Source organism: Cerasibacillus quisquiliarum, from assembly GCF_014202495.1.
GTDB lineage: Bacteria > Bacillota > Bacilli > Bacillales > Amphibacillaceae > Cerasibacillus > Cerasibacillus quisquiliarum.
In genome coordinates this window covers 54184-231907 of the sequence record NZ_JACHHA010000001.1, presented here as the reverse complement: position 1 = coordinate 231907, position 177724 = coordinate 54184, and the positions used below count along the sequence as shown (strand labels likewise).

Annotated in this window: 149 protein-coding genes, 5 pseudogenes, 4 riboswitches and 1 other annotated feature (1 of these 159 cut by a window edge); of the genes and pseudogenes, 37 read left to right on the top strand and 117 right to left on the bottom strand. The window is 35.6% G+C overall.

What is annotated here, in order from left to right; genetic code table 11:
* Positions 1-268: 268 nt before the first annotated feature.
* The 4 genes from HNQ35_RS01145 (at position 269) to HNQ35_RS01130 (ending at position 5217) form a co-directional block, all read left to right on the top strand.
* A complete protein-coding gene (locus HNQ35_RS01145) occupies positions 269-1762 on the top strand; it encodes a peptide MFS transporter (RefSeq protein ID WP_146934903.1) in 1494 nt (497 codons plus the stop codon).
* A 406-nt stretch (positions 1763-2168) separates the two neighbouring features.
* Positions 2169-2627: a DUF1269 domain-containing protein gene (locus HNQ35_RS01140; RefSeq protein WP_146934907.1), complete on the top strand. Its 459-nt coding sequence runs from the start codon at positions 2169-2171 to the stop codon at positions 2625-2627.
* A gap of 54 nt (positions 2628-2681) precedes the next feature.
* Positions 2682-2775: riboswitch (SAM riboswitch) on the top strand.
* Positions 2776-2867: 92 nt separating this feature from the next.
* Positions 2868-2983, top strand: a riboswitch (SAM riboswitch).
* Between the two features lie 79 nt (positions 2984-3062).
* On the top strand, positions 3063-4361 hold the full coding sequence (locus tag HNQ35_RS01135) for an O-acetylhomoserine aminocarboxypropyltransferase/cysteine synthase family protein (protein ID WP_146934910.1): 1299 nt from the start codon (positions 3063-3065) through the stop codon (positions 4359-4361).
* Positions 4354-5217: a homoserine O-acetyltransferase/O-succinyltransferase family protein gene (locus HNQ35_RS01130; protein WP_146934913.1), complete on the top strand. Its 864-nt coding sequence runs from the start codon at positions 4354-4356 to the stop codon at positions 5215-5217. Before HNQ35_RS01135 ends, HNQ35_RS01130 begins: the two co-directional genes overlap by 8 nt.
* Before the next feature lie 53 nt (positions 5218-5270).
* Here HNQ35_RS01130 and HNQ35_RS01125 read toward each other — a convergent pair whose 3' ends face one another.
* From HNQ35_RS01125 to HNQ35_RS01045, 17 genes are all read right to left on the bottom strand, one after another.
* The gene (locus HNQ35_RS01125) at positions 5271-6095 is read right to left on the bottom strand and encodes a cytochrome c oxidase assembly protein (RefSeq protein WP_170226553.1); all 825 of its coding nucleotides are present in this window, start codon (positions 6093-6095) and stop codon (positions 5271-5273) included.
* Positions 6096-6245: 150 nt separating this feature from the next.
* Positions 6246-7538, bottom strand: coding sequence for a Zn-dependent hydrolase (locus HNQ35_RS01120; RefSeq protein WP_146934920.1), 1293 nt, complete (start codon positions 7536-7538; stop codon positions 6246-6248).
* Between the two features lie 55 nt (positions 7539-7593).
* Positions 7594-7908, bottom strand: coding sequence for a cupin domain-containing protein (locus HNQ35_RS01115; protein WP_146934923.1), 315 nt, complete (start codon positions 7906-7908; stop codon positions 7594-7596).
* Between the two features lie 9 nt (positions 7909-7917).
* Positions 7918-9657, bottom strand: a complete 1740-nt coding sequence (locus tag HNQ35_RS01110; RefSeq protein ID WP_146934927.1) for a hydantoinase B/oxoprolinase family protein — start codon at positions 9655-9657, stop codon at positions 7918-7920.
* Entirely contained in the window at positions 9658-11703 is a 2046-nt protein-coding gene (locus tag HNQ35_RS01105) for a hydantoinase/oxoprolinase family protein (RefSeq protein ID WP_146934930.1), read from the bottom strand.
* A 40-nt stretch (positions 11704-11743) separates the two neighbouring features.
* Positions 11744-12286, bottom strand: a complete 543-nt coding sequence (locus HNQ35_RS01100; protein WP_146934933.1) for a helix-turn-helix domain-containing protein — start codon at positions 12284-12286, stop codon at positions 11744-11746.
* A gap of 242 nt (positions 12287-12528) precedes the next feature.
* Positions 12529-18684 (bottom strand): Ig-like domain-containing protein, encoded by a 6156-nt coding sequence (locus HNQ35_RS01095; protein ID WP_146934936.1) that lies wholly within the window; start codon positions 18682-18684, stop codon positions 12529-12531.
* On the bottom strand, positions 18677-19411 hold the full coding sequence (locus tag HNQ35_RS01090) for a hypothetical protein (RefSeq protein ID WP_146934939.1): 735 nt from the start codon (positions 19409-19411) through the stop codon (positions 18677-18679). Before HNQ35_RS01090 ends, HNQ35_RS01095 begins: the two co-directional genes overlap by 8 nt.
* 10 nt (positions 19412-19421) lie before the next feature.
* Positions 19422-21383, bottom strand: a complete 1962-nt coding sequence (locus tag HNQ35_RS01085; RefSeq protein WP_146934942.1) for a serine/threonine-protein kinase — start codon at positions 21381-21383, stop codon at positions 19422-19424.
* Positions 21384-21620: 237 nt separating this feature from the next.
* A complete protein-coding gene (locus HNQ35_RS01080) occupies positions 21621-22388 on the bottom strand; it encodes a PP2C family protein-serine/threonine phosphatase (RefSeq protein WP_146934946.1) in 768 nt (255 codons plus the stop codon).
* A gap of 563 nt (positions 22389-22951) precedes the next feature.
* Positions 22952-23386 (bottom strand): hypothetical protein, encoded by a 435-nt coding sequence (locus tag HNQ35_RS01075; RefSeq protein ID WP_146934950.1) that lies wholly within the window; start codon positions 23384-23386, stop codon positions 22952-22954.
* 244 nt (positions 23387-23630) lie between these two features.
* Positions 23631-24305 (bottom strand): ABC transporter ATP-binding protein, encoded by a 675-nt coding sequence (locus HNQ35_RS01070; protein ID WP_146934953.1) that lies wholly within the window; start codon positions 24303-24305, stop codon positions 23631-23633.
* The gene (locus HNQ35_RS01065) at positions 24292-25431 is read right to left on the bottom strand and encodes an ABC transporter permease (protein ID WP_170226555.1); all 1140 of its coding nucleotides are present in this window, start codon (positions 25429-25431) and stop codon (positions 24292-24294) included. Before HNQ35_RS01065 ends, HNQ35_RS01070 begins: the two co-directional genes overlap by 14 nt.
* Positions 25428-26654, bottom strand: a complete 1227-nt coding sequence (locus HNQ35_RS01060) for an ABC transporter permease (RefSeq protein ID WP_146934958.1) — start codon at positions 26652-26654, stop codon at positions 25428-25430. The genes HNQ35_RS01065 and HNQ35_RS01060 overlap by 4 nt, the downstream gene beginning before the upstream one ends.
* Positions 26655-26696: 42 nt before the next feature.
* Positions 26697-28199: a DUF6583 family protein gene (locus tag HNQ35_RS01055; RefSeq protein ID WP_146934962.1), complete on the bottom strand. Its 1503-nt coding sequence runs from the start codon at positions 28197-28199 to the stop codon at positions 26697-26699.
* Between the two features lie 242 nt (positions 28200-28441).
* Positions 28442-28984 (bottom strand): hypothetical protein, encoded by a 543-nt coding sequence (locus HNQ35_RS01050; RefSeq protein ID WP_146934967.1) that lies wholly within the window; start codon positions 28982-28984, stop codon positions 28442-28444.
* Between the two features lie 110 nt (positions 28985-29094).
* Positions 29095-30144 carry a hypothetical protein gene (locus tag HNQ35_RS01045; protein ID WP_146934970.1) on the bottom strand — a complete coding sequence of 350 codons (1050 nt, stop codon included), beginning with the start codon at positions 30142-30144 and terminating at the stop codon, positions 29095-29097.
* Between the two features lie 293 nt (positions 30145-30437).
* On the opposite strand from HNQ35_RS01045, the gene HNQ35_RS01040 reads away from it, so the two are divergent.
* On the top strand, positions 30438-30893 hold the full coding sequence (locus HNQ35_RS01040) for a DUF3592 domain-containing protein (protein WP_146934973.1): 456 nt from the start codon (positions 30438-30440) through the stop codon (positions 30891-30893).
* Positions 30894-30971: 78 nt separating this feature from the next.
* Here HNQ35_RS01040 and HNQ35_RS01035 read toward each other — a convergent pair whose 3' ends face one another.
* The 3 genes from HNQ35_RS01035 to HNQ35_RS01025 form a co-directional block, all read right to left on the bottom strand.
* The gene (locus tag HNQ35_RS01035) at positions 30972-31958 is read right to left on the bottom strand and encodes an acyltransferase family protein (protein ID WP_146934976.1); all 987 of its coding nucleotides are present in this window, start codon (positions 31956-31958) and stop codon (positions 30972-30974) included.
* Positions 31959-32224: 266 nt separating this feature from the next.
* Positions 32225-32476, bottom strand: coding sequence for a hypothetical protein (locus HNQ35_RS01030; protein ID WP_146934979.1), 252 nt, complete (start codon positions 32474-32476; stop codon positions 32225-32227).
* A 15-nt stretch (positions 32477-32491) separates the two neighbouring features.
* Positions 32492-33853, bottom strand: coding sequence for a TRAP transporter large permease subunit (locus HNQ35_RS01025; RefSeq protein ID WP_218026181.1), 1362 nt, complete (start codon positions 33851-33853; stop codon positions 32492-32494).
* 223 nt (positions 33854-34076) lie between these two features.
* Here HNQ35_RS01025 and HNQ35_RS01020 point away from each other — a divergent pair, with 223 nt between their 5' ends.
* Positions 34077-34724 carry a phosphatase PAP2 family protein gene (locus HNQ35_RS01020; RefSeq protein WP_170226557.1) on the top strand — a complete coding sequence of 216 codons (648 nt, stop codon included), beginning with the start codon at positions 34077-34079 and terminating at the stop codon, positions 34722-34724.
* Between the two features lie 335 nt (positions 34725-35059).
* On the opposite strand, the gene HNQ35_RS01015 is transcribed toward HNQ35_RS01020, so the two are convergent.
* Both HNQ35_RS01015 and HNQ35_RS01010 read right to left on the bottom strand, forming a co-directional pair.
* Positions 35060-35971, bottom strand: a complete 912-nt coding sequence (locus HNQ35_RS01015; RefSeq protein WP_146934986.1) for a hypothetical protein — start codon at positions 35969-35971, stop codon at positions 35060-35062.
* A gap of 20 nt (positions 35972-35991) precedes the next feature.
* A complete protein-coding gene (locus HNQ35_RS01010) occupies positions 35992-36159 on the bottom strand; it encodes a hypothetical protein (RefSeq protein ID WP_170226559.1) in 168 nt (55 codons plus the stop codon).
* A 261-nt stretch (positions 36160-36420) separates the two neighbouring features.
* On the opposite strand from HNQ35_RS01010, the gene HNQ35_RS01005 reads away from it, so the two are divergent.
* Positions 36421-37626: an MFS transporter gene (locus HNQ35_RS01005; protein ID WP_146934989.1), complete on the top strand. Its 1206-nt coding sequence runs from the start codon at positions 36421-36423 to the stop codon at positions 37624-37626.
* Between the two features lie 124 nt (positions 37627-37750).
* On the opposite strand, the gene HNQ35_RS01000 is transcribed toward HNQ35_RS01005, so the two are convergent.
* On the bottom strand, positions 37751-38236 hold the full coding sequence (locus HNQ35_RS01000; protein WP_146934993.1) for a hypothetical protein: 486 nt from the start codon (positions 38234-38236) through the stop codon (positions 37751-37753).
* A gap of 328 nt (positions 38237-38564) precedes the next feature.
* Between HNQ35_RS01000 and HNQ35_RS00995 the strand changes: the two genes are divergently transcribed.
* Genes HNQ35_RS00995 through HNQ35_RS00980 form a run of 4 tightly spaced genes read left to right on the top strand, consistent with a single transcriptional unit; the run spans position 38565 to position 42582 of the window.
* Positions 38565-39269, top strand: coding sequence for a GntR family transcriptional regulator (locus HNQ35_RS00995; RefSeq protein WP_170226560.1), 705 nt, complete (start codon positions 38565-38567; stop codon positions 39267-39269).
* A gap of 38 nt (positions 39270-39307) precedes the next feature.
* Positions 39308-40306: an ADP-ribosylglycohydrolase family protein gene (locus HNQ35_RS00990; protein WP_146935000.1), complete on the top strand. Its 999-nt coding sequence runs from the start codon at positions 39308-39310 to the stop codon at positions 40304-40306.
* A 4-nt stretch (positions 40307-40310) separates the two neighbouring features.
* Positions 40311-41699, top strand: coding sequence for a purine-cytosine permease family protein (locus tag HNQ35_RS00985; protein WP_146935003.1), 1389 nt, complete (start codon positions 40311-40313; stop codon positions 41697-41699).
* Positions 41674-42582, top strand: coding sequence for a PfkB family carbohydrate kinase (locus HNQ35_RS00980; RefSeq protein WP_146935006.1), 909 nt, complete (start codon positions 41674-41676; stop codon positions 42580-42582). Before HNQ35_RS00985 ends, HNQ35_RS00980 begins: the two co-directional genes overlap by 26 nt.
* A 268-nt stretch (positions 42583-42850) precedes the next feature.
* Here the strand turns inward: HNQ35_RS00980 and pcp are convergent, their stop codons facing one another.
* Positions 42851-43495: a pyroglutamyl-peptidase I gene (gene pcp / locus HNQ35_RS00975; protein WP_146935009.1), complete on the bottom strand. Its 645-nt coding sequence runs from the start codon at positions 43493-43495 to the stop codon at positions 42851-42853.
* Positions 43496-43705: 210 nt separating this feature from the next.
* Positions 43706-43828: a hypothetical protein gene (locus HNQ35_RS14150; RefSeq protein ID WP_260173494.1), complete on the bottom strand. Its 123-nt coding sequence runs from the start codon at positions 43826-43828 to the stop codon at positions 43706-43708.
* Positions 43829-44508: 680 nt separating this feature from the next.
* On the opposite strand from HNQ35_RS14150, the gene HNQ35_RS00970 reads away from it, so the two are divergent.
* Positions 44509-45279, top strand: coding sequence for an enoyl-CoA hydratase (locus HNQ35_RS00970; RefSeq protein ID WP_146935013.1), 771 nt, complete (start codon positions 44509-44511; stop codon positions 45277-45279).
* A 206-nt stretch (positions 45280-45485) separates the two neighbouring features.
* Positions 45486-45608, top strand: coding sequence for a hypothetical protein (locus HNQ35_RS14145; protein WP_260173482.1), 123 nt, complete (start codon positions 45486-45488; stop codon positions 45606-45608).
* Positions 45609-45659: 51 nt separating this feature from the next.
* Here HNQ35_RS14145 and fadH read toward each other — a convergent pair whose 3' ends face one another.
* Both fadH and HNQ35_RS00960 read right to left on the bottom strand, forming a co-directional pair.
* Positions 45660-46427, bottom strand: coding sequence for a 2,4-dienoyl-CoA reductase (gene fadH, locus HNQ35_RS00965; RefSeq protein ID WP_146935016.1), 768 nt, complete (start codon positions 46425-46427; stop codon positions 45660-45662).
* A 181-nt stretch (positions 46428-46608) separates the two neighbouring features.
* Positions 46609-48012: a class I adenylate-forming enzyme family protein gene (locus HNQ35_RS00960; protein WP_246118015.1), complete on the bottom strand. Its 1404-nt coding sequence runs from the start codon at positions 48010-48012 to the stop codon at positions 46609-46611.
* 721 nt (positions 48013-48733) lie between these two features.
* On the opposite strand from HNQ35_RS00960, the gene HNQ35_RS00955 reads away from it, so the two are divergent.
* A complete protein-coding gene (locus HNQ35_RS00955; protein ID WP_146935025.1) occupies positions 48734-49366 on the top strand; it encodes a hypothetical protein in 633 nt (210 codons plus the stop codon).
* Positions 49367-49956: 590 nt separating this feature from the next.
* On the opposite strand, the gene HNQ35_RS00950 is transcribed toward HNQ35_RS00955, so the two are convergent.
* From HNQ35_RS00950 to HNQ35_RS00910, 9 genes are all read right to left on the bottom strand, one after another.
* Complete coding sequence (locus HNQ35_RS00950; RefSeq protein WP_146935028.1) at positions 49957-50652, bottom strand: hypothetical protein; 696 nt, start codon at positions 50650-50652, stop codon at positions 49957-49959.
* 176 nt (positions 50653-50828) lie between these two features.
* Positions 50829-51230, bottom strand: coding sequence for an acyl-CoA thioesterase (locus HNQ35_RS00945; protein ID WP_146935032.1), 402 nt, complete (start codon positions 51228-51230; stop codon positions 50829-50831).
* A gap of 578 nt (positions 51231-51808) precedes the next feature.
* On the bottom strand, positions 51809-52738 hold the full coding sequence (locus HNQ35_RS00940; RefSeq protein ID WP_146935035.1) for a fumarylacetoacetate hydrolase family protein: 930 nt from the start codon (positions 52736-52738) through the stop codon (positions 51809-51811).
* A 200-nt stretch (positions 52739-52938) separates the two neighbouring features.
* Positions 52939-53646: a gamma-glutamyl-gamma-aminobutyrate hydrolase family protein gene (locus HNQ35_RS00935; RefSeq protein ID WP_146935038.1), complete on the bottom strand. Its 708-nt coding sequence runs from the start codon at positions 53644-53646 to the stop codon at positions 52939-52941.
* Between the two features lie 121 nt (positions 53647-53767).
* On the bottom strand, positions 53768-55750 hold the full coding sequence (locus HNQ35_RS14375) for an ABC transporter ATP-binding protein (protein WP_146935041.1): 1983 nt from the start codon (positions 55748-55750) through the stop codon (positions 53768-53770).
* Between the two features lie 22 nt (positions 55751-55772).
* Positions 55773-56702 (bottom strand): ABC transporter permease, encoded by a 930-nt coding sequence (locus HNQ35_RS00925; RefSeq protein ID WP_146935106.1) that lies wholly within the window; start codon positions 56700-56702, stop codon positions 55773-55775.
* Positions 56703-56719: 17 nt separating this feature from the next.
* On the bottom strand, positions 56720-57652 hold the full coding sequence (locus tag HNQ35_RS00920) for an ABC transporter permease (RefSeq protein ID WP_146935044.1): 933 nt from the start codon (positions 57650-57652) through the stop codon (positions 56720-56722).
* Positions 57653-57702: 50 nt separating this feature from the next.
* On the bottom strand, positions 57703-59316 hold the full coding sequence (locus HNQ35_RS00915; RefSeq protein ID WP_146935048.1) for a peptide ABC transporter substrate-binding protein: 1614 nt from the start codon (positions 59314-59316) through the stop codon (positions 57703-57705).
* A gap of 477 nt (positions 59317-59793) precedes the next feature.
* On the bottom strand, positions 59794-61410 hold the full coding sequence (locus HNQ35_RS00910) for a gamma-glutamyltransferase family protein (protein WP_146935051.1): 1617 nt from the start codon (positions 61408-61410) through the stop codon (positions 59794-59796).
* Positions 61411-61610: 200 nt separating this feature from the next.
* Between HNQ35_RS00910 and HNQ35_RS14555 the strand changes: the two genes are divergently transcribed.
* Entirely contained in the window at positions 61611-62066 is a 456-nt protein-coding gene (locus tag HNQ35_RS14555) for a hypothetical protein (protein WP_170226562.1), read from the top strand.
* 452 nt (positions 62067-62518) lie between these two features.
* On the opposite strand, the gene HNQ35_RS00900 is transcribed toward HNQ35_RS14555, so the two are convergent.
* From HNQ35_RS00900 to HNQ35_RS00875, 6 genes are all read right to left on the bottom strand, one after another.
* Positions 62519-63313, bottom strand: a complete 795-nt coding sequence (locus HNQ35_RS00900) for an HAD-IIA family hydrolase (protein WP_146935057.1) — start codon at positions 63311-63313, stop codon at positions 62519-62521.
* A gap of 27 nt (positions 63314-63340) precedes the next feature.
* Positions 63341-64168 carry a sugar phosphate isomerase/epimerase family protein gene (locus tag HNQ35_RS00895; RefSeq protein ID WP_146935060.1) on the bottom strand — a complete coding sequence of 276 codons (828 nt, stop codon included), beginning with the start codon at positions 64166-64168 and terminating at the stop codon, positions 63341-63343.
* Positions 64169-64189: 21 nt separating this feature from the next.
* Entirely contained in the window at positions 64190-64981 is a 792-nt protein-coding gene (locus tag HNQ35_RS00890; protein WP_146935063.1) for a carbohydrate ABC transporter permease, read from the bottom strand.
* A gap of 5 nt (positions 64982-64986) precedes the next feature.
* Positions 64987-65853 (bottom strand): carbohydrate ABC transporter permease, encoded by an 867-nt coding sequence (locus HNQ35_RS00885; protein WP_246118017.1) that lies wholly within the window; start codon positions 65851-65853, stop codon positions 64987-64989.
* Positions 65854-65915: 62 nt separating this feature from the next.
* Positions 65916-67229: an ABC transporter substrate-binding protein gene (locus tag HNQ35_RS00880; protein WP_146935071.1), complete on the bottom strand. Its 1314-nt coding sequence runs from the start codon at positions 67227-67229 to the stop codon at positions 65916-65918.
* A gap of 235 nt (positions 67230-67464) precedes the next feature.
* Positions 67465-68064, bottom strand: coding sequence for a glycerol-3-phosphate responsive antiterminator (locus HNQ35_RS00875; protein WP_246118018.1), 600 nt, complete (start codon positions 68062-68064; stop codon positions 67465-67467).
* A 374-nt stretch (positions 68065-68438) separates the two neighbouring features.
* On the opposite strand from HNQ35_RS00875, the gene HNQ35_RS00870 reads away from it, so the two are divergent.
* Positions 68439-68786 (top strand): hypothetical protein, encoded by a 348-nt coding sequence (locus tag HNQ35_RS00870; RefSeq protein ID WP_146935074.1) that lies wholly within the window; start codon positions 68439-68441, stop codon positions 68784-68786.
* A gap of 270 nt (positions 68787-69056) precedes the next feature.
* On the opposite strand, the gene HNQ35_RS00865 is transcribed toward HNQ35_RS00870, so the two are convergent.
* On the bottom strand, positions 69057-69497 hold the full coding sequence (locus tag HNQ35_RS00865; RefSeq protein ID WP_146935077.1) for a hypothetical protein: 441 nt from the start codon (positions 69495-69497) through the stop codon (positions 69057-69059).
* A gap of 388 nt (positions 69498-69885) precedes the next feature.
* Positions 69886-70137, top strand: a binding site (T-box leader).
* Between the two features lie 231 nt (positions 70138-70368).
* Here HNQ35_RS00865 and brnQ point away from each other — a divergent pair.
* Positions 70369-71694, top strand: a complete 1326-nt coding sequence (gene brnQ / locus HNQ35_RS00860) for a branched-chain amino acid transport system II carrier protein (RefSeq protein WP_146935080.1) — start codon at positions 70369-70371, stop codon at positions 71692-71694.
* A gap of 464 nt (positions 71695-72158) precedes the next feature.
* Here brnQ and HNQ35_RS00855 read toward each other — a convergent pair whose 3' ends face one another.
* The 6 genes and pseudogenes from HNQ35_RS00855 to HNQ35_RS00830 form a co-directional block, all read right to left on the bottom strand.
* Positions 72159-72350 carry a transposase gene (locus HNQ35_RS00855; RefSeq protein WP_146935083.1) on the bottom strand — a complete coding sequence of 64 codons (192 nt, stop codon included), beginning with the start codon at positions 72348-72350 and terminating at the stop codon, positions 72159-72161.
* A 106-nt stretch (positions 72351-72456) separates the two neighbouring features.
* Positions 72457-73339, bottom strand: a pseudogene (locus HNQ35_RS00850) (Rpn family recombination-promoting nuclease/putative transposase).
* Between the two features lie 811 nt (positions 73340-74150).
* The gene (locus HNQ35_RS00845) at positions 74151-75416 is read right to left on the bottom strand and encodes a tetratricopeptide repeat protein (RefSeq protein ID WP_146935111.1); all 1266 of its coding nucleotides are present in this window, start codon (positions 75414-75416) and stop codon (positions 74151-74153) included.
* 1168 nt (positions 75417-76584) lie between these two features.
* Entirely contained in the window at positions 76585-76803 is a 219-nt protein-coding gene (locus HNQ35_RS00840; protein WP_146935113.1) for a hypothetical protein, read from the bottom strand.
* Positions 76804-77651: 848 nt separating this feature from the next.
* A complete protein-coding gene (locus tag HNQ35_RS00835) occupies positions 77652-77957 on the bottom strand; it encodes a transposase (RefSeq protein WP_146935115.1) in 306 nt (101 codons plus the stop codon).
* A gap of 151 nt (positions 77958-78108) precedes the next feature.
* Complete coding sequence (locus tag HNQ35_RS00830; RefSeq protein ID WP_146935117.1) at positions 78109-78591, bottom strand: hypothetical protein; 483 nt, start codon at positions 78589-78591, stop codon at positions 78109-78111.
* A 175-nt stretch (positions 78592-78766) separates the two neighbouring features.
* On the opposite strand from HNQ35_RS00830, the gene HNQ35_RS00825 reads away from it, so the two are divergent.
* From HNQ35_RS00825 to HNQ35_RS00815, 3 genes are all read left to right on the top strand, one after another.
* Entirely contained in the window at positions 78767-79048 is a 282-nt protein-coding gene (locus tag HNQ35_RS00825; protein WP_146935119.1) for a hypothetical protein, read from the top strand.
* A 55-nt stretch (positions 79049-79103) separates the two neighbouring features.
* Complete coding sequence (locus HNQ35_RS00820; protein WP_146935121.1) at positions 79104-79622, top strand: amidase domain-containing protein; 519 nt, start codon at positions 79104-79106, stop codon at positions 79620-79622.
* Positions 79623-79708: 86 nt separating this feature from the next.
* Positions 79709-80131 carry a hypothetical protein gene (locus HNQ35_RS00815; RefSeq protein WP_146935123.1) on the top strand — a complete coding sequence of 141 codons (423 nt, stop codon included), beginning with the start codon at positions 79709-79711 and terminating at the stop codon, positions 80129-80131.
* A 200-nt stretch (positions 80132-80331) separates the two neighbouring features.
* Here the strand turns inward: HNQ35_RS00815 and HNQ35_RS00810 are convergent, their stop codons facing one another.
* The 22 genes and pseudogenes from HNQ35_RS00810 to HNQ35_RS00705 all read right to left on the bottom strand — a co-directional run bounded on the left by HNQ35_RS00810 (position 80332) and on the right by HNQ35_RS00705 (position 103721).
* Positions 80332-81744 (bottom strand): YfcC family protein, encoded by a 1413-nt coding sequence (locus tag HNQ35_RS00810; protein ID WP_146935126.1) that lies wholly within the window; start codon positions 81742-81744, stop codon positions 80332-80334.
* A 39-nt stretch (positions 81745-81783) separates the two neighbouring features.
* Positions 81784-82176, bottom strand: coding sequence for a M20/M25/M40 family metallo-hydrolase (locus tag HNQ35_RS14370; protein ID WP_146935128.1), 393 nt, complete (start codon positions 82174-82176; stop codon positions 81784-81786).
* Positions 82177-82274: 98 nt separating this feature from the next.
* Positions 82275-83369, bottom strand: a complete 1095-nt coding sequence (locus HNQ35_RS00800; RefSeq protein ID WP_146935130.1) for a C45 family autoproteolytic acyltransferase/hydrolase — start codon at positions 83367-83369, stop codon at positions 82275-82277.
* Positions 83370-83657: 288 nt separating this feature from the next.
* Entirely contained in the window at positions 83658-85388 is a 1731-nt protein-coding gene (locus HNQ35_RS00795; protein WP_146935132.1) for a phospho-sugar mutase, read from the bottom strand.
* A 77-nt stretch (positions 85389-85465) separates the two neighbouring features.
* Positions 85466-86632, bottom strand: a complete 1167-nt coding sequence (locus HNQ35_RS00790) for a nucleotide sugar dehydrogenase (RefSeq protein WP_146935134.1) — start codon at positions 86630-86632, stop codon at positions 85466-85468.
* A gap of 72 nt (positions 86633-86704) precedes the next feature.
* The gene (locus HNQ35_RS00785; RefSeq protein WP_146935136.1) at positions 86705-87778 is read right to left on the bottom strand and encodes an NAD/NADP octopine/nopaline dehydrogenase family protein; all 1074 of its coding nucleotides are present in this window, start codon (positions 87776-87778) and stop codon (positions 86705-86707) included.
* Between the two features lie 28 nt (positions 87779-87806).
* Positions 87807-88730 (bottom strand): ATP-grasp fold amidoligase family protein, encoded by a 924-nt coding sequence (locus HNQ35_RS00780; RefSeq protein ID WP_218026184.1) that lies wholly within the window; start codon positions 88728-88730, stop codon positions 87807-87809.
* A gap of 35 nt (positions 88731-88765) precedes the next feature.
* A complete protein-coding gene (locus HNQ35_RS00775) occupies positions 88766-90055 on the bottom strand; it encodes a lipopolysaccharide biosynthesis protein (RefSeq protein WP_146935138.1) in 1290 nt (429 codons plus the stop codon).
* A 21-nt stretch (positions 90056-90076) separates the two neighbouring features.
* A complete protein-coding gene (locus HNQ35_RS00770; RefSeq protein WP_146935140.1) occupies positions 90077-91264 on the bottom strand; it encodes an O-antigen ligase family protein in 1188 nt (395 codons plus the stop codon).
* 62 nt (positions 91265-91326) lie between these two features.
* Complete coding sequence (locus HNQ35_RS00765) at positions 91327-92394, bottom strand: glycosyltransferase (RefSeq protein ID WP_146935142.1); 1068 nt, start codon at positions 92392-92394, stop codon at positions 91327-91329.
* A 123-nt stretch (positions 92395-92517) separates the two neighbouring features.
* A pseudogene (locus tag HNQ35_RS00760) lies at positions 92518-93153 on the bottom strand (sugar-transfer associated ATP-grasp domain-containing protein); the annotation flags it as partial.
* A gap of 24 nt (positions 93154-93177) precedes the next feature.
* Positions 93178-93513, bottom strand: coding sequence for a hypothetical protein (locus tag HNQ35_RS00755; RefSeq protein ID WP_183330108.1), 336 nt, complete (start codon positions 93511-93513; stop codon positions 93178-93180).
* Positions 93514-93529: 16 nt separating this feature from the next.
* On the bottom strand, positions 93530-94840 hold the full coding sequence (locus HNQ35_RS00750) for a phenylacetate--CoA ligase family protein (protein ID WP_146935146.1): 1311 nt from the start codon (positions 94838-94840) through the stop codon (positions 93530-93532).
* 34 nt (positions 94841-94874) lie between these two features.
* On the bottom strand, positions 94875-95546 hold the full coding sequence (locus HNQ35_RS00745; protein WP_146935148.1) for an acetyltransferase: 672 nt from the start codon (positions 95544-95546) through the stop codon (positions 94875-94877).
* 17 nt (positions 95547-95563) lie between these two features.
* On the bottom strand, positions 95564-96196 hold the full coding sequence (locus HNQ35_RS00740; protein WP_146935150.1) for a sugar transferase: 633 nt from the start codon (positions 96194-96196) through the stop codon (positions 95564-95566).
* Between the two features lie 7 nt (positions 96197-96203).
* The gene (locus HNQ35_RS00735; RefSeq protein ID WP_146935152.1) at positions 96204-97313 is read right to left on the bottom strand and encodes a DegT/DnrJ/EryC1/StrS family aminotransferase; all 1110 of its coding nucleotides are present in this window, start codon (positions 97311-97313) and stop codon (positions 96204-96206) included.
* 40 nt (positions 97314-97353) lie between these two features.
* Positions 97354-98241 (bottom strand): UTP--glucose-1-phosphate uridylyltransferase GalU, encoded by an 888-nt coding sequence (gene galU, locus HNQ35_RS00730; protein WP_246118022.1) that lies wholly within the window; start codon positions 98239-98241, stop codon positions 97354-97356.
* A gap of 75 nt (positions 98242-98316) precedes the next feature.
* Entirely contained in the window at positions 98317-100149 is a 1833-nt protein-coding gene (locus HNQ35_RS00725; protein ID WP_146935156.1) for a polysaccharide biosynthesis protein, read from the bottom strand.
* A gap of 213 nt (positions 100150-100362) precedes the next feature.
* Positions 100363-101016 (bottom strand): LuxR C-terminal-related transcriptional regulator, encoded by a 654-nt coding sequence (locus HNQ35_RS00720; RefSeq protein ID WP_170226564.1) that lies wholly within the window; start codon positions 101014-101016, stop codon positions 100363-100365.
* A gap of 126 nt (positions 101017-101142) precedes the next feature.
* Positions 101143-101910: a tyrosine-protein phosphatase gene (locus HNQ35_RS00715; RefSeq protein ID WP_146935161.1), complete on the bottom strand. Its 768-nt coding sequence runs from the start codon at positions 101908-101910 to the stop codon at positions 101143-101145.
* Between the two features lie 373 nt (positions 101911-102283).
* Positions 102284-102979 carry a CpsD/CapB family tyrosine-protein kinase gene (locus HNQ35_RS00710; RefSeq protein WP_146935163.1) on the bottom strand — a complete coding sequence of 232 codons (696 nt, stop codon included), beginning with the start codon at positions 102977-102979 and terminating at the stop codon, positions 102284-102286.
* A complete protein-coding gene (locus HNQ35_RS00705) occupies positions 102954-103721 on the bottom strand; it encodes a YveK family protein (RefSeq protein WP_146935165.1) in 768 nt (255 codons plus the stop codon). The genes HNQ35_RS00710 and HNQ35_RS00705 overlap by 26 nt, the downstream gene beginning before the upstream one ends.
* 759 nt (positions 103722-104480) lie before the next feature.
* On the opposite strand from HNQ35_RS00705, the gene HNQ35_RS00700 reads away from it, so the two are divergent.
* Complete coding sequence (locus tag HNQ35_RS00700) at positions 104481-105773, top strand: C40 family peptidase (protein ID WP_246118023.1); 1293 nt, start codon at positions 104481-104483, stop codon at positions 105771-105773.
* 200 nt (positions 105774-105973) lie between these two features.
* On the opposite strand, the gene HNQ35_RS00695 is transcribed toward HNQ35_RS00700, so the two are convergent.
* From HNQ35_RS00695 to HNQ35_RS00670, 7 genes are all read right to left on the bottom strand, one after another.
* Positions 105974-107089 (bottom strand): response regulator, encoded by a 1116-nt coding sequence (locus HNQ35_RS00695; protein ID WP_146935167.1) that lies wholly within the window; start codon positions 107087-107089, stop codon positions 105974-105976.
* 136 nt (positions 107090-107225) lie between these two features.
* Entirely contained in the window at positions 107226-107435 is a 210-nt protein-coding gene (locus HNQ35_RS00690) for a hypothetical protein (RefSeq protein ID WP_146935170.1), read from the bottom strand.
* Positions 107436-107444: 9 nt separating this feature from the next.
* On the bottom strand, positions 107445-109631 hold the full coding sequence (locus HNQ35_RS00685; protein ID WP_146935172.1) for a Mur ligase family protein: 2187 nt from the start codon (positions 109629-109631) through the stop codon (positions 107445-107447).
* 39 nt (positions 109632-109670) lie between these two features.
* Positions 109671-111389, bottom strand: a complete 1719-nt coding sequence (locus HNQ35_RS00680) for a glycoside hydrolase family protein (RefSeq protein ID WP_146935175.1) — start codon at positions 111387-111389, stop codon at positions 109671-109673.
* A gap of 87 nt (positions 111390-111476) precedes the next feature.
* Positions 111477-113738, bottom strand: a complete 2262-nt coding sequence (locus HNQ35_RS00675; protein ID WP_183330106.1) for an adhesive domain-containing protein — start codon at positions 113736-113738, stop codon at positions 111477-111479.
* 377 nt (positions 113739-114115) lie between these two features.
* The gene (locus HNQ35_RS14480; RefSeq protein ID WP_371862292.1) at positions 114116-114283 is read right to left on the bottom strand and encodes a hypothetical protein; all 168 of its coding nucleotides are present in this window, start codon (positions 114281-114283) and stop codon (positions 114116-114118) included.
* A gap of 32 nt (positions 114284-114315) precedes the next feature.
* On the bottom strand, positions 114316-114471 hold the full coding sequence (locus tag HNQ35_RS00670; protein ID WP_170226566.1) for a hypothetical protein: 156 nt from the start codon (positions 114469-114471) through the stop codon (positions 114316-114318).
* Positions 114472-114827: 356 nt separating this feature from the next.
* On the opposite strand from HNQ35_RS00670, the gene HNQ35_RS00665 reads away from it, so the two are divergent.
* A complete protein-coding gene (locus tag HNQ35_RS00665) occupies positions 114828-121298 on the top strand; it encodes a lamin tail domain-containing protein (protein WP_146935183.1) in 6471 nt (2156 codons plus the stop codon).
* Positions 121299-121583: 285 nt separating this feature from the next.
* Here HNQ35_RS00665 and HNQ35_RS00660 read toward each other — a convergent pair whose 3' ends face one another.
* Positions 121584-122564: an NERD domain-containing protein gene (locus HNQ35_RS00660; RefSeq protein ID WP_146935187.1), complete on the bottom strand. Its 981-nt coding sequence runs from the start codon at positions 122562-122564 to the stop codon at positions 121584-121586.
* Between the two features lie 179 nt (positions 122565-122743).
* On the opposite strand from HNQ35_RS00660, the gene HNQ35_RS00655 reads away from it, so the two are divergent.
* From HNQ35_RS00655 to HNQ35_RS00640, 4 genes and pseudogenes are all read left to right on the top strand, one after another.
* Complete coding sequence (locus HNQ35_RS00655) at positions 122744-123529, top strand: enoyl-CoA hydratase (protein ID WP_146935189.1); 786 nt, start codon at positions 122744-122746, stop codon at positions 123527-123529.
* Between the two features lie 193 nt (positions 123530-123722).
* On the top strand, positions 123723-124766 hold the full coding sequence (locus HNQ35_RS00650) for an enoyl-CoA hydratase/isomerase family protein (protein WP_146935191.1): 1044 nt from the start codon (positions 123723-123725) through the stop codon (positions 124764-124766).
* Between the two features lie 308 nt (positions 124767-125074).
* A pseudogene (locus HNQ35_RS00645) lies at positions 125075-125656 on the top strand (IS256 family transposase); the annotation flags it as partial.
* A 213-nt stretch (positions 125657-125869) separates the two neighbouring features.
* Positions 125870-126219 (top strand): annotated as a pseudogene (locus tag HNQ35_RS00640) (transposase); the annotation flags it as partial.
* Here HNQ35_RS00640 and purD read toward each other — a convergent pair.
* From purD to HNQ35_RS00585, 11 genes are all read right to left on the bottom strand, one after another.
* The gene (purD, locus tag HNQ35_RS00635) at positions 126192-127436 is read right to left on the bottom strand and encodes a phosphoribosylamine--glycine ligase (RefSeq protein WP_146935195.1); all 1245 of its coding nucleotides are present in this window, start codon (positions 127434-127436) and stop codon (positions 126192-126194) included. The pseudogene HNQ35_RS00640 and the gene purD overlap by 28 nt on opposite strands.
* Positions 127437-127454: 18 nt before the next feature.
* A complete protein-coding gene (purH, locus tag HNQ35_RS00630) occupies positions 127455-128987 on the bottom strand; it encodes a bifunctional phosphoribosylaminoimidazolecarboxamide formyltransferase/IMP cyclohydrolase (RefSeq protein ID WP_146935197.1) in 1533 nt (510 codons plus the stop codon).
* Between the two features lie 11 nt (positions 128988-128998).
* Complete coding sequence (gene purN / locus HNQ35_RS00625) at positions 128999-129568, bottom strand: phosphoribosylglycinamide formyltransferase (RefSeq protein WP_146935199.1); 570 nt, start codon at positions 129566-129568, stop codon at positions 128999-129001.
* Complete coding sequence (purM, locus tag HNQ35_RS00620; protein WP_146935201.1) at positions 129565-130584, bottom strand: phosphoribosylformylglycinamidine cyclo-ligase; 1020 nt, start codon at positions 130582-130584, stop codon at positions 129565-129567. The genes purN and purM overlap by 4 nt, the downstream gene beginning before the upstream one ends.
* Positions 130585-130624: 40 nt before the next feature.
* Positions 130625-131971, bottom strand: coding sequence for an amidophosphoribosyltransferase (gene purF / locus HNQ35_RS00615; RefSeq protein ID WP_146935204.1), 1347 nt, complete (start codon positions 131969-131971; stop codon positions 130625-130627).
* Positions 131972-131993: 22 nt separating this feature from the next.
* Positions 131994-134213 carry a phosphoribosylformylglycinamidine synthase subunit PurL gene (purL, locus tag HNQ35_RS00610; RefSeq protein WP_146935206.1) on the bottom strand — a complete coding sequence of 740 codons (2220 nt, stop codon included), beginning with the start codon at positions 134211-134213 and terminating at the stop codon, positions 131994-131996.
* A gap of 46 nt (positions 134214-134259) precedes the next feature.
* Entirely contained in the window at positions 134260-135555 is a 1296-nt protein-coding gene (purB, locus tag HNQ35_RS00605) for an adenylosuccinate lyase (protein ID WP_146935207.1), read from the bottom strand.
* Positions 135548-136684: a 5-(carboxyamino)imidazole ribonucleotide synthase gene (purK, locus tag HNQ35_RS00600; protein WP_146935210.1), complete on the bottom strand. Its 1137-nt coding sequence runs from the start codon at positions 136682-136684 to the stop codon at positions 135548-135550. The genes purB and purK overlap by 8 nt, the downstream gene beginning before the upstream one ends.
* Complete coding sequence (gene purE / locus HNQ35_RS00595; RefSeq protein WP_146935212.1) at positions 136671-137162, bottom strand: 5-(carboxyamino)imidazole ribonucleotide mutase; 492 nt, start codon at positions 137160-137162, stop codon at positions 136671-136673. Before purE ends, purK begins: the two co-directional genes overlap by 14 nt.
* 164 nt (positions 137163-137326) lie before the next feature.
* Positions 137327-137426: riboswitch (purine riboswitch) on the bottom strand.
* A 108-nt stretch (positions 137427-137534) separates the two neighbouring features.
* The gene (locus HNQ35_RS00590) at positions 137535-138074 is read right to left on the bottom strand and encodes a DUF2179 domain-containing protein (RefSeq protein ID WP_371862294.1); all 540 of its coding nucleotides are present in this window, start codon (positions 138072-138074) and stop codon (positions 137535-137537) included.
* 560 nt (positions 138075-138634) lie between these two features.
* Positions 138635-139345, bottom strand: coding sequence for an MOSC domain-containing protein (locus HNQ35_RS00585; RefSeq protein WP_146935216.1), 711 nt, complete (start codon positions 139343-139345; stop codon positions 138635-138637).
* Positions 139346-139696: 351 nt separating this feature from the next.
* Here HNQ35_RS00585 and msrA point away from each other — a divergent pair, with 351 nt between their 5' ends.
* On the top strand, positions 139697-140224 hold the full coding sequence (msrA, locus tag HNQ35_RS00580) for a peptide-methionine (S)-S-oxide reductase MsrA (RefSeq protein ID WP_146935218.1): 528 nt from the start codon (positions 139697-139699) through the stop codon (positions 140222-140224).
* A 26-nt stretch (positions 140225-140250) separates the two neighbouring features.
* Positions 140251-141414: an MFS transporter gene (locus HNQ35_RS00575; protein ID WP_146935221.1), complete on the top strand. Its 1164-nt coding sequence runs from the start codon at positions 140251-140253 to the stop codon at positions 141412-141414.
* Between the two features lie 43 nt (positions 141415-141457).
* On the opposite strand, the gene HNQ35_RS00570 is transcribed toward HNQ35_RS00575, so the two are convergent.
* On the bottom strand, positions 141458-142789 hold the full coding sequence (locus HNQ35_RS00570; protein WP_146935223.1) for an NCS2 family permease: 1332 nt from the start codon (positions 142787-142789) through the stop codon (positions 141458-141460).
* Positions 142790-142928: 139 nt separating this feature from the next.
* Positions 142929-143030, bottom strand: a riboswitch (purine riboswitch).
* Between the two features lie 664 nt (positions 143031-143694).
* Between HNQ35_RS00570 and HNQ35_RS00565 the strand changes: the two genes are divergently transcribed.
* Positions 143695-144114, top strand: coding sequence for a YhfM domain-containing protein (locus HNQ35_RS00565; RefSeq protein ID WP_146935225.1), 420 nt, complete (start codon positions 143695-143697; stop codon positions 144112-144114).
* A gap of 279 nt (positions 144115-144393) precedes the next feature.
* Here the strand turns inward: HNQ35_RS00565 and HNQ35_RS00560 are convergent, their stop codons facing one another.
* The 13 genes and pseudogenes from HNQ35_RS00560 to HNQ35_RS00500 all read right to left on the bottom strand — a co-directional run bounded on the left by HNQ35_RS00560 (position 144394) and on the right by HNQ35_RS00500 (position 159963).
* A complete protein-coding gene (locus tag HNQ35_RS00560; RefSeq protein WP_146935227.1) occupies positions 144394-144738 on the bottom strand; it encodes a toprim domain-containing protein in 345 nt (114 codons plus the stop codon).
* A 460-nt stretch (positions 144739-145198) separates the two neighbouring features.
* Positions 145199-145939 (bottom strand): Fic family protein, encoded by a 741-nt coding sequence (locus HNQ35_RS00555; protein ID WP_146935229.1) that lies wholly within the window; start codon positions 145937-145939, stop codon positions 145199-145201.
* Positions 145940-146177: 238 nt separating this feature from the next.
* Positions 146178-146621 (bottom strand): relaxase MobL, encoded by a 444-nt coding sequence (gene mobL / locus HNQ35_RS00550; protein WP_146935231.1) that lies wholly within the window; start codon positions 146619-146621, stop codon positions 146178-146180.
* Between the two features lie 359 nt (positions 146622-146980).
* Positions 146981-148219: an ABC transporter permease gene (locus HNQ35_RS00545; RefSeq protein ID WP_146935233.1), complete on the bottom strand. Its 1239-nt coding sequence runs from the start codon at positions 148217-148219 to the stop codon at positions 146981-146983.
* 17 nt (positions 148220-148236) lie between these two features.
* Positions 148237-149229 (bottom strand): ABC transporter ATP-binding protein, encoded by a 993-nt coding sequence (locus HNQ35_RS00540; RefSeq protein ID WP_221261392.1) that lies wholly within the window; start codon positions 149227-149229, stop codon positions 148237-148239.
* Positions 149226-150251, bottom strand: a complete 1026-nt coding sequence (rfbB, locus tag HNQ35_RS00535; RefSeq protein WP_146935235.1) for a dTDP-glucose 4,6-dehydratase — start codon at positions 150249-150251, stop codon at positions 149226-149228. Before rfbB ends, HNQ35_RS00540 begins: the two co-directional genes overlap by 4 nt.
* 89 nt (positions 150252-150340) lie before the next feature.
* A complete protein-coding gene (locus HNQ35_RS14120) occupies positions 150341-150463 on the bottom strand; it encodes a sugar phosphate nucleotidyltransferase (RefSeq protein ID WP_246118024.1) in 123 nt (40 codons plus the stop codon).
* A gap of 570 nt (positions 150464-151033) precedes the next feature.
* Positions 151034-151719: pseudogene (locus HNQ35_RS00525) on the bottom strand (IS3 family transposase); the annotation flags it as partial.
* A gap of 309 nt (positions 151720-152028) precedes the next feature.
* Positions 152029-153561 (bottom strand): glutamine-hydrolyzing GMP synthase, encoded by a 1533-nt coding sequence (gene guaA / locus HNQ35_RS00520; protein WP_146935237.1) that lies wholly within the window; start codon positions 153559-153561, stop codon positions 152029-152031.
* Between the two features lie 205 nt (positions 153562-153766).
* Positions 153767-155959, bottom strand: coding sequence for a transglutaminase TgpA family protein (locus HNQ35_RS00515; protein ID WP_146935238.1), 2193 nt, complete (start codon positions 155957-155959; stop codon positions 153767-153769).
* Positions 155956-157125, bottom strand: a complete 1170-nt coding sequence (locus HNQ35_RS00510) for a DUF58 domain-containing protein (protein WP_170226571.1) — start codon at positions 157123-157125, stop codon at positions 155956-155958. Before HNQ35_RS00510 ends, HNQ35_RS00515 begins: the two co-directional genes overlap by 4 nt.
* 83 nt (positions 157126-157208) lie before the next feature.
* Positions 157209-158171 carry an AAA family ATPase gene (locus HNQ35_RS00505; RefSeq protein ID WP_146935242.1) on the bottom strand — a complete coding sequence of 321 codons (963 nt, stop codon included), beginning with the start codon at positions 158169-158171 and terminating at the stop codon, positions 157209-157211.
* 295 nt (positions 158172-158466) lie between these two features.
* Positions 158467-159963 carry an amidase gene (locus HNQ35_RS00500; RefSeq protein WP_146935245.1) on the bottom strand — a complete coding sequence of 499 codons (1497 nt, stop codon included), beginning with the start codon at positions 159961-159963 and terminating at the stop codon, positions 158467-158469.
* Between the two features lie 237 nt (positions 159964-160200).
* Here HNQ35_RS00500 and HNQ35_RS00495 point away from each other — a divergent pair, with 237 nt between their 5' ends.
* A complete protein-coding gene (locus HNQ35_RS00495; protein WP_146935247.1) occupies positions 160201-160431 on the top strand; it encodes a glutaredoxin family protein in 231 nt (76 codons plus the stop codon).
* Positions 160432-160507: 76 nt separating this feature from the next.
* On the opposite strand, the gene HNQ35_RS00490 is transcribed toward HNQ35_RS00495, so the two are convergent.
* From HNQ35_RS00490 to HNQ35_RS00465, 6 genes are all read right to left on the bottom strand, one after another.
* A complete protein-coding gene (locus HNQ35_RS00490; protein WP_146935249.1) occupies positions 160508-161482 on the bottom strand; it encodes an SPFH domain-containing protein in 975 nt (324 codons plus the stop codon).
* Between the two features lie 26 nt (positions 161483-161508).
* A complete protein-coding gene (locus HNQ35_RS00485; protein ID WP_146935251.1) occupies positions 161509-162300 on the bottom strand; it encodes a TPM domain-containing protein in 792 nt (263 codons plus the stop codon).
* Complete coding sequence (locus tag HNQ35_RS00480) at positions 162297-163322, bottom strand: TFIIB-type zinc ribbon-containing protein (protein WP_146935253.1); 1026 nt, start codon at positions 163320-163322, stop codon at positions 162297-162299. The genes HNQ35_RS00485 and HNQ35_RS00480 overlap by 4 nt, the downstream gene beginning before the upstream one ends.
* Positions 163323-163398: 76 nt before the next feature.
* Positions 163399-164079, bottom strand: a complete 681-nt coding sequence (locus HNQ35_RS00475; RefSeq protein WP_146935255.1) for a PspA/IM30 family protein — start codon at positions 164077-164079, stop codon at positions 163399-163401.
* A 600-nt stretch (positions 164080-164679) separates the two neighbouring features.
* The gene (locus HNQ35_RS00470; RefSeq protein ID WP_146935256.1) at positions 164680-165477 is read right to left on the bottom strand and encodes an N-acetylmuramoyl-L-alanine amidase; all 798 of its coding nucleotides are present in this window, start codon (positions 165475-165477) and stop codon (positions 164680-164682) included.
* 18 nt (positions 165478-165495) lie between these two features.
* Complete coding sequence (locus HNQ35_RS00465; RefSeq protein WP_146935258.1) at positions 165496-165735, bottom strand: hypothetical protein; 240 nt, start codon at positions 165733-165735, stop codon at positions 165496-165498.
* Positions 165736-166022: 287 nt separating this feature from the next.
* Between HNQ35_RS00465 and HNQ35_RS00460 the strand changes: the two genes are divergently transcribed.
* Positions 166023-166244: a hypothetical protein gene (locus HNQ35_RS00460; protein WP_221261391.1), complete on the top strand. Its 222-nt coding sequence runs from the start codon at positions 166023-166025 to the stop codon at positions 166242-166244.
* A gap of 337 nt (positions 166245-166581) precedes the next feature.
* Positions 166582-167043, top strand: coding sequence for a DinB family protein (locus HNQ35_RS00455; protein ID WP_146935262.1), 462 nt, complete (start codon positions 166582-166584; stop codon positions 167041-167043).
* Positions 167044-167604: 561 nt separating this feature from the next.
* Here HNQ35_RS00455 and HNQ35_RS00450 read toward each other — a convergent pair.
* Positions 167605-169158 (bottom strand): fatty acid--CoA ligase family protein, encoded by a 1554-nt coding sequence (locus HNQ35_RS00450; protein WP_146935264.1) that lies wholly within the window; start codon positions 169156-169158, stop codon positions 167605-167607.
* Positions 169159-169754: 596 nt separating this feature from the next.
* Between HNQ35_RS00450 and HNQ35_RS00445 the strand changes: the two genes are divergently transcribed.
* Both HNQ35_RS00445 and HNQ35_RS00440 read left to right on the top strand, forming a co-directional pair.
* Positions 169755-170072 carry a rhomboid family intramembrane serine protease gene (locus HNQ35_RS00445; RefSeq protein ID WP_146935266.1) on the top strand — a complete coding sequence of 106 codons (318 nt, stop codon included), beginning with the start codon at positions 169755-169757 and terminating at the stop codon, positions 170070-170072.
* Between the two features lie 547 nt (positions 170073-170619).
* Positions 170620-170949 carry a Rossmann-fold NAD(P)-binding domain-containing protein gene (locus HNQ35_RS00440; protein WP_146935268.1) on the top strand — a complete coding sequence of 110 codons (330 nt, stop codon included), beginning with the start codon at positions 170620-170622 and terminating at the stop codon, positions 170947-170949.
* A 1037-nt stretch (positions 170950-171986) separates the two neighbouring features.
* Here HNQ35_RS00440 and HNQ35_RS00435 read toward each other — a convergent pair.
* The 6 genes from HNQ35_RS00435 to HNQ35_RS00410 all read right to left on the bottom strand — a co-directional run bounded on the left by HNQ35_RS00435 (position 171987) and on the right by HNQ35_RS00410 (position 174519).
* Positions 171987-172151, bottom strand: a complete 165-nt coding sequence (locus HNQ35_RS00435; protein WP_170226573.1) for a hypothetical protein — start codon at positions 172149-172151, stop codon at positions 171987-171989.
* Positions 172152-172188: 37 nt separating this feature from the next.
* Positions 172189-172968 carry a phospholipase A2 family protein gene (locus tag HNQ35_RS00430; RefSeq protein ID WP_146935270.1) on the bottom strand — a complete coding sequence of 260 codons (780 nt, stop codon included), beginning with the start codon at positions 172966-172968 and terminating at the stop codon, positions 172189-172191.
* Between the two features lie 359 nt (positions 172969-173327).
* The gene (locus HNQ35_RS00425; protein ID WP_146935272.1) at positions 173328-173513 is read right to left on the bottom strand and encodes a hypothetical protein; all 186 of its coding nucleotides are present in this window, start codon (positions 173511-173513) and stop codon (positions 173328-173330) included.
* Positions 173514-173518: 5 nt separating this feature from the next.
* Complete coding sequence (locus HNQ35_RS00420) at positions 173519-173692, bottom strand: YvrJ family protein (protein WP_146935274.1); 174 nt, start codon at positions 173690-173692, stop codon at positions 173519-173521.
* A 14-nt stretch (positions 173693-173706) separates the two neighbouring features.
* Positions 173707-173916, bottom strand: a complete 210-nt coding sequence (locus tag HNQ35_RS00415) for a helix-turn-helix domain-containing protein (protein WP_146935419.1) — start codon at positions 173914-173916, stop codon at positions 173707-173709.
* A 15-nt stretch (positions 173917-173931) separates the two neighbouring features.
* Positions 173932-174519 (bottom strand): sigma-70 family RNA polymerase sigma factor, encoded by a 588-nt coding sequence (locus tag HNQ35_RS00410; protein WP_246118032.1) that lies wholly within the window; start codon positions 174517-174519, stop codon positions 173932-173934.
* A gap of 1467 nt (positions 174520-175986) precedes the next feature.
* Here HNQ35_RS00410 and HNQ35_RS00405 point away from each other — a divergent pair.
* The 3 genes in view from HNQ35_RS00405 to HNQ35_RS00395 are tightly spaced (each overlapping or abutting the next) and all read left to right on the top strand, a layout consistent with a single transcriptional unit that may run on beyond the window.
* A complete protein-coding gene (locus HNQ35_RS00405) occupies positions 175987-176694 on the top strand; it encodes a 2-phosphosulfolactate phosphatase (protein WP_146935278.1) in 708 nt (235 codons plus the stop codon).
* Complete coding sequence (locus HNQ35_RS00400; protein WP_146935280.1) at positions 176676-177467, top strand: phosphosulfolactate synthase; 792 nt, start codon at positions 176676-176678, stop codon at positions 177465-177467. The genes HNQ35_RS00405 and HNQ35_RS00400 overlap by 19 nt, the downstream gene beginning before the upstream one ends.
* A protein-coding gene (locus HNQ35_RS00395; protein WP_146935282.1) for a VOC family protein crosses the window boundary here: on the top strand, positions 177454-177724 show its 5' portion. 128 nt of this gene lie beyond the right edge of the window; the window shows 271 of its 399 coding nt (coding positions 1-271); it begins with the start codon at positions 177454-177456; its stop codon lies beyond the right edge, outside the window. The genes HNQ35_RS00400 and HNQ35_RS00395 overlap by 14 nt, the downstream gene beginning before the upstream one ends.

The window sequence follows — 177724 nt, the reverse complement described above, 5'->3', positions numbered from 1 at the left end:
ACCGATTGATATCTTTAACTGAGGCCGTGCGGAGTAGAAAAAGAAAACATTTTCATCACGACCAGCCCCTCACAAATAAAAACTCGCTAAGGTCTATCGATAATTACTCATTCCAAGCCAAGGTTCTCATAAAATGAACACACTTTCCTAACAAAAATTTCATTTGAAATATAATTTTTTTTGTATTATATTTAATAAGTAATAAAAACGTCATTCGTCTGACTATTCAAAACAAAAGAGGCGGATTTTCGAAAGGGGTTTACAGTTAATGAGTAAAATCGATCGAGAAGCCATCGTGAATAGCGTTCCACAAAAAGGATTTTTCGGCCATCCAAAAGGATTGTTTACGCTATTTTTTACGGAATTCTGGGAGCGTTTCTCATATTATGGTATGCGTGCTTTACTGCTTTACTATATGTACAGTGAAGTTGTAAACGGTGGTCTCGGCATGGATGAAGGAACAGCTAAATCAATTATGGCTGTTTATGGATCATTAGTCTATATGTCTGGGATTATCGGTGGATGGATCGCCGACCGCTTACTAGGGACACAGCGCTCGATATTCTATGGTGGGATTTTAATCATGGCGGGACATATTGTACTAGCTTTACCAGCTGGTGTAACCGCTTTATTCATATCCATGTTTCTCATTATTATAGGAACAGGACTCTTAAAACCAAATGTTTCTAGTATCGTTGGTGATATGTACCATCGAGAAGATAATCGTCGTGACGCAGGCTTTAGTATATTTTATATGGGAATCAATATGGGGGCTTTCATCGCACCATTTATCGTCGGAACCTTAGGACAAAAATATAATTACCATCTCGGTTTCGGAATGGCGGCAATTGGGATGTTAATAGGTTTAATCGTTTTCGTTGTGACAAAAAAGAAAAACTTAGCCCTTGCTGGGACTCAAGTTCCAAACCCATTAAAGCCTGAAGAAAAGTCTCGCGTCATAAAAAGAATCGTCGTCGGACTTCTCATTATTATCGGCCTAGGCTTTATAACGATTCCTACAAATATTTTAACAATCAATCGTTTTACAATTTTAATCAGCTTGTTAGGAATTATTATTCCAACTGCATACTTCATTGTTATGTATCGTAGTGAAAAAACGACAAATGTAGAAAAATCACGTTTACTTGCATATATTCCACTTTTCGTAACATCTGTTTTATTCTGGGCTATTTATGAGCAAGGGGCGATTATTTTAGCGGAATATGCTGATAAACGTACACAACTAGAAATCTTTGGAATACAATTACACTCATCATGGTTCCAATCACTTAGTCCACTATTTGTCATTACGTTAGCACCAGTATTTGCTGCGTTATGGATTAAGTTAGGCGAACGGCAACCATCAACAACGCGTAAGTTTTCATTTGGGTTATTCTTTGCAGGGCTATCATTTATTATTATGATTGTACCAGCTTTTATGTATGGAACAGAAGCACTCGTTCATCCGATCTGGTTAACATTAAGTTTTCTATTAGCAGTTATTGGAGAACTATGCTTATCACCAGTCGGTTTATCAGCGACTACAAAATTAGCACCACAAGCGTTTTCAGCTCAAACAATGAGTCTATGGTTTTTATCCAACGCCGCTGCCCAAGCACTTAACGCACAGCTTGTAAAACTATATACACCTGAAACGGAAATCTTTTACTTCGGATTAATTGGTGGAACAGCAGTGGCTCTCAGTTTCTTATTGTTTGCCATCGCCCCTAAAATCCAAAAGTATATGATTGGTGTTAAATAAAATCTGTTAGTATTTCTCAAAATAAAATAAGTAACGCATTATATAGATAAACATCTTTGGTTAAGCGGTTTTAACTCTTGATTTAATAGAGTTAAAAACCGCTTTTTCTTCTTTCAGCAAAGTTTTATCGTATGTCCATGCGCAAAAAAACATATCAAAATTTACACGCTCTTTTAAACAAACCGAGCATGATGTACAATCACCAATAAATTAAATGATGCAGTAACTCCCCTTTATTAACAATTATTTCCTTAAGTCGATTTCTATGCTATGATAATTGTTAATAAAACAATTGAGGTGACCGTGTGGGTAAGCGCGTTTTCATTATGATGAAGATAGTAAATCATACCAAGCGTTTTCTGAATTAAAGCAGTTACATGTCGCTAAAAAAGTCCAAATCGAACAAATGGCTGTTATTACGAATACTTTTGATAAAAAGCTAGAAATAAAAGACTTCATGGATATGACGGGACCAGATAAAACATCTCGGGGTAGTTTAATCGGTTTACTCATAGGCATTTTAGGTGGACCAATTGGGATGTTATTAGGATGGGTGTCAGGTACAATGATTGGTGCCTCAGGTGATGCTAGAGAAGTACGTGATGCGATGTCGGCTTTTGAGCAAACGTTATCAATGATTTCTCCAGGAAAAACTGGATTAATGGTAATCGCTACTGCTGAGAGCCGTGATACATTACAAGACTTAGCCTACGATGACATACAAGGTGGTAGACTATTACAACTTGATTTAGAACTCGTTAAAGAAGAAATTGAAAGAGCACGTCAAACTGAACGCGAATTACAACAAGAAGCGAAAAAACGCTGGCTTGATAAAAGCAAGCATATAAATGAAGATAAAAAATAATACATCTTTGACACTTAACAAATTGATGATATAATGAAAATAATCTAATAAATAAACTTATCAAGAGTGGTGGAGGGACAGGCCCAGTGAAGCCCAGCAACCTCGAATGAAGGTGCTAATTCCTGCAGCAAGAGCTGAAAGATAAGATATGGAAAAAACCTCTTTCATGCTTTGCTGAAAGAGGTTTTAGTTTTGTCATAGAACTATGTTTTTCTCATATAATGAATTATTAATATTTAACTCTTATCAAGAGAGGTGGAGGGAATAGGCCCGGTGAAACCTCGGCAACCTTCAGTTTTTATCTGAAACGGTGCTAAATCCTACTCGTTGGGATATCCCAACGAGAAAGATGAGAGGGTAACAATCATTCTGTTAAATTCCCCTTTCATCTATACGATGAAAGGGGTTTTTATATTATTTATAAGGGGGATAAAAATGAGTCAACAAACATTGAAATTCGACACATTACAAGTTCATGCAGGTCAGGAAGTTGATCCAACAACAGGAGCAAGAGCAGTGCCAATCTATCAAACGACATCGTATGTCTTTGATAATGTGGAGCATGGAGCCGATTTATTTTCATTAAAAGAAGAAGGCAACATTTATACGCGCATCATGAACCCGACAACTGATGTGTTTGAAAAGAGAATGGCCGCATTAGAAAATGGAATTGGCGCACTCGCTCTTTCATCAGGAGCAGCTGCGATTACGTATGCGATAATCAACATCGCAGGATCTGGTGATCATATCGTTTCAGCAGGGACGTTATATGGAGGCACATATAACTTATTTTCAACGACGCTTTCGAAACTTGGGATTCATACGACATTTGTTAATCCAGATCATCCAGAGAACTTCAAACATGCCATCACCAATAAGACAAAAGCATTATTTATCGAAACGATTGGTAATCCAGGTATTAATTTAGTTGATATTAAAAAAATTGCCGATATCGCACACGAACACCATATTCCACTTATCGTCGATAACACATTTGGTACACCTTATTTAATTCGCCCCATTGAATATGGTGCTGATATCGTCATTCATTCAGCGACAAAATTTATCGGCGGTCATGGAACATCCATTGGTGGGGTCATTATCGATGGTGGAAAGTTCAACTGGCTTAATAATGAAAAGTTTCCAGACTTTAATAAACCAGACCATAGTTATAATGGCCTAACATATGCAAAAGATGTTGGTGCGGCTGCCTTTATTACGAAGGCACGGGTACAATTATTACGTGATACGGGTGCAGCTTTAAGTCCTTTTCATTCTTTCTTATTTTTACAAGGATTAGAGACATTATCTCTTCGCGTAGAAAAACATGTCGCAAACACGAAAAAAATCGTGCGCTTTTTAAATGATCATCCATTCGTATCATGGGTGAATTATCCGAACTTAAAAGGAAATAAATATTACGATTTAGCTCAAACATACTTTCCAAAAGGAGCTGGTTCAATCTTTACATTTGGCATTAAAGGTGGGGTAAAAGAAGGTAGCCGCTTTATTGAAGCATTGAAACTCTTCTCACATCTCGCTAATGTTGCAGATGCTAAATCACTTGTCATACATCCAGCAAGTACAACCCATGCACAATTAAGTGAAGAAGAGCAGTATCAAGCTGGTGTCACACCTGATATGATACGTCTTTCCATAGGTATTGAAGATGCTGATGATTTAATCGCAGACATCGATCAAGCATTAAAAAAAGCAGTCAAAACAGATGAATGAAAAAGAGGGTGACGGCGTGACGTTATATCTTAATCCACATCTACAATCCATTAAGCGGTTAAAACAACAGAGAATCTGTATCAAATATCACGGGCAGCAAACAAAAGAAACCATTCGCATATTAATAGTCAATCTAATGCCGAACAAAATAGATACAGAGTTTCAATTTCTTTCGCTTATTGGGAGCTTGTCGATTGACATAACAGTAGATTTTATAAATATGGCAAGCTATAGACCGAAAAATACAGACTACGCTTACTTAAATAAAGCGTATAAAACATATAGAGATATCAAGAAATTAACATATGACCGTGTCATTATTACTGGTGCACCGCTTGAATTTATCCCTTTTTCTCAAATACTTTATTGGGAAGAACTGAAAAAAATATTTGCATTTGTCCAAAACGGTGCGACTTCTACCTTATATATATGTTGGGCAGCTATTGCAGGATTATATTACCATTACAATGTCAAAAAACGAATGACATCGGACAAAGTATTCGGTGTTTTCTCGCATACAATAAAGCGACCACACGATTTATTAACTGGATTAAGTAACGGATTGTTGATGCCTCATTCAAGATATGTCTATTTAGACGAAAGAGCTATACAAGAAATAGAGCAACTTGACATACTCATTCATTCAACTGAAGCTGGTGTCACACTTGTTAGCTCTAAAAATAATCGCCATCTTTATTTAACAGCACATCCAGAATATGAAAGAGATACGTTACAAAAAGAATATATGCGCGATAAAAAACGCGGCATAAATATCAAACCACCTAAAAATCATCATCTAGCAGGTAATTGGGAAAATCACGCGAAACAATTTTTTTATAATTGGATCGCCTTATAAATAAGAAAAAACACAGAGCGGTAACAGAAGCTCTGTGTTTTGCTTTTTAAAATCTAACTCAATGACTTTATACCGAGTCGATATGTTACAGCTAATGCGACTTTATGTAATCCTAACATGAATACACCAGCCATTATTTGGTCATACTTTGTATTAAATGGTGGCGGTAATAACGGTGGAATATAACCATTTGACGGGATACAAAGATGTGTCGTCAATTGTGAAAAAAACGGATTCGGTACACGACCGAACCAGCCACTTGCGATAAAGAATAGACAGGCTGGCATAATAAATAGACCACTGATCAGCGCGTACTGCTTCATCTGCTGATGATCCAATCGCTTATGACGGTTGGGTGAAGCGATTGGCCACCACATACGAAATGATAATACAAATAATACAATTATAAATAAACGTTGACCATAAGCATACTCAGACAAAATCATTAAAAACATCGGGATGTGATAAAGTAAAAATAAAATTGAAAAAGCAATCAAAGCCCGGAGTGGTGTAATCATTTTGGCTATTACTTGTATAACAGGGACACGTTGGATCGTAATATACAACTCGTATGGTATACCGAGTAACATCATCGGTGGAATAATAAAGAATAAAATGCTCATATGAATCATATGAAAACTAAACGACAAATAACTAAAAGGAACAAAAGGACTTCCAATCATCATATAAAGCAAGACAGTACCACCAACGAAAAGTAATAACTGTAGTCGATATAATCGCTTTTTCTTATTTGTTCCGCGATACAACGGAAGCGTCTTGCGACTGTTGAATCGATAAAATAAAATTAACATGAATAAAAGAATCCCTAACAAAGGCAAATTCCATGTTCCCTGCCCATGAAGTAATGCCGTGACCACACTTATCACACCCTTTATCATATACTCACATAGTACCACACCTTTTATCACTATGATAAAGAAAGAAGAATTATTCACAAACATGTTAAAATCACTTAGGGAATTTATAACATATAATACAGCATAGCAGTTGTATCTAACGATTAGCACTTACTTATCTTGATTCATCTCAATGAATCGTTTCAATATATGAACAGCTTGAACAGCATCATTTAAATCCGTCCATTCTTTCGGATTATGACTTATACCTGATCGGCTTCTCACAAATAACATGGCAATGGGGACTTTTTCTCCCATAACCATCGCATCATGACCAGCACCACTTGGAAGATAAAATGGCTTAAGTCCTTGTTCTTGAACCACCTCAGCTAGTAAGCTTTGAGTCTCTTGTTCAATTGCGATAGGTTTCACTCTCGATGTTTCATGACAGTTAACAGTCATTTGATGTTTGTTCGCAATTTGATAAGCTGCTTTAATGATATCATCTACAAGTTGATCCCTCGTTTCTTGATAAATATCACGAATATCAACAAATAATGTTACTTTGCCTGGAATCACATTCACACCATTTGGCTTAATCATTTGTCTACCTACCGTTGCAACGGCTGAAGAACTAACCTGACTTGGCAATTGATTGACATTTAATATAAATTCACTGGCGGCTAGGAGAGCATCTTTTCGATGATTCATCGGTGTATTTCCTGCATGACCTGCTTCTCCTACAAACGTTACTTCCAACCAACATGGTCCGGCGATACCTGTAACAATTCCACATGGCAAATCTACTTGTTCTAAACGCTTTCCTTGTTCAATATGTAATTCAACAAATAAATCCACGTTAGATAAATCACGTTTCGCTTTCGAAAAAGTGTCAACAGATAGACCCACATTTTCAAGTACTTGTCTAAAACTGTGCCCCATTTTATCTTTCTGTTTTATTTTTTCTTGCAAATCGTAGTTTCCTACGATGGCCTCACTACCATTCAAACCACTATCAAAACGTGCGCCTTCTTCATCAGAAAACACGATAATTTCAAATGATTTTCTTGGTTGATAGCCTGTTTTACGCCATGCTTCAACAACTTCTAAAGCAGAGACAACACCTAATACGCCATCAAAATGACCCCCATTTGGGACGGAATCAACATGTGAGCCTGACATAATCGTTCGTTCATTTTGGCTCGTACCTTCCAAGCGACCGATTATATTTCCTGCGCCATCTTGATAAACATGAAGACCTGCTTCACGCAACCATTTTAAAACAAGTAATTTAGCTGTTTGTTCTTCTTTAGAATATCCAGGACGATTGGAACCGTAATCAGTTGTTAAGCCAATTTCTGAAATAGCATGTAAACGTTCAGCAAGACGACGCCCTGACACCCCAGCTCGATCTAATATGGAATCATAGTTAGCCAATAATTTTTCTTGCAAATTAAATGTCATGAGATCACACTCCTTATTAGAAAAATTAAAAGCAGGAGGGAAAAACTTCCCTCCCTTACTTTTCCTTAACAAGAGCCCAGATAATATGACAAGGTTCATCTCCTGTATTAATAGCCCAATGTTTCTCTTCAGCAGGAATTAAAGTTGCATCAGAAGTTGTGACTCTATAAGGCTTTCCACCACTCTCACCTTCAAGTGTCCCTTGAATAATAAATGAATATTCATTCTCACTATGGCAAGAAACACCTTTTTCTGGAACACGTTCGCCTGGATTAATCGTAACAAACCCGAATTGAATACTTAATTTATCGGACTCCTGTGCAAATAAATGCTGGATGCCGTCTTGAACAAACACTTTTTTTATATCCATATATATCCCTCATTTAGCTGTTTTACGTGCAGGTAATTCTTTATATTCAAATGTATCTGGATCAATCTCTACCCCAAAAATCATGCGAGCTTCTTCAATGGTAAAGTATTCATTTTTCACATCTTTGACCACTTTTTCAGCTGGGCGATTTAACGGATTACCATACCCACCGCCAGTTGCAGTCATCAATTTTAATACATCATTCTTATGCAAAGGATAACGTGGATAGACTCCAAACGGTCCTTCTACCTGACCGTCACGTCTGTGAACGAAAAATTCATTCAGTGACCCTTTATGCCCACCATTAATTCCCCATGGATGAAACTTATTTCGACCGTATGTGATCGTAGCGGATTGATTGTCAGTCAATGCACGATATGAGCGAACAACACCTCTTCCACCAATAAATTCACCTGCGCCTGCACCATCTGTTCGTAAACGATATTCATCAATCAAAACGCCATACCTTGTTTCAGCTACTTCAACGGGTACGTTATATGTTTCACCATCAAGAACACAGAATTGACCACTAGCACCATCTTGGTTTAATCCACCGCCCCAACCACCAGCAGAAGGCTCAACAATTAAAAATGGTTCATCTGTATCATGATGGTTGCCCGATAACGTTACTGAACAGACAGATAATAAATGTGCTGCAGCTAATCGATTTGGTAAATGGGGAGCTAAAGCTTTCCAGACCAGATCAGTACATCCTAACATTGTTTCAAAATAGTTAGAAGTTGGTGCTGGACGTTTAGCTGACATAATTGAACCTTCATCAGCTAACACTTTTAACGGTCTAAAAGCACCATCGTTGACATCTTGATCAGGATTTGTAATTGCGAGAAAAATCGTTCGAATAGCCGAAAGTAAGCCAGTATATGACGTATTAACAGGGCCTGGCACTTGTGGACTACTCCCTCTAAAATCACAAATAAATTCATCATCAGTAATGGTTACTTTTACTTGAATCGGAAATGGACCGTTACCAATTCCATCTGTTTCAATATAGCCCTTAGCTGTAAACGTTCCTTTTGGTAATTTTTTCAATTCTTGTCTAGAAATTGTTTCCCCGTGATTTAATAAATATTCAATTGCTGCTAAAATAGATTCTTTGCCATGCTTATGGCATAATTCCTGTAATCTTCTTTCACCTGTTTTTAATGCGGCGACTTGTGCCCACATATCACCAAGCGATAAATCAGGAAATCGAACATTGGCACGTATCATTTCCACAATTGCATCATTTACCTTACCAGCTTCGAATAATTTAATACAAGGAAATTGTAAACCTTCCTGATAAATTTCTGTTGAATCATTTGTAAATGAACCAGGATCTTTTCCACCCACTTCTGTCCAATGTGCCTTATTGGCAGAAAAAGCAATCAACTCTCCTTCATAAAAAATTGGCATCACGAGTCCAACATCAGATAAATGTGATCCACCACCACCATAAGGGTCATTAATTACGATGATATCTCCAGGATTTAAATCACCTTCCTGTCCATACTTTTCAACTGTTTGCTTAACCATTGTTGATAGCATTCCAATAAAACCTGTCACACCATTCCCTTGTGTCAATAACTGGCCTTTTGCATCAGTTAATCCACTGGCGTAATCGAGAACTTCATAAATGATCGGGCTCATCGATGTTTTTGCAAGTGCTATAAACATCTCGTCACCAACAGCAAGTAAAGAATCTTTAATTATTTCTAGTGTAAACGGATCTACTTTTGTTTGGGCTGACATTTAATTCTCCTCCAATTCAATGATTAAGTTCCCATATTCATCAACTATTAACTCTTGTCCTTCATATACAACTGTAACGGCTGATTTTTCTTCAACAATTGCCGGACCATCGACCGAGACATTAATTGGCAACAATTCACGCTGATAGACTGGTGTATCAACCCAACGATTCGGATTTTCAAAATAGACTTGACGAGTTTCAATATGAGCATCTTCTATTGTCGATTGACGGCTAATTTTGCTAATCTCTGGCTTATCTATCTTTCCAAATGCCGTTACATGTAAGTTTACTATTTCTACTTCTGTATCATCTAATCTAAACGTAAAATTCTTTTCATGCAGTTCATGAAATGCTTCAATCACCTTTTGAATATGTCCTGTTGACCAATCACCTTCAGGAAGCGGAACTTTTACAGTATGTTCTTGTCCTAGATAACGCATATCTGCAAAATAGTGAAATTCGACATCTTCTTTCGCTATGTTTTCATTAGCAAACTGAGCAAAAGCAACTTTCTCAATCTCTTCCCACTCCGCCAATATCTCTTTTGCTTGCAGGTTTCTTAATCGTTTAATATATGTTTTGATATAATCATGTCGAAGATCTGTCATTAACATGCCCCATGCTGAAAACACAGGAGAAGCAATTGGAATAACCACCTTCTTCATTCCTAATTCTTTTGCTAAAGCTGTCGCATGCATAGACCCACCGCCTCCAAAAGCGACCATCGTAAAATCTTGTGGATCATGACCTCTTCGAATTGAAATAAGTTTTAGAGCGTTTAACATATTAGAGTTTGCCACGCGAATGATGCCAAGTGCGGCTTCCTCTACAGAGATACCGAACGGTTTAGCTATCTTCTCTGCCACAGCTGCTTTTACCTTTTCCAAATCTACATTATAATCGAAATTTTTGGCGGAAAGTCTTCCTGTCAATAGATTCGCATCTGTTGTTGTCGGTTCCTTCCCTCCTTGCCCATAAGCAACTGGACCTGGCACTGCACCAGCAGATTCTGGTCCTACCTTTAAAGAACCAGCACTATCTAACCATGCAATAGAACCACCACCATTTCCAATTTCAACAATGTCCACAACAGGGACTTTAATTGGATATCCAGCATTACGGTCATCTTTTTCTATATAATAATCAGTCGAAATCTTAACTTCTCCATCTTCTACTAACGAACACTTTGCTGTCGTCCCACCTATATCAAAGGCAATAATATTTTTCTCACCAATCAAATTCCCTAAGTATGCTGCACCGTAAATTCCAGCTACTGGACCTGATTCGACCATATTTATAGGTACTTTCTTTACTTCTTCAAATGTTGTTGTACCACCATTAGACTGCATAATATAGTTTTTACTTTTATCATTGTATTCAGTTAGTTCCCGTTGTAGCTGGTTAATATATGTTGTTGCAGTTGGCATCACGTAGGCATTTAATGCCACTGTGTTTGTCCTTTCATATTCTCGCCATTCTTTTGTCACCTCATGCGAGGCAGTCACAACTACTTCTGGCCATAACTCTTTAATTTTCTTTACTGTTTCTTGCTCATGCTTTGGATTGACATAAGCATGTAAATATGAAACAGCAATTGCTTCGACATTTTCTTTTTTAAAATATTTTACAATTTCTTCGACACCCTGCTTATTTAACGGTGTTAAAACTTCTCCCTTATAATTCAAGCGCTCTTCTACTTCTTGACGTAAATAACGCTCAATAAAAGGCTCTGGTTTTTGATAGCGAACGTTAAATAAATCTGGTCGGTTACCACGAGCTATTTCTAATACATCTCGAAAACCTTTAGTCGTAATAAGTCCTGTTTTCGCACCTTTTTTCTCAGTTAATGCGTTGATAATCACAGTTGTACCATGAATAAAGCGAGAAATAGCTCCAATATCTACTCCACTTTCTTTCAGAACATTGATAACGCCTTTTTCAAAATTAGGTGGTGTTGTATGACTTTTACCAATACCAATTTTTCCCTCATCATCTACATAGACTAAGTCTGTAAATGTTCCTCCAATATCTGTTGCTACTCTCATTTCCTATTCATCCTTCCTAAATTGTTCATGCTATTTCTATTTAAAAAATAACTGGAGTTAACACACTTAATAAAATACATGGTTCTTTTCCTGGATTTTTCCATACATGTGGCTGATTAGAAGGGAAATGAATTGAATCACCTTCATTTAATTGATATTTCACCTCATTAATCTTAAAAACAATAGTACCTTTAATCACATAATAAAATTCCTCCCCTGGATGTGTGTATGGTTGTGAATATGTTTGACTTGGTGGAATCGTCACTTTCATCGGTTCTAGCTTCCGATTTGGAAAATCTCCAGCAAGTCGTACATGTGTAATATCTGAACTTTCTATTTTAAAAGGCTTTTGCTCTTTTTTAAGAACAGTATAATTGTGATTTTCAATCTCATTGAAAAAATCAGAAATTTTTATTCCAAAAGCATCTGCTATTTTCTTCAATGATGTAATCGCTAAAGATGATGTGCCACGTTCGATTTGTGATAAAAAACTAACTGACAAACCTGTTTGATCACTAAGATCTTGCAATGTCATGCCATGTTTTAATCTTAATTTCTTAATTTTGTCATGAATAATAACCATATTTACTTATTTAATTACAGTATAATTAAATATTTTTCACTCCTACTTTATTTTTTATTATAATAACATAAACTTTTCAGAAATAAAAGTATCATACATATATTTTTTATATTTGATAACTTATCTATTTTTATTAGTGTTTTAAAAATAGGTATTACAGAAAAGAAAAAACTCCCTCATCAATTGAGGGAGCTATCATATAACAAATAAATTTAGCCCGATTTTTTATTTAATTCATTCATTTAACTCGCTTCTTCTACGCCCGCCCCTGAGTCATCATCTTTTCGACGCTTTAATGCTAATAATATACCAGCAATGAAAATAGTGATGAAAATACCAACGAGTGAACCGTAGAAAGTAGGTTTATGCTCAAACCATTTCGTAAGCGCACTTTGCTCAGCGATTTTGAATTCGAGATTTTTTACGGTTGTGTTACCCGCTATATCTTCGGCTTCAGCTGTAATATGATAGTTTGCGATATCACTCATGTTGATACGGATCTTTGTCGGTTTACCGTCTGCTGTTTTCTCAATAATCTCACCTTCAAGCACATCGCCATTATTTGTAATTGATGTAAGCCAATCTTCTGGGTTCGTGACACTTACTTCTACTTTTACTGGATGATGGTATGTTTTATCGTCTTGAACACCGGTAATTTCAATTTTTGGTGGTGTCATATCAATGATAAATTCAAATGATTGACGTTCTATATTACCCGCTTGGTCCTTGACCTCGATATAGAGAACGTATTTTCCATCTTTCTCAATTGGATCACCAAGCTCATATGGCTCACCATTTAATGTAAGAGCAATCATTTCATAATCACTTAATTCATTGAAAATCTCAAACTCTGGGATCATCACTTCATTAAAATACTTTCCATTAATTGGTTCTTTAAAAATGATTTTCGGATTTGTTTGATCAAGTGTCATGTGTACTGTTTGCTCTGAAATATTATCTGCTAAATCGGTGATGACCGCTTTTAAAGAATAATGCCCTTCAGCTTTAATGTCTTCACTTAATTCATAGTCACCAGCATTATTTAACCGTGGTGTCCCACCAAACGGGCGCATGTTTAATGTAATTGATGTTCGTTTCTTATCTAAATGTTTATCAGAATATGTCACAATCGGTGAGATTTTCTTGTTAAAAAACCCTCCCTTAAGTGGCTCGCGTAATAAATGATGAATGTGTAACTTTGGCTTCGTTGTATCAATCGTGAAACTAACTTTCAATTTCGTCTCATTACCTGCCTTATCACGTGCAACGACATGATAGTTATACGTCATTTCTTTTGATGCGACAGGGATTTTCCCTGCAATATTCTTTCCACCATTTAACGTCACAGAAACGATTTTATCATCAGATTCATCTAAGACAAACTCGGGTGTTATCACTCGATTAATATATTCACCATCTTTGATGACACGATTTTCCCCTTTCACTTTAGGGGTAATTTTAGGTGCTGTCTTATCAATCGTGAAGGAGATCCGTTTATTATCACGATTACCTGCGCGGTCAATAGCTTCAACGAAAATTTCATAATCGCCTTCTTGACTAAACGTGTGAGCTAATGACGCAATTGAATCTGAATAACGGTTATTCGTTATGGAAAAGCCACCGACAGAATAATGTTGACCATTACGTGTAACACGGATTGTGTTTTTATCGAAATTAACATCTTTAATCGTCACTTGGACTTTCTTATTCGTATTATAATGTTCGCCATTTTGAACACCGGTTATATCAATGACAGGTTTTTTCGTATCTATTGTGAAAGATTTTTTAACCTTTTTAGCAACATTACCTGCTCTGTCTCTAGCACTGATTTGGATCGTGTAATACCCATCCTCATTAAAGTCATATCTTAAAACAGATGACGTACGGGCTATACGCCAGCTCGGACCACCACTGTTTTTCTCTACAAGACTTGTAATGTCTACACCATTCTTAGTTACTGTAAAATCGACTTTATTTGTTTTATAGTTTGCTTCATTTACACGAACCGTTACATGACGTTTCCCTGAATAATAAGCTCCATCTTTCACACCATCGATTGATAAAGCTGGTGCTGTTTTATCAATGATAAATGTTATTTTTTTCGACTCTGCCGCGTTTCCTGCCTTATCTGTTGCTCTTAGTTCTACCGTATACTCACCTTCAGAAGCAAATGTATATGTTAATGTCGCTTTTGTTTTTGATATGGACATGTTTCCGACATGAACATGTTCCAACTTACCTGTAGAACGATTTCGTTTCTTCACCGATAAACTTGTCTTGTTTGGATCTAAATGTTTATCTGTTACTTCAAAAGTCACGCGCTTGCTTTCGCGATAATGTTTGATTTCATCCGTATTTTCGATACCACGAATAGATAACTTCGGCTTGACTTGGTCAATTGTAAATGTAACAGTGTCTTGTGATTTATTACCAGCGTCATCTATCGCTTCTACTTCTAATGTATACGTACCATCATGGTTAAAAGCAATCGGTAGTTTGGATACTTTCCCTTCATTTATCCACTTATATTCTGGTTTCACACCATCAGGCGTTGTCACACGGACTTTAACATTATTTTTCTTATAGTTATGTTCCTTCACCGTAACGGTAACTGTTTTTCCTGTATTGTTATAGCGCTGAACTTTCGAAAGGGAGATATTCGGTTTTATATTATCAACTGTAAAGTCAACATGCTTCGTTGCTGTTCGTCCTGCTTTATCTTCTACTTTAACCGTTAATTTATAATCACCGTCTTTATTGAATAATCCCTTCTTCAATTTAAATTGATAACGGTTATCTTTATCTGGACCAGACCACTCACCGACATCACTTCCGCGCCATGTTTCACTGTTACCATTTAAATCAGTATATGTTACAGTGACCGATTTTGACTTCACATGTTTTTCAATGACATCAATTTTTATGAATTGATTTATGCCTTGTTTATTAATATGCTCTTTTGTGACATGATTTTTAATTTTATGCTCGAGGTTAATTTTTGGATCAACTTTATCAATCGTAAAAGTAACCGTTTCACGTGCTGTATTTCCTGATTTATCTTTTGCAGTCACTTTAAGCGTATATTCACCATTTTTACTAAATACGTGGGTCAATACTGCTTTTTGACCTTTGTAATCAATGACTTCCGGTATATCATAGGCTTTACCGTCTCGAGTCGCATCAATAAGAACTTCATCTAAATTGTTATCTTCTATTTCAATTGTTACTTCTTGTGCAGTTGGATAATGCTTCAAGTGTTTTATTTGTTGACTTTGAGCGTCTTTAATCGTAATCTCTGGCATATCTGCATCAATCGTAAATACCGCTTTTTGCTTTTTCCCTTTATTTCCTGCTTTGTCTGTTGCCTTAATCGTTATTTCGTAATCGCCATCATCTGTGAATGTATACGTTAGTTCAGACTTCTCGGTCGATTTCCACCAATTATTTCCATTCGGATGGTTTTTCACGACTTTATCGGTTATATCTTTACCGTCTCTTTTAACTTGAAAATCGACTTGGTTTGTTTCGTAATATTGTTCTTCAACCACAACCGATACTTTTTGCTTATCGCGACTATAACGAACAACATCACTAATATAGAGTTTTGGTGCAGTTTTATCAATTACAAATTCAAGCCTTTTAGTAGATGGTTGATTATGAGCTAAATCTTGAGCAACAATCGTTAATTCATATGTTCCTTCTTCAGAAAATGTGTGTTTCAAGATTGCTTTATTATCACCAAATTTAAGCTCTCCAACATCATATGATTGACCATCTTTTTGCGCACTAACATATGTGTTCTCTTCATTCGTATCTAAATAGTCACCAATAATTTCAATCGTTGTTTCACGATCATGATCATAATGTTCACTATGATGGACCCCATTTACTTTAATCATAGGGCCTTTTGTTTGGATAACAAATGGAACCGACGTGACTGATTGATTGTTTCCTGCTTTATCCGTGACTTCGAGCTTTATTTTGTAAACACCATCTTCAACAAATTGGCGTGTCGCTGTATGAAGCTTTCCTTTTGAACTCCATCTCGAGAATTCATGTTGTTCCACAGCGGAAAATTCACCATCCAATTGATCAGCTCGTAAGACCGTTATCTTAGCTAAATCTGAATCAAAATGAAGCTCTTCTACATTCAATTGAACAACTCTCGAATGACTTATAATAAGCTTATCTTTGTTGTCTGATGGGTTTAGCGACACATCCCCACCATCGATATCTATCTTAGGAGCTACACGGTCAATCGTAAAGATTTCCGAGTGTCTTTCTACCATACTGCCCGCTTCGTCAACAGCATGTACTGTAATGTAATATTCACCATCTTTTTTAAATGTTAATGTTGATGTAAATTGTCCCGTTTCATTTTCCTTTAATGATGGAAAAACAAACGTATCAGATTCAACAAATCGGTTATACGCATTTTTTTCATAGACGATAATAGATGTTTGATCTTTCTTCAAATTTTCTTCATTAATTTGAACGGTAACCGTTTTTTCCCGTGAATAGTCAGCTTTTACTTCTTCACCATCCGCTTCAATTATCGCAATCTCGGGTGGCGTGCGATCGATTGTAAATACGACGGAAGTTAAAGATGTTGTATTCCCTGCTTTATCTTTAGCAGTTGCTTTTATACGATATGTTCCTTCCGTTTCAAACTGAACCGTTGCCTCATATTCACCATATTGTCCTCTAAATTGTGGGAATGTATGATCAGGATCTGTTTCCCATGTTCCGTCATTGCTTTTCTTTTCAACGATAACAGTTGTATTTTCTGTATCAAGATTGTTTTCATTAACTTTTACGGTTACTGACTTTTCTTCACTAATATCACCAATTAATTCCGTTTCACTTCCTTGAAGATAACTAATAACAGGTTTGGTTTGGTCAATTGTAAATGTTGCTGATAGTCGACGGTTATTATTTCCATGTTCTTCTTCTACTTCTATTTCAAGCTCATAACGACCATCTTCATCTAATGTTTTAGGCCATTCATATAGAAATTCAAAATCATTTATATCAATTTTTTTGGAATCTAATATTTGTCCATCTTTTTTCAACGTCATGTTCGCTGATTTCATATTCAAACTATTTTTTAACTGAAGGACTAAATCGACTGGATCGCTTAAAAACTTCTCTTCATCTAATTCAGCACCATTTGCTAACAGTGTCAACTTAGGTCCATGATTATTAATGAAAAAATGTATTTCCTTTTCACTCATATTTCCGGCCCGATCAGTGACTTGAATAAATAACTTATAACGACCGTCTTCTACCACATCAAGTGTGTATGTCTTTTTCTCATGATCTTCTGTTATATCGATGTTTTGTTTATTACCATCCTTTTCCAATTGGATAACAACTTGATTTGGATCAAAATGTGTCTCGGAAATACTAATCACGATATGTGGTGTTTGTGGTTCACCTTTACGATTCGGGATAAAAACATCACGATCACGTACACCAGTAACATTTATTTTTGGCTCTGTCACATCGCGATTAATTTTAAATTTGATCGTATTTTCTCCTGTACGTCTCGGTAACCCCCACGCATTATCTTCTGGAATGGTCATTTCAAATTCAAATGCCCCTTCAGATTTTAGCTTGCTTGTTGGGCTAGCAGTTACTCGGAATTTACCTTCAAATTGATTTGTTTTTTCATTTATTATTGGTTTTACGTCTGTATTTAGATTGCCACGATGATGTGGATAAATGCCTTTAATCGTGAAAGGCGCTCTTATTTCAGTTGGATTTTCATTTGTCTGTGATGTTCCTGTCTTATCGTTTTGCTTTGTTTCTGTTGCTACTTTCGCTTTACTTTCTGTTTGTTCTGAATTTTGTTTTCCTGTTGTTTTCTTCTCTTCTGTTGATTCTTTTGTCTTTTCAGCCTGTGTTTCTTCATGAGTTTCGGGATTATTAGTTTCGGCTAACGTTTGACGATCTTCTTGTTCTTCTTTAATCGCCTGTTTTTCTTCATCCAATGTTTCCTTATTTTTATTAGATATAGACTTCTTTAATGAATCACGATTTTCAGGTTCGGTGTTTGAATTGTTCTCATCACCTGAGTCTTCGGATGTGACATCATCAACTGGTTCACCTGGTGCTTCACTATTTTCATCAACATCTGCCTCTGTTTCACCTGGATATTCTCCACTTAAATCAACTACAAAAGACACCGAATCTTGATTCGTATACCAACTTGGTGCTTCGTTGTTAACATTCCACTCTGAATCGTTGAAAACTATTTTCATGTTCATTTTATCTGCTGATAAAACGGTCGTTGCAAATATAATTGCTGATAAAAAGACAATCATAAAAACAGAAATCCAAATCGCTTTTTTATTCTTTCTATACGTTTTTTTATACTTTAAAATCATCTCAGCCATGTCTTCTCTCCTTCCCTATTATATGATTTGAATGGACAATGATAATGTTTTTCTGGAGTATAAAATCATCCTCCGTTTCATCTAGTAGAACGGTTTCATCATCTGTTAAAAGAGTTGTTTCATCAGCATCCTCTAGTAACATCGTTTCATCGGTTTCCCCGTTTAACCATGTTGTTTCATCTATTTCTTCATCCAGGATTGCGGTTTCGTCTATTTCATCTTCTAATAAAGCTGTTTCGTCATGGTCTTCATTTGACAATAATGCTGTTTCGTCATTTGTCTCTAGTTGAGATGAATTAGTTTCCCCTGTTTCTTCTAGTAGCTCTGTTTCATCAAACTCATTTAAATAGGCCGTTTCATCTGGTTCCTTTGGACTTTTTACGCGATGTCCTTCACCTGATATTAGCGAAGATTTGGCCTGAGCTGATGCAGCCGTTTGAGCTTGAGCGTATTCAACGGCAATTGGCTTTAATGAAGCAGACTGACTCGTATTTGTTCCTGTCGTATATTGTTTACGAACCCGAATACTTTCAGATGTTTGTCTTAAGCTTCCACTCGTTTGTAAATGATATAAGTCCATTTGTTCTCGTGTTTTTTTTCGAACTCGAAGGCCTGTTATATCTTCAAACACTTCTATGATTCGAAGGCGGATAAATAAAAAGATTACTAAGGGAAGGGTAAGGGACACGCCGATCAATCCACCATAAAACATCATTTGATAAGTCACATAAGCCCCCCTATCGTTCTGATAATTGATTAAATCTTGTTTGTAATTTCTTAAATCCCTCATCTTTTTCTATATTTTCAATTTTTTCAGCTTCTTTCATTACTTGTTTAACTTTCGTGAGATTTGGCTTGTTCTTTTCTACCTCTAAATCTAATAACATATTGCCTAATTTCACATACGCTTGGATATTCTCAGGATATGTATGTATCGTTTTCTTAAATTGTGCTTCAGCTTCGGCGGTCTTACCCATTTCTTGCAAAATAACACCTATCGTAACCATAATGTCTTCTTTTTCCTCTTCGTTAACTTGATGTAATAATGCTTGATAATGTTCAATCGCTAATGAAAAATCTGAGTTTGATGCCTCTCTATCGATAACCGCTCCATCTGTTTGATAAAGTTGATCGAAACCACGACTGTAATACGACTGAGCTAATTTTCTTTCAAAGCTTAGCTCATACCAAGCACGTAATGAATCATCATCGATTAAGGATAAAGTTTTTGTAGCCTTTTCAATAATTTCAATTGCCTTTGTATTTGCCTCCTCGAGGTGTGCTTTATAAGAAATATAAATATTAACGAGTGCATGATAGTTTTCAATTTTTTTCACATCGTTGGGTAATGAATCGTTAAATATTTCAAAGGACGCTAATTCTTTTAGAAAATCATCAAAATTAATCTCTAATTGACTCATCGCTGTTGCTAGTGTTTTATAATACTTTACAGCGGGCACATCTTCTTCATCGATTTGTTTAAAATAATGTAGTGCTTGTTGATAGTCATTTTGATAATCAAAATATGTCATACCGACTTTATAGAGCACATCTTGATTTTTATGGGTGTTCCCGTATTTGTCTTTAATATACGTCTCAATCATATCGAGCCCTTCTTCAACTCTTTCAGTGTTAATAAAAATGTTGAGAAGGTTTATGTATGCTTCAGATCGTTTATGATCTAAATCTATCGCTTCTTGTAATAACTCGATAGCTTTTGCTTCTTTGTCAGCAACAACTTCTTGATTAGCTTGGTTTATGAGTCTTGTGTAATCTTGAAATAATTCCTTTTTCATCCCGTTATAACCTAGAACGGTCGATGTCGTAAATAATATTAAGAAGACTGATGGTATGATAAATTGCAACATCCGCTTGTAAAGTAACTTTTTATATCCTTCTGTCAATTTATCAATGTTTTCCAAGTCTATTAATAAATCTCTACATGATTGATAGCGATTCTCTGGTTCTGCCTGTGTACAAACACTAATAATATATTCCAATCCTTCTGGCAATGTTGGATTCCAATAACGAATCGGTTTTACTTCAAATGGTGGGTCATTAAGAGTCTTTCCAGTTACTAAATGGTATAGAGTCATTCCTAAACTATATATATCCGTTCGTACATCAGTTTGCTTTCCAGAGATTTGCTCTGGTGCTGCATATGCTTTCGTTCCTAAATTTGTCGTGTCGGTTGATTGCTCCTCTTTATACTCGCGAGCAATCCCAAAATCTATCAGTTTGATATGACCATCCGGCGTGAGCATAATATTATCCGGCTTCATATCACGGTATATAATCGGATTCGGCTGACGTGTATGTAAATAGTGAAGCACATCAGCTAACTGCTTCGCCCAATCAATCACATCATCTGCGTCTTGAATACCTTCACGTGCCATTTTTTCTTTTAATGATTCACCTTCAATATAGTCCATTACAACATATATATCACCAGAAGATTCAATGATATCGTAAATTCGCGGAAGAGCATGGTGATCAAGCTTTTTTAATAAATTTGCCTCAACGACTAAACTGTTTACCAAGATTTCATTACGAAATTTATCTCTCTTTCGAATATCTTTAATGACTAGAGATTTATTTAGTCGATTATCCATCGCTAAATAAACGACACTCATTCCACCACGACCGATTTCCTTTAATACTTCATATCGCTTATCAACAATATCACCAATCTTTAACACATCAATTCCCCTCCTTTTCTAAATCTATCTGTTGCTGCGCGATTTTGGCCCAGAGTCGCGCGATTTTCGCCTTGTGCTGCGCGATTTTGGCCCAGGGTCGCGCGATTTTCGCCTTGTGCTGCGCGATTTTGGCCCAGGGTCGCGCGATTTTCGCTCGGAGTTGCGCGATTTTGGCCCAGGGTCGCGCGATTGCCCCATCATTACCAGGATTCTATGTCCACACCAACATCAAGTTTTCTATACAACTTTCAACAAAACAGCCGATATATTATCTGTTTCTTGTCTCATTTTAACGAGTTCACTTAATTTTTGAATCGCTTGCTTCATAGCCGTTTCTGTTGACTCTGTTTGTAAATGATCGATTAATTCATTAGGCGATAATTTATGGTAAAATCCATCTGTACATAGAAGGTAACTCATCCCATGTTCAATTTTACCTTTCGTGATGACAACTTCTATCTCTTTACGTGCGCCGATACATTGCAGTAAAATATTACGTTTCGGATGATTCCGTGCTTCTTCAGGTGTTAAATGGCCACGCTCTACTTCACGAGCAACAAACGTTTGATCCTTAGTTAACTGTATGACTTCATGATTGTTAACAGCATACGCTCGACTATCACCTAGCTGCACAAGGTAAAATATTTCATCAATAATAAGTAAGGCTGTCAAAGTCGTTCCTAAGACAACCCCTTCCTTTTGACCATAGGAAACAATATCATCATTCAGTTTTTCTACCGTTTCTTCTAACTGTTGAAAAATAACATCTTCATGAATATCTTGGGCTATAAGAAGCTTCCGTAAATCATTGTCAAACCAATGAGATAGTCCATAAATAACCGTTGCACTTGCTAACTCCCCGTGCGACAAACCACCCATCCCATCACAAACAACAAACAACCCTACTTCGCCTGCTTGAGTTAGTGCTGTTTTAATTAATAAGGCATCCTGATTAATATTTTTTCTAATTCCTATATCTGTGTGATAAGCCGTTAAATATGCCATCTATGAAACTCCTTTAAAAAATAATTAGAAGTGTCTCTATAATTATTCTTACTCCATATTAGTAGTAACTTTTCTATTTGGAATGTTTCTCAGCATGTCTCGGTGATATTGTCGTGATGTATTTTGAGAAGTTATCATATCTTGATGAGGAAATCCTGATGTAATAGATTATTTAATCGTCAGCAGATTTTAAAAATATAAGCTGTCGTATTCAGATTTATATAGGATGTAATTTTTTATAAATTGCTACCAATATAATACTTAAATCTATTTCTATCTTACAACAATTATAGCCATACTATTCAAAATTGTCATTGCAACAAATGGACTATTTTTATAGTGGTAGTTTAGCAAGTTTAATAGATAAATAGACCTATAAACAGAAGAATATTAATGGTTTAAATTTATTTGTAAATTTTCGGATGAAAAATATGAATAATTCCCAAAACAAAATATAAATAGTTACTTAATTATTTTAAGAAAAGTAAGGAAGTTAAAGAGACGAGAAAATGATGTGGTTAAATAAATAAAGATGCATTAAGCATCTTTTAAAAAGGAGTATATTAAGGTGCTGAAAAACGTTGCTTTATCTGATATATTTCTCTTTCATGATAACCAAGTTTTTTATCAAAATACTCTAAGTCTTCTTTTCTAGCCGTTTGTTTTAGTTGTGACATAATATTCGTGTAATACTCTGTCAACTTTCCAGTCTGTTCAAATACAAGTTGTTGCTTGGACTCTACATTAATTAAGCGCTCATTCATAACGATCTGTTTTTCTTTCATATCTTGAATATCTATAACCATTGCTGACTGCTCTTGTTTTATATCTGTTAGCTCTTCACGAAGTAAATCCTGGCTTTCCTTCACTCTGGTTAGCTCTTCGCGAAGATGATCTTGGCTTGCCTTAACTTCGGTTAGCTCTTCGCGCATTGAATCTTGACCTTTTTTTATCTCTGTAATATCATCTGAAATTTTCATCAGCAGTTGTTCGACCATATTTTCACCCCTTTCATTACCTTTATATTTAAAACATAAGTACCCTCACATTCTATTACCCAATTCATTTCACTTTTAAACGTCTTTTTAAATATTTATTTCTCATATTATAACACAATATTTTTTATCAAAATAAGTTATTCTTCTAGTGATCATATGCCATGTAGAGAAGGAAATACTAACAGAAACTGAACAGCGGTTTTCACACCATAAACTCAGCCCAGTCTCGTACTGGCTGAGTTCATTATAGCCGTATAACCTCTTGTCCTGCTTGTGTAAGTAAACGATCATAAAACGAATCATCACCAATGCAAAACACCTGGTCACATAAATTCATAATTTCATTCATATCATGTGAGATGTAAATCATTGCTACCCCTCGTTTCGTAGCTAAGTCTTTTAAATAAGAAGCAATTTCTTGCTTAGATTTTAAATCAATCCCAACAGTTGGCTCATCAAGTAATAAAAGTTTCGGTTCATGAATAAGTGATATGGCCAAATTTAATTTACGCTTCATGCCACCAGATAATGTGTGGACAGGTTCTTTCCAACGATTAAGCTTCATGTCCAAACATAGATTTTGTAGTTCTTCTTTACTTTTATTTTTCCATGATAATTTTTCAAAAAAAACCATGTTCTCTTCAACAGTCAAGTGATCCCATATCGCTATTTCTTGTGGGACAAAGCCGATTTGTCTACGAATATGAGAGAGTGATTTCCAATGATATGTCATGCCATTTAAGGTCAATTTCCCCTTTGATGGTTTTTGTAAAGTGGCTAATATATGCAATAAAGTTGATTTTCCCGCACCGTTTTCGCCTACCAAACCGACAATATCCCCTTTTTCGAGTGTAAAAGTAATATCTTCTAAAATAACATGGTTTCCATATGATTTATGTAATGCTTCAACTTGCAGCATGATACTCCTCCTTACGACCATACCATAAAAGCAAAATAACAATGAAAACACCGAGACCAATATGAAAAAAGTCTCCATCTAAAAAAGCAGCTAATGGATTAAGAAAATGAAGCCACGGATATCTCCCTAATAATCCATCAAGGGGGATAATAGCACCACTTACAATAACGCTAATGAACGTTAAAATAAAAGCTATTGCATAATAAACAAACGTTTTTCGAATCATTAACGCTAATAAAAAAGCGCCAAGACTAATCATTAAGTGATACCCCAATATGCTGACTATTAATGTTAGGCTTAATGGCTCATCAAAAATATACTTAAATGCAAACGCCGTTAACAGATCAATCGTAAAAAATAAAGCAATATATACATACATATTACGAACAAAATACGACTTCGGGGACACATTAGTAAATACAAATCGTTTTAAAATAGCTGGATTATTTTCTTTAATGACCCAATCAAATAAAAGTAACGTTGATAGAAAAGCAGCTAATGCCCATATATGCCAAGGCTGAAAGAGATTCTTCCCCTCATCTCTATGAACGATACCGTTACCTGGAAAAGTTAGTCTTGTTTGCAATAAATCTTGCTTTTTCTCTATTTCTTTACTTCTAACGATTAAATCATCCCAATTCCAGTCAAAATGAACATGGAGCTGTTCAGCTAATTCCTTAACAGCGTAGGCGGCTTTAGAACGTCCGGCATCTTGTTGTACATAAGACATGATCATCTCACTAACAGGGGTATATGCTAAGGAAACATCCGATTCATAGGCGGTAATTAACGCATTTCGACTTCCTTGGCGTATATGTTCTTCATACCCTTCCTGAATAACAAACACACTGTCTAATTCATGTTTTTCCAATTTATGAAGCGCCTCGCGTTCATCAAGTGTATACGTCCTAATAAACGGTGTCGCATGAATCGATTCATATAAATCTTTTGCCAAAATCGTATCGTCTTGTAAAACAATGCCAATTGGAATTTTCATATCGTCTTGAAATGTATTTCCAACTGTCACAACGATCCAAGTCACAACGATTGGGAACAATAACCAAAATAGTAACTGTAAACTATGCTTTTTCCACTGGATGAGCCGTGTTTGAATGATATTTATCATGCACGTACACGCTCCTTCCATAAAGATAAAACAATAAAAACTATGAGACAAATCCCATTCATAATGAGTAACATATTATATTCCGCGTAAAAACGGTCATTTAATATGATTTCTTGTATCCAATAGAACGCTTCAGTTGTAAAAACATACGATAAAACATCCTGAAAGGCAAGTGGAAAATAAATCACAGGTAACAGTGCGCCACTTAAGACTATTAATAATCCAGTCACAATGACTTGACATAACAGTCGTAATTTTTGTGAGGTAACAATGACTTCAATCACAGACAATATCATTAAATAACTTAGACTAGATAGGAAGATGATTATCCCTATACGAAAATAATCTTCTACATATAATTCAAATGCTAAAACCCGTTGAATACCGATGAAAAATAGAGCAGAAACAATCATAACGATGAATAAACTGACAATGACACGCGCTAAAATCTGTTGCCACTCTTTTACTCCATATAACATCATACGCTTTTTAATCCGGACGACGTCTTCTTTATATAAAAAATTAAAAAATAATAGGAGCCATACGATGATGGATACAAACCACGCTGCAATGGTATAATAATGAAACGGTGAAGCCGTTGCTTCATTAACAAGTTTTTCTTCATCCATTAATTTATCCTTACTTAATGAAAAGAGGAAAAAGGATTTAAACTGTTCAAAAAGATATTCACGTCTTTCTCCATAATCCATCCCAAAACGATCAGCATAATCATTAAGCAACAAAATATTTGCTTGCGATGTATTAATATGACGTGTCACACTATCCATCAATTCTTTAACTATGTAGGCTTCATTCGCCCTCTGATTATTTCCAACAATTGATAGCTTGACAGATTTTCCTTGATATAAATGATTTGTAAAGTCTTTCGGAAAGACAACATAAGCACTTAACTGGTTATCATCTAATTGTTCAGATGCTATATGCTCCTTTAGAACACTCAGCTTTACCATAGAACCGAGATGATTCGTTTCAGTTAATGCTGTCGTTATCATCTGTATTTCTTTAGACTGGTCTAAATCAACTAAACCAATATGAATAGGATCTGCTTTTTCTGGTTGAAACAATGCGGAAAAAATGATAGCGATAAGGCCTATTAAAATAATTGGAAAAAGCAAAAGAAGAGGGAGCAGATACCACTTCCTCTTAATTTGCTTCACATTATTTTTAATAAATAAACTTATATGACTAAATATGTGTATCATGACACCAAGTCCTTACTAAGTCCCTATTAATGAACATTGTAATTAAAAGTCAAACATCCACTCATTAAATTGCCACTCAATTTCGTTAAAGTATGCTTCAAGTTCAGCTTCACTCATCCCACCGATGTCTTTGACTTTACCATCATGAATATTGTCGACTTTTTTGATCTTTTTACCATCTGTGACCAAGTTTAATGTAAAGAGATCGATGCCACTCGTATTAAATGCAAAGCTATAATCAGATTGAATCTGATCTCCTTCAAATTTCGAATCTCCATGCCAGTCTATTTTAAATGTTTCTAAGCCATCGCCTGCAATAATCTCGCGTTCAAATTGATGACCATCTTTCATCAATGTTTCATCAGCTTTATATTCAATCGTGGCTATTTCATCAACACCAAAGGTTACATGATCTTTAATTTTATCTTTCTCTAAAGATAAATCACCTTTCAGATTAAGAGAACCTTCACTAAATTCATCAGATCCTTTTACAACATAGTCAAAAGATTGCTTTTCCTTTGTTAAAGACTGTGTTCCTTCAATTGAAACGGTCGCTTTTTCACCAAATTCATTAAGGGCTGATACTTTAAAATCACGTTTTACAATGACATCTTTATTAACCCAAATTATTGATTTAATCCCATCTGGAAGTTTAATAGAATCAATACCATTTATCATTTCAGTGAACATATCGTTTAAATCAGCATCAAGGTCAAGCTTTTCAGATGAAGAACCTATAAATTCGTTTTTAATAATACGTTTTAATGTCTCATCTTTTTGTAACTTTTCTAATGTTTCTTTAAGTAAACGTTTAAATTCCTTTTCATCTAAATGAAAGGTAATCTTATTTACCTTTACATTTTTACCGTCTACAGAAACAGTATCTTTTTCTTCTGTAAATGCTTCATCAGAAATTTCATTGTAAAGAAAATCAATATATTCTTTTTGGAAGTGCTGGCGATCCTCTTCCGTTAAAAATCCCTGTTCAAATAATCTTCCAAATTCTAATTCTTCATCCTCACCAAGTTCGCCTTCTTTACGCAATATTTTTTCTAAATCTTTCGCTTTTAATTGTAGGACATCATCAATAAAGGGCAAACCGACTTGTAGTTTTTCATCATCCAGCATAAATGTAAAATCTTTAAATGTCATACCCGCTACATTTGCTGATAAATCAGCAGTCATTATTTTCTTATCCATATCTGTTTGGAGCGTAGCGTTTAATTTAGCGTTATTAATGATTTGTGATATGGCCATCTCATCAAAACTGCCTTCTCCAAATGGAATATTCATTTCTCCAGATAATTCAATTGCAGTTTCCATCGGATGTTTTCTCGACATTTCATCCCACTTTACTTCAGATGTAAAGCGTGTTTTTAAGGCATCTTTCATCACATGATAAGACGCCCTTTCCGCTTTAAAATACTTCTGCTTCGGCGATGCATTTAACATAAAATAAGCTAATACCCCGCCAACTGCAATAAGTGCGACTAATGTAATTGCAAATATTGATTTCTTTTCCACTGCCTTTTTGGGTTGATCCATATTGTGTAAAAACTCCTTTGCTTAAAAATTTACTCTTAACTATTAAACTTCTAATTATTTTTATCATTAAATATGAATGATGTCAAATATTGTTAAAATTTGTTATGATTAGCAAATTTTTGCCTAGCAATAATTAACCATGACTTATGTTTCAACGATTTTCTATGTAACTATCCTATGCATGAAATGATTAAAAAGGTTCTCACGTAGTTAAAGTAATTATATTCAGTAAATTCCATCGCCTAATCAAAGATATATTTCACTTCTGCCACTTCTTCACCATCTATATCAGCTAGATGAAACATCACCCATTCTAATTCCAATGCTTTTTCATCAATCAGCCAAGACATCATAAACTCTCTCGTTTCATCTGCTTTAAGCTCAAGTTCTTCCAATACAAATTCACCATCTTCCATATTCAATACGCCGTAATCTTTTACTTCAACTTTATCTAATGTATCCGTCGACAACTTAATATCTTGAACACGATACTTTATATCCTCTCTCGATTGATTTGTTATATTAAAGCTCATTGCAACGGAACCTTGGTCGTTTTCTTCACCATGCGATAATGAAACGTACGTGATTTCAATGTTAATATCATCAAAATATTCATTAAATACTTCTTCTTCCGATATCGATGAGTATGCGATCATACCAAACTCTTCATCGGTTACCTTCTCCTCTACTTTTATTTCCTTTTTCATAACCCCTGATCCACATGCTGTCAGAAACAATATCAATGCTAAAACCATCCACAACCTTTTCGGTAACATGTTTTTCAAAAGAACTTCACTCCTTTTTATTTTAACAAAGCCAATCATTAGCACCCACATCCAATCTTTTAAACCACCAATCCTTATCTTATGTTCGATGAAATACATTCATGTCAACATTACGTTTCTTCTACAAATATAATTGAAAAATGAGGTTCCTCCTTTGTTAAGTCAACACTAAATTTAACAACTCCAGCCGTTCCAACGATAAAACTAGGCATATTTGAATAGAAAACAATCCGTTCACTTGTAAAGGATAAAACATCAATACGCCCTAGACCAGCTGCTGGTAATGTGGACTTTTTAATAACTGCTTTCTCGGGGATTTTTATAACTTTTTTTTCATTGGCTTTCTCAATATATTGCTCGATTGTTTGTAGATAATAAACCCCATTCATGTTATTCTCATAATTTAATAAAACGCTCTGGCCATCCAAACTCAATAGATCATGGTCTTCAATTTTATAGAACGCGACTGTTTCCCGGTCCCAAACTGTCTCATTATCAAATAATAAAAAGCGGGAATCATCTTGTTGCATCATCGGATTAGCCATCAATAACTTTTCAAAAGGAGCAACTCTGCCTTTATCCTCCAGATTCTTCGCTGATAATGGAATAGCTGCCATTTCATCAGCAAACAATACAAAATAATCGTTCCCTACTCCCTCATATGATCGTAATATAAGCGATTCATTATTAAAATGAGTGATGTACCATTGATCAGATGGCAGGCTAATCGGATAAACATCGTCCTCTTTCGCGATTATAATTTCGTCCGATTGTAATAAAATTTCAGGTAGACCATACGTCTCTAAGTCAATTTCTTTATAATAAACCTCGTCAAACATTATTCTTGTCCAGATGTCGCCCCTTTTTTTCATCGACATGTTCTTTAACCATAAATCTTTTCTAAACGTACTAAATGATTTCGGTTCATTCGTTAATTCAGTTTCCTTCATAACGATCACTTCACCATCAATGATGGAACGATTTTCATGTTGCAAATATACTTCTTCAAATATATTTTTCAAATAGGCCTCATCATCGACCTTCCAATCTATTTTCGCTGCTTCACTATAGACCCGATATTTTTCCACCCCGATACCTATACAAATAATTCCAACAATTGCCAAAAGCAGTACCCCAACATTTTTGAAAAACTGCTTCACACCATTCGCTCCCTCTTTTATAATAATGAAGGCTTATTTTAACATAATCTGCATAAAGTTTGTCATATCTTTCAGAAAACATTATATTAATCATACGATTAAATCGTTCAGAAGTTTCAAAGATAAGCTATTTAAGTTCAGAGCAGGCTTCGGGGCAATATTTTATAGAAATATTTTCCCGAATATCAGTTGCCAATATATCTATGACTCTAAGTGGGGACAATGAATAATCTGGCATCACTTAGAGTCAAAATGGATGTTTGTGATGATTATAACATTTGAGGTGATATAAAATGGAAGCCATTATACCTTCTGCATTCCTATCAGGCCTTTTTCTTCTTTTCGGTATCATATTTTTCCTAATCGGTTGGGTTAGAAAAAGAAAAGCCAGGTTTTGGCATCAAACAACTGGCATCATTGTGAAAAAGGAAAGATCATACGTCATCAACTTAGGAAAAATCGTCCGCGGAGAATCATTTAAGGAAACCGATACCCCTGACGAAAAGCCGACGGTTCAATACAATGTGAATGGAAAAGCGTATCAATACACATCAAATATTACTTCTAATAGTCATCCACTTTATCCAGGTGAAGAGGTAAACCTCTTATATAATCCGGAGAACCCGAACCAAGCGATGATCGATACATTTATTTATCGTGGAACACTTTTTTCAGTCTTTGGCATCGCCTTTATGAGCATTTCTCTCGTTATTTTCGCGATAGGGTTGTATATGTATGTGTTTAGTTAATCATTTGAAGTAAAAAAAAGCAAAGAATGGAATGCACCATTCTTTGCTTAAGCAACCACGTGACAAGCGATTATTAGACTAATAAACATATTTCCTTAAAATCGACATTCGCCCTTCGATAAGAGGTTGTGAAATACCTTGCACAGGTCTGCTTGATAAAATAAACACAATCGCAATAGATAAAGCTGCTAAACCGAAGAGATCAACAATATGGTCGACTTTAAATAAATCAGCTTGGCGGGCATACTGAATGATAAACCCGTGCAATAAATAGACGTAAAGTGTCCGCCCCCCAAGCAGTGTAAATTTAAATTGACGACGTGGAATCCAGGCTAATACACTAACCACCATTAAAGTTGATGTCAGGTAAATAAAGAAACGAGCAAATCCACCATATTCAGGTAATCCTAAATCACTATAAGATTTAGAAGCTAGCAACCAACCCGCATTAATATCAGGTGCATAGTGAATCGCAATCGCTACTCCAATTACAAAAACAAGCGAGAAAATTTTTACCGCTTTATGTTTTACCCAACTCAACTGCTTAACCGTTATCCAATAGCCGAGTAGAAAATAAGGGAAAAATACAAATGTCCGAGAAAGACTGAATGAATGTCCAATATGCCCGAAATAACCGACTAACAAGCCGATTTGAACTGCTAACAGAATACCAACAATTGGTGGTAGCTTTTTAAAGAAAATTAATAACATATGCCAACAAAACAAACTAAACAAAAACCATAATGACCAATGTGGATAAAAGATGCTGTCCACTAACCAATCATCTTTTCCAATTAAAAAATAATATCCCGTATAAATGACTTGAAAAATAATATAAGGAATTAATAATTTTTTGGCTAACTTTAATATATACGCCTTATTCCCTGATCCTTTCGCAAAAAAACCAGCTAAAAAGATAAACGCTGGCATATGGAACGTATAAATCCATGTATAAATGGTATTAACACCTGATACATCGTTAGTAAATGGTTGAATCATATGGCCAAATACGACAAGGAAAATTAATAGCAGTTTCGCATTATCAAAATATGCATAACGCTTCATTTGTTTTCATCCTTTAAACAATGTTTAATGATACCACTACTATCATATCCATATTTTTAATAGAAATCAGGGTTTTAACAAGGTTGTACGTATTTTGTTAGAGATTTGTAAAAATAACTAACGATTTGTAAAGGTTTTGTGAAAATTGTTAAGGTCATTTTCTCTTTATGAATAAAGATTTTCTCATCAATGTCATTACAAAACCCTCATCGATTTCATTCAATGAGGGTTTTTCAGTTCTAATAAAAAACTCCAGAATCCTAGTCTTATTCATCTTTAAGTGTTAACGTATGTCGCTTTGCCGTATAAATGTGGATCAATCCAAAAAACATTGCCATAGCCGCTAAATAAATTGCTTGATTCATTAGCTTACCAGCACGGACAGCGAGTCCTTCTCCTATATTACCTCCGATGATTAAAGAAACAATAAATAATAAAGCAACAATAGCACCAACGCTAAGCGCAATAAAAGCAATCAATGAGTACAAATGATGAGTCCAATTAGCTATTTTCTTCATCTTAATCTCTCCTATTTACGATATGCCTAAAATTGGCAAAATACCGAGTAATAAAAGCATTACCAATAACAGATGAGTGATAACCCATATCGATGCTAACTTAACCGTTTCTTTAAAACCAGATTGGGCAATTCCCATTGCAACAAATAACCCTAATGCTAAAGGTGGTGTCATGCCCTCTAATGCACCGGTCATAGCTGGAAGTAGCGTCGCAAATAATAGTGGATTCCCACCAAGCGCATCAAAGACAACTAATAGAGATGTACCTAAAATGGCAATTTGTGCTGAACCTGGTAACACCATGCCGAGAACTGCGAAGAAAATAGGTACAATCAGAATAAAAGTCATTAATGATAAATCAAATGACATGAACCAATCTTTTACAGCATCTTCCATATCTAAATGAATAAATACTTGACTAATTGCATAAGCCATATATATGGTTACGCCGATTGGTACGACTTGTTTAATAGATTTTTTTATTAATGGGTAGATACTTTTTAATGAAAGCTTCCCACCTTCAAGATGATGGCGATGAATCCACAAAGCGTAAGACGCTGCCAGCGCTGGTGTAAACATTAAAACAGCATTAGAAAAAGCCTCCTGACCTGCTTCTCCTATACGAGCTAGAATGACGTCTTTAAATTGTGCATCGATTAATAAAGGTAAGAAAATAAGTAATGGCAATAACAATGCACGCCAACCTTTTTTAAAGCTTTCTTTAAATGATGGTAACTCTTCTTGAACTGGTTCAACTTTATAAACACGACATAATACGTATAATGTCAACCAACGTTGTAGAAAGAACCACATCCCAATTCCATAAGCAATAACCATCCATTGACTAATTGATACTGTATTTGCAAACAACTCATCGTACACACCATAAGCGAGTAAAATAACTCCTGCCGGCGGAATAATATTACCGAGCATACTTGCAGACATTTCAGTTGTCGCTGCTAACGCTCTTGGAAAATTTGACTTCTTCATCATTGGAATTGTAAACACACCTGTCACAGCAACATTACCTGGTCCCGTTCCTGATAAAGAAGCCATAAATGTACTCGATAGCAATGCAACATATCCTGCCCCACCTCTAAAGCGTCCGACAACAGCAAGTAGTATATCAATAATCGAATGTACGACTTTAGTTTCTTCAAAAATAATCGCGACAATCATAAAGGCAAAAATAGCATAAAATAAATGACTCGTTGCTGGATATAATAGGGCATCAAAAAAGATATCATATGAGTCTGAAATGATAATGATAAATATAAATGCTAAGGCCATCACTTCATAAATAGGTCGCTTAAATAACACAAAAAAAACAGCTATGAAACCTATAATAGCAACGAGAAATAGAATTTGAATAGGCATTTATATCAAATCCTCCCGCTAAGTATTTTGAAGAATTGACCAACTTTAAATATATATCAATTGCTATCTTATTTGCAACTTGTAACTAGAATAACAAGATTAACAGACATATAAAGAGGGGGAGACTTTAAAATAGAAATGGCATTGTTTGATAATGTCTAGGGTATCATTATATAATAAACCATTAGTATTTTATTTTATAGTCGAAGTAGGTGGACGAATAATGGAACGTAAACAAAAGCAAAGTCTCACTACAATAAGTTATCTCTCTTTACTAGGATTCCTTGTTATAGGCATTTTTGTGTATATAGACAGGTTAAATACATTTGACTTTTTCATCATTGGGGTTATACAAGGATGGGAATCTCCCGTTTTGACGAGCATTATGACTATTTTTTCTTTCATTGGATCGTATCAAACAATTGTTATCGTTTCGTTAATAGTAGCAGTTCTTTTATATGTGAAAGGGAAGCATACGAGTCAAATTATCCTATTATTCGTAACTATAATAAGCACAGCCATTGTCAATCAAATATTAAAATTCGCCATACAACGTGAACGCCCTAGCTTCTATCGGCTAGCCGAAGCGACGGGTTACAGTTTCCCAAGCGGACATTCAATGGGGGCATTTGCTGCTTACGGCATGATGACTCTTATTTTATTAAAGTACATACACTCACGCCGTGGTCAAGTTTTAACGCTTATTGCAAGCAGTCTTCTTATTTTATTTGTTGGCATGAGTAGAATTTACTTAGGCGTGCATTTTCCAAGTGATGTTATCGGTGGATATTTATTGAGCTTATTTTTAATTACAATCATTTTATTAGAGATACAACCCATCTTGAAGCGCTCACGAATGATTGAACATTGAGATGAATAGATTAACTCCCTTCAACTAGGATTGGAAACTTAGATATAGAAGATAGTCCGAGATTGCGCGATTTTGGCCCGAGGTCGCGCGATTTTAGCCCAGGGTCGCGCGATTTTGACGCGGGGTTGCGCGATTTTAGCCCAGGGTCGCGCGATTCTGACCCAGGACCGCGCGATTCTAGCCCGGGACCGCGCGATTTTGGCTCGAGGTCGCGCGATTTTAGCCCGAGGTCGCGCGATTTCAGCCTGGGATCGAGCGATTTCAGCCTCGGGTCGCGCGTTTTAGCCTGACTCGCAATCCGCGATTTTGCTTAAATCGAATCACACGATATGCAATCATTTATTTTTCTCAAAATAAATATCATCTGTCTTTTTGATATTTTGAATATCATTTATCCAAACTGAATATCTTGCGCCCCCTACCACCTCCTTCATCTCTTTTAATTCTTTTCTAGAATATATTTGGTTTTCTGGGTCCTCTGGCATTTCAACATACGATAATTTAATGCTTCCAATTGGTATATCTAATTTTTGAACTTCTTTAATAACACTAAACAACGCTTCACGATCTTCGTTAGAATCGTAGAGAAACCCTTCATTCGTTTCTGGTTTATATTCTAATGAAAAAGAGTAAGCATGGCACTCTGTATAAGTCTGCATCTCGTAACATTTAAAATTCGGTCTATCCTCTATAAATTCAAATTTATATTTTTTAAAAATAGGCTCGAGACTTAGCCATTTTTCTAAATCATCTTCATAAAATTGATGAGTAAACGCATCGATATTATTGGCCGCTAATTTATTTCCTAAATCCTCAGCAGATTTATAATCGCTATCAATATCTAAAGTCACATAACCGACAACAACTTTTTCCAATTCATACTCCTGTTTAGAAATCTCTGCATTTAACTCTTTTAACAATGGTACTGCCTCATAAAGCAACTCAAACGTTTCAATGTCAGCTAATTCCCTTATCGGGGGAAATTCCATATAAAAATCTGACTCATATGAAGTCTTTTTAAAGGTCATACCATGAAAACCAATTTGACTTAATTTACGAAATATCTCCGAGTTAGCAAATTGGCGATCTAATTTGTAACGTTTTTTTACATCGTTATATGTATCACCAGAAATCTTCCCCAAAAAATTTACATGAACTTGAAATTCTAATTTTTCATTATCTAACGTTCTCACTACCGCGCTTTGAAATCCTTTTCCACTTTTTTCAGCACTATGAATAACTTCCACTTTGAGATCATGTGTATCCTTTACATATGCGATAATTTCACTGTCTTCATGACCATGACTAATTTTTTTCCTATGTCTTCAATTGAATCTGAAACATCATTTAGCATCCAACCTAACATAAAAAATGGCGAAATCAGTAATATAAAAATAAAACTAATCCATATAAATGGCCAAAATCCTTTTTGCATCACGTATCCCCCTAGTTTGCCAACTAAAATCAAGTGACAATTTTTATGGATAACTTTAAACTACATGTCAATTCCAATATCTTTTTTCTAAATTATATGATAATGTATGATTAAAATAAATATATTTTTATTATATATAAAATAGATACGTCCACTCCCCCAGATTTATCCTCTAATATAGAAAGGAGTCATCAAATGATTCGTCCAATCTGATTTTCCCCCATTTTTAAAAACAATTGACATAAAATTGGGGGAAAATAAATGAAACTGAATAGAAATTTTTCTTTATTGTTGTTTGGACTATCATTTGCTGATATTGGTGATGTCCTTTATATGGTGAGCATCATAAGCACGATCTTCATCCTAACTGATTCAGCAACTGTTGCATCGTTTGTTCCATTTACAATTACGACAGCGATGTTCATATCGAGCCTTTTGACACCAATTTTAATTGGAAAAGTCAACTTGAAGTGGCTATTAGCTAGTTCACAGGTAGGAAAAACAATCCTACTGATCATACTTGGTGGCGTCTTTACTCATATTACAGCTGAGAATTACTATCTCGTGTTTATCGTCATCGGACTGATCGCCTTTCTCGATGGTTGCGCCAATCCAGTAGGAAATACTCTCATACCACATTATGTGAAACGAGAGCAATTACTAAAAGCCAATGGACTCGCCGACACAATTGCTCAAATCATCCAAACGATTATGTGGTTTGTCGGAAGTTTATTTTTAATCATCATAAACCAACAGCAACTCATTTGGATTGTAGGTGGATTATTTTTCATCTCAAGTATCATTCTATGCTTACTCGAAAATGTGACACACGAATCAACAGAAACAACAAAGGCAGCCGAGCAAATAAAAGCCGGTTGGAAAACATTATCAGAAGTACCTGTATTGAAAAAAATTGTCTGGATTGAACTATTAGAAACGATTGCGGGAACAGTGTGGATTGCAGCGATTTTATACGTCTTTGTAAGCGATGCACTTCATGTTGATGAAACATGGTGGGGCTTTATCAATGGGGCATTCTTTGTTGGCTTAATTATTGGAAGTATATATTGCATCCGATACGCCTATTTAATTGAAAACAAATTAAGCTTATATATTTTCATCGGATCTCTAGCAAGTGCTGGCGTTACCATTATATTTAGTGTGAATAGCTTTCCAATTATGGCGCTCTTCCTATCACTTTGCGTTGGGTTTTTCGGGCAAATAAAAAGCATCCCCCAACAAACGGTAATTCAAACGAGTGTAGCAAAAGAAAAATTGGCAACAGTATACACATCACTGAGCGCGATAGCAACGGGCATTTTTGGTGTTAGCTCACTCGCGATGGGAGTCATAGCAGATGTCATAGGAATACGAGTTGTGTTCTTGATTTCGGGATTCTTACTTATCCTAGTTAGCTTGATCGTCCGTAAAAACAAAGAGCTATTTATTAGCAATACGCTAAATTAATCCTACTGTAAACATATCAACAAAAGCGGAGAAAGATGATTTTCTCCGCTTATTTTATGGCTTGGATTACTTTTAGGTGATTGTTTGCGCTTCAACTTCACTCAACATATTAAATTTTTTCTATTCAATGATCAAATTGCCGCACAAACCGATCTTGACGCTCCCTTCTCCTCAATAACAAAGTATAAATGAATAGAAATATAAGAAACTGTGTAGGTACAATGATTGGTTGGTACACATTGCCAACAGTTATGGCTAAAACGCGAGAAAGGCCAAAGCTAAGTAAATAAATACTTCCAAATAAAAATCCATTTACAACTAAAAAGAAGGTCACATGTCGACGATTTTTCCGGTACTTTATCATTAAATAGACAGCTGTCACAATAAATATGAAGAAAAATGCCCCTTCCACATACATCGGCCATTTTCCTAATTGATCCATTAAAATCATATCTTGCTCTTTTAAATTCCCTTGCAATAGACGTTCCTTAGCTTGTTCTAAACGATATTTTTCTAAGAACAGATATAAACTATATAATAAAACCATGACGATTAAATAGATGGGTAAAAATACCCGTAAAAACTTATTGTTCTCGAAACGCTGCGGCATCATTAAGCACCCCTTCCGATCACTTTCCACATAAATATATCAATAAGTTGTTAATAATAAAATCTATTAAGATTTTATTATTAACATATATAAGTTAAAAGTAATCTATGTATCATTTCAAATTTTTTGAATCATATTTGACACAACTTGACAAAAAGTCTAATATAATGAAAACGCTCACATTTTTACTTGTCTACTCGAGTAGTTAAGTGTCGTTTGGGTTCTCTAAAATTGTGTTGTTCTACGGCGAATATTTCGCTTCAAAACCGGATCCATAAGTTCTTTTAGTGACAACATGATTTTACATCTTATAGGAGGTCGAACATCATTGGCTATTGACAAAGAAAGCTTTATCCCTATCTACATTCAAATAAGTGAGGACTTGAGAACGAGAATTTTGTCAGGTGAATATAAAAACGGTGATCAGCTACCATCTGAAAATGATCTCGCTGAGCAATTTGGCGTCACACGCACAACGATTCAGCGATCGCTCGCTATTTTGGTTCATGATGGAATAATAGAAAAAATTCACGGAAAAGGGAGCTTTGTCCGTTTGCGTCCAGTCAGGAAAAACATCTGGAACTTTAGTAGTTTTTCAACATATGCAAAAAAGGCAAATCAAATCCCTATTACAAAAGTCATCAGTCACGAGGTTTTTCAAGTCAAGGAAACAAATTTTTTAAAACTCGTTCGCTTACGCGGTTTTAAAAAAATGAATAAAAATAAGTGGATTACTTTAGATACATCCATTTTAAACCTCGATATGTTTCCTGGTCTAGATGAATTTGATTTCGCGCGATTATCACTTTATGATACACTGCAAAATCATTTCAAGACGACACCAGATCATGCCAGACTTAATGTAAAAGCAATCGCAGCAGATGAAAAACTAATGAAATATTTTAATTTAGATCAATCTATTCCATTATTAACTGTTCAAGGCTATGTATTCGATACACGAAGAAGAGCAATAGAAGAGGTTCATGTTGTTTACAATCAGGATGCTGATTTTAACATTGTGATTAACATTTAATAAAAGGCTGAAGTAGTAAGACATCAAGGAGGAATCACATGAAAAATCATATTTTAGGAGCACTATACGGACTAGCAATTGGTGATGCAATGGGGATGCCATCCGAATTATGGAGCCGGAACAAGGTGAAATCTTACTTTGGAAAAATCGAGACATTTCTAGATGGACCACAATCAAATGAAGTAGCAAAACATTTTACAAAAGGACAATTTACTGATGATACGGCTCAAGCACTCATCATCTTAGACTCTCTCATAGAAACAAACTTTCACCCAAGTAAGCATGTCATTGCAGAAAAATTACTTAAATGGGCAAATCACATCCAAGCATTTGATAAAGAAATACTCGGACCTACTTCAAAAGCAGCCTTGCAAGCCATTAAACAAGGACAAGACCCTAAGAAAATAACAGAAAAAGCCGAAACAAATGGCGCAGCGATGCGTATTGCACCAATCGGATGTCTCTTTCGTTCAAATCAATCCGATAAACTTATTAATTATGTGTGGCAAGTAAGTCAAGTGACTCATGCTTCAGACATTGCCATTGCTGGAGCAGCTATGATTGCGGGAGCAGTTAGTTCAGCCATGGAGAAAAAATCATGGAATGAAATCATGCATGATACAATCATGATCTATAATAAAGCCATTGGCTATGGTACTGAAACATTTACCCCTTCATTAAAAGCACGTTTAAAACTTGGCCTCACATATGCCAAACAATTTTCTAACGATGAAGACGTATTCGCCGATCATATTTATGATGTCATTGGAGCAGGTGTTCAGACGAGTGAATCTGTACCTGCTGCATTAAGTATCGCCTATTACACGAAAACAGTAGAGCGTTGTGCCGTTTTTTGCGCTAATCTAGGTGGTGATACAGACACAATTGGAGCTATGGCAACAGCAATCTGTGGAGCAAAACAAGGAGTAGACAAAATAAATAAAGATTACATTCGCATCATTGATGAAAACAATCAAGTCGACTTCAATCATTATACGCAGTACCTTTTAAAATTTAGGGAAGATGTTGGAGGGTAAAAAAATGAATAAAGAACAGGAAATGATTACAGTACCAGAAAATGAACGGGTCGGTAAACCAAAAGATTTATTTTTCATCTGGTTTGCTGCTAATATTGGAATTTTAGGTGTCGTCTATGGAGCGATGATTGTCGGCTTTCAGTTAAGCTTTGTTCAAGCAACATTAGCCGCTTTCATTGCATCACTATCATTTATCCTTGTCGGGTACATTAGTGTCATTGGTAAGAAAAACGGGATTACGACATTTATGTTATCCAGAGCCGCTTTCGGTATAAGAGGAAATTGGATTCCTAACTTCCTAGGATGGCTAAATTTAGTCGGTTGGCTTGCAGTCAATGTCATAACTGGAACACTCATTTTACTTTCTTTGATGAATGTCTTCAATATCAGTCAAAATAACACCACGACGATGATCTGCTTACTTATTTTTGCTTCGTTAGTATTACTCTCAGGACTCTTAAATCAACAACAACTTGCTAAACTACAAACTTTTTTTACTTATGTTTTTGGTGGTCTCACACTCGTTATATTAGCAATTCTTATTCCGGATACCGACTGGCAACAGTTATTTAACATGCCAAATGGTAGCTGGTTAACAGGATTCTTACCCGCTGTATCCATTATTATGGCTGGTACAGGAATTAGTTGGTCAATTGCCGGGGCAGACTATAGTGCCTATCAATCACCCGATAATAAAAATTCAGCCATCATGAAAAGTGTCGTATTCGGTGCTGTTATTCCTTTGTTTATTATTATGTTTGTTGGAACTTTGCTCAGTACATCTTTACCAGATATTGCGACATCAGCTAACCCGATTGACGTCATTGCACATGCTTTACCGTCATGGATTTCAGTTATTTATTTTATAACAGCGGTTGGTGGATTAATACCACAATGTATTATAAGTTTAAAGTCAGCACGCGTTAATTTAGAAACGATGAATATTCGTGTCTCTGACCACGTGTCACTAACGATTCATGGTGCGATTATGATTTTTATTCCGATATACGTCCTATTTATTTCGCAAGACTTTTTGTATAACTTCGAATTGTTTTTAGGCTTACTTGGAATCGGAATTGCTGCTTGGGGAGCTGTCTTTATCGCAGACTACTATTTTAACCGAAAAGCAGGCTATAAGTTAGCTCTTCTCGACCCAAATGGCAATCATACGTTTAACAAAGTCGGTGTCATGAGTTGGTTTGTTGGGACTATTATTGGTTTTCTATTTACGAATACAGACTTTTTTGATGGACCATTTGCAATCGGAATATTCCGAGACAATAGCTTAGGATTATTACTCGCATTTATGAGTAGCTATCTATCATATGTTATCTTACATCCGTTTATGAATAAGGGAGGACATACGAGTGAACGAAAGCAACAAGCTCAGTAAAAACATCTGTGTTATTGGAGCAGCTGTGATCGACATCATTGTGCGTGTTAAACAACTTCCGAAATCCGGTGAAGATCTATACGGTGAACACGTAAAATCTATGGTCGGTGGCTGTGCTTATAACGTTCAGCAAGTCATGAATCATTTTTCTTTGGAAAATATATTGTTCGCCCCAGTTGGAAAGGGACCGTATGCAGACATGATTCGCTCACATTTAAAAAAACACAACATTCCAATCATATTGGAAGACCCTTCCCTAGATAATGGTTGGAATATGTCCTTTGTCGAACCAGGTGGCGAACGGACTTTTCTTTCTGTTCCTGGTATAGAGACAGTTTGGAAGGATGCATGGTTTGACCGAATACGACTCCACGAGTATGACTATATTTATGTCTCGGGCTATGAATTAGAAGGTCCATCAGGTGAGGTCATCGTGAACCAATTGCGGACGAAAAAAGCGCCTCATGCGACCGTTGTTTTTGATCCCGGACCACGTGTGTCTTATATTGATCAAGCTGTTTTAAAGAACGTTTTACAGTTGCGAACGATTGTACATGGTAACTTGAATGAATTGTTAGCGCTTGTTTCAGGGGCATCTCTCGAAGAAAGCGCGAGAAAATTGCATCTATTAACAAATGAAGCCGTTATTGTAACTTTAGGAAATAAAGGTTGTTTTTATTTCGATGGACATCATTCAAATGTCATCCCGACTACATCAGCCGTGCCAGTCGTTGACACAATCGGCGCTGGCGATGCACATACCGGGGCTTTCATCAGTGGAATCGCTCAAGGCTTATCGGTTAAAGAAGCTTGCCAATTAGGTAACGATATTTCCGCAAAAGTTGTACAACAAACAGGCGGAGACTTTGCGAGAATTCTTTAAAAAGCAAAATTGTGGATCCTGGTCGGATACAATTCATCTCCATTTAGTCTTCACTAATTATTTATCCCTACTCTCGGTTGATTCATTAATTGAAATCATATAGAGTAGGGATTTTCTAGTGGTCTCTTTCCGTCATAGTTCACTCTTTTTCTTCAACTCACTTCTAGTAGACTGCTCCTCGGTGCATTTCTACCAATACGTCTTATTGTCATCTAGTAGACCGAACTGACCTATTTTATACTTTCGGATATACATTTCATATCTCCCTTTAATGTAACGCTCCACCCACTTCACAAATATCTTCTTTCACCTTCACTGCTGTAATAGCGGCTATCTTTATGCCTTTCACTATCAAATCGAGACTCATACTTGGTGCACTCTTATCCAATATTTGCTCTGGAATAAAAGGAATATGAATGAATCCACCACGAACATGAGGAGCTTGTTCGTGAAGATAATGCATCATGCCATAAAATAGATGGTTACATACAAAAGTCCCAGCTGTATTAGAGACAGTGGCTGGAACGCCAACACGACGCATCTGTTGAACCATCTTTTTAATCGGAAGCGTTGTCCAATATGCGGCGGGCCCTCCTTCTACAATCGGTTCATCAATTGGTTGATTACCTTCATTATCTGGAATGCGTGCATCATCAACATTTATGGCAACTCTCTCAGGTGTGATTTGTTTCCTACCACCAGCTTGTCCGACACAAATCACAACATCAGGGGTATGCTTTTCTATCCCCTCCTGAACAACCTTAATCGATTTTTGAAACACTGTTGGCACTTCTAAAGCGATGAGCTCAATATCATCAACTACCAAGCCATCAAGCTGTTTCACTACTTCCAAAGCGGGATTAATCGTATCTTTACCAAACGGGTCAAAACCTGTCAATAATACTTTTTTCATATGCAATACCTCCTAAAGTTAACTATTAAAATAACACTTTATTTGCAAAAGATCATGACTTTTTATCAGGTGTGCTACTTCACATCGGGTAAAAGACTCTACCAGGTACGGACTTCGATTCTCGCACGACTTCACATTTGTTAGAGCTGCTTTTCTTGCAAAGCTAAAAAATATATTATTACCAATATAATATTTTTCTATTGTACCAAATTAATAGCATCTGTCGTGGAAACTCCGCTTCTCTAATTCCAAAACAAGCGGCGCCATTTTGATCGCTTCTGGCCTTGTACCAAAAATAGTCATCACTTTAATTCGCTTCCACTTCCTTTTCATCATAGATATCCCTCATTCCAGTTTAATCAATTGATATTTCCTAGATTTTTCTGTTAAAAAAAATGCATTACCTTTTCATTAATATGCTGGTTCAATAGAAAAAATGTGCACCGATTAAGTTTCTCTACTCAAATAATGATTTATTTAACGTTGAGCTACCATCTCGTTTAGGACGCATTTTAATCTGAGTATGGGAAACGAATAGCAGATTGGCAGTTGCATTACCGTTTAGAATAACACTTCCAATTTTATGAATAATCTATTATAATGAATGGTATATGCAGTGAATGAATAATCATTCATGTTTGCGTTGAGAAAAATAATTTATAAATTAAAGCGTAGCAATCCGTTTATTGAGGATGAGAAGGAATGACAGAAATTGTAAATAAAATGACAGATTTCCGATGAGAATAATTAGTTTTTATGTGATTTTTGTTTCGAGCGTTGAGCGTGACGCTGCCCTTTGTTTAATCTTGATTTTTGTGGAGTCTGTGTGGGGATGCGGTGCTCTACTTAACTCTGAATCAGAATTTGGAGGTAGTTTGTGGGGAGCGAAGGGCTCTACTCTGCACTTATACCGAGTTTGAAAGAAGTTAGTGAGGAGGGGGAAGCATATTTACTCCCTATTTAATTCGTGGACATTACATGTGACAAAGAAAAAATAATAAGGAGTGATATGGATGGAAAAAGTCAGCTTAACTAGAAATAATGGCGTGTCAATCATTACATTAAACCGGCCCTCAAGTTACAATGCAATCGATGTCGAAACGATGGAACAATTATTAGAAAAAATTGAACAAGTTGAAAAAAATGATGACTCCATTGTTATCTTAACTGGCGCTGGGAAAGCGTTTAGTGCCGGTGGCGATATTACTATGATGAAGCAACTCCATGATACCACTCAGTTTGATAATGTGATGCAAACACTAGAAGCAATCGCTTTGAAATTATATATGCTTCCTAAAATAACGATTGCCGCTGTTAACGGTCCAGCTGTTGGTTTAGGATTAAGCTTAGCGCTAAACTCCGATTATATTGTCGCTCATCAAGAAGCGAAGTTCGGCATGCTTTTTGCTGGCATCGCTTTAATTCCAGATGGTGGTGGACATTTCTTCCTAAAGGAACGTCTCGGCACACACCAAGCAAAACAATTTATATGGAATCTAGAACAAGTTAGCGGTGAAACAGCGAAAAACATCGGATTTGTCGATATCTTAACGGATCAAGATGCTTTATCAGGTGCCAAACTTCTAGCAACCAAATTACAAGCTACTCCACTTCAAGCCATCATTGAGTCAAAAATAATCTATCATGAAGAGAAAAAAGATGAGCTCCGCCATTTCTTAGAGCGAGAAAAGAAAGGTCAACTCAAAATGAGAAGTACTGAAGATCATCAAGAAGGAGTGCAAGCATTTTTAGAAAAACGAAAACCGGTATTTAAAGGGAAGTAATGCGTCCAAGAACGACAGTGCTTTATGGAGTTCTATACGAAGACCTTGCCATTCACATAAGACTTGTGTAAAAACCAAACATGACCACACAAATTAGCGGTTTGCTCTTTTTTTAAAGGAAGATTGTTATGGGTCGCGCGATTTCGGCGCGGGGTTGCGCGATTTCGGCGCGGGGTTGCGCGATTTCGGCGCGGGGTTGCGCGATTTTGACCTGGGATTGCGCGATTTTAGCCTGGGACCGCGCGATTTTATCGAAAACAGTAACTTACACAAGAAAACCACATGACATCTATGCCTTTGCATTAGATGTCATGTGGTTTAATTTTTAAAATCTTGTATCTCTATCCTACTATTCTACCGACAACCTATGTTCATTACGATTAAAACGGAAACTGATTCAACCACATGCCGCCATCCATCGTCACGACTTCACCATTAATATAGGCTGCATCTTCCGATAATAGAAAATAAGCAAGCCCTGCGATTTCTTCTGGTGTACCGAAGCGCTTCAATGGAACAGATTGACGGGTGCGCTCAGCCATTTTTTCAGACAGCATGAGCTTGTCAGCACCTCCTGTACGCTCAATTGGACCTGGAGCGATGGCATTGACACGAATGCCGTAACGTCCTCCCCACTCAACTGCTAATGTGCGCGTTAAACTTAACACACCTGCTTTAGCCGCTGCGCTATGTATGACACCAGCCCCAGCGTCCCATGCATAAGTGGCAACCATGTTTAAAATAGATCCCTTCTTTTTCTCATCAATCCAATATTTTCCGACTCGTTGACTACAATAAAACGTTCCATTCAATACGATATCAATAACAGCATTCCATCCGTTGACTGACAGGTCTTCCGCTTTCACAATGAAGTTTCCAGCTGCGTTATTAACTAAATGATCTATCGTGCCGAATTTTGCGACTGTCTCTTCCACCATGCGATCAACATCATCAATCTGGCGCACATCCATTACGATTGGGAGGACTTTACCTGTCGCTGTTTTCTCAAGCATTTCTTTCGCAGCCAACAATCTTTCTTCATTTCTCCCTGTAATAACAACATTCGCTCCCTCATCTGCAAACCGTTTCGCCATCGCCTTCCCCATACCACTTGATCCACCTGTAACGATTACCACTTTACCTTTCATTATAGACACCCTTTCTGAATGAATAATCATTCATGTTATTTGTAACTCATTCTAAGGCATATTCAACTTTTCTATAATAAATATTTAAGAAAGAGATTCCTGTACCACTCTAAACGACTTAAACATCTTATAATTTAATTATATTATAAAACAGATCCACTTCTATTTACACTTCATCATTCTATTCTTCAACTTCAGTGGCTCCTACATACTGTTGGCGTAATTGATATTTTAAAACTTTGCCTTGAAGGCTACGAGGCAGTTCTTGAACAAACTTTACATCATGCGGAATTTTATATCGGGCCAATTTACCTTGACAAAATGCTTTGATTTCCTCTACGTCAGCGACTTCACCATCATGTAACACAGCAATCGCAATAGGAACCTCTCCCCATTTTTCATGTGGTATACCGATAACAGAAACATCAGCAATTTTTGGATGACAATGTAAAACCTCTTCAATTTCTACTGGATATACATTGATGGCTCCCGAGAGAATCATGTCCTGCTTACGATCTACTATATAATAAAAACCTTCATAATCTTGTTTACCCAAATCACCTAAAGAAAGCCATTCGCCTTTAAAAGCTGCTTTCGTTGCTTCAGGATTATTATAATAGCCATCACACAATGTTAGCCCTTTAACAGAGAACTCCCCGACTTCCCCTGGTTCGACTTCTTCTCCTGCTGCATCTAGTAATTTCACTTCCATACCCAACATCGGAAGACCGACAGAACGGTCTTTGAACCGCTGATACTCTGGAAACAAATTGGTTGAACCACCATGTTCAGATGCACCATAAAACTCATTTAAATCAGCATCTTTAAAAAAGGTTAATATTTTTTCTTTTGTTTGTGTATGCAATGGTGCACCAACAGATATAAGTGTTTTCATCGAAGAGACATCATAACTTTTCTGAATCTCTTCTGGTAAAGCAAAAATGTCCTCAAACATCGGTGGTGCTAAGAAAGTTGTCGTCGTTTGCTCCTGATCGATTGCCTTTAAAACTTCTACTGGATGGAATTTCTCTAATATATGAACTGTATTCCCTACAAAAAAATTAGGCATCGCAATTGCTAAAGCTGCCGCGCCATACAGTGGACCAGCTATCAGGCCCTTACCATTACGGCCAATGTTAAACTCGATACTAAATAACAAACCAACTAAATATAAACTCCGATGTGAACGTACAGCACCTTTTGGTAAACCAGTCGTCCCACCAGTGTATAAGTAGCAAATCGTATCCAGTTCATTGATTGGTTCAACTGGCTTAGGCTCGGATTTGGGAAATTTCTCTATCCACCGCTCATACTCCAATGGTGTCACATCATTTGCTTCGCCAACACTGATAAAATGTTTCGTTGTATAAACTTCATCAATGATTTTTACAATTTCTTCAGAAAAACGTGCGTCAAAAAGAAGTGCTATCGAATCCGAATCATTCAACACATGCTTAATTTCTGGAGCAACAAAGCGAGAATTAATAGGGACAAAAACAGCAACAATCTTACTACACGCATAAATAACTTCAATCAACTGATTACAATTAAACAACATAAATGCAACTTTGTCGCCCTTCTTCACACCTAAATTTTTTAATGCATGAGCTAACTGATTTACACGCTCATTTATTCTTTGTAAGTGAGGCTCTTTCCTTGAAAACTTACCGCTGTTTGGTCACCATAACGAACCGCATTCAATTTTAATGGATCACTAAAAATCATCTGTTGGATACCCTGCATATATTTCCCTCCTACATTATGAATGAATGGTCACTCATCATATACAAAAAATAGGAACTACCACAATTGTTTAAGATATAAACATCATAACTTGTTTAGACATTCTCCGTTTGTATGCGTTTACATTATTATAATTGGAATAGTTAATAAAATCAATTATATAATGTGATTTATCTGTTTAAATGATGCATTCCATTAATCTCTTCTACAAAATGTTAATGCTTTATCGATAGTGTAACAGAATAGGTTAGCCTCTTTTCCTAATTGGGAATAAATAACTGCAAACATAGATATTTCTGTAAATTTATATTATAATTTTTTGTAAGTCAACATTTATGTGTACATTAGAATGAGAGTTTCAATTTCAGTCTAGTTAACCAGATTTCTTCAATTGGTTTTTGTTGTCCGGAGTTATTGATGTTCTTTTCATAGTGAAAAATATAAAGATGTTCACTTTAACCTAGGATGTTACAGTTAACGGCATAAATTTTTACATTTTTCCGATAATACATGTACTTAAACTTAAAGAAAATATTACAATAACAATAGGAGGTGTGCTATTTTTGCGTAAAAAAAACATTATGACACTATTCATTGCCCTAACACTTCTATTAGCTACTTCGATATTTTTCATTAATCAAAAAGGCAATCTATTTCATAAAAAGACCGTTACAATAACAGATAAAAATAAAGAGGATTCCAAAAAGACAAGTTCTACATCAGTACAAAACAACGAAAACGAAGAGGAAGTAAACAGTGATGAACAGGACACCGATATACATCAAGATGATAAGGATGATCCCAACAAAAATGAAAACAAAGAGTTAGCCGAGTTTATTGCACATTATCACGGAGTTCTAAATGATATCACGTCATATAATCGATATGAGAATATCGATTGGATGTATATGCAATCTGTCGTAGAGGAGCTGACAGATGGAATCAACCAAATTTTAAGTAATGAGGATACTTACCCTGCATCTATGAAAATAGATTTAGAGCGAGTCGTTTTGCTAGGTGAAATAAGTGTAAATGATCAAGATTCCATTGCTGTCGTCTATATTCATCGCATTCTCCATGATTTGGATGTCGAATACAATGGATATATTTATTCCAAATACGGCTTCTCAAATTATGATTCCGGAGGGGAAAACCAACAAACAGTTGTCAAACACATTGAAAAATACGGGAAATAGCCGACAAACTTTGGTCTATTTCCTTTTTGCTCGATCCCGACCGTTCTGGATGATGTTTTATTGGGGGGCGGGTTGGTGGATTATCTTGCAGTCGTTTTTTACATTGCATAATAGCCTTCTTTGAAAAATGTAATAATCATTTAGCGCTATACTATCTATTATTCAATTTTAATAGTTTGGTAGCTGTACTCATTACTAGATTAGTGAATTCCCTCTATTGATGCCCGGTAGAGCGGACTACCAGATGTAATCGCAGCATTTTTGCATAAACCACAACGGGTAGAGCACTCCACCAGACACGAACAAAACGTATTTTACACTTTCGTAACGAGTAAACAAACCCTATATTCCTTGCTACACACTACCTATCCACTTTCTCCACCTTATTTTCCAACACTCAGAAATTTTATACATGGGTTGTTTTTGCCCCATCCTGGATTAGGTGGTCCGATTTTTACAGCAGGAACAGCTTCTGTGACAGAGAGGTATACGTTTGGTAGGAAAACAATGGACTCCATATTTTTAGGAACCAATTCCTTAGTACTTTCACTATGTTTTGCGATGTTTATTTTACCCTTAATCTCTTTGTTTCAGCCATTTCTACCAATTGCTCTATCAATTACGCTTATTTTAACAGGGTACCTCATAATTGCAGGCATAATCCCATAATTAGCTATAAACTTTAAAAAGGGGATTTTTGCATATATTTTCTTGAAAGAGTTAGAGAACATAATGTATATGCAAAGAATACCGCCAATAATGAGAGAAATTGGTGTTTCAGCTAATCGACCACCAGATTGTATTTCTGTCATAATCGCTCCAATTCCTGCACCAATTAATATTCCACCTTTTAACGAGTTGGGTAAAGAGAGTATGAATCTTTTTCCTAGGCCCGTTATTCCTAAAAGCAGAAATATAACAGCAACTGTTATTTGCACAGCAATTAAAGCTTTTATCGCTTCTGTTCCTGGTTCAAAGTTACTTAAAAAAACGATTAAAATAAGTATCAGTGGCGTAATAAATCCAGAAACAAACGGAACACCTAATGTTGATGGAAGCAACATGAGAAAATGAGTAAAGATTGTAATCGTTAAAGCCGCACCATATGACATTCCTACAACAGATGTCATAATTTCTATTAAACTTAATCCTATGGTGAAAATAACCAACCCTTGAATGAACTCTGGCGTCTCTAAACGATAGTGAATAAGCGGTAATCGCATCTTATAATTTCCAATTGGCCAATACGGTTGTTCTTTACCGGGCTTTCTTTTATACAATGCCATATCATCCCTCCTAATGGCACTTAATTAAGATAACTATCGCTTCATATCATTTCCTTCCATTCTTTTACGCTAAATGACAGCCTATCTCATATTTTCGGATACCAAAATAATTAAATTGTTGCAAAAGCAGAACCGCTAACAAAAGATTTAATCACTATCTTTTATTAGCGGTTCTACTATTTAAGTAAAAGTTTTTTAATTTCATCTGGCATGATCGTTGACTTTAATCCATCGTCTGTACGTGTAGTCCACATCCGAACCTCATATCCATTAGCAATCTTTTCATCACCACGTAAAAACTGATGAGTTAACTTTAATACCTTATTTCTTTCTACAGTTAATTCGGTATGAACTTTAACAACATCTTCGTAAAATAAAGGTCTCAAAAATCTACAGTTTGCTTCAATCAATGGAATAATAATACTTTTTTCATTTTGTAACTTGGAGATTGAGAGACTTTTTGCTTTAAAAAATGCATGTGTCGCCTGATCCATCCATTTATAATAATTTGGATAATAAACGATTCCGGCAGCATCTGTATCACCAAAATGAACATGAAATGTATACTTGTTTTTCACCTACATCTCACCCTTCTATTTATGTTTAATCGTTATCATTCAGATTTTATCATAACAATATGATTAACTAAAAATAAAGAAAAATGTTACTATCACGATCTTCCTTACAGGTAAATGATTGTTCATCTATGTTAGAGAAGTGTGAGATTACTTTAAGTTAAATAAAAGACAGCTTTTCTGTCTTCTTTAGTCATATACTACTTTTTCATTTATCCATAACAATTTTTATGGAGTTGTAAACGAGATAACAGCTTTTGATAATAGATTATATGCTGTCTGTCGTCGAAGATCTGACAAATCATACCACTTAAGTATTAAGTAATGAGAATACTTACCCTATATCAATAAAGATAGATTTATAGTAAGTTGTTTTGCTAAATGACATAAGTGTCAACGACAAAGTTTTCATAGCCGTCGTCTTTATTCATTGCATTTCCCATAATCTGAATATCGGATACAATAGATATATTTAATCAGAACATTGTTCTCAAATTATGACTCCGAAAAAAAAAGCACCAAACACGAACAAGACGTCTTCTTCAATTTAACGAGTAAAGCAAACCCTACATTCCTTACTACTACCTTCTTACTTTCTCTATCTTATTCTCTAATACTCCGATTTTTTCAATTTCAATACGCACGATATCACCGTCTTTTAAAAATCTTTGAGGCTCCATAGCAAATCCTACACCTGCTGGAGTTCCTGTCATAATGATGTCTCCCGGCTCAAGTGTCATCATCTCAGAAATAAACGCCACTAATTTCGGTATCGTAAATACGAGGTTTTCTGTATTTGATTTTTGTCGTCGTTCACCATTAACAAATAGTGAAATATCTAACCCTGATGGGTCCGCTATTTCATCAGAAGTCACTAACCACGGGCCTAACGGTGCGCTTCCATCAACGGATTTGCCTTGCAACCATTGAGGCGTGCGGCGCTGAATATCGCGATATGTCACATCATTTCCTATCGTATACCCAGCGACATAATCGAGTGCATCCTTTTCACTCACATTTTTTGCCCTTTTTCCAATAACAAAGGCAAACTCAGCTTCATAATCCAGTTGTTCTGAAATGGGATGAAACGGAATATTATCTTCTGGTCCAATAATGGCATTCGCAAACTTTGCGAAAAGAACAGGATACTCCGGTAATTCTCGCCCCATTTCTAAAATATGTTCACGATAATTTTGCCCGACACAAATTATTTTTTGTGGTCGCTGTATAGGTGCTTCTAACCGAACATCTTCCCTGTCAAGAATGAGTGATGAATCATCCGTTTGTAGGGCAAAATCAACCGCCTTTTGTGCATAAGCGAAACTCTTCTCGCCCCCTTCTAAAAATCCAATCATATCCCGTGGTATATGGGCATTGGCAATTTCTTGAGCTCTCGCCTCTCCTGCAGTCATTAATTGTTTTAAAAAAGAGGCATGTAGGTCAATAATTTTCCCTTCCTGATAGACCCCAATTGACGTATCCTCATCTATAGTGAATGTAACTAATTTCATAGAATCCTCTCCCATTCCACTTTAAAAATCTAAGTCTTTATATGAATCATAGGTTATATCCCATATGACTTCAATATATACGAGATTGAAGATATAGTATATCGACCGTTCCTAAATTATTCATTAATTAGAACGCACAAACGGAACTTACCAAAACAATTAATATTAAAGTCGAAATGTTCTCATCCTATTAATTATTTTTAGTTTAGACAAGCATTAATAAATCCTTCATATATTTTATAAGCTATTTTATCATCATTGGTTAACATATTTTCTGGATGCCACTGAAGCCCTAACACAAATTGGCTATCTACTCCTTCAATAGATTCAGTTACATCATCACTTGCTCTAGCACACACTTTTAAATGTTTTCCTATGTTGTGAATGGCTTGGTGATGGCGGCTATTTACCCTAATTTTTGTTGTACCAATTAACTTATATAATAAACTACCTTCTTTGATTCTTACAAAATGCGTACCATGCCAAACCGGTGCCTTTTGCTCATGTTGTAATAATTGTCCTTCAAACTGGGAATAAATATCTTGATACATACTTCCACCACATGCCACATTTAAAATTTGGCACCCTCGACAAACGCCGAGAATTGGCTTGTTTAACTGTAACACTTTCTTCGTCATTAAGATTTCAAACACGTCACGAAACGGACTCACATCCCCTAATTTAGGGTGTGGTTCTTGATTATATAAGGTGGGGGCAATATCACCACCACCTGTAAGATATAGACCATCTATTTTATTTGCTAGTATTTCTATTTTTTCTGATGATGTGTACGATAGTATAATCGATATACCTCCAGTCCTTTTAATAGCACTTATATTGTCGACAGATAGAAAATAATTTTTCTTATCCAAATCAAATGATGGCGTGATGCCAATAATAGGTTTCAAATCTATAGCCACCCTCTACATAAATTTTCCTGTCTGATATAGGCAGTTACCAGCATTAGAACGTTGGTTGTCTTCATCCTTCTTTAACACGAGTTTAAAAATAATCATTAATGACATTAAATTACGCATAATGACAAGCAACCCAATGATCCGTTTCAACCTCTCTCCATTCAGGTGTCTTTTCACATGCATCTGTAGCTAATAGACATCTTGTTCTGAAGCGACAACCTGATGGTGGATAAACTGGGCTAGGTAAAGTACCTTTAAGTATGATACGTTCTCTGGATTTTTCAACAATTGGATTTGCATTTGGAATCGCAGATAATAATGCCTGTGTATAAGGATGTAAAGGATTCTTATACAATTCATCTGAGTTAGCGAGCTCTACTATCGTACCGAGATACATAACACCTATACGATCACTAATATATTTCACCATTGATAAATCATGGGCAATAAAAAGAAGTGTTAAATTGTTCTCTTTTTGAAGCTTTAATAATAAATTTATGACTTGTGCTTGAATGGATACGTCTAGTGCTGAAATCGGTTCATCCGCCACAATAAACTCAGGTTCGATAGCAAGTGCCCGAGCGATACCTATTCGTTGTCTCTGACCACCCGAAAACTCATGGGGATATCTGGAGGCAGAATGTGGCTGTAAACCAACTGTTTTAAGTAGCTCTTCTACTCTTTGTTTTCTTTCTTTTTTGTCCTTTACGACATGATGAATATCAAGACCTTCTGCTATAATATCTTCCACCTTCATTTTTGGATCAAGTGATGAGTATGGATCTTGAAAAATCATTTGCATTTTCTTTGTTAACTGTCTTTGATTATGTCTTGTTAATTTTGTATTATCATATATTATTTCACCACTTGTAGGTTCATGTAATCCTATGATTGTCCTTCCAACCGTTGATTTACCACATCCCGATTCACCAACTAAACCTAAAGTTTCACCTCTCCTTATTTCTAAATGAATATTATCAACTGCTTTTAAAGTTTGTTTTGATTTTAAATAAAAATATTTGCTTAACCCTTTGACCTCTAAAAGCACGTTATTGTCTATTGATGAAATTTTATCGTCTTGTTTCATTAATACGTCTTGAGTCTCTCTAATAAAATCTACTTTAGGTGCTTGTGGATGCAATAACCAGGTAGCGGCATAATGCGTTTCACTTACTTTAAACATCGGTGGTTGCATGTCATAATCAATCGCTAAAGCAAATTCATTTCGTGGCGCAAAGGCATCTCCTTTTAGTGGTTGAATCATATCTGGTGGGCTGCCTGGAATGGAATAAAGTTTTCCTTTAGTATCCAAATTAGGCATTGATTTAAGAAGGCCCCAAGAATAAGGATGATTTGGCTTTAATAAGACTTCTTCAACGGTCCCTTTTTCAATAATTTTCCCAGCATACATAACAGCAACAGAGTCAGCTATATTTGATACAACCCCCAAATCATGGGTAATAAATATAATTGCCGTACCTGTCTCTTTCTGTATATGCTTTAATAAATCAAGTATTTGCGCTTGAATAGTGACATCGAGTGCTGTTGTCGGTTCATCTGCAATGAGTAGTTTTGGATTACAAGAAAGTGCCATCGCAATAACAATGCGTTGTCTCATGCCACCCGAGAATTCATGAGGATATTGGTTTAAGCGCGTTTCAGGATTTGAAATTCCTACCAAATTCAAAAGTTCAACCGCCTTATTTCTAGCTTCCTTTTTACTAAGATTCAAATGTTTTATAGCACTTTCCATGACTTGCTTACCTACTTTCATTGTCGGGTTTAACGCAGTCATTGGATCTTGAAAAATCATAGCAATCTTGGCACCACGAATTTTTTTCATTTGTTTGTTGTTTAGAGTTAATAAATTTTTGTTTTCAAACCAAATTTCACCTTTATCAATCATGGCATTTCTCTTTGGTAACAATCCGATAATGGACTTTGCGGTAACAGATTTTCCAGACCCTGATTCACCAACAATAGCTAATGTTTCCCCCTTCTTAACAGATAAATCAACCCCTCTAACCGCTTGCACTTTACCAACATGTGTTTCAAAATGTATGTGCAGGTTTTTAATCGTTAATAATGTGTTCATGTGCCTCACCCTCTCTTTCCAACTAGTTCCGCATTTTTGGGTCAAAAGCATCTCTTAAGCCATCCGCTAATAAATTAAAACAAACCATTAATGAAACAATGACGATAGATGGAAATGCAAGTAAATAAAAATGGTTGCGCATAGCCTGAAACCCATCATTGATTAACACACCTAATGATGCCAGTGGTTCTTGGAGCCCCAATCCTATGAAACTTAAAAAAGCTTCTGTAAAGATAGCACTCGGAATGGTAAACATCATATTGATAATGATGATTCCTAGTGTATTTGGCAACATATGACCGATAATGATGCGTCTACCATCCGCTCCTAATGCCCGTGCAGCTAAAATGTATTCCGCATTTTTAAGTTTAAAAATTTGCCCACGCACTAATCTAGCCATATTGACCCATCCTGTAATCACCATGGCTATAATAATCGTTGTTATACCAGGCTTCATCATCATAATGAGTAAAATAATTATGATTAGATTGGGTATACCTACTAATATTTCAATGATTCTTTGCATCATATGATCTACTTTTCCGCCTTTAAATGCGGATATAGCACCATATGTAATGCCTATTAAAATATCTAAAAGCGCAGCTAAAACGGCGATATAAAGTGATATACGCGTACCTTCCCATAGTCTTGTCCATTGATCACGCCCAAACTTGTCCGTTCCTAACCAATGGTCACTATTAGGTTCTAAGTACACAGCATCATAATTTGTTTGTTGGTAAGTGTAGGTATTAACATGAGGACCGATAATAGATAAGATGACAATCATGAGCAAAACGAAAAGGCTAATCATAGCTGCCTTATTTTGTTTCAATCTTAGCCAACCGTCCTGCCACCCCGTCAGATGAGAACGCTTAATTTCTTCAAGGGTCTCCTCTTTTCTCCCTACTATTTTAAACATTTTCGCGGGAATCTCGACTTCTTTTTTCTTCATGTTTTGCACGATGCCATTCACTCCCTACCATGTATTCGAATACGCGGATCAATGATGCCATATAGTAAGTCAACTATTAAAATGGTTAAAATAAAGAATGCGCTATAAAAGAGAGTTAATCCCATAATAGTTGTATAATCATTCATTTTAATCGAATCAACAAATAAACTACCGATACCTGGTATACTAAAGATATTTTCAATAACCAACGACCCCGTTAAAAGACTGACAAACACAGGGCCTAAAATGGTGATAACCGGAATGAGTGCATTTCGGATGGCATGTTTAATTAATACTGCACATTCACTTATCCCCTTTGATTGTGCAGTAAGAATATAATCCTGCTGTAAAACCTCCAGCATTTCATTTCTTGTAAACCGAGCAATTATAGCAATGACAGTTACACCTAATGAAATCGTAGGGAGAAACGTATGCTGATAGCCTTCCCAATAAGCGACAGGAAATAATCCCCATTGTAAACCTACATAAAATTGTAAAATAGCCGCTAAGACAAAGTTTGGTATCGAAACCCCTAAAACAGCGACAAGCATTGTAAAATAATCCCAAATCGTATTATGTCTATACGCTGCGATAATCCCCAATATGATTCCTACAGATAGCCCCAAAATAACTGCCTGAATACCTAATAACATGGAAGGACCTATTCGATCCTTAATTAAGGCATTTACTGTTTGTCCTTTGTAATAATATGATATGCCCAGATCACCTTTTATCAGGCTCCCTATATACTTTGCATATTGTACATAAACAGGTTGGTCAAGACCATATTTGGCTAAAAATTCTAGTCGTGCTTCATCAGAGAGTTTTGATAATCTTTCTTCATCAAATGGTGATCCAGGTAATAACTTCATTAAGAAAAAAGTTACAGTGGCAATAATAAATAATGTTATGATAATATTTACTAATCGAAGAAATATAAATCTCTTCATTATTTCACCTCACGGAATAACTAGAAAGAGAGAAGCTATCTCTTTTCTAGTTATTCAATTTTTACAAACTTAAGCTCTAGTGAAGCACCGTATGGATGGATGATAAGATTTTTAACATGTGGTTTCTGCAAGTATGCTTTACCTTCAAAATAAAGTGGGCCTAACGTACCGTCATCTTCTAACATAATATGTTCTGCTTCAATTAGCATTTTTAGACGCCTCTCCTCATCTGATTCATTACTAGCATCATCAATCAATCGTTTATATTTTTCATTAAAGTAATTTCCCCGTAATCCACTTAAAGGATCACCATCCCATAAACTTAAAATATCCATCGGGTCATTATAATCTGCTCCCCACCTAGATATTCCCATTACATAATCACTTTCTCTCATTGTTTCAATCCGGCCACTATAAGGTTTTGTCGTAATGTCTATGTCGACATCAAGATTCCTTTTAAACTCACTTTGTAAAAATGTCGCTGTATCTTTGGCAACCGTGTCATCTGCTGTTAAGAGTTCAATTTTTGGAAGCTCGCCTATTTCCTCTAAACCCTTTTCTAAAAATTCCTTTGCCTTATCATAATCTGGTTGAACGATATCCCCCGACAATTCACGAAATGTCTTCTCATCATTTCCGTGAACACCTGCTGCAACTAACCCATAAGCAGGCTCAGAACCGTTGTTTAAAACCGTCTTCGTTAATTGCTCAGGATCATACGCAAGTTGAAATGCTTTTCGGATATTCACGTTATCAAACGGTTTTTCTAAAAAATTAAATTGTAAAAACCACGAAATAAACTCTGTTTCCGTACCAAATTCATCACTATCTCGATACGTATCGACATCTGCCGATGATAGATAAACGCGGTCTAGTTCACCAGATTCATATAGATTCAGTGCCGTACTCTTTTCTTTTATTACTTTTAAAGTAACCTTATCTACATCAACATTATCTTTATCCCAATATTCTGAATTTTTCTCTAATGTTACACCTTCTGCTTGATCATACTCAGTCAGAACAAATGGACCATTATATAAAATAGCGTCAGCTTTTAAGGCAAATTTATCTTCTCCAACTTCATTAATAAACGTTTCGTTGAGCGGAAAATAAGTGGCAAAAGCGGTTAAACCTAAGAAAAATGGAGATGGTGCTTTTAATGTTACTTCTAATGTTTTTTCATCCTTAACTTCAATTGCCACTTTTGATTCGTCAACTTTTCCTTCAAAGTATTCTTCTCCTCCTTCAATATAGTTATAAAGAATATCTGCATAAGCACCAGAAGTATCTGGATGCATCGCACGTAACCAAGAGTATTTAAAATCATTTGCCGTAACAGGTTCTCCATTACTCCACTTAATATCATCACGTAAATGAAAAGTATAGGTTAATTTATCATCTGAAATATCTACTTTTTCAGCCATCGCTGGTTGTGGTTCATTATTCTCATCTAAACGAAACAGACCCTCCATCACATTATTTAATATCGAAAAAGATATTCCATCTGTCGTCAAGACTTGATTTAAATCTGGTATATCATTATCAAGACTGAGATTAAGAACTTTTTCTCTTTTATTAACCTTAGAATCCGTAAAACCACAACCACTTATAACGAGTAAAAACAGACATAAAATGACAAACAATCGACTTAAGGACTTATTCATTCATATCCCCCTTTTTAATCATACTTGTATATATATTATTAATAGCCTGTGTCATTTATGAGCGCCAGAATTTCTTTACATAGATTTTTAATTTAAAAGTGTTTGGTTTGTCTTGTCCAACTAAAAAAGGGGAGTTCGCTGTAACAGCTCTCCCTACTTCAATACAAAAACATTGTTGATAAAAATGGTATGATTACACTTCATAAACTACCAATAAATATTCAATTAAATTCTTGATTTTATTCTGTATCTATTTCTCACGAGAACTATATAAGCCATCATTTGAAATCTATCATTAAACTAAACGAACATATAATACCACTCTCATTGACAACAATAACAAATAGCCAATTTAATTATTTAACCCTGCATTTTATTCAATACGTTATATCAATGGTGACTTTTATTATATAGCAACTCGTTTTGAGAGTATAACCACCGCAACATCTCTAGGGTTAAGTGAAGTTCCTTTAGCATTCACCATGCAGCAATCGTCCCATCAGTCCTTGACTCCGTTCCACCAACTAAGACACCTGTTTCAGGATGTCGCCAAATGATCTGTCCTCTCCCGAAACTATTCGGTTCTACTTCCATTTTTATCTCATGACCTTTTTCAATAAGTGCATCAACAAGATGGTGTGGAAAACGCGGTTCCACTGCAACTACCTTATCTTTTATCCAACGCCAACGTGGGGCATCTAGAGCAGCTTGTGGATTTAAGCCAAAATCAATCGTATTCATCAGTATTTGTACATGTCCTTGTGGCATCATATACGCTCCCATGACGCCGAATGGACCTACTGCTTTTTTCCCTTTCGTTAAAAACCCTGGAATGATTGTATGGTATGTCTGCTTGCCACCTTTTAATACATTCGCATGATTTTCATCTAAAGAGAACGTATGCCCTCTATTTTGTAAAGCAATGCCTGTGCCAGGGACAACTAATCCTGAGCCAAATCCCATATAATTACTTTGGATAAATGAAACCATATTTCCGTCTCGATCTGCCGTTGCTAGATAGACGGTGCCACTTGATTGTGGCTCACCCGCTTTAGGTGTAAGCGCCGTATGAGAAATGAGTTGTCTGCGCTGTTCAGCATAGGCCTCACTTAGCAACGCTTCAACTGTAACTTCCATATGCGCTTCATCTGTTATATATGTCATTCCATCAGCAAAAGCTAATTTGATTGCTTCAATTTGTTTATGATATGTATCCACTTTATCCTTCGCTGAAAACTCAAATCCTCTTAAAATATTTAATGCTTGTAATGCTACTAGACCTTGTCCATTTGGCGGAAGCTCCCAGACATCATAGTCTCGATATTTTACTTTGAGTGGCTCTACCCATTTTGGCTTAAACGATGCAAAATCGTCTAATTCAAAAAAGCCCCCTGTTTGCTTGGAAAAGCGAATAATTTTCTCTGCTAATTCTCCCTGATAAAACGCCTTTCCCTCTGTCTCAGCGATCATTTTTAATGTATTTGCATGTGCCTTAGATATCCACATTTCCCCTACTTCTGGCGCTCGGCCATTCGGTGCGAATGTTTCAAACCATGCCTCGAACATGTCATCAGATAACACTTTTTTATACGTGTTGAAAGCCTTTTTCCAAAACTTCGCTAATGTCGGAGATAGTGGAAAGCCTTCCTGCGCATATTGAATAGCTGGCTTTAATAACTCTGAAAAAGGCAAGCGACCAAACTTTCGGGATAACTCTACCCACGCTGCAGGTGCGCCAGGAACTGTCACTGGAAACCAGCCATGAGCTGGCATTTCGCTATATCCCGCTTCTCGCACCATCTCAGCTGAAAGATTTTTTGGCGCTGGTCCACTCGCATTCAAACCATACAGCTTATCTTTAAACCACACGATGGCAAAAGCATCACCACCAATCCCATTTGAAGTGGGCTCTACAACAGTCAAACAAGCAGCCGTCGCAATCGCCGCATCAACCGCATTGCCCCCTTGCTTTAAAATCGTTAACCCCGCATCTGCTGCTAATGGCTGTGACGTCGCCACCATGCCATTTTTCGCAAATATAGAATTTCTCCCAATCGGATACGGATTACGATAAAAATCGAGAAACTGCAACATCATCACTCCTTATATAAATTGTTTAGATTAACAATTGTCACATTTTAACATCAACGTGATGCTCCGAAAAATAACTGATGAATAACTCTGAACAAATATTGATGAACGACTCTATTGATTTAATCGTATCACATTTCTGATATTACTTGGGTGTAGTACAGCAACTAAACGATTAACAACCGGAATAGCTTGATTTTGGCGTGGGTCGCGCGATTTTAGCCCAGGACCGCGCGATTTTAGCCCAGGACCGCGCGATTTTGACCCGGGGTCGCGCGATTTTAGCCCGGGACCGCGCGATTTTAGCCCGGGACCGCGCGATTTTAGCCCAGGACCGCGCGATTTTAGCCCGGGACCGCGCGATTTTGACCCCGCACCGCTCGATTTCGGCCCACCACCGCTCGATTTTGGCCCTGCACCGCTCGATTTTGACCCCGCACCGCTCGATTTTGACCCCGCACCGCTCGATTTCGACCCCGCACCGCTCGATTTCGACCCCGCACCGCTCGATTCTGCCTTTACAACTACTATACACAATAAAAAAGCAGCCACGCCTGACTCAAGCCGAATCAGAACTCACTGCTTTTTTTATTCGCATGAAAGACCCTATTTTTATATTATTAGCGTTTATTTCTAATCACAATTTCAGATACTTTTAGTCCCTGACGTGGTTTTAAATTGTCCATGATGATATCTGCAACATCATCTGGATCCATTAAATGAGTCATTTCTTCTTCTGCAAAAACGTAGTCCCAAAAAATTCGTTTTCATGCCACCCATGTATGAAAAACTTGGTCTAATATCGACATCCTAATCTTCTAAATAGTTGTAGCGTCTCTAGATGGGCGAACTCTAATTGTAAACAAGATGCCATAATAATTATTAACAGGATCTAACCAAATACTTTCGTGTTAAAAAACTCAAAGCGACCTCATCCAACGGTGTACCGAGCCAGGCAGGATTCAACCTTTTCTTTAATAACAAAAAACGGGATGCTATTAATCATGATACCCATCCTATTAGGTCGAATGAACACCCGGCCATACTAAAAACATCTTTTGACTTTTGTCTAACCGCGTTCTTATCAAAAAATTTTTCTCTCTATTATTATTTATCTTCTAAAATGCGCCAACAATGATTCAAGATTATCTACAATCAAATCAGGATAAATATCTTTCACTCTTACATCTTCCCTTTTTGCTACACCTGTTAAGACGAGGCATGTTGGAAAATTATTTGTTTTTCCTAATAAAATATCTGTTTCCAGTCGATCACCAACGATTAAACAGCGATGACTTGCGATTTTTAATTGTTTTAGTATTTGTTCTCCGTAAAATGTAGATGGCTTACCGATGATTTCAAAAATAGGTTGATCTGAGGCGACTTCAATCGCCCGAGCAATCGCCAACGTGTCTAGAATAAAGCCATCCGGAACAGGACAAAACGGGTCTGGATTTGTCACGATGAGGTCTGCACCACGACGCACTGCCGCCATCGCATCATTTAATGTCTCATACGTAATAGTTCGATCTAAACCGACAAGTACATGTGACGCTTCTGATGGATTTTTAGTTGTATGTAATGATAATTGGTTGAATTCGTCCCTAATTGCTTTTTCCCCGACTATGTATACAGTAGATTGTGGGTACCGCTCAGAAAAATATAGGGCCGAAACATAAGCTGATGTAAAGATATTCTCTATATCTGCTACTATACCTAATGACTGTAGCTTTTGTTGGCATTCTTCTCTTGTTTGTGTTGGTGAATTCGTAATAAATAGTACTTTTTTATGATGTTCTTTAATCTGTTCAATGATTTCTTTTGCTCCTGGTAGTATGTCATTACCTAAAAAAATGGTCCCATCTAAATCAAAACAAAACGCATCAATATGTTTTATATTTACCAATCTTCACGCCTCCTTACTTTAGGAAACTTATCGTTCGTATTTATAATCGCTTTCAATACTGACCCTCAAGTTGCACCGTGTACTTTTTGTTAAAAACTTTTCAATGTGAAGCTTGGAATGTTCTGCTCGTTTAATTGTATTTGTTTCTAAGACATATTCAATGTCCCTTTTTCCCAAGCGCAAAAAGAATTGTTTAAAAGGAATCACTCCTTCACCAATTTGCAAATGCTCATCATGTTGACCGTGATTATCATTAATATGCAAACCATATAAATATGGAAAAGCCTTCTCACATTCTTTTAAAAAATGTTCTTGTGCATTCATATAACAGTGCCCTGTATCCAACATAATACCTACCCGATCATCATTGACATGATCAATGATTGATATAAGCTCTTCGATTGAAGTACCAATACTCCCCTCTTTATAAGGAACATTTTCAATCACTATTTTAATCATTTCAGGTAAATCCCGAAGCATTTTTTTAATAAACAGAGCTGTCGATTCAATACCCGCTTGAATCGAAGTGTTCGTACCAGGATGTAATAAAACATAGTTCACATCGATGACTTCCATAATAGACAAACACTTCGCCCAAATGGTTTCAGTACTTTCATCTACCGAAGCAGGATTAAACCCTGTAACTGGTAAATGGAACCCAAGAGATACATTATTCTTTTTTACTAAAGAGGCGATTTCTTTTAATTTCATTTGCTCCATATATAATAAAGGTCGCCCATGATATTTCCCTTCTCCCATCACCTCAATCGATTTCCATCCATCATGGATCAACCTTTCAATCGCTTGATCAATTGAAAGGTGAAATAATGTATAGGTTGAAATGGAATAATGCATACTACTTTCCCCCTCTTCATCTTACTTAATTCCCGAATGCATAAAGCTAGAAATAAACTGTCTCTGAAATAAAAAGAATGCTAACAATAATGGTAGAATGACGAACAATGTTGCAGCAGCTACAACTCCCCATTGTGCTCCCGAATCCGAAGCTTTAGCAAACATCGCAAGTCCTACTGTTAAGGGGCGATTACTATCTGAATCAGTAATAATTAAAGGCCATAAAAAGTTACTCCACTGACCACTAACTGAAATAAGTCCGAATGCAATATATGTTGGTTTAGCTAAAGGAACATACACGTGCCAAATCGTTTGTATTCGATTACACCCTTCCATCTTTGCCGCCTCTTCTAATTCATATGGAATACCTTTAAACGTTTGACGTAATAAAAAAATACCAAAGGCTGAGATGAAATAAGGTATCATTATCGCTAATTTCGTATCATAAATGCCTAGCTGAGCTATCGTACTCGAATTAGGAAAAATTAATAATTCGATTGGAATCATGATTTGCACAAGGTACAACAAAAAAACAATACCTTGACCAACAAAATTCATCCGTGCAAAAACATAGGCCGCTAACGTTATTGTGACTAATTGTACGGCCAAGATGCCAATCACAATGATAAATGTATTCAAATAATATTGAGCAAAAGGTGCTGAGTTCCAAGCTTCTATGAAATTATGAATGGTTACTGAAAAACCTTCTACTTTTGTATCTTTAAAAGCCATATAAATAATACCGAATAAAGGAAGTGCCCAGAGAATGGCTAAAACATGTGTAGAGAGATTAATCACTCGATTCAATGGCATTCACCTCAACTGTAATGAATTTTACGATCTGTCCCGAAAAATTGAATTGCGGCAATAACGACCATGATGACTAACACAACAATTGTTGCTGCTGCGGCCTTGCCGTAATCCATAAAACGAAATGTACTTTCATAAATATAATAGAGTAAGAGATTACTTGCGTTATTTGGTCCTCCTTGAGTCATCACAACAAGTTGGTCAATCGTTTTAAAAGCATTTGTCGTTGCAATAACGAAAGAAAAGATCGTCGTTGGCATAAGCAATGGGAACACTATCTTTCGAAATTGAATCCATTTCGAAGCCCCATCGATATGAGATGCCTCTATTAAATCTTTAGGGATATTTTGTAAAGCAGCTAAATAAAATATCATAAAGAATCCAGCTTCTTTCCAAATAACCATCACAATAATGGCAATTAAAACAGTGCTTGAATTTCCTAATAAATTTAACTCACCCGCGCCAAACAGGGTTAATAATTTATTAATCATGCCATATTCTGGTGTATAAAAAAACAACCAAATGAACGCAGCACTAACCATTGGAATAACTACAGGATAGAAGAAAAATGTTCTTGCCAGGGCACTACCTTTGATTTTTCGGTTGACCAAAATAGCTAAAACCATCCCTAATGCAACACTTGTCGGTATCGTTCCAATGGCGAACCATATATTATTAATAAACGCCTTCCTGAAAACCTCATCTTCCATCATCATTTTGAAATTTTTCAAGCCAATAAAGATTGGCTTGTCTGTTGATAAATCCGATTGAAAGAAACTTAAATAAGCAGTTTTTATCATCGGATACAACGTAAACATGATGAGAAAGATGAGGGATGGAAGGAGGAATAACCATGATGTAACATTCTCTTTCATTCGCTCACTGATCCTCAAGTCCCTCACCTCATCCATCCATTTCTATTAAAATTTAAAGTTGATTACTGATATGGCTTTAATAGTTCTTCTGCTTGTTCCTGTGCTTTATCTAACGCTTCACTCACATCATCGCCATTAATTGCCGCTTGAATCGCATCCTGTAGTATTTTAATGATTTTTCCTTGCTCATAAACTGAAATTTCCTTATGTGCATGCTCTAATTGTTCCATTGCTGTTAATGCCTGTGGGAATGATTCCGTGTACTCTTTTAACTCTGGCGTTTCATAGCTTGATTGACGCGTTGCAATATATCCAGTATCAATACTCCACTCTGCTGCGCGTTCTGGTTGAGCAATCCATTTTATAAATTCCATCGCAGCAAGTTGTCTTTCTTCAGGTATATCTTTGAAAATGTAGAAGTTACCTCCACCTGTAGGCGTAGCTAAGCGCTCCTTCCCAGGTAAGAAAGCAACACCAAATTCGAAATTGGCATTATTCTTTACATTCGTTAAATTACCTGTTGTTGAAAGCATCATAGCCGTTTTTCCTTCAATAAAGTCTGTAGGGACTGTATTCCAATCTAAGACTCCATCTGGCATGATTTTATGTTTCTTTGATAGGTCAATCCAATATTGAAGGGCACCTTTTGCCTCTTCTGTATTAAAATAAACATCTTTACCATCATCACTCATTAAGTTACCGTCACCGTTTTGCAATGCTAAAGCTTGATAAATCCAATATCCACTAATTGTCGCTGGGAGTTCAATTCCCCATTTTCCATCTTTCGTGAGTTGTTTACCATATTCAATCACTTCATCCCAATTAGTTGGCGCCTTTTCAGGATCTAAACCTGCTTCTTCAAACATATCTTTATTGTAATAAAGTAAAACTGTACTACGCTGGAATGGAATAGACCATGTTTTTCCTTCAGCTTGTGAATTCAACATAAATCCCGGAAAGAAATCTTCCATCATTTCCTGTGCTTCAGAATCATTGTTAATCATGTCATCTAAAGCGATGATAGAATCTTTAATTTGAAACAAGTCAACTGATAGCAAGACAGCCATATCAGGTGCTTTTCCATTTTTTACTGCTGTTTGGACTTTTGTCATCGATTCATCATAATTCCCACTATAAACGGGTTCAACCGTCACTTTCTTACCATTCACTTCGATACCTTCTTTATTAAAAGCCTCGGCATAACCATCTATCACTTTCGTCACTTCTCCACCAACATTAACAGGGTAATACCAAGTTAAATTAATGGTATCTCCAGAAGAGTTTGAGCTGTCTCCCTTATTATCAGTACCGCCACATGCGCTTAATAACATACTAAATAACAATAATAATGCCAACACGATTGGTGTCTTTTTCATTTGCTTTCCCTCTCTTTCATAATTTGTTTCAGATCATGCGACTATTTTTTTCTCTGTATATGATGATTTACTTTTTTAATAACCTCCTTCACAAATAATAAAGGCCACAAATATATTGTTATTTATATAACAAATACTTGTGGCCTCTCTAATTGGCGCTTCAATACTATCTACTTTTCACTTACCATTATACGAGATGAATATTAATTTGTTGTAAATAGAATGTAAAATATTATTAATGATGGATCAAACCCGATTTCCATAAATCTGAATTGGAAGTTGTTACTGCTATTGCACCATGTTTTAAGGCTGTTTCTCCGTGTTCAACTGTTGAAAGTAAACCACCTGTAATGATAGGTATTGGAGAAACACGTGATAGTTTTTTTATAAAGTCAGGCACGCGGCAAGGCATAATTTCAATGATGTCAGGCATAAAATGATCAACACTTTCTATTAAATTGTCATAAACCTCTGTATCAATAAGAAAAATTCTTTGTATGACAAAGATTCCTTTTGCTTTCGCTCGATTGATGACATTCGATTTTGTCGTAACGATGGCAAATGGTTTCACATACTCAGCTACAAAATCGATGCCATAATGATCTACATGTAGACCGCCGATTTTCTCGATATGTAAAATAACAGGTAAACCCTCTCTGTGAAGCACTTTAACATAGTCTTTGACTGTCAAAATATTCCCCGTCATTAAAATAACAGCCGCTAAGTTATGTTTATACTTAATTGCTCTTTCGATTGATTTAGGATGTTTAATCGCTGCAATAATCTTAGACTTTTCCAATCGCTGTTTAAAAAGAAGTTCCATATCCCGCTTCATAATGCCTATATCCTCCTTGAACATAGTAAAGAAAAGAACTCATTCTTATCATACCAGACGCTAATTTTTTATTGATAGTAGTACAGGAATTCGAGAAAGTTCAAAACCCTTACCCTAATCAAAAACCTACAATTAAGCGACTGTACAATCTAAAAGAATTAAGGGACGTCTCCTAAATCAGGTGGCAAAACCACCATTCATTGCTATGCTTTGTCAACTTTAGTTTTATCGCTTTTAAAACGAGACATCCGTATGGTAAAATGAATATTAACTAAATTAAAAAAACTAAGAAATATACGGTCTAACAATGTTATTTTCTTCATAATAACCGTTAGAATTAACACAATCCATAATAATAAACGAGGAGCATACAAATGAAAAAAGCAAATATTATTTTTTCGATTGTCTTTGTACTCGTATTGCTTATCGGTTGTCAAAGTGAAAACATAAATGGTAAAGAAAAGTTTAAAGCAATCGTACTTGAAAATGAAACGACCACACTAATCGTTGAGCCAATCAAAGGGGCAAATGAATTAAATAATGCTAAAAAAATAATTGTCTTAACTGAAGGTGCGACATTGATTGATCAAAATGGAAAAGAAAGAATGATTCAAGATATTATACCAAACATGGAAGTAGAGATTTACTATGACGGTGCTATAGCAGAAAGTGATCCACCCCAAATTCAACAATGCCAAAAGATTGTCCTGTTTGATAAATGATGCTGTAGTGATGATTGGTTTCCCCTATGGTAATAACAGAACTTAAAATTAAAGATTGCAGCATCGAACAGTGACGGGTCAAAAGCGAACAGAAACACTTTGGAATCGAACACCGATGGACAAAATAGAACAATACAGCCTAACATAGAGTGCTACTAAGACTTAATCACATTGATGAACGACATGAAATGAGGGTGGCATCGACTTGAGCAAACCACTATTTGCAAGCCATGCGCCCTCACACTTACAATGCGCTAAATTATATTTTTCTTATGCCATAACATGTTTAATCGTAACGAAATAGTCATGATTACTTTCTTTACTTTCATCAGTAATAACCCAATTCATAGACAGAAGTTGTTTCAACTGATCTAATTCTTGCTCCTTCATTCGTAAGTTTTTTATTCCCTTGTCAATAAGTTGATAATCGTGATCTTTTATTTTATTAAATTTAAGTTTTAATATTTGTTGCAGTCCTGGAAATGTAATAAAGCTAATTTGATAGCCTTTTAAAATGATTTTTTCTAATCTATCCTTCCCTCTATCTCCTAGCTTAATCAATTCATTAAAATCAAATTTATCATGTAGATTTTTCCAGCTACTAACATCACCTGATTGAATTTTTGAAATCATTTCTGCATCTGAAACACCTTGACGACGTAATGTTTCAATCATGTAAGCATCCATAAGCGATATTTTTTCTGTTTTCATAACTCAGTCCCCCATCATTAATATTTTAAAGTTTTTTACCAGTGGTTTCACTTAAAGCTAAATCCTTTATACCCCATAATATATCAATCCAAATTTTCTTTCAGGAAAAACATCCCGATGGAGGGAAATGATGGTTAGATTGAGAACGGTAAACAAAGAGAAAGAAATCTTTATCTGAAGGAAAGTACTTTGTGTTCAATTATTATTTAGCAATATATACAGTATTTACATACGCTCTCCTGAACACAATTTTGGATAAAGAGTATCGCACTACTATTCCCCTAGCGATGAATGTTCTATAAAAAAACCTCCCCGCAAAGAAATGACAGTTATATCCAAAAAATATTTGTTGACAGAAAATAATGTTTATGTTAAATTTATTTCAAAGTTAAAATCGATGACGAGAACGAGTAAGAAAATGATTTCTGTCCCACAGAGAGTCAGCATTATGGTGAAAGCTGATGTACAGAGCTTTTCCGAAAATCATCTCTGAGATGCAAAGCTGAAGTTATGTAAGCTTTGACGGGTGTCCTCCGTTATTAAGGAACGCGTATGATGGTACGTGATCAAGAGCCGAATTGTTTCTTTTTTGAAACATTAGGAATATGGGTGGTAACGCGAGTTCAAACTCGTCCCTTTTTAGGGGCGAGTTTTTTTATTTTTTTATGGGGCCCCGACATTTGAATCGCAATCACACATCTTCTCTACTAAAGAAACGTCATTAAAACACGAGTAGGCTGAAATTCAACCATCATCTAAGAATAGACTTTATCATCTTGAATGAATGTCAATCGTTAATCATGAGTGTGCACACAACCGAATTTAGTAGAAGTAGAAAAAAGATTTGCGACAATGAACTGGGGGATTCACAATGAACAAGAAAAACATACTACTATTAGGCTTTATGTTATTTTCACTATTTTTTGGAGCTGGAAATTTAATCTTTCCACCCTTTTTAGGAATGGAATCAGGGGAAAATTTTATACCTGCGATTGCTGGTTTTATATCGACTGCTGTCTTTATTCCATTGCTAGCTGTTATTTCTGTATCATTATCCAATAATGGTCTGTTAGCCATCGGGCAACGTGTTAATCCATTATTTGGACTTATATTTACAATCGTCGTTTATTTATCAATTGGTGCATTTTATGGTATTCCTCGTGCATCAAGCGTTGCTTACGAATTAGGGTTTGTCCAAGTGTTTGAAGTTGAAAGCTCATTAACATTGTTTTTATTTACGGTCGTCTTCTTTGGGGTCACTTACCTACTAAGTGTAGACCCTAAAAAAATGATCGATCGCCTAGCACAAATTCTGACTCCAGCATTACTACTCGTGCTGACTGTTCTATTTGTTAAGGCTTTTACAACATTGAATTATACTGAAAAACATGTATCTGAAAAATTTGCATCCGCACCATTTTTAAGTGGATTTTTAGAAGGATACTATACGATGGACGCCATTGCTGCACTAGCATTTGGAATTGTCATTATCAATGGACTTAAAACGAGTGGAGTTACAAAGAAAAAAGATATTATCCGCGGCACAACTTATGCAGGTATGATAGCAGGTGTTGGTTTGACCATCGTCTATTTATCGCTTAGTTGGATTGGCCGAGTTCTAACATATAACAAGCCTGTAGAAAACGGTGCCGAAATACTCGTCTTAGCAACCGACCGCTTATTTAGCGTTGGTGGAAATTTACTATTCGGTACAATCGTCTTACTTGCATGTCTTACTACATGTGTCGGACTAATTAACGCGTGTGCTAGCTTTTTCAACGAAATTTTTCCAACATTTTCTTATAAACAATATGTCGTCGTGTTCGTTTTAATCGGACTTCTCATTACAAATCTAGGATTAAATACTATTTTATCTATTGCAACACCGTTATTAGTTTTCGTCTATCCATTTGCAATTGTGTTAATTCTTTTATCATTAGTGCAATATTTTATCGGTGAAAGCAAAAAAATGTACGTCTATTCTATGGCAGTGACAACTATTTTTGCAGTCATTAGCGTTCTAGATTTTTTCAATGTGAGATTCGAAGCCGTTGATTCTGTCTTAGGCATCTTTCCATTATATGAAAATGGCCTCGGCTGGGTGGTTCCAACATTAATTGTAGCAACAGTCGGATATGTCATTGATCTGACTAAAGGAAAAGTATTAAAAAACGCCGCATCATCAACGATTTCTTAAATGAATAGAGATTAAAAAGGCATGTAGGATTTATTCTACATGCTTTTTATTGTTTATAAGAGAATTTATACTTCGTCTACAATCAATGTCGTATAGCAAAATGATCGCTTCCTAATCGGTTTTAACCTCGTACCGTTCGACGATATCCTTCTCATTAAATGAAATGACTAACCATTCACTATCAATTCGAATGGGACCTCGCTCAGGACAATGATGATGTGATCCGCTGCTGATAAAAGGTAACTCTTATTTGAATTTGCTTCACGATTACAACCGATTACTATACAGAATGATATAACCGTTAACAATAAATATATTTTCTTGCGCATTTGCTCTCCTCTGTATTAATCGAGTTCATATAAATTAACATCTTTATATAAACTCTTTTATAATTTTTCTTTTATGGACTGGAACTCTTCCCATCCCTCCCTTACATTTTTCGCCGCAATTCTTCAATTTCCTTCTCATCCAAGTGCGTGACCAATAAATTCTATGGATGCTCCTTCTTTCAACATTTCAAATGCAACTTCCTTTTTTCCTCTCTCTACTCCTGTCTCTATCCCTTTTTCTAGGCCTTTCTTAATCCCTCTCTCCTCATACGAAATCGGTAACTCCAATATTTTCTCCGCATCATCCATTTTCCTCACTTCTTCCATTAGCTTTTCCTCCTCTTCATCGTTTAATTTTAAATAGGTTTCAAAAAAAACCGCCGTTTCAGTCGGAGTTTAACTGAAGGGACAGGTTTTCTCCTGTCCCCTTTTCTCATTTTCGACGCAAAGCTTCTATTTCTTCTCTATCCAAGTGTGTGACCTTGGCAATTATTTCAATAGATAAGCCCTCTTTCAACATCTCGAGTGCGACTTCCTTTTTTCCTCTCTCTACCCCTGTCTCTATTCCTTTTTCTAGGCCTTTCTTAATCCCTCTCTCCTCATACGAAATCGGTAACTCCAATATTTTCTCGGCGTCATCCATTTTCTTCACTTCTTCCATCAACTTTTCCTCCTCTTCATCGTTTAATTTTAAATAGGTTTCAAAAAAGCCGTAGATTAAGCGTTGTTTGGCTGGGTTTAGCTCCATCACAGCCATCATCCGTAAAAATTCTTTCTTAACTTGAATGCGTTCCTTCTCTGAATATCCCATCTTGCTTAAAAGAGCAGCTGCAGCAGGATTATTTGACGTGATATAGTCTCGCCAATTCTTTTTTCGTAAGTGTAACGATAAAAAGTTAAATGTCAAAATTTGGAAGTCGGATAATCCCAACGTAAATTGATCTTTCTCCCAGTTTTCATCATAACTAAATACAGCGATTGGGATAATTGTTTTTTTATACTTATTGTATAGAAGACTGAAGTATTGAAACATCCGTTCATGAAAATCTGTTTGTGTTGTACTTTGTGGTTCGATGTGGACGATGATTAAAGCATTTTCTTGTTTTAATTTAACCTGAACAACGATGTCTAATCTTCGGGTATCGCCTTCGATTAAATCTGTGTGTATCTTCCGATAGCGGGGTGATGGTGTGAAAGTCGATTGCTTCATATATATCTGGGAAAAACACTTCTAAAAACTCTTGAAAAAATGTGTGGATGAGTTCTTTAAAAAGTTGATCATGCCTTGTGTACGTTTGCCCCCCCTTCTTTTTCACGAATTAGCGTTAGCGGTGGGTTTGTGGCTTGCGAGTAAATTGACACATTTCTTTCGCAAAGCTGTGTTGCTTGCATTTTAACACATCCTTTTGACGTTTTGTAGAGGAAATATCTGAGGTGTTTATTCTATTTTTAGAATATAACAAATCGATGCAAGAAACAAGTGTTCCCTTCTGTGGAGAGGTTTATATCTAGAGTTAGTAGTGAGGTTGTTTATATTCAGATGGCGCGTTTCTGGCGCGGGATCGCGCGATTTTGACCCAGGGTTGCGCGATTCTGGCCCGAGGTTGCGCGATTTTAGCCCGAGGTCGCGCGATTTTGACCCAGGGTTGCGCGATTTTAGCCCGAGGTCGCGCGATTCTGGCCCAGGGTTGCGCGATTCTGGCCCGAGGTTGCGCAATTTTAGCCCGAGGTCGCGCGATTTTGACCCAGGGTTGCGCGATTTTAGCCCGAGGTCGCGCGATTCTGGCCCAGGGTTGCGCGATTTTAGCCCGAGGTCGCGCGATTTTGACCCGGGGTTGCGCGATTCTGGCGCGGGGTCGCGCGATTTTAGCCCAGGACCGCGCGATTTTGGCGCGGGGTCGCGCGATTTTGGCCCGAGGTTGCGCGATTTTGGCCCAAGGTTGCGCGATTCTGGCGCGGGGTCGCGCGATTTTGCCTGCCACCGCGCGATTTTGCCTTGAACAATAATTAACGCTCCACATCTCACTCGGAAAATTCATACATTCTATAATATTCAATGCCACAACTTAATAACTTTAGGGAGATGAAGGTAATCTTAAACAATGAAAAGCATTCCTATAATCCATATCAGTTTGTCATATGTTCAACTAACATAGTGGATGACTTTTTATAATCGCCTAAAATATGAAAAATATTTGCCTGCTTATTTATTAATCTGCTCATTGCGCCTGAATTCGTATCAGTTAATTTTTTCGCTGCTTGATAATACTCAATAGCCTTAGCATAATTTTTTCTCGCTTTTTCCATGTCACCTAATAACTCATTCGCTTTTCCTACATATTGTTTTTCCGCCGAGCCTTCAATGATTTGACAGCATATTTGCTCCAACTTTTCGTATTCTTTTAAATGTAGAAGCGTTTCTGCTAATTCCAGTTCCACATTCACTATTTTATTTTCTTTTCCTAGTTCTTTAAATAATGCAATTGATTTATTAAATTTTTCAACTGACTCCTGTAAATGACCCGTTTGTCTTAAGAGAATGCCTAAATTATTTAATGTTCCTGCCTGGTTTTCCACATCATTTATCAACATAAAAAAATCAATGGCTTTTGAGTAGCATTGATGAGCTTCATCTGTCTTATTCAGCTGCATATAGCAAATGCCTAAAGCCATATTTATCTCTGCTGACTTATAGTACAATTCCATTGAATGATTTAAATCTAATGCTTCCTCCAAGAAATTAATAGCCGAATATAACTCATTCAATTTACCGTGAACAATTCCTAAATTTAATAATAAGGAAATGCGGGTTTGACCACTTATTTGTTCATAAATAGCTAATTTATTTGCTTTATTCAGTATATTTAATGCCTCATAATTTTGATTATTTAATGTATAAACAGAACCTAAATCAACTAACGATCTTACTGCCTTTTCTTGATTAACTTCATTTAAAACTTGAGCACTTTTACGATAGTTAGCCATAGCATCAGTTAAATGATTAGCATGTTCATAAATCTTCCCTTTAATCCAGTATAGAATCCCTTTTTCCTCGTCGCTCGTATCTTCTTCTAATAAGTCGAACGTTGGATTTTCAATAATTTTCTTAGCCTTATTTATTTTCGATTCCAAAATACTTTTTTCCGCTAATTTAATATCTCTTTGTATTTGAAGTAAAAGTAAACTTTTATTTTTCGGTTTTTGATTTAATAAATCTTCTATATTGCACTCGAGTTTTTTCGCGAGCTTTTCAATGACATCATAAGAAGGTTCGAAGGCGCCACGTTCTATTTGACTTAAATAACTCCGTGTAATAACCCCTTCGGCAAGCTCGGCCTGTGTGAGCCCTTTTTCTATTCTCATTTCTCTAATTCTCTGTGCAATATGATTCATTCAAATTCCTCCCATAATTTCATAACAACATCATATCACTTCTTAACATTACTGAACAAATAATTTTTATAAATAAATATAACTAAAATTGATGTTGACAAATATAAAAAGTCTGTATATGATATTATTAAAATATTTAACATAACAGAACATACTCACCTATATTCGTCTAAATGTTAAGTTTGTATAAAAGGAGGGTATTTATGAACAAAAAACTAGCTACATTGCTTGTCGTATCAGCCGCTGTATTGACCGTTTTTGTTGCAGACCCTATTTGGCCAGTAAATGATCCTATCTGGCCTGTGATTAGATAATACTCTTGGGTTTCCTTAAATGCTGATAGAAAATTTTAAAGGAGGTGAAAATGAAAGCGAGCTTCGTATTACGAGCTCAAGCTACTTTATATTCTTTAGGGTGAATTTATGAAGTAGCATCAGTGTCACTTAAGCGGTGGTTTTATGTTTTTATTCATTTTTAAGTACTAAATTTTTGAGTCATAGGGTTAAAGAAATAATTTTGTTGTTAATAGCCATAAGTATGAAAGTTTAACTCCATCCTTTAAATATTTTTACTTTTTTGAGACTAGTGTCACTTAACTGAGACTAGTCTTTTTTTGAGAATAGATTGAACAAAAAATCATATAAACTAATAATTAGGAAGAAATTTATAAGGTGAATTACCAATAAGGCGGAATTTCTTTTTACATTTCTGACTGGATACGAGTGAAAATGTTAGGAAATTGGATGATGATTGGAAACGAACAAAATGTGTGGGGATTAGACGATCTGGAGCTAAATCGGGTGGAGATGCGCTGAATTGGACTCGAATTGAGTGAGGGGCGCTAAAATCGGGCAATGCATGACAATATATAACCATGTTCGGCGACAACCGGGGGATACCTGCTCCAATAACGCGTCGTGCTTAAAATGATCAAAAAATAATACCTGCTATTCAATATTTGGGCCAAGAACTCGTTTGCCATTTTCATATAGTAGAATTTTTAATCATGATGCTTCATAGACTCTTCTAGCAATTCATCCTCTTTATCAATGGCGAAAATATGTTCACTAATCATTTCTTTAAATTTATGTTTTGTTATATCTTCTGAAAATTGCTGTGTCTCCGCTGAGAGCAATTGCTTATAAATAGGTAATAAACTGTCTTTAAGTCATTTCAAATAAGAAATTTCTCGTCTATCAAGTTTATCATCTTCAATAAATGGTAGTACAATTTTTCCATTATAATAGGTTCCATGATTGATAACAAATATCGCATCTCCAATATAATTGGTTAATCCATCCATACCATCAAAATAGTAAGGTACCCTTCTAACCATAAAATCAAGTTGACTCATTATTTCTGTTAATGTGGAAAAATCTTGCTGCAAGTCGCCTTTGCTTTTTCCCTCAATGATCTCATCAAGTTATGTAATCGTGTCCCTAATGACATAAAAGAAATCTTCCATATAAATAACATATTACCGGCTATGATGATGATGAAATCTAAAAAACTTATAATTAAAGATAAGACTAACCACCAGTAACATAACTATAATTCATATCCATTCATTCCTAGCTATGTTCATGCTACCACTACTAAGTTTACTTAGACATGTTACATAGCGATACCCCTTTTACATCGACAAGCCACTTCTTTATAAATAAAAAAATCCATACAACTTCATTCATGATACACGGATAAATCTTCTGTTCCGACTATTATTTCGCCAATTAAAGGAGAACTCATTAAATATCCCATGTCATACGTACAGCTAAATATAAAATTATATAACCCATGTAAACAGGCCTTTTCTTTATGCGAAGCCATCTCGGCATTACTTTTCTTATAACAAAAGCAATACTCGGTTTCAATATTAAATGAAGTAAATAAATAAAACTAAGCACCAAGATGCATGTTGTCACAAAATTAAAAGATAATTCAATCATTGTAGGGAATATAATTATGATCGAGTAAGCAACAAAATATAGGAAAGACTCCAATGATTTCTTATTAAAATAAGAATCATCTCTAGAATAATTATTCATTTTATCACCGACTTTCTTTACAAAAATAACTTCTCCCTCTAGTATAATTAACGGAATAGGTAGAATAAATACTATTCAATTAATTTATGCTAACCAACCAAAAACTGACCTATTTTTCGCCTATATAGGGGCTTTTTTTGTTAAAATTGTTGAATTTAAACAGAGGAATCGAGCGTCTCCTGTCCATTTGTCACATTTTTCTCCGCAAAACTTCTATTTCTCCTCGGTTTAAGTGCGTGACCTTGGCAATAAATTCAATAGATGAGCCTTCTTTTAACATCTCGAGGGCGACTTCTTTTTTCCCACTTTCTACACCTGCCTCTAGGCCTTTCTTAATCCCTCTCTCCTCATACGAAATCGGTAACTCTAATATTTTATCAGCGTTATCCATTTTCTTCACTTCTTCCATTAGCTTTTCCTCCTCTTCATCGTTTAATTTTAAATAGGTTTCAAAAAAGCCGTAGATTAAGCGTTGTTTGGCTGGGTTTAGCTCCATCGTACCCATCATCCGTAAAAATTCTTTCTTAACTTGAATGCGTTCTTTTCTGAATATCCCATCTTGCTTAAAAGAGCAGCTGCAGCAGGATTATTTGACGTGATATATTATAGTATTAAATCCAATATTACAAACACTAACAGTTCTATCCTTACTCAAGCTCTCTAAATTTTTTTTCAAGTTCCTCCCTAAGTTTTTCCTCTACGTTATCAAATTTATCTATTATGAAATCTGGAAACATCTTTTTAATATCCTTGGGGTAATCATTGCCATCTCTAGGAGAAGCATGTTCAATGATTTCTAAATCTCCGCTTTTATCGCTCACTTTTAATAAAACAGGTTGTGAAAGTCCAGATGTTTTTACTATACGATTAGCTTTTGTCATATAGCCTTCTGCCATAACCCATAAATAAATTTTTCCAGCTCCTTGATCACTTCCCAAAACCTCATGAACACTTAAAACTTGTTCATCTTCACCTTCATCTGTTACATGTTCATCGATATACGCTTCAATCATGGCGTGATCCACTGTGGATAAAATATAACGCTCATTTAAATTTGAATCACGATCACAGCTCATTACTAGTACACATAGTAATATTAATAATATAAAAAAATATATTTTGTTTTGCATATAAAACCTCCAATATAACTAATTTTTTTATATTGTATCAGCGACAAGTAATAAATTTAATTTTTATTATTATCTATTATTTATTGAATAATACCACTAATGAGAATTGACATATATATTATGTGATAATAAAATTAAACAAGAACTCTATTATTTTAAAGGGGAGGACAAGGCAATGCTAAACTTATTTAGGAAAATTCGCTTTCTATTGTTTATATTATTTTTAATAGTTGCAATCACACATATTTACTCCCATAATGTTAAAGCTAACGGAAAAGTACAGAGTGGAAATAACCCTTATATCAACGCATATCTTAATGAAAAAAGCACCAATACAGTAGATGAAGGCCATTTAGTAGATCCTGAAGTAGAAAACAATATTATACAATCTACTCTTAAATCCTATTATGAAGAAGACTTAAAAGTTGCAAATGTTTTAAAGGACATATTCTCTTGATAAAAATATAATGGAACAAACACTGTCTATAAATCGTCAAGATTAAGTTAATATAATGCACAAAATAATAGATAGTTTTTCTATAATAGAAGGCGAAAACGATAAAGACATTCTAGTTGATTATTTGGAGAGATATGTTCTTGGACCAAATGGGTACGACTCAAAAACCAAGGTATTTTTACATGAAATTAATGAGGGAAGTTCGCTAGGTGAAGATAATATTAGTATAAACAAATCATATAATCGCACAGCCGCTGGTAATTGGGCATATAAAAATTATAATAGATATAGTAAAAATTATCCTAAATTTACTGGAAAGTTCGGGACTGATTGCACCAATTTTGTATCACAGGCAATTCATGTTGGTGGTGGTAAACCAAAATCAGGAAAATGGACTATTCGTAAGAAAAATTCTAAATATTGGGTGATCAATAACGCTAAACAGTTAAATTATAGTTGGAAGTTATCAGATCCTAGTCTTTGGATTAGTGTTAAGCAGTTCAGAAAATACTGGAAACCAAAATCAACTGTTCGCTCATTTAGTAATGCATACTATAAAAAAAATAGCAAGTGATACAATCACATAAAAGGAAATTCGATTGTATCTATTTCTTAAGCGAAATTCAAAGGTATTAAATTCTTTTAGTAGGAAGTGCATATATGAAAAAAACTTTAATCGTTTTATCATTCATCTTTATAATTCTTATCAGCTGGGTACTATATTCATACACAAGGCCCGCAATACTTGTAGGGAAAAGTGATGATGGTAACTGGTATGCTGAATATGTGCCAGAATCCGTTCCGGCCAAAAAAGACATTTGGAGCGGTAAATTAAGATGGCAAGATGAAGGTACTATTGCTGTGACACTTTTAGAATTTAACGAGAATGGTCATGTGCTAACATCAGATGATGAGGAAAAAGTAGATGTTAATCCCGGTGATCATTTAGATTTTGTAGCTATAGGAGAAAGACCAAATAACAGTGACTATACATTATTGATAAAGTGGAATATAGATGGAAAATCTATGGAAGAAACAATCAACTTCCAACAAAAGAAAAGGTTTTTTATCTTACCGTTTTAATTAACTATTTAACATTAGTACAGAACATGATTCGTTAATAAGCATGTTTCTTATCAATGCTCAATAAAGGAGTTCTTACAATTTAATAGAGTCTTAAAATATTTACCCTGGGTAATAACATTCCGCCCAGGGCTGATCACTAGACATAAACCAACTAACAGATGATAAGGGGCATGTTTGTTACTATTAATAATAAAATACTAAAATGGGCCGTATCCGATAAAGATGGCGATCGTAATGGCAATAGATCCGACAATCATCCACATTAATAATAATGGGAAGACAAATCGCACCCACTTCACCCAATTAATACCGCCAACTGCAAGAACAGCCATTAGCACACCTGAAGTTGGTGTAATTATATTCGTGAAACCATCGCCTAGCATGAGAATAAGCGCACCGGTTTGTCTCGTTATCCCTAATAAATCTACGATAGGAACCATAAGTGGCATAATGATTGCCGCTTGCCCGGTTCCAGATGTAACTAAAATATTAAACAATAAATTAAACACATATAATAATTGAGCACCTACATAAATCGAAGTCGACTCTAATGGACCAAGAGCATAATAAACAATCGTATCCAGTATCGCACCTTCATTTAAAATAACGATGACGGCTCTCGCAAGACCAACAACTAAAGCACCATATACAATTGACTTCGCTCCTGCAATAAATTGACTAATAAATTCATTCGGGCTTATTCGCGCGATGAACGCTATAACGACACCCATCATTAAAAAAATACCAGACAGTTCGCTTATACCCCAGTCATGATTAAAAGCACCGTAAATAAAAGTGACGATAAATAATAAAAATGTAAGTAAAATCAGCTTCTGTCTGCCAGTTATAATAAGGTTACGGTCTTCTACTTTTGTATCATTTGGTAAATTTCCAAATAGCTTGCTTCCCATAAATGACTTTTCCGGGTTGTTTTTTACCTTTTTTGCATAAAGATTTGTATAAATAATCGTAATCGTGATGAGAGCTAAAAATAAAAATACACGCAATAACATGCCAGAGAACAATGGTAATTCTGCAATTGTTTGCGCTAAGCCTAATATGGTCGGGTCGAAAATACCAGCAATCATTCCAGAGTAATAACCTAAGTAAACCGTAGCTACTCCGACAATAGCATCTAATTTGAGTGATCTTGCTAAAGCAATCCCTATCGGTATAAAAGCGATGACAGCATTTGCTGCAATACCCATTGACGCTAAGATCCCGAATATACCACTAACTGTTGCTATTAAGAGCATATATCTTCCACTAGTTTTTTGAATGAGTGTATGAATACCAGATGTAATCGCACCTGTCGATTCAATGATATAAACAATCCCACCAATAATAAAAATGAGAAATATAATATTCGCAGATTCCACCATGCCTTTTGGAATGGCACTAAATAAGTCAAGCAAGTTAGCCGGATTAGATGCTATTTTTTCATAACTTCCAGGAACGACTTTCGTTATTTCATCAACGGTCTCACGTTCATATGAACCTGCCGGAATAAAATGTGTTGCAATCGCAGCTAAAGTTACAATACTGAAAATAATGATGAATGCGTCTGGCATAACAAATCTTCTTGACTTTTTAACTGCTCCTTTTTCCATAGATTGCCTCCTTATATTTTATTCTTCACCTAAACGTCATCATATTCTGATGAAAAATTTCTCTCTAACAATTAGACTAGCAATTTCTAAATACTCATCTTCACTATGTTGGTTCCCACCGACAGGACCTAATCCATCTACTGTGGGCACACCGAGTGATGCAGGAAACGATGCATCAGACCCCCCACCTGTTGAAGTGTGGAAAATGGTTAAACTGATTTTGCGAGCTTCCTCTTGAATAATTCGAGCGCCGATGGATAGAAATCGAGCGGTGGATGACTGAAATCGAGCGCCGACGGACTGAAATCGAGCGGTGGATGACTGAAATCGAGCACTGGGTGACTGAAATCGAGCGCCGACGGGCTGAAATCGAGCGGTGGATGACTGAAATCGAGCGATGGCAGGTCGAAATCGAGCGACCTCATGGTACAATCGCGCAACCCGGGGTTAAAAGCGCGCGACACAGGGGCAAAATCGCGCGACTATAGGTCGCTATCGCTCGCCCCTTCACCGCTCCTAGACTCAGTGTGTTACTTTTCCTCCCGCTCAAAAGTGAAGTGATACTCTTTTATAGGGTTACAAGGTTGACCTTCTAATAGTTTCATCGTTTTATCTGTTAAATTCATAATAACTACAAAAGCTGTAATCGTATCTACATACTCTGATGTATGGTGATCTTTATGTCTACAAATCGAAAATGGTTCATTATCGTGATCAGATAACCATTTTCGAATAACTTGCTTATCTATCGTTTTTTTAGATTGAATACTTGTCATAATGAGTTCCTTCATTCTTTCCTTTCTAATGACTGAATTCTTTGCCACTCGAACATTATTTTCTTTTATTTTTTGCCTCATAATATGGGAACAGAAATGGTTTGTATGATATAAATAATTTGATTTTGTTTCTCGTTCATCGGAATGAATCGGGGATAATTCGATGTTAAGTGCTTGGGGGGCATTAAATTGATGTTGAGCCATTAACATGTTGACAGATGAAGCAATCTTTCCATCTTTAACTTTATGCTTAGCTTCTTCAATATCCGTACTATTTAAAACTTCTCTTAATCCTAAATGGACTGGCAATGTATGAGATTTGATATCCGTCCTTAAAGCATTTAAACAAACACCGAGACCATGATGATTACATCCTATTTTACCGATAATCCCTCCTTCTGTTATCATGTTAATTTTTGTATCTTTATGATTTATTTTTAATGCAATTAAACTTCTCGTCTGTGAAGGTCGCCAATCCCATGTTTGTGCCAAATAAGCCTTATCACTTAGCGGCGGCATTACAGAAACACTCGTACAACCATCAAATTTATTACCAGTTAGCGCAATTTCACTTCTAGCATTTAATGTTAAAATATCTTCAAACCGAACTGACGCGCCATCAGCAACACCTGCCATTTCTTCAAGCAATTCAGTATTAACCTCTTCTATCGTATTGATATGCTGTTTCGCTAATTCAACAGCTTGTTCCCAGGAAAGATTCCTCTCATACCAAAATAACTTTTCATAAGAATCTAAACTATATGCAACCTCCTCCTTAGCCCATTTTCCGTGTTGCTTACCAATTTCATAAGCAGATCCTGATAGACTTAATACTTTAATACATGACACCTCACCTGTGAAATTGTATTATTTTTTTATATGCTTATGTATCACTGTAAAATATTATGACAATTGGAGCTCCCATTTAACAGATACGTCTTTTGCATTACATGCAATTGGAATGTGATTTACTTTAACATTTAAAAGATAAAATGAATAAACGACATTTAAACATATAAAAGCCCACTGGTCTGTTTGAGCAGTGGACGGGTTAAAGTTATATCCAAAACAAAACCATAACAAAATCCCACAGACGATATAAGCGCAACCGTCTATGGGATTCTATTTTTTTAATATTTATTCCCCAACTCTCCCCATCACGTCATCAATTAACTTCTCCAACATCTCCCGACTTTCTTCCAGCGTCTCCCCTCTTACACCAAAATAAAATTTAATTTTCGGTTCGGTGCCGGATGGGCGAATGCAGATCCACGAGTCATCTTCAAGTTTGTATTTGAGTACATTAGATACTGGCAGTGTAATTGTTTCTTCCACACCCTTATCGACAAACGTTCGTTTACTAGATTGATAATCTTCACGGACAACGACTTGTTTTCCGGCTACTTTAGCTGGAGGATTTTCTCGGAAGTCGTTCATAATAGCAGCAATTTTCTCAACGCCTGTTTTTCCTTCTAATGTTAATGACTTTAATCCTTCACGATAATAGCCATATTTTGCGAAAATATCCATTAAGGCATCATACAAGGTCATATCTTGTGTATGATAGAAAGCAGCAATTTCGGCGATAAGGATACACGCTTGGATGGCATCTTTATCTCGTACAAATTCACCGATTAAATATCCGTAGCTTTCTTCATAACCAATGAGGAAAGAACGGTCCCCACGGTCTTCAAATTCTTTGATTTTCTCACTAATATATTTAAATCCTGTTAACGTATCGATTGTGTCTAGCCCATAAGCTTTGGCAATATCACGACCTAATTCAGATGTGACGATTGTTTTTAAAACAGTCGCATTTTCCGGGAGTTCATTTTTCTTCGCTTTTTCAGTTATCAGATAGTGAAGTAATAACGCACCAATTTGGTTACCTGTTAACAGTTGGTATTCACCTTCGCGATTTTTAACAGCAACACCGACGCGATCTGTATCAGGGTCAGTCGCTAATAAAATATGAGCGTCATGTTTCTTACCATATTCAATCGCCAACTTAAAGGCAGCTGGTTCTTCAGGATTTGGATAATCAACCGTTGGGAAAGCATCATCTGGCAGTTCTTGCTCTTTAACGACGTAAACATGTTTAAAACCGACTTGTGCTAAACCTTTTCTTACTGGATGGTTCCCTGTTCCGTGAAGTGGTGTATAGACGATTTTAAAGTCATCAGCTACTTGTTCGATGGCATCACGGTTAACGGTAATCGTTTCTAACTGTTTTAAATATGCTTGATCGACTGTGTCACCGATTATCGATAAAAGCCCAGATTCTTTTAATGACTCTTCTTCTGCCACAGGTATCTCTAACTCATTTTCAACTTCATTCACTTTGCCCACTAATACGTTCGCAGCTTCTGAAGCAAATTGCGCACCGTCTTCCCCATACACTTTAAACCCATTGTACTCTGGTGGGTTATGGCTTGCGGTAATAACGATACCACTAAACGCATGTAAAAAACGTACCGCAAATGATAGCTCTGGGGTCGTGCGAAGTGATTCAAAGACATAAACTTGAATGCCATGATGACCTAGTACTTTCGCAGCCTCCATCGCAAAGTCCTTCGATTTATGGCGTGAATCATAGGCAATGACAACACCGCGGCTTTTCGCGATATGACCTTGTTCTTCAATATAGCGCGCTAACCCTTCTGCAGCCTTTCGTACTGTATATATATTCATTCGATTTGTGCCAGGCCCAATAATGCCACGCATGCCACCTGTTCCGAACTCTAAATGTTTATAAAATGCATCTTCTAAAGCTGTTCGATCATCTTTTAAATCCGTTAATTGCTCCTTTAATTCCCCATCTAATTCAGCAAAATGAATCCAGCGATTATAGTTCTCTTGCCATGTCATTTCTATCAAGCCTCCTCGTATCTGAAACCCTTTCTTTGAAAAAAGCCTGCAACTAAAACGTGCAGGCTAATCCTTATTTAGTCTCGTGAAAACACATCACGTGTATACACTTTATCTTTCACATCTTTTAGCTCATCAGATAAGCGATTAGCAACGATAACATCACTAACTTCCTTAAACTCGGCAAAGTCTTTTATAACTTTCGAACCGTCAAACTCAGCTTTTTCTAATACGGGTTCATAAATAACGACTTCAACACCGTCTCGTTTGATATGATTAATGACATCTTGAATAGCTGATTGACGGAAATTATCCGACCCTGTCTTCATCGTTAGCCGATATATTCCGACGATTTTAGGTTGTCTCGCTAATATCTGATTAGCAATATGGCGCTTACGCGTATCATTCGCCTCAACTATGGCTGTAATCATATTATTAGGAATACCTTTGAAATTAGCAAGTAATTGTTTCGTATCTTTCGGCAAACAATAACCACCGTAACCGAATGACGGGTTATTGTAGTGATCACCAATACGTGGATCTAGTCCGACCCCTTCAATAATCTGCTGTGTATCGAGCCCTTTTATTTCCGCATATGTGTCCAATTCATTAAAAAATGACACGCGCATCGCTAAATATGTATTCGCAAATAATTTAATCGCTTCCGCTTCAGTTGAATCCGTAAAAAGAACCGGAATATCTTCTTTAATCGCACCCTCTTTAAGCAACTCGGCAAACTTCTTAGCCCGCTCTGATCTCTCTCCGACAATAATACGTGACGGATATAAATTATCATATAATGCTCTTCCCTCACGTAAAAATTCCGGCGAAAAAATAATATTTTCAGTTGAAAACTTCTTACGTACTGCTTTCGTATAGCCGACCGGAATGGTTGACTTAATAACCATCGTCGCAGTCGGATTTACAGATAGAACTTGTTCAATCACTGTTTCAACAGAACTTGTATCAAAATAATCTTTCTCCGGATCATAATTCGTCGGTGTAGAAATAATGATATAGTCCGCATCTTTAAACGCTTCTTTATAATCCGTTGTTGCTTTAAGATTCAGCGATTTATTCGCTAAAAAATCTTCTATCTCCGGATCAACAATTGGAGATTTTTTATGATTAATTAAATCAACCTTCTCTTCTACGATATCAAATGCTGTGACTTCATTATGTTGGGATAGTAAGACAGCATTTGATAGGCCGACATAGCCTGTCCCGGCGACTGTGAGTTTCATGGGGATGCCTCCTAAATTGATTTGTACATGCACTAAATTTATGTAATGTATAATAATGTTATGGATTCTTTATCACTTTAATGTATCATTAAGTATTTTCTTAATGTTTTCTTCCCCTAATCGTTCAGGTGTTCTACCTTCTTTACGCATATCTCTCCCTAAAGCTGCCGATGCCATTTCAATTAAAGCAGTACAAATTGGCGTTTCTATATTGAGTTGTTTTGCTATCGCTTCAAGCATCACAAGACCTTGTGGAACATCTTCTGTTATATATCTAGAATCAACCGAAACGGGGCCTTTAGCTCTTGTAGGCATTGCTGCATACCAAAAGAATACTTCCTTAGCATCACGAGTGTCATCTAATGTGTTGCGATATTTACAGGCCTCAACATAGGAAAGTCTTTCAAATCCTAACTTTTCGAGTACATCCATTTTTTCACTATCTAATTTTTCCAATATATTCCACACACTAGGTGTAAATACTTCGTGATACATAACGTAATCACCTTTTGTTTTTTCAATACGTGGGATACTCATAACAGCACCAACTGTATGAACGATTAAGTTCGGATTATGTAAAGCAGCTTCCACAACTGAAGATAAATATTCAAAAGGAAATCCTAATCTATCAAGTTTTTCTTTCGCTTTTGAAGTATCTTTTATTGGATATATTCCTATAGGATTTCTTACATTTCTGAATCCAACTTTAATAACACCAGGTTCAATTATTCGACAATCAATAAATGAACTCTGAGCCTCTACAATTGTAATATTATCACTTTTACAATGCTTTAACATATAAGCAGTTGAAAAATATCCCGGATTAAAAACTATAATTTGATTATCTTTAATATACTCTACCATTCTCTTTATCAATTCTTCATGATAATTAGTTTGAATATAAACAATTACTATATCTGCCTTTGATAGTTCGGATAAGTCTCTCGTCACCACATTAATTCTCGTAGTTTTAGCTTCATTATTTTCTACTAATTTTATTTCACCATTATTTTCTAACAAATATTGAAAATTGTCATTGTGCATTGAATCAGTAGTTTTAATTAGTGTTACATCATAACCTCTAATAGATAAATCAGCAGCTACAGCACATCCGGCATTTCCCGCACCTAAAATTGCTACTTTCATAATTACTCCTCCACTCTTTTATGTATTCTTAACGTTTATTGTCTATTGGAAGCTTTAAAAAATCCCCAAGAATTTTATCCGTTTCAGGCAAACGCTTAGTATCTAAACCAGCCGATGGTGTAAATGTTAACTCACCAAAAATAGTTTTGCCTTTATCTAAATAAAAGTCTGCTCTAACAAACGGGAAAGGTTTGCATAGCTTTTCGGCGTATTTAAACATTTCATCTATACCGTCTGGTTTCTCAATTTTAATATCTGGATTTTCTATTGCATCTCTTGTGTAAAGCATTAAATTCCATTCACGATCAAAGTAATAAAACTTAGGTCTTCCCTTTTCTCTTCCAACACAAAGCATAACGAACTTTGGTTCACCGTTAAAACAATAAAATTTATAATCATCTGGCAGTAATCCGCTTTCTGTTTCAATATACTTTTCACAAATTATTCTTTTGGGTATATACTTATAATTAATCTCTGCACGAAACTTCCAAAAATCTTCCTTCATCCACTTCTCTAACTGCGCTTCAGCTCTTTTTATATTGAGTTTGCTTTTATCATTACAGATAATATTATATCCACATCCATGATTAACTTTAAGAGCGAACTTATTCGGAAGAATATCCCATTCAATCTTATCAACTGAATCCCATACATTAATTAAATCATTTAATATTTCGCTGCATCCTGATTCTTCAACATATTTCCTTACCTGATATTTATCAGCACATTGAGTAACTAAATGGTTGTTATTATATGTATTAAGCTTTAGCCATTGAATTTTCTCATTTAACGTTTCCGGATTCTTTAAATCTAAGGATTTACCAAAGTATTCCTTATATAATAATTTAGTTGAAAAAGTTGGAGAAAGCATCGAAAGTAAACTTCTCTTTTTTCTAAGATATTTACGATAGAGTGACATTACTAAATCACTCTTTTTTAAATAACGCTTCAATATTTCTGTCACCCTTTCAATTTATAGTCATGATTCTACACTAGGCGTGTTTTCTTCTTACTTATTCTTAAGGTAATAGTAATTAATCCGAAGTTAAGTATTGCACCTGATATTCCAAACAATGCAACAGCTACAATATCACTTTCAAAAACAAAGTAACCCATTGCTAAGGCTGATAATCTAGTAACTAACATGATTACTGTATATATTAAATGAAACCTTTGAGCATTTAGGACGGGTAAAGACATTACACTAGGTCTATTCATAAACGCAAAAAAGCTCCATAATGCTATCCATCTAGCATATTCTCCAGCTACTACCCAATCAGATCCAAAGACAAAACTAAATAACTTTGGACCAAATAAAACTATTAAACCAAATGGAACTATCCCTACTCCACTCAATGCTAATGTTGCTTTTTTAATAAGATTTGTTACATTTTCTCCTTCTTTTGCTGCTTCTGCAATACGAGGATAAAATACATCTCCTACAGCTTTTCCAATTAACCGAGAAGGTATGGACAAAACTGTTCTTCCAATTGTATAAAAGCCTGCTGCAGCTGTACCAAAAAAACTAGTAAGCATTAAAACAGGCAAACCATTTGAAACAGCATTTAAAAACACTTCTGGTGCACGATATAATGGAAAATCATAATATTCTCTAGCTAATTTCCTTAGACTTTTTCTCCTATCTTCAGTTACCATATTTTTCTTATGAGATGATTTTTTGGCAAAGAAAATCATCATTACAGCTCTTAAACCATTTGCAAAAACGGTTAAAATAACTAAAACAGATGCAAAAGGATAAAAAAATCCAATTCCAACTTTACTACTATTAATTATGACAGACTGCCAAAATGTTACCTTAGCATTTATAGAAAATTGTTTTGTTCTGATCAACCATTGTTCTGAAACTTGCATTAATCCACCAAAAATAATTACTAATGGAATTAAAAATAAAAAAGAAGAAACTTCATTTAGGTTAAAAACATTTGCAATTTGTTTATTAAAAAGTGTGATTAATAAAAGAGAGACAAATGATATTGTACCAGTAATTATTAAAGAAAGACGTATAAGGCCTTTTGCATCTAAATCACTCTTTGGTAGAACTATTGCTATTGGATAGGTCAAAGCAGCAACAGGAGCTATAATACTTATTATCGATGTGAAGGTTCCCATAATTCCATATGCTTCAGGGCCATATATTCTTGTAATAAAAGGAGATAATAGCATTGCTATTGCTTGTGCCCCAGCAGCTCCAGTCGCCATAATAGTAACATTTTTTATAAACTTTGAGTTCAATAATTCCTTGGTTTTTTCCTTCATTTGTTACTCCTTAAACTCCAATTAGGATATTCTAGTATTTCCCTCGAATTTAGCCTTTTCTTTAATTATGTTTGGCGTGAAAATCCCCAGTAATAAAATCAAATACATGAAATTTAATGGATACACTTCACTCAACATCATTGTAAGAGAAGTAAATAGAGAAAATAAAATAAACCTTGTAATTCTTTTGGTTTTGAATTTTTTAACTCGTTTAAAGAAGACTAAAATTAGTAACACAAATGTTAATAGACCAAAAAAACCACTCTGTAATAAAATCTGTAAAATTGTGTTGTGGGCACTTCTTTGGATAGACTGTGTAATGTAGACGTATTTACCACCTTCGAGATATCCATATCCAAAATAAGGAGATTCACTAATCATTAATTTCGCTATATCCCAAATCCGTGTTCTGGTTGATAATGTTAAATCCTTTTTAAGTAAATCTTCAATAATAAATGAAAAAGCATTTAGGTTATTAAAATAAATAACCACAATGAATAAGATCAATGTAGAAACTGCTATTGTTTTATTATTTACCATATATCGTAGCCAGCCTTTATGCACAAATAACAGATAAATTATTATTAGAAATATACCAATAATTGATGTAGCAGACCAGAAATATATAAATGTAAAACTTACTGTGGCAATAAGCAGTTTTGATTGTATTGTTATTTTATTATAGTTTACCATCGAGTGTACTACACTAATTACAACTGCTGGTATTAAATATGTTGCAAACTGATTATAAACACCTAAAAAGTAGCGAACAACTATACCAGCACTTGTATAGTAACTAGTGTATCCATTTGGAAACACTAAAAAAAATAACACATTTATATATACCAAGGTCGAATAAACAAAGTTTAAAATGGATAGTCCTTTAAGTGGAGAATATCTTAATATGATTTCAACCCATACTACAAATCCCCAAATTGGTATTGCATCACTAATTAATCCAGTTAAATCTCCACCATTTAGTATGGTAGAGAATCCATATACAAAATAATATAATGTAACTAATAAGCTAACATATAGGATTCTTTGTTTCTTTATCACAACTATTATAGATAAGAGTATTCCTATGATTCTAATAATGTAAAATATTATATGAAGTACGGAATTAGCTTTAACATAATCAGGCTCTAAAAAGGAAAAAAGTATTATTGTAACAATAATCATTTTGATATTAACTTCTATATTCTTCAAATGTTTACCTCATTTCTTACAGGGTAGATAAACACATATTAAAATCTACTCTTTAAAGAGTTTTATTTATATCTTCTATTACTTCGCTTTTCAACTTTACTGTGTAAATTATTAATGAAATAAAATGTTAATATAAGCTTATATTTAAAAAGCATTACCATAAGTTTTTCTTTTTTTGGTAATAAATCTGTATCAACGTTTGATATTGCTGTTTTATATGGTTCCTTATTCAACAGATTTATAATTTTTGCTCTTCGAGTCAAAATACTCTTAGAATTTTGTTTATGAAAAAAATTATGTTTTAAATGCCACATTAAAACTTGAATTGTTCGGCCGTTCAATGCTGTGTAGTATTCTGACCCCAAATTATATTTTTTGATGAATGAATCAAATTCTGATAATAACTGATTGAATGGTTTTTCACTATCTGGTATAAATCGAGTACCTGAACAAGTAGATGAATTGTTAATTCTATAATGATATAAATTCTTATCAAAATAAGCTATTTTTTCTGCGATCATGAAGGCATGTATAGAAAAAACACTATCTTGAGCACGCGTTAATCCAACCTTAAAACGAAGATTATTATCTTCAATTATATTTCTTTTGTATAATTTACACCATACTGTACCAGCCGAAACACTTTCTTTAACTCTACTTTCTCCCATCATTTGATATATAGATTTTAAACAGAGTAAATCCTTCTCATCTATAAAAATTTGATCTCCTCCCGGAACAAGAGAAAGTGGGATTTGTTTATTAAAATAGTTTTTAAAATATGACCAAATTATTATATCAGATTTAGTATCAATAGCTTTTTTCATAGAGAAAGACAACATATCTGGCTCTACCCAATCATCACTATCAACAAAAGTAATCCACTCACCTGTAACCATTTCTAACCCTACATTTCTTGCTCTTGAAACACCGCCATTTTCTAAATGTTTAACTTTAATTCTACTATCTTTCCTTTCATATTCATCCAAAATATATTTAGAACCGTCTGTTGAACCATCATTAATTAGTATTATTTCAATATTTTTATAGGTTTGGTTGATTAAACTATCTAGACATTCTGCTAAATAACGTTCCGAATTATAAACCGGTACAATTATGCTTATCTTATCCATGTACACACCCCTGTATAATTTACAACTACTTATACTTTATTAATTTAACACACACTATTAATAAAACTTAATAAAGATATTATTTAAATGTTTCAAATATAAGGCAAAAAGTTTACTATTTTATTATATCTTTTTAATATATTTTTCATACAAAGGCCATTTGCCTATCTGATCAGGCATTTGTGAGATATCTGGATCGGCTGCAGCATTACCTTCTATAATCATAATTTGTCCATCTTTTCCAATAGCAACATCCCATCCAACATACCCAACTGAGGGTGTAACATGTGCTGCTTCTTTACATGTCTGTATTACCTTTTCCCAATAAGGTATCTTGAATCCAATGATTTGCTTTCCAGTTACAGGATGGACATAATATCTATTAAAATTCATATCAATTCCAGAAGTTACCACAATTCCGCTGTTTACATCCAATAATGCAGCTATTCCATTATGATGGAAATTATCCGCATATTTCTCACCATTACCTACTCTTAAATTAGCTGTCATTACTCTAGCTTTTCCGTCATTACACAATAAAGTAACTACCCTTAGAGTGTTTACTGAGGTGGGATTAAATTCGGACAATTCGTTATGTTGTACAATTAACTCTTCAATAATTGGATTATCGCGTTGTAGGTCTTTATACAAATTAGTGATGTTCTCTTTCGTGCCATCAACATCAATTATTCGTATACCCTTTCCATGACTTCCGGCCACAGGTTTAACAATGAACTTATTGTGTTTAGATACAAAATTTTCAAATTCCTCAAAAGTAGAGTTTTATATATCTAACCAATCACGTTGAATATATGATGAATATTTTTTATTAAATTCCGGTTTTGAATCAAATATTTTTCGATCATTAACATCGTTAAACGTTTTTACTATTCGCATTCTTTTACGGTGAACTATGAATGTCTTTCGATCAATATGCTTCCGTTTATAAAATTGATATTGAAAATAATCATTTATACCTGAACCATAAATTAAGATAGATAAGCCAAGATCACATAAAATCCTTACTTTTTGAAATATATTTAAGTCTTGTTCAATAAAACCGTTCATCATTCTGTTGATTTTATGAATTCTCTCAACTATATATTTCTTTGTAGACATAATTAAATCCTCAATTCTATAAAGTTTTATTTATTATATATTTCCTTTTTCCGGAATTAAGGGTAGGAATTTCTTGTACTTTATTAAAATTAATAATAGCTTCTTTACCAAGAATTCGATGTAATTTATTTTTTAAATCTGTATCACCAAAGTAATTATCGACAATTAATAGTACTCTGTATTTTCCCGCATTTTCTTGAATAAACTGAAACTGTTTCAATCCTGGTATATCCCAAAATGCTACTGATATTTTATGTGGAGATATATGGTTTCCATTAACATCAAATATCATATCTATTTTTCTCCCATTAAAATTAGAGATCACTTTTTTATTATTACCATTAATATTCATTAATTTAAACGTACCTACATCTCCTGTATCATAACGAATCATTGGCATGGCATAATTGTACAAATCAGTAACAACGATTCTACCTAATTCTCCGTCCTTTACAGGTTCATTAGAGTCAAATTCTAATATTTCAATGTAATAATTCGCCTCATTGAGAATAAATGAGTTTGGAAACAACACTGTATCCTGACCTAAAATACCATTCTCCATATTCGCATATCTAGATAAACAATCGCAGCCAAAAACTTTCATCATTTGCTTTCTTGTTGAATTGTATAGTATTTCTGATGTACTTATTATGCCATGAATCTTACAATCTTTAATTGACTCAATTCCTTTTCTCTGAAAATAATCTGCTAATGCATCGTATGTTGAAGCATAAGATAACATTGTTGCGCTTTCTTTTTTTGAGTAATCCTTTATTTGGGATAATAAGCTTTGTATTTCCTGATCATCTAAATTATTAACATCTATCAATTTTTCATTTTGAATCCACTGCTTTAACTTTGACTTTTTATTTTTTATGTTCAATGACCTTAAATAAATAAAGTTGTTTCCAACTTTGTAACCCGCTTTACCGTTAAAGAAAATAGTTTCAGCATTAACGCGTTTTTTCTTTTCTTTATTTTGAAAAGATGTAAATGGTGTTCCAGTTGAGCCACTTGTAGACATTTGAATTAAGTTTTTTTTTGAAAACATACTTGATAAAAAACTATCCTGTTTCGATCGGATAACATTTTTATCTACAACTGGAAGATCATATAATTCATGGGCATTTTTATAACCACTATAAAACTTTGTGGTTTTGACTGCATGAGAAATTAATTTATTTAAGGTCTTTTCATGATAATTATGCATTTCAGATGAATTACTATCCATATTATAATACTTATCTATCTCGTAAAAAGCTTTTCTTACAAATTCATTTTTTATTGAATCTAAAGTCCAAAATGCTTTATTCCTTATTGTGTTCAACATAATAATCACCTTTATATTTACCTTTTAAAAATTAATTCGATTCTAAGTCCTTAATCTTTTGACCAGGTACACCTACATATAAACCATTTCTTTCAGTATCTTTAATAATTACAGTTCCTGCTCCAAGCATTGTATTTTCGTTGATAGTAATATTTTGAATGATGGTTGAACCCGTCCCAACTAAAGTGTTTCTTTTTAAATGTACATTGCCCGAAATCCTGCTACCTGGCATAACGGTAACATAATCAGATAGCTTTACATCATGCCCTAAAGTGGTTCCAATGTTCAGATGGCAGTGATTACCTAATTTACAATCAGGATTAATTACTACACCACCAGATATAACATTACCTTTACCTAACTTCATATATTTAGTCAGTATGGCATCAGGATGAATTAAGTTTATCCACTCAACGTTATTTAATTTAGATGCAAGTTGTTTACGAATCTTTGTGTTAGAAATGGCAATTACACCATAAACTTTATTTACTTTGGAGTATTCATGCAAAAAATCAGTTGTTCCTAGTATCTTATAGCCTAGGACCTCACTTTTTTGTTTTTCTTTATCATCATCAACCAATCCTACTAGATTATATATCTGTTTTTGTTCATTATTTTTTTCAACGATTTCAATGACTTGTTTACTAAAGCCCCCACTACCTACAATAAACAACTGTTTCATCCCGCATTCCTCATTTTTCAATCAAGTATTATCCTATTTTATATAATTTTTTCTTTATCCCCTTTAAATTTATTATCTTTTTTTTCATTAGAAAAACTAATACCTTCTCGCATAATTACTTTTCTTAAAGTTAAGAAAAATATTTTTAAATCCAAATATAAACTTACATTATCTACATAATATATATCATGATAAAACTTCTCTTCCCAACTCAGTTCATTTCTACCATTCACCTGAGCTAAACCAGATAAGCCTGGGCGAACTTCATGACGTCTCATCTGTTCATTATTATATAGAGGTAGGTATTCAACAAGTAGTGGTCGTGGTCCAATAAAGGACATATCCCCTTTTAAAATATTTAGTAATTCCGGCAATTCATCCATAGATGTAGAACGTAAAAATCTACCAAACTTTGTCAGTCTGAGATGATCATCTAGTAGTTCACCGGTTTCATCTTTTTCATCAGTCATTGTCCGGAATTTATAAATAGTAAATACTTTACCATATAAACCAGGTCTCTGCTGTTTGAAAAGAATTGGGCTACCTAAATTTAATTTAATCAATACTGCTAAAATAAGTAGTACAGGGCTTAATAAAATAAGAGCGAATAAAGAAAAAACAATATCAAAAACTCGTTTTATGTATTTTTTATAAAAGTTATTTTTTCTCATGTCAATATCACCATAGTTTTCTTATAGCTTTAACTACTCTTTTTAGCTCTTTATCGGTCATCTTCGTATCTGAAGGCAAGCAAACACCAGTTTCAAATAAAGTTTCAGCTGTATTACCACCAACATAATCATATTTTTCGAAATATGGTTGTAAATGCATTGGCTTCCATAACGGGCGAGATTCGATATTTTCTTTTTCTAAAGCTTCTATTATATGGATTGGTTTTACTTTTCCATTAACTGTTATGCATGAAAGCCAGTAGTTCGGGTCTACCCAATGATTTACTGGCATAAATTTAATAGAATCAATATCTCCGAGGTGTTCCTTATAAAATTCAAAGATATATTTTTTCTTCTCTACTCTATCTTCTAATACTTTTAATTGGCCTCTACCAATACCAGCCAGAACATTACTCAAACGGTAATTGTAACCCAATTCACTATGTTGATAATGTCTTGCGTAATCACGTGATTGTGTAGCCCAAAATTTTACTTTTTCAATTCTTTCTTTATTATCTGAGACAAGCATACCACCACCAGATGTCGTGATAATTTTATTTCCATTAAAAGAAAAAACACCGTAATCGCCAATCGTTCCAGTGTGTTTTCCCTTATAGTAAGCACCCAACGATTCAGCTGCATCTTCAATTAATACGACATTGTGTTTTTTGCATAATTCTACTATTTTGTCCATGTCAGCAGTAAGACCATAAAGATGAACAACTATGACGGCTTTTACATTAGGGTATTTCTCAAATGCTTCTTCTAAAGCTTTTGGACACATATTCCATGTATTAATATCACTATCAATAAAGACAGGTGTAGCATTTTGATAAATAATGGGATTAGCTGAAGCAGAGAATGTTAAGCTCTGACAGAATACAATATCTCCCTTTTCAACACCTGCAGCTTTTAGAGCTAGATGAATTGCAGCGGTCCCTGATGAAAGTGCTGCAGCTGCCTTAGAACCAACTTTATTCGCTAACTCGTTTTCAAATTCATTAACGTTTTTACCTAATGGTGCAATCCAGTTTGTATCAAATGCTTCTTTTACATATTGCATTTCATACCCTTCATCACTCATATGAGGTGAAGATAAATATATTCTGTCAGTCATAAATATAACTTCCTTCCGCTAATTTGTTCTGAACAACAATTTATTTTACGGTAGTTTTAGCTTCATTTACAATCTGTACGAGATACTCAAAAATCTCATCTTTAATCTCATCATTTTGTAATGCAAAGTCAATAGTTGTTTTGATAAAACCCATCTTTTCACCAACATCGTAACGTTTTCCTTCAAAGTCATATGCATAGACTATTTGTGTTTCATTGATATGCTGAATTGCGTCTGTTAACTGAATCTCACCACCAGCTCCGATCTCTTGACGATCTAGAAACTCAAATATTTCCGGTGTTAATACATAACGTCCCATAATCGCTAGGTTAGACGGTGCTGTACCTGGTGCTGGTTTTTCTACAAATTTATTAACTTGATAACGTCTACCTTCTATCGATGACGGATCAATAATGCCATAGCGATGTGTTTCATTTTCTGCTACTTTTTGCACACCGACAACAGAACACTGTGTTTCTTCAAATTGTTCGATTAATTGTTTTAATCCTGGTGTTTCTGCTTGAACGATATCATCACCTAGTAGTACAGCGAATGGTTCGTTACCGATAAATTTACGTGCACACCAAACGGCATGTCCTAATCCTTTTGGTTCTTTTTGACGAATATAATGGATATCAACATTTGTTGTTTCTTTTACTTTTTCTAGTAAATCCCACTTTTCTTTTTTTGCAAGATTATCTTCAAGCTCAAAGTTATGGTCAAAGTGGTCCTCAATCGCACGTTTACCTTTTCCTGTTACGATGATAATATCTTCAATTCCTGATTCAATCGCTTCTTCAATAATATATTGAATCGTTGGTTTATCGACAATCGGTAACATCTCTTTTGGCATTGCTTTCGTAGCCGGTAAGAATCGAGTTCCTAACCCTGCTGCTGGAATAATCGCTTTCTTAATTGTTTTATTCAATGAGATAGCCCCCATGTTTGATGATGAAATTTATATCGATATTGATATTTGAGATATTAATATTGGAATATAACATTATGACCCTTTCGCCGTAACCAATTCTTTCTCCATAAACACAACCCGCATCAACTCATCCTTCAATTCCCCAACTTCACACCGTTCAAATCCTTCTATCAATCTATGAATCGCATCGGCATCGACTTCTTTCGTCCGTCCTACATAGATTTTTTCATAGACTTCTCCTGGATGGATTTCATCTTCGCCGAGAAGTTCTTCGTACATCTTCTCACCTGGGCGGATGCCAGAGAATTCGATTGGGATTTCGTCTTCGGTGTAGCCTGAGAGACGGATTAAGTTTTTCGCGAGATCGACGATTTTTACTGGTTCGCCCATATCAAGGACGAAGATTTCGCCACCTTTTGCGAGTGTTCCGGCTTGGATGACGAGTCGTGATGCTTCGGGAATCGTCATGAAATAGCGTGTCATATCAGGATGGGTGACCGTAACAGGTCCGCCATCAGCGATTTGCTTCTTAAATAAAGGGATCACACTGCCACGGCTACCGAGGACATTTCCGAAACGGACGGCAACGAATGTTGTTTTACTCCGTGTTGCCATATCTTGAATGACCATTTCAGCGATCCGCTTTGTCGCACCCATCACGTTTGTCGGGTTCACTGCTTTATCAGTGGAAACGAGAACAAACCGTTTGACCCCGTAATAATCGGCTGCTTCGGCGACGTTTTTCGTGCCGATCACATTGTTCTTGACCGCTTCATGTGGATTGTATTCCATTAATGGCACATGTTTATGGGCTGCCGCATGGTAAATGATCGCTGGTTCATATGCTTGTACAATTTGAAACATACGCTCTCGGTCTTGGACGTCACCGATGATTGGGATAATTTCAGTCTCTGATTGGCCGTATGTACGACGTAATTCCATATCGATGTTATAAATGCTGTATTCTCCGTGGCCAACGAGAATGATTCGTCCCGGCTTGAATGTCATCAGTTGACGGCATAGTTCTGAACCGATAGAGCCGCCTGCTCCGGTTACCATGACCGTGCTATCTGTCACATATTCTTTAATCGCATGAATATCAAGAACGACAGGGTCACGCCCGAGTAAGTCCTCAACTTCGACGTTTTTCAAGTTACTGACGGACACTTTCCCCGTCATTAAGTCTTCTATTTTCGGTATCATTTTGACGATTGCTTTTGTTTCATTACATAAATCGACGATATGCTTTAATTCGCTTCGTTTTAATGATGGAATAGCAATGATCACATGCTCGATGTTATGATTGTTGACGATGTCGGGGATGTCTTTAATCCGACCGATGACAGGAACACCGTATATTTCCATCTTATGCTTCGCTAAATCATCATCGACAAATGCGATCGGTTTAAGTTCGCTATCGTTATTCCCATTATGGAGCTGTCTTGCAATCATGGAGCCAGCTGCACCGGCACCGACGATAAGTGTACGTTTTTTATTCGTATCTTTTACGAGATATTGGTCGCGAAAGACACGCCAGACAAAACGCGAACCACCAATTAAAATAATATGTAGGAGCCAAGTAACGAGAAGTGTCCGGCGGTAGATGCTAAAACCATTGACGAGGTATTGCACAACACCGGTAGCTAAAATGGCGAATGTCACTGACTTTACGATCGCTAGCAATTCTCCTACACTCGCATATGCCCATACTTTGTTATATAACTTATAAACAAAAGCAAATAGATGGTGGAATACGAGTAAGGCGAGTGAACTAATAGCGAGCACTTTCGTATCAAGTGTTCCCTCAGCATTCGGATAGACGATCCATACGGCTGCGAATATCGCACATGTGACGATAATCGAGTCGAGTAAGATGAGTAATGTCAGCCGTTTTTGATAGGACAATCGTTATTTCTCCCTTCCCTTTGTTTGTGACGTTTTTCACTTTTATTAGATAAATCAAACTTACATGATGCCTGTTTAACACATTTAACATCTCTTAACATTTTTAGCATTTTGTCTATTTTTGTTACAAAGTGTATTGTAACAAAACATTAGTCAATATTCCTAGTGACTTTTAAGATAAAAGTCATAGTCTTACTTTTAGTCATATGAGTGTTATAAAATAGATTTTCGAAAGAAGTCTATCGCTTCTTTTCGTCGATGAATCCCTATTGTATGGTATATCTCACTCATATAATTCTTAACGGTTCCTTCACTAATTTGTAACATTTGTGCGATACGGTGATTCGTTTTGCCTTGCATTGCTAAATAAGCGACTTCTAATTCTCGAGCTGTTAGTTCAATTCCTTTATTTTGTAAACGAATCCCAAGAAGTGTCTTTTTGTCTTTCGTTATATGGCGAAGTCGTTCGATAATCATTTTCGCAATGGGTCCGGAGAGCACATTCTCGCCACGATTGACTTCATGAATAATCCTATGACACGTCTCAGGATAAAGATTACTTAATATAAAGCCGTCAACACCGACATTTACCGCCCTAAAGATGAGTTCTTCTTCTGGTTCATCGATTAGAAAGATTATTTTCACTTTAGGCCTACGTTCTTTTAGTCTCGCTGTCGCTGTGATGATATCTTTATAGCATGCATCTATGACGAAAAGAATGATATCGGGGCGTAATGATTGGATTTGTTCAACATCTGAAGCATTTTCAGCAATTCCGACAACTTCGATATCGGGATCTTTTGAAAGGACTGCTTTAATCCCTTCACTAAATAATCGATCATCTTGAATTAATAACAAGCGTATCAATCGTACATCAGCTCCTATTGTTTCCAAGTATTTCCTGATATTATGATAGCGAATAGCGTTATCATATTTTTGCATACCTTCTATTATGGAAAATAGTCATTGTATCAGGAGCGTTGTTCTCGAATATTAAAATAAGCCTAAAAAACGCTTTTTCTTCGTGATTCTTTTCGGTTCGTATTTATTGATATTTTCCCCTAAAATTAAATATTCACCGTTTTCAAGGAACATGTAAGTCATATCTAACCCATAGAGCTTTTCAATTTCTTGATACGCTTCTTTCATACAGAAGCCTCTTGATGTCGTGTTATGGGCATCTGAAGCGATAAAATGCGCTAAGTTTGCTTCAATAATTTGTTCTGTGAATTTTTGGATGGTTTTCCCGAATTTCCCGATGACGCTGGCGGCTGTTACTTGTGTGAGTGCCCCTTTACGAACGAATTCGTACAGCTTGTTTGGCTGTTCACTTAATTCGCGGTTACGTTCAGGGTGCACGATGATTGGGATATAACCCGCTACTTGAATGTCGAATAGCATCTGTTCGGCATAGCGTGGAACATGACCTGATGGAAATTCTATGAAAATATATTTTGTGTTATTTAATGATTGGATGGTTCCTTGCTGAAGATCTTCTAGTAATTCCCCATAGATACGAATCTCTTGTCCCGGTAATACGGTTAATGGGATATTTTCACTTTCTAGAAGTTCGTTGAGTAGTTCGACATGTTTAATGATTGATTGTTTCTCGTTTTCATATTGCCCGTTCATATGATGTGGTGTCGCAATGATCGTATGAATCCCTTGTTGAACAGCCGCATGAGCCATTTCGATACTATCGATTTCCGTCTGTGCGCCATCATCTACCCCAGGTAAAATATGACTATGAATATCAATCATTTATCTAACCCCCCTTTGCGACCTGCGTAACAATGTAATCAAGTCACCCTTTTTATGTATACAAGTTGAATACTATATTACAAAATTATTAGTTATTTGGCAATTCTTTGTATAAAATGACAATGCCAAAAAGCCTGTATAACCGGTATTTCTACTGTTTTTAAAAGTATATTTCAAAATGGTTTTAGTTATAAATCTACTTATATTCACAGAATAGATCTAAAGGACTACTATATTTTAACATTTTTTGGGTTTTTTTAATAGTTTATTACCAATATTAAACATGACGTTATATTTTTCGTAATCATCTGTTATTTTTTTGTAAAAAAACATGCCTATGTTATTTTTCGCAAATAACATAGGCATGTTTAATTTAGTTATTTCCGTAATAGTAATAATAGGAATTGGCAGCTTTTTCACGATCATTTAGGACCGTACCGAGCAATTTCGCTCTTGCTGGCTCTAATGCTTCTTTTGCCTTTAATGCTGCTTCTTTTTCTGTTTTTCCGCACCGAATGACGAGCAGTGTGCCGTCTACTGAGTCGGCGAGAATTTGTGCATCAGTCACTGCAAGGACGGGTGGCGTATCGAAAATAATAATGTCGTATCTTTCTTTCGCTTCAATGATAAGTTCTTTCAATCGTTTAGATGCTAGTAATTCAGATGGGTTCGGTGGAATCGGCCCTGATGATAGAATATCAAGGTTTTCCTCCGCTTCTTTGTTTAATGCTTGTTCTAGTGTATGTTCACCTACGAGCACATTACTTAAACCTCTTAAATTATCAAGGCGAAACGTATAATGGACTGTCGGTTTTCTCATATCAGCGTCAATTAAGAGAACTTTTTTTCCTTGTTGAGCATTTACAATAGCGAGGTTCGCTGTAATGGTAGATTTCCCCTCACTTGGGCCTGATGACGTAACAAGCATCGAATGAAGCTCATCATCAACTGATGCAAATTGTAGATTCGTCCGAATCGTTCGATACTGCTCTGAAATAGGTGAGCGTGGATTCAGCTTTGTAATTAAATGACGGATTGATGAATCAAACTGTTTTCTTTTGCGCGCCACTGAAACCACCTCGTTTCATACGTGATTGTTGTCCAATTAACATTCTCCCTTGGCGAAGATCTTCTGTTGTCATTGTTGAAATCACTCCAAGAACAGGCAGGCCAAGTTCTTTTTCAATATCATCTTCTGTTCGAATCGTATTATCAAGATATTCAAGTAGAAAGGCAAGTCCAACACCAATCATGCCACCTAATACAATTGCAATGGCGATATTTAATAATGGCTTTGGTGAGACGGGGGTTGGTTTTTCTACCATTTCTGCTGGTGAAAGAATTTTAACGTTATCAACATTCATAATGTCTGGAATCATGTCTTGAAAGACTTTCACAGTTGTATTCGCAATCTGTGTCGCTGTGGCTGGATTTGGGTCTGTTACAGTCACTGTAACGACTTGTGAATTTTGCTCACTAGACACTTTGATTTTCTGACTTAATGTTCCAGCTGAATAATCCAATCCTAACTCTTCAACGACTTCATCTAGTACTCTAGGACTTTTAATGATGACATTATATGTATTGATCAACTCAACATTTGTTCGGATATCATTTACATTATATGGGATATTTTGATCTTGTTGCGATTGATTCACAATAAACTGTGAACTTGATTCATACTTAGGGGTAATAATAAAATAGCTAAATACTACAGCGATAAGTGCTGCCCCAAAAACGAATGCAACAATGAGCATAAAGCGTTTCTTTATAACCCCAAATATTTCTTTTAAGGAAATTGTTTCTTCCATGGATTTACCTCCGTTAGTCATCTTCTACTTTATTTTAATTTTTCGAAATAAACGTAACAAAAACAGACAAATAGGCAATGTTAAACATTATATTCGAAATTATACCATAACATATGGCTATTTAATAATGTTTTTATGAGATTTTTTAAGTTTTGCGGCATTTTTAATAGGGTATCTATATCTATAAGCACATAAAACATAATGTTTATTTACCACTTGATTAATGTCGTAACAATACAATAAATGTCGTTTATTATTAATATTTTAGTCATAGTTTATGAGTTGAAATATATAACTTTGATAGATTTAAGGACTTTAGGATTATTCATTTAATTATTTATATATTTTAAGTTTAAAACAAGCCTCATTTGCTGTCCAATATTATATTTTTTATATTTTTGCGAATAATATAATAGTTAAATTGGCCTATACCAGATAGTACGTTCGGATTATGTCGTTTATTATTACAGTTCTATTACAATTTGGTGTAATAGCTTGATTCTACTAGTATTAAAGATATAATGATATCCATAATAAGATATATTTGTCTAATTTTTCCTATTTTATGGTATTTGTAGTTTTTTTATAATAGGACTTTAATACTTCATTTATTGCGTGACATTCTATAGTTTTTTCATACTATAGTATGAATTGTTAGGTCTTTTAGCATAGTTTTTATGACTATTTAACTTATTTATTCGTGCTCGGACATTTTATATGTAACGAGCCTAACTATATTTTGTGAAAGGGGTAAGTTCAATGGCAAAAAAGAAGATTTATATGGGAGTGACGGCAAGTGCTGTCATCGCTTCATCGCTACTTGCAGTTCAAAGTGCTGATGCCGCGACTCATACAGTAAAATCTGGAGACACACTGTGGGATATCGCTCAGAAATACCAGACATCTATTTCACATTTGAAGGAATTAAACAACTTAACTAGTGACATTATTTTTCCTAATCAAAAGTTGAAAGTATCTGGTAATAATGGAGCGAAGTCAAATTCATCTTCTAAAAGCACATCTACTAATAGCAGTAAATCAACATCAGGATCTTACACCGTTAAAGCTGGGGATACACTAAGTGAAATCGCATATAAGCATAATATGTCTCTTAATAAGTTAATGGAATTAAATAATCTAGATACGACACTCATTTTCCCAGGAGATAAATTAGTAGTTAATAAGAATGCTCGTACTAGCACGTCATCAAAAGGAAGTTCTAGTAGTTCTGGAAGTGGATCACGTGCACCATCTAACGCAAGTACATATACCGTTGTAGCTGGTGACACGTTAAGTGGTATTGCAAGTCAATTCGGTACATCGGTTAGTAACTTAAAAAAATGGAACAACTTAAATTCTGATTTAATTTTAGTCGGTCAGAAATTAAATGTAAAAGGTGCAAAGAGTGGCGGCTCATCTAATAGCTCCACTTCATCATCATCTAACAGTAAAAAGAATACAACCGTTTACACCGTTAAAGCTGGTGACTCACTATCACGCATCTCAGCACAATTCGGTGTATCGGTGAGCAACCTGAAACAGTGGAATAATTTATCGTCTGATTTAATTTATGTTGGTCAGAAGCTAAATGTTAAAGGTGGTAAGAGCAGTAGCAGTGGCTCAACATCATCAGGTAGTTCTAGTAGCTCAGGATCATCAAACAAAGGATCTTCTACAAATAACGGCTACAATGTTGATAAACTACTAAACACAGCATTCTCAATGCAAGGTGTGAAATATGTCTGGGGTGGTCAGACACCAAATGGATTTGACTGTAGTGGCTTTATCCATTTTGCTTACAATGAAGCAGGTAAAAAAATGAGTCGTACATCAAGTCAAGGATACTATGACCGCTCATATTATGTCTCAAATCCACAAGTTGGTGACCTTGTCTTTTTCTCCGGTACATACCGTAGCGGCATTTCTCATCTCGGTATTTATATAGGTAATAATAAATTTATTCATGCCGGAACAAGTACAGGTGTTACCGTCACAGATTTAAGTAACCCATATTGGAGTAAACATTTTGATTCATTTAAGAGATTTTATTAAGCATTTGATTAAATACTATTGAAAGACTATACGTTTACTAGAAAAACCTCGGGAAACCGAGGTTTTTATGTTTGTTGATGTGTAGGAATCGATAATTGTGGCATAAATTTACGAGAATAGGCTATATAGAACGTATGATTTAATATGATTATCCTAATTTATAATATGCAATTAAACTTGAAAAGAACAACTTTACTCCCTTAACATAGGCGTTTTCTTATCTTCTTTTTATACCATTGTTTTACTTTCGTACTTGGTACATCATCAAACTGTTCTTTTAACATATTTTTTAGTTTATGATATTGGAATTCAACGGACTTACGATCTCCGAATTTATCAAATAATTGCATGAGTTTAAAATATACATCTTCATTATAAGGAACTATCGATTGATAATGGAGATATAACATTATAGCCTCTGCATAATTTCTCTGTTCAACATAGTATTCTGCTAAACTTGTTAAGTAAGAAGTCCACAAAACTCTTAAGCGGTTTTGTTCACTTAATGCCCAGTGATAACTATCCTCTTCTAAATAATCTCCTTTATAAAGTCTTAATAATCTTTTATAAAGATGCAAATCTCCATTTTCAATATCAAAGTCTTTTAAGCCTAGTTCTAGTAAATCAACATCTGTTTTAATACCGTTCATATTGATCCTATATTGATTATTATTACTAATTATTTCTATCGGAAATTTAATCTGATTTAATGTTTTTCTTATTTGATAAATAGTTGAATAAAGTTGTGTTAGAGCATTTTTAACATCTGTTTCTGGCCATAATAAATCAATTATGACATCTTTACGTACAGTTTCATTACGATTATGTAATAAGAAAGCAAATAGCTCTCTCGCCTTTGCCGTACGCCAATTAACATTAATTTGTATACTCTTTAATGATTGCTTAAATTTTAATGCTTTAAAGCAACATATAATTGGACCGCTCATTTTGATTTTTTTTCTCTTTTTCATAAGACGATTAATAGTTATTTTAAATCGTCCTGTATATGTATTTTTTTCAAGAAAATCAACCGCATTAATTTCAAATGCCTCGACTGCATATTCGATACGAGAAGTAACAAATACGATATTCGTATCTGGATATATATCAAGTACCTTTCTAGCTAGAGTCATACCGTCTAAATATGGTAATTCAATTTCCGTAAAAATAATTTCGGGTTTAGATTGAATAATTTTTTCATAGGCTTTTATAGGATTTATAAATTTACCAATAATTTTTATATCAGATAATTCTCTAATTCTTTTTTCTAGTAAATTCAAGGCTACTATTTCATGATCAACTAGAATTGCCTTCAAGATGAGCCCCCCTAATCATAAATGAAAACTTTAACCTCCAGTTCAAATATTATTATTACCTAGTACTAGTATTTTGTAATAACTATATTTTTACCATATATATATTTTACAATCATTTATTTGAGAAAATGAGTAACTATAATAGTTTGTAAATAATGATTATCACATTAGTGATGACAATCAATATGAGTATCACTGTCATTACATATTGAAATACAACATTAAACGTCAATTGATGGTTTTCTTCTTTTTTAAATGATTTGTCTCCATCTAAGTATTGTAATAGTTCCTCTTCTATTTCATGATTTAATTTTTCTAAGTCTGTTTTTTGCTCATCATGGGTCATGTCTATCACCTATAAATTATAGATATACCTTCTCTCTAGATATGAAAGGTATCTCTTATTTTTCAACAAATGTTTCAACTCATGTAATATTCCTTGTTTACTAGCAATTCCACTTATACAAATGACAATATTATGAACGAATAAAATACCATATGATTGTAATCTACCAAACATAATTCCTCTTATATTAACATGACTGTCAGGTAAACAAACAGGTAATTTTATTTGATATCGACTAAGTATGATTCCAGTTTTTAATAAGTCATTTAATGTGAAAGATTGTTGTTCCTTTACACGATATCGTCCGGTTAAATTTAATGTAGCAGATGATTTTAAGTTTATTTTTTCATTAAGCTTACTTATTTCTTGCATCGCTTTTTTCCTACTTCCAAAATACAGATAAGCTAATTCAAAAATGGCGCTCGGATGTTGTGTTTGAATTAATTCATCTATCAGCTCGCGATGTGTGAAAATCTGTCCTGTTTTAAACGGTTTTCCACTCATACTTTTTCCTCTGTTAGTAGGCCATTTGTTTAATTCACATTTTTCTTCATACCTTATCCCCTTATTTAACAGCAAGTATAAAAGCAAGATAGGACCAATTCCTTCTATTGATTGTGTATGAGTATTACCATGTTGAAATATTGTTTTGCGTTTTTTCATATCATAGGCAATCATTCCCCATTGTGGTTGAAGTAATTCGGCTATTAATAAAGGAGTGGGACGATCGAATCCTTTTACAGATCGAGATATATTGGCTGGTAATAGATGACTTGTCTTTGAAAAGTCACTTCCTGTTACCGATCCTTTTAATACGATTAATGAATCATCTGAACAATAATAAGGAACACGTGTTGAAAGGTCTTGAGCATTATCAAACCACCCTCCGACCATTTTTGTTGGCAAATTCTGTATGACACGTCTCATATATTGCCCATGACCAAAAACATAATCAGCATGAGATTCTAAAATATATGGTATTAGCTTATGATGTAATGTCTCACTTTTTTCACCTAAATCTGCCACCTGACCTAGCACTAATATCTTTTTGCCGTTGTAAAATTGTTGTTTTTCTTTGAAAGTTTGAATGGCATTAATCATTGAAGGGATGGCTGCATTATGAGAATCATCGATAATATCAACACATCTTCCATCTTTTGTTTTTAGTTGCTTTAATTCCATAACGCGTTTGAGTGACTTAAATTTATCAATCTTTGGCAATAGTGACTCTAAATCATAGCCTAATTCCGCTAAACATAGAATTGCACCTAATGCATTCTCCACTATTCCATCACTTGGTAATTCCATCTCAAATTTGTAATCTTTATTGTTGTAATGGAAAATAATTGATGTATTATATTTATTCTGTTTTTTACTTTTTAAAAATAAATCTGCTGTACAGTCATTCATACTGTAAGTCTTTATATGAGTTGTACGTTTTTTTGCTTGTTCATATAAAAGATTAAATTCTTCTTTGTTAATACTTTTATTAATAATGGCTAAACCATTTTCCTCCAAACCTGCAAATATTCTTGCTTTAAAACGCGCGACATTCATTGTGGAATGTAAAGTTGATAGATGTGCTTCCCCAATTGATGTGACGATACAAACATTTGGTCTTACTGTTAATGATTGATTACCACGATTATTTAAAGCATTTAAGGAAATCTCGATGATACCTATATCTGGATTTTTACATAACTTAGCCCCATATAAAGGAACACCAGATTGTGTATTATGATTGCCACGTGTTGCCACAATCGTATGACTATCTTTTAGTAAATGTTCAAGTATCAACCGGGTTGAGCTCTTTCCAACTGAACCAGTTATCCCTATAACCGGATTAGACATTTTATGTCGTGCGGCTTTTGCTAAAATTCTCATCGATGCGAAACTGTTCTTCACGATAATTTGTGGAACATCATTTATTAATTGTGGAATCGGCTCCTCTGTAATAATTAAATCGCATTTATTATAATGATTTAAAATACTTATATTGCCATCTTTCCACGGGAGTTCTTTTCGATGAGCTTCATTCCATCTATCTTTTGAAATAGAAATAAAACAATTACCAGGTTTATTTTTAAGTCGATTAGGATCAAATTCGAAATCAATAATTGGTGAGATTTGTTTTAATTTATTGTAAAGTTTACCCTCTAATATGTCTTCTATCTCTTCAAATGTAAAACCAGACATCCTACACGCCCTCTATTCTATAATCTATTTTGTATTAGCTTAGATAGTTAAATCAGCGTCTTTTAAATGTGGTATCCGTTCGTGTAAATATTGGCAGTAACCCGATAAATAATGTTCAACATCATCTATTCTTACTCTAAATGAATGATGGCGAATGAAAAATCCATCCACGATTAAATCTGGCTTCTTCATATACATCGCTAATTCAGGATAGAAAAAGCCAACACGTTGATATTCAGCTCTGTGGTCGATGGTTTCAATTAAAAACGCTTCATCTATGTATTTTAGTAATTCACTTTTTTGTAATTCTTTGATTTTATTTATCATCTTATAAGCTGCCATTGTTAATTCTAAAAAAGTTGGGAATGTTGTTTCACGATGATAAATGAAATTTAATTTATGATGACAATTTTTAAGCCCAAAAATAAAGTACTTATCTTCAGGTTCATATGTTGTTAATTCATTAGCTGCATAACTTAACCAGTGATCATGGTATTTCCAATAGTCGTTTTTTATAAAATAATCAAATGTCTTTTTAACTTCTTCTAACCAGAGTTCTTTTTTATCAATAGCATATAAACGCAGTAAAGCAAAAATAGCTTCTCCTTCATAATAAATAATTCGATTTAATGCTTTAATACTAAACGTTGGATATGTTAGTACATGAATAAATCCTTCATCAGGTAATTTCATATGGAGAATACCTTGTGCTAATGCTTGAGCAATATCGAGATAGCGATCAGTATTTGTTACTTCCATATACTTAGTCATCGCTAATATTGCTGTTGCATTAGAACCCAATTTTATTTCGTTTTCATTTGCATGATCGACAACAAACGCTGTCCTTACTGGCAAACCCTCTTTATAAACGATAGCTTCCTTAATTAAGTAATTTAATCCACGCTCTATAGCTTCTAATATTCTATTATCCTTTAATACTTCATATCCCTCAGCCATAGCATAGAGTGAACTTGAGTGTCTTAGTATATTATAAGTACCTATTTTTTTTGCAAATGCTGAAAAATATCCATATTCAAATTGTCCTGATTCCTTCACTTGATTAGCTAGATAATACGTTGCTCGTTCTATTAATTGTTTCGTTTCTTGTTTTATATTATTTACTTTACGAATGCCATTTGTTAATTCACCATGATAAAGTTCATGGATTTTATCACTCATGCGTTCTTTAAATATAGACCGTGTTTTAAAGATAAAAACATCGCGCTCTCTATACATTTCTTTCATAAATGGAATACGTAATCCTTTATTATATTTCAAATAATGGTTGATGTTCGTTTCATCAAGTGCTAACGGCTTTTTTTTCACACTCCTTATCATCGCATTCCCATTGATTTCTTGCTCTAAGAAAGCTAAACGAAACTCTGGATCAAAGGCAATACCATATCGGAAGTAATTTTTTCGTGTTTTAGCTATTATATTTTCTAATTGTATGAATGATATTCGTTTTATTTCTGAAACGACATCTATTTTCAACCATTCTGGATTCATATTGTTTTTTTGTACGAGCTGAATTGCTTTTTGCTTGATTCTTTGAAATGCTTTTTGAAAATCTTTGTCTTTTTCCGTAAAGACACGAGCACGTATTTGGCTATTTCCGATTGATAAAAAGATAATATATTGATCTTTATTATTTATTCTTACCTTTGATAATTCTTTAGTTTCTATTTTTTTACATAAACATTGTTCAACTTGTTCCATCGCTTTATAAATATAACCTAGGTTTGACTGCTTATTCATCATTAACTCGCCCTCTATTTTATTGATAAATAATCAGCCCACATTTCAATTGAAATATAGGCTGATTTTATTTAAAAAGATGTTATCTTATTTTGAACTATGACCCTTTTTTCTTCTTTTACCAGTTAGTAATCCAGCAATCCCTGCTAATAAAGCTGTCAAGCCAGCTAATCCTGTATTAAAGATAGATGTAGCCGTATCTGGTAATTTCTCACCTTGACCTTTTGTATCTGTTTCATCAACTCTTTCACCTGTATCGACTTCATTATCTGACGTATCGGCGTCAGCATCAGCATCGGCGTCAGCATCGGCATCAGCATCAGCATCAGCATCAGCATCAGCGTCGGCATCGGCGTCAGCGTCAGCATCAGCATCGGCGTCAGCATCGGCATCGGCGTCAGCATCGGCATCGGCGTCGGCATCAGCATCGGCGTCAGCATCGGCATCAGCATCAGCATCAGCGTCGGCATCAGCGTCGGCGTCGGCATCAGCATCGGCATCGGCGTCAGCATCAGCATCGGCGTCAGCGTCAGCATCGGCGTCGGCATCGGCATCAGCGTCGGCATCGGCGTCAGCATCGGCATCAGCATCGGCGTCAGCATCGGCATCAGCATCGGCGTCAGCATCGGCATCAGCATCAGCATCAGCGTCGGCATCAGCGTCGGCATCAGCGTCGGCATCGGCATCAGCGTCGGCATCGGCATCAGCATCAGCATCAGCGTCGGCATCAGCATCGGCGTCAGCATCAGCATCGGCGTCAGCATCGGCATCAGCATCAGCGTCGGCATCGGCGTCAGCGTCAGCATCAGCATCGGCGTCAGCATCAGCATCGGCGTCAGCATCGGCATCAGCATCAGCGTCGGCATCGGCGTCAGCGTCAGCATCGGCATCGGCGTCGGCATCAGCATCAGCATCGGCGTCAGCATCGGCATCAGCATCAGCATCAGCGTCGGCATCAGCATCGGCGTCGGCATCAGCATCGGCATCGGCGTCAGCATCAGCATCGGCGTCAGCATCAGCATCGGCGTCGGCATCGGCATCAGCGTCGGCATCGGCGTCGGCATCGGCATCAGCGTCGGCATCGGCGTCGGCGTCGCTGTCATCTAGGCATTCACCAAAATCTAATGACGTTCCTGTTCCATGATTAGCAAACAAGTCTAGGTCAATAACTGCATCTTGAACCGCAAGACCTTTTATTTCGACATTACCACAAACTTTTTCGCTAACTTTAATACCATTCACATTAACAGTCGTACCTGCGATTAATTTTAATGCAGCTAAATCGTTAACTAAATCAGTTGTTAAATCAGTTACTTGATCTGCTACATTCGTTACCTCTGCAGTTAAATTACCTACAGTAGTTAGTAATTCATTTACTAAACCTTCTAGTGCGCCTACAACACCTTCAACAGCAGGTCCGAGTAAAGGATTTATTAATGGATCTAAAATTGGTCCTAATAATCCACCGAGCGCATCAATCAATTTTCCTAAAGGTCCATCACCTAATAGGGGCGCTAATACATCACCTAGAAGCGGTAGATTATCTAAATTGTTCACGAGATCTAATATATTTTCAGTGTTTATGCCGCCCTCTAATAATTTAATTTCTAAATTCCCTAAAGCTTGAGATAAATCATCCAACAGCTCTACTACAACAGAATCAATTGTTTCTTGTAAATGTTTACCTAAGCCATCACCATATTCAACCGTGATTGTTCCATCTTCATTAATTGTTACTGGGATGTCTGCTTCTTTATATGATGTTAATGAATCCAATGAACTTTCTAAGTTGTTTAATGCATCAAGTGCTGCAAGAACATCATCCAAACCGTTTACCTGAAGAATTCCAGGTGAGATATTTAATAGTTCATCAACAAGTGTACCGATTTCATTCGTTAAGTCTGTAACTGTCGTAGTTAATCCACCGACTGCAGAATAAAGTCCAGGTAGGTTTTCTCTTGTAATCGGTAAGATATCAACCGATACATTTGCTGTTCCACCTTCTACTAGATTACCAGCAAGTTCTGGTGCATAGAACTGCGTTACAATATTTGGATTAAGTACTTCAGTATCGGCTAATCCCCCAGATGTCATCGTTAAGGATAATTCTGATGGTTGACCTGGTACTGTCTGAACTGCTCCTGAAAGTTTTACATCCGTTAAAATATTAATATTCGCTAAATTCTGAGCATGTACCTGATTGGATTTGAAACCTGGAAGATTAAGCGTATTAACAACCGAATTGACCGGAAACGTTAAGATTAGTGATGTTGCTGCAATAGCTGCAACCTTTTTCATTTTATTCTTCCGATTGATTGCCTTCTTATAATCAAATGTTTTTCTACTCAAAGAATAATACCTCCTATAATGATAGAATAATATTTCTCGCTAAATGTTGTCTTTCATTTACTATTTCTCCTAAAGATACCCCCTTCGTAAAACATTCCGTTCTATCTCTTGATGACTTATTATTTTCACAACTAATCTAACAAATAATAATGTTCAATTTCTGAAAAAAATCTATACAAAAACTATACATCGTCATTTAGACATATAATAAAGTCTTTTAGACTAGATTTTACTTAAAAATATGATTTATTTTATGAATTATAAAATTGGGTATTCAATCTTATGAGAAGAATATTTACATTAATCGATAGAAAGAGAGCATTTATCTTTAATAATGAAAAAAACACTTCTTAAATGAAGTTTCATTTAAGAAGTGTTCACATATTATATAATCGTTCAATTGATAACCTGAACCTTTCTTTCGTAAAAGGTTTTAGTAAATAGTCTAATGCATCAATTTCGAATGCTTGAATGGCGTATTTCCTATCACTTGATATAAATATAATATTGGTATCAAAATGAATCGATAATATTTTCTTGACCAATCTAATAGCATTTGCACCTTGTACATCTGTATCTAAAAATTAACTTCTGGCATCATTGTTTTAACTGCCTTCAAGACATGTCTTGATTGTGTAAATTTACCAATAATATGTATGTTAGTTGTTTCTTTAATCATTCTTTCGATCCTGTTAAGCGTTGTTACATCATGAATAATAAGTAAAGCTCTCATTTAAAATGGACACCTCATAAATAATCAATTTATTTCAACGATCTTTTAAGCTTTTTTATTACTTTTATACTATTATCGGGAGATTTATTAGAAAAATATGCTTTTATTATATTAAGTTTCCTTTACAAATTGAAATTATATTATATAAACACACTTCAAGTTTGATGAAATCATGCTCCAGATAAAGCACTCTTTAAAGTCATATTAAAGATAGAGAATTTGAAAATAGAAAATATTGATTCTGGTAACCAAATCTCTTCAAAGATTTACATGATGTTTACGTTCATTTTACAGTTAATAAACATTAGATAGGTAAAATGTAGTATGTCATATCTTATATTAATGGAGGGAAATACATGGTAAAACGAAAGAGTCGATCTATCGTCGCAGCAATATCAGCTATAAGTATTTTTTTGACTTCTCTCATTCCTGCAATTCCTGTTGTTATTGCAGCTGAGAGTGTCAATAGTGGTGAATTGAATTTTACTGATAGCAATATGCAACTAGAAAACGAGCAAATACAGTCTATGGATGAAGGTCAATCAGGTACTGAACTTGCTCATGAAGAGGAAAGTTTGTCTAATAATAACAACCAGGAGCTTGTGGATAACTCTCACACAGACTCTACTGCGACTGATGAACAACCAGCTATGTTAGAAAAGCCTTCTAGTCAAGAAGAAGAGACACCTGAAACGACTGAATCAAGTGAATATGAATTGCCTTCAATAACTGAGAAGAAACAGTCTGAAGAGGCAAATACGGATAAAGAGCAATCTCATGTGGAAGAGGAAGTAAACAAATCTGATGCTGAACCATTTGAAATTTCTCATGATCCACTTAAAAAAATCAATCATAAGGAAAACGTCACACTACAGGTTACTGTGCCGAAAGCGGATAAAGTAACAGTGACATACCAGACAGGAAAAGAAATGGCTAAAGACGTTTTACCCCTTGAGCGTCAAGGGAAGACGGATGAGTTTTCATTGACGATTCCAGCGAACACGCTTGAACAACTTCTCTGGTCACCTGTCTTCTATTATTCTATCCAAGCGGTCAATGAAAATGGCGAGGAAATTACGACTGATACATTTGAAGTCGCTGTGGAATTAAATGAAACCATTCATGCACAACAGTTACCACCCCTACTTATTACTGAGCTTGTGCCTGATACGTTCAATGTGAATAAAAAAGATGCCTATGAATTTATTGAAATCTATAATCATACGAATCAACCAATTACAATGAACGATTATCAAATTATTTATCGCTATCCAGATGGAAAGGCGGATGTCATTTGGGAAATTAAAGATGACAAAGTCGTTCAACCACAAGAAGCATTTGTCGTTTGGATTCATAATGAAGGTAATAAAGATTTAACGATAGACGATTTTAATAAACAATATGGACTTGATTTGACAGAAGAACAAGTGGCCATTGTGGAATCGGACGGAATGGCGAATGGTTCAGAACGGACGATTGTTTTAGCAGATAAAAATATGAACGAACTCGTCTCCGCTACTTATGTTAAAAATGATGTTCGCGAAGACAAAGGTATTGTTTATAAATATCCGACATCAGGAAAAGAAATGAAAAAAGTCGGCATTAGTGAAACAGTAACACCGACTAAAATCTTAACTGGGCAAGTACCGAGTGAACCTGTACGAGTCGATGGTCTCGGAGAATTAGCAATCAATCATACACCAGTAACAAAAATAAGCAATGATCAATCGTTTACATTAGATGCGGTAGCTCCGAATGCTTCAACTGTTACAGTCACATATCAAACTGGAAAAGATATGGAACGACAAGAAGTCGCACTTAAACGCCAAGAAGAGACGGATAAATTTTCACTACATATTCCAGCTGAAATGGCTCGGGAATTGTTCTGGTCTCCAGTATTCTATTATTCACTTCAAGCAGTCGATGCATTAGGACAATCCGTAACGACTGAAACGTATGAAGTTAGAGTAGAACTTAATGAATCAGTTGATACACATAAGATGCCCCCACTATTAATAACAGAAGTGACACCAGACACGGTGAATGAAAATGGTGCGGACGCCTATGAGTTTATCGAAATCTATAATAATACGAATCAAGCAATTAAAATGAGTGATTATCAAATTATTTATCGTTATCCAGATGGGAAACCAGACCAATTTTGGCCGTTTACAGACGATAAAGTCATTCAACCTGAAGAAACGTTTATCGTTTGGATTCATAATTCTGGTAACAAACATTTAACATTGGACGATTTTAACAAACAGTATGGGCTCGATTTAACAGAAGACCGCGTCACAATTGTTGAGTCAGACGGGATGGCGAATGGGTCAGAACGGACACTCATCATCGCTGACCGTTACAAAAATGAAATCGTCTCTGCGACTTATAATGACGGTGGTCGTGATGTGAAAGCTGATCAAGGCATCGTTTATCGTTATCCTTTATCAGGAAAAAAGATGAGAAAAGTTGGTGTTGGTGCTGGAGTTACACCGCTTGAAATTATGCCAGGTCAAGTGCCTAGTGAACCTGTTAAAGTAATAGTAAATGGTGATGCACCTGTTATTGAACATAACGTTCCTACTCTGGATAATGGCTCTGATATTGAACTACGTGTACATGTGTCATCAGATCAGCCGCTACTTGGTGTGAATGCACATATGACACAGAGTAAAAATTTTTCCAAGGACACAGTCGTTATGGAAGAAACAGATGAATCAGGTGTTTATACAGTAACGATTCCACGGGAGGATATATGGAGTGACACGCTATATTATCATTTCACAGCTGCAAATGAAGCTGGCGAAAAAATCAGTGAGTCTTATGAACTTTCTGTGCCACAAGTGGAAGTAGATTACCAAACGCTACCGGAACTATTAATTACCGAACTCGTTCCTGATAGTACAAATGTAAATGGTTTAGATGGGTATGAGTTTATTGAAGTGTATAACAACTCCAACCAAGATATTAATTTTAACGATTATATTATTCGTTATCGATATCCAAATGTTGGTAAACTGGGGGATTTGATTTGGGAACCGACCACTGATGGAGAAGTGATCATTCCTTCTGGTGAAGCAGTCGTATTTTGGATTATTAATTCTGGGAATGGACATTTAAGTGCTGATGATTTCAATCATAACTATGGTACCGCTTTAATTGAAGGAAAAAATTTATTCCGCATGCATAATAATGGAATGGCTAATGGCAGTGAGCGCACACTTGTCGTTGCGACAAAAACGGGCCATGACATTTCTCGTGCAAGCTATAATACGGATGTTAATGTCGATGATACGATACCAGATAAAGGGATTTTCTATCGTTATCCGGTTGACGGCACACTCGACTCTTTGAAAATTAGTGCGGGTGATTGGAATGCGACACCAGGTTCTGTCATGGATGAAAAAGTACCTCATGAACAGGTGCAATTACCGTTTGATGAAAAAGCACCTATTATTGAAGATTTAACAGCAGTTAAGGAAGTTTCTTCTTCAGAACCGGTTACGATTGAAGCGAAAATTACCGATGACCAACAAGTAAAAGCGGTTAGCCTATTTTACCGAACGAGTGAAAATGATGATTTTACAGAAGTGAATTTAGAGGAACTGAGCAATCACCGTTTTCAATTAACGATTTCTGAAGCAGAGTTTATCGGTCGAGAAAAACTAGCATACTACTTCGTTGCTCGCGATGGAACGCATACATCTGAGACAGATTTAACTGTCTTACCGATTAAACATGACCATGCTTTAGATGGTTTACGATTAAATGTAAAAGATGGCGACTTATTATCAAGAAAAGCGCTTATTAAAGCGACTGCAGATGATGCGGCAGATGACATGCGCGTTTTTGTTGATGATGAACCATTAAATGACATGACAAGGGCGCTTGAATCTGATGCTTACTTCGCTTTTGAAGTGAGAAAAACCGACTTATATTTTAAAAATGGTGTCACAATGGGCGACGATATTTTGCATATATTTGATGACACAACGAATGAATATACGACATTAATCGTCCCTGTCGAACCAGAACGACTCATCCCTGGGGACAACACGATTACTGTTCGTGCAGGAACAAAAGTAAGCCCATTTGATTTTGAATCAACAGAAAACCGTGATGATTTTTACTTGAAAAATATTCGACTTATTTTAGCTGATGGAACGATTATTCGCGATTCAAAATACGTGGATCCTAGTGTTGAACACGCAATTGGCGATAGTGCGGGGATGGAATGGGTTTATGATTTCGTCTTTACGATTGATGAAGAACATTTTAGCTCGCATGCTTTTGAATGGGATACGACTCAAGTAGCAGATGGCAAGCATGTTGTAAAAGCGGTTTACAATGATGAAACGGTTGAAGCGCGTGTCATTGTGGATAACACAGCACCTAGCATTGTGCCGTCGATAGAAGGCGGAAAAACATATAAAGGGGCTTTCACAATTGATGCGGACGTGACAGATGAGACAAGTGAAGTTGTTGAAGTCACTGCACAGTTAAATGATAGCTATATTTCACTGCCATATGAAACGAGCTCCGCGTTATTAGAGGAAGGTAAGCATACGGTCGTCTTTACAGCTACGGATGCAGCTGGTAATGTAGCGGAAAAGCGTGTCACATTTAAAGTCGATGCGGAACATCCGAATGCTCCGGGTAAAAAAGATGGCGACGTTAATACGACAGAAGCAAACTTAGCGGTTAAGGTGACTGACCCAACTGGTGATGATTTAGATGTGAGTTTTTACGAAGCGTTCCAATATCGTGCTGATGATGAAGCGATGACGATTTCAACACATGCTTCAGATACAGAACCACCTAAGGAATTTAGACCTGATGGAGAGTATGTTTTAAACGATGATGAGCGTGCGCGATTGGTAAATGTTGATGGTAAAACAGTCGAAACGGAATCATATGAACAGTTCCCATATCATCGTTTTGATGTCACTGTTGATGAAAAAGTGAGCGCTAATGATCGAGTGGAAATCGTTTGGCAAGGTTCTTCCCTCCCTGGTCGTAAAGTAACGATGTACGCCTGGAACTATGAAACAAAACGCTGGGAGAAACTTGTTTCACATATTGCTGATGAAGAAGCTTTTCAATTGGTTGGGGAAGTGATTGCCAGTGATTATGTGAAAGATAGACATGTGAGCGTCATTGTGCAGGATGAGATTGCAGGTAGTGCTGACGTTGGTACTCGCGGTTCCGACAATGCAGACGCGAACGGTAACCAAGCTGCTGCCGACGTGATGGACTCAGAAACACTGGAACATGATTTTACAGTAACTGGAAATGAGTTTTCATTTGTCTGGTTTACTGACACGCAATATTATTCTGAATCATATCCACATATTTACGAGTCACAAGTGAAGTGGATGGTTGAGCAAGCTGATAACTTAAATTTGAAATACGTTTTCCATACAGGGGATTTAGTCGACAAACATTATGATATGAAACAGTGGGTAGTGGCTGACCGTAACATGAAAATCCTAGATGATGCTGGTATTCCTTACGGTGTTCTCGCTGGAAACCATGATGTTGGCCATAAAGAAATTGACTACACGACATATTATAAGTACTTCGGGGACCACCGCTTTGAAGACAGACCATATTTTGGAGGTTCTTATTTAAATAATCGTGGCCATTACGACCTTATCTCAGCAGAAGGAAACGATTTTATTATGATTTACATGGGCTGGGGTGTTGATGAAGATGGCATTAAATGGATGAATGATGTTTTAGAAAAATATCCAAATCGTAAAGCTATCTTGAATTTCCATGAATATTTACTAGCAAGCGGATCACGCAGTCCTATTGCTGATAAGATTTATGAGGAAGTTGTTAAGCCGAATAAAAACGTTTTTGCTGTTTTATCTGGACATTATCACAATGCTCAAACATTAGTTGATGAAATTGATGATAACGGTGACGGCGAGACAGATCGCGTTGTCTATCAAATGCTTGCTGACTACCAGGCTGGACCTGAAGGCGGGCAAGGATTTTTGCGAATTTTAACATTCAATCCTGAGACAAATACGATGGATGTGAAAACATATTCACCTTATCTCGATACATTTAATTTCTATGATCCGAAAGAATTCCCTGGAAAAGACGAATTCGTCGTTGACTTTGACTTAACACCTCAATTGAAAAAAGTTGAGACAGATTTTGTTGAAGTTAATGTCTACACAAATGATTTAATTGGTAAAGTAGACAATGTTCCAAGTGGTGAAACAGCAACAGTCGTCTGGAATGACCTCAATTCGAATGAAACGTATTTTTGGTACGTTTTAGCCGAAGATGCTTTTGGCGGTAAGACCCGCTCTGACATCTGGTCATTTATGACTAAAGATGGCGAAGTAATTGGTCAGCCGGGGGATGGTAGCTCGGGCGGAGATGATGATGGTGCTGGCGGCGGTGATGATGGTGACGGTGCTGGCGATGGTGCTGGCGGCAGTGACTCTGACCCTGGTAGTGAAAATCCTGGGGCTGGAGCTGGCGGCAGTGACTCTGGTCGTGAAGAACCCGAGGATAGCAGCTCTGGTGGAAATGATAATGGTGCTGGCGTTGGCGCTGGTTCTGATGATCGTACTGATAACAACGGCGATGGAGCTGGCAATAACGATTCTGCGAGCGACACACATGCAAAAGATCATACAAATACTGTTCAAAATAAAGTGTCAATTTCAAAAGATAAAACTAAAACAGGAACACAACTACCAAGCACAGCAACAAACCTATATAACTATATTCTAATCGGTATCCTGCTTCTAATTGGCGGTATGACCGTCGCGATTAGAGTTTGGATTAAAAGAAAATATAATTAATCAGAAAGAACCGTCCGCGGACGGTTCTTTTCATTTTTGTTTTTGTTTGAAGAAGAAGCGGGGTTGCGCGATTTTGGCCCGGGGTCGCGCGATTTGGAACCGCACCGCTCGATTTGGAACCGTACCGCTCGATTCTGATCCCGCACCGCTCGATTCTGGAACCGCACCGCTCGATTCTGATCCCGCACCGCTCGATTCTGATCCCGCACCGCTCGATTCTGATCCCGCACCGCTCGATTCTGATCCCGCACCGCTCGATTTGGGACTCGTACCGCTCGATTAAGTCTATAATTTGTTTAGGAAATATGGTATGTCTTTTGAGAACCATCTCCTATATTTATGTGAGTAATATAGATTTGCAGATTTTAATAATCTTGTAGCAAGCTGGCGGCTATCCACTTGCAAAAAATACCGGCATTCGCGGTTGGAGATGCCACGGCCAAAGATAATGAGAAATTCTCTAATAGTAGGGATATGGGCAGTTCGAGAGGTATGCTGACATTTTTGACATAGCCATTTTTCCCGATGGCGCACCATACCGATTTCTTTACAGGCTGGGCATTTGACGCCGGGTTTGATGTCTTTGAGCTGAATGTTGAGTCGATTGCAGTAATCGGTATATTTAGTATGAGCATTTTTAACTATTAGTTTGCCAAGTTGGACGTGGTTAATTTTTCGGTATAGCTGGGATTCGAAATGTTTTTCTAGTGTGAGTATTTTTTGTGGGATATGTTCGCCATGTGAAACGATTTTGGTAATTCTTTTTTTCGCTTCTCCATCCCCTGTTATTTTAATGACTGTTTCAGGATTCGCTATGACAACAAAATAGTGGATTGGGATGGAATGAATACTGTGTTCGTCGAGCCATTGGATGAGATTCATGCGCTGGGCCTCGGCTTGGGAAATCGGGTGGCGAAAGCCTGTTTCGGTCTCCCCGTCATTGCGGATGAATTGGTTAAGATCTGAGTCGAATGTGATTTGGTTGGCAAAGTTTTTTACTTCGAGAGGGAAAATAGCATAATTTGAGAGTATCAAGGTGTCGATCTGGAAGGTTCTATCCTTATTTTTTAGAGTGATGCCTCTGAGGATGGTGAATTTTTTTCTTAGGAAATTGATATGATAGTCGACTTTCTTTTCTCCGATATAACCTTTGAGATAGCGATGAAATATGTTTGTTACATCACTGTGGCTTGCATGATTGGGGACAAGACGAGGAAGTGCAGCTTCTGACCATAGCAAGATGTAAGGTTTTGTTCGCTCAAGCATACAATGCCTCCTTAAAAATTTTAATGGCTGTCTAATTTTTTGATTATTATATAATATATCATTTATAATAGTAGATAGGAAGTATTTTCATGGAATTTTTTTACTTCAGTTATGGCTAGTTCATAGTCGTTATTTAAAATTTTCATTGTTATATTAAAATTTTTCAGGGGGTAGACAAGATGAGTTTGAAAACGGTTTCAATTTCACGTGAAGGAGCTGTATCCATTGTCGAGGTGAATCATCCACCAGCAAACACATTGTCTTCTGAAACGATTGCAGATTTAAGAAAAGCCTTTAAACAATTAGCAGATGATAACGAAACTCAAGCCATTGTTGTGACAGGTGCGGGTCGATTCTTTATTGCAGGAGCTGATATTAAAGAATTCACAGATGCGTTCGGTGATTATGAAAAAGCATACGGTATGGCTGAAGCAGGTCAAGCGTTATGTGATGAAATTGAACAGATGAAAAAGCCTGTCGTAGCAGCGATTAACGGGGCAGCACTTGGAGGTGGCTTAGAGCTCGCCATGGCTTGTGATTTAAGAATTGCAGCTGATGATGCGATTTTAGGGCTGCCAGAGCTGAACCTCGGACTTATTCCTGGTTTTGGTGGAACACAGCGTCTGCGCAACATCGTTGGTACAGCAAAGGCAGTTGAAATGATTTTAACGAGTAAGCAATTAAATGGTAAAGAAGCATTTGAAGTCGGGCTTGTTCAAGCATCTGTTGCTAAAGATGAAGTCATTGATACGGCTTTAGCATTAGCTAAATCTCTTATTGAAGGCCGCAGCATGACGAGTGTTACACGTGCATTAGAGTGTATCGTAAAAGGTGAAAATGAAAGTCTTGAGCACGGTTTAGAGCGCGAACGTAATCGTTTTGCCGAACTGTTCTTAACAGAAGACGCTAAAGAGGGCGTAACAGCCTTTATAGAAAAGCGTAAACCTAAATTTAAACATAAATAAATTTGATAGATGGCATATTCATGATCTGAGCACAATCGACGATCAAATGTGGATAATATGCCTACTATATATAGTAGTGATTTTTTATTAATATATTTTAACATTGTTAATTATGCTAGACAGAGTCCTTGAGGTCATATATTTTTTTATGAATCTCTAAGGATTATCGTATGAATAAACAAAGGGAGGCGTTTTGATGGGTGACGTTTTATTTTCAAAGGAGAAAAATGGTCTAGGGGTAATCACACTCAATCGTCCAAAAGCATTAAATGCGCTGAACTATGATATGTTAAAAGGAATTAATGAAACGCTGAATAAATGGCGTGATGATGATACTGTTCAGGTCGTACTGTTTGATGCGGCGGGTGACCGAGCATTTTGTGCAGGTGGTGACATTAAAACGCTCTATGAAGCACGCCAAGGTGGTGCTAAAATCGAAGACGCTGTTGCTTTCTTCGACTTAGAGTATGAAACAGATGCGATCATTTTTGATTATCCGAAACCGATTGTCGCTAATTTAGACGGAATTGTCATGGGCGGTGGTGTCGGCTTAACATACGGCGCAGATTATAAGATTGTAACTGAACAGACGAAATGGGCTATGCCTGAAATGAATATCGGGTTTTTCCCTGATGTTGGTGCAACCTATTTTCTAAATAAAGGGCCAGGTATGGCTGGTCGTTATGTTGTATTAACAGCACGAACAATCGGTGCAGCTGATGTGCTTTATTTAGAAGCAGCTGATGCTCACGTACAGACTGAGCAGTTGGTCAAATTGCTTGATGAACTGAAGTCCGAAGACTGGCTTAACGGTAATGTGGAAAAACGTCTCTCCACTCTTGTAGAAAAATATGCTTCGACACCTAAGGAGCTAGGTGAACTCCAACGATTACAACCAGTTATAGATAAACATTTTAGTCACGATACACTTGAAGAAATCGTGGCTTCTCTAGATGGCGAAGAAAGCGAATTTGGAGAGAAGACGAAAAAAAGACTATTGGAGAAATCACCAGTCTCGCTAAAGGTGACACTCGAACAATTAAAACGTGGTGTAGGAAAATCATTTAGAGAATGCTTAAAAACAGATTTAGTTTTAGCTGAAAACTTCATGAAACATGATGACTTTTTCGAAGGTGTGCGCTCAGTCTTAGTCGATAAAGACCGTAACCCTAACTATAAATATAAGACACTTGAAAAAGTTTCAGATGAATTGGTTGAATCATTCTTTGAAAAATAAAAGAGTGTCAAAGCATTGTTTGCAAAAATAAAAAGGAGATTTTCTGCGCTTGGAGAAAATCTTCTTTTTATTAGGGTATTTGTGCGTGAATTTGGGTTGGGCATGTGAGTTTGACCCGAGGTCGCGCGATTTTGGCCCAGGGTCGCGCGATTTGGGCTCGGGGTTGCGCGATTTTGGTTCGGGAACACAGGCTCCCTGATTAAGTCTATATAATTGTGTAAAAAGAGAATGAGCCATCACAATTCCTGGAACAATGTTTATAACCCAAAAAAACATTCAAGGAGGAATTTATGATGACTCAAATTAATGAAATTATCGGTTTGAAAATTTCCCAAGCTGAGTCAAAGAAAAATTGGAGTGATTTCTTCGATTATTTAATATCTCGCGGGTTAAAGTCACCTCGCATAGTTATTTCCGATGCTCATCAAGGGCTTAGAGCTGCCATTGAAGAAAAATTTGTCGGCTCCACCTGGCAGCGATGTACAGTTCACTTCATTAAAAACATCATAGATGCGATGCCTAAGAAAGACTCAGAAGACGCGCGTAATCTGGCTAAAAGTATTTTTAGATCCCCAAATAGTAAAATAGCCAGGGAACTAAAAGAAGAGTTCATCAAGACATACGAAGACAACGGTAAATATCAAAAGGCTATTGAAAGACTAGATGATGGATTTGAAGATGCGATTCAATTTTTCGCTGAGCCAGAGAACGCACATAAACACATTAAAACCACAAATGTCCTAGAAAGAATAAATTCAGAGATTAGAAGACGAGAAAGAGTCATACGAATCTTTCCAAATCAACAATCGGCGTTTCGATTAATAGGTTCTGTTTTAATGGATTACGAAGAAACACTAGATCAAGGAATAAGAAAATACATCCATTTTTAATTTAAAATTCACTATTAAAGCTGTCTATCACGCCACCATTGACATCGTTTATTGTCCGTGTTATTGAACGACTTACAGGTTCAGGAAAAATAATGCCTATTAGGCTCACCTGTTTTTTATTGTAACACGGACAAATCGAATCTAAGCATTCGCTGGTGGGGCCCCGACCCCTTCCATCGAATGCCAAGATTCGAACACGACGTCAATGGCAAGCAGCAAAGAGAATATATAAGAACTAAGCTTTCGGAAGAAGGAACTGGAGACATTTATAAAAAACGCAAAATAGATGTTGAACCAGTTTTTGGATTCTTGAAGGCTAATTTGTCATTCACTCGATTATCCGTTAGAGGAAAATCGAAAGTAGAAAATGAATTAGCATTTGCCTTAATGGCGGTAAACTTAAAAAAGTATACCGCCAAAATCCAAAATAATAATAATCCTAACAATCCGAAACAAAAAAGAAATTGCGGAAACAACATTTTAATGTTGATTCCTGAATTTTCTCATTTAAGACTGGTTTTGTCCCAGATCCTATTTACAATTTAGCTATATCTTTCCGGTAAAAGAAGCCTGGATGATTTCTAAGTGCGGCTTCCATAGATTGATAGACTTTTTCAGTAGCGGCTTCAATTGTTGGTTGCTTTGAACCTACAAGTAGGACACGACCGCCATTGGATACAAGATGATCCTCTTTTCTTTTTACCCCAGCATAAATGGTAAACACATCGCCTTTAAATGTCGGGATGGATAAGTTTTTCTCATATGAACTCGGATATCCATTCGCTGCTAAGACGACACCGACACATGTTTCATCTTCCCAAGCAAGCTGTGGATCTTTTCCAGCTAATACATCAAGCAATACTTGTAGTAAATCATTTTTTAATAAAGGCAAAATCACTTGTGTTTCAGGATCACCAAAACGTGTATTAAATTCAATCACTTTCGGCCCATCTTTAGTCATCATTAATCCAGCATAAAGAATGCCAGTAAACGGTCGACCTTCCGCCACCATTCCGTCAGCTGTTTTTTGCAAAATGGCTTCAGTAGCATAAGCTAATGTTTCTTCAGAAATATCTGGTACTGGGGCAAACGAACCCATTCCTCCTGTGTTCGGTCCCTTATCATTGTCAAAAGCACGTTTATGATCACGTGCTGGAATCATTGGAAAAACATTATTTTCATATACAAAAGCAATATAAGAAAACTCTCGACCTTCTAAGTACTCTTCGATAACAATTTTTGTACCAGCATCGGCAAATGTTTTATCAATCATCATCGCATCAATCGCATCAAGTGCTTCATCTAATGTTTCAGCAACGACAACACCTTTCCCTTGAGCAAGTCCATCTGCTTTAATGACGATGGGGGTTCCTTTTGCTTTAATATATGCTTTTGCCGCTTCAGGGTCGGTAAATGTCTCATAATCAGCAGTAGGGATATTATGTCTTTTCATAAAAGCTTTTGCAAAACTTTTACTTCCTTCAAGCATAGCTGCATCTTTCCGTGGGGCGAAGATTTTAAGACCATGTTCCTCAAAGCGATCAGCTATGCCTAATAGTAATGGGTTTTCTGGACCAACAAAAGTTAATCCAATGTTTTTTTCTTTTGCAAATTGGACAAGACCCTCAATATTCGTTTCATCAATATTGACACATACTGCTTTATCAGACATACCGTCATTACCAGGAGCAATATACAATGTATTAATTTTCTTGCTCTCTGCTAATTTGGCTACAATACTATGCTCGCGCCCACCACGACCAATAACTAATACATTCATTGGCTAGTCTCCTTTTAATTAATGTTTGAAATGTCTCATGCCAGTAAATACCATAGCAATTCCGTATTGGTCACACATATCAATTGAATCTTGGTCACGTTTTGAACCACCTGGTTGAATAATGGCAGTAATGCCTGCTTTTGCGGCTGCTTCAACTGTATCTGGCATTGGAAAGAATGCATCAGATGCCATGACAGCACCTTTTGCTTTATCACCTGCTTGTTCTATCGCAATCTTAGCGGCTCCGACACGGTTCATTTGCCCAGCACCGACTCCGATTGTTTGTTCATCTTTTGCAAGTACAATCGCATTTGATTTAACATGTTTGACTGCTTTCCAAGCAAAAGTTAATGAAGCCATTTCTGCTTCTGTTGGTTTCCTTTTTGTTGGAACAGTCATTGTCTTTTCATCGAGATGACCTAAATCTGTATCTTGAACTAAAATACCGCCATGAACGCTGACAAGTTGATGTGTTTTACCATTGTGATCATCCAGTGGCAATTCAAGTAAACGAATATTTTTCTTTTTTGTTAAAATAGCTAATGCGTCTTCAGTAAAACTTGGAGCGATAACAATTTCTAAGAAAATTTGACTTAGTTTTTCTGCAACTGCTTCAGTCACTTCACGGTTTAGTGCGACAATACCACCAAATATTGAAACCGGGTCTGCATCATACGCTTTTTGAAAAGCATCTTCTAACGTATCACTAACACCGATACCACATGGATTCATATGTTTCACAGCAACTGCAGCTGGCTGATTGTACTCTGCAATAATTTCGATACATGCATTTGCATCTTGAATATTGTTATATGATAAGTCTTTACCGTGTAGCTGTTTACTTTCAGCAAGACTCATCGTTGTTCTCAGTGGTTGTTTATAAAAAGCCGCCTCTTGATGTGGATTTTCCCCATAACGCAGCGTTTGTACCTTTTCATAAGTGACTGTTAATGTCTCTGGGAAAGGATTAGATGTTTCTTTCATAAAATATTGGGCAATTAATGCATCGTATTGTGCTGTATGGCGAAAAACTTTCGCTGCGAGTTCTTCACGATCCACTAAATCCAATGTATTCGTATTTAACTTAGCTAATACGGTGTCATAATCATTCGGATCAACAACAACAGTAACATACTGATAGTTCTTAGCGGCAGCACGAAGCATTGTCGGTCCACCAATATCAATATTTTCAATCATATCTTCTTTTGTAGCATCAACGCATTCTAACGTTTCCTTGAACGGATATAAATTAACAACAACGATATCAATTGGTTGAATCCCATGTTCTTTTAATTGCTCTTGATGATCTGGATTGTCTACTTTCGCTAAAAGCCCACCATGTATAAATGGATGAAGTGTTTTAACTCGTCCTTCAAGAATCTCAGGAAAGCTTGTCACTTGCTCTACTGGAATAGCAGGTAAACCTGCTTCTTGTAGTGTGCGTAATGTACCACCAGTAGAAATCAATTCATAATCTAGATGATGTAGTCCTCTAGCAAATTCAATGAGGCCTGATTTATTAGAAACACTTAATAAAGCTCTTTTAGTCATAGTATTGCTCCTTATTGATTATTATTTACAAGTGATTGAATCACTTCAGGATATAGTCGATGTTCGACTTGTTGAATTTTTTGTTGCAATTGTTCAAGTGTATCTGTTTTGGATATCGGAACTTTTTCTTGAGCGATAATCGGACCTGTATCCATTCCTGCATCAACGTAATGAATCGTTACCCCTGTCTGTTCTACATTAGCTCGAAACGCTTGACCAATTGCGTCCAACCCAGGGAATTGTGGTAATAAAGACGGATGGATATTTATAATTCGCCCTTCAAACTCCTGTAACAATGTCGGACCAATAAGACGCATATATCCTGCTAAAAAAATCCATTGAACGTCTAATTCTTGTAACTTATCTCGTATCATCGTTTCGAAATCCGCCTTTGATGCATATTGTTTCGGCTCAAAAACAAGTGTAGGAACATGTAAGGCTTCTGCTTTTGCAATGACTTTTGCTTCTGGCTGATCACAAACTAATAGGGTAATATCACATCCTAGGTTTTCCTTTTCCATGATGGCTTGAAAATTACTTCCCGTTCCCGAGGCAAAGACAGCTGCCTTCACTCTGTTCATTCTACAAAATGCACTCCCTCTTTATCTGTAACTGTTCCAATAACCGTAGCATCTGGCTCGTATTTTCGTATTGTATTTAATGCTCTTTCTTCATCTGCTCGTTTCACAACAACAGCCATTCCGACTCCCATATTAAAGACGCCATACATTTCTTTTAATGGAATATTCCCTTTCTCCTGTAAGAAACTGAAGATTTGTGGGACATGCCAACTTGACGAATCAAGTGTCACACCTAATCCTTCTGGCAACATGCGTGGAAGGTTTTCATAAAAACCACCACCAGTTATATGCGAAATACCTTTAATATCACATGTTTTTAGCGTAGCCAATATTGGCTTGGCATAAATTTTTGTCGGTGTTAATAAAACGTCACCAAGAGATTTATTAAACCCTTCATATGTCTCGTTCAAATCCAAATCTTTAATAATATGACGTACTAATGAATAGCCGTTAGAGTGAATCCCACTTGATGGAAGACCTATCACGACATCACCTGGAACAATGTTTTCTCCTGTAACAATTTGTGATTTATCAACAATACCAACAGCAAAGCCAGCTAAATCATATTCATCATCAGCATACATCCCTGGCATTTCAGCTGTCTCGCCACCAATTAAGGCAGCACCAGACTGGACACAGCCATCAGCAACACCACTAACAATTTGTTCAATCGTTTGGGGATTATTCTTACCACATGCTATGTAATCAAGGAAAAATAATGGTTCGGCCCCTTGGCTAACGATATCATTGACACACATAGCGACTAGATCAATCCCGACTGAATCATGCTTATCCATTTGAAAGGCTAGCTTTAATTTTGTTCCAACACCATCTGTTCCTGATACGAGAACAGGTTCTTTATAGTTCAATTGAGAAAGATCAAACATGCCTGCAAAAGCACCGATTCCCCCTAACACTTCTTTACGTGTTGTTTTATTAATATGTTTCTTCATTCGTTCAACAGCTTCATAACCCTTTTCAACGTCTACACCGGCCGCTTTATACATATCCGACATATCGTATAACCCACCTTTTTATTCGTTCTATTGATTGTCGTTATTTTCTATTCTTCTTAACTGGATATTGACCCGTAAAGCACGCTTGACACACACCTTGATTAAGCGTTGTTTGCTGAACGATCGCTTTTTCCATCCCTTCTGGAGTTAAAAAAGCAAGACTATCAGCACAAATTAAATTTGCTATTTCTTCTACTGTACGATTTGCTGCAATTAATTCTTCTCTTGTTGACATATCAATTCCGTAGAAACACGGATTTTTCGCAGGTGGGGAAGCTATACGAACATGGACTTCCTTAGCTCCTGCTTCTTTTAACATACGAACGATACGCATTGATGTTGTACCACGAATGATAGAATCATCAATCATGACAACACGTTTCCCTTCAACAATACCACGCACAGGAGAGAGCTTCATTTTAACCCCTTGTTCACGCAACTCCTGTGTTGGTTGAATAAATGTTCGTCCGACATAACGATTCTTAATTAAACCCATTTCATAAGGTAAACCACATTGCTCTGCATATCCTATCGCTGCAGAAATGCTTGAGTCAGGAACACCTGTAACGACATCGGCATCAACGGGCGCTTCTTTCGCTAATTCTATTCCCATACGCTTGCGTGCAGTATGGACATTCACTTCATTCAGATCACTATCTGGTCGAGAAAAGTACACATATTCCATGGCACAAAGTCGGCGCTGTTCACGTAAAGCAAACCGGGTAGACTTCATACCATCTCGAGAAATGATGAGTAATTCACCTGGGCGAACTTCTCGCTCATAAGTCGCTCCGATAATATCGAAGGCACATGTTTCTGATGAAACGACGATTGCATCATGAAGTTTTCCGATTGATAATGGCCGAATACCGTGTGGATCGAGAGCTACATACATCTTTTCCTCGGTTAATATAACAAAAGCATATGCACCGACTAATTGCTGTAATGCATTTGTAATAGATTGTTCATTAATCTTTTGCCCATTTTTCTTAATTAAATGGGCTAATAATTCTGTATCTGTTTCTGACTGGAAGATACTACCTTCTGATTCAAGCTGGCCACGAAGTTCGTCTCGATTCATAATATTTCCAATATGAGCCAATGCCATGCTCCCAGTCTGAGAATGGAATAGGTGGGGCTGGATGTTCTCTACTCCACCATTACCATTTGTGACATAGTGAATATTACCGACTGATGCCCGACCTTTTAATTCTTGAAAATGAGAACGGTTAAATACATCATTCAATAATCCTTCATCTTTATGAATCTGTAATGTTCTTCCATTACTAATAACGATACCTGCCCCTTCTTGACCACGATGTTGCAATGCATGTAAACCGTAATATGTTATTTCGGCTGCCTTATCATGTCCCCAAATTCCAAACATTATTATAAGCCTCACTTATACTTCATTTTTTTAATGCATTTGGAATTGCATGTCTCCAAATGTCTTGAAGTGTTGCGACTAATTCTTGAATGATAATCTTTCCCTTAGATTGTACAAGGAATTTTCCTGAATCTGTTACATATCCAATGCGTTTCGCATCCTGTACCATTGATTTAAATTCCTCTTCATCATCTTCCTTAACAGATACAAGGATACGTGACTGTGTTTCGCTAAATAACTGTGTTGTTAAGTCACCATCTAATTCGACTTGAAGACCAAGTTTTTTATCATTAAATACACTTTCTGCAAGCGTGACAGCTAGGCCGCCTTCTGAAACGTCGTGCGCTGATACGACAATACCTTTTTTAATAGCGTTTAACAGCTGTTCTTGACGTATCTTTTCAACATGTAAATCAATTTCTGGAGCCTTACCATGATATGTTCCCTCGATGACGTTCTGTAACTCGCTACCGCCGAATTCTGGCTTTGTTTCACCTATTAAATAAATAGCATCCCCTGCTGATTGAAATTGACTTGGTGTTATATGGTGAATGGATTCATACAATCCAACCATTCCAATAATCGGTGTAGGAAAAATCGCTTCTTTCTTCGACTGATTATACATCGATACATTACCGCTAATCACCGGTGTGTGTAAAATTTTGGATGCTTCACTTATACCTTCAATACTTTTTTCCATTTGCCAAAACACTTCAGGGTTCATCGGATTTCCATAGTTAAGCCCATCTGTTAAGGCAAGTGGCTTTGCCCCTGAACAGACAAGGTTTCTCGCTGCTTCTGCAACAGCAATTTTCCCACCTGTTTCTGGATCTAAATAAATATAGCGGGAATTACAGTCTGTCGTAATCGCAATAGCCTTATCAGTATTTTCTATCTGTACGACACTAGCACTAGAACCTGGCCCGACTAATGTATGTCCTTGAGCTTTTGCATCGAATTGATGATATGCCCATTCTTTCGATGCAATTGTCGGTTGTTGTAATAATGTTTTTAACATATGTGTGTAATTGTCTACCACTGGAACTCCTTCTTTTTCTTCTTGGAAAGCTTTAAAATATGATGCTTCCTTTGATGGTAGATGATAAACTGGTGCATCTTTATCTAAAGCATCGACGGGAACATTTGCAACGACTTCTCCTTTATGGATAAGACGAAATACTTTCTCTTCGATCACTTTTCCAATTGCGACAGCTAACAAGTCATGCTTAGCAAAAATATCGATAATTTCTTTTTCGCGTCCTTTTTTAACAACAAGTAACATGCGCTCTTGGGATTCAGATAACATCATTTCATATGCGGTCATATTGGTTTCTCTTTGCGGAACATGATCAAGATACAACTCAAGCCCTGTACCAGCACTACTTGCCATTTCACTTGCTGAAGATGTAAGACCTGCTGCCCCCATATCTTGCATACCGACGAGTGCATCAGACTGTACTACTTCTAAACAAGCATCGATGAGTCTTTTTTCTATATGAGGGTCTCCAATCGCAACAGCTGATGTATGTTCATCTGAGCTTTCAACTTCATCGGAGGAAAAAGTAGCCCCATGAATCCCATCAAGACCAGTATCTCGTCCTGCGTAAATAACTGTATTGCCAACACCTGATGCAATTCCTTTTTGGATATCTTTATGATCGATAAGTCCGACACACATGGCATTTACGAGCGGGTTTTCTTCATAACATGTATCAAACTGGATCTCGCCACCAACTGTTGGTACTTCTAAGTTGTTTCCATAATGCGCAATGCCACGAATAACTTCTTTAAAAAGTTCTTGTGTGCGTGCGTGATGTAATGGGCCAAACCTTAAAGAGTTCATCAATGCAATTGGTTTAGCTCCCATGGAAAATACATCACGTACAATCCCACCAACACCCGTTGCAGCACCTTCAAAAGGTTCAACATATGATGGACTATTATGACTTTCCATTTTAAATACAACGGCCTTGCCATCTCCAATATCAACAACCCCAGCACCCTCACCAGGGCCTTGGAGAACATGTGCACCTTTAGTCGGGAATTTCTTCAACAATGGTTTTGATGATTTATAACTACAATGTTCTGACCACATCACTGAAAACAGGCCTGTTTCTGTATAATTTGGTAAACGTCCGAGAATCTTTTTGACACGAGCGTATTCTTCATCTGTTAACCCCATGTCTTTATAATGACCTTCTTGTTCAATTTGTTCCGGGGTTGGATACTCTTTGCTTTCCATACTTATTTCCTCCAATGATAATATTTAATGGATATATGAATTGGAACTACGCTAAACCAATTCTTTCAAAAATAGCATCGACATTTTTCAAGTGGTACGTATAATCAAAGCAGTCATTAATCTCTTCTTCGCTTAATAAATCAGTGATTGCTGCTTCTTTTTCAATTAATTGTTTAAAATGTGTTTCCGTCTCCCATGCTTCCATCGCTTTCGGTTGAACGAGGTCATAAGCTTGTTCTCGTGACATCCCCTTATCAATTAACGCTAACAGGACACGTTGGGAAAAGATTACACCGTGAGTACGATGAATATTTCGCTTCATATTTTCAGGAAAGACCGTTAAGTTTTTAATAAGCTTACTAAAACGGTTGAGCATATAATTTATAGCAATCGTTGCATCTGGTAAAATAATTCGCTCTGCTGAAGAATGAGAAATATCTCTTTCATGCCAAAGTGCGACATTTTCATAAGCGGTCATCATATAACCACGCATGACACGAGCCATACCAGTCATATTCTCTGAACCGATTGGATTACGTTTATGTGGCATGGCTGATGAGCCTTTCTGTCCTTTAGCGAAAAACTCTTCTACTTCACGTGTTTCTGTCTTTTGTAAGCCACGGATTTCTGTTGCAAATTTTTCAATTGATGTGGCAATAAGGGCTAAAGTCGCAATATATGCCGCATGGCGATCACGTTGTAATGTTTGAGTTGATACGGGTGCTGGACGTAAGCCTAATTTTTCACAAACGTATTTTTCAACAAATGGATCAATATTGGCATATGTTCCAACAGCTCCGGACAGTTTCCCATATTCAATATCTCGAGCTGCTTCTTCAAAGCGCGCTAAGTTCCGCTTCATTTCTTCATACCAAAGAGCTAACTTTAATCCAAAAGTTGTTGGTTCAGCATGAACACCATGGGTCCTGCCCATCATGACAGTATGTTTATGTTCAATTGCTTTTCCCTTTAAAATATCAATGAATTGATGTAGGTCTTTGCGGATAATATCGTTTGCTTGTTTAATACGATATGATTGCGCAGTATCAACTACATCTGTAGACGTTAATCCGTAGTGGACCCATTTCTTTTCTTCACCTAAAGTTTCCGAAACGGCTCTTGTAAAAGCAACAACATCATGACGTGTTTCTTGTTCAATCTCTAAAATACGATTCATATCATATGATGCATTTTCACGGAGTTGTTGAACATCTTCTTTCGGAATGACCCCTAGCTCACTCCAAGCTTCACAAGCTAAAATCTCTACTTCTAACCATGCATCATATTTATTTTCTTCTGACCAGATACGGCCCATTTCTTCTCTTGTATACCGTTCAATCATATGTTATTGCCTCCTTGAATTGGTCAATCTGTTCGTTTAGTTTTTCTAAATCTTCTGCTATGAAGGTGACGTGTCCCATTTTCCGTTTCTCTTTTGCTTCTTTCTTTCCATAGAGATGAACAAATCCATGTTTCATTTTAGGCATGATGTTTAAAAGTCGATTTATATCTTCTCCTAAAATGTTAATCATCACTGCTGGTTGAAGAAGTTCGATATCCACTAATGGGAGATCACAAATTGATAGGATATGTTGCTTAAATTGTGAAATATTACAGGCTTCAATCGTGTAATGACCTGAATTATGTGGGCGTGGTGCCATTTCATTAATATAAATGTCTTCATTTTTAACGAACATCTCAATTGCAAATGTGCCAACAATATTCATATGATGAGCAAGTGTAGTGGCTGATTTTATCGCTTTTTCCCTTACAGTATCAGATATTTGAGCAGGAACAGTCGTTTGATACAAAATATGATCCTTATGATCATTTTCTCCTATTGGAAATATCGTTATATTTCCTGCCGCTGTTCTTGTAAAAACGACTGAAATCTCCTTATCAAAAGGAATCCATTCTTCAATAATGCAATGCTGATGTTGATCTGCGAAACGCATCGCATCTGGTAAGTCTTTTTGAGTGCGTATTTTTAACTGTCCTTTACCATCATAACCACCACGACATGTTTTAATGACAGCTGGATATGATAATTCATTCATCGTTTCCTGACATTCATTAGCATTATGAACAATTGCAAAGTTAGGAACAGATAAGCCAGATTGCTTCATTAATTGTTTTTCTTTTTCTCGATTTTGCGTGATCTCAAGTGCTAGCGCGCCTTGTGGTAGTTTCCCCTGTGCTTCAATATATTTCGCTGCCTTTAAGTCGACATTCTCAAACTCATAGGTAACGACGTCACTTAATTCTGTTAGTTGTTGAATCGCATCCATATCATCATATGCCGCTTGTATATGATGATCGGCAATTTGAGCAGTTGGGCAATTCGGTGTTGGATCAAGAACAGCAATTTGATAGCCCATCTCCCTTGCCGCAATAGCCATCATCCGTCCGAGTTGACCGCCACCAATAATACCAATCGTTTGTGGTGGAAGTATGACTTTATTTCTTTGCAATGTCTTCCCTCATTTCTGCTACGTTTTTTTGCATTTTTTTACGATATGATTGTAATCTTTCATAAACATCTTCATCACATACGCCGATAATTTGTGCTGCTAATATGCCGGCATTTTTCGCTCCAGATTTACCAATCGCAACTGTTGCAGTTGGTACTCCACCTGGCATCTGCACAATGGATAATAATGAGTCCAAACCATTAAGTGATCGACTTTGAACTGGGACACCAATAACTGGAATATTTGTTTGTGACGCGACCATACCTGGTAAATGTGCTGCCCCACCAGCTCCTGCTATAATGACTTTTATTCCACGTTCTCGGGCTGATTTAGCATAATCAAACATTAAATCAGGCGTACGATGTGCTGAGATGACATCCTTTTCATATGGAATATTTAATTCATCTAACACTTGACATGCATGCTGCATCGTTTCCCAATCTGATATACTACCCATGATGACACCTACTAATGTCACAAAATCCCTACTTTCTTTATTGAATTAATGTATAAAATGAAAAAATCTATCCGTCTCTCTCTTAGCTATGAGAGAAGATGAATAGATCTATTCAAATAAGCAGTTTAATAAAAGAACCGTATATGTTCTTTTTAAAATCACAAAATATGATTACTTTAATTCGTTGCAATTCAACCTTCCCCCATAGTCCAACATTTACGGTGTTGGGTAGAGACTTTCAAGCCATATTCTCGAAAATATATGAGGTTCATATTCAATTATCATTTCGTTTTAAGCATAACAAAATGACGTGAATAATGTCAATTAATAAGCGAACGTTTTTGTGCTTTTTTATATTATCGTTCGGATTGTTACAAAGAAAGATCAAACGACTTATTTTATGTCATTTTGTGATTTAAATAAGCGCCCCTTTTTAACTTGTTTTACCCAGAACCCTCCATGAATATGTTGTGGTTCATATGCAATGATAAATGCTTTAGGATCAATTTGTTTAATCGTTTCATATAATTTTAATTCGTATTTCCTCGGTGTCAAAATTTGCATCGCCAATCGATCTCCATCCATGCCATAAGCCGACCAACTCGTTACACCATAGCCCTTATCACGAAGCCTTCTCGTAAATTCTATATCTGGATTTGATGAAATAACATGAACCGTTATATAACCAAGTGCCATTTTCTCTTCAATCTTAGACCCGATAATCACACCAAGACCGTACCCAACGGCATAGGCAATGAGATTTTCAATGCGGTTTAAATTATCTAATACTAAGCCAAGACCTAGAATATAAATAATGACCTCTATCATACTGATAAAAGCTGCAATATAACGTCGGCCCTTCATCGTTAAAATCATTCGTATCGTAAAGAAAGAAACATATACGATATTAATGATTAAGATAATGACAACCATGATGACTGCATGATCTAACAAACCGATCCCCTCCAATCTTATATATGTAGCATATCCTATTATCCCTTTTTGCGTAAAGTAATATTTTAAATATTAGGGTGGGGATTATAAATGTAGTTTATTAGCGTATTGTACACTATAGGCTTTATGATTATATCTAAGAAAAATAGAATAAAATCGTTGAAATTATAAATCATCAAATAACATTTTATAATAATAAAAAATTGGTGGGGATGAAATAATATAATTAATAGACCTGAATACTTTATCACGAGCTATTGTTGCTGGATTTTGTTGTGACAGAGTAAATAATAGCTTCAATTTAACCTTACAAGAAAATATTTCATGGCAAGGTATAGTGCTATAGTTGCAATGGAAACTCTCGTTAGTAAAAACCATAGCGAGAATACACGTTAAGGGCTCAATGCGCACTCTCGGGAGCAATAACCATTACGAGAATACACGTTAAGGGCTCAATGTACACTCTCGGGAGCTATAAACATAAAGAGACAGTACGTTGGAAGTGCATTAAAGCGATCATAGAACTCATCTCAATCGGATTAATGCCTATTCGGTCCAAAGACACGCTTATCAATGATTGATTCGCGCCCTAAAAGGCGATTTTTTAATGTACGGCGCCAGTTTTCAGCAAGTAATGGACATGAAGCTAATTCGCTTGCGGCTCTTAAATCATCTTTACGAAAATACATGATCTCATTACAAGCTGCTATCGTCCACTCAGGATATGGACGTTCGAGCAGTTCTAAATCGATTCCAGATATGATAAGACCTTCTTTTAATACACGAAAATACCACCCCGTCTTTCCGCTTTCTTGCGTTCTTAACGCAAAATCTATAACACGTAAGCGTCGAGCTGGTTTCCAACATGGACGGCGTGGTTGTGACACTTGAATAACCGCATCACCAAACTGGTACGTATCACCTATACAAACAGAAAATTCATCCATTTCCAAAACAGCTAAATTCTCCCCCATCGAGCCCATTTCAATTGAATCATTATTTAACTCTTCTTTCCAAAAGGCATAATGGCCTACTGGATAAGCAAAAAGTGCCTTTTCAGGGCCACCATGATTTTTCGTATCAGCTACTTCATCACCTTTTAAGCCTGTCTTCGTTAACCAAATTTGATTGTCAACTGCTTCTTTGAACATACCTGTTTCCCACTCGCGATCAAAGGCATCCTTTGCATCTGGATCACCTAAACGTTTCACTTTACCGGTAAAAACTTTATGGACAAAAGGTTCGTTCATGACGTCACATCCATTATGATGATATTGTTAATTCTTTTATGAATTCTATAATATCCTAATTATATATCATTTTTGATAAAATGTCGTTGCAAAATAAATTATCATTACAGCTAAACGATAATTCAACAACCACGCCTATCTGCTTTCATTAATACTTTAATACTCTACTATATTGCTAATCTCACAAGTTGGATTCATATTCTTATCCTAGTAAATAAGCTGGATAACATTGCTATTAATTAAATCTTTTTACACATGTATTTACAGTTTCTTGATATATAATATGAATATACTTCGAAATATTTATTATTCATAGTCTTAAACATCACATATTACAAGGTGGGATAGAGTATGCTAGAAAAAGCAACATTTGCAGGAGGCTGTTTTTGGTGTATGGTTAAACCATTCGACCAGTGGGATGGGGTTCACGAAGTTATTTCAGGCTATACTGGAGGGGAACTTAAAAATCCAACATATACTGATGTAAAAAGTGGAACAACTGGTCATGTTGAGGCCGTTCAAATTACATTTAATCCTGACATTATACGTTATGAACAGCTTTTACATATTTTTTGGCGACAAATTGATCCGACTGATCCTGCTGGTCAGTTTCATGATCGTGGTTCATCATATCAGGCGGCTATTTTTTATCATAATGAACAACAGAAACAACTAGCTGAACAGTCAAAACAAGCATTAGAAGCAAGTGGTGTCTTTTCAAAACCAATTGTCACACCTATTTTACCAGCTAAGATATTTTACCCTGCTGAAGATGAGCATCAACATTTTTATAAAAAAAATAAACGTGTTTATGAGGAAGATCGTAAAAAATCGGGACGTGATGCATTTTTACAAAAAGTATGGACAAAAAACAACTAGACGAATAAACAGAAAGGAAGAACAGAGTGACAGAGAAACATTCATTATTACCATTAAAAACATTGCTCTTCAGCTTCCATGCGGCAAATACGATCATCTTAAGTTTTCTCCCTCTATATTTACAATTTAAAGGTTTAAACGGAACTGAAATTGGGTGGGTGCTAGCTACAGGGCCGCTTATATCTATCTTTTCACAACCGTTTTGGGGGTATATGAGTGATAAGTATAAAACTGTGCAACGGATGTTATTCATTTGTGTCATTGGCTTATTGTTAACGAGCGTTATTTTCTTTCAAATGAATGGGCTTATCGCTTTACTCATTGTTGCGACATTATTTTACTTCTTCTCGTATCCTATTAGTAGTTTTGGTGACAGTCTAGCCCAACGACGTGCCGATGAATTAGAAGTGTCATTCGGAACGATTCGCACTTGGGGATCTATTGGTTTTGCCACTTCTGCCTTACTCATTGGCGAATTATTAAATCGCATTGGTATCCAATATATGATGTGGCCTTTTCTATTCTTTGCTTTATTAACATTAATTGTTGTTATTCGACTAGAAGATGTGACAGTTGATTCTGAACCCATTCAGTTACATGATGTGACACAATTATTAAAAAATAAATCATTTATGTTTTTCTTACTTATTATGATGTTGATTACGATTGGACATCGTGCAAATGACAGTTTCATCGGACTTTATATTCACCAACTTGGAGGTAGCGAAGGTTTAGTCGGTTTAGCATGGTTTATAGGGGTTGCCAGTGAAGCACTTGTGTTTGCCTTCTCTGCTTTATGGTTTAGAAAATATCATCCACTGATCTTTGTCATTATCGGTTCAATTTTATATAGTATACGGTGGTTTTTATTCGCACTTGTTGATACACCGATGCTTATTATTAGTCTACAATTCTTACATGGATTGACATTTGGTGTCTTTTACACTGCAGCTATGAGCTATATCACTCGACTTATCCCAAACATCTTGCAATCTACTGGACATCTCATTTTTTATGCAGCCTTTTTTGGTGTATCTGGTGTCATCGGTTCATTAATTGGTGGAAGATGGATGGAACTCTTCGGGGGAAGTTATCTCTACACGGTTTTAGGCATACTAGCGATGATCGGAGCAACATTTCTCATATTATACTATACGATTGTTAAAAGGAAAACAATAAATGCAAATTAAAATCAAACCTGCCACTCAATTCGAGTAGCAGGTTTTTTAGATTTTATGAAAGAAAAATAAAGTACAGAATAAATACAACAAACATTCCATACATGATAGGGTGTACCTCTTTAGCACGGCCTTTTAAAATCATTGTGATCGGATAGAAAATAAAGCCAATACCAATACCAGTAGCAATACTATATGTGAGTGGCATTGAAATAATAACGAGAAACGCAGGAACAGCAATTTCAAATTGATCCCAATCGATATCTTTCAATGAAGCTGACATTAAAACACCGACGATGATTAATGCAGGTGCTGTTACTTCAGATGTTATAACACCTAATAAAGGTGAAAAGAATAGGGCAAGTAAGAAAAAACCGGCTGTCACGACTGAAGCAAAACCAGTACGTCCTCCTACTCCTACACCTGCAGTTGATTCGACATAAGATGTTGTTGTAGATGTTCCAAGTACAGCACCTGCCACAGTGGCAGTGGAATCAGCTAGCAAAGCTCGTCCTGCACGTGGTAATTTATTACCTTTCATTAAACCAGCTTGTGTTGCAACAGCTACTAATGTGCCTGCTGTATCAAAGAAATCTACAAATAAAAACGTTAAAATAACGACGAGCATCTGTAAGGTAAAAATATCACCAAAATGAGCGAACGCTTGACCAAATGTTGGTGCAAGACTCGGTGCAGCACTAACCACATCTCCTAATTTAGTCGGTGCATCAATAAGGCCAACAATCATCCCAGCAATTGAAGTTATAATCATACCATAGAAAATGCCACCTTTGACACCTAAAGCTAGTAAAATAACGGAAATAGTAAGACCAAAAATTGCTAGCAATGTTGTCGGTTCTGTTAAATCTCCAAGTGATACAAGTGTTGCTTCATTAGCGACAATAATCCCCGCATTTTGAAAACCGATAAAAGCAATAAAAAATCCAATTCCTGCACCAACAGCCAACTTCAAGTTAGCAGGAATAGCGTTAATAATTTTTTCACGTAATCCAGTTAATGATAAAACGATAAAAATAAGCCCTGAAACCATAACTCCTGCTAAAGCCGTTTCCCAAGGAATGCCAAATGTTAATACAACTGTATAAGCAAAGAAAGCATTCAATCCCATGCCTGGTGCTAATGCGATCGGATAACGTGCAACTACACCCATTAATAATGTACCAATTGCCGCAGCAAGAGCAGTAGCAGTAAAGACTGCACCCTTATCCATTCCTGTTACACCTTCTGGTAAGTCGACACCTTCTAAAGCTAAAGTCGATGGATTAACGAATAGAATATAAGCCATCGCTAAAAATGTTGTTAATCCAGCGATAAATTCTGTACGATAGTTCGTACCTAATTCATCAAAACGAAAATATTTTTTCAAAACCGTTTCCTCCTTTTTATTGGAAAAACAAAAAAGTACTTTTAGTCTTAGAAAAAAGACTAAAAGTACCCAAAAAGTTTATGCAGAAAAAGTTATTGGCATGTTTTCATGTTGAACTAAATTCGTCATGAAAATCACTGTTATGAAAACTTCTCTGCGTAGTCAGACTGTTTACGGCAGTCTGGTAGAAACTTTTGGGCCGTATTCCCTAAATTATACGCACTTATTTTATATACGAAAGATCGTATGTACATATCTTACTACCGTATACAAAAGAAGTCAACAAAAAACGAACGATAAATCAATTAAATATTTTATTGTTCGCATTGTGTCACTTTATTCTTATTCAGTTTTAAAATACTGTTTTCTCTTTTAAGTAAAAAGCTTTGAACTTGATAATACTGTTAGTATGAAAGCATCATTCAGAATAATAATGAACATATTATTAAAAAATGCTTTCTGGTCTAGTTCATATAAATGTATGTCAGGTGAGAAAAGGAAGAAAAATGGACAATATACATGGAAATTCATCAGTTACTTCAATAAGGCTTTACAAATGGGACTAGTTCAAGCTGCTTTGTGCCGAGTCTCCCACATTAATTAAGTTTTTCTGACGACAAATTAGATACCAGCTGAAATAAAAAAAGAGATAGTGATAAAAAGAAAAATCCTTACGACGGGCTTTTATTGTTTAATTTTATCGTGTAAAAATAATCATGATATAGCCGCCTATTTTCAAGCAACTTGTTTATGTTCTTATATATTATAAGAATCCGCTTCATATGGATATACTAACAATAAACACCAAATCATTAATGTAAATATTCTTAATCTTGACACTCTTATTATCAAGTATATAATAAAATAGAAGCATTAAAATTCGTTAGAAAGGGGGAGTCTTAATAATGCAGTTCAAGAAATTTATCATTGTATTTCTGTTACCATACTTATTTCTTATTGCTTGTTCAACAGGTTCAGCTCTTAATATTAATCAATCAGAGATAGAATATATAGAAATTACATTTTTTAAGGAATTTGCCGAGAGAAATACAGAGCATTATAAAACGATTAGAAAAAGTGAAGATATAAAAATCTTTATCGATGCCATAAACACCTCTAAGCCAATAAATGGAGACGTAGATATGCCAAAAGGTGATTATAATCTTGAATTAAAATTTAAAAATGGCACAGTAGATGTATTTCATTTGTGGATACCTAAAGATAATAATCCATATGGAACGTTAATAAATAAAGAAAACACTGCAGAAGCATATCAAATAAATAAAAAAACAGCGGAACAGATTCGAACTATAGTATTGAAGTAATTAATTTAAGCAGCTTATATTTATAGAAGGTGACTTCTTCTTTTGTCATCCTTAATGTTATTATGTTCACCAATATCATAAAACACTATCATGGATACATAAATTAAACAAATCAATCCCATTCTACCAAATCGACCTTTTGATTAATAAAATAAATAAAGCCGATTAAGAATGAATATAACAAGAATTGTAGTAATTTTTCTTATTAATATACGTATTATCTCTCTCATTCCTGCAAATGTTCACTTTTATTTGTCGGAAACTGTCCACTTTTGTTTATCAGTTACAGACAGAATCTGTAGCAACAATTATTTCACTTGCATTTTTCAGCAATTGTTTAACAACGTTAAATTGTTTTTTCTTCCCTTTACCAACCTGAAACTTAAATTCATTCGGAAAAATAGGTGATGTTTCTAGCACCCATTCCTTCCAATCATCTTTATATTTTTCAGGTGGAACTAATTCAACTAAGTGACCGAACCCCCATGTGATATAGGTTTTTTTACCATTAAAAAAACGGTTGTCATCCACCTCGATGTAACCGTCTTTCCTTATTGTTTTCTTAAAAGCATCAGCATATGCTTTCGCTTGACTCGGTTTTTCAGCTAAAATAACAATACTCATCCTTTATCACTCCTAGTTTTAATTATCAACTTGAAACTTATCTAATACACAGTCAAAAGGACTATTTAAGCTAATCATTTTATCAAAATCACTAACCAGATAAATAAATTCAGTACTTTTTATTTCTTTTGTATGATTATTTAAGTACTCAGCATATAGATAGAGTCCTTCATATTTTTTATCCTTAATTTGTTCCGTTGTAGTAATACAACTTTCATATATATGTCCATCAATCGGAATACCTACAATTTCTTTTTCAGCTGTTAAATACCATTGCTAATTGTAATCATCATAGCTTGGTGGGATATATTCATTTTTATGTTCTTCAGGAATAGCATGAAATATAAAACAACCTTGTTTGTGTTTTTCGTCTAACTTGATTGCGTACTTGATCATTTACATTCACCCAATTCTCGTCTTTAATAATAAACAAAACAAAAACGACCCTTTATAGGATCGTTTATCTCTCTAACTCACTATTCTTTCCACTTTTCGTATAATTTCTCAAAAAAGGCTTTGCAATTTGTTTATAGGATTCTTGGAATTTCTTGATCTCATTTTCCAAAACGTTCGGCTCTTCCTTGAACAGTTTTAATCCATTTATATACTCTTCTCTTCTATCTGAGGGTATGATGAATGGTGTTATTCCATACTCTAAACACTGTCTAAACATGATCATTCTACCTACCCTTCCATTCCCGTCTTGAAACGGATGAATTAATTCGAATTGATGATGAAATGAGAGTATATCCATTAAATTATTAATTGAATGATTTTCAACTAGATCCCGCATTAACCCCTCAACCTCATGAGGTTCAACGGTTGGTTGATCGCCTGCTATATTAGGTATTCCTTTATATCTTCCACTACCATATCTTACTTCATCTGAAGTATTCCTTTTTAGAATCTGATGATACTCCTTAATCAATCTTTCAGTTAAAGGCTCTTTGATTGTATCCAACATAAAATCAAATAACCTGAAATGATTTTTCCCCTCAATAATATCATCAACGTTATGACCACCCGAAAATATAGTATTTTTTTCAAATAGATCCTTTGTGTCAGATAAACTTAACGTACTACCTTCCATTCGATTTGTGTTATAAGACATATTTATTACGGTATATTCATATAAACCGTTCTTTATATTCTCTTTTCGTTCTTTTTCAAGTACAAATAAATAATTACTATTTAATTTCATTAAATATCTCCCCAATCTGATTTACTACAAAAAATATTTTCAACTTCTTCAGCACCTATTATTTCTTTGTTATATTATACTACAATTTTACTTATCATCATCTCTCTTTCTTTTATTCCTATAATAAAACAATTCGATAAAAAATAATGAATTAATAAATGTAAAAACAGGGATAATAAACTCTTTATAAAAAAGAGTTCACCCCTGTCTTTAAAAAGATTTTTATGTTCTTTAGCACTTAATGATCTAACAACTCCTTTTCACTTCTTATTCTTTCATGTTGTAACCTTCTTTGTCGTCTTATTCGGTCTAAGTCTAATCTACGCTTACGAAGTTTTCTTCGAGAACCAGCGAAGTAATTATCTTCCCTTTCCATTTTTGCAAACTCTCTCATTTCAGTAAGTACAGCATTACCCATTCTTTTTTTCAAATCATCTAACTTCGTCTTTTTGTATTGTTTATAATTACTACCCTCACCATATAATTCTTTTGAAATATCCACTTGTTCATCCAATAATTCATTTAACTTCCTAATATCATCTTTATGGTAAGTATCTAAATATATTTTGACAATTTCATTAATATATGGTCTAGCTTTATCGACAGAGTTATATCCGTATTGCCATTGTTTCATATCGTGTGGAAGAAGTGATATAGCTTTGGGACGGATCTTTTGCTTCATGAGTGAAGCGGGGGGACGTTCCTTCTGCTTCATATGTATGAGAAAGTGAGTAAAACGCTCTATAGAGACGTTTTACTCACTTTTTTAATGCACGTTTGATTGCTTCGGTGTATTACCTTCTGTCATATATTTTATTCCAGGGAATGGTGTTCTGCCGGGAATAATTCACTGGTGTTGAAGCAGTCAATAGAGGGGAAAACGACTCGGATGCCTGGTTTCGCCTTCATTGAAGTGGTCAATAAGGGTGAAAGGCACGCGGCACCTCTGTTTTCACCCATCTCAACGCATTCATCTACCTCCTTCATTGGAAAAACAAACAACATCATCCTTCTTCACAGCTTAGATAAACATTCGCTTATCTAGTTAAAACGAAAAAATCGTACCGATAAAATTAAAAACAAAATTCCCATGGAAAATAACACAGTAATAGACGTTAATATCGAGGTAAACCCTTGTCCATAGACGAGTAAATTATTAAAACCACTCATCGCCCATGCCGTTAACGTCACATGTGCGACCGTTTGTAACCAATCAGGAACAATGTACAAAGGCCACCACGACCCGCCAAGGGCAGACATCGATAATACGATAAGTAACGAGATCCCACTTGCTTGTGCTCGTGTCTTACAAACCGAGGCGATTAGCATGGCCATCCCTGTTGCTGCAAACGCAGTTGCAACGATTAAAAGTACTAACCCAAGGATTGACGGACCTAGCCACATTTGAAACACAAAATGCCCTACGGTAAATAAAACGAACATTTGAAACAAAGCCGTCGTAAAATTAGCTAACATTTTCCCGGATAAAATAGACATCCTTGTAATAGGAAGCGTTTGTAATTTTCCCAGTGTTCCCCGCTCCCGTTCATCTAATAAACTGGATGCCGCTGCAGTCGTTCCTAATAAAACGAACATCACGGCATACCCCGGCACATTGGATTCAAATGGTGTTGTTTCCCGGGCTTCATCATTTCCTTGTACGACATTCGTTACCACTTGAATTGGTGGATTTTCCACATAATATTCGCTTTTTTCTTGGACCGACTGAATCTCTTTTGTCGGATCTAATTCCACACCATGTACCGCTTTGGACAGTTCCGTTATGTGCATTAATGCTTCTATGGCAACCTCGTTTGTTACGGATTGCATGGAAAGTTTTGCCGTATATTGGGACAAAATATCATGGACCACCCCGGGAATAACGCGGTCCGCCGGGTCGCTCATGACAATCAACTCCGCTAACTCCCCCTGTGCCACGTTGTCTGAAAAACCATCCGGTATCACGATTGCTGCCTTATATTCGGGAACTAATTTCTCCGCTTCCTGTCGCGTTATTTGTTTTCCATCCTTTGTCGTCTTGATGATTTTAAGCACAGACGTTTCCTGTAATACATCTACCAATTGATTCGTCAATTCGCCTTCATCTTCTACGACTAAAGGAATAGAAAAGCGTTCCACTTCGTCGTCGGCAAAAATACCCGATAATGCAAAGCTAGCAATCGCAATTACGATAATAGGTGTTAAAATTAAATAAATAAGTCCCGGAATATCACGCAAAAATATTCGTATGTCCTTCATTGCTATATGCCATATATTCAAATTCGTTCTCCTCCGTATTAATTCCGTAATTTTCTACCCGTTAATTTTAAAAACACATCTTCCAAATCAGATTCACGCACATTGAACGTTTTTACTTCCAATTGGTTTTCTTGAATCATGCGCAACACGACTTCCGTTGTTTTTATTAAATCATGTGCATGAATGACCAATGTTTGATCGACATAATGGACGGAATCTACATGTTTGAGTTTTTCTATTGCTTGTATTAATTGATCATCCATTGCATCGACTCGTATTTCCAATTGTTTTTGCCCATGTTTGGCAAGTAGTGCATCGGTATCATCCAAATCTAAAACTTTTCCTTGATCATAAATAGCTACACGATGACATAGTGTTTCCGCTTCTTCCATATAATGCGTCGTGTAAATAACACTCATTTTCAGCTCTTTTACTAAATACTGGATGGATTTAAAAATATGACTTCGGGATTGGGGGTCAACTCCAACGGTTGGTTCATCAAAGAAAATGACTTTCGGATGATTGAGAAGCCCAATTGCCAAATTGAGTCGCCGCTTCATCCCTCCGGAAAAATGCTCTACCTTTTTCGTTGCTTGATCTGTTAATTGGGCTATTTCCAATGCCTCGTCAATTCGCTCCTTTTTCTCTTTGCCTTTCAATCCATACAAGTTTGCAAAAAAGTTTAAGTTTTCATAGGCATTTAATTCCAAATAAATGGCTAAATGCTGAGGTACTAAGCTAACCTTTCGCTTAATTTTATGTAAGTCTTTATGTAAATCATAACCACATATAGTGGCCTGACCACTATCCGGCTTTAACACCCCAGTAAGCATAGAGATGAGCGTTGTTTTGCCAGCCCCATTGGGACCAAGCAACCCTAATATTTCTCCCTCATACACATCTAAATCTACGTCTTGCACCGCTGTGAATTTCCCAAATGATTTTCTTAATCCTTTTGCTGAAATGATTAGATCCTTTGTTTGCACTGGATGATTGGACCGTTCGTATTTCGGATCTGTTGTCTGCGTCATACTGGCTCCTCCTCATTTCGTACATCCCTATCTTTTCTTCCATTCTTTTGCCACATCATCGGTTCCCACCAATCACGATGTTCGATGTACCACTGGACCGTTTCGTTTAATCCAGCTTCAAATGTATAGGACGGTTTCCAACCAAGGTTGTATAATTTCGTTGTGTTAATGGCATAACGTTGATCATGTCCTAAACGGTCAGGAACAAATTGGATGTACCCCTCTGGCATTTCTAGTAATTTCATAATTTGTTGCACCACTTCGATATTTGTTCGTTCATTTTGACAACCGATATTATATACCTCACCATTTTTTCCGTTTCGGATAATAAAATCGATGGCGGAACAATGATCGTAACAATGTAACCAATCGCGAATCTGTTTTCCATTCCCATAGATGGGAACTTTTTTTCCTTTTAGTAAACGGGTGATGGTTAACGGAATTAATTTCTCGACAAATTGATACGGACCATAATTATTGGAACACCTTGCAATATTCACCGGTAAGCCATATGTTTCATGATAGGCTCGAACTAAAAAATCTGCTGCTGCTTTACTCGCACTGTACGGATTATTAGGCGCAAGTGGCGTTTGCTCGGTAAACGTTTCCTTTGTTGCAAAGTCTAATTCTCCATATACTTCATCGGTGGAAATATGCATAAACTTCTCCACGGCATATTCCTTTGCCAGTTCCAATAGCACTTGAGTTCCAATCACATTCGTTTGCAAAAATATACTGGGATCCGCAATCGAACGATCCACATGACTTTCCGCTGCAAAATGAACGATATAATCAAAGGAATATAGTTGAAAAATCGTATCCATCGCCTGTTTATCGGAAATATCCGCTTGTACGAATGTATACTGAGGATTCCCTTCGATATGTTTGTGCTTTGTTATTTCCCCGGCATAGGTCAGAGCATCCACATTGACAATTTGAATATCGGAATAGCGATCCAACATATAATGAATAAAATTTCCTCCGATAAAACCGACTCCACCTGTTACTAATATCCGCATCATCTATCTTCTCCCCTAGTAGCTTGCTCGTATGTTTCTCAAGCATCGTAATCATCTAATTCAAAAGGATGGCACCACTCTACATAAACTAATTATCTATCTTTTTCAAAATGGGTGGTACGATTTGTTTGTTTCAAATAATGGTGCAAAGATATCGATTTTGTTAATGGATGGAGCCTTGTCCCATGGCCACCCGCCATAATAATTCCTTTCATCATTTCACCTCCAAATAGCAAACATATGAAAATGATTAGATCGTCCATCTAGCCGTCTTTCCATTTTAGAAAATTCTAACATATATAGGCGCGAATATTCTGAAATAGATTGAAAACGCTAATCTATTACGTAGATGCGTTTATGAGAAAAAGCAGATGAAAAACGTTGAAACATATAGGGAGTATTGGGAAATAATTAATTTTTTTGGAATGCCAGGAAAAACGATCTCCTATGAAACCGATGAGGCGAGGTCGTGGTAGTAAAAGAGGTTCCATAACGTTGCATTGTTTTTTTAAAAATTAATAATATTCAAGTTAATTTTAGTCTATATGAATAAAAGTGGAATGTCAACACTAAACTGTACATATTTTTTAAGGAAAGTAATTGATTCAATGAATGTCATATTTAAATTTTTAATTCCAGATTTACAAATTTTCCTGTGCACTTAATTCCATATTCCTATTATTTTTTTACATCTTTTAGCTACCGCGCTTCGCTTCTTACCCTGCATGTATTGTGGCGTTCTAAAAACCAAGAACATCACAATACATGCAGGTTAATAAAAGACTTCAGATTACAGATGATTTATCTTTTTGTTCGCGTTTATATTCGGCGGGTGTGCGATAGTTTAATGAACCGTGAATTCTGATATTATTGAACCAATTTACGTAATCAAAAAGTGCAAGTTCAAGCGCTTCCTTGGCAAGGGAAATTAGCATCGTTGACGAATTCTGTTTTAATGGTTTTAAACATTGCTTCAGCAACCGCATTATCATAAGGGTTTCCTTTTTCACTTAGGGATCGCTCAATGTCGAATGCTTCAAGCGCATCATCGATAAGTTAATTTTTAAACTCACTACCTCGATCAGTATGGAAATAAATCAAGTTGATTTAGATTGTATGGAACTGATGCAAAGGCACGTTGAACTAAAGCAGCAGTTTTTTGTGGACCAGAACTGTAGCCAATAATTTCACGATTATATAAGTCTACTAAAACACAGATATAGTGCCATTTATGGCCGACACGGACATACGTTATATCACTTACAACGACCTTTAATTCCTTATCCTGATTGAATTCTCGATTCAGTACATTGCCAATTTCAGATTCATTTACTTTTGATTTTGTGGGTTTAAACTGAGCCACTGTATACTTAGATACAAGTCCTTGTTCTTTCATAATTCGGCCAATGCGGCGGCGTGAAACTTGCCAACCAAGTTTTTGTAACTCTACTTTTATCTTTCTTTGACGATAAATGAAGTGTAATATTAAATCCGATACACGCACTTCATGTCAATTCATGCTGTCACCTCACTTAATGTCGTATTATAGAGTACTGCCAAAATATATAATCATCCTACAAAATATCTAACATTTTAAAGACACGACAAAAAAGCACCTTCATATAGAAGATGCTTTTTAGAACAACTATTACAAATTTCATTTTTGGTGGGGAACTATATCTAAATAGATCATTTTAAGCGTTATACAATATTCTAAACGTTATACAATATTCTAAAACCCTGTCAAATCAACATAAACCAACCAAATCAACTATACCCATTATTCCCACTCGATCGTCGCAGGTGGCTTGCTCGTTATATCATAGACGACGCGATTAACATGATCGACTTCATGAACAATACGTGTTGAAATTTTTTCTAATACATCCCACGGAATTCTCGCCCACTCAGATGTCATGCCATCAACTGAATGAACCGCACGAATGCCAATTGTATGGTCATACGTTCGCTTGTCACCACTTACGCCAACACTGCGAATATTCGGAAGTACTGTAAAGTATTGCCAAATTTCGCGTTCTAAACCGGCTTTTCGGATTTCTTCACGTAAAATAGCGTCTGATTCACGTACGATTTCTAATTTTTCCTCTGTGACTTCTCCGAGTACACGAATGGCTAAACCAGGACCCGGAAATGGTTGGCGCCAAACGATATGATCTGGAATACCTAGTTGTGTACCAAGTTCACGAACTTCATCTTTAAATAATGTATTTAACGGTTCGATTAATTCGAACTCCATATCTTCAGGTAAACCACCAACATTATGATGTGATTTAATAGTCTCAGCTGTTTCTGTTCCACTTTCAATAATATCGGTATAAAGTGTTCCTTGGGCGAGAAAATCCATATCTTTCAATTTCGCTGCTTCATCATCAAAAACATAAATAAATTCATTACCAATAATTTTACGTTTCGTTTCAGGATCTGTAACGCCTTCTAATTTAGAGAGAAAACGTTCTTTCGCATCAATTTGAATCACATTCATATGGAATTCTTCTGTAAAGACTTCCATCACTTCTTTCGCTTCATTCTTTCTAAGTAATCCGTGATCAACGAAGATACATGTCAATTGATCGCCAATCGCCTTATGGATAAGAACGGCGGCTACTGAAGAATCAACACCACCACTTAATGCGCATAGCACATTTCGATCACCAACCTGTTCACGTATCTTTTTCACTTGAATGTCTATGTAATTCTTCATTGTCCACTCTTTACGACACTCACAAATATGATATAAAAAGTTTTTCAATATATCTGTTCCGTGTGTCGTGTGTTTTACTTCTGGATGAAACTGAACACCATACATCTTTTTATCAGAATGACTCATTGCCATAACAACGTTTTCACTTGTTGCTTGTACGTTAAATCCTGCTGGTATCTCTGTCACTTGATCACCATGATCTAGCCAAACGGTTTGCGTGTCACTTGTGTTTTTTAAAAGGTCACTCGCATCAGTTACAGTCATGACGGCTTTTCCCTGTGCTACTTTACTGATACGGTCAACTTGTCCACCAAAATGAGAAGTAATTAATTGCATGCCGTAGCCAATACCTAAAATAGGTATCCCTAAATCAAAAACACCTTCAGCTGGCTGTATCGCCTTTTCATCAAGTACACTATGCGGACCACTTGATAAAATAATCCCTTTTGGATTTAATTCCTTAATTTTATCAAGTGATAAACGGTAAGAGTACATCTCACTATAGACACCTAATTCTCTTACTCGTCTTGTAATCACTTGGCTAAATTGACTACCGAAATCTATTACTAAAATCATATCACGGTTACGCATCGTTTCTCTCCTATCTTATCATTTTAAAAACCTGAATGTTGTTCTTGTATTTGATTCCTAATGAATCACAACAAAAGCCAAAATTCAGGTTACGATATAACCAACATGGATAACGCATTTAGATTTTACACTGTTACCTTAACAAGTATATCCATGACGGGATATATTATTTATTCTTATATTTTACTAACTGTAAAAAGCTTGGTCAACCCATTATTCGTTTAATTAAATCTTTCCATAATTGTGTAACTTCTTCAGTCTCATCAATATTATTGTTTCCTCTATAAAGAACATGTTCATACATAACAGTTAATTTACCCATGGCGTCTGTGTCATAGCGCATATCCACTTGTCTAGCATATTCTCGTAATGTGTCGTGTGAAGCTTTATCTTGATCATTTAGCTCTAAAACTTTAAGAAGCTGATGATAAAGGTCTTGAAATGCTTGTGTATCTTGATTTCTTTCCCATCGTTTCTCAATCCACAAAGTTTCCAGATATAACCGTTTGCGATAAATGATAATGCCACCAACAATAGCTATAGTAATTAGAGTCCCTAAGATGATTCGCATCGGCCATTTCGTCTTGGTTTTCTGATTACTCTCAGCCGGCATTGAAGTATCTTCTAGTTGTTCTTCTAGATCATTTTGTTCGTCAGACTCATCATTTAATTCTGGTTGCTCTGATTCAGCTTCCAAAATATCTTCATCGACTGCTTCTGTTTCTGTATGAAAGTTAGCTAAGTTAGAAAAGCCTTGTGTCGGTTCAAATGGAACCCAACCTATATTAGGGAAAAAAACCTCGACCCAAGAGTGGGCATTCATATTCGTCACTTCAAAAACACGATATGTTTTGCCATCTTTTGTTACAGTATCGATTTCTTCTCCTCCAGTAAAGCCTTTCACCCAACGAGCTGGAATATCTAAAGTACGAAGCATAACAACCATAGACGTTGAATAATTATCACAATAGCCCGCTTTCGTATCGAATAAAAACTGATCAACATAATCTTCATCTTCTCCAGGGACAGGTATATGACTAGTCTGGTAAACAAAACCATTTTGGTTAAAGTATTGTTCAATCGCTTTGACTTGATCATAATACGTATCATAAGGTTCCGTAATTTCTAATGCTAACTCTCGAATTCTTGACGGCAACTCTTCCGGTAATTGGATAAACTGCTCTAAATTATAATCTTCTGAATGAAGATCAGGTTTATTGGACTGCTTTAAGTCATCTAGTGGATAGGATGGTTGAAGATAAGTTAACTCATATTTATCGATTTCACCCTCTTCAATACGAATCGCTTCCGCTTCATCAACGAAATAAACATGATCGCCATCTTCTCTTTTAACATCGATAAGATCGTATGGATACACAAGTTTTTTAAACTCCATTCCGGGCTCGAATGCAACGACTCCTTCCATACGTTCGGACTCTATTTCAGGATTAAATGTTGAAAACGGTACGACATCTTCCATTATTGATGTTAAAGATGATGACTTTATCCAACCTTTTCCTGTATACACATCTTTTGTTTCCACTCGCCAATACTGTTTATCCTGTACCGTCGCTTTAAATACAGGTGTATCATCTTCAACAAAATCTCCACCTAAACGCGAATCATCATCTCCGTAGCCTACTTTTTTAATCGAATGATCATTTATACCAGCTACATCTTTAAGGTATGGAACTGGGTCCTCCCACTTTGCCTCCCACTTTGGTGCAGCATAGCCCAACAACGTGGAAAACATAACAACTGTGATAATCGGTATCAACCACTTAAATTGTTTTTTTACAGGAAGGGATAGCCGAAATCCTTCTCGTTCCATTTCTTTTATCAAATGCCCCATTCCTAACGCAGTAAATGAGAAAATGAAGACACGGACAATCGCCCATTGTGCATCATATGTCATGAATGTATCCAATACAGCAATATAGCTAAAGGTTAATAAAATAAACACAAGCATTTTCTTAGCGTATACGAACCAATAATGAACCAAATAGCTCATGAGCCAAATCAGGACAAGAAATAACAAGCTTCTAAACAGCGGCGAAAACATCGCCCACTGTCGCTGATAAATGAAACTCATATGCTGAAGTGCATCTTCAATGATCTCTCCAATCCAAACAAAATGAAATATGGAATCATCGAAAAATACATAATGAAGAGCGAATAATATCCCAGCACTTTTTAATAGAAACTTAAGGAATCCGTTTATCTGAACAAACGTTATCAAAAAGCAGAACACTGCATAAATTAAAAATACGTGCATATCTTGTGTATCTGTTACCTGTTGTAAGGGGTATAACCACTCAAGAAACAAAAGGAATCCAAGGAAATATAATACTGCTGAATACCATCTTGGTACGATAGGTTGATTCACTTGCTTTGTCATACCCTCACCTCCAACGGATCCTTCATAAGTTGAACTTCAGTGAGTACTGTCAAACCAATTTGATGTTCTACTAACATATTGATGGTATCTTGTAATTCAATTGATTGATTTTTAGACAGTAAAAGAAAAATATGAAGTCGTTTTTTATGCTTCGAATGTAATTTTTTCATCGATTCAATAAACCTGATGTCGATTGAACATGAAAACACAAATATTAAAGAATGAGTTGATAATACGGTTGTTTGTCTTTGTAACCGATCGGTAAACATGTCTTCATTAGATGGTTTAAGAGTAGCTAAATGTCTCATTATTTTTTCTCTTGAACCAACATCAAAATGAGACGGAAAGTAAGACATTTCCTTCCCAATAGAAAGAAGACCGATTTTCGAATCCGTTGTCTTTTGAATTACATCCATCATGCTATACATGACTTCTATCATTCCTTCAAATGCAAGCCACTGACAAGAAGAGACGGCATTCAATATAAAAAAAGCTTCCATACTTTTCTCGTGTTCAAATTCCTTTGTCATAACATCTTGTCTTTTAGCTGATTGCTTCCAATCAATCCAAGAAAATTTATCACCTGGTAAATATTCTCGTACACCTGCGACCATATTTGTTTGACGAAAATCATTACTCTGAACAATCGCTTCACCTTGTTCTAAACTGTGTAATGTATATTTAAAGCGGATACGCCGTTTATTTGGAAAAACAATTAATGTATCATTCACATTAAAAAGGTGTTCTTTTTTTATAAAACCAAATATATCTCCTGTACGAATACGAATTTGATCTAGTTGATGTTCTCCTCGGGGAAGTTGGCTTAACGTATACGATGCTTTTATCTTTCGGCGAAAGAAAGGAAATAATATTTGTTTTTTGTATCGTTTCGCTTCATAACTTACCGGATGATTCATATGTGCGTATTTATTAATCCCCGTATCGCTTCGTTGTAATGAATCAGGTAATACTTCTTCCACAATACAATAAAAAAGGGGAAATGGTGCTTTGCGCTCTACTATAATATCAAAGGTGATACTTTGTCCTGCATGACAAATAGATTGAGACAAGGTTCTTGACACATCTAAATTCCTAAGCGGATAGAAAGTAAGGCCCATTTGATATATAACGAGTGGTAGAAAACTAAAGAACAAAAACCAACTCATAAATCCCCCTTGGAACATAGCGAACGAAAAGAGTGCGGTACATATTGCCATAACAAATAATGGACCAAGGAAGCGCCATGATTTCATGATCTAAGTTCCTTTCGTATCGGTATATACGTATCTCGTATTAATCCTTCAATGACTTGATGCTGAGTCAATCCTTCATAAATTGCCTCTGAATGTAAAATAATGCGATGTGCTATAACATAAGGAGCTAAATACTTCACATCATCAGGCAAAACAAAATCACGACCTTTAATATAAGCATAAGCCTTAGCTGCCTTCATTAAAGCAATTGAACCTCTTGGACTAACACCAAGGTATATACTTGGATGTGTTCGGGATCCTCTCACTAAATTGACAATATATTGTTGCACTGTGTCATCGATATAAACTTCCTTTACTTCTTCTTGTACACGAAGTAACTCATCTCTTGACATCACAGAGTCTAACGCATCAATCGGGTGATTTTGTGATGTGCGTGTCAACATTTCTAACTCTTCTTCCATAGTTGGATAACCCATATTAATTTTTAGTAAAAATCGGTCTAATTGCGCCTCTGGAAGTGGATATGTCCCTTCATATTCAATCGGATTCTGAGTTGCCATAACGAAGAATGGGCGTTTAAGTGCGGTTGTTTTTCCATCTGCGGTAATACTTTTCTCTTCCATTCCTTCTAATAGAGCGGATTGGGTTTTTGGTGACGTCCGATTAATCTCATCTGCCAAAACAACATGGCCAAAAATAGGACCCTTTCGAAATTCAAATGTCATTTCTTTAGGGTTATAGATTGAAACACCTGTTACATCCGATGGAAGAAGATCAGGTGTAAATTGAATGCGTGTAAAATCACAATCAAGCGATTTTGCTATTGAACGAACGAGCATCGTTTTTCCTACACCTGGTACATCTTCTATTAAAACATGTCCTTCAGCTAATAATGCAGTTAAACTTAGAATAATAACATCTTCTTTACCTATCATGACCTTGTTAATATTATCAATGACATGGGAAATTTTCTGATTCAATGTTATCGTTTTTGTCATATCCGAATCATCTCCTTCTTATTCATACTTCTTCTCTTAACTATACTAAAAAGTACCTACTAGTTAAAGAGAGTTATCATCTAGTATTTACTGGAAGGTAGATTACTATACGTATGACTCCCAATTCTTATAATGGAACTTTCAATACGACTCATTAGAGCAAAACATCATAGCGAGACTTAACGTTGGAGACTCAATAATGGACTTTCGCGTGGAATAAACACTATGAAATCTAGGCACAAGCGAATCTTATAAAAATAAGCGAGGGATTAACTGAGTTTTCCCTCGCTAAAACTTATTTAAAATAAGGATTGCCTTTCATCCCTTGCCAAATACTAGATTGCTCAATCTGGTAAGCTAATTGTAATAGAACATGTTCTTGACCTTTATTTGCTATCACTTGGGCACCTATCGGTAGACCTTTATCTGTTAAATGTACCGGTAGACTCATTGCAGGTTGACCCGTTAAGTTAGCAAGTTGCGTAAACGGTGTATATGTTAAACTTGGTAGAAACATATCCCAGATCACTTCTTGCTTACCTTTTGCGTCAGCTTCTTTTATTCTTTCACGTAAATTTTCCTGTGATTCTTTAGAATGTGTTAATTCTCCAATTTTCGGTGCAACATGTGCAGTAGCAGGCGTGATATATAAGTCATATGTTTCATGAAGTTGAGCCATGTCTGCTGCTGCTACATCCCATGCGGCTAAGCTCCTAGAAAATTCTGCTGCAGATACCGTTTTTCCAGCTTCATTTAGTAACCATGTCTCAATTTCTACATCATCTGCCGTAATTTTCCGACCGATCGTTTCTTCCAATTGATAAACAAGAGACGATATCTCACCACTATTCATTAAATAATAATTTTTCATGAGTAAAATGCCATCGACCGGACTATCTACTTCTTCAACATAGTGACCTTGGCCTTCTAGCCATTTTACTGTTTTATGAACTGCTTTCTTAGCATCTTCTGATACCGGTGTGTCAACAGGGGATGTCGTTGTGAAACCTATACGGAGCTGTCGTTTAATCGGTTTTACGATTTCATCACGATAATTTCCCGAAAATAGTGGGGTCTGAAAAGCCGCTTCTGGTTGTATCGTTTGTAATACGTCTAGCATTGCCGCACTATCGCGAACCGTTCGGCTAAGAACAAAATCAATCGAGGCTCCATGCCACTGTCTTCCTGCACCTGGTCCTACAGGTGTACGTCCACGTGTAGGCTTTAATCCAAATAAACCTGAAAAAGATGCCGGAATACGAATTGAACCGCCACCATCACTTGCTCCTGCAATAGGAACAATACCTGAAGCAATTGCTGCAGCAGCACCACCGCTTGAGCCACCTGGTGAATGATCAATGTTCCACGGATTTCTAGTCGGACCAAACAATTCAGGTTCTGTAATATTTTTTAAACCAAATTCTGGTGTGTTCGTATGTCCAGTAATTAAAAAGCCTGCCTGCCGAATTCGTTTAACAAAGTTTGAATCCTCTTTAGCTATATGAGAATCAAATAATTTTGAACCAGATGTTAAACGCTCCCCTTTCACAGCTTGTGAAATATCCTTCATCAAAATTGGAACACCACTAAAAAGCTCGTTTTGATCTGGTTGATGTTTTTCCGCTTCTTGTAAAACACTTTCTTTTCGATCATGAACAACTGCATTTAACTCAGGATTTACTTTTGTCAGTTGTTTAAAACTTAATTCTACTACTTCTTTAGCAGATACTTCTTTATGACGAATACGTGATGCCATCTCTGTAGCATCCCATGATAAATAAACTTTCTCCATTACTTTCTCCCCTTCAACCCTTTTATTTAATCCTAACATATATAGATAACTTTCTACTATTTTCCATTGTATAATCATATCTCTAAATACAAACAACTAACATTAATTAACAGGCTCTTTCATTGACATTTATTATGTATCGTTTTATTATACATGTAGGGGTATATAGAGCTGTGCTTTAGTAAAAATAAACAACAATTTCTAAATACCGTTATATGATTTAAGGAGGAATTTAAAATGAATAATGTGACTGTTTATACAACAAACACATGCCCATATTGTACAATGATTAAAAATTTCCTAGATGGGAAAAACATTCCTTACAAAGAAGTGAATGTTGAAGAATCTCCAGAAATGATGATGGAATTAATGCAAAAAACAGGTCAAATGGGAGTACCTCAAACAGAAATTAATGGTCAATGGGTTGTTGGTTACGATCCAAATAGTATTATGGCTGCGTTACGCTAAATTATCCTACTACCATAAAAACGTTCGCCATATACAAAAGCAGTGCTCACATTTTGTGTGAACACTGCTTTTTTATTTAACTAAGTTTTTGACCACAATTTGGACAAAAATTAGCGCCGCTATTCTTTTCACCACAATTTGGACAAAAATTAGGCTTTTTACCTGAAGAGGAAGCAGAGGTGCTTGCTTGTTGCTGCGATTGACCAGCTTTGTTCACATTTTTCATCATTTCATTCGCAATATTCATTCCAACCATCATACCAGCCATATCTGATGCAGTGCCTCCACCTTTTATTTTTCCAGAAGCCATGCCATCTGTCATTTCAACCTGTTGATAGCGACCAAGATCACCAATCATACCGTGAGAAGCAGTCTTCGTTATTCTGTCTTGAATTTCTTTTGGATAATTAAAGCTCATAATTTGGAAGCCAGTAATGGTCATACCTAAGTCAATAATTTGCATATCGAGATCTTCTTGGATTCCTCTAGCAATCTCGAAACTATTCGCTTGTAAATTAAACATGTCTTTACCTTCTCTAGTAATCCACTTCATCAAAAGCTGATCCAAGATAGACGTTATTCGTATCTTTACATCTTCAACAAGATACTGATCTTTCACCCCTGCTACTTTATCGATCAGTGACAAATAATCATTGACCTTAAACTGAAACGTTCCATTAGCACGAATTGGCAACCCACCAGGTAGCTGTGGTGTTGGAATATTAATCGCGTTACGTGTACCCCATTTTACAGTAAATTCTTTCGTATTAACAAATAATACTTCGACCCGCATTCCAGAATTAAAACCATATTTAAATCCTTTTAACGTCGAAAGAAATGGGATGATTTCCGAATCAATATTATATTCGCCTTCATCTTCAAATACGCCTTCAATACGACCATGGTTATAAAATATCGCATCCTGTCCTGAGCGAATAATCAATTTACTCCCTTTTTTAATTTCCTTATTTCCCCATTTCCAAAAAATCATATCATCACGGAATTCTTCCCACTCAATCACATCAGAAAATTGATTTCTAAAAAATACCATTAAATCAGTCCTTTCAAATGATGCTATTAGAAACTACGAGATCCACCACTATGTGAGTGACCACCACTCGTCACACCGCCTCCACCTCTAGTAGAGCTATTACCTCCACTATTATTATTAGGTTTACGACGTCTTGTTACTGTCTTTCTTAAGTAAACATCTCTTTTATTTAAAATACGGGAACGATGTCCATCCATATATGTTCGTTCAGTCGTTGTTACTTTTCCACCTGAATGATAGAGCATAAGACCGACTATGACTCCAGCAAGGACTAAGGAAATAATGATTTGAGCTTCAAACTTAAAAAGAATAAAATCAGGATTTATGCCTGGTTTAATATTTAGATATTTATATGACAAACTCAAAAAAGAATCCATCGCTCCATAATAGTCACCGTCGGCTAATTTAGGAGTAACTTTATCGAGAATCAAATCGATACGATCAAAATCTAAATAATCTTCCCCTTTATAAAATCCTACAATATAAACTTCACGATCTCCCATATCAATCGTTAAAATTGCTGCATTTGGACCATCGAGATGCTCATCATAGAAGTCTTGTGTATACTTCTTAAAACCTTTGCCATCTGTATCATTCGTCGTTAAAATAATTAAATTTGTATCACGTTTTTTTCCATATTTATTTGCTATAGATTCAAGTTTCGCAATTTCTTCTGTTGACAAAAGGTCCGCATCATCATAAATTTTCTGTTTCTCCTCAATAAAACCTTTATTTTCAGCAAAAGTGGTCGTAAGAGGTATAAATAAAAAAAATAATAGAATAAAAATAATAGTAGGCTTTGGTGAAAATCTTATCATAAGCCAGCACCTACAATCCATTGAATGAATTTTAAGGAAAGAAAGGTCGTTCCCGCAATCCCACTAAACCAAGCGGCTACTTTACCATAACTAATCGGTGGCCTTCCGACAACTTTTCCTGTTTGACCATTCATGGCGAATGTATGTTCTTGTTTATCATAATCATAATAAACCATCCATACAGGTAAAAGAACATAGTAACTGTTATCCTTCTTCATATCAATTCTTTTATCTCGATAACTAACAGATGTATAACCAACAATAGTTGAACCGATATAAGAATCAATAAACTTTCTAACCTTTTGTCTGACACGTGGAAAAAGTTCTTTGTCATCAAAATTATATTTTTCTGCAATATATCCAGCTAAATAGGGCATTTTAAATGTTTTTAAATCTTTATAGTGATAAGGTTCTAGTTTATCCATTAGCTCATCATTCATTTTTTTCGACGCATCAACGGGAACCTTTTTATAATATAAATCCATGTTACGATAAACATCGTAGTATTTTGTTTCAGTATAAATGTAATCACCACGTGAATATGTTCGTACTTTTCTTCCTTCTGCATGAACTTCTACTTCAGAATTTAAATCGTATAACCAAAACGGGACATATAGGCCAGTGATTTTCTTTATCCGATTTGCACTCATGAATCCTTTTGGTGTTAATAAGCCATTTTTACACCACTTCTTAAAAGCTACTTCTGCTTGTTCTTTCGTTATTGAAAAGGGAATCACTTTTACAGGAGCTAATACACCAGATAAACGATCAGCTATCACAACACCTGCTCCACAAAAACTACATGAAGTTGCAGCCGTATCAGTATCAGTTAAAATAACAGCTCCACAATTTTCACAGTGGTATTCCTTTGCATCATCTTCTGTGAACGTTCTCGTAATATATTCATCCGAAAACGTTTCAATATCGTCTTGTCGACCACAGCTATGGCAAGAAAGCTTTCCCGAATCAGCATCAAATGCCATATCACTTCCACAGCTAGGGCATTTATAATGAATGACCATCCTCTCTCATCCCCTCTCATACTACTTCTTTAAAAAAGCTGTAGCTTAAGCTACAGCTTTTTTAAAGATGAATCAATTATTCTTGATTACTATTTAACTGCGCTTTTAATGCAGCTAATTCATCATCTACATTCACACTGCTAGAGTATTTAGCTGTTAAATCATCTATTTCATCAACTGGACCTTTATTTAACTCTGCCATTGCTCTTGCTTCATCCAATTGTTTATTAATTTTATCCTCCATCCGATCAAATGCTGAAATAGATTTATTAGCACCTGAGACAGAAGCACCTAACTTATTCATCCGTTGTTGTGTTTTTGCTACTGCAGCTTTTCCTTTAAGCATGGATCGACGTGACTCAAGTTCGTTAATATCACTTACTAACTTATCATGCATTTGGCGCATTTGATTCGCATTTGAAGCTGCTAATTCATATGCTTGGCGTAATTCATTTTCTTTTGCTGTATATGTCGCTTTTCTCTCTAAAAACTTCCTTGCATCATCTTCATTTCCTGCTTCTAATGCTTTTAATGCGTATTTTTGCATCTTTTCTACATCTTTTAAGCATTCATCTAATGCTCGCTTCGAACGTTGTTCTTCTGCCATAACAGAAGCTGTTTCTGCTTTTACTTTCCCTAAATCTTTATTCAAGTTACGAAGATATTGATCAATCATCTTCTCTGGATCTTCAGCCTTATCTAATAATGCATGAATATTACTTGACATAATGTCTTTAAACCTTCTTAACATACTCATTTTAAACATCCTCTCCTTTTGATTTATAAATCCCCGGCACATAATAAGTAAAATTCCGATATTTCATAAATAACATATTTACTAAATATCTGCAACCGTTTGTATGGGGATTTACCCTATTTTAATAACTCCTTTAATTTATGTACGAATAAAAGGAGGAATAGGTTTCAAAAATTTCTTACTCAGAGCAAAAAAATGTAGTGATTGGGACATAACACAGGAAAAATTAAAAAATGCATGAAATCAAGTTAGATGTTGTAAAATTAATTATGACAGTTTTACCAATGTTAAAATGGTTATGTAAAACGCTTGAAGTAGAGAAGCGGTATCAATATTGAATAACATAGAAGTTACAGACCTACATATCATTGACCAATTTAATGCAATATGATAGAAAAACATCATAAACGCACAAAAAAACTTAGACAGCTTTCCGAACGCTTCTCTTAAACCATGTTCGATATGTTTTCGTCTGACTTTATAAGAGGTATAGTAAAATGATTAAACGGCTTTAACTCTCTATTGATTGAGAGCTAAAGCCGTATTTATTATTTCCACTGTATACTTAATAGCAGACTATTCACATTCTACTACTTCTATCTAAATCGTAACGATAACAATAAATGCTTCAAATCCAGCTTTTTTCAATTGTGTAACACGATCTTCTGCATTTCTTCGATCAGTAAAAGAACCGCAAATGACTCGATAATAAGTTGTACCACTTACTTGAAATACTTCAATAAAACTTGAATAACCTTTTTGTTTTAATTCATTCACTCGCTGTTCAGCATAAGTTCGCGATACAAATGAGCCCGCAACAACACGATAATAAGTTGTTGTGCCAGAGTCACTCTTTTTCTTTAAATTAAAAGCCTTCGCTATACCTACTGCGTGTCCTCGAGCTATTTTGTTTAAAAATGCATCTTGTTTTAAAAGATTAGCATCTGCTACCGTGTCAATAAAACCATTTTCTGTAAGAACTGAAGGCATTCTTGATTCACGTAACATGTGGAAGTTTGCTTCCTTTTTTCCACGATTATTAAAACTTGTTTGCCTAATAATTTCATCATGAATGATACTGCGTAAGCGATTCGTCTCAGACTTTCCTGAATAACTACCATTATACGTGAATGATTCAAAACCAGTACCACCTCCTGCATTAATATGAATCGATACTAAATAATGAGCTCCCCAATTATTGGCCATATTTGTTCTTTCTCTTAATGAAACTGTTTTATCCGTTGTTCGTGACATCATTATTGAATGACCTGTATACTCTTGATTAAGAATATTACGTAATTTTAAAGCAATGTTTAGTGTAAGGTTTTTTTCTTGTAAGCCATTTGCTTGTGCACCTGGATCTGTTCCACCATGTCCTGGATCAATAAATAATTTCATTCAAATCATCTCCCTTAATTATTTTTCAATCATATTTTTACTTCCTGAATATAATCCTGTTGCTGATAGTCCTAATACAATACCGACCATGATGCCACTTTTTATATCTGTCGGACAAACATAAAATATCCCGCCAGCAATTCCTAATAATAGAGCTAATAAAGGAGAAAAGCGCTTAGGTAAACCTATCTGTTTAAAAACTTGTACTACCCCCATAATAATTGGAACTAAAGCGACATCATATATTTCAAAAGTCATTCTTTCCACCCCCTTACTAATAATTTATGTTGCGCTTGTCCCCTCAGGAAAGGCGAACTTCCCTTCACATATAGAATCGAATAGATGTCCGAAAAGGTGGCAATTAAATTTTTAATTTAATAACAAACGAATAAAATATAGTAAGAACTTCAGAAATGAGCATCCACTATTTTTGCACGATTTAAAAAATCTCAATATCTCAATTTCACTCATTGAACATTTAAAAGAACCTTATTTTTTTTGAACATAAAATAAATACATCTCATGATTTATTTAAAGATAAAAAGTTGGAGATTGTAGCAGCAGCTCTTTTATTAACTGGTAAATTAAAGGTAGATTCAGTAGAAGTATTTCGTGACTCACCTGTCGTTAATGTCACATTAATTGGTCAATATAAAACATTGAGTAAAAATACTAATAAAATGGTTGATTTCATTGATGAAAATGGGGATATGACTCTGAATGAAATCGTTGAAGCATTTAATATTATTTCTAAAAGGAAAGGGTGATATCATTGAAGCAAAATTCAAATCAAAGCAATCATATAAATGAGACTGAATCATTTGATGGTACTAAAATTATGAATGCTATTTTGATCATCTTATTTATTAGTTTACTCCTTTTTGGAAATAAAGACATAAGTGGATTAACAAATGCTCCTTAATAGAATAAACTGAAGATTGATTTTCTCTAAATTTAAAGTAACAAAAATTATTTTGTTGCAAGCATATTATTTATCGTTTATAATCTATATATTTATATATTTAGATATATAGATTGTTGATGTTTATATCATATCTTTTATAATATAGAGAGTCATAAACTACTAAACGAGGAGATGGTGTTATGGAATCATTAAAAATGTTTGCCTATTCACGGACTTCTGTTTTAATTGGTCTACGAAATATACATGAAGACAAATGGGACAATCAACCAGAGAATTTTCCAAATACCATTCGCTGGAATGCTGGTCATATATATGTCACAACAGAAATATTTTTACATAAAGCAGATCCAAATTATGCCGTTATTTACCCACAATGGAAAAGTTTTTTTATCAATGGAACAAGGCCGTCAGATTGGATGAAAAAGCCACCGTCTAAAAATGAAATCATTCATGCTTTAGAGGAACAAAAAGAACGTATATTAACATACTCTCATAATGATTTGAAAAAAGTTGCAAAAGAAGTACAAACTTTTCATGCACTATCGTTAGATACAATCGAGCAAGCTTTGCAATTTATTACGTGGCATGATGGTCTGCATTTGGGGATTATTAAATCAATGGATAAAGTCTGTTCAAATTAAAAACAGATTGAGAATATGCGCATGAAATGATTTTCAACATCATACGAAGATGATCAGAAGGACGACCTATTTTACGAAGAAAATTTTCTTTAGGAATACTCTTTTACTAAATCTTTAATGACAAATGCGATATCATTTTTTGAAATTTCACTTCCAAACTCATACTTAAAAATGAAGCTCGCATCAGAGCTTCATTTTTTATGGCTGAGTTTTGTCTCAGATTCTTTGTTATAATCTATTAGATGAATGAGTAAAGTTCTCTACTACACATGATTACGCACAAATCTTCAAAACCATACAGAGTACATAGCTACAACCCGCATGGTTATGCGCAAATCTTTAAAACCATGCAGAGTAGATAGCTTCACTCCACATAATTTCATCCAAAAGTTCAAACGATAGTGAATAATTCCAGACAATAGGATAAACAAACCTCAGCTCGCTCTATTGATCATTCACGTACTGTCACGATCATTAGGAAAAAGAGACTGGGACATAAAGGAAAGGTGAACAAGAATAGTTTTTTCATCTTTCAGAAGTTTTGTCCCAGTCTCTTTAGTCTTATCGAGCCTTATTTTTATCTAGTAAAGTATCTTTTAATGAACGTCGTAAAATCTTTCCCGTTGTATTCTTTGGTAGTTCATCTGTAAAATGAACACGAGTTGGAACTTTATAATTTACAAGGTGCTGTTCACAATAATTAATAATGGCTTGTTCATCTAATGAACTGTCTTCTTTCAAGACGATATGTGCACTGACCGCTTCTCCTAATTCGGCATCTGGTACACCAATAACAGCACATTCGACAATATCTGGATGTTTATATAAAACCTCCTCTACTTCCCGTGGATATACATTATAACCACCTACAATAATCATATCTTTTTTGCGATCGACAATGTAAAAATAACCGTTTTCATCTTCCTTTGCCATATCACCTGTGTATAGCCAACCGTCTTTAAGAACAGCATTCGTTTCTTCAGGCATTTTATAGTAACCTTTCATTACATTCGGTCCTCTAACAATCAACTCTCCTATCTCACCTTTTGGAACTTCATTTCCTTCTGTATCGACCACTTTATTCTCGACATTTACAATCGACATCCCAATTGACCCTGGCACACGCTCTCGATCAATTGGATTAAAACAAGTAACAGGAGATGCTTCAGAAAGACCATAGCCTTCAGAAATTCGTGTATTAAATTTCTCTTCAAAATTGTGTAATAATGAAACTGGAAGTGATGAACCACCTGAAATAGACAAACGTATAGATTCATAATCCTCTTTTGTGCCATTTTCATATTGGTAAAGATAGTTATACATAGTCGGCACTCCAGCAAAAACGGTTGCTTTTCGCTCGCGAATAACATTAAATACTTCCCTTGGACTAAATCTTGGTAATAGGAGAACTGTTGCTCCTCTGTACAACGGGGCATTAACAACAACTGTTAAAGCAAAAACATGAAAAATAGGTAATGTTGCAACGACACGGTCATTAGCATTCATTTCTAAATATGTTCCTACATCACGTGCATTTGAATAAACATTCTCATGCGTTAACATGGCACCCTTTGGATGTCCAGTTGTTCCCGACGTATACAAAATGATAGCGTTATCATTTTTATCTAAACTTAGTAACTCGTTAATTGGAGATGCTGTCTTAATAAAACGTCTAAAAAACAATAAATCTTCCATTTTCATACATTGTTCGATTGCTTCTTCATCCGTTTCACAAACGATAATGGTTTCAATGTTTGGAAAGAGAATCTCCCTTTTATCAAACATTGGCCACAATCGATCGAGAGCTACCATAAATTTTGCATCACTATTTTGCACTATATATGAAATCTCATTAGGTGTATAGATTGGGTTTATCGGTACAATAACTGCCCCTAAACGCCAGCTTGCGTACAATGTAATTAAGAAATGAGGTGTGTTACCTACTAATAATGCAATATGATCCCCTTTTTTGATCCCTCGTTCCTTTAATGCCCCTGCTAAGTGTGCAACCGATTGTTCAAATTGTGCATAGGTATACTGTTCACCCAAAAATTCATATGCAATTTGCTCTGGTTGCTTTACTGCTGTCTCATGCACTGATTGTGGTAAATTCATTGTTTAACATCCTTCCCCCTTAAAATGAATGAACGTTCATTCTTTTTGTTAATATTATATATGAAAATGGTCTTTTATACAATTATTTCAGACTTTAATACGATTTTATTTGTAAATAGACAGAGATATACAAAATTATGCAAGTCAAAGGGAGATGGAAATGTTGTATTTATAAACAAAAGAAGACATATGAAAGGAATAAGTGATTTTATTTGAATATCCCTTAAAATACTTTAATTTGCCACAGGTTTGCTCATTCAAATGACTAGCCAAAAAGCCGATGTTTTAATGTTTAAGGCAAATTTAAATTTACTTGAATGAAGCAGCATGCTACAAAAGAAAAGAGGGATACACTCTTCTTTTACTATGATTGGTTGGAAGAATGAGCTAACTATTAAATATGTTTGGTAGATTTTCATTCCAAAAAACCACTAAACTTTAATTTGATGTCTGGCTGACTGGTGGTTGGTGTTGTAAGTACTATTACTTATAAACTTGACAAAATCATAGATGATCTTCACAAAACACAAGGGTTTAATTTTGTTGAAATTTCACAATTGGCAGGTAATTATTATGATGATAGTCTTAAATAAAGGCTGAGAACATATTGCACATCAATTAGTGGTAGTGTTTTATTTTACTTTTTTTACGAAGGCCAGATGCCTATCTCGGGATCTTCAGGACCGATTTTTGGCTTTATCGGGATCCTTACGTTTTTAGCGGTTCGATATTTCGATCGAATCTCCGCTAATGATAAACGGTTTACGGTCATGATGTTGCTCATCGGATGTGTCAGTACCTTTTTGATTCCGAGTGTAGTAATCTCTGTAAATCTTGGTGGCTTTTTCGGTGGAATTTTAGTTGCCTTTATTGATTCATTATTTAAGGAAGAAAAGGTACAAACGACTGAATAAAGTAATCCTTCTATTCCAAACCTGTAGTTGACATACGCTCACCCTAGATTACAGGGAGATCCTAGCTCAAAAGATATTGCACGGGTACTTCGTACTTCGTGTCTCAAATTCATTACATACAGGGGGCAATCGACGGGTACAAGTGAATTATTTCAATTCCGAAGCAATCTATACTAAGTCTATGTTACAGAAATTTGTCGATCCTTTTGAGATTTATAGAAATAAATATTACAAAAAGGCTAGGAACAAGACCATAAGTAGGTCTAAACTGAGAAGGAATATAAAACATCTTTTTAATATATATACACTGTTTAATACACGTGCGAATAATTTAGATCTCGGACGATAATTGATAAATTTTATAGTGATATAGAAAGTTTTTAGGCGTTTACACACCACGTGTTAGAGCGTTTCGCAAAATGTTTATGGCGTAATTGTGAATGAAAAATAACCGTCTTTATTTGTTTTTATTATAAATAAAAGCAGATTTACCTTGTAAAGATAGATTTGCTTTTCTATACTCGATGTCATTGTGGAGGTGGAAATGATGAAACATGTACTTATTATTGGTGGTACGGGTATGCTACGAGAAATGTCATCATGGGTGATTAAACAAGCGAATAAAACAATGTTAATCGGAAGAAACAAAGAAAAGTTGGAGCAAACTGTCCCTAGCGGTTACGAACACAAAGTTCATTATCAATTCATTGATTACCGAGACACCTTGAAATTGCAAGAAGGAATACAGCATGCTCTTGAAGTTCATGGTGCATTTGATTATGTGATTGCTTGGATACATAGCTCTGCACAACTAGAAATACGACTAAATGTACTGTCGATAACCGGCGGTATTTTTCGCTATATATTTTGGAAATAAAAGTTAATAAGGAGCTTTTTAAAAACTCAAAAAGCAGAGGGCAAAGGCAAGTACCTCTTTTTGGTGTTTATAGTCATCATCAATTTATAGATAAGAATCGTATGTTGGCCCATAAACCTAAACAAGGTGAAATAGATTATAATATCAATGTAGATTCATGAATTTCATCGTGAATTATCTGTACGGTAGAGCACTGTATTTAGATTTAATTTTTCCATCCGCCGAGAGTACACATGACATTGATTTCAAGGATGGCGGATCTATGTTTAACCTTCAACTTCTAGTTTTTTAAACAAGCATATGATTTCTGGATTTGACTTTTCTAAGTCTCGATGACAGCACATGCCACCAGAACAGAAAGGCATTCTAAAAGCTGTCATGGAACAAAAAAAAGCGAAGAAATAGCAAGAAATTAATCGATATTTATTTTGAAGATGATATAGCCAAAATTCTTGATAATATTGACTACAAAGGGGATGGAGTGCTAAATCACAGGTTATTAATAATGTATTGAAAAGAACAATGTTTACTATAACAAATTGATATATAAAGCTGTACTTCTATACAAATTATAGTTTTTATTCATGATATTTTATTTTTATAATGATAATGCAAATTAGGGCTCTTTGAATCCATAGTATCCCATTAAAAAAGCAATAAAAAACATTATAAGAATAAATGTGTTTAACAAAATAAGAGTTAATCTAATACTTCCTTTTATACCCCAAAAAGCACTTAGTATGCTTATAATTCCGAAAAAAAGAGGGAAAAATGCATTTATTTCCCAGAGAGAATCAAAAAAGGAACTATACCAACTTGAAGAACTATAACTTAACATTAGAAATAACAGTATTAAAAAGGTTATAGATATGAATGTCAACAGTTTCCTTAACATATTTAGTACCCCCTCATAAAGTGTTATTTGTTATTATAACGTATTATTTAGAAATAACAATATGAATTATCACTTGATTTTATAAAAAAACCTAAAGGGAAGAATTAATCCCTTTAGGTTAGATTTATTTTAAGTTTTTTTATTAACAACCGCATTTGATAAATATTTCCTTACCTGTACTTGGAATATAACCAAATGTTGCAGGACATCCTTCATGATAGCAACAATTCCAATGTTTAGAACAAAAAGGAATATAATTTAACTCCTTGTTTTTTTTATTTTCATTGTTTAGTTTGTTATTTGACATTTTTTTATTCCCCTTTATCAGTGGTTTATATTAGTTATTAACATCCTTGTGATCTCATTTTCAATCTAAAAGCTGTACGAATTAAAGTCGGAGTTTGTCCATGTCCATAAATACCATCTAAACAATTGATTAAATTTCGGTCACAATTGCATCGAGCTGGGTATGATTTGAAGGACCCATAACAATAATCATGTGTTCTGCAACAAACATCTATTGAATTAACAGGAGTTCCACTTCCACATTTAGCCCCACACCAATTGTATGCAATCGGAATTAATGGACCGCCAACCCAAGCTGGTTCAGTAAAAACACAGCAACCTTTCGCTATACAAGGAATATTATCATACCATGCTTGCGGAGTTATATTTTCATCTTTATTATTTTTGTTACTTAAACTTTCATAAATAGTAATAAAATCTAACGAATTAATTTCTGTTTCTTCTTTTTTATCTACTATAATTTTTCCACCTTCAACGACTATTAATTGAAGAATATTTTTGTTATTAATTTCATCTTTTATTAAACGGTATAAACGAGCATAAAAAGGAAGTTTATTACTACTTACAATTTCAATTTTAGTATAATTGTTAAATTTTATGAACTGTGCAGTTACATTTGCTTTAAAGTTTTTTCCAATCTCAAATGCTAATTCTGCAGAATCTTGTTCAAAAATTGTTTTACTGATATTCATATTTAAGCCTGCGTAATCTAAAAGTTTCTTTAATTGTTCGTTATGTTTCGGTGTTAGCCAATCCAATCCTTTTACAGAAGGATTAGTAACAGAAACTACACCTATTTCCCACTTACTTTCTTCCATATTATCATTCCTCCTTTTTTTAAGAGTATATAAATACTCTCTTATTTTGATAAAGAGGATTTAATTTTAAAAAATAAACTTATTAAGAAATTTATTGGTATTATTTTACATTTATTTTTTTATGTTTGCATATAAAAAATTACCAATATTTATTATAGTAAACTCCATTAGCTATATTATTATCGTTGCATTTATTGACAATATGTTGCTTAAATTCATATCTTTATTATTATGTTCAGCCTTTTATCCCGTCGAAAAAAGTAAAAATAATGTTGAATAATAGATTGTGTTTGTACTTTTTGAAATAAATAGAGAATAATTGCTAACAAATGCTACATTTATCCGAATAAATAACGTAATTATTTAGTATCTATATTTTTAATGTACTCTTTTATCTTCTTTGAAGATTTAACGTTATTTAGTAATATAGCATAAATTAATTTTTTTTCATCATCTGATATATTATCATTACTTAAACATTCATTATAAAAATTAGATAGTTCTCTTGTTTTAGAATAGCAAGCCATCAAATAATCGATTCCCAAAATAATCACTTCCTTTTATTTTTATTGACTTCTTTTATCACCGTTGAAAGTCCTAAAATAACTTTTTCAAGTTTATCAATTTTATTCTCAAATCTAACAAACAGATATACTGTAATAGCAATAGGAAATCCAAAGTTTCCAATAATACCTACCCATATTGGCATTGATTCAGGTGTCATTACAATTCCTCTTTTCAAGTCTTATTTATATTTGAGAGTTTAAAAAAACACCAAAAACTAGGGGGATCGCTAAACTTAACGGTAAAAATTTTCTCAATAATTTTTAATTTAATTTCCTGTTCTAAATCTTCTTGTTCCTGATAATTAGTATTTTTTAGCGACTTTTTTATTTTACGGTCGAACATTCGCAAAATTTCTTCGGCTTCTCTACAATTTGCTTTCATATCATTCAATCTCTTTCACTCCTTTTTTATCAATAGCTTTTTCAGTTTTCTTATAGATTTATTAAATTGGTTGGAAATGTTTTGAGGGGTAGTTTCTGTTGTTTCAGCAATTTCTTTTGTTGTCATGTTTTTTAAGAATTTCATTTCCAAAATAGATAATTGCTTTTCAGTAAGTAATTTTAGTGCTTCATATAATTCAATGTTTTCAATATGGTCTTTTAAATTGTTACCAAAAATATTTTGTGTATATAGAGGTTTCGATACTACGAGATCTTTAAACGTGGTGTCTTTATTATCTGTTATTTCTTTATCAAGAATTAGAGTGTATCGATTATTTAACTTCCTGATTTTTTTATCATAATCAATGCTAAAAAAATGAATTAAATTACTAATGTAAGCCATTTTTTTAATTTGTTTATAATGTTCTTTAAACGCCTTATCTACTGCATTTTTATTTTTTTCACTAGGGTAGGAAATAGCATTACTAACTAACTTATAATTTTCTTTTTTATCTAAGAAGCTTTTTATAATAGGGTTTTGAATTACATCTTTATTTTGTTCTATAAGTTTTAGCATCATAAAGTTGGCTGATGGCTTTTTCATCAAATTTCCACACCTCCTAAATATATTTCATAAATATTTTCTCAAATACTAAAGTGAAGTATATGGCTAAATAATAAACCAAATTGAGCTATTGTAACTCTTTTAAATATTTAAAAATCCTATACCTGTACTAGCACCCTTTTCAATTCGGTAGTGTCAAATTTTTGCAAATTGCCTATTTCTAGTAGAATAGAAACACTTTTTTAGTCAGTCTATCCACATCATTTCTATCTTTACCTAGTGTTACTATGTAGTCATTTCTTTGGAAAATTATTCTGTAAACGCTTCAAACTGCCTTCAATAAATTTTAATCTATTATCATATTTTTGGGCATGGGAATAATCAATAAATTCACCTTTATTATTGATGGGATGATTGTCCTTACGGCTATAATCGTGGATCCTCTACGTAATCATCTATGGTTTCGAAGGTAATTATATCAGCCATGTCTGGTGACGAATGATATAATATGACTTTTTGAGGACCTTCGTTTTCCTTCTTCAATGGCTGAACCAGCGTCAGAAATCAAATGGTCTCTCAAGTAGCAATCATATGTTCTTGTAATATCAATACTACAATTAACTATCGTAATTACCGTATATCTGCTACTGTGGCTTTGAGAAAAATTCACAAATTAGGTTGATACAATCGTAAAACTTAAAAAAGTAATCCCATAAAATAAGGATGAAGAAGGCAGAATGTGGTGTGAGTATGCAGTGTAACGAAATTCAACGATATTATCAAATTTTGATGTCCTACCTGTCCATGACCAAACATAAAAGGCTTTGCCAATGAGAGTGAGGAATTTTGTCAAGACATTTGTTTTTTTCGGGGTTGAGACATAACTTGAAAACGAATTGATTTTGGTATAAATGATAGTCTAAGAATGTACAAATCAATTTAGTAATTTAATGAACAATATTTTTAGTCCTAAATGTAATTATAGTCACGAAAATAATAGCAACCTCTAAACCCTTGATATAATAGGGTTTAGAGGCTGTTATTACATCATGCTAAGCATTAGACTGTTCATTTTATATATTTATGCGAATAAATGTAAACATTGATATATCATCAACTTTCCTTATCACATTATTTAACAGAGATACAACTATTCTCTTACATTTACTAAATATAAGTAATAACCGTTTCCTCAAAATAAATGTCTAAAGTATCTGCTGGAAATAAAAAACCAGATTATTAAAGGTGGCAGCCGCTACCTTTTTTATATTCTTTCGCCAAAAGTCAAATGTACAGCAGATACCCCAATATTCTGAGTCACTTCAATAATCATAAGTACAATTTTCACCTTTTTTCTCTTCAATTATTTAATAACCAAACCAATATTGGTTACATGTTTATTTGTAACGTATAGTCATTGGGCGAATATACTTTGTGTAATGACCTGAGTACAATCAAGAAAAACCCCATTTAGATCGTGGAGGGCATTAGGAGAGAATTTAACACATGCATATTCAAATTTATCAAGGAAACACAGCTCCGCCAACTGCTGCAAACATTACGATTGTCATTGATGTTATCCGAGCTTTTACAGTAGCTCATTATGCTTTTTTAAAAGGTGTCAAACGGATTATCCTGGCCAAAAATCTGGAACAGGCGTTTCAATTAAAAATGAAAAATCCTGATTTTCTTTTAGCTGGAGAGATTAATGGTTTTCCGATTAAAGGATTTGATTTAGACAATTCTCCTTACAATATGAAGGCAAAAAACTTGACTGGAAAAACGCTTATTCAAAAAACAACTAACGGCGTTAAAGCTACATTGCATTGCTTGTCATCAGATCATGTGTTTGTAACTGGATACGCGAATGCAAAAACGACAGCAAAATTTATAAAAAATAAGTTTGCAAAAGATCGGGAGAAGAGTATCAATATTATAGCCTCTCATCCAAGTGGTGATGACGATTTGGCTTGTGCAGAGTATATAAAAAGCATCCTTGAAGATTCAAATACGATTTCAAGTAAGAAGGTAGCAGAACGGATTAAACATTCGCATGTAGCCGAAAAATTTTTTGACGAGAATAATTCATATTTTAACCGCGTAGATATAGAATATTGCATGATTGAGCTGGATACGGGTTTTGTCATGAAGGTTAGAAAGAATGCTAAAATACCGATGATTGAGAGGGTAAATGTATGCAAGAAAAAGAGTTAATTCTTCCAATGAGAGAAATGAAACCACGAGAGAAAGGTTTAACGATTCTAATTGATAATGGAGTACCTTTAGGTTTTTTTAAAGATACGATTAGCAGCTTCAGCGACTATATTGATTTAGTAAAGTTTGGCTGGGGAACATCCCTCGTAACAAACAGTTTGCATCAGAAGATAGAATGTTTACGAAATCATAGCATTGAATTCTTTTTCGGTGGTACGTTATTTGAAAAGTTTTTAATCCAAGGTAAAGTCGAACATTATTATGATTACTGTAAACAATTTGAGTGTAACTATGTTGAACTATCTAATGGAACAGTGGCCATTGATAACAGTGAAAAAGCTAAATTCATATCAGAGTTTTCCCAGGAATTTATCGTATTTAGTGAAGTGGGTAAAAAAGATGTTACAGAGGCCAACGCACAAGATTCATTGACATGGCTCGAATATATACAACAAGATATACAAGCCGGAGCTACAAAAGTAATCTTGGAATCTAGAGAAAGTGGAACAAGTGGAATTTGTAGGGAAGATGGGAATATACGAATGGATATACTTGATTTAATCCTAGATGCCTCTATCCCTGTCGAAACATTAATTTTTGAGGCACCTACTAAAAAGATGCAAACATTTTTTATAAAAAAGCTAGGAGCGGATGTCAATCTTGCAAATATTTCCCTTCAAGATGTCATTTCACTTGAAACGTTACGCTTAGGTTTACGATCCGACACCTTTAATATTTTTAAATTGGAGGGGATATTAAATGAGAGACAATAATAAAGTGTTTCATTTAGCTATTCCATGCAAAGAGTTGGATGAAACAGTAGATTTTTATGAAAAGATGGGGTGCAAGTTGGCTAGAAGGTATGATGATCGCGTAACATTTGATTTCTTTGGTGACCAACTCGTCTGCCATTTAAGCCCGGAAAATATTGATGCTGAACCTTCGATGTATCCACGTCATTTCGGTATTACATTTTTAGATAAAGAAGAGTATGAGAAAACATTAGCATTCGCAATAAAAAAAGACCTTC

Bases quoted from the DNA above. Each gene is read 5' to 3' on its own strand.
- HNQ35_RS00500 (WP_146935245.1), bottom strand. From the start codon at position 159,963: ATGGAGAAAGTTTATTTATCATGGGATGCTACAGAGATGGCATCACGT.
- HNQ35_RS01080 (WP_146934946.1), bottom strand. From the start codon at position 22,388: ATGGCATATTTAACGGCTTATCACACAGATATAGGAATTAGAAAAAAT.
- HNQ35_RS00555 (WP_146935229.1), bottom strand. From the start codon at position 145,939: ATGAAATTAAATAGTAATTATTTATTTGTACTTGAAAAAGAACGAAAA.
- HNQ35_RS01110 (WP_146934927.1), bottom strand. From the start codon at position 9,657: ATGTCAGCCCAAACAAAAGTAGATCCGTTTACACTAGAAATAATTAAA.
- purF (WP_146935204.1), bottom strand. From the start codon at position 131,971: ATGTTTGGAATTTGGGGACATGATAAGGCAGCCGAAATAACATATTAC.
- HNQ35_RS00660 (WP_146935187.1), bottom strand. From the start codon at position 122,564: ATGCTTGAGCGAACAAAACCTTACATCTTGCTATGGTCAGAAGCTGCA.
- HNQ35_RS01145 (WP_146934903.1), top strand. From the start codon at position 269: ATGAGTAAAATCGATCGAGAAGCCATCGTGAATAGCGTTCCACAAAAA.
- HNQ35_RS00870 (WP_146935074.1), top strand. From the start codon at position 68,439: ATGAAAAAAGCAAATATTATTTTTTCGATTGTCTTTGTACTCGTATTG.
- purM (WP_146935201.1), bottom strand. From the start codon at position 130,584: ATGTCGGATATGTATAAAGCGGCCGGTGTAGACGTTGAAAAGGGTTAT.
- HNQ35_RS00795 (WP_146935132.1), bottom strand. From the start codon at position 85,388: ATGACATGGCAAGAGAACTATAATCGCTGGATTCATTTTGCTGAATTA.
- HNQ35_RS01105 (WP_146934930.1), bottom strand. From the start codon at position 11,703: ATGAGAGTAGCAACAGATATTGGAGGAACATTTACAGACTTAGTCTAT.
- HNQ35_RS00435 (WP_170226573.1), bottom strand. From the start codon at position 172,151: ATGTCAAATAACAAACTAAACAATGAAAATAAAAAAAACAAGGAGTTA.
- HNQ35_RS00405 (WP_146935278.1), top strand. From the start codon at position 175,987: ATGCATATTCAAATTTATCAAGGAAACACAGCTCCGCCAACTGCTGCA.
- HNQ35_RS00655 (WP_146935189.1), top strand. From the start codon at position 122,744: ATGAGTTTGAAAACGGTTTCAATTTCACGTGAAGGAGCTGTATCCATT.
- HNQ35_RS00430 (WP_146935270.1), bottom strand. From the start codon at position 172,968: ATGGAAGAAAGTAAGTGGGAAATAGGTGTAGTTTCTGTTACTAATCCT.
- HNQ35_RS01025 (WP_218026181.1), bottom strand. From the start codon at position 33,853: ATGCCTATTCAAATTCTATTTCTCGTTGCTATTATAGGTTTCATAGCT.
- HNQ35_RS00885 (WP_246118017.1), bottom strand. From the start codon at position 65,853: ATGAAAGAGAATGTTACATCATGGTTATTCCTCCTTCCATCCCTCATC.
- pcp (WP_146935009.1), bottom strand. From the start codon at position 43,495: ATGAAAAAAGTATTATTGACAGGTTTTGACCCGTTTGGTAAAGATACG.
- HNQ35_RS00895 (WP_146935060.1), bottom strand. From the start codon at position 64,168: ATGCATTATTCCATTTCAACCTATACATTATTTCACCTTTCAATTGAT.
- HNQ35_RS00560 (WP_146935227.1), bottom strand. From the start codon at position 144,738: ATGAGTATTGTTATTTTAGCTGAAAAACCGAGTCAAGCGAAAGCATAT.
- HNQ35_RS00680 (WP_146935175.1), bottom strand. From the start codon at position 111,389: ATGAATAAGCAGTCAAACCTAGGTTATATTTATAAAGCGATGGAACAA.
- purD (WP_146935195.1), bottom strand. From the start codon at position 127,436: ATGAATGTATTAGTTATTGGTCGTGGTGGGCGCGAGCATAGTATTGTA.
- HNQ35_RS00700 (WP_246118023.1), top strand. From the start codon at position 104,481: ATGGCAAAAAAGAAGATTTATATGGGAGTGACGGCAAGTGCTGTCATC.
- HNQ35_RS00825 (WP_146935119.1), top strand. From the start codon at position 78,767: ATGCTAAACTTATTTAGGAAAATTCGCTTTCTATTGTTTATATTATTT.
- HNQ35_RS00970 (WP_146935013.1), top strand. From the start codon at position 44,509: ATGGAAAAAGTCAGCTTAACTAGAAATAATGGCGTGTCAATCATTACA.
- HNQ35_RS01120 (WP_146934920.1), bottom strand. From the start codon at position 7,538: ATGACATTTAATTTGCAAGAAAAATTATTGGCTAACTATGATTCCATA.
- brnQ (WP_146935080.1), top strand. From the start codon at position 70,369: ATGAACAAGAAAAACATACTACTATTAGGCTTTATGTTATTTTCACTA.
- purB (WP_146935207.1), bottom strand. From the start codon at position 135,555: ATGATTGAACGGTATACAAGAGAAGAAATGGGCCGTATCTGGTCAGAA.
- HNQ35_RS01130 (WP_146934913.1), top strand. From the start codon at position 4,354: ATGAATGAAAAAGAGGGTGACGGCGTGACGTTATATCTTAATCCACAT.
- HNQ35_RS01100 (WP_146934933.1), bottom strand. From the start codon at position 12,286: ATGGTTATTATTCATGACAAAATTAAGAAATTAAGATTAAAACATGGC.
- HNQ35_RS01035 (WP_146934976.1), bottom strand. From the start codon at position 31,958: ATGAAGCGTTATGCATATTTTGATAATGCGAAACTGCTATTAATTTTC.
- HNQ35_RS01010 (WP_170226559.1), bottom strand. From the start codon at position 36,159: ATGCAAAAAGGATTTTGGCCATTTATATGGATTAGTTTTATTTTTATA.
- HNQ35_RS00690 (WP_146935170.1), bottom strand. From the start codon at position 107,435: ATGACCCATGATGAGCAAAAAACAGACTTAGAAAAATTAAATCATGAA.
- HNQ35_RS14150 (WP_260173494.1), bottom strand. From the start codon at position 43,828: ATGAAAAGGAAGTGGAAGCGAATTAAAGTGATGACTATTTTTGGTACA.
- purL (WP_146935206.1), bottom strand. From the start codon at position 134,213: ATGGAAAGCAAAGAGTATCCAACCCCGGAACAAATTGAACAAGAAGGT.
- HNQ35_RS00790 (WP_146935134.1), bottom strand. From the start codon at position 86,632: ATGAAACTCACAGTCGCCGGGACAGGCTATGTCGGCCTATCAAATGCT.
- HNQ35_RS00485 (WP_146935251.1), bottom strand. From the start codon at position 162,300: ATGATAAGATTTTCACCAAAGCCTACTATTATTTTTATTCTATTATTT.
- HNQ35_RS01005 (WP_146934989.1), top strand. From the start codon at position 36,421: ATGAAACTGAATAGAAATTTTTCTTTATTGTTGTTTGGACTATCATTT.
- HNQ35_RS00540 (WP_221261392.1), bottom strand. From the start codon at position 149,229: ATGACGCAGACAACAGATCCGAAATACGAACGGTCCAATCATCCAGTG.
- HNQ35_RS01055 (WP_146934962.1), bottom strand. From the start codon at position 28,199: ATGGATCAACCCAAAAAGGCAGTGGAAAAGAAATCAATATTTGCAATT.
- mobL (WP_146935231.1), bottom strand. From the start codon at position 146,621: ATGAAGCAAAAGATCCGTCCCAAAGCTATATCACTTCTTCCACACGAT.
- HNQ35_RS00820 (WP_146935121.1), top strand. From the start codon at position 79,104: ATGCACAAAATAATAGATAGTTTTTCTATAATAGAAGGCGAAAACGAT.
- HNQ35_RS00490 (WP_146935249.1), bottom strand. From the start codon at position 161,482: ATGGTATTTTTTAGAAATCAATTTTCTGATGTGATTGAGTGGGAAGAA.
- HNQ35_RS01000 (WP_146934993.1), bottom strand. From the start codon at position 38,236: ATGCCGCAGCGTTTCGAGAACAATAAGTTTTTACGGGTATTTTTACCC.
- HNQ35_RS01040 (WP_146934973.1), top strand. From the start codon at position 30,438: ATGGAAGCCATTATACCTTCTGCATTCCTATCAGGCCTTTTTCTTCTT.
- HNQ35_RS00855 (WP_146935083.1), bottom strand. From the start codon at position 72,350: ATGGAAGAAGTGAGGAAAATGGATGATGCGGAGAAAATATTGGAGTTA.
- HNQ35_RS00455 (WP_146935262.1), top strand. From the start codon at position 166,582: ATGGAATCATTAAAAATGTTTGCCTATTCACGGACTTCTGTTTTAATT.
- HNQ35_RS00470 (WP_146935256.1), bottom strand. From the start codon at position 165,477: ATGAAATTATTTATTGATCCAGGACATGGTGGAACAGATCCAGGTGCA.
- HNQ35_RS00440 (WP_146935268.1), top strand. From the start codon at position 170,620: ATGAAACATGTACTTATTATTGGTGGTACGGGTATGCTACGAGAAATG.
- HNQ35_RS00765 (WP_146935142.1), bottom strand. From the start codon at position 92,394: ATGGATAAGATAAGCATAATTGTACCGGTTTATAATTCGGAACGTTAT.
- HNQ35_RS00845 (WP_146935111.1), bottom strand. From the start codon at position 75,416: ATGAATCATATTGCACAGAGAATTAGAGAAATGAGAATAGAAAAAGGG.
- HNQ35_RS01065 (WP_170226555.1), bottom strand. From the start codon at position 25,431: ATGATAAATATCATTCAAACACGGCTCATCCAGTGGAAAAAGCATAGT.
- HNQ35_RS00865 (WP_146935077.1), bottom strand. From the start codon at position 69,497: ATGAAAACAGAAAAAATATCGCTTATGGATGCTTACATGATTGAAACA.
- rfbB (WP_146935235.1), bottom strand. From the start codon at position 150,251: ATGATGCGGATATTAGTAACAGGTGGAGTCGGTTTTATCGGAGGAAAT.
- HNQ35_RS00910 (WP_146935051.1), bottom strand. From the start codon at position 61,410: ATGTTGCAGTTTCTCGATTTTTATCGTAATCCGTATCCGATTGGGAGA.
- HNQ35_RS00735 (WP_146935152.1), bottom strand. From the start codon at position 97,313: ATGACTGACAGAATATATTTATCTTCACCTCATATGAGTGATGAAGGG.
- HNQ35_RS00410 (WP_246118032.1), bottom strand. From the start codon at position 174,519: ATGAAAAAGCCATCAGCCAACTTTATGATGCTAAAACTTATAGAACAA.
- HNQ35_RS00950 (WP_146935028.1), bottom strand. From the start codon at position 50,652: ATGGCATTGTATAAAAGAAAGCCCGGTAAAGAACAACCGTATTGGCCA.
- HNQ35_RS00420 (WP_146935274.1), bottom strand. From the start codon at position 173,692: ATGACACCTGAATCAATGCCAATATGGGTAGGTATTATTGGAAACTTT.
- HNQ35_RS01140 (WP_146934907.1), top strand. From the start codon at position 2,169: ATGGCTGTTATTACGAATACTTTTGATAAAAAGCTAGAAATAAAAGAC.
- HNQ35_RS00450 (WP_146935264.1), bottom strand. From the start codon at position 169,158: ATGAATTTACCACAATCAGTGCATGAGACAGCAGTAAAGCAACCAGAG.
- HNQ35_RS14375 (WP_146935041.1), bottom strand. From the start codon at position 55,750: ATGAACACATTATTAACGATTAAAAACCTGCACATACATTTTGAAACA.
- HNQ35_RS00785 (WP_146935136.1), bottom strand. From the start codon at position 87,778: ATGAAAGTAGCAATTTTAGGTGCGGGAAATGCCGGATGTGCTGTAGCT.
- HNQ35_RS00815 (WP_146935123.1), top strand. From the start codon at position 79,709: ATGAAAAAAACTTTAATCGTTTTATCATTCATCTTTATAATTCTTATC.
- HNQ35_RS00415 (WP_146935419.1), bottom strand. From the start codon at position 173,916: ATGAAAGCAAATTGTAGAGAAGCCGAAGAAATTTTGCGAATGTTCGAC.
- HNQ35_RS00670 (WP_170226566.1), bottom strand. From the start codon at position 114,471: ATGAGAGCTTTACTTATTATTCATGATGTAACAACGCTTAACAGGATC.
- HNQ35_RS00685 (WP_146935172.1), bottom strand. From the start codon at position 109,631: ATGTCTGGTTTTACATTTGAAGAGATAGAAGACATATTAGAGGGTAAA.
- HNQ35_RS01030 (WP_146934979.1), bottom strand. From the start codon at position 32,476: ATGAAGAAAATAGCTAATTGGACTCATCATTTGTACTCATTGATTGCT.
- HNQ35_RS00985 (WP_146935003.1), top strand. From the start codon at position 40,311: ATGAATAAAGAACAGGAAATGATTACAGTACCAGAAAATGAACGGGTC.
- HNQ35_RS14120 (WP_246118024.1), bottom strand. From the start codon at position 150,463: ATGAAAGGAATTATTATGGCGGGTGGCCATGGGACAAGGCTCCATCCA.
- HNQ35_RS00465 (WP_146935258.1), bottom strand. From the start codon at position 165,735: ATGACTTTTGAAATATATGATGTCGCTTTAGTTCCAATTATTATGGGG.
- HNQ35_RS00835 (WP_146935115.1), bottom strand. From the start codon at position 77,957: ATGGAGCTAAACCCAGCCAAACAACGCTTAATCTACGGCTTTTTTGAA.
- HNQ35_RS00475 (WP_146935255.1), bottom strand. From the start codon at position 164,079: ATGAGTATGTTAAGAAGGTTTAAAGACATTATGTCAAGTAATATTCAT.
- HNQ35_RS00740 (WP_146935150.1), bottom strand. From the start codon at position 96,196: ATGAGAAAAAATAACTTTTATAAAAAATACATAAAACGAGTTTTTGAT.
- HNQ35_RS01020 (WP_170226557.1), top strand. From the start codon at position 34,077: ATGGAACGTAAACAAAAGCAAAGTCTCACTACAATAAGTTATCTCTCT.
- HNQ35_RS00775 (WP_146935138.1), bottom strand. From the start codon at position 90,055: ATGAAGGAAAAAACCAAGGAATTATTGAACTCAAAGTTTATAAAAAAT.
- HNQ35_RS00515 (WP_146935238.1), bottom strand. From the start codon at position 155,959: ATGACAAAGCAAGTGAATCAACCTATCGTACCAAGATGGTATTCAGCA.
- msrA (WP_146935218.1), top strand. From the start codon at position 139,697: ATGCTAGAAAAAGCAACATTTGCAGGAGGCTGTTTTTGGTGTATGGTT.
- HNQ35_RS00705 (WP_146935165.1), bottom strand. From the start codon at position 103,721: ATGGAAGAAACAATTTCCTTAAAAGAAATATTTGGGGTTATAAAGAAA.
- HNQ35_RS00880 (WP_146935071.1), bottom strand. From the start codon at position 67,229: ATGAAAAAGACACCAATCGTGTTGGCATTATTATTGTTATTTAGTATG.
- HNQ35_RS00925 (WP_146935106.1), bottom strand. From the start codon at position 56,702: ATGAAGAAAAAAGAAGTCGAGATTCCCGCGAAAATGTTTAAAATAGTA.
- HNQ35_RS00920 (WP_146935044.1), bottom strand. From the start codon at position 57,652: ATGAAGAGATTTATATTTCTTCGATTAGTAAATATTATCATAACATTA.
- fadH (WP_146935016.1), bottom strand. From the start codon at position 46,427: ATGAAAGGTAAAGTGGTAATCGTTACAGGTGGATCAAGTGGTATGGGG.
- HNQ35_RS00480 (WP_146935253.1), bottom strand. From the start codon at position 163,322: ATGGTCATTCATTATAAATGCCCTAGCTGTGGAAGTGATATGGCATTT.
- HNQ35_RS00715 (WP_146935161.1), bottom strand. From the start codon at position 101,910: ATGATTGATATTCATAGTCATATTTTACCTGGGGTAGATGATGGCGCA.
- HNQ35_RS00400 (WP_146935280.1), top strand. From the start codon at position 176,676: ATGCAAGAAAAAGAGTTAATTCTTCCAATGAGAGAAATGAAACCACGA.
- HNQ35_RS00890 (WP_146935063.1), bottom strand. From the start codon at position 64,981: ATGCCATTGAATCGAGTGATTAATCTCTCTACACATGTTTTAGCCATT.
- purH (WP_146935197.1), bottom strand. From the start codon at position 128,987: ATGACTAAAAGAGCTTTATTAAGTGTTTCTAATAAATCAGGCCTCATT.
- HNQ35_RS00810 (WP_146935126.1), bottom strand. From the start codon at position 81,744: ATGGAAAAAGGAGCAGTTAAAAAGTCAAGAAGATTTGTTATGCCAGAC.
- HNQ35_RS01075 (WP_146934950.1), bottom strand. From the start codon at position 23,386: ATGGTCGAACAACTGCTGATGAAAATTTCAGATGATATTACAGAGATA.
- guaA (WP_146935237.1), bottom strand. From the start codon at position 153,561: ATGCGTAACCGTGATATGATTTTAGTAATAGATTTCGGTAGTCAATTT.
- purN (WP_146935199.1), bottom strand. From the start codon at position 129,568: ATGAACAGAGTGAAGGCAGCTGTCTTTGCCTCGGGAACGGGAAGTAAT.
- HNQ35_RS00665 (WP_146935183.1), top strand. From the start codon at position 114,828: ATGGTAAAACGAAAGAGTCGATCTATCGTCGCAGCAATATCAGCTATA.
- HNQ35_RS00755 (WP_183330108.1), bottom strand. From the start codon at position 93,513: ATGTCTACAAAGAAATATATAGTTGAGAGAATTCATAAAATCAACAGA.
- HNQ35_RS00990 (WP_146935000.1), top strand. From the start codon at position 39,308: ATGAAAAATCATATTTTAGGAGCACTATACGGACTAGCAATTGGTGAT.
- HNQ35_RS01095 (WP_146934936.1), bottom strand. From the start codon at position 18,684: ATGGCTGAGATGATTTTAAAGTATAAAAAAACGTATAGAAAGAATAAA.
- HNQ35_RS00565 (WP_146935225.1), top strand. From the start codon at position 143,695: ATGCAGTTCAAGAAATTTATCATTGTATTTCTGTTACCATACTTATTT.
- HNQ35_RS00585 (WP_146935216.1), bottom strand. From the start codon at position 139,345: ATGAACGAACCTTTTGTCCATAAAGTTTTTACCGGTAAAGTGAAACGT.
- HNQ35_RS01070 (WP_146934953.1), bottom strand. From the start codon at position 24,305: ATGCTGCAAGTTGAAGCATTACATAAATCATATGGAAACCATGTTATT.
- HNQ35_RS01060 (WP_146934958.1), bottom strand. From the start codon at position 26,654: ATGATACACATATTTAGTCATATAAGTTTATTTATTAAAAATAATGTG.
- HNQ35_RS00510 (WP_170226571.1), bottom strand. From the start codon at position 157,125: ATGAGTTGGTTTTTGTTCTTTAGTTTTCTACCACTCGTTATATATCAA.
- HNQ35_RS01115 (WP_146934923.1), bottom strand. From the start codon at position 7,908: ATGGATATAAAAAAAGTGTTTGTTCAAGACGGCATCCAGCATTTATTT.
- HNQ35_RS00940 (WP_146935035.1), bottom strand. From the start codon at position 52,738: ATGAAATTAGTTACATTCACTATAGATGAGGATACGTCAATTGGGGTC.
- HNQ35_RS00505 (WP_146935242.1), bottom strand. From the start codon at position 158,171: ATGACAAAAACGATAACATTGAATCAGAAAATTTCCCATGTCATTGAT.
- HNQ35_RS00495 (WP_146935247.1), top strand. From the start codon at position 160,201: ATGAATAATGTGACTGTTTATACAACAAACACATGCCCATATTGTACA.
- HNQ35_RS00590 (WP_371862294.1), bottom strand. From the start codon at position 138,074: ATGGTTGTCATTATCTTAATCATTAATATCGTATATGTTTCTTTCTTT.
- HNQ35_RS00875 (WP_246118018.1), bottom strand. From the start codon at position 68,064: ATGAAGCGGGATATGGAACTTCTTTTTAAACAGCGATTGGAAAAGTCT.
- HNQ35_RS00915 (WP_146935048.1), bottom strand. From the start codon at position 59,316: ATGAATAAGTCCTTAAGTCGATTGTTTGTCATTTTATGTCTGTTTTTA.
- HNQ35_RS01135 (WP_146934910.1), top strand. From the start codon at position 3,063: ATGAGTCAACAAACATTGAAATTCGACACATTACAAGTTCATGCAGGT.
- HNQ35_RS00830 (WP_146935117.1), bottom strand. From the start codon at position 78,591: ATGCAAAACAAAATATATTTTTTTATATTATTAATATTACTATGTGTA.